The sequence below is a fragment of the Paenibacillus sp. FSL W8-0187 genome (genome assembly GCF_037969755.1).
Lineage (GTDB): Bacteria > Bacillota > Bacilli > Paenibacillales > Paenibacillaceae > Paenibacillus_AQ.
On sequence record NZ_CP150206.1, the window covers coordinates 3,739,075 to 3,969,760 of the forward strand.

The 230,686-nt window shown below is 47.5% G+C and carries 178 protein-coding genes, 4 pseudogenes and 1 riboswitch (3 of these 183 only partly in view); of the genes and pseudogenes, 28 read left to right on the top strand and 154 right to left on the bottom strand.

Going from position 1 to position 230,686, the window contains the following annotated elements; all coding sequences use genetic code 11:
- Positions 1-117, top strand: partial view of a monooxygenase gene (locus MKY48_RS16735; protein WP_339289920.1) — the end only. 1,380 nt of this gene lie to the left of the window's left edge; the window shows 117 of its 1,497 coding nt (coding positions 1,381-1,497); its start codon lies off the left edge, out of view; the stop codon is at positions 115-117.
- Positions 118-436: 319 nt separating this feature from the next.
- Here the strand turns inward: MKY48_RS16735 and MKY48_RS16740 are convergent, their stop codons facing one another.
- The gene (locus tag MKY48_RS16740; protein ID WP_339264757.1) at positions 437-1,042 is read right to left on the bottom strand and encodes a TetR/AcrR family transcriptional regulator; all 606 of its coding nucleotides are present in this window, start codon (positions 1,040-1,042) and stop codon (positions 437-439) included.
- Positions 1,043-1,237: 195 nt separating this feature from the next.
- On the opposite strand from MKY48_RS16740, the gene MKY48_RS16745 reads away from it, so the two are divergent.
- Positions 1,238-2,017, top strand: a complete 780-nt coding sequence (locus MKY48_RS16745) for a nuclear transport factor 2 family protein (RefSeq protein ID WP_339264759.1) — start codon at positions 1,238-1,240, stop codon at positions 2,015-2,017.
- Positions 2,018-2,270: 253 nt separating this feature from the next.
- Entirely contained in the window at positions 2,271-3,452 is a 1,182-nt protein-coding gene (locus tag MKY48_RS16750) for an ABC transporter permease (RefSeq protein ID WP_339289922.1), read from the top strand.
- A 137-nt stretch (positions 3,453-3,589) separates the two neighbouring features.
- Here MKY48_RS16750 and MKY48_RS16755 read toward each other — a convergent pair whose 3' ends face one another.
- From MKY48_RS16755 to MKY48_RS16770, 4 genes are all read right to left on the bottom strand, one after another.
- On the bottom strand, positions 3,590-4,285 hold the full coding sequence (locus tag MKY48_RS16755) for a dihydrofolate reductase family protein (RefSeq protein ID WP_339289923.1): 696 nt from the start codon (positions 4,283-4,285) through the stop codon (positions 3,590-3,592).
- A gap of 143 nt (positions 4,286-4,428) precedes the next feature.
- Positions 4,429-4,800, bottom strand: coding sequence for a hypothetical protein (locus MKY48_RS16760; RefSeq protein WP_339264764.1), 372 nt, complete (start codon positions 4,798-4,800; stop codon positions 4,429-4,431).
- A 447-nt stretch (positions 4,801-5,247) separates the two neighbouring features.
- Positions 5,248-5,400, bottom strand: coding sequence for a hypothetical protein (locus tag MKY48_RS16765; RefSeq protein WP_339264766.1), 153 nt, complete (start codon positions 5,398-5,400; stop codon positions 5,248-5,250).
- A gap of 929 nt (positions 5,401-6,329) precedes the next feature.
- Entirely contained in the window at positions 6,330-6,893 is a 564-nt protein-coding gene (locus MKY48_RS16770; protein ID WP_339264767.1) for a PadR family transcriptional regulator, read from the bottom strand.
- Positions 6,894-7,045: 152 nt separating this feature from the next.
- On the opposite strand from MKY48_RS16770, the gene MKY48_RS16775 reads away from it, so the two are divergent.
- Positions 7,046-8,239 (top strand): alpha/beta fold hydrolase, encoded by a 1,194-nt coding sequence (locus tag MKY48_RS16775; protein ID WP_339289926.1) that lies wholly within the window; start codon positions 7,046-7,048, stop codon positions 8,237-8,239.
- Between the two features lie 421 nt (positions 8,240-8,660).
- Here the strand turns inward: MKY48_RS16775 and MKY48_RS16780 are convergent, their stop codons facing one another.
- Complete coding sequence (locus MKY48_RS16780; RefSeq protein WP_339289928.1) at positions 8,661-9,332, bottom strand: hypothetical protein; 672 nt, start codon at positions 9,330-9,332, stop codon at positions 8,661-8,663.
- Between the two features lie 650 nt (positions 9,333-9,982).
- Here MKY48_RS16780 and MKY48_RS16785 point away from each other — a divergent pair.
- Positions 9,983-10,276: a DUF3888 domain-containing protein gene (locus MKY48_RS16785; RefSeq protein WP_339289929.1), complete on the top strand. Its 294-nt coding sequence runs from the start codon at positions 9,983-9,985 to the stop codon at positions 10,274-10,276.
- Positions 10,277-10,647: 371 nt separating this feature from the next.
- Here the strand turns inward: MKY48_RS16785 and MKY48_RS16790 are convergent, their stop codons facing one another.
- The 4 genes from MKY48_RS16790 to ppsA form a co-directional block, all read right to left on the bottom strand.
- Positions 10,648-11,175 (bottom strand): PHB depolymerase family esterase, encoded by a 528-nt coding sequence (locus MKY48_RS16790; protein WP_339289931.1) that lies wholly within the window; start codon positions 11,173-11,175, stop codon positions 10,648-10,650.
- Between the two features lie 337 nt (positions 11,176-11,512).
- Positions 11,513-12,037 (bottom strand): AAA family ATPase, encoded by a 525-nt coding sequence (locus tag MKY48_RS16795; protein WP_339264777.1) that lies wholly within the window; start codon positions 12,035-12,037, stop codon positions 11,513-11,515.
- Between the two features lie 161 nt (positions 12,038-12,198).
- Complete coding sequence (locus MKY48_RS16800) at positions 12,199-12,441, bottom strand: histidine phosphatase family protein (protein WP_339289932.1); 243 nt, start codon at positions 12,439-12,441, stop codon at positions 12,199-12,201.
- 365 nt (positions 12,442-12,806) lie between these two features.
- Complete coding sequence (gene ppsA, locus MKY48_RS16805; RefSeq protein ID WP_339289934.1) at positions 12,807-15,425, bottom strand: phosphoenolpyruvate synthase; 2,619 nt, start codon at positions 15,423-15,425, stop codon at positions 12,807-12,809.
- Between the two features lie 143 nt (positions 15,426-15,568).
- Here ppsA and MKY48_RS16810 point away from each other — a divergent pair, with 143 nt between their 5' ends.
- Positions 15,569-15,790, top strand: a complete 222-nt coding sequence (locus MKY48_RS16810; protein ID WP_076323587.1) for a hypothetical protein — start codon at positions 15,569-15,571, stop codon at positions 15,788-15,790.
- Here MKY48_RS16810 and helD read toward each other — a convergent pair.
- The 21 genes and pseudogenes from helD to MKY48_RS16915 form a co-directional block, all read right to left on the bottom strand.
- Complete coding sequence (helD, locus tag MKY48_RS16815) at positions 15,787-18,192, bottom strand: RNA polymerase recycling motor HelD (RefSeq protein WP_339289936.1); 2,406 nt, start codon at positions 18,190-18,192, stop codon at positions 15,787-15,789. The two genes, MKY48_RS16810 and helD, sit on opposite strands and share 4 nt — an antisense overlap.
- Positions 18,193-18,968: 776 nt before the next feature.
- Entirely contained in the window at positions 18,969-20,222 is a 1,254-nt protein-coding gene (locus MKY48_RS16820) for a (Fe-S)-binding protein (protein WP_339273529.1), read from the bottom strand.
- A gap of 133 nt (positions 20,223-20,355) precedes the next feature.
- The gene (locus MKY48_RS16825) at positions 20,356-21,771 is read right to left on the bottom strand and encodes an FAD-linked oxidase C-terminal domain-containing protein (RefSeq protein WP_339264785.1); all 1,416 of its coding nucleotides are present in this window, start codon (positions 21,769-21,771) and stop codon (positions 20,356-20,358) included.
- Positions 21,772-21,965: 194 nt separating this feature from the next.
- Entirely contained in the window at positions 21,966-23,159 is a 1,194-nt protein-coding gene (locus MKY48_RS16830) for a phosphopentomutase (RefSeq protein WP_339264787.1), read from the bottom strand.
- A gap of 1 nt (position 23,160) precedes the next feature.
- On the bottom strand, positions 23,161-24,324 hold the full coding sequence (locus tag MKY48_RS16835; protein WP_339264789.1) for a YhfX family PLP-dependent enzyme: 1,164 nt from the start codon (positions 24,322-24,324) through the stop codon (positions 23,161-23,163).
- A 4-nt stretch (positions 24,325-24,328) separates the two neighbouring features.
- Positions 24,329-25,435 (bottom strand): aminotransferase class V-fold PLP-dependent enzyme, encoded by a 1,107-nt coding sequence (locus tag MKY48_RS16840; protein ID WP_339264791.1) that lies wholly within the window; start codon positions 25,433-25,435, stop codon positions 24,329-24,331.
- A complete protein-coding gene (locus tag MKY48_RS16845) occupies positions 25,432-26,364 on the bottom strand; it encodes a phosphotriesterase (RefSeq protein ID WP_339289939.1) in 933 nt (310 codons plus the stop codon). The genes MKY48_RS16840 and MKY48_RS16845 overlap by 4 nt, the downstream gene beginning before the upstream one ends.
- A gap of 12 nt (positions 26,365-26,376) precedes the next feature.
- The gene (locus MKY48_RS16850; RefSeq protein ID WP_215162919.1) at positions 26,377-27,672 is read right to left on the bottom strand and encodes a YhfT family protein; all 1,296 of its coding nucleotides are present in this window, start codon (positions 27,670-27,672) and stop codon (positions 26,377-26,379) included.
- A gap of 31 nt (positions 27,673-27,703) precedes the next feature.
- Positions 27,704-28,060, bottom strand: coding sequence for a DUF2620 domain-containing protein (locus MKY48_RS16855; RefSeq protein ID WP_339289941.1), 357 nt, complete (start codon positions 28,058-28,060; stop codon positions 27,704-27,706).
- 27 nt (positions 28,061-28,087) lie between these two features.
- Complete coding sequence (locus MKY48_RS16860) at positions 28,088-28,432, bottom strand: PRD domain-containing protein (protein ID WP_339264797.1); 345 nt, start codon at positions 28,430-28,432, stop codon at positions 28,088-28,090.
- A gap of 18 nt (positions 28,433-28,450) precedes the next feature.
- Positions 28,451-29,368, bottom strand: coding sequence for a GntR family transcriptional regulator YhfZ (gene yhfZ / locus MKY48_RS16865; RefSeq protein WP_339264799.1), 918 nt, complete (start codon positions 29,366-29,368; stop codon positions 28,451-28,453).
- A 620-nt stretch (positions 29,369-29,988) separates the two neighbouring features.
- Positions 29,989-30,456, bottom strand: a pseudogene (locus tag MKY48_RS16870) (transposase); the annotation flags it as partial.
- A 364-nt stretch (positions 30,457-30,820) separates the two neighbouring features.
- The gene (locus MKY48_RS16875; RefSeq protein WP_339264801.1) at positions 30,821-31,312 is read right to left on the bottom strand and encodes an NUDIX domain-containing protein; all 492 of its coding nucleotides are present in this window, start codon (positions 31,310-31,312) and stop codon (positions 30,821-30,823) included.
- Between the two features lie 219 nt (positions 31,313-31,531).
- Entirely contained in the window at positions 31,532-32,122 is a 591-nt protein-coding gene (locus tag MKY48_RS16880) for a GNAT family protein (protein ID WP_339264803.1), read from the bottom strand.
- Positions 32,123-32,358: 236 nt separating this feature from the next.
- A complete protein-coding gene (locus MKY48_RS16885) occupies positions 32,359-33,831 on the bottom strand; it encodes a serine hydrolase domain-containing protein (RefSeq protein ID WP_339264805.1) in 1,473 nt (490 codons plus the stop codon).
- Positions 33,832-34,311: 480 nt separating this feature from the next.
- Complete coding sequence (locus tag MKY48_RS16890; protein WP_339289944.1) at positions 34,312-35,616, bottom strand: dienelactone hydrolase family protein; 1,305 nt, start codon at positions 35,614-35,616, stop codon at positions 34,312-34,314.
- A 179-nt stretch (positions 35,617-35,795) separates the two neighbouring features.
- Positions 35,796-36,224, bottom strand: coding sequence for a DUF3021 family protein (locus MKY48_RS16895; RefSeq protein WP_339289946.1), 429 nt, complete (start codon positions 36,222-36,224; stop codon positions 35,796-35,798).
- 13 nt (positions 36,225-36,237) lie between these two features.
- Positions 36,238-36,684 carry a LytTR family DNA-binding domain-containing protein gene (locus MKY48_RS16900; protein ID WP_339289948.1) on the bottom strand — a complete coding sequence of 149 codons (447 nt, stop codon included), beginning with the start codon at positions 36,682-36,684 and terminating at the stop codon, positions 36,238-36,240.
- A 488-nt stretch (positions 36,685-37,172) separates the two neighbouring features.
- Positions 37,173-37,391 (bottom strand): hypothetical protein, encoded by a 219-nt coding sequence (locus MKY48_RS16905; RefSeq protein ID WP_339289950.1) that lies wholly within the window; start codon positions 37,389-37,391, stop codon positions 37,173-37,175.
- Between the two features lie 294 nt (positions 37,392-37,685).
- Entirely contained in the window at positions 37,686-38,243 is a 558-nt protein-coding gene (locus tag MKY48_RS16910) for an HIT family protein (protein WP_339289952.1), read from the bottom strand.
- A gap of 397 nt (positions 38,244-38,640) precedes the next feature.
- A complete protein-coding gene (locus MKY48_RS16915; protein ID WP_339289954.1) occupies positions 38,641-39,564 on the bottom strand; it encodes a 2-dehydropantoate 2-reductase N-terminal domain-containing protein in 924 nt (307 codons plus the stop codon).
- 148 nt (positions 39,565-39,712) lie between these two features.
- Between MKY48_RS16915 and MKY48_RS16920 the strand changes: the two genes are divergently transcribed.
- Positions 39,713-40,264 carry a TetR/AcrR family transcriptional regulator gene (locus MKY48_RS16920; RefSeq protein WP_339289956.1) on the top strand — a complete coding sequence of 184 codons (552 nt, stop codon included), beginning with the start codon at positions 39,713-39,715 and terminating at the stop codon, positions 40,262-40,264.
- Between the two features lie 297 nt (positions 40,265-40,561).
- On the opposite strand, the gene MKY48_RS16925 is transcribed toward MKY48_RS16920, so the two are convergent.
- The gene (locus MKY48_RS16925; RefSeq protein ID WP_339264818.1) at positions 40,562-40,930 is read right to left on the bottom strand and encodes a VOC family protein; all 369 of its coding nucleotides are present in this window, start codon (positions 40,928-40,930) and stop codon (positions 40,562-40,564) included.
- Between the two features lie 957 nt (positions 40,931-41,887).
- Here MKY48_RS16925 and MKY48_RS16930 point away from each other — a divergent pair.
- Positions 41,888-42,481, top strand: coding sequence for a TetR family transcriptional regulator C-terminal domain-containing protein (locus MKY48_RS16930; RefSeq protein WP_339289958.1), 594 nt, complete (start codon positions 41,888-41,890; stop codon positions 42,479-42,481).
- 406 nt (positions 42,482-42,887) lie between these two features.
- Here MKY48_RS16930 and MKY48_RS16935 read toward each other — a convergent pair whose 3' ends face one another.
- The 30 genes and pseudogenes from MKY48_RS16935 to MKY48_RS17080 form a co-directional block, all read right to left on the bottom strand.
- Positions 42,888-43,463: a dihydrofolate reductase family protein gene (locus MKY48_RS16935; RefSeq protein ID WP_339289960.1), complete on the bottom strand. Its 576-nt coding sequence runs from the start codon at positions 43,461-43,463 to the stop codon at positions 42,888-42,890.
- Positions 43,464-43,790: 327 nt separating this feature from the next.
- Positions 43,791-44,000 carry a hypothetical protein gene (locus tag MKY48_RS16940; protein ID WP_339264826.1) on the bottom strand — a complete coding sequence of 70 codons (210 nt, stop codon included), beginning with the start codon at positions 43,998-44,000 and terminating at the stop codon, positions 43,791-43,793.
- Between the two features lie 697 nt (positions 44,001-44,697).
- A complete protein-coding gene (locus MKY48_RS16945; protein WP_339289962.1) occupies positions 44,698-45,621 on the bottom strand; it encodes an alpha/beta fold hydrolase in 924 nt (307 codons plus the stop codon).
- A gap of 726 nt (positions 45,622-46,347) precedes the next feature.
- The gene (locus MKY48_RS16950) at positions 46,348-46,941 is read right to left on the bottom strand and encodes an AAA family ATPase (protein WP_339289964.1); all 594 of its coding nucleotides are present in this window, start codon (positions 46,939-46,941) and stop codon (positions 46,348-46,350) included.
- 672 nt (positions 46,942-47,613) lie between these two features.
- Positions 47,614-48,018 (bottom strand): VOC family protein, encoded by a 405-nt coding sequence (locus tag MKY48_RS16955; RefSeq protein ID WP_076321369.1) that lies wholly within the window; start codon positions 48,016-48,018, stop codon positions 47,614-47,616.
- 853 nt (positions 48,019-48,871) lie between these two features.
- Entirely contained in the window at positions 48,872-49,882 is a 1,011-nt protein-coding gene (locus MKY48_RS16960) for an SGNH/GDSL hydrolase family protein (RefSeq protein WP_339289966.1), read from the bottom strand.
- Positions 49,879-51,255 (bottom strand): FAD-dependent oxidoreductase, encoded by a 1,377-nt coding sequence (locus MKY48_RS16965; RefSeq protein ID WP_339289968.1) that lies wholly within the window; start codon positions 51,253-51,255, stop codon positions 49,879-49,881. The genes MKY48_RS16960 and MKY48_RS16965 overlap by 4 nt, the downstream gene beginning before the upstream one ends.
- 33 nt (positions 51,256-51,288) lie before the next feature.
- Positions 51,289-52,308 carry a glycoside hydrolase family 130 protein gene (locus tag MKY48_RS16970; RefSeq protein ID WP_339289970.1) on the bottom strand — a complete coding sequence of 340 codons (1,020 nt, stop codon included), beginning with the start codon at positions 52,306-52,308 and terminating at the stop codon, positions 51,289-51,291.
- Between the two features lie 216 nt (positions 52,309-52,524).
- Positions 52,525-53,427 carry a carbohydrate ABC transporter permease gene (locus MKY48_RS16975; RefSeq protein ID WP_339289972.1) on the bottom strand — a complete coding sequence of 301 codons (903 nt, stop codon included), beginning with the start codon at positions 53,425-53,427 and terminating at the stop codon, positions 52,525-52,527.
- Between the two features lie 112 nt (positions 53,428-53,539).
- Positions 53,540-54,439, bottom strand: a complete 900-nt coding sequence (locus MKY48_RS16980) for a sugar ABC transporter permease (RefSeq protein WP_339289973.1) — start codon at positions 54,437-54,439, stop codon at positions 53,540-53,542.
- A gap of 71 nt (positions 54,440-54,510) precedes the next feature.
- The gene (locus tag MKY48_RS16985) at positions 54,511-55,917 is read right to left on the bottom strand and encodes a sugar ABC transporter substrate-binding protein (protein WP_339289974.1); all 1,407 of its coding nucleotides are present in this window, start codon (positions 55,915-55,917) and stop codon (positions 54,511-54,513) included.
- Between the two features lie 130 nt (positions 55,918-56,047).
- Entirely contained in the window at positions 56,048-57,673 is a 1,626-nt protein-coding gene (locus tag MKY48_RS16990; protein ID WP_339289975.1) for a response regulator, read from the bottom strand.
- Positions 57,660-59,414, bottom strand: coding sequence for a sensor histidine kinase (locus MKY48_RS16995; RefSeq protein WP_339289976.1), 1,755 nt, complete (start codon positions 59,412-59,414; stop codon positions 57,660-57,662). The genes MKY48_RS16990 and MKY48_RS16995 overlap by 14 nt, the downstream gene beginning before the upstream one ends.
- Before the next feature lie 304 nt (positions 59,415-59,718).
- Positions 59,719-62,790, bottom strand: coding sequence for a family 16 glycoside hydrolase (locus tag MKY48_RS17000; protein WP_339289978.1), 3,072 nt, complete (start codon positions 62,788-62,790; stop codon positions 59,719-59,721).
- Between the two features lie 434 nt (positions 62,791-63,224).
- Positions 63,225-63,398: pseudogene (locus tag MKY48_RS17005) on the bottom strand (IS1595 family transposase); the annotation flags it as partial.
- Positions 63,399-63,497: 99 nt separating this feature from the next.
- Positions 63,498-63,734 (bottom strand): hypothetical protein, encoded by a 237-nt coding sequence (locus tag MKY48_RS17010; protein ID WP_076321378.1) that lies wholly within the window; start codon positions 63,732-63,734, stop codon positions 63,498-63,500.
- 979 nt (positions 63,735-64,713) lie between these two features.
- Positions 64,714-65,340, bottom strand: coding sequence for a hypothetical protein (locus MKY48_RS17015; RefSeq protein WP_339289980.1), 627 nt, complete (start codon positions 65,338-65,340; stop codon positions 64,714-64,716).
- Between the two features lie 43 nt (positions 65,341-65,383).
- Positions 65,384-65,743 (bottom strand): hypothetical protein, encoded by a 360-nt coding sequence (locus MKY48_RS17020; RefSeq protein ID WP_339289982.1) that lies wholly within the window; start codon positions 65,741-65,743, stop codon positions 65,384-65,386.
- 957 nt (positions 65,744-66,700) lie between these two features.
- Positions 66,701-67,201, bottom strand: coding sequence for a DUF3600 domain-containing protein (locus MKY48_RS17025; protein WP_339289984.1), 501 nt, complete (start codon positions 67,199-67,201; stop codon positions 66,701-66,703).
- Positions 67,191-67,754: a sigma-70 family RNA polymerase sigma factor gene (locus MKY48_RS17030; protein ID WP_339289986.1), complete on the bottom strand. Its 564-nt coding sequence runs from the start codon at positions 67,752-67,754 to the stop codon at positions 67,191-67,193. The genes MKY48_RS17025 and MKY48_RS17030 overlap by 11 nt, the downstream gene beginning before the upstream one ends.
- 769 nt (positions 67,755-68,523) lie before the next feature.
- Positions 68,524-69,672, bottom strand: a complete 1,149-nt coding sequence (locus MKY48_RS17035) for a hypothetical protein (RefSeq protein ID WP_339289988.1) — start codon at positions 69,670-69,672, stop codon at positions 68,524-68,526.
- A 243-nt stretch (positions 69,673-69,915) separates the two neighbouring features.
- Positions 69,916-70,149, bottom strand: coding sequence for an XRE family transcriptional regulator (locus MKY48_RS17040; protein WP_339289990.1), 234 nt, complete (start codon positions 70,147-70,149; stop codon positions 69,916-69,918).
- A gap of 766 nt (positions 70,150-70,915) precedes the next feature.
- Positions 70,916-71,167, bottom strand: coding sequence for a dihydrofolate reductase family protein (locus MKY48_RS17045; RefSeq protein ID WP_339289991.1), 252 nt, complete (start codon positions 71,165-71,167; stop codon positions 70,916-70,918).
- 355 nt (positions 71,168-71,522) lie between these two features.
- Positions 71,523-72,983 carry a multicopper oxidase domain-containing protein gene (locus MKY48_RS17050; RefSeq protein WP_339289993.1) on the bottom strand — a complete coding sequence of 487 codons (1,461 nt, stop codon included), beginning with the start codon at positions 72,981-72,983 and terminating at the stop codon, positions 71,523-71,525.
- 307 nt (positions 72,984-73,290) lie between these two features.
- Entirely contained in the window at positions 73,291-73,422 is a 132-nt protein-coding gene (locus tag MKY48_RS17055) for a hypothetical protein (RefSeq protein WP_339264869.1), read from the bottom strand.
- 386 nt (positions 73,423-73,808) lie between these two features.
- Positions 73,809-74,159, bottom strand: coding sequence for a VOC family protein (locus MKY48_RS17060; RefSeq protein ID WP_339264871.1), 351 nt, complete (start codon positions 74,157-74,159; stop codon positions 73,809-73,811).
- A gap of 206 nt (positions 74,160-74,365) precedes the next feature.
- On the bottom strand, positions 74,366-74,773 hold the full coding sequence (locus MKY48_RS17065; RefSeq protein WP_339289995.1) for a DUF6220 domain-containing protein: 408 nt from the start codon (positions 74,771-74,773) through the stop codon (positions 74,366-74,368).
- A 15-nt stretch (positions 74,774-74,788) separates the two neighbouring features.
- Complete coding sequence (locus tag MKY48_RS17070) at positions 74,789-75,511, bottom strand: VOC family protein (protein WP_339289997.1); 723 nt, start codon at positions 75,509-75,511, stop codon at positions 74,789-74,791.
- Entirely contained in the window at positions 75,508-76,395 is an 888-nt protein-coding gene (locus MKY48_RS17075; RefSeq protein ID WP_339289999.1) for an RNA polymerase sigma-70 factor, read from the bottom strand. The genes MKY48_RS17070 and MKY48_RS17075 overlap by 4 nt, the downstream gene beginning before the upstream one ends.
- A 30-nt stretch (positions 76,396-76,425) precedes the next feature.
- Positions 76,426-77,700, bottom strand: coding sequence for an NAD(P)/FAD-dependent oxidoreductase (locus MKY48_RS17080; protein ID WP_339290001.1), 1,275 nt, complete (start codon positions 77,698-77,700; stop codon positions 76,426-76,428).
- A gap of 638 nt (positions 77,701-78,338) precedes the next feature.
- On the opposite strand from MKY48_RS17080, the gene MKY48_RS17085 reads away from it, so the two are divergent.
- Complete coding sequence (locus MKY48_RS17085) at positions 78,339-80,156, top strand: DEAD/DEAH box helicase (RefSeq protein ID WP_339290003.1); 1,818 nt, start codon at positions 78,339-78,341, stop codon at positions 80,154-80,156.
- 468 nt (positions 80,157-80,624) lie between these two features.
- Here MKY48_RS17085 and MKY48_RS17090 read toward each other — a convergent pair whose 3' ends face one another.
- Together MKY48_RS17090 and MKY48_RS17095 are read right to left on the bottom strand one after the other, a co-directional pair.
- The gene (locus MKY48_RS17090) at positions 80,625-80,891 is read right to left on the bottom strand and encodes a winged helix-turn-helix transcriptional regulator (RefSeq protein WP_339290005.1); all 267 of its coding nucleotides are present in this window, start codon (positions 80,889-80,891) and stop codon (positions 80,625-80,627) included.
- A gap of 122 nt (positions 80,892-81,013) precedes the next feature.
- Positions 81,014-81,607, bottom strand: coding sequence for a TetR/AcrR family transcriptional regulator (locus tag MKY48_RS17095; RefSeq protein WP_339290007.1), 594 nt, complete (start codon positions 81,605-81,607; stop codon positions 81,014-81,016).
- Between the two features lie 615 nt (positions 81,608-82,222).
- On the opposite strand from MKY48_RS17095, the gene MKY48_RS17100 reads away from it, so the two are divergent.
- Positions 82,223-83,395, top strand: a complete 1,173-nt coding sequence (locus tag MKY48_RS17100; RefSeq protein ID WP_339290009.1) for an MFS transporter — start codon at positions 82,223-82,225, stop codon at positions 83,393-83,395.
- Between the two features lie 441 nt (positions 83,396-83,836).
- Here the strand turns inward: MKY48_RS17100 and MKY48_RS17105 are convergent, their stop codons facing one another.
- The 19 genes from MKY48_RS17105 to MKY48_RS17195 all read right to left on the bottom strand — a co-directional run bounded on the left by MKY48_RS17105 (position 83,837) and on the right by MKY48_RS17195 (position 110,519).
- A complete protein-coding gene (locus tag MKY48_RS17105) occupies positions 83,837-84,088 on the bottom strand; it encodes a hypothetical protein (RefSeq protein WP_339290011.1) in 252 nt (83 codons plus the stop codon).
- 21 nt (positions 84,089-84,109) lie between these two features.
- A complete protein-coding gene (locus tag MKY48_RS17110; RefSeq protein ID WP_339290013.1) occupies positions 84,110-84,769 on the bottom strand; it encodes a copper amine oxidase N-terminal domain-containing protein in 660 nt (219 codons plus the stop codon).
- A gap of 347 nt (positions 84,770-85,116) precedes the next feature.
- Positions 85,117-86,688, bottom strand: coding sequence for a response regulator (locus MKY48_RS17115; RefSeq protein ID WP_339290015.1), 1,572 nt, complete (start codon positions 86,686-86,688; stop codon positions 85,117-85,119).
- Positions 86,689-86,764: 76 nt separating this feature from the next.
- Positions 86,765-88,522, bottom strand: coding sequence for a histidine kinase (locus MKY48_RS17120; RefSeq protein WP_244879087.1), 1,758 nt, complete (start codon positions 88,520-88,522; stop codon positions 86,765-86,767).
- Between the two features lie 166 nt (positions 88,523-88,688).
- On the bottom strand, positions 88,689-90,323 hold the full coding sequence (locus MKY48_RS17125) for an extracellular solute-binding protein (protein WP_339290018.1): 1,635 nt from the start codon (positions 90,321-90,323) through the stop codon (positions 88,689-88,691).
- 49 nt (positions 90,324-90,372) lie between these two features.
- Complete coding sequence (locus MKY48_RS17130; protein WP_339290020.1) at positions 90,373-91,245, bottom strand: carbohydrate ABC transporter permease; 873 nt, start codon at positions 91,243-91,245, stop codon at positions 90,373-90,375.
- A 79-nt stretch (positions 91,246-91,324) separates the two neighbouring features.
- A complete protein-coding gene (locus tag MKY48_RS17135) occupies positions 91,325-92,281 on the bottom strand; it encodes an ABC transporter permease subunit (RefSeq protein ID WP_213647421.1) in 957 nt (318 codons plus the stop codon).
- Between the two features lie 226 nt (positions 92,282-92,507).
- Entirely contained in the window at positions 92,508-96,353 is a 3,846-nt protein-coding gene (locus tag MKY48_RS17140; protein ID WP_339290022.1) for a family 43 glycosylhydrolase, read from the bottom strand.
- A 260-nt stretch (positions 96,354-96,613) separates the two neighbouring features.
- Positions 96,614-98,443, bottom strand: a complete 1,830-nt coding sequence (locus MKY48_RS17145; RefSeq protein WP_339290023.1) for a sensor histidine kinase — start codon at positions 98,441-98,443, stop codon at positions 96,614-96,616.
- A 20-nt stretch (positions 98,444-98,463) separates the two neighbouring features.
- Positions 98,464-99,906, bottom strand: a complete 1,443-nt coding sequence (locus MKY48_RS17150; protein WP_339290025.1) for a response regulator — start codon at positions 99,904-99,906, stop codon at positions 98,464-98,466.
- 106 nt (positions 99,907-100,012) lie between these two features.
- Positions 100,013-101,614, bottom strand: a complete 1,602-nt coding sequence (locus MKY48_RS17155) for an extracellular solute-binding protein (protein ID WP_339290027.1) — start codon at positions 101,612-101,614, stop codon at positions 100,013-100,015.
- Positions 101,615-101,700: 86 nt separating this feature from the next.
- Positions 101,701-102,597: a carbohydrate ABC transporter permease gene (locus tag MKY48_RS17160; RefSeq protein ID WP_145018965.1), complete on the bottom strand. Its 897-nt coding sequence runs from the start codon at positions 102,595-102,597 to the stop codon at positions 101,701-101,703.
- Positions 102,591-103,541 carry an ABC transporter permease subunit gene (locus tag MKY48_RS17165; RefSeq protein WP_339290028.1) on the bottom strand — a complete coding sequence of 317 codons (951 nt, stop codon included), beginning with the start codon at positions 103,539-103,541 and terminating at the stop codon, positions 102,591-102,593. Before MKY48_RS17165 ends, MKY48_RS17160 begins: the two co-directional genes overlap by 7 nt.
- 460 nt (positions 103,542-104,001) lie before the next feature.
- On the bottom strand, positions 104,002-105,243 hold the full coding sequence (locus MKY48_RS17170) for a Gfo/Idh/MocA family oxidoreductase (protein ID WP_339290030.1): 1,242 nt from the start codon (positions 105,241-105,243) through the stop codon (positions 104,002-104,004).
- A gap of 76 nt (positions 105,244-105,319) precedes the next feature.
- Positions 105,320-106,141, bottom strand: coding sequence for a sugar phosphate isomerase/epimerase family protein (locus MKY48_RS17175; protein ID WP_339290032.1), 822 nt, complete (start codon positions 106,139-106,141; stop codon positions 105,320-105,322).
- A gap of 38 nt (positions 106,142-106,179) precedes the next feature.
- Positions 106,180-107,349 carry a dihydrodipicolinate synthase family protein gene (locus MKY48_RS17180; protein WP_339290033.1) on the bottom strand — a complete coding sequence of 390 codons (1,170 nt, stop codon included), beginning with the start codon at positions 107,347-107,349 and terminating at the stop codon, positions 106,180-106,182.
- 15 nt (positions 107,350-107,364) lie between these two features.
- Positions 107,365-108,516, bottom strand: coding sequence for a Gfo/Idh/MocA family oxidoreductase (locus MKY48_RS17185; protein ID WP_339290034.1), 1,152 nt, complete (start codon positions 108,514-108,516; stop codon positions 107,365-107,367).
- A gap of 259 nt (positions 108,517-108,775) precedes the next feature.
- The gene (locus tag MKY48_RS17190) at positions 108,776-109,606 is read right to left on the bottom strand and encodes an AraC family transcriptional regulator (RefSeq protein WP_339293523.1); all 831 of its coding nucleotides are present in this window, start codon (positions 109,604-109,606) and stop codon (positions 108,776-108,778) included.
- A 484-nt stretch (positions 109,607-110,090) separates the two neighbouring features.
- Entirely contained in the window at positions 110,091-110,519 is a 429-nt protein-coding gene (locus MKY48_RS17195; RefSeq protein WP_076321391.1) for a MarR family transcriptional regulator, read from the bottom strand.
- A 157-nt stretch (positions 110,520-110,676) separates the two neighbouring features.
- Here MKY48_RS17195 and MKY48_RS17200 point away from each other — a divergent pair, with 157 nt between their 5' ends.
- Entirely contained in the window at positions 110,677-111,987 is a 1,311-nt protein-coding gene (locus MKY48_RS17200) for an amidohydrolase family protein (protein ID WP_339290035.1), read from the top strand.
- A 344-nt stretch (positions 111,988-112,331) separates the two neighbouring features.
- On the opposite strand, the gene MKY48_RS17205 is transcribed toward MKY48_RS17200, so the two are convergent.
- The 3 genes from MKY48_RS17205 to MKY48_RS17215 all read right to left on the bottom strand — a co-directional run bounded on the left by MKY48_RS17205 (position 112,332) and on the right by MKY48_RS17215 (position 117,162).
- Complete coding sequence (locus tag MKY48_RS17205; RefSeq protein WP_339264913.1) at positions 112,332-113,681, bottom strand: lytic polysaccharide monooxygenase; 1,350 nt, start codon at positions 113,679-113,681, stop codon at positions 112,332-112,334.
- Between the two features lie 805 nt (positions 113,682-114,486).
- Complete coding sequence (locus tag MKY48_RS17210) at positions 114,487-114,690, bottom strand: hypothetical protein (RefSeq protein WP_339273535.1); 204 nt, start codon at positions 114,688-114,690, stop codon at positions 114,487-114,489.
- Between the two features lie 318 nt (positions 114,691-115,008).
- Positions 115,009-117,162, bottom strand: coding sequence for an amino acid adenylation domain-containing protein (locus MKY48_RS17215; protein WP_339264914.1), 2,154 nt, complete (start codon positions 117,160-117,162; stop codon positions 115,009-115,011).
- A 229-nt stretch (positions 117,163-117,391) separates the two neighbouring features.
- A riboswitch (cyclic di-GMP riboswitch) is annotated at positions 117,392-117,486 on the bottom strand.
- A gap of 1,304 nt (positions 117,487-118,790) precedes the next feature.
- Here MKY48_RS17215 and MKY48_RS17220 point away from each other — a divergent pair.
- Positions 118,791-119,129 (top strand): hypothetical protein, encoded by a 339-nt coding sequence (locus MKY48_RS17220; RefSeq protein WP_339264916.1) that lies wholly within the window; start codon positions 118,791-118,793, stop codon positions 119,127-119,129.
- A gap of 309 nt (positions 119,130-119,438) precedes the next feature.
- Here the strand turns inward: MKY48_RS17220 and MKY48_RS17225 are convergent, their stop codons facing one another.
- The 16 genes from MKY48_RS17225 to MKY48_RS17300 form a co-directional block, all read right to left on the bottom strand.
- The gene (locus MKY48_RS17225) at positions 119,439-119,870 is read right to left on the bottom strand and encodes a universal stress protein (protein WP_339264918.1); all 432 of its coding nucleotides are present in this window, start codon (positions 119,868-119,870) and stop codon (positions 119,439-119,441) included.
- Between the two features lie 5 nt (positions 119,871-119,875).
- Positions 119,876-121,108: an MFS transporter gene (locus MKY48_RS17230; protein WP_339290037.1), complete on the bottom strand. Its 1,233-nt coding sequence runs from the start codon at positions 121,106-121,108 to the stop codon at positions 119,876-119,878.
- 221 nt (positions 121,109-121,329) lie between these two features.
- Positions 121,330-121,890, bottom strand: a complete 561-nt coding sequence (locus MKY48_RS17235; RefSeq protein WP_339264922.1) for an XRE family transcriptional regulator — start codon at positions 121,888-121,890, stop codon at positions 121,330-121,332.
- Between the two features lie 417 nt (positions 121,891-122,307).
- Positions 122,308-123,234 (bottom strand): alpha/beta hydrolase, encoded by a 927-nt coding sequence (locus tag MKY48_RS17240; RefSeq protein WP_339264923.1) that lies wholly within the window; start codon positions 123,232-123,234, stop codon positions 122,308-122,310.
- Between the two features lie 676 nt (positions 123,235-123,910).
- A complete protein-coding gene (locus tag MKY48_RS17245; protein ID WP_339264925.1) occupies positions 123,911-124,369 on the bottom strand; it encodes a cupin domain-containing protein in 459 nt (152 codons plus the stop codon).
- 589 nt (positions 124,370-124,958) lie between these two features.
- On the bottom strand, positions 124,959-126,332 hold the full coding sequence (locus MKY48_RS17250) for a M20/M25/M40 family metallo-hydrolase (RefSeq protein WP_339264927.1): 1,374 nt from the start codon (positions 126,330-126,332) through the stop codon (positions 124,959-124,961).
- 200 nt (positions 126,333-126,532) lie between these two features.
- Positions 126,533-127,813: an ACP S-malonyltransferase gene (gene fabD, locus MKY48_RS17255; protein ID WP_339264928.1), complete on the bottom strand. Its 1,281-nt coding sequence runs from the start codon at positions 127,811-127,813 to the stop codon at positions 126,533-126,535.
- Positions 127,814-127,835: 22 nt separating this feature from the next.
- Entirely contained in the window at positions 127,836-128,552 is a 717-nt protein-coding gene (locus tag MKY48_RS17260) for an alpha/beta fold hydrolase (protein ID WP_083659573.1), read from the bottom strand.
- 40 nt (positions 128,553-128,592) lie between these two features.
- The gene (locus MKY48_RS17265) at positions 128,593-129,564 is read right to left on the bottom strand and encodes a hypothetical protein (protein ID WP_339264932.1); all 972 of its coding nucleotides are present in this window, start codon (positions 129,562-129,564) and stop codon (positions 128,593-128,595) included.
- Between the two features lie 33 nt (positions 129,565-129,597).
- Positions 129,598-139,899 (bottom strand): amino acid adenylation domain-containing protein, encoded by a 10,302-nt coding sequence (locus MKY48_RS17270; RefSeq protein ID WP_339290039.1) that lies wholly within the window; start codon positions 139,897-139,899, stop codon positions 129,598-129,600.
- A gap of 14 nt (positions 139,900-139,913) precedes the next feature.
- Positions 139,914-140,717, bottom strand: coding sequence for a CPBP family intramembrane glutamic endopeptidase (locus MKY48_RS17275; protein ID WP_339264935.1), 804 nt, complete (start codon positions 140,715-140,717; stop codon positions 139,914-139,916).
- Entirely contained in the window at positions 140,714-141,523 is an 810-nt protein-coding gene (locus MKY48_RS17280) for a type II CAAX endopeptidase family protein (RefSeq protein ID WP_339264937.1), read from the bottom strand. The genes MKY48_RS17275 and MKY48_RS17280 overlap by 4 nt, the downstream gene beginning before the upstream one ends.
- A 4-nt stretch (positions 141,524-141,527) precedes the next feature.
- Positions 141,528-142,400 carry a type II CAAX endopeptidase family protein gene (locus MKY48_RS17285; protein ID WP_339264939.1) on the bottom strand — a complete coding sequence of 291 codons (873 nt, stop codon included), beginning with the start codon at positions 142,398-142,400 and terminating at the stop codon, positions 141,528-141,530.
- A 68-nt stretch (positions 142,401-142,468) separates the two neighbouring features.
- Positions 142,469-154,660: an amino acid adenylation domain-containing protein gene (locus tag MKY48_RS17290; protein ID WP_339290040.1), complete on the bottom strand. Its 12,192-nt coding sequence runs from the start codon at positions 154,658-154,660 to the stop codon at positions 142,469-142,471.
- A 28-nt stretch (positions 154,661-154,688) separates the two neighbouring features.
- Positions 154,689-155,072, bottom strand: a complete 384-nt coding sequence (panD, locus tag MKY48_RS17295; RefSeq protein WP_339264943.1) for an aspartate 1-decarboxylase — start codon at positions 155,070-155,072, stop codon at positions 154,689-154,691.
- A gap of 766 nt (positions 155,073-155,838) precedes the next feature.
- On the bottom strand, positions 155,839-156,363 hold the full coding sequence (locus tag MKY48_RS17300) for a CueP family metal-binding protein (protein WP_339264945.1): 525 nt from the start codon (positions 156,361-156,363) through the stop codon (positions 155,839-155,841).
- 261 nt (positions 156,364-156,624) lie between these two features.
- Between MKY48_RS17300 and MKY48_RS17305 the strand changes: the two genes are divergently transcribed.
- The 3 genes from MKY48_RS17305 (at position 156,625) to MKY48_RS17315 (ending at position 159,233) form a co-directional block, all read left to right on the top strand.
- A complete protein-coding gene (locus tag MKY48_RS17305) occupies positions 156,625-157,026 on the top strand; it encodes a DUF1877 family protein (protein ID WP_339264947.1) in 402 nt (133 codons plus the stop codon).
- A 415-nt stretch (positions 157,027-157,441) separates the two neighbouring features.
- Positions 157,442-158,398, top strand: a complete 957-nt coding sequence (locus tag MKY48_RS17310; RefSeq protein WP_339264949.1) for an ABC transporter ATP-binding protein — start codon at positions 157,442-157,444, stop codon at positions 158,396-158,398.
- Between the two features lies 1 nt (position 158,399).
- Entirely contained in the window at positions 158,400-159,233 is an 834-nt protein-coding gene (locus MKY48_RS17315) for an ABC transporter permease (RefSeq protein ID WP_339264950.1), read from the top strand.
- Between the two features lie 170 nt (positions 159,234-159,403).
- Here MKY48_RS17315 and MKY48_RS17320 read toward each other — a convergent pair whose 3' ends face one another.
- The 6 genes from MKY48_RS17320 to MKY48_RS17345 form a co-directional block, all read right to left on the bottom strand.
- Positions 159,404-160,330, bottom strand: a complete 927-nt coding sequence (locus MKY48_RS17320) for a DUF2268 domain-containing protein (RefSeq protein ID WP_339264951.1) — start codon at positions 160,328-160,330, stop codon at positions 159,404-159,406.
- A gap of 440 nt (positions 160,331-160,770) precedes the next feature.
- On the bottom strand, positions 160,771-161,145 hold the full coding sequence (locus MKY48_RS17325) for a cupredoxin domain-containing protein (protein WP_076321415.1): 375 nt from the start codon (positions 161,143-161,145) through the stop codon (positions 160,771-160,773).
- A 58-nt stretch (positions 161,146-161,203) separates the two neighbouring features.
- Positions 161,204-161,398, bottom strand: a complete 195-nt coding sequence (tatA, locus tag MKY48_RS17330) for a twin-arginine translocase TatA/TatE family subunit (protein WP_339264954.1) — start codon at positions 161,396-161,398, stop codon at positions 161,204-161,206.
- Between the two features lie 74 nt (positions 161,399-161,472).
- Positions 161,473-163,152 carry a GMC family oxidoreductase gene (locus MKY48_RS17335; protein ID WP_339273537.1) on the bottom strand — a complete coding sequence of 560 codons (1,680 nt, stop codon included), beginning with the start codon at positions 163,150-163,152 and terminating at the stop codon, positions 161,473-161,475.
- 67 nt (positions 163,153-163,219) lie between these two features.
- Entirely contained in the window at positions 163,220-163,996 is a 777-nt protein-coding gene (locus tag MKY48_RS17340; RefSeq protein WP_339264956.1) for a gluconate 2-dehydrogenase subunit 3 family protein, read from the bottom strand.
- A gap of 346 nt (positions 163,997-164,342) precedes the next feature.
- Positions 164,343-164,768: a DoxX family protein gene (locus tag MKY48_RS17345; RefSeq protein WP_076321417.1), complete on the bottom strand. Its 426-nt coding sequence runs from the start codon at positions 164,766-164,768 to the stop codon at positions 164,343-164,345.
- A gap of 407 nt (positions 164,769-165,175) precedes the next feature.
- Here MKY48_RS17345 and MKY48_RS17350 point away from each other — a divergent pair, with 407 nt between their 5' ends.
- Entirely contained in the window at positions 165,176-166,168 is a 993-nt protein-coding gene (locus MKY48_RS17350; protein ID WP_339264958.1) for a lysylphosphatidylglycerol synthase domain-containing protein, read from the top strand.
- Between the two features lie 193 nt (positions 166,169-166,361).
- On the opposite strand, the gene MKY48_RS17355 is transcribed toward MKY48_RS17350, so the two are convergent.
- The 7 genes from MKY48_RS17355 to MKY48_RS17385 all read right to left on the bottom strand — a co-directional run bounded on the left by MKY48_RS17355 (position 166,362) and on the right by MKY48_RS17385 (position 175,265).
- On the bottom strand, positions 166,362-167,975 hold the full coding sequence (locus tag MKY48_RS17355; protein ID WP_339290043.1) for a DUF4179 domain-containing protein: 1,614 nt from the start codon (positions 167,973-167,975) through the stop codon (positions 166,362-166,364).
- Positions 167,959-168,477 (bottom strand): RNA polymerase sigma factor, encoded by a 519-nt coding sequence (locus MKY48_RS17360; protein WP_339264962.1) that lies wholly within the window; start codon positions 168,475-168,477, stop codon positions 167,959-167,961. Before MKY48_RS17360 ends, MKY48_RS17355 begins: the two co-directional genes overlap by 17 nt.
- Before the next feature lie 593 nt (positions 168,478-169,070).
- Entirely contained in the window at positions 169,071-170,150 is a 1,080-nt protein-coding gene (gene rsgA, locus MKY48_RS17365) for a ribosome small subunit-dependent GTPase A (protein WP_339290045.1), read from the bottom strand.
- Between the two features lie 14 nt (positions 170,151-170,164).
- Positions 170,165-171,196: a phosphotransferase gene (locus MKY48_RS17370; RefSeq protein ID WP_339290047.1), complete on the bottom strand. Its 1,032-nt coding sequence runs from the start codon at positions 171,194-171,196 to the stop codon at positions 170,165-170,167.
- A 465-nt stretch (positions 171,197-171,661) separates the two neighbouring features.
- A complete protein-coding gene (locus MKY48_RS17375) occupies positions 171,662-172,579 on the bottom strand; it encodes a GNAT family N-acetyltransferase (RefSeq protein ID WP_339264967.1) in 918 nt (305 codons plus the stop codon).
- A 295-nt stretch (positions 172,580-172,874) separates the two neighbouring features.
- Entirely contained in the window at positions 172,875-173,285 is a 411-nt protein-coding gene (locus MKY48_RS17380) for a helix-turn-helix domain-containing protein (protein ID WP_339290049.1), read from the bottom strand.
- A 198-nt stretch (positions 173,286-173,483) separates the two neighbouring features.
- The gene (locus tag MKY48_RS17385) at positions 173,484-175,265 is read right to left on the bottom strand and encodes a flavocytochrome c (RefSeq protein WP_339264970.1); all 1,782 of its coding nucleotides are present in this window, start codon (positions 175,263-175,265) and stop codon (positions 173,484-173,486) included.
- Between the two features lie 176 nt (positions 175,266-175,441).
- On the opposite strand from MKY48_RS17385, the gene MKY48_RS17390 reads away from it, so the two are divergent.
- Together MKY48_RS17390 and MKY48_RS17395 are read left to right on the top strand one after the other, a co-directional pair.
- Entirely contained in the window at positions 175,442-177,046 is a 1,605-nt protein-coding gene (locus tag MKY48_RS17390) for a sensor histidine kinase (protein ID WP_339290050.1), read from the top strand.
- The gene (locus MKY48_RS17395; protein ID WP_339290052.1) at positions 177,031-177,816 is read left to right on the top strand and encodes a response regulator; all 786 of its coding nucleotides are present in this window, start codon (positions 177,031-177,033) and stop codon (positions 177,814-177,816) included. Before MKY48_RS17390 ends, MKY48_RS17395 begins: the two co-directional genes overlap by 16 nt.
- A 63-nt stretch (positions 177,817-177,879) precedes the next feature.
- Here the strand turns inward: MKY48_RS17395 and MKY48_RS17400 are convergent, their stop codons facing one another.
- A complete protein-coding gene (locus MKY48_RS17400) occupies positions 177,880-178,095 on the bottom strand; it encodes a hypothetical protein (protein WP_339264975.1) in 216 nt (71 codons plus the stop codon).
- A 122-nt stretch (positions 178,096-178,217) separates the two neighbouring features.
- Between MKY48_RS17400 and MKY48_RS17405 the strand changes: the two genes are divergently transcribed.
- The gene (locus MKY48_RS17405) at positions 178,218-179,195 is read left to right on the top strand and encodes an Ldh family oxidoreductase (RefSeq protein ID WP_339290054.1); all 978 of its coding nucleotides are present in this window, start codon (positions 178,218-178,220) and stop codon (positions 179,193-179,195) included.
- Here MKY48_RS17405 and MKY48_RS17410 read toward each other — a convergent pair.
- The 11 genes and pseudogenes from MKY48_RS17410 to MKY48_RS17460 form a co-directional block, all read right to left on the bottom strand.
- Positions 179,151-179,411, bottom strand: coding sequence for a hypothetical protein (locus MKY48_RS17410; protein ID WP_339264979.1), 261 nt, complete (start codon positions 179,409-179,411; stop codon positions 179,151-179,153). The two genes, MKY48_RS17405 and MKY48_RS17410, sit on opposite strands and share 45 nt — an antisense overlap.
- A 220-nt stretch (positions 179,412-179,631) precedes the next feature.
- Positions 179,632-179,946, bottom strand: a complete 315-nt coding sequence (locus tag MKY48_RS17415) for a BCCT family transporter (RefSeq protein WP_339264980.1) — start codon at positions 179,944-179,946, stop codon at positions 179,632-179,634.
- A 518-nt stretch (positions 179,947-180,464) separates the two neighbouring features.
- Positions 180,465-180,740: pseudogene (locus tag MKY48_RS17420) on the bottom strand (phosphoenolpyruvate synthase); the annotation flags it as partial.
- A gap of 134 nt (positions 180,741-180,874) precedes the next feature.
- The gene (locus MKY48_RS17425; RefSeq protein WP_339290056.1) at positions 180,875-181,906 is read right to left on the bottom strand and encodes a phosphotransferase; all 1,032 of its coding nucleotides are present in this window, start codon (positions 181,904-181,906) and stop codon (positions 180,875-180,877) included.
- 366 nt (positions 181,907-182,272) lie between these two features.
- A complete protein-coding gene (locus MKY48_RS17430; RefSeq protein ID WP_339290058.1) occupies positions 182,273-183,349 on the bottom strand; it encodes a Gfo/Idh/MocA family oxidoreductase in 1,077 nt (358 codons plus the stop codon).
- 18 nt (positions 183,350-183,367) lie between these two features.
- Positions 183,368-184,351: a Gfo/Idh/MocA family oxidoreductase gene (locus MKY48_RS17435; RefSeq protein ID WP_339264982.1), complete on the bottom strand. Its 984-nt coding sequence runs from the start codon at positions 184,349-184,351 to the stop codon at positions 183,368-183,370.
- Positions 184,352-184,392: 41 nt separating this feature from the next.
- Positions 184,393-185,181: a phytanoyl-CoA dioxygenase family protein gene (locus MKY48_RS17440; RefSeq protein ID WP_339264983.1), complete on the bottom strand. Its 789-nt coding sequence runs from the start codon at positions 185,179-185,181 to the stop codon at positions 184,393-184,395.
- 79 nt (positions 185,182-185,260) lie between these two features.
- Positions 185,261-186,919, bottom strand: coding sequence for an extracellular solute-binding protein (locus MKY48_RS17445; RefSeq protein WP_339264985.1), 1,659 nt, complete (start codon positions 186,917-186,919; stop codon positions 185,261-185,263).
- A 90-nt stretch (positions 186,920-187,009) separates the two neighbouring features.
- Positions 187,010-187,924, bottom strand: coding sequence for a carbohydrate ABC transporter permease (locus MKY48_RS17450; protein WP_339264987.1), 915 nt, complete (start codon positions 187,922-187,924; stop codon positions 187,010-187,012).
- Between the two features lie 32 nt (positions 187,925-187,956).
- Positions 187,957-188,907 carry an ABC transporter permease subunit gene (locus tag MKY48_RS17455; protein ID WP_339264989.1) on the bottom strand — a complete coding sequence of 317 codons (951 nt, stop codon included), beginning with the start codon at positions 188,905-188,907 and terminating at the stop codon, positions 187,957-187,959.
- Between the two features lie 551 nt (positions 188,908-189,458).
- On the bottom strand, positions 189,459-190,619 hold the full coding sequence (locus MKY48_RS17460; protein WP_339290061.1) for a GntR family transcriptional regulator: 1,161 nt from the start codon (positions 190,617-190,619) through the stop codon (positions 189,459-189,461).
- Between the two features lie 380 nt (positions 190,620-190,999).
- Between MKY48_RS17460 and MKY48_RS17465 the strand changes: the two genes are divergently transcribed.
- Complete coding sequence (locus tag MKY48_RS17465) at positions 191,000-191,497, top strand: DUF1579 family protein (protein ID WP_339290063.1); 498 nt, start codon at positions 191,000-191,002, stop codon at positions 191,495-191,497.
- Between the two features lie 142 nt (positions 191,498-191,639).
- Here the strand turns inward: MKY48_RS17465 and MKY48_RS17470 are convergent, their stop codons facing one another.
- The gene (locus MKY48_RS17470) at positions 191,640-192,011 is read right to left on the bottom strand and encodes a helix-turn-helix domain-containing protein (RefSeq protein WP_215157267.1); all 372 of its coding nucleotides are present in this window, start codon (positions 192,009-192,011) and stop codon (positions 191,640-191,642) included.
- A gap of 245 nt (positions 192,012-192,256) precedes the next feature.
- On the opposite strand from MKY48_RS17470, the gene MKY48_RS17475 reads away from it, so the two are divergent.
- Complete coding sequence (locus MKY48_RS17475) at positions 192,257-192,832, top strand: NAD(P)H oxidoreductase (protein ID WP_339273539.1); 576 nt, start codon at positions 192,257-192,259, stop codon at positions 192,830-192,832.
- A 1,064-nt stretch (positions 192,833-193,896) separates the two neighbouring features.
- On the opposite strand, the gene MKY48_RS17480 is transcribed toward MKY48_RS17475, so the two are convergent.
- The 13 genes from MKY48_RS17480 to sufC form a co-directional block, all read right to left on the bottom strand.
- On the bottom strand, positions 193,897-194,448 hold the full coding sequence (locus tag MKY48_RS17480) for an OsmC family protein (protein WP_339264996.1): 552 nt from the start codon (positions 194,446-194,448) through the stop codon (positions 193,897-193,899).
- A 115-nt stretch (positions 194,449-194,563) separates the two neighbouring features.
- Positions 194,564-194,968 (bottom strand): winged helix-turn-helix domain-containing protein, encoded by a 405-nt coding sequence (locus tag MKY48_RS17485; protein ID WP_339264998.1) that lies wholly within the window; start codon positions 194,966-194,968, stop codon positions 194,564-194,566.
- Positions 194,969-195,112: 144 nt separating this feature from the next.
- Entirely contained in the window at positions 195,113-196,078 is a 966-nt protein-coding gene (locus MKY48_RS17490) for an ABC transporter ATP-binding protein (RefSeq protein WP_339265000.1), read from the bottom strand.
- Positions 196,071-197,054 (bottom strand): ABC transporter ATP-binding protein, encoded by a 984-nt coding sequence (locus MKY48_RS17495; protein ID WP_339265002.1) that lies wholly within the window; start codon positions 197,052-197,054, stop codon positions 196,071-196,073. The genes MKY48_RS17490 and MKY48_RS17495 overlap by 8 nt, the downstream gene beginning before the upstream one ends.
- 7 nt (positions 197,055-197,061) lie before the next feature.
- Complete coding sequence (gene opp4C, locus MKY48_RS17500) at positions 197,062-197,946, bottom strand: oligopeptide ABC transporter permease (protein WP_339273541.1); 885 nt, start codon at positions 197,944-197,946, stop codon at positions 197,062-197,064.
- Between the two features lie 66 nt (positions 197,947-198,012).
- Positions 198,013-198,966 (bottom strand): ABC transporter permease, encoded by a 954-nt coding sequence (locus tag MKY48_RS17505; RefSeq protein WP_339290066.1) that lies wholly within the window; start codon positions 198,964-198,966, stop codon positions 198,013-198,015.
- A gap of 99 nt (positions 198,967-199,065) precedes the next feature.
- Entirely contained in the window at positions 199,066-200,814 is a 1,749-nt protein-coding gene (locus MKY48_RS17510) for an ABC transporter substrate-binding protein (RefSeq protein WP_339265006.1), read from the bottom strand.
- A gap of 768 nt (positions 200,815-201,582) precedes the next feature.
- Entirely contained in the window at positions 201,583-202,074 is a 492-nt protein-coding gene (locus MKY48_RS17515) for a MarR family transcriptional regulator (RefSeq protein WP_339273543.1), read from the bottom strand.
- Positions 202,075-202,193: 119 nt separating this feature from the next.
- Positions 202,194-203,663: an MDR family MFS transporter gene (locus MKY48_RS17520; protein WP_339265008.1), complete on the bottom strand. Its 1,470-nt coding sequence runs from the start codon at positions 203,661-203,663 to the stop codon at positions 202,194-202,196.
- A gap of 96 nt (positions 203,664-203,759) precedes the next feature.
- Entirely contained in the window at positions 203,760-204,509 is a 750-nt protein-coding gene (gene gpmA, locus MKY48_RS17525) for a 2,3-diphosphoglycerate-dependent phosphoglycerate mutase (RefSeq protein ID WP_339290068.1), read from the bottom strand.
- 63 nt (positions 204,510-204,572) lie between these two features.
- Positions 204,573-205,970, bottom strand: a complete 1,398-nt coding sequence (gene sufB / locus MKY48_RS17530) for a Fe-S cluster assembly protein SufB (RefSeq protein WP_339290070.1) — start codon at positions 205,968-205,970, stop codon at positions 204,573-204,575.
- A 15-nt stretch (positions 205,971-205,985) separates the two neighbouring features.
- Positions 205,986-207,302: a Fe-S cluster assembly protein SufD gene (gene sufD / locus MKY48_RS17535; protein ID WP_339290072.1), complete on the bottom strand. Its 1,317-nt coding sequence runs from the start codon at positions 207,300-207,302 to the stop codon at positions 205,986-205,988.
- A 17-nt stretch (positions 207,303-207,319) separates the two neighbouring features.
- Positions 207,320-208,147: a Fe-S cluster assembly ATPase SufC gene (sufC, locus tag MKY48_RS17540; RefSeq protein WP_339290073.1), complete on the bottom strand. Its 828-nt coding sequence runs from the start codon at positions 208,145-208,147 to the stop codon at positions 207,320-207,322.
- A 232-nt stretch (positions 208,148-208,379) separates the two neighbouring features.
- Here sufC and MKY48_RS17545 point away from each other — a divergent pair, with 232 nt between their 5' ends.
- On the top strand, positions 208,380-208,772 hold the full coding sequence (locus tag MKY48_RS17545) for a metalloregulator ArsR/SmtB family transcription factor (protein ID WP_339290074.1): 393 nt from the start codon (positions 208,380-208,382) through the stop codon (positions 208,770-208,772).
- Between the two features lie 51 nt (positions 208,773-208,823).
- Here MKY48_RS17545 and MKY48_RS17550 read toward each other — a convergent pair whose 3' ends face one another.
- Together MKY48_RS17550 and MKY48_RS17555 are read right to left on the bottom strand one after the other, a co-directional pair.
- Entirely contained in the window at positions 208,824-210,722 is a 1,899-nt protein-coding gene (locus MKY48_RS17550) for a heavy metal translocating P-type ATPase (RefSeq protein WP_339290076.1), read from the bottom strand.
- A 134-nt stretch (positions 210,723-210,856) separates the two neighbouring features.
- Positions 210,857-211,075 (bottom strand): cation transporter, encoded by a 219-nt coding sequence (locus MKY48_RS17555; RefSeq protein WP_076321441.1) that lies wholly within the window; start codon positions 211,073-211,075, stop codon positions 210,857-210,859.
- A gap of 304 nt (positions 211,076-211,379) precedes the next feature.
- Here MKY48_RS17555 and MKY48_RS17560 point away from each other — a divergent pair, with 304 nt between their 5' ends.
- Entirely contained in the window at positions 211,380-212,333 is a 954-nt protein-coding gene (locus MKY48_RS17560; protein ID WP_339290078.1) for an AraC family transcriptional regulator, read from the top strand.
- 162 nt (positions 212,334-212,495) lie between these two features.
- On the opposite strand, the gene MKY48_RS17565 is transcribed toward MKY48_RS17560, so the two are convergent.
- Together MKY48_RS17565 and MKY48_RS17570 are read right to left on the bottom strand one after the other, a co-directional pair.
- The gene (locus tag MKY48_RS17565) at positions 212,496-213,446 is read right to left on the bottom strand and encodes a LacI family DNA-binding transcriptional regulator (protein ID WP_339290080.1); all 951 of its coding nucleotides are present in this window, start codon (positions 213,444-213,446) and stop codon (positions 212,496-212,498) included.
- A gap of 517 nt (positions 213,447-213,963) precedes the next feature.
- On the bottom strand, positions 213,964-214,395 hold the full coding sequence (locus MKY48_RS17570) for a DUF5946 family protein (protein ID WP_076321444.1): 432 nt from the start codon (positions 214,393-214,395) through the stop codon (positions 213,964-213,966).
- Between the two features lie 154 nt (positions 214,396-214,549).
- Here MKY48_RS17570 and MKY48_RS17575 point away from each other — a divergent pair.
- Positions 214,550-215,465: pseudogene (locus tag MKY48_RS17575) on the top strand (DMT family transporter).
- 125 nt (positions 215,466-215,590) lie between these two features.
- On the opposite strand, the gene MKY48_RS17580 reads toward MKY48_RS17575, so the two are convergent.
- Complete coding sequence (locus tag MKY48_RS17580) at positions 215,591-216,427, bottom strand: acyltransferase domain-containing protein (RefSeq protein ID WP_339290082.1); 837 nt, start codon at positions 216,425-216,427, stop codon at positions 215,591-215,593.
- A gap of 256 nt (positions 216,428-216,683) precedes the next feature.
- Here MKY48_RS17580 and MKY48_RS17585 point away from each other — a divergent pair, with 256 nt between their 5' ends.
- Positions 216,684-217,598, top strand: a complete 915-nt coding sequence (locus MKY48_RS17585) for a dihydrodipicolinate synthase family protein (protein WP_339290084.1) — start codon at positions 216,684-216,686, stop codon at positions 217,596-217,598.
- A gap of 249 nt (positions 217,599-217,847) precedes the next feature.
- Here MKY48_RS17585 and MKY48_RS17590 read toward each other — a convergent pair whose 3' ends face one another.
- Positions 217,848-218,873, bottom strand: coding sequence for an SGNH/GDSL hydrolase family protein (locus MKY48_RS17590; RefSeq protein ID WP_339290086.1), 1,026 nt, complete (start codon positions 218,871-218,873; stop codon positions 217,848-217,850).
- 267 nt (positions 218,874-219,140) lie between these two features.
- On the opposite strand from MKY48_RS17590, the gene MKY48_RS17595 reads away from it, so the two are divergent.
- Together MKY48_RS17595 and MKY48_RS17600 are read left to right on the top strand one after the other, a co-directional pair.
- A complete protein-coding gene (locus MKY48_RS17595) occupies positions 219,141-220,202 on the top strand; it encodes a GntR family transcriptional regulator (protein WP_339290088.1) in 1,062 nt (353 codons plus the stop codon).
- Positions 220,203-220,242: 40 nt separating this feature from the next.
- On the top strand, positions 220,243-221,250 hold the full coding sequence (locus MKY48_RS17600; protein WP_339290089.1) for a GDSL-type esterase/lipase family protein: 1,008 nt from the start codon (positions 220,243-220,245) through the stop codon (positions 221,248-221,250).
- A gap of 410 nt (positions 221,251-221,660) precedes the next feature.
- Here MKY48_RS17600 and MKY48_RS17605 read toward each other — a convergent pair whose 3' ends face one another.
- The 3 genes from MKY48_RS17605 to MKY48_RS17615 form a co-directional block, all read right to left on the bottom strand.
- Entirely contained in the window at positions 221,661-223,199 is a 1,539-nt protein-coding gene (locus tag MKY48_RS17605) for an extracellular solute-binding protein (RefSeq protein WP_339290091.1), read from the bottom strand.
- Between the two features lie 448 nt (positions 223,200-223,647).
- Positions 223,648-224,559, bottom strand: coding sequence for a carbohydrate ABC transporter permease (locus tag MKY48_RS17610; protein ID WP_339290093.1), 912 nt, complete (start codon positions 224,557-224,559; stop codon positions 223,648-223,650).
- A gap of 126 nt (positions 224,560-224,685) precedes the next feature.
- Entirely contained in the window at positions 224,686-225,597 is a 912-nt protein-coding gene (locus MKY48_RS17615) for an ABC transporter permease subunit (RefSeq protein WP_339290094.1), read from the bottom strand.
- Between the two features lie 302 nt (positions 225,598-225,899).
- Between MKY48_RS17615 and MKY48_RS17620 the strand changes: the two genes are divergently transcribed.
- Positions 225,900-228,149, top strand: a complete 2,250-nt coding sequence (locus MKY48_RS17620) for an AraC family transcriptional regulator (protein ID WP_339290095.1) — start codon at positions 225,900-225,902, stop codon at positions 228,147-228,149.
- Between the two features lie 157 nt (positions 228,150-228,306).
- On the opposite strand, the gene MKY48_RS17625 is transcribed toward MKY48_RS17620, so the two are convergent.
- Positions 228,307-229,932, bottom strand: coding sequence for a hypothetical protein (locus MKY48_RS17625; RefSeq protein ID WP_339265038.1), 1,626 nt, complete (start codon positions 229,930-229,932; stop codon positions 228,307-228,309).
- 49 nt (positions 229,933-229,981) lie between these two features.
- Positions 229,982-230,119 (bottom strand): hypothetical protein, encoded by a 138-nt coding sequence (locus MKY48_RS17630; protein ID WP_339265040.1) that lies wholly within the window; start codon positions 230,117-230,119, stop codon positions 229,982-229,984.
- 322 nt (positions 230,120-230,441) lie between these two features.
- On the bottom strand, positions 230,442-230,686 hold the 3' portion of the coding sequence (locus MKY48_RS17635; RefSeq protein ID WP_339265042.1) for a hypothetical protein. Its footprint extends 25 nt past the window's final position; 245 of the gene's 270 nt are visible here — the last part of the coding sequence; the start codon falls outside the window, past its right edge; the stop codon is at positions 230,442-230,444.
- Positions 230,683-230,686, bottom strand: partial view of a glycoside hydrolase family 38 C-terminal domain-containing protein gene (locus MKY48_RS17640; protein WP_339290097.1) — the 3' end only. It continues 3,056 nt past the right edge of the window; 4 of the gene's 3,060 nt are visible here — the last part of the coding sequence; its start codon lies beyond the right edge, outside the window; the stop codon is at positions 230,683-230,685. Before MKY48_RS17640 ends, MKY48_RS17635 begins: the two co-directional genes overlap by 29 nt.

Below are 230,686 nucleotides of genomic sequence, written 5' to 3' on the forward strand. Positions count from 1 at the left end.
ACGGCGCTTATTCGGCCGGATGGACATATTGCCTGGGCGATTCCTCTATCCGATCCGAATCCAATGCAAACCATAAATGAAGGAATCACTCGCTGGTGCGGAAACATTACGGATTAGTAATTCGTTTGAGGTGTGTAACTGCCTCCCCCTTACCCAGCTAAGGCAAGGTCTGTAGATGATTGAACAAGCACCGTCCTTTATGTCAATGGAATCAAGTTCTTACCCTCAGGTTGGGATAAAACTTGATTCCTTAAATCCCTCTACGTTATGGCTATCTTAGTTTTAATGGTATGTCATTAAAATAGACCTCTTCAATATAAATCGGCGTTGCAATGGCCTTATCGGCAGGATCAAAAACCTCCAACTTAGAAAGTTACCATGGTTCTAAAAAAAGACGCCCCAGCGCTGAACCATGCTCCTTCTACCCTCGCTAATTTTATTCCTCGACGGCGATGCCGGCAGCTCTTAAATGCCCGTATGCAACGATTCTACTAAACTGAGATGAAACTTCATCTGCAGGAAGGGGTTTATCGTTTTTAATCCACCAAATTACAATCCCCATGAAAGACGATCCGAGGTATTCGAGCAGCAATTCCTTGGATATTGCTAATGGGGAGTTTCCCTGAGCAGGTTTCCACCCCTCCATTAATTTATCTTTAATGATATTCTCCATTTTCGCTTGAAACTGATAGATTCTATTCTCTTCAATTAACATGGAATGATAAAAGGTCATATTTAGGGAAATATGTTTCAGTACCGTTTGCATGACTGTTTCGAGTAGAGAAATACTGAAAGGATTCATGCTGATGGGACAAAGAACGACCGCATCCTTTAATTCGCTCAACAATTCATTCATACATGTATCTAATAAATCAGGTTTATTTTGGTAGTGGAGATAAAAAGTGTTTCGATTGATCATAGCCCGATCGGCAATATCCTGGATCGTTATCGCTTCATATCCCTTTTCCCGAATAAGCTCATAAAACGCTTTTCGAATCGATTGTTTCGTGCGCAGTATTCTTAGGTCGGTTTTCTTGTTCATTGTTTTCGTTCCCCCTAAATTTATTTTTAGGTCGTTAAGCGACAAAGTTTTATGAGTTGTCTGTTATACTTCAAAACTAAAAATATTGAATATTGAGCGTTGTATTAACCTCTACTATAATGAGCATCAGATAAATAAACAACATATTGTTCATTATTTATCTAATGACTAAAAAAATCCAAGGAGGATATTTCAATGACATCCAACCATCAAAATGAGCTTGTTCGTAAGGCAGTCGCCGTACTGGAAAGTTTTGAGAGCGGCAACCCCGAAGCGATTACGGCTTACGTTCATCCAGATCAATATATTCAACACAATCAGGCCTTACTCGATGGTCGTGAAGCCATGCTTGGCGCACTTGATCATTTAAAGGAGATTGGTACTAAGGTAAACATTAAGCGGATTTTAGTCGACGGAAATTATGTTGCTCTTCATTCTGTATATGATTTTCACGGCCCTAAAATCGTATATGATATCTTCCGTTTTGAGAATGGACTAATCGTTGAACATTGGGACAATTTGCAAGAGATGGTGGAGAAGACACCAAGCAAACATACGATGATTGACGGACCGATTACGATTAAGGATATCGACAAGACGGATGCCAACAAAGCACTTGTCAAAAGCTATGTTGAGAACATCTTGCTCGGGAAGAACCCTGACCTGCTTGCCTCTTACTTTGATGGAGATAACTACATTCAGCATAGTCCGCATATTGCAGACGGTCTTTCCGGTCTTCACGCTGCTTTGCAGGCTCTGAAGGAGAAAAATATTGAGTTTGAATATACTCATGTCCATCAAGTAATCGGACAAGGCAATTTTGTTCTTACAGTAAGTGAAGGTCTATTTGATGGTCAACATACTGCTTTCTACGATTTGTTCCGCGTAGAGGATGGAAAGATCGCTGAGCATTGGGACGTAATCGAGGCCATACTGCCGGCAGAAAAACGAAAAAATTCAAACAGTAGATTTTGAAGTTTGTGTAGCTGAATCGGAAGAAAGACATCGCCGAATTTAAGTACGGTGATGTCTTTCGCTTCACGAATGTACTTGAGTGATAAATCGTGTAATCAAATGGATACAGAAGCGTTGCTGCAACGCTATTTTTATTCATTGCAATGAAGTGACCGTGTGGTGCAGCCATATTTATGGTGAACCTTTCACAAATGAACATTGCGGTTGATAATCAACAATCTGTTCATTATAAAGAAATGAGGAGTAAAGGATCATGAAAATGCTGACACAAAAAATGATGTGGCTGGGAATGGTGCTCGTCCTGATCGTGTTGACCGTATTCGGGTTAGCGATGATGGGATCGGTGCTAGGATCGAAGTCAAAGGAGCTCCCGGTGGCCCTCGTTATCCTGGACCAGCCGACGGAGCTGTCGACTGGAGGAACGTTTGCGGTAGGGGAAATGATCCAGGAAAAGTTGTTGTCGAACCCGGCAATGCCCTTCGTCTGGCATGTCGTGGATTCCGAGCAAAAGGCTCGGGAAGGACTGGATAAACGCGAATATTACGGAGCGATGGTGATTCCGGCGGATCTGAGCAGCGGTTTACTCTCGTTAGCAACTCACTCGCCGATTCACCCTAATGTGAAAATCATCTCCAACGAGGGTATGAACACCCAAGCCTCGATGGTCGTAAGACAGGCAATGGGGCAAGCGTTGAAAATGATCAACGGGGAACTGTTGCAGCAGCTGCTTGGGCAAATCGGACAGCAAACGGAGCAGATTCCGGTTCAATCGGCTAAAGCTTTAATGACACCGGTGAACGTTCAGGAGGAAGTCGTGCATCCACCGGGAGCGAATAATGCGTCGGGGAATGCGCCGGGTTTGTTTACCCAGATTATTTGGATCGGCAGCATGGTGACCGGAGTCGTCTTGTTCCTGGCTAGCCAGAAGGCGGTCGCCGCGGGTTCAAGGAGATGGACCGTCAGCGCGCTGCAAGCTATCGGGGGGCTTGCGATCGTCGGCATAGCCTCGTGCTTCACCATATGGATGGCTTCGTCGTGGTACGGCATGGAACTGGCGAACACTGGGGAGACGTGGTTGTTCTTATGGTTGGCTGGATCGGCGTTCTTCTTTTTGCAATCCTCCTTGCTAAATTGGATCGGATTCCGCGCAATACCGCTGCTCGTACTTCTAATGTTCTTCTCCATGCCGCTGTTGAACATGGCTCCGGAGTTCTTGTCGCAGACGACGCGAGATTGGATCTATTCGTGGACGCCACTACGGTTCGCGGCAGGAGGGTTACGGGAAGTAATGTACTTCGGCGGACTGGACGCAGTTGGCTCAAACGCCTTGATTTTGTGGGGCGTCGCCGTGGGATTTTTGGTTCTGCTGCTCGCTTCCGGATTTAAGGCCGGGCGAGCAACAGATGCGCCCCCTTCTTCTGTTACAGGTGATTAATATAAAGATAAGAACAATCCACGTTTCCGAAATGCCTATTAAGCGAGTATGTTCTTGTCGTCTTACAATTTATGCAGCACTTACTACGCTGTTTTATTGAACTTTCGCCCCTCTAGGTCGCTGGGTCAACCGCAAAACTAAGCTGGAACGTAGGTCAACCTGATCACCTGCTCGCCAATTCGATCGCTTGCCACGAGGTGCAGCGGCGGCCGCGGACCGCCGAAGAATGGCTTGCCGTGACCCAGCACGACTGGATGGAGATAGAGTCGATACTCATCAACTAGACCGAGCTCCGTTAGACTGTGGGCCAACTCCGGCCCGGCAACTTCAATCTTCCCTTCATGCTGAGCCTTTAGCCCACGTATGGCCGCTGCGAGGTCGCCCTCGATCAGAGAAGCGTTCGGACCGACGGACTTTAACGTCCTCGACACCACCCACTTCGGTTTGCTTTGCCACGCCGCTGCGTATTCCCTTTCCGGCGCATCCCATTCAAAATGGTCTCCGTCCCAATATCGCATGGTCTCGTACATGCGGCGCCCGTACAGAATACCCGTCAGACCGCGCACGTCTTCGATGAAATGACGGAATAGCACGGGGTCGGGCTGAAATGCCATATGGTCGACGAACCCGTCCAGAGACTGGTTCAACGCAAAAACAATCTTTGCCATGCGACTGACTCTCCTCCCTGGTTTTCTCGCACATTCATCATCAGGATTACAGGTTCCATATGCATCCTCCTCTAAGTATATTGTATCATCCAACAGCAAGCCCGGTTTCTCATGAATTGCTATAACTATCCTGACCGTTAACTTAATGAAATTGCATGGAAACATAGTTAGATACTTGTCTAATCGGTAATCGGCTCATGTTCTTGTCCATTACGGCAATCGGTACAAGTTCTCGTCATAGTCTCCGACTTCAATCTCTTCGATTCGTCCCAAGGATAAATATGGCTATAAAGGATCCTTTGATTTCTCTATTGATCTTTTGTTTTTAAGTGAAAAATTTCTTCTTTGTCATCCCATTTAATTTCTACTTTAATAGGCATAGTTTCGTTCGTTACTGCACAGCCTGAACAACTAGAAGGCATTTCAATTATTGCTCCTTTGTAGTTCCCCTCTTTAAGTACTTGTTTCCCATCATTAATGGTAATTTCTAAATTATTTAGTTCTTTGCCCGTTGCATTTTTATAACCAAAAATGAACTTTCCACTTTCCTTATCTCCAGTAATGTTTGCTGTGTATTCGCCACTCCAACTTTCACTCTCCCCAGTAAGCGAAATTGATTTAATATTGCATCCGACCAAAGTTAAAATCATAATCAATATCAACACATATTGTTTTTTCATTAAGTCCTCCTCTATAATATTGTTCTAAATAATATGACGCTGGGGACAAGTTATAAGTTCCAGTTAAAACGGTTTCACTTATATGCTGTACCACTAAACTGCCCGTTAGTTTAATATAAGGGCGTCTACCGCCGTCGATGAAATCATATCGGGAATGTAACAATTGTTCTTGTCATTGTGTTTTGACAAGAACTTGAAAACATAAATATAAAAAGCCGCATAATCCGCGGCTTCTAATGTTACTAGGTTTTTGTCACCCGACATATTACTCGTATCATCCCAATACTCGCCAGCGTAGTGTAAATGAGATGCCATATCCTCCAAATGTCTTGGAAGAACAAGTGGAAATTTGAGTTGATACTGTCAAAGCAAGTATCACTGGTAGACTGCTCCTTTATTTTATTTGGTATAGCTGCACCATTCGTCCCACGGAAGAAATTTGATGTTTTACTCCTGCCCGAAATAACGGTACATCGCTTGCGCATACCCCAGCAAAGTAATCGATTCTGCGCCTACTGCATGGAAACTCTCGCCTAAGGCTGCTTTCCGACGCGTGATGGCTTTAAAGAAAACCTGCGACACATCCGTCTGCATGTACATGATGCAAAGTCTCCATACCAAAATTCGGAAGCGCAATTTCTTGTCCGCGCCTAATCTTGTCAAATATCCAGTAATCATGATTGGCCGTTGGATTCATAATTACCCACCCTGGACCTGAAATCTGACCTGGCATGATAACGGTCTCCGGGAAACTCTCCTGTCGGTAAAAGGTTATGCAGGTATTACTCGCTTTTCGCTTTCTGAATCCCATATTCCTCTAATGGGAATTTAGACTGTTCTTCAATGACCGGCATTGTAGTTGCTTTTCCATGCGCCCAAATAAACGAGCAGAAAATATAGTGGGACAGATTCGTCTTTTTCAGGGCTTCTGCCACACATGTTGTATCTTCCAGCGTAAAATTGATGAGATCCACAACAACATCTGCATTTAAGACAGCAATTTTTCTTTCGAATTCTCCATTCGATTCCTTAGCTCGGTCAAGGATGATTTGTTCAACCTCTCCCCAAGCCGCATCTTCCTTGTAGGGTTTACTTTGTCCACGAGTAATACTAATGACCTGACTAACTTAAGAATACTACGCGTTACAAAGGGCAACAGTCCTTCTTTATCGTAGCAACGCAGAGTATGTGCTGAAATATTCATTTTCTCAGCCAATTGTCCGATTGTATAACTCATTTTTTTTCCTCCATTTTTTATGAGGTGTTTTATAAGTGTACAAGTTCTTGTCCTCGACTCCGGACAAGAACTTGTACCGATAAAACAAAAAAAGCCGCTATTTTAGCGACTTTCAATGGGAACATGTTCTTGTCTCTCGACACATATTTTTCCATCTAGCTAACCATAAGCTAATTTCGAACCACTCCTAATAGCCACTAACCCATTCATTGGAACAAGTGTTCCAGAGGAAACATGAAAGATGAAATCCTGTAGGGTTTCCGCGCTCAAACGCTTTTCCCTCCCGTAGATACTAGGTGTCTACTCTATTGGCAAGTGTATGCTGCTTTAACATCTCATACATCCTATTGCACCAGAGTATACCTGCCTCCTCGAAATTAATCCCCATTTCTATAACAGAAATTGTAGAGAATAAAGGATGATTAACGTCAGGGTTCTGTTCTTGAAAAGACGAGATTCTCTCCTTATAATCCTTTAGCATGTGTTCATGTTGTTCTTTTTTCTTCCGTATCAGCTCAATCAATGCATCCGGACTTACTAACCAAGAACTGTATTGTTTCAACAGAAAGGTGTCTGTATCACCAACATCAGGAAGCTCTAACACCCAAGACTTTAAGGCGTCAATGCCACTAGGCGTAATTCTGTAAATTTTTCGGGGAGGACGATAGGACTCTTGTTCAATGGCTTGCAGTTCAATAAATCCGGCTTCCTCCAGTTTCGAGAGAGATGGATACAGCTGGTTATTGTTAATTTTGTAGAAATGGGTAATTCTGTTGTTGATCTGCTGCTTCATTTCATATCCGCTTAACGGTTCTCGTGCCAACAATCCTAATATGGTGTACTGGATATTATTCATGAAGTACTCCTTCCCCTCTCTATCTCTGAGTTCGAGTTCAGTCTTTCAATATATAGGTTAATTATAACATAAAACAATATTGACACAATGAATGAGATGAGCTAGTATTCTTTAATAGGTTATATATAACATATGTAAGGATTGTACTAATCATGAAACTTATTTTCGATGATCAGACTTTTTCGTTCGAATTACTTCGCACAATGGGTTACGCAGCTTTTGGTGGAGCGGACGTAGGCGAATGCCTATCTACCGCTTATCGAATCGGGGAAGGCAATTTTGAAAGCTGGTATGAGGAATGGCTTAAGACAGCAATCCGGGCTCATCGGGAAGCTGAAGAGAGCAGCAAGCAAGGCAATAAGACCAGCGCGAGAGAATTCTACTTGCGTGCATCTAATTATTACCGTACTGCTGAATTTTTTCTCCATGGCAATCCGGAGGATAAGCGTATTCTTGAGACATGGAGCCTTAGCCGTAGCACATTCAGACAGGCGCTTTCTTTGCTTGATCATCATTGGGAGATTGTTTCGATTCCTTATGAAGATACAGAGCTGCCGGGGTACTTATATTTAGCCGGGAATCAGCCCAGGCCTGTCCTGATTGTTCACGGTGGATATGATTCCACTGCAGAAGAGCTTTATTTTCAAGTCGTTACCTCTGCTTTAGAAAGAGGCTATCATTGCTTGGTATTCGAGGGTCCTGGACAAGGAGCTGTTATCCGCGAGCAGCGAATTCCATTCAGGCATGACTGGGAGGCTGCTGTAACTCCAGTGGTCGATTACCTGACCAAGCGCCCAGAAGTCATCTCCGACAAAATAGCGTTAATGGGTATTAGTTTAGGTGGGTATTTGGCTCCGCGCGCGGCTGCTTATGAACACAGGCTCGCTGCATGCATAGCAAATGACGGTTTATTTTCCTTTCAAGTGGGGGCCATGGCTGAGGCGTTGGGTATAAATACAAGTGACAAATCCGATTTAAGTTCACCAGAGACGGAGAACTTAATCGCGTCGATTATGGCCAAAGATACAGGCACTCGATGGGGAATTGAAAATGGACAGTTCACGTTCCTTGCAACGAATGTAGAAGAACTCGTACGCAAAACTGAACCCTTTACCTTAGAGGGTGTTGCTGAGCAAATCATGTGCCCGGTACTCGTGTGCGAAGCTGAGCATGATCATGCCTTTGCAGGACAACCTGAACGATTATTCCAATCTTTAAAGGGTTCCAAAACATATATGAAATTTACTGCAGAAGATTCTGCTGAAGAACATTGCCATTTTGGAGCATTGAAATTGGCTAACCACCGCATGTTCACCTGGTTAGATCAAGTTTTGAATAAAGATTAAGTTTCTTTTAAAGAATACCGAAGCTTGGTGAAGATTACATCACCTCTTAAGTACCTTTCCCCAACACAGGAAAAAGGCGTTTGTTTTTCTGAAGTTGTCACAGAGCTGCCTGTTCCATATGTATGTTCTTTCTTTATAGCAAAGGAATCGAGTTCTTTTCCTCAGATAGGAACAAGAGCCTGATTCCTTAAATCCTGACCACCCGTCCAACGGGTGGTTTGCTTTTGGGGTATAACCCGTGTTTATATTATCCCCTTTAAGTAGACAGTGTGTAAAAAGCGCATTAAAGTCTACTCGGAGGGGATTTTTTTTATTGGCGAAACACCAAATAATGGAAGATGCATAATTCTGCCCGTTACTTGAATCAAAGCTCCAGCCTTTATAAGGCCGCCTCGACAATGATTGCGTGGATTGTTCCATATCAGTCATTTTTTGTGAGCCTTAATGTTCCCTCTTTCAAGGCAATCGTATCAGAACTTGCATTTATTATGTAAAAGTAATATTGCCCTGATTCCTTAATAGTTAAATTGTAATTCCCCTTTAATTGATCGAAATCTTGCGATGGATTTAGAACACCGTCTTTAACGTAACCAATTAACATATTTTGATTTTCGACCACCTCCGATTTATACTTTTCAAATATATATTCTACATAGTCACCGGCTTTTAGTTCCCACCCCCTTCCATTAGTATCTGTTAAGACGCTTATTGAACCATTTACAGTAATTATCTCAGGGGAAATATATACTCCGTTTTTTTCTTTTGTTTCTAACTCAAATATTGAGGAAGGCATAAAATTTCCTTCCATTATCTTTGTGATAATCCGGTTCTCAGGAAGACCATTTCGTGTTCTATTCTTTAATTCTTCTGGTGAGTACTCGACTCCATTAGAATCAATATATACCCCGTTTCGATATATCATATAACCGCCACTTCCTTCTTTTCCAATCAAATGGCGATTATAATCAGTTATTAACTCTGTTTGTTTTATTTCTTTAGGAATACAAGCAGTAATTGTTGTTAAACCAACAACGATTATACCGATAAACAAACTTTTTCGGATTTTTTTAGAATTATTACTATTAAACACCATAAATATGAATCACCTTTCGTTTAGACGTAATTACCAGACATGTTATATGTTAATTCTACTGGATAAGCTATGATTGTATTGAGCAATCCTGTCCGTTAGCTTAATGAAATTGCATGGAAACATAGTTAAATACTTATCTAATCGGTAATCGGCTCATGTTCTTGTCCTCCGACAACAAAACTTTTAGTTTTATTGATGCTTACTTGAATGTACCTATTTTGGGAAGCTACACAAAAGCCGCTATAATAGCGACTTTCAATGAGACTATGTTTTTGTCCCTCGACATCAACAAAACTCAGATTTTTTTATCAGTAGGAAAAGTACCATTTAAAGAACTTAGCATTCAATTCCCTCCAATTTCATTTTTATATAAGTATTCATTGGATTGGTGGGTAAAACCTTCATCCTTTGTCCGTTATATCAACAAATATATCCATCAGATACTTAAACTGCTACCACACTATCCTGCCCGTTGGCTGAATAGGCTGCCGATTATGTCGGCAGCTGTCTTAGAGATGTATTGAAAAATGAAAAGGATCCTACTCACTTTTATGCTATTCCTTGTTTGTATTAATTGTTTTCAAACAACAACCTTTTCTTCAAACAAACCAACTCAAGACTCTGAAGAGCTTAGGTTACAGGATATGCTTATGAACTTACTTTCTCCTTTTATTGAGAAAGATTTGCATAACTATTATTACCCGAAGATTTTTAGTGATATCTCACCTGTTATCGCTCCCTGGAAAATTGAAGTGATTGAAACAAGAAGAGTAAATCATTTCCGTGGCTTTATATTGGAAATTACATTTGAAATTGAACCTACAGATGGTGGACACTGGATCCCAATAGGGAAGGACCGAATGACCTATGAAATTTCTTCTGGACCTAGGGTTAAATTGATTAATCATACTCACCTATCTACATATAAATATCCTCCAGAATAATTACAATATTATATTTAACGCATTATATTATTCTGCCAGTTAGTTTAATAAAAGGGCGTCTACCGCCGTCGTGAAATCATATCGGGAATGTTATCAAGTTCTTGTAATTGTGTTTTGACAAGAACTTGATAACATAAACATATAAAGCCGCATAATCAGCGGCTTCTAATGTTACTATGTTTTTGTCACCCGAAAAGAGCTGCCGTCGAGCAAGTTTCCGTTAGTGTAATAACTTCATTTCCTTACCATTAAAGAATGACCTAGAAACCAGCTATATAATTCCGGATTATCGTATGTTTCTGTCCAGGAGTTGTGATTCGACTTAGGATAAATTGTGAAAGAGACATTTCCACCGTTTTCGCGAAGTGCGTCTACCATTTTTTTGATTCAGCAATAGGAACTATATCATCCTTCGCGCCATGGAATGCCCAGGTGGGTGTTCCTATTAGTTCATGTATCCTGTTGGGGTTACCTCCACCACATATTGGAGCGATAGCCGCGAACCTTCCTGGATATTCTGCTGCTAAGTGCCACGTCCCATAACCACCCATGCTTAGCCCCGTCAAGTATAACCGATCTGGATCTACGTTGTAGTTTGCAATGATCTCATCTACTAATGCCATCAATCCGTCTTGTTCAGCATTCCAAAAGGAATCCTCCGGGCATTGAGGGGAAATCGTAATGAATGGAAAAGAAGGATCGCGTTCTGCTATCATAGGAATTCCATGTGCTTTTACCAACTCCAGATCATCTCCACGTTCACCTGCCCCGTGAAGAAATAAGATTAAAGGCCACTTAATTGAGGATTCTTTTTCATAATGATCTGGCAAATGTAAGAGATATTTCATCCGCACTCTTTTTGTTATTTCTTTTTCAAATTTATTTACGGTTTGACTCATTGTATCTCCCTCACTTTACTGATATCTCCCATAGGGGGTAAAAATAGAATTTCCCATATTCCCCGAAATTCCTTCAGTTGTATTTTAGCCTTAAACTAAAACAGTATAATCGGAACTTTTTAGTTCGACCATTTCTTTCCCTTGCTTAGTATAGCTACCATCAGGATATCTGATAGCGAGTCGCGGGTTCTGTTCCAAAACTCGTATGATCCTCCCGATCATCTTATCACTCCATTCGTGAATGCTATATAAATATTCCACTCCAAGGCAGCTGATCAATCTGACCAGCTGCCTTCTCATCTTTATTCAACTAACGTCCCCCATTAGCGTAATATGATTAATCTTCGGACCTACCATACAAACATTTTAGAATCGAATCAGCACATTCTTCTGAAGAATTTATGTGTGTGTTGACAGTACAGTCGTACTGTATATCTTTTGCCATCATTTTGTTTTGCCAGTCTGATTGATCTTCAGTTCTATCTCCACGTTCAATATTTCTTTGGCGACAAATTTCCAAAGGACAAAACACTTCAACAATATAAAAGGGGTACCCAGCAAATATGTTCTTAACTTTTTCATAATGGGGTTTTAACTCAGGTCTTTCTACCAAGATGCCATCGATAAGCACATTTTTACCATGATCAGAAAATAGTTTGGCGGTATGATACATCATAATAATTGCATCACTTAAATATTTCCAATAATCTTCTCGAAGATAGTTATCGCCAATTGTATTTTCAAAAAGATCGTTTGCAACCACATAAAAAAACTCATCCGATTTTAACTGAATAGCGTCTACTATAGATGTTTTTCCTGAACTGGTTACTCCGTTCAAGAATACGATTTTTCCTTTGCTCATCTCTAATTCCCCTATTCGTTCAACTTAAATACAGTTTAACAGTTTCAACGTATAAACAGGATTGAGAAAACAATTATAATTGAACTATGCTGCCCATTAGAGTAAGCAGCTGCCAACCGGCAAACTGCTCCATCTGTTCTCCACAAAGGTTTCCCCTTAGCTTAGCGACCAACAGATGGAGAAATAATGAAGTCCATACCATTTTTTATAATAGTTTCCGTCTCAATTGTACGTTTAGTTGGACTTACAAGAACTAAACCATCAGGATCAATTTTAATTTCATTTCGTAGCTGCGTTACTTGAAATTTGCCGTACTCTGTAAGACTAGGATGCGGAGTATTCAACCGATTTGGATAATCGTTGAGATGTTCTCCATGACCATGCCGAATAAATATGAATTCCATTTTCCGCCCTCCTAACATCAAATCCGATATTAGGTATTCTATGATTATATTCAGTAATCCACCCGTTAGCTTAATGAACTAGAGCAGTGAAATGTAGTTAAATGCTTGCTTAATCGGTAATCGGACCATGTTCTTGTCCCTCGACACTCAAAGTGTCACAATTGACATGTCTTCTACTTTTTTAATACGTAATTACGCTTGGCGATCAAACTTTAATTACATGGATATACACAATCTATCTGTAGAACCATTGCTTGCTAAAAGAAAAGCAGGATCAAAACGTAATAAAACACCGCCAGTAATACTGACGGTGTTTTGGTGTCTAAAACTTAAAAACGGCTTTCCAGTATCCCAACTTCTTAACATTACAATAATTCGATATACCCTTCTGTTCCATGCACGCGAATTCGTTGCCCATCTTTTATCAATTTGGTCGCGTTCTCCACACCTACAACCGCTGGCAAGCCATATTCACGTGCTATAACGGCTCCATGGGTCATCAGTCCGCCGACTTCCGTAACTAAGCCTTTTATAGATAAAAACAATGGAGTCCAGCTGGGATCGGTAAAGGCAGTCACAAGTATATCGCCATCTTCCAGATCAGCCTCTTCCATATTCTGGATCACCCGTGCCCTCCCTTCGATAACACCCGAAGAAACGGCAAGACCTGCAATAGCTCCGGCGGGGATATTTTCCCTTTTGTACTGACCCGTAATGATTTCGCCATCAGACGTAATCACACGTGGCGGAGTTAGTTTTTCATATAATTTATACTCGTCCTTCCGCTTGCTGATAATCTGGTAATCTAATTTATTTGTGCGAACAACTTCTTGAAGTTCTTCAAAAGCGAGATAGTAAATATCTTCTTTCTCATAAAGAACGCCCGCTTGTACGAGTCGTTCCGCTTCCTTAAGTAAAGCTTGTTTATAAATGAAGTAGCGACTAACAATGTCGTATTTCGGATATTCACGATAACCGCTGAAATTCCGGATCAGGTCGATCATTTGTTTTGTCTCTTCGGCTTTTTGTTCACCATCCGGTAATTGTTTCAATCGGGCCAATAAATCCTCTTCTTTCTCCAAAGCTTCCTGTCGCCCCTGCTCAAATTTTCGTTTGCTGGCGCCAGGCTCAAGGTTTTTGATGTTACTGAGGATCATAGGCACCAGTATACTTGGTTTTTCACTCCAGCGTGTTCTTGTAATATCGATCTCCCCGGCACATCGCATTCCATATTTGTCGAGAAAAGCAGCAATAGCATCACGTACCTGCTGCCCACCTTCGAATTGAACCAATTCATCTAAAAAGCTATCATCCTTTACCTGTTCTAGAAACTCAATTATTTCCGGATAGGGACGAATCACATCTGCAACATCCAGTAGCTCCATTCCCATTTCAGAAGTGACGTTGTTAGGTACAGATAGGGAAAGTGTGTCTGCTACGTTTTTTTCACCTAACCAGTCATCCATTTTTTCATTGATCCATGCAGAAGCATGCATAGCGGCCATAATCACATTCAAATTTTTCAGATCTGACGCACGCTGCCTCCGTTGCTGCATATCTTCCAGGATACAATCAAATACATCCAATCCTGATTTCGTTTGGAGGTTCTGTTTTAACGCTGATAACGATGTCTCACTGCTCTTAATCAAATTAGCAACAATTGCCGGATCGCTTCCTGCTTCTGCCAGAATATCCGTAGCTGACATACCTATATGGCTTTTTACGGGACCCGGTTCGCTCTGGTCATTCGGGTCCAACTTTATAAAATCTGCCCGCTCTATGATGGTAATAAGCGCGTCTTTTATGAGCGGATCGGAGTGTCCTAAAACACCCAATAAATTTTGCCTGCCAGTTGTCGAAGCCAAGCCCTTCGTGATATCCACAAACAGCCTTCCGCCAGCCGTTTTAAACATGGGGCTGGCACCTGTTAACACCCAAACGGATATCCCAAGCGGTTTAAAAGGATCCGTCATCATTTGCTGATGGCCGACAGACACATACACGTGATTCTCCTGGTCATTTGCTTCAGGAATGGGATATAAAGTGGTGATCGGCCGGCTCTGGACAATATAAAGGGTATCATCAGCCAAACACCATTCGATGTCTTGGGGCTGGCCGAAATGAGCTTCGATCTGTCTTCCTGTGCGTGCCAGTTGTAAAATTTGGTCATCCGTAAGCGTTTGACTCTTTTGCTGATCAGGATTGAGCTGCCGGGTCTCTGTCCCGCCTTCTTGCCGTCCGTAGATCGCGATTTTTTTGGTTGCAATCCTCTTGTCGACGATTTGCTCATCCCGCACTTTATAAACATCGGCAGAAACCAAGCCGGAGACCAGCGCTTCTCCGAGTCCAAAACTGGCATCGATTGAAAGCAACTTTCGGTTTCCGGTAATTGGATCAGCGGTAAATAAAATCCCTGAAGCCTGTGGGAAGACCATCCTTTGAACGATAACGGATAAATATACTTGACTGTGGTCAAATCCATTTTGCATGCGGTAGATGACCGCACGATCCGTAAATAGGGAAGCCCAGCATTTGCTGATATGCTGCAAGATGGCATCGATGCCGATGATGTTTAAATAGGTGTCTTGTTGACCGGCAAAAGAGGCATGCGGCAAATCCTCAGCAGTCGCGCTGGAACGCACAGCATACGCATGTTCCTCGCCAAACCGGGAGAGATAGCTAGTAACAGCTTCTACTACATCAGAAGGAATTTCTACTTCCGAAATGATCTGCCGGATCTTCCTGCTGATTTCCCCAATTTGGTCTCGATCATCTACTTTTAGCATGGTTAGGCGATCCAATAGAGCATGATACACTTCGTTTTGTTCGATGGCTTTTTGATACCCCACGGTTGTAACACAAAATCCCTCGGGTACTTGTATTCCTTCAATTTTTGATAATTTCCCCAAATTCAACCCTTTTCCGCCAACGAGTAAAAGCTGCGTATTTTCCATTTCCTGAAAGCCGAGAATGAAAGTACTCATTCAATATCTCTCCTAACCATTAAATTGATATAAAAACATTTGACAAGAGTTTACCAATGCAGTAATTGGCCAGTTGATGCTGTAACGTTGGAGGGATTATCACGACGATTGTATGGGATGATCCAGCAGTTGAAAGTGTCGTTATGAGCGATGGTTTTTTAGATCAACTGGGACCGGCGGATAAGGCCGGCGGGATAGACGGTGACGGTCCATTTATCATCTTCAGATCGGTGTCGAAGTATTATGAGTTTCGGAATGGCATTATTGACAACGGTGCTGTCCAGAATAACCATGATCATGGCGCCCAAAATTTGCAGAATCATGAGAGCAGCTTATCGCGGCCGACGTCATCCCCGATCCGTTAACAGGGTGCTTTCTCGTACAAATTCGCAGGCAATGCCTGCACGAACGGCGACCAATCGCCCGTCGTGTAAAGATGAAGCCGGTGCATGGCCCGCGTACAAGCCGTATAAAGAAGCTTGCGTTCGTTGTCCCGGCCGTAAGCTTCGGGCGAAGCATCATAGACCAAGACTGCATCGAACTCGACACCCTTGGCGAGATACACAGGAATGATCATCACTCCTTTTTCAAAGCCCGGCGTCTCCTTCGTAATGAGCTGCAGAGCTTCACCTCCATGAATCCGTAACGATTCATAGGCCTCCCGGCTTTCGGCTGCGGTCTTCGTAATGACGGCAATGGAATCGAAGCCCTCGTCCGTTAGCGCCGCGATGTCTGCCAGAATTTGCGAATCACGATTCTCACCGCCGTCCAGTCTCGTCAGAAGGGGCTTTGGGCCACCCCTTTCAAACGGTGCAATGTCTTCCCCGCCCGGAAGCATCGATTTCGTAAATTCAACAATCTCCTTGGTTGAACGATAACTACGTACAAGGCGGACAAGGCGTGTTTCGGTTTCACCGAAAAGGCGGACCAGTGGCGAATCGGCTGCGTCCAAACTTGTAGACTGCATATAAATCGCTTGCCCGAAATCGCCGAGCACCGTCATCCGGGCACGGGGAAACAGCTTTTTTAGATATTCATATTGAAACGCCGAATAATCCTGTCCCTCGTCAACGAAGACATGCCGGATTTCCGTGTTCGTCCGGACGCCTTCGATCAGTTCTCTTAAATACAAATACGGAGTCGCATCCTCGTGGAGCAACTCGCTTCGGAGCAGCGCTTCCTTGGTTTGCTCGCATATTTCAGCCCACAGCGGAGGGACGTCGGCCCCGTTCGTTTTCTCCCGATAAGGGGCTTCGCCCTCAAATAGTTGCCCATATAAACTCTTGATATCGACGAACGAGAATTTCTTTACGTTTTTCCTAAGGGCTTTAAAGCCTTCTTTCACGATCCTTCGGCGAAGCAGCTCTTCCTCCTTAAGGCCGAAGTCAAAGTCGCCTTCATCTCCCCGGCGTTCGTTCTCACGAGTGGCGTATTTTTCTGCAATTTCGAATACTTCCTTCTCTTTATGCAGCATTTCGAAAGCCTCCACGTACTGCTCGGTGTCAAGATAATTCAACTCTTCCTGTACCCAAGGAGCTTCTCGTTCCGCGCGTTCCAGCGAAGCAAGTTCATTCAGCAGCCATTCCTGCAAAAGTAGGACACGATTGAACAACGGCAGGGAGTGGTCATGGCCGTAAAACTCCGCCTTCATTCGCTCCGCGGTAATCAAATCGCGGTCCCGAAACCGAATACCGTTGAACCGCATGCCTTCCCGTCCCAACCACATTGCATAGTTTTGCAGGGCTTGCAGGAAAGCCTCGGATGCTTTATACCCGATCCCCTGAAGGCGAGCCTCGTACCCCGGCGCTCCTTGCGAGGTCAGCACATATTCGATCTGGTCAAAAGGATCCTCCGGCCGCAGCGAGGAGCCGAGCCAATAATCGAGATATTCCTGAAATGTCGTCTGCTGCATATTCTCTTCGCCGAGCTCCGGAAGGACGGTGGAGATATAACCGGCAAACATCGGATTCGGCGAGAAAAGAACGATCTGATCGGCCTTGATCGTCTGGCGGTGTTTGTACAGCAAGTACGCCACTCGCTGCAACGCCGCGGAAGTCTTGCCGCTACCGGCTGCCCCCTGCACGATAAGCATCCGGCTGCTGTCGTCGCGGATGATGGCGTTTTGTTCCTTCTGGATGGTTGCCACGATGCTCTTCATTTGCGAATTTGCGCCTTTGCCGAGCACCTGCTGCAGCATTTCGTCTCCGATCGTTTCGCTCGTGTCAAACATGTTGCGGATTTGCCCGTTTTGAATCTGAAATTGCCGCTTGAGCTCCATCACCCCTTCGAATCGTCCGGACAGCGTGACATAAGACGCCGGGCCGGGGGGGTAGTCGTAGTACAGGCTCGCGATTGGCGTGCGCCAGTCATAAATCAGAAAGCTCAATCCGTCTTCGTCGACGAAGGAAGAGACGCCGATATAAATCTGCTCGCTGAAGTCCAGACCATCCTCCTTAAAGTCGAAGCGTCCGAAATAAGGAGACGGGAGCAGACGGTTCATGCTTTTCCATTGCTCCGTCAGCAGCTTGTGTCGGCGCTCCCGTTCGGCCAATAACGCGGACTGCTGGTTAATCGTGTAGTAAGTCTCTTCGAAATCTCCGCCCGTGCTTGTGTTAATCGTAAGATCTTCCCAAAACCGCTTGCGGATGTCTGAAGCCTGATCACGCAGCCCCTCAACATCCGGCTCCAGTTCGGCGATTCTCGCCTGCAGCTTGTTCCTGACCTGTTCCAGCCGCTCCTGTTCCTCCTGCCAATCCTTCGCCTCCATTTCCCCTCAACACACTCCTTTTTCCGTTTTTTTTAGGGGGTAAAAAAGATTATTGACAAATCAAAATTCCAGATGTACAATTAAAGTAAGGATAAAATATAATGTTGTACATACTTTGATTGTCAATGACGCTAATGATTGTATCATAGCGTTAATTTGCATTCAATTGTTTTTTTGTTACTGTTCGGCAGCGTTGAACACTGGCCCGGATTGTGGACAGTTTCAACAAAACACCGCTGAAAAGGAGCAATTGTCACTCGACAACTGCTCCTTTTTATATCTAAGCTTTAAAGAGATATACCGTTCTAACTAAACCTTTTACTCGACATATCCACTACCAGATTCTGCAACATTCCCAATATTTTCTGCCGCAATGTAATATGTGCTGGCGGCACATTTGTCCAGGTCACTGTCCCAGTCGTATTTACATAGTTGCCGTAAAGAATCTTAGACCCACTCTCTGATGCTCTTAATGTATACATCATGCTTGCAGTTTCTGTACCAGTGGACGGGTACTGGTAAACTCTCAAATTCACAGAGCCGTATGAGTAATGATTAAAGGTGTCACTAGTGATGATAGTGTTCGGATTAGGTAAGAGATTGTAATAAGCAAAATATCCCTTTGCCGCAAATGGAGCGACAGTTTGTGAGGAATTGTGCTCCGTGATACTTCCAGTAACTACTACCCCACCCTCATCATTCACTGTTACTCCTGCAACCGGATCAGCATATGAAATTAATATATCTCCACATTTTTAGAGTTTAGAAGAATCGGTTCAAATTAATCGTTCATATAAAAAATCCACCACATGCTGCACTTCCATCTTATCGGTGTTGCTGTGCTTTTCTAAGCCCAACTTCATCTGCAGCAAACAGCCCGGATTGCTGGTCAACAGGTATCGCGCCCCGGTAGCATTAACGTTCTCCATCTTATGCTCCAGGATTTGACCTGCCATTTCCGGCTGCATCACATTGTAGATGCCGGCCGACCCGCAGCAGCGATCCGCCTCTTTCATCTCTTCGAAGATCACATTGCCCACCTGACGGATGAGCTGCCTCGGGGCCGCACCGCTACGCATGACGTTTCGCAAATGACACGAATCCTGATAAGTTACCACGATAGGTTCGCGGACTGACACCGATGATTCGGCAAAGGATGGAAGCCTTCCGTATTCCAGCAACAGCTTGCTGATATCCAACACCCTGCTTGCAAACCAAGTCGCTTGTTCTTTCCAAACCGCATCCTCGTGCAGCAGATGATCATATTCGATCAGCAAGGCGCCGCAGCCGCCGGCATTGGAAACAATGTAGTCCACATTCATTTCCTTGAATACCTTGACATTCGTTCTTGCCAAATCTCTGGCCAGTTCCATTTCTCCACTGTGGGCATGCAGCGCTCCGCAACAGACCTGCTCGGGAGGAATGACAACCTCAAACCCTGCTTCGGACAGCAGTTTAACGGAATTGCAATTCGTCTCGGCAAACATCACATCCATAATGCAGCCTCGGAACAATGCGACACGGGCTATTGGCGTGCCTTTGGCCGGATACACGGTCCCAAGCTTCTCCACGACTCCATGTACGCCAGCGTCAGGCAAAATGCTCTCCATTTGTTGCAAGTGGCGGGGAAACAGCTTCATCATGCCGGTTTCTCTTGCAACGCGTCGCAATCCGGATTTCTGATAAAATTTCATCGCTCCGCCAAGTACCTTCAAACGGTTGCGATGCGGGAATATGCCTTTAAAAAACAGCTTGCGCATTCCTTTGACCGGGAGCGAGTGGTTCGGATGATCCTCGATCGCATCCCTGGCCTTCTCAATCAGTTGACCGTATTTCACATCAGCCGGACATACCGGTTCGCATGCCCTGCAGCCGAGGCAGTGATTCATCTGGTCTCGGAACATGCCATCAGGCTCCATCAGTCCGTCAACAACGGCCTTCATTAAAGCGATGCGCCCGCGCGGCGACTCCGGCTCCACGCCGCTTTCCCTGAAAGTAGGGCATGCCGGCAGGCAAAAACCGCAGCGCATGCAGTTGGTCAATTGATCGTAATCCAGTTTTTCTAGCAAGGTGCGGGCCAAAGGATTGGCGTGATCGATTTTCGGTTTCTTGTCCAAGCTTGCTTGAGCCTTCGGCTGCAAATTGATTTGCGTGTTGGTTTGACTAGCCATGATGGATAATCACCCTTTTCTTGGTTTCCTTGGCAAACATTTTGCCCGGGTTTAATATGTTGTCAGGATCAAACGCCTTTTTGATCCCCTTCATGACCTCGACGCCGGAAGCGCCGATTTTCCATTCAAGGAACGGGGCTTTCACCACGCCCACGCCATGCTCGCCGGTTATGGTTCCGCCTAACTCAAGAGCGGCAGCGAAAATTTCCTCAAAAGCTTGCTCCACTCGATGAATCTCTTCTGCATCCCTCGCATCCGTCGTCGCCGTCGGGTGCAGATTTCCGTCGCCAGCATGACCAAAGGTAGCGATGGTGACATTGTATTTTTGGGCAATCTCCTTGATCCGCCGTACCATGTCGGCAATTTTGGAGCGGGGAACGGTAGCGTCCTCTAAAATCGTGGTCGGTCGCAGCCTTGCCAGCGCCGTAAACGCGCTTCTTCTTGCCGTCAGCAACCGCTCAGCTTCCTCTCGGTCAGCGGCAACCTGAATCGAGTCTGCCTGCTCCCGTTCGCATATTCGGCGGATCATCTCAATATCTCTTGCCACGGTTTCGGGATCGCCGTCTTGTTCGATTAGCAGAATCGCTTCCATATCCAGAGGTAGCCCTAGCTTGGCAAAATCGTCAACAACGCGTATGGTCGGATTGTCCATGAACTCCAGCGTCGCCGGAATGATCCGAGATTCGATAATCGCGGATACGGTGCGAGCAGCTCCATACAGGTCGCGAAACATGGCAAGCATGGTCATTTTGGATTTAGGCGGAGGAATCAGCTTGAGCGTCGCCTCCGTTATAATCGCCAGCGTCCCTTCGGATCCGACCAGCAGCTTGGTCAGATCGTACCCGGCCACGTCTTTCATCAGCTTTCCGCCAGTGCGGATGATCTCTCCGTTCGCTAGCACGGCCTCCAGTCCGATCACGTAATCCTTGGTCGTACCGTATTTCAAACCTCGAAGACCGCCGGAGCATTCCGCGATATTGCCGCCGATCGTCGAAATGCGCATGCTGCTTGGATCCGGGGGATAGAACAAGCCCAAGGATTCGATATGGTTAATAAAGTCCGCGGTAATGATGCCCGGTTGAACCCTGGCGACCAGATTGTCCGTATCCAGTTCAAGCAGCCGGTTCATCCGATGCATGACCATGACGACCCCGCCCTGAACCGGGACGGTGCCGCCGCATAAATTGGAACCGGATCCCCTGGAAATCAAGGGGACTTTATAGGCGGATAACACCTTCATGATGGCGGAAACTTGTTCCGTGCTTTTAGGATAGATCACAGCATCCGGGATTGCCTGCAGCATTGGTGTACCGTCATACGAATGGGTAATTCGGGCTTCCTTATCTTCCCGGAAGTGGGCATCGCCGACGATGGCTCGCAACTGCGCGGCGAGAGCCGAGTCTAACATATTAACGTTCCCTCCCTTTTGTTATCCAGCCGGCTGCCTTTCTTTAGAGCATCGCATCGTTGCGATGTCAGAAAGGACCCCGCAACCATCGTAGGGTCCTTTCATGGCAACCTTATAGCCGGAAACGAGTTTACCGGTTGTTTTTCTTTCCAGTCGTATTTCATGTTTCTTAGAAAATCAAATCAGAGCGAAGCTTAGCGTTTTAGGATCAACGACAAGAAGCTGGTTCCGTACTCGGGAGCTCCGATGCCGGCATATTCCGCCATCGTGGCTGCAATATCCGCCATCGTGCTTCGTTCGCCGATGAATACCGGATTAATTTGCTTGCCGACGATCAGTATCGGTGTCTGCTCCCGCGTATGATTGGAGTGACCGATGGTCGGATCATTGCCGTGATCGGCCGTGATGATGAGCATATCTGCATCTCCCATCTCAGGTATGAAGCTATCCAGGAACCGGTCCGAAACTTCGAGCACTTCCTTATACCAGAGGCAGTCCTCCTTGTGGCCGGCAAGATCGGTCTCCTGGACGTTCACCAGGAATATGGCATTTTGTTCAGCCTCCAGATACTTCCGGCGGTAGGTTGCCAGGACATCTTTCGTCTCTACAACTGGATCATTGAACCCGCCCGCCTGAATGACATCCGCCGTTTTTCCAATGCGATATACAGGCAGCCCGCTTCTTTCCGCCATATAAGCGAATTGTTTCTCGAATTCGACCCCATAGCCGAGATGCACCACTTGGTAGCCTTCGCCGTAAACGTTGGCCTTTGGTGCGTCCACTCCCCATTGGCCCGGGTGTTTTTCCATGACGACCGATAAAATTGTATCGATATCCGTCTTTGTATTGCCGAATACGATCACCCGGCTTGTATCCACATGAGCGCGGACGACTTTTCCGATCCTCACGACTTCATCAAAAGGCAGTTTATTCAAATCTCCGACGACATTGATGATGTTGCCGAGCTGCGATTCCAGGTTGTCGCCTACAACGACGGCGCCTTCCACAAGCAGAACCGTTGCGCCCGTAACTGGGATTTCCACTCGATATCCGGCTGCCTCAAGAGCAGACCTGAGCATTGGCCCGATCTCTGACATTAGGCGTTGGGCCGGCATACCGGGCTTGCTTCCCATCAGCTCCTGATGCCCCATGAAGGTATCGGCCCCGTAATGTGCCAGATTGCTGCGGCCATATGCCCCAAGGGGCTCACCTACACCGTCCACCAGCTTGCCAAGCCCTAATCGGTACAGGACCGGAATCTGAAGCGGCACTGTTTCCCGAATATGATTATACGTATGGGCATCCACATCCTCGGGCTTAAGTGTCAGGCAATCCTCCATAGCGCCAATACCGAATCCATCAAGTACAAGCAAGGTGAGTTTTCCCATATTACATCCCTCTTTTCTGGAAATGAACCATTTCCGGTCTGAGGCTGTTTACCCCTCTTACATAAGCGATATGAGCTCTGGTTACAAAAATCTGCGTACGGAACGCATAAATCACGGTATCGCCGACCTTCATCGGCTGCTCCCGATCCAAACATCCGTAGTAATCGATATTTTCTGCGGAATACTGGCTGACCTTCGCCTTCTGGGTTGTAATATCGAGCGGTGTCGAACCGTAAAGCGCCTTTTGCATATGCGACCGCGGATAAAATCCGCCGGCAATCGTATACGCGTACTCATCGTCCATGTGGGAAATCTCCGATACATAAACGATGCTCGGAATTTCAACAAGCTGATCATTATAAGCATGGAGCGGAGTCGTGCCTGTCAGCGCATGGCCCGGCTCGCCATGCGTAACGCCGTGGCGTTTCAGCAGCGGAATGGTATAACAGGTAGTCGCACTTGGCGCATTCACTTGCTCTACTTTAATGCCGTGCGACCGAAGTTTCTCCACCGCGGCCAGCAGCGTCTCCAAATTTGGCGTAAATGCAAAATCCGTGTTCTCCGCGTTGATCTGCAGCACGGGAAAGCTGGTCGCCCCTACAATACGGATTCCCCGCAGCTTCATCATCCCGGGCAGCAGCCCCTCAAGATCATGCAGCAAAAATCCGCCGAATTGTCCGGGAAATATGGCGTCTCCGGGCCGGATGACTCTTAGTATGACATCTTGTACCCGTCCAAGCGCCACAGCGGCCTCCGACAATTGGGCCGCCCGTTCCAAAGAGAACAAGGTTACTACTTCGGGTTTGATCTGGCGGAGCACATCCCCCCATTGGCTTTTGCTTGGCTGTACAATATGCCCAATATTCCCGATACGGCACCCGGCTTCGGACAGGGTATAAGCCTCATCGATGTCCACTGCCACCGCTTGCCTGATTCCGTTTTGTTCGATCAGTTTTCCGGCGTAACCTCCGCGTCCAATTTGTTTAGTCATGTAATAGAGCTTCATATCATGCTGATCCGCCGTTTCGGACAGAACGCGGGCATTATGCATGAGCCCATCCGCATCGATCACATACGTATTGGCCGGTATCTCCCCCCTCTGGTGAAGGATCGCCGCCGCACGGATCAACCCCTCATTCCGTTGTAAAGTCATATCTACAAACATGCAGTTACCCCCTAAATTCCTGCATAACATTTTCTAAGATGCGGATAACCGTATCTGCCGATGCTTTCATCGGGTTGATGCGAAGACCATAATCCTTGAGCTTGGGCTCGCTTTCCAGAAAGCTTCCCGATACCCGATATATCATCGGTACCAGCTCAAAGCGGGATTCCGCCCCTACCGGATAAGTGGCCGCGCCGTAATAGGATGCACGCTCGATAACCGCCGATGCAATCGGCTGCTCCAACTCAACGATGACGTTCTTCGACTGCGAATTCGTGATATATGCTTCCTGGATGCCTGCGACCTCTCCGGCTGCCAGTCGCTGGCACAGCTTCTCCACCTGCTCGTTTTGAATCGCCAGCATGACGGGGGCAAACACCATGCTGCGCAGCAGCTCATGCGCTTCGTATCCCTGCACTTGGCCTCCGCCGGAGTAGTTGCGTTCATGCAGCTTTTCGATCCCTTCCCGTTTGCCGATAATCACGCCAATCCCTTGGGGGCCCATCAGCTTAAATCCGGAGAATGTAGAATAGTCCGCCCCATATTCTGAACCGATTCCCTGCATTTTCATCGCGCAGTAATTATCATCAACCACAATCGGCAGATCGGGACGTTTCTGCTTAACGGACGCGATCAGGTCTTGGAGCCGGTACGTATCGGTCGGCTGCTGCCGCGCGTGCTGCACGTAAAACACCTTGGAATTCCGGTCGCTCTCGAGTAGCTCCGCTACGGCATCCATGTCATTGAAATCGGTATGGGACTGCCGCAGACCCATTAACCGGAAGGTTTCCTTGGTTGTGGTATACATCGGAGCCGTGTGAACGATAACCGAATCCCCCGGGTTGACCATCACGCTCAATATTCCCCGAATCGCTCCTGTTCCGCTTCCACGCACCAGCGCGCAATGCTCCCCGCCAAACGATCTGGCCAGCACCTTTTCGACGCGGGCAGTAACGAGCGGTCTATGGAACTCCGGATGCAGCCCCACATCGCCGATTTGGAAAAACTCATTGTTCGCAAACTCTTTCGTAATTTCATCAATTAACGTAAACTGCAGCTGCTGCGCTTGCTCCATTGTTCGGTTTTTCAGTACCGATTGTTCATATCTCATGCCGGCATGTCACCCGCCTTTCGAATGCTGAATGCCCGCTGCGGATTGGTCACCAGCAGTTTGTTGATCACTGCATCCGTGATTCCCCGGCCGCGCAAAGCAGGTACGAACGACCTTAACACCACGTCATAGCCCTGCCCGCCAAGCGCGCGCAAATGTGATTTTCGGGTCAGATCGGTAGACAACAGCAGCTGGTCCTCGTATCCCTGCTCGATAAACTTCAATAAGGATTCCAAGCGAGCGTTGTCGCTGCGGTAGTTTTCCTTGCCGATCGTATCCATCGCCACAAACGCGCCCGCCTTCAGCACATCCAGTACCACATCATCCTGCTCGTTAAGATCCTGGTGACCGATAATAACCTGATCCAGTGGCATCCCCTCTCCGATAAAAAGCTCGATCTGTTCCAGCGCGCAGGTTCCTAGCGTTGTATGCGTGGATAACGGTAGGCCGGTTTCCTTGGCCGCTGCGACGGCTCCGTGAAACAGCTCTGTCTCGACCGGTTTGAATTCGTTCAGGCTGCTGCCGATCTCGCCGATGACCCCGGGCTTGATACTCGTATCCGCAATGCCCGACCCAATTTCCCGAATCATCCATTCGGCGAATTGATCCCGGTTCCAGTGCAGCTTATCCTCAGGAATAAAAGGATCTTTATAGCATCCCGTGCTTGCAACAATATGGATATTTGAGACTTTACTAATCTCGGCAAGCTTTTGCGCATTTCGCCCCATTCCGTCGTTGGTGACCTCGACGATAGCACGGCCGCCATATGAATAAAAGCTTTGCAAATCATCCAACACAAGCCCCGTGTCCTGCAGGCATGTATCCTCGTTCTTCTTAATGCGGCTCAAATCCACGTATAGATGCTCGTGACAGGCGCAAACGCCAAGCTCCTCCGGTCGTATGGGTCCAAGTACGGTCTGGATGTACATCTCTCTCTCTCCTTACTGTGGTGGTGTATATAATCCAAGCAGAACCAGTATGTTCCCAAGGATACCGACGGCGATAGCTCCCACAGGACCTACAGCCATGCGGACGATCGGTCGTCCCGCCGCCTCGTTCAACAAATAAAAGCCGGCAATCCCAAAATAGCCGAGTCCCGGCACGATAGCATTGGCTGCATTCGCTCCGCCGATCAGAAGCGCGACCTCAAGGACTCGTGTCATCGCAGTCCGGATACTTTCACCAGAGGCGCGGATACCCGGGTACCGATCCAAAAATTTGGCCATTTTGGACAACAGCTGAATTTCCAAGAAGATGACCAGGGCGCCGAGCAGCGCAGCCACGAGCGGATTCGGAGAAAATATTCCCACTCCGAACACGAACGTAAACCCGACCGGGCCGAATACGCCGGTAGCAATTGCCGTACTGGCGATAAGCGGTACAAACCCGATGGCTTTCGCCAAGGAGGCAATCCCGCCTTCCGTCAATTTCCCGTCCGCCAGCAGGCTAAGCGAGATCGGATCGCCGGCAATCAGCAGGAGGTTCGTGGCAGCCGCGGCCAAACCACCGCTGATCATGACAATCCACGAAAACTTTTTAATGCGCGTCACACGATCTGTAAACATGGAGGCTAACGTTGAGAGGCTCTGATCCTCGGATTTTTCCTTCATTGCAAACGCGATTAGAAACGCCATGCCCACGATCAACGCGATTCCTTCCGGACTCAAAACAACCGGTGTGCCGTCAATTTGAATAAGCTGCTTTGTATTGCTGAAAACAACCAGCTGTCTGGCCAAAGCCGCCACCAGGAATGCGACGACGCCTTTTTTGATCGAGAATTGGAGCGCGATGGCCAGAGCAGGGAATACCATAAAGGATACAACGACGGGCTCGCCGATTTTGTTAAATCCGTCAATAAAATTAAGCGGAAGCATTTCAAACGCTTTCACAACTGCCTGAAGCCCGAAATAAATACCTGCCCCATATACGCCGCCTAGCGCTCCGGCAGCGGCCGTGCTCAGTTTCCCGCGTTTAAAAGACAACCCGATGATATCAGTCCCGAGTAGTATGCTATGGATAAGCAAAATGCTGCCTGATATTGAAATGGGGATCCCGTAACCGATCACGAGCCCAAAGCTCATGGCAAAAGCGGTCACGCCCAGCTCCTTCCGACTCATCCGCCCTTCGAGATTTTCAGGGACGATAGGTCTAAGTCCATCATTAAACACAGCGATCCCCAGATTGGCCATGATTGCAGTCACGATGCCCAGCCCGATTAACAACAAAGCTTCCAGCATAAGATGTCCCCCTAATCGTTAGACGTAACGCTTACTTAGTAAGTGCTTTCATCAGAAATTCTACTGCCTTCTCTTTATGGTCGCCGGTAAAACCGAATGCTTTCGCGCCTTGAGCGACGGCATGATCCACCTTTTCTTGCGTCGGCGGCTGCCCCGGCATGGAAATCGTGGCGCAATTTGACTTGCCTACCAACGCAATTGCCATGGCCAAAGCACCGCCTCCGCCCGTATAACAAGCACCCACATAATAATCGGCTTGTCCCATTTTCAGAGCCATTGCCGCTTCCAGATCGGATTTCACGGTTACCTCGACGTTGGATCCGCCATGCTGTTTGACCAAAGCTTCGATTTCTTTCTTTTCCACTTGCCCGCCAATCACAATTTTCATGAATCTTCTCCTCTTTTCCGTAAGTTTTTAAATTTCTGAAGCGTTTACAAAGTGCATGATCAGGTACTCTCTTTCCTCATCCGGAAGCTCGTCATCCATCTGGGATTCAATCCATTTCACATTCTCAACGGCTTGGGGAAAATGCGGAGAACGTCTGATTTCCTGCATGATCTCGTCCGGCGGAGCGTTCAGTTCCTCTTCCCGCTCGATCCGTGTGATCGCCATACCCAAATGAGTCACCAGCTTTTTGTATTTCTTCTCGTTGTCTTGTTGTACGAATCTTTCAATCGTAGCCTCACACAGCTTCATGGCGCTGGGTGTGATGGTGTTGGTTGAAAATAAAATATCAAGTCGTTCTCGCAAAGCACTCACGCTTCTCCACGCTCCCTTTCAGTATTTAGGAATGAGCATGCCAAGCTCCACCTGTTTCTGAATTTGTATGACATGATCAGTTGATATCTGATTAAACATAAACTCCATTTTCGTATTGTTTTTGTTGATGACGCACACTGCCTGACTCATTTCCTTGTCCATTTCCAACGCTTCTTTGGAGGAGAGCTCGGATAAAAAGAACGAACCGTTGTCGATTTCATCCACATTCCATACCATAGCGTCAATCGACTTGGCTTTTAGATGCTCCAGCAAGTGCATGTAGTTCAGGTTGATAAATTCGACGTTCTTGTCCTTTACTTCCAGATTCGTCAACACTTGTTGGTCGATGGAGTAACTGTCGATTCCGACTTTCATCCCATCTTGAATCCCGCTTGACTCCTCTGCAAAAACAACCGCATGGCGGGAAACGTATGAAGCGCCTCCGAATTCCTTCACAATGACGAGATCATCGGATTTGCGGATCGCAGACATGGCGGCATATTTGGACACGAGCGCGAAATCATATCGGCCATCAATGACATTGTCCAGACGAATGGTCGCTCCGCGCATAAACGCACAGTGCAGTGGGATGCCGATGTTTTCGAAGCTGGCGTGCATCGCCGTAGCCAATCCCTCGTACTTACGGGAATAGGGAAGTGGCATAACACCAATAATGCTGCTCACCCCGCAGCATTGAAGCAACAGGTCCATGTTTTTGTTACGGAGAAAGGTGCCGAGGTGTCCTCTGGACACAAGCGCAATGCATTGGCTCTCCTCCATTTTTTTCAAAACATTTTGAATCGTCCCACGGCCAACGCCGTATCTGCTCGACAACTCTTCTACTCTTGGAATACGGGAATCCAGTTCAATAAAGAGAAGCTCTTCCGCCAATTTTTTTAAAACAACGCTGCTTTTGGAGTTCAATCCTTGAATCAAGTTACCGTTTCACCCCCTCAATATACAATATTCTGTATTTTGTATTGAACAAATCATAACATCGTGTTTCATTGACTTCAATACTTTTTTCTATTATACGTCAACTTATTTCACATCAGATTCAGGAGGTGGTTGATATTCCTTTGGTTAATGCGTTCCCATTTGGGAATAGAAGAATATATTTGATAGAAAGGGCCAATACAACTCATCTATTTGAATTAATTGGAATCTTCTATTTTCGGAAAGTTTTATAAATTATTATAATATATAACAATTCGGGGATTAATTTCATGGTTCATATTATTAAAGCGAGCAATGATGAAACGTTCAACTAAACAAGCGCAGGGATCATTGCCGACAACCTGCAGCCCAACCCGAATAGGGTTTGGGTTGGCTACAGGGAGCACCCCAATCGGAGTGTATAAGAAATTGATCGAACGACACCGGAAAGGTCTCATATTACAATACAATGGTGATAGAACAACAGGATTCACTTACACGAGCATTTTGCATAATTCAATTTTCGATTCGAAGTCAAAGTCTGGCCGCATCCAAAGCTCCGTTTTTGAGATTTGGGTTATAAATGGACAGACGGGCAGAATTTCGGTGAGGCTTAAATTTTAAGCAGCGTTTTGAACGCGTTGCTTCGCGATGGCAAGTGCAGAGGCAAGTAACACAATGGCATTCAAATATTGGTGGGTCGTCACTTTGTGAATCCCGAAAACATGGAGTTGGTCTGCGGTTAAATAGGTCTTCATTCGAGAATTACAGCGTTCCACACTGGTTCGTTTATTGTAAAGTTCCTTCCAGCCTCGGCTTTCTCGATGAGGTAGTGCATAGCGCCTGAGATCCGTTTGACTGTTGATTTTGACGACCATTCCATAATTGGAGGATGAACAAGCGGCCATGCCTAAAGGGCAATCCACTTGACCTGTCGCATGCGGACAACGGAATTTCAAATGTGCCTTCTCCTGCCCCCAATACGTCATGAGAAAGCCCATCGAACAACGGGGTGTGCCTTTGCTGGTGATCCCCGCGGGCGGTTCCTTTTCATTTCGTGGATTCAGCGGGATAATCTATTCGCCCTTGAGCCACGCAATCCTGCCCGTTAGCTTAATAGAATGAGCAAGCTGCTGTAGCCTGCTCAATATTAAGCTTTATTCAACTAACGTGTCCCGTTAGAAACCCTGTAATACGAATAATTTGGGGTTTGAATAAAAACGAGCGCCTCGGTACGATGGGGTTGCGCACGAGGTCACTGCCTAAAAAAGCCCATCTGGAGGTCGCTCGATACCCTAAACACGACAAAACGGACATTCGTATCCTTCGGGCTTATGTGAAAATGATGCTGTCATTTTTTACATTCAACTCCTTTCATATTTCTCCAACCAGCTATTAGACGCAGGCAACTTCTGTTCTTTACGGTATTCTGCCCGTTAGCTTAGCACCAATCTACTTCGAAATACATGTTTGATGTTTGATTGTAAACTCGGGCTTATTTACGTAGTCCGCATAGTTTACGGCTCCGTTAAACTCCAAATAAGCCTGATAGCGAAATCGAACACTTGGCTGTGTAATCAAATCGAGAACTCTATCCTTCGCTACCCAACGGCTGTCGGTTGTTTCTTCAGAGAAAGATAATAATTTCCCACCAATAGGCTGACATACGAAATCAAATCCAACTTGTGTAGGAACATCAGTCACGCCGTCATACCATTTCTGTATCCCTGTATTCGAATAGACACCAACTAAACTGCCAACAGATACATCAATTCCGCTTTCCTCTTTGATTTCACGGATCAAACCATCTATCAGATTTTCTCCAACTTCCACTTGTCCACCAGGGTAAACCCAACCACCGTCACGAGTTTTTACTAAAAGTATATTTCCATGCCCATCTTCTACAAATCCACCAGTGGCTACTATATGCGTTGGAAATGGCATATTACGACCTCCTTATGAAAATAACAATTGTATATTTATTCCTCTGCCATCTTGAACTTTCCTGTCCGTTAGCTTAATGAAATTGCATGGTAACATAGTTAGATACTTATCTAATCGGTAATCGGCTCATGTTCTTGTCCTCGACTCGGGACAAGAACTTGTACCGATAAAACAAAAAAGCCGCTAAATTAGCGACTTTCTTTGGATAGAACTTCTCTTTTATTGGTGTTTAATCTTGCTATACTTACTTTCTATTTCATCAAATTCTTCTCTTGTTATCCCCAACAAAATATTATCATAAAATTTCCCACCCATATAAATAATTCGTCTTCTTCGTCCTTCTTCAATGAATCCGAGATTTTTATGGAATTTAAGTGATGCTTCGTTTATTTCAACACAGCTGGAATTGCATTTTTGCATCCGTAATTCATAGAAGCCATATCGCATAATAATTCTTGTTGCTTCTGATGCGTATCCATTGTTCCTATAACCTCTGTGCACTCCCAAGCCAAAACTAAACACTCCATTTTTGTGGTCTAATGAATTTAAGTTAATGAGTCCAACTAACTGATTATTTGATAGCGTTTCGATAGCAAACATCTTTCTATAATTGTCTTTGAAATTATCATACTTATCCGACACTTCGGCAACGTCTATATCATTCTTAGGAAGTTCGATACCCCATTCCATTAGCCGAATTGCTTCACTATCGGTGCTTTCCAATTTCCATTGTTCCCAATCACTTCTTTGAGTTGCCCTTAGTCTAATTTTAGTACCTTGCCAAAAATAACTTGATTCAATGATTGTCATAATTCATTCCCCATATTTGATATAAATGTAAAATACATCCTTTTCTATTGCGCCATATGTTGGACTTGTCAATTCACCTCTATCAGGCAAGATCATGATTATCCCAGAACGTCCTGTTATTCAACTATCCTGACCGTTAGTTGAACAAAAGCAGCCGATCGCGTAAACGGCTGGCTTCTCTTGTCTTCTATTGAACTAACGTTTCCCGTTAGCTTAATAAACTAAAGAGTCGGCCATTAACTAATCTCAGCAGTTAATTTTACAGCATCGATTCGATTTCCAGCTGGATCGAAATGTATGAATCGCAAATATCCATCGGGGTCTGTGTGAAATTCAAGTTGTTCGTCAATGTGCGCGGTAGCACATTTTAGTGTATTCGTTTGTTGAGAAACCGGAATTAGCTCGTATTTAAACCATGCCCCTTTATTTTTTTGCATGAACAGATAGAGTCTGTTATCCTCAAAGGTCACGACTACGGTGGATCTGGGGTCAATGCCGAAACGGTAGAATGTGTCGTAAAACAACCCGACTGCAAACCGTGGCGTATTGATAATAGTCAGTTGATCTAAAGCCTCGGTCAATTGATCTGCTTGCAATGAATCTATATTTCCTTCCGCAGTACTGTATATTCCCGCATACTTTTCAAGTGTATTTGGGGCTATATCTAACGGCTGTATAGCTCCGGGCTGGGCAACGTCTTCTCCCATCACGATCTTGGCTAAACATTGACTTATAATGTCTATGGGCGTGAGGTTGATATTGCTCAGCACGATAATAGCGATTTCCTCAGCGGTATAACGATTAAACTCCACATAAAACCCATTCATCGTTCCGTTATGCCAGACACGCTTTCTTGGCTTATTATTAATGGATTGCTCCGTTACAACCCAGCCATAGCTCCCGACAGGTGAGGTCATACTCCCGAATAATTGATCACGCACATGTTTTCCAATCAAATCATCCCTATATAACGCCCGATCCCAAAGATAAAGATCATCGATCGTTGAGTACATCACACCTGCTCCCACATGTAGGCACATGTCGACATACTCGGTTGGAATGATTCCTTTGCATATGGAGTACCCTGACGCAAATTGTTTCAGGAGTGTTCTTCCGTCTTCACATCCTGTATTCACTAAATTTAATGGCTTGCAGATGTGTTCAGATATATATCGTTCGTAAGATATCCCCGATGTCTTCTCGATAATGAAACCAAGCAAAATATAAGACGAACTGGTGTAACTGAATCCTTCTCCTGGGGGAAACTGAAGTGGTTTATCCTTAAACGAACCAATGGTTTGTTCTATAGTAGCATACAGCCTCATCGTTTCTTTCCAATAATTTGGGAAACTTGGATAATCAGGTATTCCTGAAGTGTTCGTCAATAAATGGTGGATCGTAATGATGTCGCCATTCGGATAATCTGGTATGTAAATTTGGATAGGATCATCAATGCGAAGCTTTCCCTGCTCTTGCAACTGCAACACCGCCATAGCGGTAAACCCTTTTGTAAGAGAACCGATACGAAACTTGGTTTGTGGGGTGTTGGGTACGTCGTGCTCAAAATTCGCCATGCCATATCCCTTTCGCAGCAATATCTTATTCCCTTCGGCTACCAAGACTGCCCCGTTGAAATACCCCCGATTCGCTAGTGCATCCATGTAATCGTTTAATTTTGCCACTGTGCGTAAAGCATTACTGGTTCTCATTTACTCTCCCCTTTGCTCTTGTGTATAATCTGCAACTGCGGTTTCAGCTTGGCAATTTCCATGTCTTGTTTAGTGCGTACGAGCTAAGCAGCCCAAGACCAATTTTAAGCTTAGTTTCACAATATCACAGGTATAGAAGTGCATATAGCGAGAAAATAATTATAATCAGATTTACCCCTTCCATTAAAGAAATCTGCCCGTTAGCTTAATAAGCTAGAGCAGTTAAATGTAATTAAATGCTTATCTAATCGGCAATCGGTACAAGTTCTTGTCCTTAGCTCGGGACAAGAACTTGTACCGATAAAACAAAAAAAGCCGCTAATAGCGACTTTCAAAGGGACCATGTTCTTGTCCACCGACAGTTCTGTTATCATTTCTTCACACTCATTCTTAACTTCATTGAAAATTTCTCCATATCCCCCCCTTACATCAATACGGTTCAAATTACAGATTCTTCTTACTAACTTATAGAACAGATACTCAATACGTCGCTTTTGGAGCAAACTGACCTTGATTCTTTAGAGCATAGTCAAAGAAACGAAGGATAAGTTCATTTTGAGTTTCAATCGCATAATATTTATCGATATCTGCTTCTTGGCCTTCTTGCAACAGGTTTGCCAATATAGGCGAGAATAAAGGCAGATCGGTTAAACTTAAATGTTTTGCGCCTTTAAAATGAACATTGTATGCACCTTTGAAATTTTTGTTTGAAATTCTATTCGCAATATACGAAGAACTGCTGTTGAGCTGTATCCACACATCATCCGAATAAACGTTAAGAAGCGGGATGGTATAAGCTTCGGATTTTGCTTTTAATTCATTTGTAACTTTATCATACACAAGCTCGCTAAAGAACGGAGCATCTATATTTACTACGGCGTCAATGTCATCGCGTTCTCTGCTCAGTGCTATGCTTGCGGCACCCCCCATAGAATGACCGAACACGCCTATTTTCTGTGTATCGATGCGTTCATATACAGAATCTTTTTTTTGCTCGGCTTGTTCCAGAATCGTATCCATGACAAAATCCATATCATCCGTTCGCAATTTCATCCATTTTTGAGTAAGCTCGAAAAACTCACCAACCGAATAAACCCCTTTATTTGCGTTGTTGAATTCTTGCATGTACTCGGAGTTAATCGTCACGACCTTTCCATCCTCGGAAACGGTATAAAAAGAATGATAGGGATGGTCAATCGAAACGACGACATAACCGTGGCTCGCAAGTTCTGTAAAGGTAGAAGTATTGCTTGTTTTAATACCGAATGCTCCATGGGAGAACACAAGCAAAGGATAGGTTCCGTCTGCCTGTTCAGGATACCAAAATTCCATGTTAACAAACCGATTGTCATCTAGATCCGTAAACTCTTCGATACGATTCTTGTCCTTGTAGCTGTAAGTGGCGGTCGCCACTGCATACGGACCTGTCACTTGCGGCAGCCTATGCTGTGGAAAAAGTAAAACAGGAACAAGGGTAATGACTACGGTCAGTGCTAACAAAAGGAATTTCCATACCGTAGAGAAAGCTTTGTAACGCGGGGGGTGTGTTTGTTTGCGCAGGAGCGCAACCATTTCCTTGAACGCTAATATAAAGAGCAAGCCTGCAAACAGTCCCCAAGTGTACTCCCATACGACAACTTTACCCAAGCTCAGCATCATGAATACTATAAACATTGTGATTCTCGTCCAACTCTTTATCTTGCTGCGGCTTTGCTTGGTTACAATGGAATAAACGGCAATTGCCAGCTCGAAGACCAACGTAACAACAAGTATTAAAATCTCCATAAGACTTCTCTGCTCCTCCTCCAACTTTTTATGAGTTGATCATAATAAATGGAAGAGCAGGTGTATACGCATAAACGATAAGCTGTAGCTGAGAGCCAATAGGTTGTAAAAAAACAACGCAAAGTATTGTACTTACGCTGCGAATAAGACTTTATTTAGAAGCGGTTTGTGTATATCTACTAAACCTCGTTTTTAAATGTTTTTAGTCTTTCATTGATCTTTTGAGCTTCCTTTTTGTCATTCTTATACGTCAGCAGGCGAACGATAGCGTAAACTACGGCAATTTCCAAAGCCAATAATAGTATGTCGAAAGTGCCGTATACGAGATTCAATAAGACAGCCAGAGAAATTAATAGAGTTTCCAGAAAAAAGAAATGTAAAATCACGCGAAGGCGCATTTTATTCTCGCTAATCGCATGCGGCGTATATAAAATGATTCCGGTCAAAGCACCCAGAAAAGAGAAAGGCATAATTGTAAAAATCGTATTTAATTCGAAACTTGCATCAGGAGCATAAATTTGCCGCAAAATAGTGATGATTATAATGATGGAGGCGAATATAATTAAGAAATCTCTAATCATTTCTTTAATGAGCTCGGAATACTTCATATAGGTCCCCCTTTTATAATCCAAGTATGTGTTTAAGCATTGGCACATACTGCCGTGATATGACTACCTTCTCCCCGTTATCCAATAATGCTTGAAAACGGCCGCTAATCGACGGATGAATACTGGAAATTTTGGCTATATTTAGAATGGTGGATTTGGAAGCGCGAAAACAATGTTTCTCTTTGCAAAGTTCCTCCAGTTCATAAAGCTTTTGTTTGACTTCATGAACGTTATTCTTACAATACGCAAACACTTTTCCGTCAACAGCTTCAAAATAATAAATATCACTAATTTTAATGCGGCTGATCTTATCCTCATGATAACCAAGTATAATGAGTGTTTCGGTTTTTATTTTATTAACGAGCTTATGTATTTCTTCGTTTACTTGGTGACACCTGATGCGGATCTCCTCTTCTTCTGTATTGTCTATTACTTCGATGAAAATTTTGATGAAAATCACCCTCGAAAATTCGAATTAAAACTTGTTAACGTTTATAACGTTCGGTCTTTCGTTAGTTGTTAAAAGAAATTCACTCTTGATTATTCCCCATTTTTCCCCCATCTCTTCGCTGAAATAACCTATGCCAAAATAGTGGCAAAATCCCTCTTTCAGCCGCATTACGCAGCGATTGATATTCGAACTATCCTGCCGGTTAGTTGAACAAAGGTATTTGATCATGTTGATCGACTGCTTTCTTGTTTGATAACGCTAGCAACGAATCAATCCGATAGTTTTGATCGAATCCTTGATTCTCTACTACAAGAAAACATGGCTCTGTGATGTGTAAGTGCGTATCCAAAATGGTTTGCATGAAATCCTCTTCTCCTATTACCTGATGTAAGTATTGGAAAAACAGCACTCATGTTTCATTTGATGGAATTAAGTTTGAATTATGGTACTAATATATCTAATTTTATGTACAAAGTCCAAATGTGATCTAGATAATCCTATCCTGCGGTCCCCTCTTTCTTTTTCTCGACGTTCAAGCTCTGTTGTTGGACAATGAGCCGATCGTTGTCCCTGTCTTCCATTCGTTCAATAACAACATCAAAATCGTCGATACTGTAATGGTAATACTCAGGTAGCCGTTTAAGTAATTGTTTGGCTAGTGTTGTCTTCCCCGAACTTGATACTCCATTCAGGAAAATAATATTTCCTCTTTTCATATGTCCCCCTCAGATTACGTCATACTAAATGAATTACAAGATGAACGATAGCACTATCCCTCCAGCAAATCACAGATTAAAGACTCGTTGAAGTACTGCACTCTCGTACCAGATACGTAATTTTTGATAAAAGAAAGACCCTATCCAGATTGTTGAATTATTTTTGCAGCTTATTCTTCACATAGTTGAAATTTAAAGACCGCCGATTGTGTCGTCCGGCTGCTTACGTGTCTGTTTCGTTATCATTTCCCGTTAGTGATGTGCTTGATGAGAGAACCATATTTTTCACAACGTTCACGTACTTTCAGGTTCATCTCTACCAGGGTTATCATTCGCTCTCTCTAGACCCTTTATGTTTTCCTTTATCCAAGAACGCAACTTATCAGCATAGTAAGCGCGTTCATCTGGATCGGTCTGAGAACCCTTTGTCAGATAAAGTTGATCATTCACATATCTAGGATAAACATGGAGATGATAATGCCACACGTCTTGATTGCCAGCAGGCTCATTATGTTGCCGCGTAGAAATCCCATCACATCTATATGTACTTTTCATTGCAAACGCGGTAAGCTGAGCCGCACGGTGAATTTCAACAGCATAATCCGCAGGGAGTTCGAAAATGTTCTCGAAATGTTGATTAGGAACAACAAGAACATGTCCTTTATTGTTTGGCCACCATTTGCTCGCTATAAATGCCGTTACATATTCATTCTGGTAAATGATATCTCTCTGTTTAGTTCCCATATTAACACGGCAAAATGGGCATTCGTATCCTTCAGGCTTATGAGAATATGTTTTCATTTTTTCTTGTTCAATCCCTTCATATTTTTCCAATTGAGAATATAGACGCATGCAACCTCTGTTCGTTGCGTTATTCTGCCCGTTAGCTTAATGAAATTGCATGGAAACATAATTAGATACTTGTCTAATCGGTAATTGGACCATGTTCTTGTTCTTTACGGTCCCGATAAAACAAAAAAGCCGCTAAAATAGCGACTTTCAATGGGACTATGTTTTTGTCCCCCGACAGCAAGTTTACCACTTATATTAGGGCTGCTAATTACAACGTATACTTCAATATAAATACTACCAAATATTAGAGTTGCTTTCGAACTGGAAAATACTTCTTTCCTTATCTTCCGTTTCATGATAAATAGCTTCTAATGGAGTCGGAAAAGATCTTTGATTATCTCCATATAAATAATATTTCGATTTTCATATGAACTACCATAATATTTTAACAAAAAAATTACTGAACATGTATTTCCGATTTGATATCATTTTGACTTAAAAATTTCATTAAATCATTACTCAGCTGCATAATCTCATTGTTAGCATTATTCGCATAATCCGGCAACATCATATCGCTAACCATTTTAGTTCCTAGCCATGTCATAAAGAAAAGATCCAAAAATAAGTTTGGAAATTTAAGCACCATTTTAAGCATGGGTGGATCAATTGAAACGCCAGCTTTATGTATTGCCCTTAGATACGCTTTTAAAGTGACTGTTATTTTGCGTGCCGTCTTTCTGGTTCTGGCTGTTTTTTTGTCAATTATCTTATTTGCAGAATGCAAAACGCTCAACATAGCAATGTCTGATACGGAATGTGTGATTAGATACGCTTGCATATCCTTTTTAATAACGTAGGGAAGCTTTGCTGTTTTAAATAATTTTGCGAGGTTTTCTATGCGTTCTGTCACTACACCATTAATTTCTCCAAATGCCGTTGCCGCTATAATCTTTGGTAGAAATCGAGGATGCAATACCCCATCTTTAATCTGTCCGCCGAAGCCGGGAAAAGCCGGTAAAAGTCTATCCCCTACGATATCCAGCCACGAAGAAAATCCAATTGAATTACTAGTCATCGTAACTATATTTTTGCTTTGATTATCTTTTAGTGCTAACAACGCTGATTCGGACCGATCATAACGAACGGTAACGAAAATAAAATCGTATACATCGTCATTTTCAAGCGTATCAATGACATTCACTTGTATCGATCTAACTGTACCTTTTTCTTTATATTGCAGGCCATTTTCTCTTAATGATTTAAATCTATTAGAATGTGCAAACAGGGTAACGTCAAACCCTGCTTCAATAAGTTTAATTGCGTACATGCTCCCGATGACACCTGCACCAAAAATTAAAATTCTATCTTGTTTTGCTGACATTAAAACCACCCCTACTTATTAACTTTTCCTTTTGATTATCAGACAACATGTTGTATGATGTGATCATAAATCTTTATTATTCCTTGATCAACCATCAGTTTTTTATTATTTGTCGGATGATATTCTTATTCGCTAGTAGGAGGGAAACATGAAAAAGCAACCCCAAATAACGGAGAAAACAAGACAAAAGTTTGTAGAAGTTTTTTGTGAGTTATATAGCCAAAAGCCGATTGAGCAAATTTCGGTTCAGGAAATTGCGAATAAGTCAGGATATAACCGCAGCACCTTTTATCAATACTTTACTGACATTTACGAATTGTTAGACTCTGTTGAAAATGACTTATTAAATGACATGAAAAACGAATTGGCGAATAAAGAGCTATCGATGCATACGGTTCAAGATACGCTCTATTGTCTGGACAAAAGAGAACATCTCCTGGTTCTTAGTGCCCTTTTGGGCGATTATGGAAGTGCCCGTTTTTTAAAACGCTTAAAAAAAGAAATCACTTTGGATCAATTAGAATTAAACGTTCCGCAAAACCAATCCTTAACGCCATACTTCATTGAGTTTTACCTGACAACTTCCCTTTCTTTATTTCGTCTTTGGCTCCAGCGTCAAAAGGATTTATCTTCAGAAGAATTTTTCAAGTTAGTGGAGAACCTATATTCAAGAGGGATTACGCCCTATTTTAAAGAATGAGTCTGTCATTCAAACCAAATCCATATGTTGTAAAACAATAAGATAGCATTGAAGACGCATATGTTCGTGAACCTGTTGATAAAACAAAATAGCATAACCAGGAAGAAGTGTTGCTGATAGCTTGACAATTCGTCAATATGAAAAAACTCCCCTCACAGTAACAGGATTTATTATTTCGCCTGTCTACCGTATGGGGAGAATACAACTTTTAGGAATAAGGTCTTAATGTTGTAATAAGATTTGGCTCACTGTGACAGAAGAAGTTATCACTATTGTTAAGCTAGATATACTATTGGTTTAGGCTTTACTGTGAAGGGTAACTAGGTAACCGTCTGGGTCGGCAAATGTAAAAGTTCGTCCGAATGGTCCATCTATTGGTGAGGATGTAATCTTTACGCCTGCTGCAATAAGCTTGTCGTGGATTTCTTGCGTATTGGGGGCATGAAGCCACAGAGCGACACCAAGTCCAGGCTGATTACCTGAACCGAGTTCCGTTTCAGGCAACAGGTCACGAAGAGCAAATGCAATAGGCTTTGTTTCAAAGACTACAGCATGAGGTGGCCCTGCCTGTGAGCGAACCAGTCCAAGATAGTTTTGATAGAATTCTGCAGAGCTTTCAAGATTACTCACTTGAAGTGAAATGAAGTCGGGTCCAATTGCTGACATAATGTTAATGTCCTCCTTTGTTATATGGGGTTGTTATGTTGTAATACTGACTTGAGTAAAAAACAATCACAGATAGATTTGGATACTTCTCCAGGGATCTTTTCAAGGAAACCGCCAATACAATGCACATGTCAATGGAAGCTCTTTGTAACTATACGGCATGACTATAACGTACGATTCGTGTCTAGAGCTTTTGTCTCAAAAGCCAGAGCTCTCTACTCATAACTCGCTCGTAGGTTATTCGCCATCGCCTCGAAATAAGCATCGGCGATCCATTCGTTTCATTATAGAGTCATGTAAATAACCTCACTCTCACTTTGGATGTCTTGATTATACAAGCCCCCTACTGCCAACTGTATGTCAGTAGTCCCATAGATGAGTTAGAAGATAAAATTAAGTTTCTGGTGAGAAAGATGGAGGTGTTATTTTATTAAATAGATATCTAATCGGTAATCCTCGGCTTATGTTCTTGTCCATTCCGGCAATCGGTACAAGAAATTGTACCGATAAAACAAAAAAACCGCTAAAATTGCGGCTCTCAATGGGAATATGTTCTTGTCCCTCGACAGGCCATCCTTTTCAGGATGGCCCCTTCTGTCTTGAAACCTAATCTCTACCGGTCAACAGTCGTCTTCCTAACTGCAGTCGGGCTTCAAGTTCGATCCTGTTTTTGCAATCTTCGCAGTAATGCATTCCTTTGAAATTTCGTTTCACACGGTCGTAAGCTTGAGTCCCCTCAATGACATAAAACTCTCTTCTGCAACTATTACAGGTGGAACGAAAACGAAAAACTCCATCGATTTGTTCTTGCATTGAATCCCCTCCCGTCAATCAAGTCAAAGCCCAGTACTATTGACGTTATAACTGCGATGCGATATAACTGAATAAATTCTAAATAACACACTGTATTAATTATTTTAATTCAGTGTGCTAAATAAGACAAGGGGGCGTTTATCGTTGCCGAAAGTCGTGGACCACGCTCAAAAGAGAAAACTAATCGCCGAATCAGCATGGAATATCATTGAAGAAAAAGGGGTTGAACATGCGTCAATCCGTGCCGTTGCAGCTGCAGCAGGGTTGTCACCCGGCGCATTGCGGCATTATTTTTCAACACAGGACGAACTGTTGCTATTTATCGTAGATTATTATTTGACAAGAGGAGTTGCCAGAGCAGAAGAGCGCCTGGAAATAAGCCCTATTCCGATGAAGGCTGCGAGGGAAATTCTGTTACAACTGCTTCCTTTGGATGAGGAAAAACGAACTGCCGTCGGCGTCTGGTGGATCTTCGCCATCCGATCCCTCACGAGTTTGGCATTACAAGCTAAAAAAGACGAGCTCACGGACGGACTCCACTACCTGACTAAAGCTGTCCTTGAAATTCTAGCTAAGGCGAAGCTTCTCCCCTCTTCAGTGGACATTCAACTCGAAACATTAAGATTGGCCTCGATTGTCGAAGGCTTGACGATACTCGCATTGCTCCGCCCTGAGCTATACACACCGGAGACCGTTGAGCAGATCATCACCCGCCATCTTCAGGAGCTATGCTCGTAAGCTACGGATGGATGAGCACATAGACGATTCCTGAAAAAAACTTGCCGTTACTTATGGTACGATACTCCGTGTTTTGATCTTCAATTAATCTGCCCGTTAGCTTAATGAAATTGCATGGAAACATTTATCTAATCGGTAATCGGCTCATGTTTTTGTCCTTTACGGCTATCGGACCAAGTTCTTGTCCTTGGCTTGGGATAAGAACTTGGTCCGATAAAACAAAAAAGCCGCTAAATTAGCGACTTTCTATGGGATTATGTTTTAGTCCCCCAACAGATTCAGTTCAATAGCAAGTTGTGATTGGCAATAGATATCGAAAAAGGTAGCCGGCTTTGGAGTCGGCTACCTTCAATGTCTTCATTGAGATATCGTATCCCGTTAGCGTAATCTACTTTTGGAGACAAGGTCATCTAACCGTCTGGTAAACGAGGCCTAAGGCTCCAGAATCAAATGTCTTGTTTTCGATAAGTTTAAGATCGATCTTCTCCTTGAGACCTTGGAATAACGGCAACCCGCTGCCGATCAGGACGGGAGAAACCGTAATTTTATACTCATCTATTAAATCAAGCTGCATAAGGTAGTGTGCGAACCTAGGACTGCCGAGGATGACCATATCCTTGCCTGGCTGCTGTTTGAGGTTCTTGATCTCTTCCTCGACATCTTCTTTCACCAGTCTAGAATTGTTCCATTCGACTTTCTCCAGCGTCGTGGAAAAAACGATTTTGGCTGTCTTTTCGATCCACTCGGCATGATTCCTTTCATGCTGCGAGGCTGAAGGGTTCGAAGGCACAGATGGCCAGTAACTGTGCATCATCTGATAAGTCCCACGTCCCCAAATGACAGTGTCGGCAGTACTTAGAATTTCTTTCGCGTGCTTCTCCAAATCAGCATCGTAAGAAACCCAGCCAATGTCCATTTCACCGTTCGGCCCTTCTACAAAACCGTCAAGCGATGCGTGCAAAAATAGAACAAGTTTTCTCATTTTCAGTTCTCCTTTGTTCATAGAGATATCTACATTAACTATATTATAGGACATTTCAGCTTGGTTGTTTCTTATGGATTGCTAATCACAAATGGAGTATTTAGTCTAGATTGCGTTCCCGTTAGCTATAGTTAGATGCTTATCTAATCGGTAATCGGCTCATGTTCTTGTCCATTACGGCAATCGGTACAAGTTCTTGTACTTGGCTCGGGACAAGAACTTGTACCGTAAAAACAAAAAAAGCCGCTAATTGCGACTTTCAAAGGGAACATCTACTTTTCCCCCGGCACATGTACGTACCGGTTTCGGTCATTTGTAACACTCCCTTCACTCTTTCTTTTTTTTGAAGAAATCGAACTTGATCACATAATCAAAGAGAGAGGTGATTGCAACAGATCCAAGTGGAATCATTGCGTATGCCCAAGGCGGATTATTTGGAGCTTCACCAGGGGGTGCATCTATTAAAATCTCAAAAAGAACGACACAGTAAATTACGGCCAATACAATACCTGTTACGTTCCTATCTTTTTTACGCATAGCTATTTTTCACCTCCCTTAAACATGAACAACCACTGAAAATAAATCCTCTTATGAAAATTAAAAATAATTATATTGCTTTAATCTGTATTTAAACCATTTTCAAGCAACAATATGAGTTGGCCATGCCACGAGCATTCCTCCAAATCCATATGGGTAACTATTCCACAATTTATTTTAACACGAAATTGAATTCTACTGCCCGTTGCTCCGCCCCCTCCCACGCGATGCGGCAGTCGCCGGATTATCGCCGTTTAAGACGGCAAAGTCGTCAGCAATCTGAATCCAACAGGCGGCGCTTGGGGAGGCATATTCATCCATGTCGGGACAAGAACTTGTACCGATAAAACAAAAAAAGCCGCTAATAGCGACTCTCAATGGGACTATGTTCTTGTCCCCCGACAGTAAGGAAGTTAGATTTGTTCTGTGAGATCAAAAGGGTTGCGCCGTCCGTTTTAGCTTAATATCCCCGCCGAGTGTTGCCCTTAAACCAGTTTTCTATAAAACTGCGACTGTTACAACTTAAAGGTGCATATTTTTACAACAGCAGCCGCAAGAAGTTGGCTGCTGTTATTGTAAGGTGCGTTGTATCCAAGTCAATTAAATCAACTTGATGATTTTGTTGAACGTAGGATACAAGAGAAAATGCCGACCAACACGGACGCCTCAGATTAAACACCCTCATTTTGAGTTTACTTTAATTAAATTCCTTTTTAACAAAGTCAATGAGCTTGGACTTTAATGCATCACCGCGCTCTCCCTTATGGTACATATCTGTTCCGTGATAACCACTCTCATCCACAATTAGCTCTTTATCAGTTGCTCCGGATGCTTGATATAATTTTCGCACTTCTTTTTCAATTGAGCCTCCATAATCACCAGGTGAAAAGATAAACAAGGATGGTGCTTTAATCTTTTCGACACTTGGTATTGCATCAAGGGGCCCACATTGTGCAGGAGAAGAAAGAATAATGAGCCCCTCAATAGGCAGCTCTTGACGAACGCCTGCAATGATTGCTGTACTACCGCCACATGATGCTCCTGCCAAAAACACTTTTTGTGCACCCAATCGTTTGAGTTCGCTTAAGGCTGCTTCGGCATCACGATCTATATTCTGATTATCCTCTGGAAAATTCTGTGAGGCACCGTGATTACGATATTCAGGAATAACAACCAGATATCCACTGTCAGCCAGTTCAGTTCCCATGTCAAGAAAAGAGCAAATGCTATAGCCTTGCTCGTGTGCAAGCAGGACTCCTTTATTTCCGCTACCAAGCACAAGTGCTGACAGATACACCCCATCACTGGTTGTCAATGTAGTTGCTTTATCACGTAACTCATCTGGAACACAACTATTCACAAGATGCCCGTTAGAAGAACTCGCCGTTCGATCCGGCCAGGCAGGATCATACTCAACTGGTGGGTTTGATGGTATGTTCGTCACTTCAGCAAGTGGTGTTTCATTCCCGGTCTCAGTTGTGGGGGATGTATTTTGAGGTGGATTAGTTGAAAAATGGTCTTCATTTGACGATACAGGCATTTTTTCGGAGCATCCTGTAATCGTTGCTAACAAAATGAGCAAGACAAGTACCGTTTTTGCTTCTTTAAAAGATACGATCATAGATTTTCCATACCTCCAACTTTCACTGAATTTATAACAGATTGTTCTATTATTGGCTTTTTTCTTGGAATCCTCTGCCTTTGTCACCTTGTATAGGGGGATGAACACCGTTTATTCCAGCTCGTTATAACAAAAACGTCTCTCGACGTACTTTCTCAGTATACAGACTTTAGCAGAAGTTTTTCATGCGAGATAAGGATGCTAAGCCTCGGATGTTTATACTTTTTTATCTCTTAATAAAATAGATTCGTCCATTGTATTGTCGCTTGCATTGTTTTCCAACGTCGTCACTTCTACACGTTCTAGAGTCTGGGCGAACATCTTTTCATTTCACGAAGAAATCGATTGATCTGAAGCGCATCCTCCTAGAGGGAACGCTTTTAAAAGCGTTACTACTGGAAAGCAAAACGATTGGGAAATATTTTTTTCTTCATTTTTTGTACCTCCGTGTACTTCGATTTTTCTTCCCCAAAACAATACGAAAATCAATTTTTAGTTTCATATATTTATTAATATAGTCCAGAGATATCATCATTTATTGAACAAATTGTCAACAAATTGTCTCCGAGTTTCAATCAGTTAGGCATTTATCTAATATGTATTTTCGATCATCAAATAATAAGTCCTAAAACCTCCCCGTATTATTCAATGAAACAAAACAACCCCCAATCAAATCATTTGATTGGGGGTTGTTTTGAATATGGTGTTATCTGATGGATACGCCATCTAGGAAACACTAACATTTCTTTTATGTAAGTTCTTAAATACCGAGTATTCCTTATTGGACTTAATAAAACTTAATATCTTTTCGGCACATTCTGTTGGATTCATCTCTTCCGTATTTACTTCGATGTCATATTCATCAAAGCAATATACTTTGCTAAACTGTGAAGCTGCTAGTCCAATCTGTCTATCTCCTCTTGTTTGCTCTCTTCTTATGAGTTCTTCTTTCGAGCATTTTACACCTATAAATAACGTAGGCTGATCGAAAAATTGATCAAGAAACTCATTAAACCTCTTGTCATTGTCGATTACGGTATCTACTACTACATTAAAACCCATTTCTGATAACAATTTAATTGTCGAATGGTACACTGAGAATATGGAATCATCAAGTATTTGTGAGACAACCTGATGGTCTATTTCTCTTGCAGGTTCATCTGGAAATTTATTATTAATAAAATCATTGTAATTATTAAAAAAATCATCAATTGATAAATGATAAAAAAGAATCTCTTTCTGATTTATCAGTTCAGTCGATATGGAGGTCTTTCCAGAACTTGAAGTTCCATTTAGATAAACTAATATCCCTTGCTTCAATTTAGTCATCCCTTCAAAAAATAATCTTTTCGTATCTTTCAGATAACGTTATATTCACAAATTTCATAAAATTACCCAACTCAGAAAATATTCGAGAAACGATTGAAATATCCTGCCAGTTAGTTCAACGAGCTGCCGGAGAAGCACGGCTACCTCACTTTTTCTCTCCTTGTACCGTTTCTTGTACCGTTTCTTCAGTTATTGGAACTTTTCAAACTCGTTTTTTAACCAGTACTGATTTTGGATGACAAGAACATTTATACTTTGCCGTCTTCGTTGCAACTTCGCTTAATTACCGATCTGTCTTTGGTTCGGGACAAGAACTGTTCCGATAAAACAAAAAAGCCGCTAAAATAGCGACTTTCTATGGGAGCATTCTTGTCCCTCGACAGGATCCCATAACTGCTCCCATAACTGCTTGTTTAATCGTTAAAACACAAAAGTCCGCAGTTGCGCGGTTTTTAAGCGTGTATGTTTTTGTCGTCTTAAACCAGTTTTCTATAAAACTGCGACTGTTACAACCTAAATGGTGCATATTTCTACAACAGAAGCCGCAAGTAATTGGCTGCTGTTGTTGTAAGGTGCGTTGTATACAGGTCAATTAAATCAACTTGATGATTTTGTTGAACGTCAATTATTCTGTGGGATGGTGTTCGGTTATGTCCCCAAGAGTCACCCCCTACCGCTGAACCGTTGGATCGCTTCCTCGGTCACCGGCTGGAAAAGGTTAATGAGGTTGCCGTCAGGATCACGGAACAACACAGCACGGTTCCCCCACGGCATCGTGGTCGGTTCCTTTACCCACTCGTCGACAAACGGTTTCAAGCGCTCGTATTCGGCATCGACATCGTGGACGCGGAACTCGAGGATGACAGTGCGATTGTCGGCCGCCACAGCCGAACCAACGCCGAACAGCGGCACCGTCTGGGAGTGACCGATCGCCAGGGTACACGATGGCACAACGAGTTCCGCAAAGGCAGCCGCAGGACGTTCCGCCGAAACACCCATGACTTTCTCATAGAACTCAACAAGACGATCCACATCGTCGGTAATGATACGTACAGAAGCAAAATTCATAAAATACCATCCTTCCTATAATAAATGATACAGTACCATATCATTTTTTGGGCAAGAACAAACTCTCCACCCCAATATGTTTACTTAATCGATAATAAAATAACGCTACTGACAACGGTATGTCAGTAGCGTTTTAACATTTTCGGGCATTCTCTATGCTAATGTTGATCCCCCCCCGTTGTCGCATGCACCTGTTTTCGATATGGGCCCCAATTCATCTACCTGCAGACCGTTCTCTTTTAGACGTTAGGTCATTGATTGCCATTCCGCTTGACATGGAAATGCACACGTCCTGTCTGCCACCGGTACCCCCCTAAAATTCCCCGTGTCGCTGCCATCTCTGACTCTCTAGTATGAATATTTTTACTCATAAATGAATAGATCCAGGATTACATTTGAACTGCAGTCAAATGCATATCCTTGCGTGGTATGCTCATGAGGTGATCATAGAAGAAAAACCGCCTTTGATTATGCGGCTGGATTGTGTGTATTCCTCTATTGTCTCCCGTTACAACTCCTAAAAATATGGTAATTGAACAAAAACGAGCGCCTCGGTAAGATGGGGTTACGCACGAGGTCATAGCCTCAAAAAGCCCATCAGGAGGTCGCTCTACTATAAAGTAAGGCACAAGACAAGCAAGATCAACTGATTGAAAACATTACCGTTCATCATCTCGTCGTCGGTTTAGATATCGCTTAGGAGGTTCATGTGGTCGTGCAGTCAGCTTTAGAGGTATTGCTGGGACGAGGACCTCAACTTAAGTTGACAAAATTGACGTCCGCTCTATCGTTTTTATCTCGCGTCATAAGGTCTTGAGGCGTTCCCATTGGTCGTAGCAAATATAGTAGAAATTCATCCCTGCACGTTTCTTTGCACTGCCCGTAACGCAATTTCATGAAGATCACGGAAACGCCAGCCTAGCAGCTCATACCCCTCGGCACCAGGGTGCAGGCCATCCGTCAGAAAGGCTTCATCCTCCGGGCCGAGCCAGTTCAAGCCATCTTGATAGAACAACTGGCGATCGCCCCGAGCCCTTAGCAGCTCCACGGTCTCACGGATGAGCTCACGCATCATAGGCAGGGTGAAGCCCAGCGAATTGAGCTGCGTTTCGCGGAGAGTGCCATAAATCGGAGAAATGACAAGCAGCGGGGTGTCCCTATGTTTGTCGCGTATCGTCTCCAGCAGACCAATCAGCAGCGGCTTGAACATACGTGGGCTTAAGGTGCCCCCGCCATAGATGTTCACCCCCGCACAAATGGAGATGAAATCGGCCGGCAAGTCGCGAATCAGCCGTCCGATCATCGGTTCCATATGGCAGTTGCCCGAGAAGCCAAGATTGGTCAAGCTGAAGCCGCAGGCTTCAGCGGCAATGGCAGGCCAAGCACGGGAGGGGCTGGAAGCCCCGACGCACTGGGTAATGGAACTGCCATACGTAATCCAGCGGGGCCGGGTGTCCGGCAGCGGGACTCCGATAGCTTGAGCCCCAATCCGCAGGCCGGTTACGGTCATTCCTATATTTTGCGGAAGCCAAATCTCCATATCCTTGGTTCCGTTCCCAAGTCCGCTGAACAAGGCTTCTGTCGCTCCGGCGGGTAGGCTGATCTTCTCGCATAATTCTCCTCCTGCCACGCAATCCATGGCGGCGTTATCCGCAAGCGGTGCAAAAGATACTGCCACCTCGGTGGAGTCCGTGCGCAGCCGCAGGCGAATACCGGCACATATCTCGGCTTTGCCATCGATTCCCGCGGGTGGATACAGTTCGTAATCCATGTAAGGAATACGCCACGGCTTGATACCATCCTCCCGGTGCTCGAGCGACACGGCCCCGTGGAACCACTCATCCGTTAATGGAAGCTGCTTCACGTCGCATTCCCTCCCTTCTGCTTCTCAGCCGGAATGAAATCTTCTCCCAGCCATACATCCTGCTCCAGCAGCCGCTGCTGAAGCTCGGCTATGGAAATGCCGCGCGAGACGGTGCCATCCCGCAGCGCTAATGCAGCAGCCGTTCCCGAGGCCTGGCCCATGGAGAAGCAGTTCGGCATGACCCGCAGGGAGCCTTGCACTGCTCGATCCGAAGATACACATCGACCGGCAACCCAAAGGTTGTCGATGCCAATCGGCAGCATGATCCGGTATGGGACGCCGTGTGAAACCCCTGGCGGAAGGTGGCTAAAAGTCATTTCGCTTTTGCTGTTGGCGAGATGAATATCGATGTAATATGCGTTGCGGGCAATGTCATCCGGGAAGGAGCGCGCAGCAATGAAATCATCGACCGTCAGGATATAGTCCCCTTCGATACGCCTAGTCTCACGGATGCCGAGCTGCTCCCCGCTCGCCACCATATGAGCGTGCTCAAAACCCGGCACGTAGCGGCGGAAGAACTGCACCTGGCGTTCCGCCGTGCGGCGCCCTTCAATCGCCCCCCGCGTCAAATCTTCGGCAAGGGTGCCATCAACGCCGAATACATGGCCGAAGTTGACGCCAACCAAATAGTCGCTGACCCAAGCAAGGCCGGAGATCGACTTGCGGCCCTCCGGCAGCGCGCCGTCCTCGATCGCCAGCTCCACCGTCTTGTGCAGTTGGCCCGTATCCCCGCTCTCCTCCAGGTACTGTTTGAACCTTAGACGGTCTACATTCGCAAGCAAATAGCACATGCTGCCAGGCTGAAGTTCGCCCGCGTCCCCGCCCTTCTGAAAAGGAACTCCCGCCAGTGCGGCAATATCCCCATCTCCCGAGCAATCGATAATATACCGGCAGGGAATGAAAGATCGTCCTGTCTTGTTTACGACAACGACACCCTCAACCTTCCGGCGGTCCTCAGACCGGACAACTTCGTAAACAAAGGTGTGATACAACGGCGTCACACCGCTTTCCAGAATGGCATCATCATAAACCCGCTTCAGCACTTCGGGATCGATCGGCACCCAATCCAGCATCTCTTGATATTCCTCGCGGTACTGGGGATCGCATGCCTGCTTCATTCGTTCCATCAGCTCAAGGCCGAGACCGCGGATAATCGGCTTCCGCTTATCCGTAAAGGGACAGAAAGCCGGAACGAGCGCAACCGTACCCATGCCGCCAAGGAAGCCTCTCTGCTCCACCAGCATCGTTTGCGCTCCCCCTTTCGCAGCGGCAATGGCCGCGGCGATTCCTGAAGCTCCTCCGCCGATCACCAGCACATCCACTTCGCGGGCAACCGGAATGCTGACGGATGGCAACGTAATATGTCCTTTCATATAAACCTCTCCATTCTGTATAGCTTTAACTTGTCATAGTTGCTTATTGACTGTGCCTTCCAGACAAAGATGCAGCAAATCATCTACATGCGCAGTTGCCAGGCATTCTACGGTATCGGCCGCGCCGTAGTAGATTTTGACTTCCCCAGTATCCTCCAGAATCATGCCCCCCGGAAAAATAACATGATTGCGAAAGCCTCCATCGGTCTCATAATCAGCTTCCGGGGCAAGCAGCGGCGTCTCCGCCCTGCCGATGATCCGGCTGGGATCGGCAAGATCCAGCAGCAAAATGCCGGACGTATAACGCTTCTTCCAGCTGTCCTCCCAGCCGTTCTTGCCCCGCCTGCGATCGATGTCCACGGCATGGAATAGGGTCAGCCAGCCTTTGTCCGTTTTGACGGGCGGAGCGCCCGGGCCTACCTTGTCATTGGCATAGGCTACATCTTCAACCGCCAGCAGCAGCTTGGAATTGCCCCAGTATTTCAGATCAGGCGAGTCGCTCATCCACATGTCAAAGCGGTCAATCCCGCCCCGACTGTATACAGGCATCGGTCGCTCCAACCGGACATACTTGCCCCCGATCCGCTCCGGGAACAATACCATGTTGCGGTTGTCCGGCAGCGACAGACTCAACACCTCGAAGGAGCGGAAATCCTCGGTGACGGCGATGCCGCCGCGCAGCCCATGCTTGGTATCGACCGCAAAGCACATATAGCATTGCTCGCCGATTACCGTTAGACGCGGATCATACACACGGATGACCTCTTCATCATGCCAGGACCAGCACGGTTCCGGCTGCACATCCCATTTTATGCCGTCATCGCTGAAGGCCAGCCCAAGATTCGTCGTGTGATGAGGAGCAACAATCCCTTGATGTTCATCGCCGTAGTCATTGCGGAAAACCATCACATATTTGCCTTTAAATTTGGTAACCCCGGCATTAAAGACCAACGCCGGACCGTAGGGTACATCACCCGGAGTCAGAATCGGATTTCCGGCATACCGCGTAATGATCGGGCTGGAAAACAAAGGTCCCACTATAGAATCTCTCATTTGCATCATGCTCCTTGTAGAGGTTGTTCAAAAAGTTCACTTTTGATCACGAAGTGAATCAGGAAGTAACGCGGCATCGAATCTTGCATTCATACGTGCCTTCCGGTGCTCACGTACCCAAAACGTACGCTCCGCTCCTCAGCCCCTGGCTTCATCCAACCTTCTCGGTGCTGAAAACCGGACTTTTTGAACACGCACTTATATATGGAATTGAGTTTAACCTTTAACTGAACCGGCCGTTACTTGAATAAAGGACTTATTCGCCACAATATAAGCGAGAAGCATCGGCAGAATCGACAGGCATGCTCCCGCCATCATCAAATGAATCTGCATAGCCGCGGAAGAACCGTAACGAAGATTCGCCAGCCCGACGGTAAGCGTCTGCATCTGCGGATTCGTCATTGTGAACACCAGCGGCAGAATATATTCGTTCCAGGCATGGCGGAAGGCAAACAGTCCTGCCACGCCAAGCCCCGGTGTTAGGAGCGGGAGAATGATCCGAAAGAAGGTTCGGACGAACCCGGAGCCGTCCACCATGGCCGCTTCATCAAGCTCGCGGGGAATCGCTTTGAAGAATCCCAGCAGCATAAAAAATGTGCTGGAATGGGCGCTGATCAGAATTAGGATCACTCCCCACAGCGTGGTATTCAAGTTCAGCGCGACCATCAAATCGAATTGCGGGCGCAGCACAATGGCACCAACGGATATAAACATCATCGACGCCTGCGTCGTCACATACAGGGATTTGCCGGGAAAATGGCGGCGATCCACCACATAAGCCGCCATGGCAGCGACCAGCAAGGTGCCGACGGTAACCATAATGCTGACAAATGCGCTGTTCCAGGTATAGCGGGCAAAATTGGCCTGCTTCCAGGCTTCGGCATAATTGACGAACTGCAGCTTGGCCGGCAGCAAGCTTCCTCCGGTCATCATTTCGGCGCCGGTCTTGAGTGAACCGGACAATGTCATCAACAGGGGAAATAATGTCAGTATCGCCGTTATCAATAAAAACAGCCACATCACCGCACGGCCCACTATTTTGCCAGTGTGACCGGAAGGCGGTCGGCCGGCGATTTTACCTCGCGCGTCCGGCTGTTGGGGTAACACCTGTTCGTTCATTTGCTGTTCCTCCTGCACGCCTGCAGCCGTTCATGATCAACCGATCTGCGGCTTGTTGTGAAATCGTAATGGCCCTATGCAAAGTTGCAATGTAGACTTTTTGAACAACCTTCTAATACAACTTGTTCATTTTACGGCTTAATAAGAAATACAAGCCCGTGATCGCTCCCACAATAACAGCGGTTGCGAAGCCTACGGCGCTGCCGTATCCAAGCTGCTGCTCGACAGGAGAACCCGTGGATACCGGGAACAACAATTTGTACAGATAGAGATACATGACCTCGGTTTTGCCGATCGGTCCGCCTTCCGTGATGAGCATAATGCTCTCATAGCCTTTCAGGGATGCGATAATTGCGAGCATGATGACCAACTGGGCTACCGGAGCCAGCATCGGAAGCGTAATGCTCCAAAACCGTCTTCCGGCGTTTGCGCCGTCCATGGCCGCGCTCTCGTATAAATCCTGCGGAATGCTCTGCAGTCCGGCCAGAAACAGCAGCATATAATTGCCGACCGCGCCCCATACCGCCACAATAATGACCGTAAGCATCGCATGCTTCGGCCCGAGCCAGTCGATCGGCTGCGAGACCAGGTGCAGCTTCATTAATACGGTGTTAACCATCCCGTTATAGGAATTGAAGATCGTATAGAACACCACGGAGATAACCGCAGTGCTGATGATTGTCGGCATAAAATAGATTCCTCGCAGCAGATTTCCGCCCCGCAGCTTGCCGTTCAGGACGACCGCGAGCAGCAGGGACAACGGCAGCGTTAGCAGAAGCTTGCCTCCGGCGTAGATAAAGGTATTGCCAACCGATTCCCAGAACAGCGCATCGCGCATCAGCCGACGGAAATTGTCCAAACCAATGAACAGCGCATCGCCGTATCCGGAATAGTCATAAAACATATAGCGCAGCATCCATAACAAAGGATAGATGCCAAGAGCCGCTGTCAAAATGATGCTCGGGGACAAAAACAGAGCATTCTCCCCCACGCGTTTCCATTTAAAACTCACGATTCGTTCCTCCTTCGGGGAAAGAAAAGGGGCATCCGCCAAAAAGTGCGCGGCAGCCCCATCCTTGCCTGTTATTCTCCCTGCGGTTTAGTTGGATCAAAGGCAGGGTTCAGCGTTACAGTGACCTCGCCTTTCTCCACCGCCTTGGACAATGCGGCGTTGTATCTTGTGTTTAAATCCTCCGTAATCGCTTTCAGGTCTTCGTCGGTAAGGATGTATTTGAAGAATGCATCAGCGTAGGTGGAACCCTCTGGAGTAACGTTTGGCGAAGCAGGCCAGAGCGAGTCGTGTTCCCCGACCAGGAAGCCTTCCATGCCATTGATCTCCGGATCTTTAGCTTGTTCTACAATGCTTGGCACAATGGCTATCCCGAAGCCTTTTTCATGATAGTTCTTCAGAACCTCGTCGCCGTGCATATACTGCATGAATTTCCAAGCCGCTTCCTTATTGGCCGATTGGGCGCTGATGCCGAGCCACGTTCCGGCGGACACGATTTCGGAAGTTCCCTTGATCTGACCGTCCAGCGTTGGAGCCAACGCGCCCCCCCAGTTGATTTCAGTCGGGAATTGATCCATGTACACGCCCGGTTCCGTCGAGAAAGAAAGATACATACCGATTTTGCCTGCGGCGAATTGGGCTCGCAGCGGATCGATGTCCAGCGCTTCCGCGCCAGGCAGAATACTTCCGTCTTTATACATTTGCTTGAAATATTCGATGACCTGCGAGTAAGGCTCGAAATCGAATTGACCTGTCTTCAGATCAAAGCCAAGTCCCTGATAACCGCTCAAAGAAAGAATTTCCCGGACGGAACGGTCAAATGCTTGCTTCGGATTTTTGAAGTTCAGTGCAAAACCATAAATGCCTTCGGCTTTCCCAACTTCAGTAATTTTCTTGGCATCGTCCACCATTTCCTGCAGCGATTTCGGAGGATTCTCGATGCCGGCTTTGGCAAAGAGATCCTTGTTGTAGACCAGACGCATGGTGAGGCCGGTGTTGGCGAGCGAGTACACCTTGCCGTCAAATCGGTTGACATCGTCGATCAGCAAGCTGCCGAACTTCGCTTTCAAGTCATCGGTAAGATACTCGTCAATCGGTTCAAGATACCCTTTTTTGACAAATCCGGACGTATTGGCGCTCTTTAGGCGAAGCACATCCGGCGCCTGGTTGCTGGAAAAGGCAATATCGACGCTTTGCGCGTAATTCTCGGACATGACCGTCAATTCCACCTGGATGTTATCGTCGTTTGTTTCATTAAATTTGTTAATTAATTCCTTAATATACTCCTGATCATGACGGTCGTCAGTCCAGTATTTAAGCTGTACGGGTTGGCCTGTCTCGGTTGATGGAGCTGCTGTTCCGCCGTCAGACTTGCCATTCGTCGTACCACCATTGCCATTGTTGTTGTCGTTCCCGCCGCAGCCTGCGATTCCTGCGGCTAGAACAAGACTCAAGCCGAGACCTAACCATTTTTTTCGCATACATTCTACCCCTTTGATTAACGTTTGTATTGTGAGCTCGTTTTTTATTATAGAATCCCGTACTCGGAAAAGGAGTGAGGCAAATTCACTCTCAAGGGATAGAATTCTATGGTCTCCTGCAGCAAGAGCCTCACGGCTCAGGCCGATCCATGTGATAGCCGGCCCTGAATTCCGACGGGGTCTGGCCAGTGATCTTCTTGAACATCTCGCTGAAATATCTGCGCTCCTCATACCCTACTGCCGCAGCCACTTCCTGCACCTGCGCCCCCTCTACCAGCAGCAGCCTCGCTTTCTGAATGCGTTCCGAGGTGATATACTGTGTGACCGTCATTCCGGTCACCTGCTTGAACAAGCTGGAAAAGTAGCTGGCGCTGAGATGCACATGGGCGGCGCATTCGCCGACGGTAATATCCTCGGACAAGCGGCCCTTGATATAGCCAATGGCCTTATAAATCACCTTCTGCCCTTCGGATAAGCTGTTTCGGCGAACCAGCTCGGCTCCCTCCGTGCACAAGACAAGCAGCTGACGCTGCAAAGAGGCCAGCGGCAGTCCCGCCGTCCCTTGCACCGTTCTGAATCTCTGAATGAGCGGCTGTATCTCCGAATAGGGAACCATTTCGTAAAGCGTGCGGATCGCTGAAGCAGCCAGCTCATCGTACAGGCTGAGGAGATAATCCGGATTTTGCCTTGAGATCCGTTTCTGCAGCGCTTCCGAAATCGCGGACAGCATCGCGTCCGTCCGGACGGCATTCCCAGAACGCAGGGCCAGCAGCAGCTCGTCCTTGTACTCCAGCGCCAGCGGCTCCTGACTGCCGCTCTGGAGGAAATCGTCATACATAATGGCCGCATTGCCTTCGGTGAACAGGTGATGGGAGAGCGCACGATGAGCCTGCCGGTAGGAATCCGGCAGCCCGCTGATCTCCTCCACTCTGCCGCCGACCCCGACCGAGACCGTGAACTTGGTATATCGTTCCATATTCCGGCAGCACTGCTCGGCAATTTCGATCGGACTGGACGGTCCTGTATCGTTCAGTACGGCCAGGTACTGGTCATGACGGGCTCGGAAAAGAACGCTGCGTGCATAATGGGCAAGCGTCTCCTGCATAATGTTCAACAGCGAAAACCGGATCAGCTCCATCTCCTGGATGGACTGCTCGGCAACCTGCTCCCGGAAGCGGTCAATTTCTATCAGCATCACCACGAAGCCGCGCGGCTCCAGCTCAATATTCAGAAACTCCCACCGTTCCGAGGCCTCTTCCCATGAAGTGCGGTGGCTTATGAGCAGCGCAAAGTATTCCTGTCGCAGCGCCGGCATGCTCTCGCGAAGCTTGTTCTCCATTTCCCTCAAACTTATCCGTTTGGACCTCTCTTCCATAACCTCTGCTTTGGCTCGCAGCACAGCCGACATCATATCTTCTTCTGTGAAGGGCTTCACCACAAAATCAAACGCCCCCAGTTGCACCGCCTGCTGCGCATATTCAAAGTCGGCATAGCCGCTGATCAGAATGACCTTGCAGCTGGGGTTCTCTTCCAGCACCAAACGCAGCATGCTCAACCCGTCCATGATCGGCATCCGGATATCGGTAATAACCAGATCCGGACGCAGCCCGTTGATCAGGGTAAGCCCCTCTTCTCCATTGCTCGATACACCTGCGACCCGAATCCCCTGCTCTTCCCAGTTCATCGCGGTCAGTCCGTCCACCACGCTTTTAATATCGTCGATAATGCAAAGACTGATCGCCTCAGGATTGCTCATCCAAATCCTCCCCTTTCTTGGGCAATGAAATCCGTATTTCGGTTCCGAGCTCCGGCACACTGTCTACGTGAAATTCCGCACCGTCCCCATAATAGAGCCGGAGCCGCCGGATCAGATTGGACACCGCATATCCCTTCTTCGACTCCTGCAAAAAGAGTTCGCGCACTTGGGTCTTGTCCATTCCCTTTCCGTTATCACGTACGGAAATCGTCCAGCGTTTCTCATCCCCGCTAATCTCGATTTCGATTAGGCCGCCGTTCTTCAGGTCGCGAAAACCGTGCAAAATGCTGTTCTCCACCAACGGCTGCAAAATGATGCGCGGAATCGAAAGCGATGACAGCTCCGGTTCGCGTACATGGATCTCATAAGAGAATAAGCCTTCATAGCAGCTTAACTGCAGTTCCAGATACTGGCGCACATGCTCCAGTTCTTTCGACAGTGTCGTAATTTCCTGGCCATTGTTCAATCCAAGTTGGAACAGGCGTGAGAGCGACATGACCATTTGCTGCGACGGCTCGATCTGCTTCAATTTCAACTTCCAGTAGATGGTGTTGAGCGTGTTGTACAGAAAATGCGGGTCCATCTGCGCCGACAGTGCCTTAATCTCGGCAGTCCGCTTATGCGTCTGCGCCTCCGTGACCTCATCAATCAACACCACAATCTGTTCCAGCATCCGGTTAAACCGGTATCCCACCTGACCTAGTTCATCTCCGCTGCTGCTTTCAAATCGAGCACTCAGATCGTTGTTCTCGACCCTTTTCATCACCTTCAGCAGCCCTTGCAGCGGCTTCAGCAAATAGCGCGCAAATGCGCCCGAGATCAGCGTGGTGACGGTAAAAGCAGCCAGTGTAACCCCAGCGATCAGCCATTTAACATACACCATGTCCTGGAGCACATCGGCCCGGGAACGGATGGTGGTCATCGTCCAATCCGCTATGCCGATACGGGCATAATTGAGCAGATAGGTTTGTCCGTCCAGTTCAAAGGGTTGACTTCCCTCCGAGCGGTTCATTATGCCACTTAAATTTCCCGCGTCCACCACCTGCCTGACCAGCGGTTCCTTCACGGGATAGACCGTCTCTCCTTCAGCGTTCAGCAAGAAGCTGGACGCCCCTTCCGCGGTGTTCCCCTGCACCAGCTTGCGGAAGCCGTCCTCACGGATATTCACGACAATATAAACACCGCTGACCGGCGTGTCAAAGATCGGCTCCAGAATGAGAGAGATAACGCGTTCCTTTCCGGAGAATAGCATATCCTCATGACCTTCCACCCAAAGATTCTTTTTCTCCTGTTCAATGCGCGCATACAGAATGGTATCCTCAAATGCAGTGAGCCGATTTCGGTTCATGGACGAAGGATAGAACTCGCCAATCGGCGTAAATACGTAGATCGATTGGATTAGCGGCTCGGCGATCCGAGCCTGCGAGAAAACGTTGTCAAGATCGTTCAGATGCATGTAATATCTGCTGGCATCCCCGGAGGCGGCATCCTTCAGCATATCGTAGAAAGGCTGGCTGATCATAAACGTCATCATAATCAACATCAGTTTGTTCAGCTTCTCATCCACAATCTGTGCGGATCTGACCACCGTGTCCTGCGTGAGCTTCAGTGCATTTTTTTCCAGCGTCGCAGTCGAGATATAATAAGACAGTCCTCCGGTCATTAGAACAGAAAGCACGATGACGGCCAGAAAAGCGACCTTGAGTTTGTTGCGGAACGATTGCCTGCGGAGGTACTCCAAGCTTTTCACGCCTTCCGTTAAATTCTATTCTTTGATTATGTCACTGCATCCCATGTTCAACAACGTAAAAAAACGAAGCTGTCCCGGGCAGCCATGTCATGGCTTTAGGGGCAGCTCCTTCTTAGGATCCCATGAACGGTGATCGACCTGTGGACGGCTTTTTTTGAAGATTATTGAATTTATAAGCTTTCAACGGAGCTGAACAATTCTATAATCGCAAGAAAAACTATTGCTAAACGCGGTCTGTCTTCTGTGAATGTCCGTCGATAGACGTCTTTCTTACCGGTACAGAATGTTTTGCTAACTAAATCGGGTCAGGCGTCAGAACCAAAGCATCATCAAAAGTTACGCCCGCCGAGGTGGTCCGAAACCCTATTTTCCCTGCTGTCAGTTCTGTTTCGGGATTGGTCCATTCCATTTTTAGTTCCCCATCCACATAACCTTTTATTGTGTTCCCTTCAATGAAAGCCTTCATCGTATACCACTGTTTCGCCTGAGCTGTAAACGGGGTACTGGATACAAGGGTCATGACGTTGTCCACGGATTTGTACAACTCCAGCTTTTGGGCTGCGGAATGGATTCGGAACATATAGAAATTACCTGCATCCTGTACCCTGAAGAGAATGCCTGCGTTGGCATTGGTGATGGGCATTTTCGCTTTGGCTTCATACGTATAATCCGTCCACGAATCGCCGGCAGTAATGACTGCAGTGGCTGCTTGATTCTGAATCAAGGCTTTTGTGCCGTCAGTTGTCACATTCCAGGAACCTGAAGCAGACGCCCAACCTACCGTATTTCCATCTTCAAAATCGTCGCTGAATTGGACGACCGTAGGATCCGGATACACGGGAGGTTCATCCACGTCAGTGACATGGATCGTAAAGGACTTCTCAACATACACGCCTGAATCTGTGCTCCTCACCCGGATGCTGTAGCTGTCCTTGGCTTCGTAATCAGGCGTTACGGCTAGAATCAACATATTGTCCGATATGGTGAAGCTGCTGTTGTCTACATCCCCTGCACCTGCTGTCAGCATATAAGTAAATGTTTCTTCCGCATCAGGGTCGCTGGTGGAAAAGGTTCCAACCATGCCTCCCGCCGTCGTGTTTTCAACAACACTGTTGTGTGAAAGGGCAATCTCCTCAGGCGCTTTATTGATGAGGCTAACCACGGCATCGTCAAAATGGACGCCGGCCGAGGTGGTCCGAAATCCGATCCCCCCAGCCGTCAATTCGGTGACAGGATTGGTCCATTCCATCTTTAATTCTCCATCCACGTAACAGGATATCGTGTTCCCTTGCATAACCGCCTTAACTGTATACCACTGCTTCTCAATAGCCGTGAACGGCGTACTGTTTACAAGCGTCAGTTGTCCATTCACGGATTTGAACAACTCCAGCTGTTGATTCGATGAATGAATGCGATACATATAATAATTGTTTGCATCCTGCACCCTGAAGACCATGCCCGCGTTGGCATTGGTGATGGGCATTCTTAATCTGGCTTCATAAACGTAATCCGTCCATGAACCCCCGCTATTAGTGGTAATCAGGGAGGTGGTTGTCTGATTCCCGCTGGACAGCACGTGATTCGTGCCGACTGTCGGGACGGTCCAGCCGCCGGACATCGATGTCCAACCCGCCGTATTTCCGTCTTCGAAATTGTCGCTGAATAGCGGCGGCTTGGAATTGGCAAAAACGATACCATATACATTGTTATTAACGGTAACATTCAAGTCGTCCAAGGTTGTTGCAAGCTTCCCTCCAACATAAACATCTGTGAACGTGACGCCGTTAACCCTTCCGCCTTTCGTGGCATTCCCGGAAATTCTGGATTTCTGGGTGCCGGTCTCGCGAACATTGATGTTCTTGACTACAACATTGCTTACATCGCCGGAAGTGCTGGTGGACACTCCAAGCCAATAGTTCCCGAATTGATTGATACCGACGCGTTCGATGTCGATATTCTCAAACGTAATATTTTGGGCGTAACCTTCCTCCGGGAGGGTATTCAGTTGGTATCCATGATCGATAAGCAATCCTCGGGCGCTTTGATACACATACGAATTTCGGATGGTTACGCCGATTTGCGGCTGGGCTACGCCCATGCCAATCTTGAAAGCCGCACATCTTGTCCATGCAAAAGCGTCATCAAAAACCACGTTTTCCAAATGTTCAAGCTCGCCCGGCCAGTCTTTGGACATCCCCGTCTGCAGCCAGGTTTTCGTGGAATAAGTGTCATCATCCGAGATGGCAATCGAATGTTGAACAAGCACGTTCTGACTTTCATTAATATCGATAACGTCGTTCTCGATTTTGTATAAATCCTGGAATCCCTTAAGATTGTTTATGGTCACATTGTCGGAACGAACCACCATAAACGACCAGAAACCGGCATCCCGCAATATTAAGCCGTCAAAAGTAAAATTGGATGTTGCGATCGGAACGAGCAGATTATTGAGGAACCCTTCATTTTTATTAGGCGCTGGCATCTTTCGCTCTCGCATCGCAATGCCTTTTCCATCAATGGTTCCCCGTCCCCGTATCGTAATATTGGTGGAATCTACGGCAGTACGAATAAAATACGTTCCATCCGCGTTTCGTGAATCCTTGCGAAAATCAATCACGTAGTCTTCCCCCCTGCCCGTGCCGACAATGACGGCGCCTCCAGCCAGGTAAAAGGTTACGTTGCTTTTTAATGTCAGGTTCCCGCTCTTATAAACACCTGCCGGAACGAAAACTACGCCGCCGCCGGCTTGATGGGCGTCATCGATCGCCTGCTGAATCGCGACCGATGCCAGCGATGATCCCGTGTTATCCGCATGGTATGGCGACTGTGTCACATTAAAAATCCCGGCACCTGCGGACGGGGGTATATCCGTTTCCAAGGGGTCTGCCGCGATGACAATCTTCTTCCTCTGGTCATTGATTTTTACGATGACATAGGTTGAGGATGAAAGCGTGAACGTCAGCTTGTTCCCGTTAACTGTGCCTTCGATGTTTTTAGCCTGAGGACTGATGGAGAATGATGTAATCGGCACATTGTTGGTAACTTCGATTCGGACCGTGCCGGAAAAAGAAAATTGGGCATAGTCATAGTCAGCCAGATAACTGATTACAGGAATCGCTTTGTTATCGGCTTTCAATGAAAACACGCTGGATGCAGTATAGATGGATGGCATCGGGTAATTTTGTATCGTGGCCGGTGCTATGGCGCTCTGTACCAAAGATGTCGGATCAGCGGCATCCGTCATATCCATTGAAGAAATAGAATAGCTATCGATTTTGGCAGCTTCCGCAGCTCGGGGTAACAATCCTGTGATTATAACGGCAAGCACGACCAACAGACTAACTGCTTTTCTTGTAATGGTAATCATAAATACCTCCTCAAGATTATTCATCTGCCGAACAATAATAAGGCAGCGCAGCTCAGTTCGCCCGATTGTATTCTTGCTTGCGTTTTTTTGTGAAGGCGCTAACATTTTATCGGAAGCAAGCAGCAGCCGCCCTTTCTGAGGTTCACCCCCCCTCCATCCAAACTTTTCACTGTCACGATGGATTATAATCCCTGCCCGCATAAAAAGGAGTGGGGCAAGCCCACTCTCCAGGGATACATTTTAACTGTTCTCCATGCACGCAGGGATTGTTGAATTTCGAAACAGAACAAGTTGGTTCTCGTTGGTGAAGACTATCAAAACCTAAATCAAGGAAAAAATGATCTTACAAACAGCCCTCTGCAACGAACGAGAAGACCTCATATTTGGGTTCGTTTTATTGAATGTATGATTGAGGGCTTATCTCTGAGAAAATGTGCTTTTCCGCCACGTTTACGTGGCTTACGTTTGGCAATATTCCGCTTGCCCTTTTCCGAGTACAGAAAGTAAGTCTCATCCATTTGAACAATAACTTGAAATGCTTCGGTCGGAATCTGCTTCAATGCGGAACGAATCTCTTGCCGCCAGTAAAACAAGGTGGCGTGCGTGACTTCATCGGGATGGATTGAGGCAACACGAAGAGCATTCTTGACTGCGCTTCGTGTTTTTTGATTCCAAAAAAATCTCCTCGTAGCGAGGAGATCGGCACATTAGATTAGAGCAATCGCGAGCAGCGTGAACAGGCTTAATGTTAAAATGGAGCTGCGAGCCCCGAATCCGAAGGGGAAGAAAGCGGAGGTCGTTACAGTTCCGTCTCTTCGATCTGTCTCCAAGTACACATTATCACAATCCACTTTTACGATTCTTCCTACGTGTACACAACCGTCTCTTGTCGTAATGCGGACTTTCTGGTTCATGAATCGCATGCAGCTATAATAGGCTTCCATCTTATCACCTCTTTCTTTGACAACGCAGCATATGAACGCGTTGGACAAAAGGTCACGGCAGTTATACCCTCTACAATGAATGAGATCGAAGGTTACCGATAATAATGTAGATTCCGCTAGTTTACGAAATTTTGAGAAATTAAACCCTGTCAGCACAAGGCTGGCAGGGTTTAAAAAATGCTATTTGTTTAGAAAAAGAAAGATCTAGTTTTAATAATCAGCAAAATGAAAAGAACTAAGGTAGCTGTCATACTTGTTCCTATTCCACCATAACCTGTTCCGCCAGCCGATAAGAAGCCAGCTGCTTTCACTTTTTATTGAGCTATCGTGTCCCGTTAGCTTAATCTAAATCGTGTAGTAGTTAAACTAATTCTTATTATCCACATAAGATTAGCACACTGGAACTCAAACATTATAACGATGCGTTGTCATTGGAGTCGAACCAAATTATCTCTAAGGGTTTCAATTCAAAAACAGTCTTCTGGTTCACCACTGCGTTTAGAATTGCTAGAGAAAATCGTAAAAACCGTTTAGACTTGCCTCTGTGTAAAGCATGTCATGTTGAAGCTTACTTCTCTCCGTTTCCATTCTAAGAAATTGTGCTACATTAGAACCAAACGTTTCAGGCTCCTCAATAAAAGGGAGTGACTACAATCCTGCTCACTATTCTTGTAGAATTCTTTATTCCTGTTTGGATTTCAGCTATTTCCCTATTAAATGAGTGATCAAGATCCCCAATATGGATTAGTGATAAAAGTTTCGATTGCTTTTTCGCAACCATTCAGCCTTACCTGAAAATGCTGTATTCCCTGTAGCATACTTACTCGATAGTTATGATGACTTATGACAGAAAACAAATTAACGACCATTTGTGAACATTCGAAAAAACAAGGTGGAGCTCTCACTGGCGCTGGCCGCAAAGCCAATAGGCGTCACGCGTAAAATCTCGCTTACCTTGCCTGCTGGGCAAACTTTATTATTATCTTCTTCCAACATGAAACACACCAATTACGGTTGTACCTTCAACATTATACAAAGGGATATCGCGACCATCTGGTGATCTACTGTTCTGTATCGCAATGGCATCCTGAGGTGACTTTGGTTGCTCACCGTCTAAATCTTTTTTCAACACGTATCCTGCAGTGCCATCTACACCTATTGCGCTGATTAATTCAGGTTCTGTTTCTGGAGAAGCAGCATCTGCGGAAGAACCGTATGTCTGTCCGTTTTTATTATTGGGATAGTTCATATCCTTAGCTCTAATATGAATAGAACCAATTATGTTTACTCCATCAACATCATACAATGGAACATTACGACTAAGTTCACCGAGATAATCTTTTTTCAGCACATATCCTGCAATGTCATTTATACTTCCCATATGGATTAAGTCAGGTAGCAATACAACGGAAGTGGCTTCTTTAACCGAACCGTATGACTGCCCATTTTCATTTTCAGGATAGTTAGGAGAATTTGCGGGGCTTTGATTATTCGTGCTTTTAGCAAATGTGCTATGGTACCCCAGTACACCTCCCACTACACAAACGATAATAACCAGACCAATCAATTTTCTGATGCCTTTAGAATGCACCCTCACATTTTTCACTCCTTTCTCACTCTTCACTCTGTAATCGTTCGTTCCGTCCTTTTCATTTTTTTTCGTAAAAATAACCTCTTTCTATTACCTGGTTTGTATCTTCGGTCACTTCCTCATCAATATCTAGGTTAGCGACTTCATCTCTTGGAATTTGTTTTGGAAAAGGAGCATAATAAAATTCTCCATATTCAGTTACTACCCTTTCCGCTGGTTCCGTTCGAACTTTTCTGTCGTATTCAATTTGCCAATCTTCTAATGTTTTTTTTGGTGGAGTGGTGTCACTATCATTAATAGTCGAGTCTACAACTTGCTTATTATCTATAAGTTCTCTGATTATAAAAAATGCGCTCATTAATACAAGACAACATGATGCAATGATTATAGATCTTCTTAAATACTTCTTATTTTTCATGATCACTCACCCCTTCTCAGATGCTATTTGTTATTCAGGTGAAATTTGGAATAAAACCTCGAACACCCATTACTGTTTACTCTCGTGCTGCTTTTTCACTTGTTACATATCCTATAAAGGAACCAATCAAACTGGCAGCATACACTATTAATACACAGATGTATCCGAATGTTTCATATGAAATCGAGGGCAGGAAATACCTTAACCCATATACTGGTCCTAAAATAATTATTCCTACTGGTATTGAAAAAAGTATTGAATCTATAAGATACATTACAAAAACACATGCAATAGAGACAAGACAGTAAATGGAGCTGAACTTAAGAAAACGAATGCTCAGTTTATCCCTATAGTTTTTTAAACCTCCCCATGACATCCACAAAATTAAAAAGAGAATAGTACTCACTAAGTTCATAGTTGATGGTGTGTTGCCTTTTAGGTATGCACTGAAATTAATAATCGTAAACGGTATACTAAGAAGTAAAGCGTAGAATAATTTCAAAATAATCATGGCTTTTTGAGGATTATAGCCGTGCTCAAAGTTATGGTTTCTATAAATTTAGACATCTTCACTTTTCCGTCCCCTTCCTTGCATGGAGGTTATTTCCTTCAACTGAGTAAACACCAATAAAGCAAAAAAAGTTACATAACAAAATTCATTCTTTTCTGAATGATGGTTATAAAAGTGAAAATCTGGCGTCCCATAAGACACGTTCTCCTTCAATCTTTATATCTGCAATATCCATATGTTTGTTCTCAACATGTAAGTGTACGTTCGAGTCAGGAGCCTTTGGATATGGTTCCTTAATCTCCAACTTATACCTTTGATCCGTGTGAGATGGTGCAAGTAGTTTGAAATCGGCAGCATTTTGTAATTTGTATGAATGATAAATTCACATATAATGTGTGAAAAAAAAGGGACCCATCCACATCGGACGGGTCCCTTGCTTCTTTTTCTTACGGCTTGGCGGCTCCGTTAATCTTCTCGAAGAACGGGGCCAGCATGGAGACGAGCTGCTCAAACTGCTGCTGTTCTTCTTTGGTCAGCTTTTCCTCATGTTTGATTCCTTTTTCATCGGTCATCTTCAGCTTTAATTGCACCATCTGCTTGAACAACTCCATAAACTCCTTCAATTCGTCTTCCGTGAGCTTGTCTTTTGCTACTTGAAGCATTCCCTCAATCTCTTGATAACTTTCCTGTGAACCGCCGTGCTGTTCAATGGTTTTAACAGATCCGAATATTTCATCGGCTAGATAGGAAGAAGCAAATACGGCAGAAGGAATCAAGATTGCTACAGCGGCAATACTTGCGAGCATGCGTTTTTTCATAGGTCTACCTCTCTTTTCGTTCACAAAATGTTGGTAGGACTGTCGGACACGTCCATACAAATCGGGTGGGCAGTGCATCGAATCTGCCACCTGGCGAAGCTCTTCACGCAATTCCTTATCAATGGACATACGCGTCTCCTCCCGTCATTTCGAATCGTTTCCGGAGTTCTTTCAGTGCCAGATGATGCCTGGATTTCACTGTGCCAACGGGGATCTGTAGAACTTCTGCAATTTCATCCAGAGAATAGTCGTGAAAATAGCGCAGGATGACGACCACACGTAGTTTGTACGACAACTGGCGGACAAGGCTGAACAGCTCATGCTGCATTTCGAACTGCTGGACTGCTTTGTCCGTCCAGTCGAACTGTTCATAAGTCATCTGGCGGTTTCGTTCAAAGAGGCGAATTCGTCGCCAGGCCTTTCTTTTCCAATCCTGGACAAGACGGATAGTGATCCCGTGCAACCAAAACCGAAACGGCCGGTTCGGGTCGTACTTGTGAAACGACTGCCACATGCGCATGTAAACTTCATTCACGATATCCTCAATGTCCTGTTTGTTGTAGACGAGAAAAGCAACCGTCCGATAGACGTCTTGGTGAGTCGCCTGATAGACAAGCTGAAAGGCCGACTCGTCGCCCAACGTTGCTTTTTGAAGCCACGGAAGTAACTCTTTATCATTCATAGGGGCCCCTCCTGAACGTGTTACAACCCTTAATTCGCTCCCGTGGAGAAAAAGGTTCAGTAAGAGAATAAACTTTTTGATGATACTCACCATTTTAGGAACTTTTTAAGGTGTATCGCCAATTTTTTGCACACGGTTACCCCTGTTGTCATGGACGCTGGTACTCCTCCAATGAAAAGCGCATTGCCCTTCAAGTAGAACAATCACATGAACTTTCTCTTTAACGGAATCTTATTAAAGGTTTTGGACTATTCTGCCCGTTAGCTTAGCACCAGGCAGGACATATGTACCAAACAACTTATTTTGTGAGCATGTAAAAAAGAGCTACTTTACGGCAGCTCCTTCAGTGTTTCTGTTGTAGACTTCCTTATTGAATTATCGTACCCGTTTGTTCAGCAACGAGAAACAATCTACTTCGAAATATATGTTTGATGTTTGATTGTAAACTCGGGCTCTTATTTACGTAGTCCGCATAGTTTACGGCTCCGTTAAACTCCAAATAAGCCTGATAGCGAAATCGAACACTTGGCTGTGTAATCAAATCGAGAACTCTATCCTTCGCTACCCAACGGCTGTCGGTTGTTTCTTCAGAGAAAGATAATAATTCCCCACCAATAGACGTAAAAACGAGTATAAAAAAGGCTAGCCAGAATTTCTGGCTAACCCGATAATCCGTAAATGCCGATGTATCGAATTCTCAAACGACAATTGTTAAGACTCGAGGCTTGCTGTAGAACAGATAATTCCGAGTGGCCGGTTCATCAACCAACTATCTATAAATCGTTGCCAAGAAGATTTGTCCATCCTCTTCCTCGTAATGAAATGACAGCTTGCCTAAACCAAAGTTGTAAATCATGTCATACACGCCATCAGCCTCATTGAAAAATTCATCATTCGGTTTGCCAAGCCACAATTTAACTGTTGACGGGTACAAATTTCGCTTTTCGGCAAAAAGGTTGAATATCATAAGTCTTGAGCTGGAATCCAGCTCATGGAGATAGGAATCGAAGCCTATCGCATAGTTCTGATAGACATAAAATGCACCCCATTCACCGTTTTCCCGCAGCTTGGCTTTTTTAAGCGTACTTTGGAGCGATTTATGAGTCATGCCGAGCTTGATTCCTGGCTGGTCGGGAAGAATCCCTTTCTTGGCGGCAGCCTTCAGGCTTTCGAGATAAGCGCGGTCACCGATTCCTGAGTTTGGCCAGGATGGATGATCATAATCCATGTATCGCGTCTCCGTCAAACGCAATTCCAGCTTGCTCACGTTAAGTTTGAACGTATTAACGGCATACTTGAAAACAGCGTTATTGTAAAACTTGAACTGCACCCGCGCATCTGACAGCATGCGAACGCCGTCTTCCCGTCCTGCAGGATAGTAGTTATCCATCTTTTTGCCTTTATGATCGACGAACTTCACGGGCATCAGCGACCCCGAACGAATAATGAAAGGAGTAGCCAGATTGAAATTAGATGTCCCCCATTCTGTAATCATCAGAATATCCGGCGTGCCCTTTTCTTGGCTTCGAATCGTATAATGCCAGGTCTGGGGCAGCGTAACCGAATGCAGGCCAAGATTCACGGACTGTATCGTACCATACGTCGCTCCTTTTTTGACGAGAGCTGCTTTATATGTACCTGTGTATTGCTTGTCCCCCGGCTTATTTCCGGTCCAGTAGTCCATTTCGGTCAAGGTTGATGATTTTTCATCTTGAGCGTAAATATAAACCGTATAGGAGTTCTGATACGCATCCCTTAAATTAAAAGACAATCTGCTTATCTTTTTTAATTTCTCAACAGGCATGCTCTTCCCCTGTGCCTGTGCGGAATCTGCTGACATGAACATGCAAAGTCCTGCCAAAAAAATCGCCAGCAGAAAGGCGCACAGCCATGTTTTGTTGCGATAGTACTGAATCATCCTTCGATTTCCCCCTGTTAATAGAGATGATATGTAGTTTATGTCGTATTTAAGTGTATCATCTCCCTAGGGTATTTCTCATCAAAAAAATGTCGATTATTCATTGTTATAATAATAATTTGTGATCCATACCGCACTACTATTTTTCATTGCGAAATCCGTCACCAATCGGAGGCGGATCGATCCATTGCTCAGCTTAATGGATCACATTTGTAGTCTTAATGCAACCTACCACTTATTCCATTAATCTCCTTTTACTTCATTATTGATCGGAATTAATTCATACAAGGCACGAACATCACAACCGATGGAATCGGCGATCGATATGGCAATTTTGAGTGGCATCACTCTTTTGTTTTCAATAAAGTCGTAAACTCGTTCCGGTTTAAAAAGCAAGTCTTTTGCCAGCCATTCCGCTGACTTTCCGGATTCCATCAATCGTTCATTCAGTAAGCAACGTCCTAGTTCAAATTTCAAGAAGCGACGACCTCCCGCATAAGATAATACTTAACCTTAAGCGTTGTCCATTGCCAGCATGAATATACTTAATAAAGGGCCCCATAACGAAGGATTTCCCCATGCGTCTGGCCAATTTATTGGGCGAGTTCCATCGCCGGGCTATCGTATCCGTTAGTGAAGCATTTCCTGTTCTTAGAACACAATGATGAATTACATAAATACATCTTTATACCATAATCCCGCAAAGAAGATGATGCCAAATAAGCACATAAGAGCAAATAACGATAATATACCGACCACAGAAACCAAGAATACTTCTTTTGAGAGTTTCTTAATGGTTCATCCCTACCCATTCCGCTTAATTAGCCATTTGTTAGACACACTTATCTTGTAATCAGTTCTTCATCTTCATTCCTTTTCAGCTAACCTGCTCGAAACTTCAATGAATAGTAGAAAGTGTCCGGTTCCTTGAATTTCAATACATGTCCCTTATCGGTAATTTTTTTTCCGTCCCATGATAATGAAAATGAAAATGTGATCGGACTCTCTTCTCTCCAATCCGTTTCAATATGTACACCTAACCAATCTCTAATGTAATCAGGATCAGTTAATACGTTCCAAACAACTTTCTTACTTGCATTTATATCTCTGCAATACTTGTATCTTTGCTCGTTAGTTCAGCAAGAAAAAGCTCCACGTGGAAGCAGCCGACAAATGTTTGCCGGCTACATCTTGTGCTCAGTATATATTCGTCTGGCAGTGCCAAGCCGTGGTGGCCTGGCAGTTAACGAACGGGCGTGTAGCGGAGCACTACGACGCCGGAGCCGAAGGATTTGGTCTCGGTCAGCTTCAGATTCAGTCGATCACGAACTCCCCCCAATAATTGGGGGCCACGTCCGGCAACGATTGGCTGTACCAGGAAGTGATACTCATCCACCAAGCCCAGTTGTGCCAGGGTGGAACCGAGGCCGGGACCGCCGTTAACGACTAGGTTCCTTCCCTTCTGCCGTAAGCTGTGGCACCTCCTCGGAAACAAGCCCCTTCAACAAGAAAGAGTTCTGCCACGACACGTGATCCAGCGTCCGCGAGAAGACGTACTTGGGTTTCCGATCGAGCTTGCGTGCGAAGTCGACCAAGAACTGAGGTCCAAAAGCAGGCCCAGTTTCTCATGTATTGCTAATGTGCACAGTCCGGGCCAGACCGAATTCAACTTTTGTGATACGGAGGATAATGATTAAACAATTCTTCCCGTTAGCTTAATGAAATTGCATGAAACATAGTTAGATACTTATTGAATCGGTAATCGGCGCATGTTCTTGTCCTTTTCGGCAATCGGTACATCTTTATATGTGAAAACAAAAACGGCGGCCAAGCAGCCACCGTGTCTTATATTAATGGTCATGACTTCCCTTGCTTAACTCTTTCGAAACTTGGGATTCGGTGCCTGGTTCGACAATGACAAACTGCCCCATCATACCGCTATCCTCATGATACAACAAGTGACAGTGATACATGTACGGCGTATCGGGATCAGGATAGCTTCCAAAGTCGACGGCCAGTCTGACTGTAGTGCCATTCGGAATAAAGACCGTATCTTTTCTCCCACGCTCATATAATGGTGGAAATTCTCCATTTTTGTCCATTACGGTGAATGCTGCATCATGAATATGGAAGTTATGATCCCAACCCTTATTGGTGATCTGCCATATTTCACGTGCGCCAGCCGGAACAACCTCATCAATACGATTCATGTCCATTTCCTTGCCATTAATTGCAGATTTCGTTGTAAGTTCAAATTTTCGTACCTTTACATTTTCGGGCACATCGATGAGCGGCTCAGTGGTAAGGTGATTCGGGAGCTGCAACGAAGCCGATAAACTTGTATCCGCGATAATCTTTACGATATCAAACTCCCCATTCTCAATCCCGTCTTTTCCTGCAAAGCTGTGCAAGATCGTTTCTTCGCCAGCTTCAAACTCCACCACGATCTCAGTACGTTCACCCGGACTTAGCAACAAACGATCTAATAAAACGGGTTCGGGTAAAAGCCCGGCATCATTGCCGACCAGATAAAATGAACGATTATCCGAAAAGCCGATATTATAAGCTCTCGCATTCGAACCATTCAGTAATCTAAAACGAACCTGACTTGCAGTGATCTCCAGGTAAGGATCGTATGTCCCATTTACTAAGATTTGATTGCCTAACAATCCAAACGGAGTCATACTCATATTCTCGTTAAAAGAACCGTCGCCCTTAAATAATTTATCCTGGATGATAATCGGGATGTCGTTAACACCATATTCCGAAGGCAATTTTTTAGACTCCTCATCCTCAACGATAAATAATCCTGCAAGACCACGATAAACGTGCTGCGCTGTCTTCCCATGCAAGTGGGGATGATACCATGTAGTCGCGGCCGGCTGCTCGATTGTCCAATAAGGTTCCCAGGTTGCTCCTGCTTCGATCATCTGATGCGGTCCGCCGTCCATTACTGCTGGTAATCGCATCCCATGCCAATGCAAGGTTGAGCTTTCATTCAATTGATTGATCACATCGAAAGAAACTTGGTCGCCGCGCGAAACTCGGAGGGTCGGCCCTAAATAAGATCCGTTAATCCCCCAAGTGGGTGTCTGCTTGCCTTCCAAAAACTCAGTTGATCCTGACTGCATGGTTAAGGCAAAGTGTTTCTTACCCTCTGACTCCGTCATTGGCTCAAGTATTGGCGGAATTTGCAATGGATTCTTAAATTCGAGCTTACCGACGTTAGTGGTCGTATCCCCTTCACATCCGACTAAAGAAAATGCTGATAAAATGAGCAGCAGCGTGAGCAGTTGAAGGTGTTTTTTCATTTTGTATACTCGCTTTCCTCATCGTTGATGAAATCAATTTAAATTTTAATCATTTTTTTTATTGCTGTTGCAATCAACTCCTGAGCATAATCCCTAAATGGCATTGATAACAAGCACACTGACCACGGCAAAAGGATCCGTGCCAGGGCCCTGCAGCTAACCTGGAAGAATAGGTGATAGAATCGCATTGAGTACAATCATCCAGCGCAAAAAGTTCGGAAGCTTTCCCGTAAACGAAAGGAAGAGCATTAGAATCGGAAACAATTCAATAACCCGAACAAATGGCTTTGCCAGTATGACGAATCCATTAAAGAGCTCCGATGAACGTAACCGGAAACGTGTTCATTTGCCGCAACACAATCCGCACGATGAATTCAAAAAGTATAAACCCTCCTAACATGCCAACAACAAAAGTGAGAAACAGCGTTCCCTTCTTCATTCCTATGTCTCCCCTATGTCTCCTTTTATTCTCAATAGAACATGTGACTCGTTCATGTAATGATCATATTAGATGAATATTGTGAACTTATGACGAAAGGTTGCGGTACCTGTGAATTTTTAAAAAGATATTTCACGGGATCATTTCCCCTAAAGCCGCTACGTTGTCCCGGCTCCCCTATCGTAATATCGTAAAACGACAACAAAAAAGGCCAACCAGAAGATTCTGGCTAACCTGATAAACGAACCGCTAAAAAATAGCAACTTTCAATGGAACAATGTTTTTTGTCCTCCGACACATTTATATAACTTTCTTATTCGATGTGTCACCTACTCGAACTCATCTGTAGAAGATTTTGAAATGCAACTTTTTGCTCATTTTATTTTTTAAAGATGGATAAGAATATTGATAAGTTTCCCGAATGGGTCCCTAACAAAAAAACGTCGAACCCCCCATGGCTCCTCAGTTGGTCCATACTCAATTGGAATTCCTGCTTCTTTGATCCGAGTTAACGCGTCATCAAGATCATCAACCTCAATTGACAGATCAGGCACAGGTGCCCCAGAGCCTCCCTCTAATAGGAAACTAATCTGAGTGCCCATTTTCTCATGCGAACCGTATGTTGCAATAAATCCCATATCCATTAGTTGATCAAGTCCAAGTACTTCCCCGTAAAAATAAGAAGCTTTGGAAATGTCCTGCGTCTTAACATTTGCAACTATTCGTTTGATCTTCATTTTTCATCCTCCTAAAGTTTTAATATCAAAAATCGATTTCGCTCTATCCATGTAGACGATTGGGAAAATGGAATATAGACGTGAATTAATGTTTTTTAGCTTTTGCTTTATTATTGTTTATGGCAAATTTATAGGCTGTCCCCACAGGATCGCCTATAATTTTGCTTATTCTAATGAATTTTATTACAGATGCTGTCTACGCTAATCTATCCTTTCTTCATCTCCCTCATTATCAGCAACGCGTTCAAGAACAAGCCTAGCGAGATGACGGGATGTGCCGCTGCCGCAAATCCGATTTCTTCCGAGAAGACAGCCGTCGCGAAGATCAAAAGGATTAGGCCGATCAACACCAAACTCTTCATTTTAATGCCCTTGGGCAGTCTGGCCGGAAAAGACAATATAAACAACAATACGGGGATAGGCGCGAAGTACATGGCGAAATTACCGTGTATCCCCCATTGTGTCGAATCTACGAAGAGCGCGAATCCAGCCAAGAAGACCTGTACCGCGATGCAGATCGCAAAAAGCACGTTCAATATGCTAAAACCTAGCCGTGCGTATTGAGCGGAAGCTGGCAGCGAAGAGCGGGTTACGGTCATTTTTTGTACTTCCATTCTTTAATTCCTCCCTTAAACCAGCCTTTCGGAAACCGCCCGAATAAAGTAAGGGTACGGGTCCAATTGAAACTCCCCTTCTTTAGGATCGAGAATGGTCATTCGAATAGGATGAACTTCTGGAATCTTCATCGAAGGATACCATCCGATGGCCAAATCCCCCAGGATGAACATACCGTGCTCGTCACCGAGCATCTGAAACGTCTTTCCGTCCCCGATATAACGCGTGACGTCAAATCGAGAATCTAAGCGCTGAATGGCCTCCGATACGCTGCCGCGAAGCGGAAAACCGATCTCGCTGACATTCAGAATGGATTCGTGATCGAAAGGCTCTGTTGAAGCATTGTCCATTCGATGCCGGGCGATGAACTCCACCAGATTCCCCGAAGGATCTTCGAAATAGAAGGCATGGGCATCCGTCCCTTCGAAATAAGCGATATCTTCGTTTGCCTGGATCCCTGCGTATGGAAGCGGCTTAGCGGAAAGCACCTGACAGCCTTTGGCCAGAAGCCAGCTTTTCGCTTCGCGAATTTGGTTCTCTGGGATATTCATTGCCAAATGATAGGACGGCAGTATCCCTCCCTCCTCTTCGTGGACGAAAGTCAATCGCGTTTCTCCGGCAATGATCGTGACTGAATGTTCCGTTATATCTGCTAAAGCCAATCCAAGTCTTTCTGTGTAGAACACCTTCATTTCAGCTAACCGGGCTGTTCTCAGTTCCAATTCGATGATTCTCATCTTACTACCTCCTCCACATTCTTGAGTTTGTCAGGATTTGCAACTACATAGATGGAATGAATCCGACTGTCCGAAGCCTCGAACGAATAGACGTATGCAATGCGTCCATCAATCATCATGATTATTCCCGGGCTTCCGTTCACCGTAGTGATGATATAGGAATAGTCGCTGTCAGGACGCCCGAACCAATCCATCCATTGCATATAAAACGGAATGACTTGCGCCGCTCCGACGACGGGCTTCTGCGCGGCCGGCGCCTTGCCGCCTCCATCTGTATAATGGACGGCGTCAGGCGACAACAACTGCAACAGCCGGTTCGCATCCCCCGCGATCACGCTTTGGATGAATTGCCGCACTTGCGTCTCCGTAACGGTGCTCGTTGCTATGTCCAGCGGTTCATGGCGGATACCTTTCTTGGCCCGATGGAAAATTTGCCTGCAATTGAAACTGCTTTTCCCCACCATGCCTGCAATCTCGTCGTACGGATATTGAAATATTTCCCGCAGGAGGAACACGGCCCGCTCAACCGCGCTTAGCTGTTGCAGAAGCATCAAATAGGCCGTTGAGATCGTTTCCTTTTGTTGATAAATTTCAGAGGGGTCCAAGCTTGCGTCTTCAAGTTGCACGAGCGGCTCCGGCAACCAAGTCCCCACGTAAACTTCCCGTTGTTTCGCGGACGACTGCAACAGGTTCAGACAACGGTTCGTTACGATTTTGCACAAGTATGCCTTTACGTTCCGGATATTTGCGTCCGAAGGCAGTTGGTTCATCGCCAGGAAAGCATCCTGCACGATGTCTTCCGCATCCATAACGCTTCCCAGCATTCGATAGGCCAGTGAGAACAATAACGTCCGATAAGTTTGATATAGTTGTTCCGTGTCCATACAGACCTCCTTTCCGAATATATCGTCTGTTTAGTGCGCAAGAATATGGAGTGTAGCTCGCTTCGCGCTTGCTGCCGCCCCGCCTGCCAAATATTCACCGTGCGACACCCAATCTCCAGCCACGTATAAGCCCTTGATCTGAGGAACGGCAGGCCCCGGATTCTCGACCCGCTTCATATGTGGGAAGTCATGAACGACCGTCATCTTGGGCAAATACTGCTCCGCCACCACTTCCCGTCTCCAACCGGGATGAACGAGATCCATGGCTTGTTCAAGTTGTCTGCGGTCTTCTTGCGCCTTGCTTCCTTGCACTTGGAACTTGATCATTTGAAACACTTGAACATCATCGTTCTCGCTGAGTTCCAGCCCTTTGATTCGTGATGAGTTGATCATAAGGACCGGTAGATCGATGCCGTAGACGAATTGGTGCTGAGGCGCGGGAAGTCGGCGGAGACCAATATCCAAGCAAGCGGCCGTGATCGGAATGGCCTGCTGCTCCCACGTCCGCAGCGAAGTCAGTTCGGCTGATGGAACCAGCCTGCTTGATATCTTCGGCGATGTCGTCAGGATCACGTAAGGAGTCTCAATCGTTTCGTCATTCTCGCATCGAACTCGCTGCACCCGTCCGTCATCATGCTCAACGGCATTGACTTTCCTGCCTGTAACCAAGACAACGCCGAGCCGACGTGCTTCCGAACACATTTCCTCGATCAGGGATCCCCAGCCTTTCTTCAAATAATACACTCCAGTGATGGAACGCTGCATCTGTCTGAACAAGGGTCCCGCCACTTGTAAATCCGGAGCTTGCACATATGTTCCTCCTCGGGCCAGTACGTACAGAAGATGACGTACCATCGGGCTTCCCACGTGCTGTTCCATCCAGTCTCGCAGACTCATGTGTGGAATCGCGGCCGTGTCAAGCTTGAGGATCTTCATGAGGATAGCTCCGAACCTGTATTTGTCCGCAGCCGATAACAAGGGAGTCTTAAGCAGCGAACGGACCGCAGCCGGAAAAGGGTGCACCTGCTCTTTCCAGATTCCGTACGGGGTGAACTCGTCGACTTTTCGAAAAATATCCGGATTTACGTTCAATTCCCGGAAAATGTCGTACGCATCCCCGGCATAGAGTGCATGCGAACCCAAATTGAAGCGTATTCCGTCCTTCTTGTTTGTGATCGCCCTTCCCCCCATCTGATTCTGACTTTCCAAAACGACGACGCGTTTTCCTCCTCTTGCTAAATAAAGAGCTGCGGTCAGTCCGGCAATACCTCCACCAACAACGACCACATCATACTTTGCAATCATTCGAAGAAACCTCCTTCATGCGCTCTCATTAAACAAGACAGGAAGGAGGCCGAAAATGTGACAAAATAAAAACGGCGATGCAGTAAAAAGAGCAACCCGAATAACGCTCCCATTTAGTTACAAGAAAATATTTTAATTTAAAGAAAAAAGCCGCATATTATGCGACTTTCAAAGTATTTCATGTTATTGCCGCGCTCGTCCTCAATGTAACCGTCCAAAGATACGTTAGCAGCATAGATCAGTTTAGCCATTTCAATAACTCCCTCCAATTTTCAGTTTCCAACGAGACCAAGGCCTGCCCCTCTGAATTTGAATAAAGAAATATCCATTTCGATATTAACACATATTGGAAGTGTTCTGCCCGTTAAAACTTAACCAAGCGACTTTCTCGCACTGCCTTTTTTAATGGATTACGGCCTGCCGTGTTCATTATTATTTTCGCCTATTCTCGGACCTACCCGTTGGAGCAACTGATACATAATGCTGCGATTCATTCGGCCAGTTCAGATTCTCTAGTGTGTAATACCTCTTCCATTCAAAGCTAAAAATGGGACCTAACTAATGGAAAACAATGCAAAAGACAAGTCTTCCTATTTTTTTTTATCCCTATATTATTTAGGTTAGGAGAGTGATGACAGATGGAAACATTAGCAGTGTGGAAAGAGTTCCTTCGTCCGTATGATAGTTCAAACGATTATGTTAAAGAAATTATCAAAACTGGTCGTCATTTAAGTCGATCTGGAGCAGTCTACAATTATAGCCATGATGAAAAATCAATTCAAGCAAGTGTTGCTGGTAAAAGCGGTGGACATGAAGTGAAAATTCAAGAGTTAAAATACAGTTGTACATGCTCTGTAGCTTCGTTTTGTGAACATATAACGGCTACCTTTTTTTATACAGAACGTATGCAAAATCCCGGACAGTTAGGCGAATTATTTGATTATTGGAAGACGATCGAAAAAAGAAGCGTATCTTCAGATCGCGCGGAAAATCCATTATATAGTGACCAAATGAAGGCTATCAAAAAAAGAAAGACTCCTTTAAAGAAGACTACTGAGCTAACCTGTACATTACGACAATATCAATTAGAGGGTGCTGAATGGTTAGTACATTTAAATAAACATAAAATCGGAGCTTTATTAGCAGATGATATGGGATTAGGAAAAACCATTCAAACCATCGCTTTCTTTAATGAAGTACGTCACATACAAAAAATTTCATTAATTGTTGTACCTACTTCATTAATAGCTAATTGGGAAAAAGAAATCAGTAAATTCGCTCCCAATATTAAAGTCCACATTCACTATGGAACCGAAAGGGAAAAAGATAGCTTCAAAATGTATATAGATAAATTCGATATAATCTTAACAACTTATAGCACACTTACAAATGACCATATTCTCTTCAAGAACATGAATTGGCATATTATTTGTTTGGATGAAGCTCAGCATATAAAAGATGTCCAAACAAAAAGATCCAATATTATACGCTCTTTGAACTGTGAGGGTAAAGTTGCCTTAAGTGGGACTCCTATTGAAAATCGTCTAATGGAGTTATGGTCACTTGTTGAGTTTTTAAATCCAAAGTTTCTGGGTACAGAAGCAGTATTTAAGCAGCTATATGTCCAACCAATCGAACGTGAGCATAATCAAGAAAAGACACAACAGTTACAACAACTCATTCAGCCTTTCATTCTAAGGAGAACAAAAAGGGATGAAAAAATAAAAGGTGATCTACCTGAGAAAATAGAACAAAAGCAATACTGCTCATTAACTGATGAACAAGAAGAGTTATACAAAAAATTGGTGCATGAAGTAAAAGAAGAAGCAAAGAAGTTAACGAGGAAAACACGGAAGCCATATATGATGACTATGATTGGAAAATTAAAGCAATTGTGTAATCATCCTGGATTATACTTAAAAGAAGAAAACATAACGAAAATCGCAGAACGTTCTAATAAAGTAGTCCTAGTTGATGAACTGATTAGTACTATTCTTGAGGCAGATGAAAGTGTAATTCTTTTTACTCAGTATGTAAAAATGGGAGAGTTACTACAGCAACATTTAACTGAAAGATTTGATGTCCATGTTCTATTCTTGAACGGTAGTACCTTACAAAAGGAACGGACGAAGATGGTGGATGATTTCCAAAGCAAAAAAACACCTATTTTTATTCTTTCATTGAAAGCTGGAGGAACAGGTTTGAACCTAACAGCAGCTAACCATGTTATACATTTTGATCGTTGGTGGAACCCAGCAGTTGAAAATCAAGCCACCGACCGTGTACACCGCATAGGACAAGAAAACTTTGTACAAGTCCATAAACTAATTACTATCAATACATTAGAAGAAAAAATTGATAACATCTTAAGTTATAAACAAGAATTGAGTGAATCCATGTTATCATCTTCGGGTACAAATTCGATCTTTGAGGAAGTTATTGATAATTTAATTTAATTTAATTTATCTGAATGAACATATCCGATGAAATACTATAGGGGTACTTTTTATCTCAAGTACGATCAGGCGCGAACTAGTAAGGATGGGTTTAAATTTTTAGCGCTATTTCGTTAGACACAGGGTGGTAAACCGTATCTTATTCTCAAATATCATGGCTGCACTAACCTACCCCTTTAGTTGAGAAAAGACTGCCGCCCTTGCGATGTATTTTTTATTGTCCGGAGTCACCGCTTCGCTTCAACGTTTTCAGCGCAGGATGAACCGAGCGTTCGCTCGCTATCCAAAAACAATAATTTTCATTGCTCTTTCCTCCTCAAACTTAGCATCACTTCAAACTGATGTTAAGAACCCACTTCAAAGTAGGGTACTTACTTAAAAGCAAGCATCAAAAAAAGCTGCCCGAATTCCCGTGGCAGCTTTTGCTTTCAGTGGATTGTAATTGTATACAAGTTCATTGAACCATGTTTATGATACGGACTCTTCATATTTCCGCTTATTATGATTTTCTCCCCAAGCACACATGACTTCTGCTACCGGAATCAATGTTCTGCCGTATTCGCTAAGAGAATATTCTACCTTGGGAGGGATCGCAGAGTAGACCGTTCGATCGACGATACCCTCCCATTCTAAATCTCGGAGATGTTGTGAAAGCATTTTTTGTGAAACATCAGGTATAAGCTTTTCCAGATCGTTGAACCTCTTCTTGGATTCAATCAAATGCCATAAAATCATGGGCTTCCATTTGCCAGCTTAAACATGAATGAGTGTCTCAACTGGACATTCACGCCATTTCCAAATATGTAGCAATTGTATTTTGGTGTTTTGTGATGATGTTGATAGGGAGCAATCAAGGATTAACTGACGGTAAGGTCTTTGGCTCCGTTCATTACTAAGGGCATAGTTTGTTTAACGAATGATTCCGCACTTATTAGACGCCCCTCATTGTTCCAAACGTAAGCCGCCCCATACATCCCCCAACTTAACATGATAGAAGCTGTATTTATTAAGAATTGCGAGTTTGGACTCGATTGCATCTTGTCTTTGTCTATAAAGGAAAGAAGTATCGTTTGAATTTTTTCCTTTATTTGAATTTCGAATACAGCTCCAAGCGATGTATACCTTCTTTTGCACATAGTGCTTAGATCTTTGTGAAAATCGCATACACCCAGAAAAATACTCTGAATGGTTTCTTCATTTAATACTTCGTGACCGCTTATTCTACTATTTATGATTTTCATAAAGGATTCCATTAGTCTGGCCTCTAGAATTTCGAATTTATCTACAAAGTGCGCATAAAAAGTCGCTCTGTTAACAGTAGCCCGCTCTGCAATATCCTTAACGGTTATCGATTCAAAGTCCTTATCTTGAATTAATGAAGCAAAAGCGTCTTGAAGCAGTCGCCGTGTACGTATCACTCGAGGATCAGCTTCATTCTTTTTAATTGTCATGGTTAAGATCTCCCCTAATAAAACGACATTATAGAAATGGTGTTGTCTATACAACGGTTTATGGTTATTGATGATTGCGCACCATTCGGTTGATATTATAGCATATAAATACAACATGTGTTGTTCAAACAACTACTGTTGTATTGCAATGCAGAATGCCACTTTTCTAAAAGGAGGAGAGAACCCACGTCGGTTTCACTAACGTCAGTAACGATGGAGCACCAACTTTCTTTTGATGTTATTCGAGAACACCGGTCAGTTCGGATCCCGAGATCAAGATTTCGCGGGAGGAATTGACCGAAACATTTCGGTACTCGGAGATTTGGAGCGTTATAAATTGGCCGAGAAAATTTACTAAATGGCGGTCCATGCGGGTCACATGCCTGCAGAGGCGGCGAAATCGTTCGTGGAATGCTATAGGAGTCAGTCAACAAGCTGGGGGCTCCTTTGATTTGATGATTACAATAAACCAATATATGAGTATATGCTCAAATAGTGGCATAGTCCTGATTTTCTATATTTTACCAAACCTAACGTCATAATGCTTTGTTTTTATATTTCGATATTATTTTTAAAAACATGGTTGTTATTTAAAACACATCAGGAGAGTGAATTATGAAGAGTATATGGAAAGTTTACGTTCTAGCCTTGATCAGCTTTTTAGTTGGAACATCCAATTACATCATTTCCGGTATATTGGACCGGATCGCAGAGACGTTGGGAACAAGCGTCGCGACAGCAGGCCAGCTCATTACGGTCTATTCCCTGGCCTATGCGGTCGGCACGCCTATTTTGATGGCGCTGACGGCCAAAATGGACCGGCGTAAGCTCCTCCTTTATTCGCTTAGCCTCTTTATTGCCGCAAATCTACTTACATTTATATTGTCCGGCTTCGGTCTCTTCATTACCGCCAGAATTATTACGGCGTTAGGCGCCGGGGTGGTCACCGTTAACGCGCTCAGCATTGCCGCCAAAATCGCTCCGCCAGGCAAGCAGGCCAGCGCCATCGCCAACGTCACCATGGGCATCACCGCATCGCTCATCATCGGCGTCCCGCTCGGCAGAATGGTAGCCTCGGCTTTTGGCTGGAAAGCGGTATTTCTGGCCATCGCAATTGTCGGGGTCATCGCCATGCTTGTCATTGCTGCGGTTTTTCCACGGATGCAGGGCGACAAGCCTGTCCCTTTGATCAAACAATTTGCTTTGTTAAAAAAACCTCAGGTTTTGGTTGCTTTAGCGATTACTTTTTTCTGGTTGGGAGGATATTCCCTCGCCTATACTTACATATCCCCTTTTCTGCTAGAGGTGACTCTTTTAAATGAATCTTTGATTAGCGCAGCTCTGTTCGTGTTCGGCGTTGCCAGTTTGATTGGCTCGAAAGTCGGCGGCTACACCGCGGATAAACGGGGCATCAAATACACGCTCGTTTCAGGGATGGTGCTTCACGTCATTTCGTTGATTTTGCTATCCTTAGTCGGACAGTCGGTCATTGCCGTGTTCGCCATTTTGATCCTCTGGTCTTTTGCTGCCTGGTCATCCGCTCCGGCGCAGCAATTTAACCTGGTTTCGCTTGTTCCTGAATCCTCGGGCGTCATGCTGAGCTTGAACAGTTCCATGATGCAGCTTGCCATGGCTGTCGGCGCAGGAATCGGCGGGCTGATCGTTAACCGTGTTTCTTTGGCATCCATTACCTGGTTCGCTGCACTCGGCGTAGTCATCGCCATCATTGCCGCGTTTGTATTGTCCAGCATGGCATCACGGCATTCGGCGGAGCAGTCAGCGGATTAAGGGTATGCTAAACATGGAATATTTGTTAAAGGACTCTACTCACTAGGTTGATCTCTCGGATCTTATTCATTCTTAACAAAAAAGGAGACTGCAAATGAACTGCACCCCAATTGTTGTACGCAACAATGCGGTGTGGTTTCTTGTTGTTTAGGAAAATGGGCCGAGGTCTCGAAAACTTCAGATATGATGCATGCATCGTCATTACGGGTGATTATTCAATAGATGGTTCCATGGAAGAAATACCTGGCCCGTCCCTCCGCTGCACCAGCGTTTTCTTTTCCTTCTATTCTCCACTCCCTTTGAGTAAATCCTAAAAGTTTAAACACTCGTTCACTAATGATTTCAGCGACAGATTTTCCTGTAGCTTTCTTAATAATCTCAACCAAAACCTCAGGTTTTTTCCCTTCAAATGATATGTACCTTCTACAAACTTACGTACTACTACCTTAATAAAAAGCCCGATACATCAGGCTTTTGAATATTTTTATATGTAGACACTTTTGTATCATTAGACACTGGTTTATAAAATTTAATCGAATCGGTAATTGGACCATGTTCTTGTCCTTTTGGGCAATCATACAAGTCCTTGTCCTCGAATCGGGATAAGAACTTGTACCCATAAAACAAAAAAGCCGCTAAAATAGCGACTTCAAGCGGAATATGTTCTTGTTCCTCGATAACATCTAAATTCATCTGGCCAACTCTCGTATCGTATTATGGCTCAATAATTTGTCTGCCCACATTCACATCGTCTACCTTCCATTGGTTATCAACAAATTTATAGAATACATAACGATCAACGAGTTCAAGATTACTAGGACCACTTTCAAAGTAAGCCGATTGGTGCATTCTCGCCGCGGTGGTACTGCTATAGGTAATATCGGCCTTTTTTGTTAGTATGGCGTTATTGTTAATGCCATTGCTTCGAATAATCTTGTTTATAAATGAGTCCGCGAAATAAGGCTTGAAATGTGTTCGAATTTGCGAATAGCTTGAGAGATCGGTGGCTTCATTTATCTTTTCATTAAGTACATTTATTCTCTCTTGACTCATTCTCCAAGGCTTCTGCGGCTCTGTATGGATAAAGACCTGTTGCAGACCGATTGTAATGGTTGCTTTTCGTTCTTGTTCGGACCACAGCGCTGTTCCTCCAAAAGCTTCAGCAAAAATACGTGCGGGTACATAAGTTGTTCCATTATCGATTTTTGCTGGCACATCAAGGCTGAAAGCAGCGTTATTTAATAAAGCTGTGCGAGAATTAACACGCAGCAATAGCTCTCGTTTGCCACGAATAATCGTAATGCTTTTTTTTGCCTGGTTCCAAGTTACTTCTGAATTGAATCTCTCTGAAACAGCACGTAATGGAATCAGCATCCGTCCATTTTCAATTTTTCCATTGTCAACCGTATTCGAAAAATTACTCGCGAAGCTTATCTCTGGATTACCGATTAGTAAGGTACACACTAAAGAGAGTGTTAGTGCGATGATTGTTTTTTTTCATAGATGATTCCTCCAACGGTTCCATTATTTTCTTGACCCTAGCTCAATTCTTGTCCTCCAGAATTCCTTGCGATACGCTCCCTTCAGTTAGATAAACGCAATCTTAATGGATAATGTTTTTGTTTTTCATGATAGAAACCTCCCTCATCATTTGGAGAAGTCTGAGTAGCACTTTTTTGTGATTTTTTGTATTTGTCGAATATCGCGCTTCTCCTTTCGCATCAAAATCCATCCGCGACTCCCTGCGGCGGCTCTGCTGTCCGCTTGCGGTATTCCTTGGGCGAGAGCCCTGCTACTTTGTTGAACATATGCGTGAAGTAATTGGAATCGTTAAAACCGATGGCTTGGGCGATTTCGAAAATTTTCATATCGGTGCTTTTGAGCAGGATCTTCGCTTTCTGCACGCGCAGGTTTTGGATATAGCCGGTGACGCTTTCGCCAGTTTCTTTCTTGAACAGGTTGCTGAAGTAGCTGGGGTTGAGATGAACATGCGCCGCCACCTTAGCCAATCCGCATTCGTCCATATATTTCTCTTCGATAAACCGGATGGCTTGCTTGACCGGATTATCTTTTTTGCCGGCAAGCCAGTTGTTATGGGAGAGTAGGAATTCATGGATGTATCCCTGCAGCCAAGCCACAATCTCTTCGGGCGTCTCGCATTTGTAGACGGAACCCCACTCGATGGAACGTGCGGCCATCCGCCATACAGGAAACTGTACTTGCACCAGCCGGAGAAGGGCCGTGGCCAGGAGCAGGGCTTCGATTTTAGCGGTTTGCAGGGGCATACTACTGATCCGCACCTCTTGATCTAGAAGCTCCTTGTTCAAACGGCCATTGTCTCCCGACATAAGCCAAGATACGATTTCCTTCTCCTTTTCGTAAAGTGCCGTCTGGTTAAGTAAAGATTCATAGGCAGTACTGCGCTCAGAGGCCGCCTCTCGGCCCAGCCCGCTGCAATACCGCTCGTAAGCCTGACGCAGGTCCTCCGCCATGCGGCATCGTCCTTGTCCGCAGCAGGCAAGCGCCAGTTTCAGATACTGCTGAATCGAATCGGTGAGGATCTGCAACCAGGAAGAAGGCATTTCCGGCCGGGAATCCGTCCTGTCCACCAATAAAGCCCATTCCGATGAACTCAAGGAAAAAAAACGGAAGCCTCCGCCATACCATTTATGCAAATGCTCCCTGACAATGTTGCCGAGAGCAAACTGCAATAGCGGCATATCCTGGGCGGAATAATGTTTTTCTGAGGAAATATAGGTAGGGATGCTAAGAAAGTAAAGCTCGCATTCCTTCATCCGTCCGAGCAAAGCCTCCACCTCTCCGTTGTTGCAGGACATGCCCATAATCGCTGAGCGAAGCTGGCTGTCCTCATGCTGGCGCTTCCAATCCTCCACCAGCCGCCCGGACTGATTCTCTTCGATCAGCCGTACATAGGTCCGATCGAGCATGTTTAATATATCCGCTTCTACGCAAGGTTTCGTGATAAAGTCCAGCACTCCAAACTTGAGGGCGGACTGGGCGTAAGCAAAATCTTTGAATCCCGTGATGATCACAATCTTGGTCCCCCAGCCTCGAGCCTTGATTTCCTCGGCCAGTTCGAGCCCATCCATATGGGGCATGCGGATATCGGTTAACAGCAAATCCGGGATGCATTGCTCCATCGAAGACAGAGCGGCCAGGCCATTTGCCGCTTCTCCCGCCACCACCCACTCGGCGGACCGTTTCCCGGCCAGCTTGAGCAATCCTTTGCGAAAATTCGGTTGATCCTCGGCGATAAACAGCTTGGCTTTCATCCATTTCCCTCCTAAAAGTTTTGTGAGCGTTACCTCATGATAAGCTTCGAGCAAAACTCGCTTCGAAAGCATAGGCTTAGTACTCTTGCGGGATCGTCTGAATGGGAAGCTTGATGTGAACGGTCGTTCCTTTTCCCTTGACGCTGGAAATCTCTACTCCGTAAGGAGCCCCATACACCAGTTCAATGCGTCGCAGCACGCTTTTAAAGCCAATTCCCGTTTTGTTGTTCTCAGACAGCGCATCCTCAGCTTCCTTCAAAGCATATAAAGTGCTGTCATCCATGCCGCAGCCGTTGTCAGCCACCTCGATATGCAACGCTCCATCCCGTAAAGCCGCCTTCACCCTGAGCACCCGGTCTTCATCCATATTTCGGAAGGCATGCACAAAAACATTTTCCACCACCGGCAGCAGCAGGCATCTCATCATCCGCAGACCCAGAAGCGATTCTTCGGCCTGAATGATCGTTTCAATCTGGCCGGTAAACAATTCGGTCTGAATCTTAATGTAATTCCGTATCTGCTGCAGTTCTTCTCCCAGCGTCGTATCGGTCTTGACGGATTTAAGCGAATACTTCAGCATCTCCGAGATGGCGTTGATCAGTAGAGCCGCCTCCGCCTGGTCGTCGTTATACAGCTTCCAATACAGTTCATTGAACAGGTTATGCAGATAATGAGGGTTCAATTGCGCCTGAATGGCTTTTAATTCCGATTCCCGCTGGCTGATCTGGGCCAGATACACTTTGTTGATCAGAGTGCTTACTTGCTCCGCCATGCTGTTGAAGCTCTCACCGATGAACCCGAGCTCATCGCCGGAACGGACGCTAATCCGAGCCGAGAAATCCCCCGAACGCAATTTGCGCAGCCCCCGCAGCAAATCAGCCAGTGGCTTCAGCAAGGTTCTGGTAGAAATCGTAATCAGCAGTGCGCTAAGAAGCACGACGCCAATTCCGGCAATAACAAAGATATGGATGATGTCTTTGTTTTTGCGTTGAATTTCCTCCAGAGAAACCCCTCCATATAACGTGAAGCCTGCCGGTTCCAGACGATGGCGGACAAATAAATAGGTGACCCCACTCATCTTGACATATTGGGGATCGCCGGCTTCGATCAAGCGCATGAGTTGTTCCGTCTCCTCCTGATTCATATTGGCGTAGAGCAGTCCCTCCAGAGGTTCCAGCAGCAGTACCTTACCGTTGCCGTTCTCCGTAAGATCCCGCAGCACTTTGGACACCAGTCTTTCCTCCATGACCACCACCATGGTTCCGTACGGGATCAGCTTATCATTGAGCATCCGTCTGGCGGCAATTAGCACCGTCCGGCGTCCGCCGGGATCGACACTACTAGGCAGACTGGCCCGTCCCCAGACCAAGTTCCCCCGATGCGATTCCAGCTTGCCCATCAACATGGCCATTTCTTCAGGTCCGGGTTCCCCTGACGCCCCATTTTGGGAGCGAATAGCCAAATCTCCATTTTCATTGAACAGAAAGATGGAACGAATCGACGGCGTATCCACTTGCAGCGTGATCAGCTGCTCCTCCACGTACTTACGGTTCTTGTATTGCGTATAGAGATCCCCTCCGGGATCAAGGCTCTCTGTGACGAACATTTCTATAGAAGGGTTCAGTATAATGGATTGGGATACCCGGCTTACCTCTTGGAAGGTGAGTTCCAATCGGGCCAAAGCCTGTTCATTGGCAATGGAGAACTGCTTGCTGATCTCGTCCTCCATCAATTGGACATTTAAGCGGTAGACCAGCCACCCCGCTAATGCAAATGCTAATGTGACCATACACGAGAGCAGTACAATCAGCTTCAACTTGAAGCTGCCCTTCATTTCTCCGGCAATTCTCCCCGGCCAACTTATCGGATTCAGTCTGGCTCCCTCCCCCAAACGATGATGTAATCCGATTGTAATCCCTTTCATCCTGAATTAAAACAAAACTTGGCCCGGCTTCTACCGGACCAAGTCCTTATTCTATTCCCAGTGCTCCGTCCGAACTTTACTTTAGTTGGGAGCGGACCATTTCCAGTACATCATCGCCCAGGAAGGCCGTGTCTTTATTTTCTTGATACCACGTATTCATGTATTCCTCAATCTGCTTGCCGCCGCCTTTCTCCCAGGCTGCTTTAGCATCCGCAATAGCCTGCTCGGCCGTATATTTGGACCCGCCTATGATTCCTTTGACAATGATGTCGCTCACTTCTTTGTTCACGTTGGTACTGATAACCACCAAGTCGCTTGTCAGAACCGGCATATGCTCGTAGTGACTCAGAGCGGGATATTTGGCATCCGGATTGAGCAAGAACTGGTCCGCTTGCTTCATCATTTCCAGCCCCGCCTTCTGATCCGGATCCTCCACATTAAATGCCGATACGGAGGTCAAAAATTCATTTTGGGGAAGTGAATAGAACATCGTGTAGTCCGCGGCCCAATCCACTTCCTTCGTATTCTTGTCGGGATCAATCACGATGGGCGCACCGTCCGCTGACTTGTTCCAATGTTCTCCTTCCAGCCCCTTTCTCAATGTCAGCGCTGTATCCGGCTGGAGCATAAAGTTGATGTATTCCATCACAGCCTTGGGATTTTTGGCTGCGGCGTTAACCACGGTTGTCATCTGAATCGGGTTGGTCACGTGATGGGTAAACTGTCCCATAGGGGACTCAGGCTGCATCATCGGCGCAATTTCCGCATCCGGGACCATCTTTCTGATGGTCTTGATATCGGTGACCGTACTCTCAAACCAGTTGTTGATTTGCGGAGGAAGGAATACGCCTACCTTGCCATTCAAATAATCCTTCTTAGCTTTGGAGCCATTCGTGTCTGCCAGGTAATCCGGGTCGATCAGTCTTTCGTCGAACAATCTTTTCTTGAATTTCGTCGCCTCCAGCGTATTATCCCAGCTGCGGATGATTTTGTCGTCAGCCGAGATGGCCCAACCGCTCGAGCCGAACATGGAATCCACCATGCCTCCGGAGGTATAGCTTATATTCGTTCCGTACGTATCCTTCTTGCCGTTGCCGTCAGGATCTTGCTCTACAAAAGCCTTCAAGACTGTAATCAGCTCTTCGGTCGTCTTCGGCACCTCCAGGTTCAGTTTTTTCAACCAATCCACCCGGATAAACGCCACGCTTTGCAGATGGGGCTCGTTAATTTTGCCGATTTCGTAAAGCTTGCCATCCGGCTTGGTGCCCACCTCGCGCAGCTGGGGATACTTCTCCAGCAATTTTTCATATTCAGGGGCATACTGCAAATAATCGTCCAGTGGCAGCAGTTGCTTCTGCTGATATAGGGAATCCCGGAAGCCCGTATCATAATCATTGACCATATCCGGTGCGCTGCCGGATGCGAACATCACATTTAGCTTCTGAGTCGATTCCGACCGGAGCACGGGTACAAACTTGGCCCCCACCGGAGAATGTTCATTAATCCATTTGGTCCAGCGATTCTCCTCCACGGTTCCCTCCGCGGCCGGGATATTGCCTCTGTCATAGTTTGACACGGTAATGACGGGTTTATCTCCGCTTCCCTCCCCTTCTTTTGGCTGGCTGCAGCCGGCAGCCCCCACCGTCAACACGATAGCCAATACTGCGGATGACCAGACCCTTTTGTTCCACTTGGATGTTTGTTTTAACATTTACAAGCTCCTCTCGACCCATGATCTATAATGAATGGATGTGTTTCCGCTAACCTTTAATGGAACCAAGCATAATCCCTTGAACGAAATACTTTTGCAAAAACGGATATACCACCAGCATCGGCACCACCATCACCATTACACCTACCGCCTTCAGTTTCTCGGAGATTAACTCCTGCTGCTGCATGATATCCATCGCCATCATGTTGTCCATGCTCTGAATCTGCAGCATGCTCTGGACAATGACCGTGAGATTCTGCAGTTCCGTCCGATTGATGTAAAGAATGACATTCATGAACATGTTCCAGTAACCAACGCCGTAGAATAACGTCAATGTGGCCAGCATGGGCAGAGATAAAGGCAAAATAATGCGCAAAAGCAGATGCGTCTCTCCGCAGCCATCAATCTGAGCCGATTCCGTCACTTCACTCGGAATGTTTTCAAAGAAGCTTTTCATGATTAACATGTTATAGGTACTGATCAGCCCAACGAACCATAAGGACCAATACGTGTTCGTCAAATGCAGATTGTTCATCACCAGATAAGTAGGAATCATGCCGCCGCTGAACAACATCGTAAACAGCGCGGCCGTTGTGAGCGGCTTGCGGGCATACAGATAGCGGCGGGACAAAGGATACGCCGTCAGAACCGTAGTCAGCATGCTAAGCGCCGTTCCGCCCAATGTGATGATGACGCTGTTGCCAAACGCCCGCAAGGCTGGCGTGTTCTGAAAAAAATATTTGTAAGCGGTGAAATCAAGGCCCACCGGCCAGAACAAGACTTGTCCCAGATCCACTGCCTGCCCTTCGCTTATGGACAAAGTGATCAAATGCAGGAAAGGCAGGATGCAGGTGAGTGCAATGATAATTAAAACTGTGTGAACGAAGACCGAAAAAACCCTTCCGCTAGCCGACTCTCTCAATGCAGTTCCCCTCCCTAAAAGTTTTGTGAGCCTTGCTTTCCGGATAAGCTTCGTACAAAACTCGCTTCGGAAGCATGGGCTAGAATAATCCCTGGTCGAATTTCCTGGCCAGTGCGTTAGCCGACAACAGCAGCACCAAGCCGACAATGGACTCGAATAGACCCATGGCCGTGGTCAGACTGAATTGGGCCTTCTGCAGCCCCACTTTGTACACATAGGTGCTGATGACCTCGGCTTTTTCCAGGACTGTGGGATTCTGCAAGTTGTAAACCTGATCGAACCCTACCTCCATCAAGCGACCCATGCCCAGGATCAGCAGAAGGATAATCGTAGGACGGAGGCCCGGCAGCGTAATATGCCAGATCTGTCTCAGCTTACCCGCACCGTCCAAGGCGGTGGATTCGTACAAGCTGGGATCAATGGACGAAAGGGCGGCGAGATAGATAATGGCACCGAACCCCATTTCCTTCCACATCCCGGAGCCGATAAAGATCGTAACCCAGGATTCGATGCGGTACAGAAACGGCACCGGCTCCATTCCCCATTGCTCCAGCAGCTTGTTAACGGTGCCGCCGTCGATCGAAAACAAGGTGAGAACCAGCCCTGCTACGATGACCCATGACAGAAAGTGGGGAAGATAAATAATCGTTTGAATCCAGCGCTTCAGCCATCTTTTTCGAACCTCATTCAGCGCGATGGCGATAATGATCGGCGCGGGAAAACCGAAGATCAGATTCAGAATACTTAAGGAGAGGGTATTCCAGATGATCTGCAGCGTAGCGTCGGACTGAAATAAAATCTTGAAATACTTGAGTCCCACCCAAGGGCTGGACAAAATGCCATCGCGGAAATTGTAATCCTTGAAAGCGATCACAAGCCCGCCCATAGGAAAATACCGGAATATCACGTAATACAGGATCCCCGGTACGAGCATGAGGAACAGCGGAATATTCTGCCGAAACCTCTTGGTCTCGTAAAAGGCTTGTTTGGCCATCGGCACACTGTCCGTTTCGGCGGTCGCAGGTGTTGTTGGCATGTTCTAACCTTCTTTCTTGGTTAATTACTTTTCGATGATGTTTATACTGTATCGCAGTCCCTCCGGTGCATACCTTAAGAATCTCTAGGTTTTTCTATAGATTTTTTTGTTTTTCGCGTACAGAAAAAAAAAGGACGCGTATTCGCTCGCGTCCTTTTTTGGCGCTTCCCTTTCCCGTTTGCGTTAGCTTTTCATTTAGACGCCAGGGCTTGATACTTCCTTCTCATTATTGCCGGGACAACAAGAAGCGTGCGTCCCTAAGTAAATAATTTGCCGCATCGTTCGATATGTGTTTTCCTTTTTGCGCCTGCACCTCGTTAACAAAACTGTTCAAATTGCCGTTCTCCAATTTTTTCTGCAGGCTATTGGCAATTCCGGCATTATCGATCTCCTTGCTCTCGGCAAAACGCGTCACTAATGCCTTTAGCGAATGGATATTTGCTACGGTATAGAACACAACGGTTTTATTGCCTGAGTTGCCGGCTAGATCAACTGAAGACACCACAAGCTCATGCCTTCCTAGCGGCAATGAAAAGAGTGGGATCGTGGTGCCGATCGGATAGGAATACGTATCCAGCGTCACCGTCGTCTTGCTGTTGTCGACCCCTGATGCCGTATCCAGCGTAGTCACTAAAGGGGTCAAATCCTCGCTATCTTCATAGGTGCCGCCATCTCCAGGAATGACAACTTCTATAGTCGGGTCTTTCGTATCCAGCTTAAAGCTGACGGCTTTCGCCATCTCCTCATTCCCTGCTGGATCAACCGAACGATAGGTAACTGTGTAAGTGCCGTCTTGGCTGAATGTGATTGGTGCCGTATAGGTTTGCCAAGTTGTCCCGCCGTCCAGACTGTAGTCGGTTTTTGCAACGCTATCCCGTGGAGCTTTTGCTGACAAACTTACCGTTACCGGATGCGTATACCAGCCATTTTGGCCATTCGGAACTTCTGGCGAAAGAGCCGCGGATGTGATCGGCGCAGTTTTCGATCCTCCCGTAACCATGACTTTGAAATCGTCGAAGTCGATTGAAGCGTTAGCGTAGCCGTCGATGCCGAACAGCTGGCCGGTCAACTTACTGCCGCCTGTATGGCGGAAGAGGAAGTCAGTGGCCGCCGGAACAGGATCATCGTTAATATAAACGGTATAAGTCTTGGCGTCCCAGTTTGCCACCATTTTAATTTTGTACCATGTATTGTATGAAGTGTTCTTGACCGGCTTCTTGGACCCCCCATTCTGTACGATGATTTTACCCGTATCAAAAGCTGTGACCATGGAATAATTGCCGGTGCCGCTGTCATTTCTCACCATGGCACCATTGGCGTACTGAAAGCTGCTGTTTAATCTGGCACGATATTCGATGACGATGCGCTGATCCGCTTCTGCCTTGACCTCGCCTGCAAACGGCAGGAACAAATTTGCCTTGCCCGCAACAGCGGTTGTGGTCAGTCGAAGGAACTTATTCCCGTCCTCTTCTTGCACAGTGGCAGTAGCGCCATTGGTTAGAGCATCGATGGTAATGCCGTAAGGGTACTTGCCCGTCTCATCGCCGGAGAAATCCCGGTAGGCGTTATAGGTCACGCCATCCTCGGTAAGGTTAAGTGAGCCAAGCAGGGCTGCTTCCGCTTCAGCAAGGCGATCCAGCGCCTCCTCAAACTGCTCTTCACGCAGATCAGGGTCTACAGACATCTCTTCCGCATGATCCAGCTCAGCCAAGAGAGCATTATACGCATCTTGACTATAGGTTCCCAAGCCTTCGCCCAGCGGATAAGAGAAACCGACTATCCTGCTGCGCATGTTATCTACAATCTCATCAAGACCCCATCCCGGGATCACTTCTACGGAAACGGCAGCAGGAATCTTCTCGCCATTTAGTGTTAATATGACAGGCACCTGAATCGTGCCAAGTGAGTTGAAGTGTATTCCTTCCAGCTTCCAGCTGACCTCGGCGATGCTTATCTCACCCTTGTAATTGACGTCAACAACGCCGGGCAGCCTCGGTGTCACTCCGGAGGGAGTTTTTACTTGAGAAATAATCTGAGGAACCTGAGACGGATCGGGTGTTACTGTTAAGTTGAATTTTGCTTCCTTGCCGCCGTATACGGCTGTAATCACCGTATCCCCCGGCCCAGTGTCATATACCTGACCGGTGACCGTAACCTTGGCCACGTCTGGTTTGCTGCTGAAGTACGTGGCGTCAGCCGACACATCCTGGACTTCATAGGTGTTGTAGCGAGCTGTTAACTGCAGTTGCCCTGTCAGCCCGCTGGTCAGGATGTTGTTCAATCCGCTGATGGCAATGGACTGCACAGACTTAGGTTCAGCGGCAACGGTAACCGTGGCTGTGGCCGTCTTTCCGTTATATGTCGCGGTGATCGTGGCGCTGCCTGCCTTGAGTCCTTTGACCCCCATCCCATCAATATCAGCGACCTCTTTGTTGGAAGAACTGAAGGAAACTCCGCTGTCCAAAGGGGAATAGGTAGTGCCTGTTACCGTATACACGGGCAAACTGCGGCTTTCACCTAACCCCAGCGTGTACCCCGGAGAATCGAAAAGAATTTCCGACGCAACATCAAGCTTGAGTATATCCATGCTGTCAATTTCGGCAAGGTTGGCACCCATCGAGAAACGGATGGTATTGTTGCCTTGTTTAAGATAGACTTTCACCGTGGAGGCTCCCCAACGATTCCAGCCGGAATAGACGATGTTCAAACGGGCGCCGGAACTGCCGTTTACCGACAAGATATGTGAAGCATCCACCCCATTCGATGAGCCGTTGGCATTGCGCACAGACAGCACATAAAATCCCGCCTCTGGCACGTTGACTGTAAACTGGGCATAATCATTGGCGTTCTTGATATTGGCGATCTTCTTCCCGTCGGAAGCGGTACCTTCCCACCAAACGCCGGGGCCGGTTCCGCCGCTGGGATCTTTCACCAACAGGGCTGCTTCCGCCTCATAGCGCTGACGTGCCGGCTCCCCTGAAGGCTTGGCAATCGGTTTGTTTGGATCGACGGGCTCTCCCAGGTTTGGCGTTCCGTCTGCGTTCCAGATGAATTTCTGCGCTCGGACATTGCGGGTCCACCCTGATCCTGGCCAGCGGGCGGAATGGTAGATAATCCAGTCCTCACTGCCGTCGGGAGAGGTGGTGAGACTGTGGTGACCCGGGCCATAAACGCCGTTGGCGCTGGAGAAAATCGGATTGTCCTGTTTTACCCAGGAGCTGGGGTTCATCAAATCGTCGCCAATCTTGGCCGTGATCAGTCCGAGGCAGTAACTGTCTGTCCAGCTTCCGTTTGCGGAATAGACCAAGTTGATGGTGTTACCGCGTATATTGACTTGGGGACCTTCGTTGATCCTGCCCGGGGACGTTTCCCAATCATGGTCAGGCGTCGAAATCAATACCCGCTGCGAGCTGATGGTCCGTGGATCGCTCATTTCCGCTATATATAGATTTTGGAAACTCCCATCCGTTTCCTCCCATCCGGACCAGATGAAATAGTGTTTCTCATTTACAGTCAGCACAGTGCCGTCGATCGCCCAGCGGTCCGTGGAATCGGTTATTTTCCCTTTGAACTCCCAGGTTCCGGTCATCGGACTCTCACTGGCGTTCTCCAGCACATACATGCGGTGGTTTGCGTTGGTTCCGTTGTCAGCCGCGAAGTAAATATACCATTTGTATTTGCCATCGATATCTTTGAGATAGTGCATTTCGGGTGCCCAAACATTGGAACTGTACATTGTACCCTTAACCGGTGTCCAGGCTAGGCTCCTCTCGCCCGCTTCAATGCCGGTGATGGTCATCGATCTGCGGATCATGATGCCGCTGGCGTTGACAAAGACGTTGTAATAATAGCCGTCCGTATGCTTGTAAACCCAAGGGTCGGCCCCTGTCTGCATGATAACATTGTAGAAATCAGACACATCCTTTCCCTCCTGCCGGGATGCCAAATCCGCCCCATCTGGCGTTTGCTCTGCCGCCATAGCCGCTCCGTTCCATTGCGGCAGCATCAGCAGCACTGCGAGACAAAACAGCAAATACCTGAATCTTTTCCTATCCCATAAAACCGCTTTCAACTTCATCCATCCCCCTGTCATTGATTTTTTCAGCCATGTCCTCATTCTACTTTCAGAGAAAATTTAATAAATGTACTATCTTAAATTGTTTTGGTAACCGTTTTAGAAAAAGTGTCTTGACCTTCGGATTATACTTAACCCTCTCAACGTCTGATTGATATTGCCGGGAATTCGAAGAAAAAATGGACACAATCCCCAATTAAGGGATGTGTCCTGAAGAAAAACATTACATTGTAGTGTGTCCGGCTATCGACATAACCTTACTCTTCAGAAGGTTTGCGGTTGTTTAACAGCTTTGGAATCCTCACGGTCACGGTCGTCCCATGGCCGAACTGGCTTTGTATGGCGATCCCGTAACCCTCTCCAAACAATAGCCGGAGCCTGTTATGGATATTGGAAAGTCCGATGCTTGTAGCAGGTTGGCCATCTTGTGTAGGTTCCGGGGATGCCATGCCAAGCTTAGCCTGAAGGGAAGCCAATTGCTCCGGGTCCATTCCCTTCCCGGTATCCGTGATTTGGAAGCATACGTCCCCGTGCGCATCTATGCTCCCGGTAACTTGAAGCCGGCCCCCTTGATCCATCCGCTCAAGCCCATGATAGACCGCATTCTCCACAATGGGCTGGAGAATCATCTTGGGGGTTTGCATCTCCAGGAGTCCCTCGTCCACATCGATCTCGATGATAAATTTATTTTCATACCGGATGGCGATAATGTTCATATAAGCCTGAATACAGTCCAGCTCTTCCCTTATCCGCACAAGATCATCTTTTCTTATACTGTACCGGAATATTTTGGACATGCAAGATGCAATTTGCGCGATCTCTCTGCTTCCGTATTCCAATCCAATGCTGCTGATGCAATTGAGCGTATTATAGAGAAAATGGGGGTTGATCTGGCTTTGCAGGGCAGCAAACTCCGCCTGTTTCTGACTCAACTCAGATTCATATAATCTGGCCTGGGTATTGATCATATCTCTTGCCATCTGTTCCCTTTCATTGATTACCCGGTTAATGTCGCAGGCCAGCATGCCTACTTCATTGGTAGACCGTACTTTAATGCGGAAGCCCATGTCCCGGCTCCCCACTCTCTTCATATCCAGAACAAGTCCCATCACCGGACGCATCAGATTGTTCATAAAGAAACTGCCCATGATAAGCATGCTTAGAATCATCCCAATCCCCACGATAATGCTGACTTTCCGTATAGGGTTCATATCTGCAGTAAGCTCTTGCACTGGAATCATACTCACAACCCGCCACCCGTCTGCCTGCTCCAAACCCTTAACCTGGACGAGAATATCTTCCCCATCGATAGTTGTTTTGACCCCGTTAAGCAGGATGCCCTTATCCATAGACAGAACTTCCCTGAATAACGCACCTCGGGCATTGGAATTGGTGGAAGCAATCACCTCATCCCGGCTATTCAGAATGTACAAGGTAGAGTTGGGCGTTAATTCCGTATTTTCCACAAGCCCCTGCATTTTGTCCATATTGACCAAAACGGTACAGTAACCCGTAATTTGGGAGAAATAGATTCCCCCGATGGCCTCCACAATCGGCGCTATATAAAAGAACTGTTCCGTTCCTGTTCTGTCGTCTTTTAGAATCGAGGTGAACATCCCCTTGTCCCGCAGCGAAGGATCTTCCTTATACTTCTGGATAAAGGTATCGTAACGATTGAGAAAAAAAATATCTCCGCTTGCTGATGCCAAACTGTAAAGCCGTCTTCCCCGAATATCATTAATTACAATTCCGTCCACGTACGAATTAAAGGATCTCATATATTCCATGAGATCCAATGCATTTGGACCGCTATTAAACGCCCTTTTGTAATCATCATCCACTACAGAAAATTCCTGAACCCGTCTGCTATTGACCGCAATGCTGGTGCTGACCCTGATATCACTAAATGCAGAATCAATTTTGCGGCGTGTTTGTTCTATCATCTGGTTACTGTAATGGGCGGCTCTCTTCTGGGTTAAATTAGAGAAACTATAATAATAATAAAATTCCATGACAGTAAATATGATGATTGAGAAAAAAAAGATAAGCCATATCTGATGCTTCAATTTCAGTTTACTGATCGTCATGGCCCGCCGCTCCGTTCATATCAACTTTTTCTGAATTTGGTGGGGGTCATCCCGCAATGCTTCTTGAACACTTTATTGAAATAATAATAATCGACATACCCTGCCTTAATGGCCACTTCTTCAATGGATAGATCCGTCCGCTTCAGGAGCTCACGGGCTTTCTTGATTCTCAGCTCCGACACATATTCAGAGAAGGTTTTGCCCAGATTTTTTCTGAATAATTGACAGCAATACACCTGGTTAATGAAGAATTGGGCAGATAAATCCTTCAAATACAATTTCTGCTCAAAATGATGGTTGATATAATTTATCATCCTGTTGAAGCAGGACTGGATGTCCCCTTCCTGCACAGAGCGGCTGTTTCCTATCCTGATAGAGTCGAGAACCTCATGTAAAAAGCTGCATAGCGACTCAAAGTGTTCAAATCGTTCCTTGATCTCGGAATAATTCAGGAATTCCAGTTCCATATCCTTCAATTCCTCAGAATATGCTTTTATAAGGATCCCGACGGCTTGATTCCACAGGTAGACAACCTCAGACATGCCCAGATGATGATCCCTGAAATATGCCTGCAGCCCTTTAATGTACGCTTCCACATCGTCAAATTGATTTCCCTGAAGGATGTGGTGGATTTCATCGATACATGGCTTCACCAGATGAAGCTTCGGCTCGTAGTGAACGACGCCCCCAGCTTCTTCAAGAAAAACCTGGGAAGCGGACAGGTCTGCTTCTTTAATCAGCTTGCTCATGTGCTTTAGTTGATTAGAGATGCTGCTGACGCCCATAACATGGATACCTGTCTTATTCAGAACCCGCTTATCCGAATGTCCTTCCAGACAAGCCCTATGCTCCGTCATCAGGACAACTAGCATTTTTCGGGCTCCAGCTTCAACTTCCACAACATGAACAGGCTTTCCCTCCAAAGAAAGCAGGTTCCTAATATTTTTATTTTCTCCCCTGAAATAGATGGTCAACACCTGATAATAGTACACAGCTGCATCATCGGGAAGCGGTAGGAAGCTCTTTATCTCGTCCTCTTTCGCCGAGGTCAGCGCATCCAGAAGGAGTTGGTTACGTGCTGTGCTTCTTCGGGAGAAGTGCATGGCCAGCTTCGCGATGAAGGGGTCAGCCTTATCGATATCCAAGGGTTTCAGGAAATAATCCAGCGCGCCATAGCGCAGCGCTTCCTGGGCATATTCAAATTCCGCATATCCGCTTACGATGACAAACTCAATGTCCAGCCCTTCTACTTTGGCTCTCTTCATCAGATCCAGTCCGGATATCTCAGGCATACGGATATCCGTAAATACCAAATCGGGTTCATTCGCTTTTATGGCATCCCATGCCGTGTAAGCGCTTTTAAATTGTCCGATAATTTCAAATCCATATTTATCCCAATCGAAGGCGTTGCGGATTCCTTTAATTGCCCACGGCTCATCATCTACAATCATGACCTTGTACATGGGTATCCTCCTGAACATATGGATTCCCCCGAATAATAGCAAAATTATTCGGGAACAGCAACGAAAATAGGATAAACCACAGACTGGTTTATCCTTATGCCATGGATTACTTGTTCTGTGCTTTGATATCTCTATAATTCTTTATATTCTCATCCTGAACAGCCTGACCGCCGGCGTCCATATATTCTTTCACCAGCTTGTCATACAAGGCGTCGAACTCTGCCGGCTTGGCAACGACCAGCCTGTCACTCATCTGCTTGTTCAAGTCACCCAACGTTTTGCCGTACTTGATACTAGCTTCGTTCGAGACGCCGTAATAGAAGCCTGTATAACCATCCGTCGTATTGATCTTGTATGAATCGACAGCCAGTTTTTCATAGCTCTGATCTCCGGCTGCTAAGGCTGCTGCGTACGTTCGGACATTCTTTTCGGTATCGCCCAGCTCTGCACCGTTTACAATTAGAGTATAATCCATATTCAGATTGCTCGTTTGCATATTTTCGCCGGTTTGCGCAATCCCTTGCGGGATGCCGTTTACAAGCTTATGGTTGACGCCTTCTTCACCAAACTGAAGGAAGAACAACACCTCCGGATCAGCCATCCAGTTCAGATACTTTATGGCCAGCTCCGCATTCTTGCTGCTTTTCGGGATGAATGAGAAAATCCCGTTTTCATTATATATCTCTTTCAGGTATTTCCCCTCGTCGTTTATGAAGGTATCTACAGCAACATAGTTGGCATCAGGTGCATTTTGCTTCAGTGGTTCACGAATTTTTTGTGAAAGTGGATAATCCCAGTTGGCAGCGTAGAAGCCTACCTTGCCATTGGTCACATCGGCATCCGCTTGTTTGGTTGTTTTATCCAGTGCAAAGTCGGGGCTGATCAGCTTTTCATTGTACAGTTTGTTCAGCCATTTATAAGCATCCTTAGTGCCGGGCTTCAGCCAATTGGTGGTGGTAACGAATTCCTCCTCCGACATCGGACCCCAGAACGAAGGAATCAGGTTGCCAAAGGTGTAGTTCATGCCGGAAGCCGCAGTTGCCCACGGAATGACACCATCCACATTACCCGGGTTCTTGTCACGGAAAGCAACGAGGGTATTATATAATTCATCCCGATTCGTTGGAGCAGGCATTCCCAGCTTATCCAGCCAATCCTTGCGAATAAACATGCCGTTCCAAGCAATCAGAGTCCGCTTGCCTGGGATCGAGATTTGTTTGCCTTCATATTTCCCGTAGGAAAGAACTTTCTCGCCCAGATAAGACTTTAATTGCTGGCCATGCTTCTCCAACAATTCATCCAGTGTATAGAGGCCACCGCTTTTTGCGAAACGGGTTACGGTATTCCCGTCATAGGTGAAGGAAATATCAGGAGCTTCGTTGGCAGCCATCAACACATTCAGCTTGTCGACTTCTTGGGAACGGGGGACAGGAACAAATTTTACAATGGCGTTATTAGGCTTCCCGAATTTTTCGTTGACATATTTGGTCCACGTGTTGTTGTTCAAGTCCGGTTGTCCCTGAATACCTCTGTCAAACACTTCCACTGTCAAGGTTACTGGGGAACCGGAGCCCGTTTCCGATGCGTTGGACCCTTTTGATACCGTCTCCCCATTGTTATGGCCTGCGCCACCACAGCCTGCCACTCCTACGGCTAGAAGCACTGTGCTAAATAGAATTGCTGCTTTCTTCTTTATGCCCTTATACACTTTAACCACCCTTTCGTTCTTGTGATTGATTCTCTTAAATCATCCGCGAGGCCGGGATCCCCCCTTCATCATAATCTGTTTCCCCATCAACCCTTGATAGCCCCAGTCATCACACCATCCACGAAATACTTCTGCAGTTTAGGATAGATCAGCAAAATCGGAATCGTTGTAAACATGACACTGGCCGCTTTCAAAGATTCAGGGACAATATAGGAGCCGACACTTCCTTCTCCTCCTTGTTGGCTATCCAACTGCTGATTGGCCGATATGATCTGGTATAGCTTCATCTGCATAGGGTACAGCTCTTTTTTCGTAATGTAGAACAGCGCATCCTGGAATCCATTCCATCTGTCCACCGCATAGAAAAGGCTTAATGTGGCGATCGATGGCAACGAAAGGGGGAGCACAATCTTGATGAGAATGCCCAGATCCGAACACCCGTCAATGGCTGCCGATTCCTCCAGGCTCTCCGGAAGATTGCTGAAGAAGGTTTTCAGGATGATCATATTAAACACGCTCATGGCACCCGGCAAAACCAGGCTCCAAACCGAATTCATCATGCCCAGGTTTTTAACCAGAATATAGGAGGGAATTAAACCGCCACTGAAATACATGGTGAAGACTAACGCCGTCAAAATAAAGTTTCTTCCCTTCAGCCGCTTCTTCGTTAACGGATACGCTGCACATATGGTCAGGAACATGCATACCAAAGTGTAAAATATCGTAAGCACAATACTGTATCCAAGCGTATAAAGCATATCCATATCGCTCAATATGGTTTTGTACGTTTCTGCTGTGAAGTCTACTGGCCACAGTCCGACCTTTTGAGAAATAATCGCTTCGTTGGAACTGAAAGAAAGCGCAATCATGTACAGAAACGGTACGATACATGTGAAGGACAATGCCACGATAAATACAATGATGGCAATATCCGCTACAGTCATTTTTTTCATCTTGCCCCTATTGCTCGCCACCCTCACCATATCCCATCCTCGCCTAATTTTTTCGCAACAAAGTTTGCAGATAACAGCAGGATCAGGCCGACCACGGATTGGAACAATCCTACCGCCGTTGCCTGGGAGAAATCACCCGAACTAATCCCAACTCTATACACGAAAGTACTGATAACATCAGAGTAATCGCTAACCAGTGAATTCCCCATCACAAAGGGACGGTCAAATCCGATAGAAACCATTCTGCCTATTTGGAGAATCAACAAAATATTGATGGTTGACTTAATGCCAGGCAGCGTAATATGCCACATTTTGCGAAACCTGCTGCAGCCATCAATATCGGAGGCCTCATACAACTCCCTATTGATTCCGGTAATGGCCGCCAAATAAATGATGGTGCCCCATCCGATATTTTGCCATACGCCAACGGTAATATAAGTAATCAACCAAGGTGTTTTCTGCGACAGAAACTCGATTTTTTCAAAACCAAAGCCCGACAGGAAATTGTTGATCATGCCGCCGTTAGAAAACATCAGATAGACCATACCGCCAATAATAACCCAGGACAAAAAGTGGGGCAGATACAACACGGTCTGGGTCATTTTCTTGAATTTTGCTTGTCTTACTTCATTGAGCAAAATCGCCAGAAGAATGGGCGCTGGAAAACCAGCGATCAAGTCCAGAACATTCAGGACCAGCGTATTCTTCAATGCACGGTAGAAGCTGTCCTGCTCAAAAATAAACCGGAACACATCCAGTCCTACCCATTCGCTCCCTCTAATTCCTTCAAAAATGTTGTAATCTTGGAATGCCATCACAAGGCCATAGATGGGTGCATACTTGAAAATCAGGATATACGCCATAGGCAGCAGCAAAAGAAAATATAACAGACCGTCTCTTCTGATATAGTACAGAAAATTATTTTTCCTTTTTGTTGCGCCGTACTTTCGGGAGCTGTCTAAAACCGCTTTCATTTTTCCCATCCCTCCGACTGTAATAAGGAGCTCTCATGTTTATCATTTTACCTTCAGGATGAAATAAAAAAATGTACTCCCTTAAATCAATTTGGTAATAACTTAAAAAGGTAGTTGTATGTAAACTGTAGAGTGAGGAATTAGTCAGGTAAAGCGATGGGAGTATTGGATTTGGTGGTAATTTCCTTTTCCGTTGAGGCATTACAAACAAAATAAAGAACCAGAGACCATTTGGTCCTGATTCATTTAAATAGGTAGCTTGCCTCCAAAAATACATAAAATGAATTTTTAATACATGTAACATTGTCGGCTTCCCCTTGCAACAAGAAACCCCATCTTTAACTGTTTTGGAATCCAAAAAACAGTGAAAAGTGGAGTTGCCTCGGAAAAATATTGATTTATGGTTTATCTTTAGATTAAACCTCGACATTGTAAAAAGAAGAGCCCTGAAGGAACGCCTCTAATTGGTCGGTCTACCGTTATTTGTGCGCATATTGGCAGGCAGCTCGAATCGACTGTAGCCCTCCATCCGGAACGGCCGGGTCGGCGTCGCCCAAGGAAGCGGATATTCACTGTACAGTTGCCGCTTCGCTGCCGCTTCTCTCATCTTCTCGGACAAGCTGGGCAGCAAGCGCACGGTGGAATCTCCATCCTCCCGCTCGGTCACGAATCGGCCGGGGATGGCACGAACGGCGCGAGCCGACTCATAGGCGCCGTTGGATACAAGCACGAAGCTTCGGCTTGCCTTGAGCGGCGAGAAGAGTGGTTTCCCTGGGGTTTCAATCGCTTCCATCAGGTTCAGATACATGCTGCACATCAAATCGGTCGGACCAAACGCCAAATCCTCTTCGGCGTCCTGTGCGCGAATTGTCAGCTTGTTCTGGTAATTCCAATGCGCTTCCCCTCGCGTTCCGTACACGGCAATCGAAGGCACTTCGCTTACTTCGTGACAAAGCATGGCGTAAAAATGAACGCTCACACCGTTAGCCATAACGGCGCGAATACAGGAGACATCGTCCCCCTCGATGTCATTGACGTGGTAAAGCTCGGCCTGCACCGATTCCGGGTACAAGTCTGCGGCGCTTCCTCCGGCCGCCAGCAAGCTATGGTGCAGCAAGTGGGCAAACGGATTGTTGAACGTCCCGTCCAGCACATACTGGCCGTCGCTGACCAGTTTGCCGGCCCAGCGGGTTCGATCGTAGTAAGAGCGAAGCCGTTTCCACATGCCAATGCCGACCACATGCTCCACCTGCCCGAGCACACCGGAACCGATCCTTTCCAGCAGCGTTCGGAACGCCTGGCCCGACGTATTCTGGAAGTTCACCTGGCACAAGCGCCCGGTCTCCATCTGCACCGCGGTCATCTCGTCCAAGTCCTGAATCGTTACCGCCGGGGGCTTCTCCACCAGCACGTGAAAGCCCATCCGCATCACCTGGATGCACATCGGCTTGTGGGAGGAGATCGGCGTGACGATTACGACGAAATCGATATCCGGATGCAGCGTGAGCATCTGCACGTAGTCTATAAAATGGACGGCCCCAAGCGCGGTCAGCTTGCCGTAAGACTCCTGATGAGCGCCGACATTCGGCTCCGCAAAAGCAGCAACCTGCAGGCTACCCTCTTCGACCAGCTTCTGCATGATATTCACATGTTCAGCGCCGAATCCCCCGATCCCGATCAGCGCGGTGCGATAAATCTTCACATTCCTTCCCTCCAAAGCTATGCCTTGACGTGCCGGGAACGATTCTCCCGGCCCGCCAAAGCTGCAAATTTATAATTCATACATGCTGCAAATAACGTTCCTTGATGAGCGTGAGCGCCTCGTCTCCCGGCATATCCCATACCTGCCGGTTGAAGATTTCCACTTCGATCGCCCCCACGTAACCGGCCGCTTCAACGGCATGACGCATCCGGCGCAGCTCGATGACGCCGTCCCCCATCATCCCTCTGCCCATTAGCAGGTCGGGTACCGGCACGATCCAATCGGAAACGTGGAAACCGAGTATCCGCCCTCTGGCACGCTGAATTTGCGCGTATAGCTCAGGATCCCACCAGACGTGGAACGCGTCGACAACGACGCCGACGTCCTGCGGGTCGTGCTGCTCCGCGAGCGTGTTGGCTTGCGCCAGCGTATTGATGACAGAGCGCTCAGCGGCATACATCGGGTGCAACGGCTCGATGCCGAGCTTGACTCCGTGCGAGCGGGCGAACGGCACGAGCTCCGCGATCGCCTCTTCGACCGTCTTGCGGGCGAAATCGATATCCCGGTCCGGCGCTGGTCCGCAAACGAGCACGAGTACGTTGGTGCCGAGCTCGGCCGCTTCCTCGACAGCGCGGCGATTGTCGTCCATCCGCTCTTTGCGCGCAGGCGCGGTGGCCGCCGGAAAATAACCCCCACGGCACAGGCTGGAGACGCGCAGGCCCGCGTCCCGCACAAGCCGCTTGCTCTCGGCCAGGCCGGTCTCGGCCACTTTATGCCGCCACAGCGCGATCCAAGGCACTTCGGCGCGAACGCATGCTTCCACGGCCTCACGCATATTCAGCCGATCGGTCGTAATCTGGTTCAAGCTGAGTCTGTCTATGGAATGAAGCGGTTCCATACTGATCCCTCCCGGATTTCAAACATCTCTATAAATGATTACGGCCGAATACCCGCCAGCGCCAAGACAGGCTTCATCCGTTCGGCGGCAAGCTCCGGATCGGCCAATAGCCCGGCCCTGTCGGCAAGCACGAATAGCTCGGCTAAATGGACGATCGAGCGCGATCCCTCCGCTCCCCCGATCATGCGGAAATGCGGTTGGCGGCCGTTCAAGTAGGCCATGAACACAATTCCCGTCTTGTAGGCGTACGTCGGCTTCTGGAAAATATGACGCGACAAGGCAACGGTAGGCTCCATAATCGCCTCATAACTGACCAGATCGCCTGCGTCTAGCGCATGAAGCGCCTGGGCGGCGGCCGGCGCGATCGCGTCGAATATGCCGAGCAGCGCATGGCTGTAGCCCTGCTCATCACCCTTGATCAGTTCCGGGTAGTTGAAGTCGTCGCCGGTGTACATCTTGACGCCTTCCGGCAGTAGCCGGCGCATCTTGATTTCTTTGCCGGCATCGAGCAGCGAGATTTTAATCCCATCGACCTTGTCCGCGTTTGCCCGAATGACGCGCAAACAAACGTCCATCGCCTCGTCCAGATCGTCCTTGCACCCCCAATAGCCGGCCAGAGCGGGATCGAACATGTCGCCGAGCCAATGCAGAATGACCGGCTGTTTCACCTGTCCCAAAATGCGCCCATACACCCGCTGGTAATCCTCGGGCCCTTTCGCGCAGGCGGCAAGCGCGCGGCTCGCCATCAGAATGACTTGACCGCCTTCGCCTTCAATGAAGCCGACTTGCTCTTCATAGGCGGCTTCCACGTCGTATATCGTGACCGACGGTCCCGGGAGCAGATGATCGGTTCCCGCGCCGCAGGCGATTTTGCCGCCGACCGAGCGCGCTTCCGCGATCGAAGCGCGGATAAGCTCCTTCGAGCGGTTCCAATCGAGGCCCATGCCGCGCTGCGCGGTATCCATCGCTTCCGCCACGGCCAGACCGAGCGACCACAAATGGTGCCGGTAGGCGAGCGTCGAGTTCCAATCAATCTGCGAATGATGCAGCGGATCTGCGTCCGCAAACGGATCGCAGACGACATGGGCGGCCGAGAAGGCGATGCGGCCCGTAAACGGCTTGGCCGGCACGGAGAACGAGCCTGCTTTGCCCGGAGTATATTCATATAACGCTCCCCCTGCGCGGGGGAGTAGCAGCGATTGGGTCATCTGTACTCCCCTCCTTTACAGGCTCAGCTTCGGCACGTCGATCCAGCGGCGTTCCTGCCACGACTTCAAGCTGAGATCGGCAAGCTGGGTGCCCTTCGCGCCTTCGAGCAAATCCCACGGAAACGGCGTGCCGATGACGACATGCTTCAAGAAGATTTCCCATTGCACCTTAAACGCGTTGTCGTATGACGCGTTGTCCGGCACCTCCACCCATTGGTCACGGAACTGGAACGGGTTCGGAATGTCCGGATTCCATACCGGCTTCGGCGTGTTGACCCGATGCTGCGTCTTGCAGTCCCGCAAACCCGCCACGGCGCTGCCTTCGGTGCCGTCGACCGTAACCGTGAGCAGATCGTCGCGGTCTACGCGCACCGCCCAGGACGAGTTGGCCTGCACGATAATGCCGCCTTCCAGCTCAAATATGGCGTACGCCGCATCGTCCGCCGTACAATCGTACGGAACGCCCTGCTCATCCAGACGTTTCGGAATATGTGTAGCGGCAAGACAGGAGACAGCCTTCACTTCCCCGAACAAATTCTCGAGAACATAGCGCCAGTGTGCAAACATGTCGACGATAATGCCGCCGCCGTCTTCCTTGCGGTAGTTCCACGAAGGCCGCTGACCCGGCTGCAAGTCGCCCTCAAACACCCAATAGCCGAACTCCATCCGCACGGACAAGATGCGTCCGAAGAAGCCCGAGTCGATCAAGCGCTTCAGCTTGAGCAATCCGGGTAAAAACAGCTTGTCTTGCACGACACCGTTTCTCACCCCCGCCTCGGCGGCGATGCGGGCCAGTTCGAGCGACCCTTCGAGATCAACGGCCGTCGGCTTCTCGCAATAAATATGCTTGCCCGCGGCAATCGCCTGCTTGATGCTTTCCGCGCGGCGCACCGTCGTCTGGCTGTCGAAATAAATTTCATAGTACGGATCGGCGAGGCATGCTTCAAGATCGGTGCTCCAACGCTCGACGCCGTGGGCCGCGGCCAGCGCCTGCAGCTTGCTCTCCTGCCGACCGACCAGAATCGGGTCGGGCATTATGACGTCTCCGCCTGGTAGCGCGACGCCCCCCTGCTTGCGAATCGCAAGAATCGAACGGATTAAATGCTGGTTGGTTCCCATCCTTCCGGTAACTCCGTTCATAATAATGCCGATGTTGCGAACTGCCATCGTTCATTGCCCCCTTCGCTTCGTATAACCGTATTGTAGTCGATGCGAAACCGCTTTTCTTACGATTACGGGAACACGATTCTCAATTTTGGAAGCGAATTATTCGAGCGAAAAACAAAATCCCCGCCGACGTTTAGCCGATGGGGGATGAAGGGGAAAATATGTTTCAATCAATCGGCTGGTCGTCCTTTGATCGTTATCTTGTTCGTTTGATCCCACATTTGTGCGCTCGCTGTCCGTTTGACGGAAGGATCCCTGCCTACTCAGCTTGCTCGGGCGCGTTCAGCTCCCGGTACGTTTTTGGTGACAGCTTGGCGACAGCTTTGAACGACCGGTAAAACGTAGACACGGAATCGTAGCCGACCTCGAAGCAGATCGATATAATGTCCTTACCCGTTTCCACCAGCAACTTCTGGGCGACGCGGATGCGTACCTCGGTCAAATATTGCATCGGTGTCATGTTGTACCGTTCCTTGAAGATGTTGTTCACGTGCCGCGTGCTGATGTCCAGCTTGGAGGCGATGTCCCCAGCGGTCAGCGGATCAAAATACTTCGAATCGATATAGCTGCGAATTTTCTCGGCACGCAGCTTGTTGGAGCTGGAGCCCGCTCCGGCGGCCTCCGTTCCGGCCGATCGAACCAGCAAGAGCAGCAACTGAGACAGCTGGACTTTGAGTGAAAGCCGGACGAGCGGCGACAGCTCCCTGGACTGCTCGAACAGCATTTTCCTCAGCAGCTGACGCAGTTCGCTCGCAGCAAACAAACCCGGCTTCATCAGGCAGGAGGCCGGAAAGTAGGCGTGGAGTAGCTGCGACCTCATATCCGGATCGAGCACTGCCTCGTCAAACGCCAACACTAACAAGGTCAGCCTGAAGTCGGACATGACTGAGTGGACGGAATACGGCACGATCAGCGCCGTATCGTCGACCGCAAGCTTCCGTACTTCACCCCCTAGCCGGATAGTGCCTTCCCCTTCCAGCACAAATAGCAGCTGGTGAGTCTGATGATAGTGCTCGGACACGAGATGCCCGCCCCTATGTTTCTGCTCGTATAAGTCTATCGCATTCCTGGACAAGTCGATCCATTTCATCGTCACGGCGAAGCCCCCGTTTTTTTTGCATTACATTTAAAGCCATTTTAGCGCGATCGGCGGCTTCTATACAACATTTTAGAATAAGCGCAGCCCGGACACCGCAAGTCCCCCCCCAGTTGCAGCTTTATTGCGGTCTTCAGGTCCATCTATCCATGCTGTTCGCTCCTTTTTTCGCGGCAAAAGAATAAAGGCGATCATTAACGTCACATTCCTGCCTGTTAGCTTAATGAAACTGCATGGAAACATAGTTAGATATACTTATCTAATCGGTAATCGGTAGGCTCATGTTCTTGTCCTCGACTCGGGATAAGAACTTGTACCGATAAAACAAAAAAGCCGCTAAACTAGCGACTTCCAATGGGATAATATTCTTGTCCCTCGACACCCCTGGCTCCTATATGTTTTTGCTCGTCGTAAGCGTATAAAATTGGGACAAGCATATTTTGAAAATGTCTCCATAACTTCATTGGAATCATCTTCTTTATATGCGCTCATTGATTTTGATCAACAATTTCTTTAAGACTTGTTTCTCCTCGTCGGTAAGGACTTGAACGATTTCTTCCTCCACCTTTTGGAATGAGTCTTGAAAGTCTTCAATCAGTTCAATAGCTTTTGGCAATACATATATATTTTTTTGCCGTTCATTATTGGCCGGGATTTTGCGCTCGATGAACCCTTTTTGCTCTAAACCTTGAAGCATGCTTGTAATGCTGGCCCCACGTAGATGAAACCGATCTGCAAGGTCCTTTTGAATAATATGATTATGTTGGTTCTCGTAAATATAGTCGATTACTTTTCCTTGTTGAGCGTTTAACCCCAGTTCTTTTATACTCTCGTCCGCTCTTTTCTTTAACTTAAGACCGATAATCTGAAACAAATCCAGATAAGGCGTATCCTTTCGGGATTGCATGATCGTCCCCCCTGTGATTGTTAGAAATCTAATTGTAAGCAACTAAACTATACAGTGATCCTATAGGCTTGTCAAACAAATATTAGTTTATTGACAGTTAGTTATCTAACAGTTATACTCCGAATTGTTGAACGACAAACACTTGGGAGGAATTCAAATGGAGAAGATAACTCAAAATGCTGCGTTAGAACAAGTTATGGCGATTACAAATGTACGTATCTTTGATGGAGATCAAATTATTGCACCCAGACATGTTGTCATTAAAGGGGAATCCATTATTTCAGTGGGCGGAGACCTTCCGGCCGATGCAACGATTATCGATGGAGAAAATGGGACTCTAATGCCTGGTCTGATTGATGCACATGTCCACACCTCAATCGGCGGATTACGAGATGCCTTAAAATTCGGGGTTACAACAGAACTCGAAATGAACGGCGATTTTACTAAAAGAGGGCGCGAGATTCAGTTGAAAAATGTAAATGACGTCGCTGACGTCCGTTCTGCCGGCACAGCGATCAGCGCTCCGGGTGGACACCCAGATGAGTTACTGCCCGATGGAGATGAAATACCGGAATTCGTATTGAAGGAGCTAGAGAAGTTATCCGAGGAAGACCGTGAAGCGATGTTGGCCGCATACGCTCACGATCACGAAGAAATCCCGCAAGTGACGACGGTGGAAGAAGCGATTAAGCATGTGCATACCCAGGTGGAGAATGGAGCCGACTATATTAAGGTCATGATTGAAGAAGGAACGGTCATGGGGGCACCTGGCCTGCCTGTACTAAGCGACGAGATTTTAAAAGCAGCCGTGAAAGAAGCCCACAAGTTGGATAAGCTGGTCATTGCCCACGTCTTGACGGCTCTTTCATCGCAAGAAGCTATCGATTTTGGAGTCGACGGTTTAGGCCATTTGTTTATCGACAGACCCGAGTACACATCCGACTTAGTGAAGTCCATAGCGGGTTCAGGCGCATTTGTTATACCGTGCTTGGTGTTGAATTCATCGATTATTGGAAATCCGGCATCGGAATTGGCGAATGATCCACGTGTTCATTCCAAATTAAGTCCGGACTGGATCGATATTTTGAACTCAAGCTTCAATACGTTTCCGCAAGGTAATATGGAAAACAGCTTTCAGAATGTGATGGATCTTCACCGTGCCGGAGTTGATATTCTGGTAGGGACGGATGTCGCGCCGGTTCCCGTTCCGAACCTTGGCGGTCTTGCTCATGGGGCCAGTGTCCACCACGAAATGCAACTGCTGGTGAAGGCCGGGTTCACTCCGATCGAAGCTCTTCAGTCGGCTACTATCAAACCGGCCCGTTGCTTTGGTCTTCACGATCGCGGCCGTATTACCGAAGGTGCGCGCGCTGATCTTATTCTTGTAAACGGTGATCCGACCACTAATATTTCGGATACCTTGTCGATCAAATCCGTATGGTTCAATGGTTCGCAGCAGCTAGGTTAATCAGATGCGATATCCCTGTATAAGGAAAGCTAAAACTCCATGCCAAAGCATGGAGCTTTAGTTGATTTAATTGATTATTTTAAGTCGATGCTCATTGCTCATCGCAGGGAGCGGTTTGGACTTTGCCGCCCCGCTTCTCGTTGACCCGAATGCATTTCGGGATGAGGCGTACGGCCCGGCAACAATTCCTTCATCCTATTCTCCCCCTTCTAGTCTTATATTTCGCACTGGTAGTATCAGTATGTTAGAGACATTGATGGAATCTATTCGATTGAATCAACCATGAAAAATAAGCCCGCCGCTCTTTGCAAGCGGCGGGCTTCCTGCTCATCTAAAGCACGCGTTTACGGTTGTAGCTGCCAGAGCGCGGGCACGTTACTCGGCTCCCAACCCGGCAAGGAGGTATGGGGCTGGATGCATTTGTACACCTTGCCGTCATAGGATACAAGCGCATTGACCTCATAAGCGGTATTTGGCGCCCATGGCGTTGCACTCGGCCCGTCAGGCGTTGACACTGTCACGGCATTGCTGTCGCCAGATTCATTATTCGACGGGTCGTAAGCGCGGACCGTAAACGTATATTGCGAGTTCGGCGACAAACCGGTAATGACCTTCTCGGTTGCCGTTCCAGTGACGGTAGCGATCACCGTGCTGCCGTTGTAAATCCTGTAACCAGCGATGCCGGAATCATCTGTGGATGCATTCCACATCAACGTGACTGATGTCGACGTCGGGGTGCCCATCACATGCAGGCCGGTCGGATTGGTCGGCGGCGTCACGTCAACCGGTAACTGCGTGGTCGTAAACTGGACACTGTTGCTGCTCGGCGATCGATTGCCGGAAGCGTCGAACGCCTTCACAACTATGTTATAAGTCGTGCCTGCCAATAGATTGGTGAGATTGGCGCTCGTCTGATTGGCAGGTATGGTGGCGATGACATTGACACCGTTGTACACCTCATAACCCGTGACGGCATTGTTGTCCGTCGAGGCCCCCCAAGTCAGCTTGGCCGTCGTTGTGCCAACGTTGCTGACGGCCAAATTAGTCGGCGCCGTAGGCGCAATGCTGTCGCCAGGACCGAATTGGGCATCGATGACGATGTACCAGGCATTTTGGGTATCCGCGATATCCCATACGCCGAGGATGACATTGTAACCGTCTCTTTGCGGCACGTTGCAGGTATGGGTTAACGTGGCCGGCGGCTGCTGGCCATTCCCGTTAATCGTGCAGAACGGAGTCAGATCAAACTGGGCGCGAGTCAACGGTGCATTGGGATTCCAATCCGGCTTGGTGATGAAATAACGGTAGCTTGTCGTGGCATGACGAGCGGTAAAAATCCAAGTGAAGTTGTTGGTGCCGCTCGTCATGTTCACCTTGTTCCAGCGCGTAGCTGATTGCTGGTCAAGCTGAGCGAAGCCGGCAAGGCCGGCGCTGGCGATTTTGCCGTCAGGGGGTCCGGCAGCAGGAAAACCTTTCGGCCCCTCCAGGCTCTGAGGCTCATAGATGATCGGGCCGCAGTTGGTATTCAATCCGTTTTTACACTGGATCGCGCGGCTAGCCGGATCATTAATATATCCGTGGGCTGACACGGTCTTCGAGAACGCGAACATACAAGCGAATACGAGCAGCAATCCGCCGCCAATCAGCATGAATCGCAGGATGAAACGGGAATCCGAACGAGTTTGAAACATCATCACATTACCTCCCATGATTTGGTTTGGTCATGATGCGCCTTTCGTTTTTCGACACCATCTTTAATCGCGATCTTTTGAGCTGCCTCCTCTCTTGAAAATGATCCTCTCAAAGCTGTGCATAACCGTTATCGTGCGGGCATCCGCTCCTTTTTAAGCCGATTTATACAAACTCCTTAGAGCTTATATACTCGTACAAAGTCATGAAAAACAATACCTAATCACATTGTGAGAAGCGTAAAGACAAGCGGGTTAGAAATCTGGGAAGGGGAAATTAAACGTGAGCAACTCTGCTCTACTATATAGAATCAGCTATGTAAACTGCTGATGAATGCTGACATTCATAGTGCGCAACGATGTAGAGATCAAAACCAAGTAGGTACGCTTATGGGTGAAGCCACGGAGGGGATAGTAATCATGTCTTAATATGGAGGAATCTATATATAGGCATAATCTAGTTTCGTCAAAATTGGAGTCGTGTTAGCGGAGTGTCATGAAGACAATCGAAGTTGATGTATGGTTAAACAGAAACGAAAGATATATTACCAGTAATTGGTTGTATATAATTATTGAATAATAACCAAATCATGTCAAGGGTGTAATTTATCTACTCTTTGCTCAAGCTCCTGTGAAGGAGTTTGAATTTATCCTCATATTGCCCATTTTTCATACCGATTGGGTGAACGAAAAACTTGTGGCAAATCACCAATTTTCGCAGTGGAGTTCAGACATTTTCCATCCATCACTTTCTAATACTAATGCAATATCGATTTCACCTGTTTTAAGACTGGTCATAATGTCTAGGAAATCAAACGCGATAAATCATAAGTGATTCTGATACACCCAGCGTAAGGCCACCAATAGGTTCGTTGTCTGTCGTTAAAGCTTGATCATATAGTTCAATGATTTTAAAAGCGTAGGGAAGAAACTGCTCTACGTAGTGGGTTAGTATCATTTTTTTACCCAAACGATCAAAAACAGGCTTTCCGACCTCAGCTTCAAGCTGCTTGATATGTGCAGTAACGGAGGACTGGGCGTAACCTAGATGCTCAGCAGCTTTTTTAACTCTGACAAGAACTTGTACCGATAAACAAAAAAGCCGCTAAAATAGCGACTTTCAATATCACGGATTACTTGTTTCGTATTAAATCCAATTTGCTCTAAATCCTGTGCTATCTCCGATTCATTTGAAAAATGCTTTGTTTTCCTACTCGGACAAAATCCTCGAATTTCGCTAAATCTCAATGAGTCAAATGCGTTTTCGATTCTCTCGGCATCCTTGCCCAGCCAGATCTTTTTCAGCATTTGCTGCGTCGTTTAGCGGTTCGTCTCAGTTGACAAGCATCAGAAGATCAGGGTCCGGCAGAGCTTTTTTATCGACTTTCCCGTTAGGGGTGAGCGGCAAACTTTCCATCTGTACCACAAGAGAGGGCAGGAAATATTCAGGCAAATTACGGGCTAAATACGCTTTGACATCTGTATCGGACAAAACCTGTTTCGCAACAAAGTACGCGCATATTATCGGATTGCCACTCTCGTCGGCTTTGACGGCTACCGCGGCTTTCGAGATTCCGTAGTGTTCCAGCAGCCGAGCCTCGATTTCTCTCGGTTCTACTCGATACCCTCTGATCTTCACTTGATCGTCGATTCGCCCGATAATTTCGATATTGCCATCCGGCAGCCACAGGGCCATATCCCCCGTTCGATATAACCTTTCCCCGAGGAGCGGATGTTCCACAAACTTTGCTTCTGTCAATTCCAGTTGGTTCAAATACCCCCGCGCGATACCGTCCCCTCCAACGCAAAGCTCTCCCACTACTCCGATGGGCTGAAGCTTCAACTGTTTGTCAAGGATATAAGCGGAGGAATTGCATATTGGTCTGCCAATCGGAATGGCGGATTCGAATTCACGTTCAATCGGGAAGTAAGTGGAGAATGTCGTGTTTTCCGTCGGACCGTATATATTGACCATCCGCAGATCGGGACACGTCTTACTTACGGCGTTTACGAGCTTCGGCGACAACGCTTCTCCGCCAACTAGCAAGGTGTTCAACGTACGAAAGATGTCAGGATCCTGTTCGGCCAGATTATGGAACAAAGCTGTAGTCAGAAACCAAGCCGTAATGCGGTGGCCGATGATGGTTTCCTTCAATTTGAGAAGTTCTAATAGATCCTTATCCTTCATCAAATACAAGGTAGATCCGTTCAAAAGGGATCCCCAAATTTCAAAGGTTGACGCATCGAATGCAATTGCGCCGGTTTGCAAAATTCGATGATCAATGGAAAAATTGAAATAATTAGTATTCTTGACCAGTCTTACGATGTTGCGATGTTCAACCATGACTCCTTTCGGTGTCCCCGTTGATTCGGAAGTATAGATGATATACGCTAGACTTTGCGAGGTTACTGCAGATATCGTATGGGGACAGCTGTCATGGTAAAGGTGCGCGTTGTCCCAATAAATTAATTTTCCTTCAAATGCAAAGTCAGGTTTCCAACTGGAAGGGGCCAGCAAAAATCCCGCCCGACTGTCCTCGAGCATATATTCGAGTCTTTCGCACGAAGAATCGGCTTCGATGGGCATATAAGCGCCACCCGCCTTCAATATAGCTGTAAGCCCGACGATCATACTGATAGACCGATCCGCGACAATGCCAACGACGCTCTCCGGCTTTACGCCGTGATCCTGTAGGGCTTTTGCAAGCTGATTCGCGTGTTCGTTCAATTCCCGATAGGACATCTGATGGTCCTCGGTCATGACCGCCGGGCGATCGGGGGTTAAGCGGACCTGTTCCTCAAACAAGTAATGGACCGTTTTGCTGGAAGGATAGTCCGTCTTAGTTCCGCTGAAAGCCTGAATCTGTCTCTCCTCTTCTTCGGACAACAAGTGTATGTCGGCAATCACTTTCTCGGGAAAATCGGCAACATCCTGCACAATACGGCTCAAGTGGTCGCCCATCTGCTCAATCGTTTCCTTTCTGTACAAGCGGGTCGCATAATCAAGGTGTATCATGAGAGATTCCTTCTTAAAAGCTGTCAAAGCAAGCTCAAACATCCCCAACTGATCGGATTTCAAAGGAGTGGTGTTGGCTTTTTGCCAAGTAAACGCCGCTTTGATGAACGGATTGCCGCTCAGATTCTTACGCATATTCCGATCTTCGAGTGCTTGCATCGTGGTATGCTTAACTTCTATCAGAAACTTACCTAATGGCTTATGTACAGTAGGAGAATATCGTATAGGAAGCATCTGGCTTTCCAACGAATACCCAATTACAGGGTCATCCTCGCCGGTATATTTGGCAAGCAGGATTACATAACAAGCCATAAGTGCCATATCCACAGTTATTCCGAAATTGAACGCAAGTTGATAGAGTTTTCGGGTCGTTACAGAATCAAGGCAAAAACTAACCCGGCTTCCTTCATCGTTGGTCCATTCTCCCCACGGAAATTCGTCAATTGATACTTCACATGTCGTTTGTTCCATGACCATCAACTCCCGGATTATCGATTCATTAATGTCTTATTAATAACGAACAGAAGAATCCTCTTCGCATTCTGCGATGAAGAAGTATCCCCCCTCCTGAGCCAATTATGACTGTGGCCTTATCTAACCCCAAACTTAGTTTTTTCTTACAGCGAAGCTAGCCGTTGTTTTTTGGAACGTCAAAAAACCCCCTTTCTTCAAATGAATAAAACGGAGGTCTCCCGTTGTATTCGGCAACTGGCTGGCATCGCGGTCGCAGTAGATCCCGCATTAGCCCCTATAGCTTTGCGTCGCCACCTTTCGGCGGGTTTGCTATTGTCGTACAAAACTGGTATTAAATTGTAAATCATGTTCATATTATGTATTCGATTTACATTTACTGTATCTTGTTTCCAAATGAAAATCGATAGGTCTTTTGTTCAATATTGTCTTTCTAGAATTGTTTTGATGATATTGATAACCATCATGAAACTCTAGGTCATGATAGTTAATCTTTACTAATTTTTGCTTTCGGCGACTTCACTCTACTTCACTTAACTACCTATTAAAACTATTATATTCAAAAGACAGGATATGTTTTACACACAAAAATCGATTAAGAACAGAGATATACACACGTTTTTGTCCCTCGGCAGATTTCCGCAAAATGACGCCATTACTCTAATAGATTCAGTATTATCTGTCTCCTATCCCTGTCTATTCTTCTATTATTACTTGGATATTGGATGTTGGCTGATTAAGGCAATTGTTCCTATTTTTCAACTTCTACCCTATATCCATTGCCCTAACTACGACTACGGACATCATTGGAACCACTACTTTTGTTTCTTGTAATATGGGACAAAAATACCAACGTCAGTAGTATGTTATAACTGGTAACGATATCTCGCTTCCGAAGAGTGGAGCACTCGAAACACAGCACTAATTTTCACAACCATCGGAATCATCTCCTGTAGGGAGATTGAATGCAGCTGTTGTTAAACTAGCCCATTACGGTCCCGTCCATGATTAGTAATTTCCTTCAGGATCCTGTCAATCTGATGGTAGCCACTAACAATCGATTCACCTGATTCGCTGCCTGGTCCTGCGGTCCTCCGCATGCACTGATCGTCATCAGTAGCATCATGCTCGCCACTATGAACGATGACCGCGTCCATCAAAGCCCATGATGTGGGGTCTATCTTGCTGCTGGAGGAGCTTCCGTTTCCGGACTTTCCTGGACAGCTGGAATCGTGGTCGATGGAGCACTAGATTGAGTTGGCGCTGCGCTCTTCACTGCAGCGGATGGAGATGCAGGAGCGGCGGATGGTTGTCTTGAGGCTGTCTTCCCGGTGAAGGCGTTGGCGTTACAACAGGTTCCGTGTCTTGAGATCGAGAGAATACCTCCCCTCAAGGTTGACATCTCCGCTAACGATTTTCTAATCGCTGAAATAGGTGTCAATGAAAGTAAGCACTTGCATCAGGACGATTGGGGTTCGGCCCTGGGATTTGATTGGGCGTACCGCCATTCGGAGGCCGTTAAAGGAATAGCCTACATGGAGGGAATCATAAAACCTCGTAATTGGAGCGAGCTCCCGGAACCTGGACGGAAAACTTTCCGTGCATTACGATCCGTAGAAGGTGAACAGATGGTATTAAAACACAACTCTTTCATCGAGACTAATCTCCTTCCAATCGGCATTCTGCGTAAGTTGACGGAGGAAGAAATGACGGAATATCGCTGGACACTCTCGCTGCCTGGCGAAGGACGCCGACCGACGTTAACCTGGCCGCGACAACTTCCGTTTGATGGAGATCCGGCTGATGTGACGGACATTGTTATCACGTACGGAGAGTGGTTAGCAGAGAGCTCCGTCCCGAAACTCAACTGTGATCCGGGCACTTTGCCGACATCTCATGTTGAGTTTTGTCGTAATTGGCCAATGCAAACGGAGATCACCGTACGTGGACTTCATTATCCCCAGTAATCGACCTCAAGACCGCTTTTGTCAGACGACAAAGCCCATAAAAAACAGGGAGCATACCACCGACAACACTGCTCCCAGTTTTGATGGCATTCGGCTAGAGCAAATCGACTGTTTTTTACAAGCAATCTATTAAGATTGTCGCAACCCGCACCAGACATTAGATAACCATCTAATCGGACAAGTAATCAAAAGGGATATAGAAAACAGCGGCATTGTAGGACACAAATATCCTAGAATGCCGCTGTATGATTCATCTATAACGTTCCCCGTTAGTAAAACAATGCATCATTTCTGCAGTTCCCGAAGGAGTTAATGTACAATCAGGACTGGGCAACTTGATAGCTGTGAAACCTTGTGGCTGACACTTCCAAGCATCATTTCTTTTATGCCCCTTAGCCCACGGCTTCCGATAATAATAAGTTGCTGCTCGGTATCCTTTGCATAATTTAATATTTCACGTGCAGGGTCTCCCTTAAGATGAACTGTTTCCGTGTTAATCCCCGCAGATTTTAATTTAGATTTGGTTTGTTGCAGCTGTTCCAAACTCGCTTTCTCCATTTCGTTCAATAATTCTTCCAAGAAATTCTCGGGTACATATGTCATGCCATTTGACACATAATCCTGGCTGACATTAACCAAGGTAACTTGAGTTTGTTTATTTTGGGCTATTTCAACGGTTGCATCAAGGAGTTTGTTCGTTATTTCAGATTTATCAATGGCCACCATAATTTTGTCAAACATAGTTATCATCCTTTCCGTGGCAGTTCGTAACCATCTCGACTACCTACAACACGATTACTCGCTGCTCCTATACCAACTAAAAAGAGTAAGACCGAAGCCCCAAGAAGAATGAAAAGTGGCAGGTTCCAACTATTTGTTGCATCGTGCAGATATCCTATAAGGGCTGGACCGATTGCGGCAAGAAGATATCCGATCGATTGGGCCATGCCAGATAGTTCCGCTGCTTGATGCGCATTTTCAGTGCGTAACCCGAAAAACATCATGGCCAAACTAAAGGCGAAGCCTCCACCAATTCCGAGTATGATGATCCACAACAGAATGACATTGGAACTTCCGTAAAGAAGTCCGAGCGTCCCCGTCAAAAGCAAAATGGTTGTGATGACCACTAACAAACGTTGGCTAGACATACGCCCAGCAATAACAGGGACAATAAAGGTAAATGGAAGCATCGATAACTGCATGATCGAGAGGAACCATCCAGATTGGTTGGAGTCAATTCCTTGCTGCTTTAAAATTTCAGGCAACCATGCGATCAACACATAGAAAACCATAGACTGTATACCCATAAACAAGGTTACTTGCCAAGCAAGCGGGGATCGCCAAACATTCACATCGTTACTGACCATCTTTTGACTTGTCTTGGCTGTTTGATTCGCTTGATTTCTTAATTGGGGTAACCAACAGAGGATCGATACAAAGCTTAGAATCCCCCATATTCCCAATGCTCCCTGCCATTTTAGCCCTGCGTTCATGGCTAGCGGTACACTGATTCCCGATGCGATTGCTCCACATAAATTCATTGAAATGGAGTAAACTCCTGTCATGGAGCCAATTTTATTTGGGAAATCCCGTTTGATTATACTGGGCAATAATACATTACATATGGCAATGGCGAATCCAAGAACTGCTGTTCCAATAAACAGATTAACTGAGCCAGATAAAGATCGTATTACAATACCAACAGTCAGAAAGATTAGGGCAATCAAAATGATACGCTCAACCCCATATCTTCGTCCTAACTTTGGTACTAGAGGCGATAATAAAGCAAAGGCAAGCAAGGGTACCGTTGTGATCAGGCCTGCTAATGTATTTGAAATATGAACGTCATCCCTTATAAAACTCACTAAAGGACCAACTGAGGTTAAGGGAGTACGTAAATTAGCTGCAATAATAATAATGCCGAGAATGATCAGCCCTATTGAGGATGGTACGGCTTTTTTGTTTTGTTTGTTCGGCATTCTTCATTTCTCCTTCCTGAACTCATACGTAGTGTTTGTTTCCTGCTGATTGAAAAAAACTATGCAATAACATCCGCGCGAACAACAAAAGTATAGTATAATATAATATAAATAACAAGAAGTATTTTATAACATACGTTAACTCATCTGAAAACAAAAATACAACTCTGAATTCCCGTCATGGAATTCAGAGTTGTATTGAATAGTGGCATTTTCGATTTTTAGAAACCATACTTTAAGGATATATGGAGCACTGTTTCGTTATTCGTATGATTGGTATAAGAGTGAGGAAAATCTGCACGAAAACTGATCGTATCATATTGATTCAATGTGTAAATCTCTCCATTGAGTTGAATATCAATGGAACCCGTCATTACTGTTGCAATTTCAGTTGTATTCACATGATGACCTTCAGGGTGATAAGAGCTATTTGGCTGTAAGTAAGCCCGACACATTTCAATATCGTTGCTTTTAAAGACTGGTTCAATGATCCAATTTTTTTGATCATTAGAAAACCGCAGTCCTTCGCCTGCTCGATACAAACTAACAGGGTCTTCTGATTTGAACAAAGCCAATAACGGTAAAGATATGCCTTTTGAAATTTTCCATATAATCGCCAAAGTTGGATTTGTATCGCCACGTTCGATATTCCCCAGAGTAAGTTTGCTTACGCCAGTTAATTCCGCTAAGTCGTCTAAACTCATGTTTTTTTCTTTTCTGTACTTTTTCAAGGCACCGCCGATTTGTAATACAATTTGTTTTGATTCATCGACTTCATCCATTTGATATTCACCTCAACAAATAACTTTATAGCTAGTATATTGTTTATCTAGACTCTTTTCCATAAGATTAGTATTTGATGGTGGACTACACTCCTATGAAAAATTCTAACATCTATGTATTAATATTCCTGTTAGCGTAATCTGCTGGGAAGTTGGTACAGTGTAGTATTCTGTTACTCTAATATTTTTCTGATGAAGAAGTTCTTTAACGATATCTAATGGTAACTTCTCAGTCTGCACCGCGTGTGCTGCAAAGGCATGACTAAAATACTAATTGGTAATCGGCTTATGTTCTTGTCTCTCAGCAATTTTCTTGTCCTCCGACATTTGTCGCTTCAGCCTAAATCAATTAATCTATCGCCTCCGTTAGTTCAATGACTACATCAACAAAAGAACGGAAAAAATGCCGTTCTTTTGTTATTGCACGAATTTTTTATCATCCATATTTGCTTGTTTAACGTCCAACCAATTTGTATTATGCAACATCTCCGAAGAATCCCCATGAAATGCCTTCATGGCTTCCTGATCATCAAACAGCCGATATCTCATCCAAGCCGTCAAGTAACCCCTATGATTGCCACCATTACCTTCAATCGCAGTATGAGCTGCACCTTTTGCCATCCCCATCATAACAGGCGTACTTGCGTTAGTACTATGCAAGGCTAATTGATTCGTTGATACCGGTGAGATTAGAAAATCTCGTGTACCGCCCATAATGAAGAAAGGAACAGTAATGCGTGCTGTATCGTACATATCTTCTGGATCACAATGCTTCAAATCCGGGAGAGCGATGGATACAACCGTCTTAATCAAGGATCCACTTATATAGTTGGTATGAGCATTAATGACCCCAGTAGACCCTTGAGAATGTCCAGCTACACCAATATGTTCCATTTGTATTCTTTGATAAAACAAGCTGTTTGCTAGTTGGTTTTCATTTTTCAAATAATCAATAGCCTCCACAATTTCTTTGCCTGTTCCTGTTGTCTTGCTATAGGAATCTATTACAATGAATCCCCAGCTAGCAAGATGAGTTAAGAGCTCATCATAACGATCTGGCGTGGCATCTGTTCCATTCCCCCAAGAAATAATAGGATAGGATTCGTCTCCTTGAAATGCTGGGTAGTAAATTCTAAATAAAGCCTCACCGCTCGTACTCTTAACTTCTTCTACCTTTACATGATAGCTTCCTTGCTGTGCATAACGCTGCTCAATGCTTCCTTCTGCAAGTTCTGGTACATTAGAATGAATGATTATTTGCATGAAAATTGTTATTGGAACTGCAACGATAAGGACTAAAGCTGACAACCATAAAATCCACTTTCGTTTTTTCAAAACCGACATCACGTGACCTCTACGATAGTCTATAGATTTCTCTATCGTTTTCTCTGTTAAAATATAGAACTAAAGGGATATACGTGAAAGATGTAGTTATGTTTCATTAAACAAGATGCTAGATTGAAAAATAGATACGGAGGACCGAGAATAGCTTAAAAAATACGATTTGCTGTAAGTGCAATAGACTCGAAGTTGATCACCAAAGAGATGTGATGGTTGATACTCCGATGCTTGAGTGAATACAACGCTCGTTATAATAATCAATATAGGACGTGACCACGCTATAAGCTTCTGCTTTGTTAGTAAATAAATTCGAATGTCGTTGCTCAGGTTGATAACCTTCTTCGTTGAAACACCTAATCGACAAAGGTCCTCCACAATGCACCCAATTTTGTGTCAAAATCCTACAATAGGTATAAAAAAAAGCCCAGTGAATCAGGCTTTAGTACTGTTCGTAATGTGGTCACATTGGTCTCATTAGACATCATCCCGCAGAATACAAGGATTGTATCAGGAGATCCTGCCCGCCGGTCGGGAATTATTCTGGCAGCTAGTCCGCTCGAAATTGGTACCGGGGCATCGCTAAAGCCCCGGTTCTGAAACCATGGAGCCCGGAGTATACGTACATTACTGTTGCGGCGGTTTCGGTTTCGGATTTCTCCGGCGAGTAGAAATTAGAATGTTACGCTTGTTCTGCCCAGTTAGCCGGATATGTTACATAGATAAATCGTGCATATTCTGGCACAGAAAATTGAATCCTGCTTCCATTTGGAATCAGGATCACTTCTCCTGGTCCAGCTGACACCTTTGTACCATCGATGATAACGTCCAGATGTCCCTCAATCACATAATCAATTTCATCGTAGTTAAGTGTCCAGTCAAAGGTTGTTTTTTTCATCTCCATGATACCGCAGCCAAGTCTTGGACTTTCCTTTAGCGAAAAAAGATCTTTACAATAGACGATATCATTAGTGTTGCCTGTATCGAGACGATCCTCTTCTGTTACTTTCATATTTGGCACTTTAATAGAAGTAATCCCTCCTGGACCTCTATGAACGTTCTGTTCAAAAGCATCAGCCCCTACTTTTTCCATGATGACTTTACGAACCATCTCTTCAATCATCTTTTTATCGATACTCATGGGTACCCTCCTCTACTTCTTAGGTGCAGTTTTTTGGAACCATTTTACTTGCAATGAGCATAGCAACCATTACAGCCGTGATACACTTTTGAACATCGATTCTGTTCTCGACTAAAAGAGGTGTGAAACAAATTTTTGCCATTTCCTCATCTCCCATACCAGAGAATAAACACAAAAAGGCCTAAAGTTATACCGCTTCCTAACAAGTAGGAATGCTATAACCTTAAGCCTCTTTGCTTTAGTAAGACTACGCCTTTGTAGTCCTCTATTACATTTTAAACGTGAATGAAACGTTTGTTTCACACGCTGTAGATTCAAATTGCATGCTCCCTTAAGTTTATCCTCTACATAGCTATTTACAATAGATAAAACTAAACTTTTTTGTGAACATTCTTCAACGTTGAATCCTTTGCCATCATCTATAACTCCAATCGTGCAAAAGCTGTTGTTGGCAACTCATAGAAATAACGATGTGTCCATGCTCACAATCTTGAAAAGCTATGCAAAAAAAGCGCTTGAAATGGCCATTTGCATTTCAAGCGCTAATAAAATTGTAAATATGCGAATATTCAAAACGTTTTAAAAGGCATCATGGCATCGCTCCGTACCGTTCCAGCACCCGGTAAATCGCATCCGTGCCGAACCCGACCGCTTCTACAGGAATGCGTTCATCAGCCGCATGAATCAGTTTGGTAAACTGCATGTCCTTGGGCAGCGGCATTGGCAGGAAACCGTAGGTTTGGATGCCGAGCCTCGCAAACCATCTTCCGTCCGTTCCTCCGGGCAGCAGCATCGGCACCGGAACGGCCTCCTTATCCGCTTCTTTCAGCACGTCGGACAGCAACCCGAACATCCCCATGTCGGGAGCTTCGGCGCATGGGTCATGACGCAGCACCTCCAGCTCGATCGAATCATGAATCGCGAATCGGCGCAGCTCGTCCATAAATTGCTGCGGAGTGACGCCCGGCAGCGTTCGGCCGTCGAGCTCAACCGTAATTTCGCTTGGATGAACGTTGATTTTCTCGCCGCCGCGAACAACGGTCGCGCTGATCGTATTACGCAGAAGAGGGGCGAATGTCCCTCCCTTTTCCCCCAGCAGCTTCAGGATGAGGCCGCACAGCCGGGGACGCAGCAACCCTCTCAGCAGCAGCGCCGGCAGCAGCGGCAGTGCGGCGGCCATGCCTTCAATCATCAACCGCGCCGCTGGTGTCACACGTATCGGCAGCTTATTCCTGCTAAGCGATTGAAGCATGTTCCCCAATTGCGCCATACAGTCGGCTCCAGGATTGCCCATGGAGCCGTGGCCACCATCTCCTCGAATCGTCGCTTTGAGCCAACAGAGCTGCTTCTCCGCCACCATAATCGGATAAAAGGTTTTTCCCAGCGCATGAAACGAGAAGCCGCCGAATTCGCCGAGCGCATACTTGACGCCCGCAAAATAATCGGCATGCCGCTCTACCAGGAAGGAAGCCCCGTATTCGCCCCCTGCTTCCTCGTCGCTGACAATCGCCAGAATGAGATCGCCACGCAGCGGCAGCTTGCGTACATGCGCGCGGAGGAAAGCCGATACGAGCATCGCCAGGCCGCCTTTCATATCAAGAGCGCCCCGCCCCCAGACGAAGCCGCCCTCGATGTTGCCCCCGAACGGGTCGCGGCTCCAGTCTTGCTTCCCTGTGCCAACGACGTCGACATGCCCGTACAGCAGCAGCGGCGGTGCCTCCCCGCTGCCCTTCATCCTGGCCAGCAGATTGGGCCGGGCCGGATCAAGCGAACAGGTCCGTGTCTCAATGCCCGTATCCTCAAGCAGTTGCCGGATATACATGATGCATGCGGCTTCCTCACCCGGCGGATTTGTTGTGTTAAAGCGGATCAATGCCTGCAAAATCTCCACGGGAGACGGCAGCTCTTCCGGGCGCTTGACTCCATCTTGATCCAACTCGTCATTGTTCAGCCGGATCCCCATGACCCCGCTCCTTCCTAATAAGAGGTTGTTCAAAAAGTCCGCTTTTGATCACGAAGTAACACTGAAAGCATATTCGACATCGAATCTTGAATTCAGCCGGGCCTTCCGGTGCTCACGTACCCACTACGTACGTTCCGCTCCTCTGACCCTAGCTTTATCCAACCTTCTCGGTGCTGAAAACCGACCTTTTTGAACACGCACTATAATGGACTGCCCGCGTATGGCCGGTCGGCAGGAGAAACGCCCGGCAAGCTGCGCAGGCCGAACTCATCGCACAGCCTTGCGAGTCGCCGCTCCTGCTCATCGGCGGACGTGCCTTTGGTGCGAAACACCGATTCCAGCATCGCCAGCGCTTGCCGAACATGCGCTTCCGCCACTTGCTCTCCCGTCTCCCGAAGCCGATCAACCAAGCGCTGCACGCCGCGGTAAGGCGAAACGACGCCTTGTTCATATTCGGCCGCGTTCCAGTTGCGGTTGCGGACGCACGTAGCGATAGCCAGACAACGATTCAGCAGATCAATCGAATAAGCGTCCGTTTGCCGGCTTGCGGCAACCAGTTGCGCTTCATCCTCCTTGTCGTCAAAAGCGAATACGCGTAGTCCGTCCGCTGGCGCCAGCCGTTTCAATACATTGCCCGGACCCAGTTCTACGGCAGAGGCAACGCCAATACTTTTCTGAAAGGCAAGGACAGCCGGCCAATTGACAGGGTCCGTCAATCCCCTTGCCAGCATACCCGCGATCTCCGCCGTATTTCCGTATGGCAGACCCGTCAAGGAGGAAACGACGGGAAAATCCATTTCTCCAAACGAGACGCGGCTCAGCACTTCGGCAAATTGTGCCGCCGCCGGCGCCATCAACGGACTATGGAACGGCGCGCTTACCTGCAGCGGAATGACTGCGGCCCCATGGGCGGACAGTCTTTCGGACGCTTCATGGACAGCCTCTTTGTGGCCCGAAATCACCGTTTGCCGGTCTGAATTCATATTCGATACCACAACAATACGGCTTCCGTCCGTGCAGCTTGCGCTGATTTCCAAGCATACTTTGGCGACAACATCGGGACTCGGCCCGTTCACGGCGGCCATTGTGCCGATCCCTGCAGCGGCGGCCCCTTGCATCAACTCGCCGCGGCGGCGTACGAGCCTGAGCGCATCCGGGAACGTTATGGCTCCCGCGCAGGTTAAAGCGGTAATCTCGCCCAGGCTGTGGCCGGCTGCCATCGCAGGCAGGTATCCCCATTCACGACTGTAGACGCTGTACATTGCCACACCAAGCGCAAGAATAGCGGGTTGGGCATTGTCCGTCCTCGTCATCTCCGTTGTCGGTCCCTCATACATCAGGCTGTCAAGGCGCATGCCCAGCGCTTCGTTCGCTTCCTCCATCGTCGCTTTGACAACCGGATACCGCTCGCTCAGCATTTTTCCCATCCCGACGCGCTGCGATCCCTGACCGGGAAACCATATCGCATGTTTGTTCAGCATCTTCCATCACGCTCCTTACGGGTCAGATCGGGGCAGGCGCCTCGGTCAGCTTTTTGTTAATCACCGCTACAACATCGGATTCCCACTCATGCAGGAAAAAATGTCCGCCTTCAAACAGCATCAGCTCGCAGCCTCCCGTCGCGTACCGCTCCCATTCGCCGAGCGGGCCTTTGACGCAGCCGTCATCTTTACCGCTCAAGATGGTGAGCCGGAGCGGCAGCGGCGGCCGCATTCGATGCTCGTATTCGCCGACAAGCTTGAAGTCGGCTCTTAGGATCGGCATAAACATATCCAGCAGCTCCCGATGCCGGAACAGCTCGTCCGGCATGCCGCCAAGCCGCTTCACTTCCTCGAGAAACTCGTCATCCGGAAGCAGATGGGTCCGGCGAGCCTCCTTCTGCTCGCAATGCGGTGCCCCTCTGCCGGAGAGGAAGACTGCCGCAGGCAGCGGGAATCCTTCTTCCCGCAGCGCATGCAGCACCTCATACTCGAGCAGGCTGCCCATGCTGTGGCCGAATAAAGCATAGGAGTCTGAGCCAAGCGCCGTCTCTCTTACCAGCGGCAGCAAATCCCGCACGGCCTCCGCCGCGTCCGCATAGAACGGCTCGTCCATGCGGCTTCCCCTGCCCGCCAGTTCGGCCGGCACCAGACGCACGCCGGGATGCAGCCGGTTCGTCCAGCGTTTGTACACTTGAGCGGAGCCCCCTGCATATGGCAAACAAATTAAAGATATCGTCATAACGCCCGCCTCCCGGGTAACATGTTGACGCAAGCGGCTTTTACGCGCCGGCGACAAGCATGGTCCAGAACGTTTTTTCCTTCGCGAACAAATCGTCCGCGAGCGCCAGCTCTCTGCCGCGTTCGAAGTCCCCCGTCACAAATCGGTCCTTCACCAGATCCCATCCGTCCCTCACTGCGCCAAGCTGACCGGACAGCGACTCATGCAGCGCTTCGCCGATCAGCCCCTTCTCCCGCAGGGAGCGGAGCAGCGACGTGTTGGCGATATGCCGGTTGCAAATGATGTTGACGCCGACAAGGCCATAGGTCAAATGAGCTTGCTTCTTCTCCGGGTCGGAATCTACATTCCACATGCCCTCTATGGAGAACTCGCCAAGCTCCCTCGCCAGCCGCTCCGCATTTTCCACCACTTCAGTCAGCTTCAACTCATAGGGCTGAATTTTTTCCTGCAAGTTGTATACGTAGAAGGCAGGCCCCAAATAGCTCGGGTTCACGTTGTATTCCGAGTTGCCGTACGCCTTGAGCAGCCTTTCCTCCGGCACCTCGTGCTCCTCGTAGCCGGCAAGCGTATCGTCAATGACGTAGAAGACGCCGCGCTCCTTGTCGTATCCATTAAACAGCGAATAATGATACCAATGGAACCTTTTCCAGGCCATACTGCCCGGCAGCCAGTCATACAGATCGACGTTTACGCTCAAGTTGCGTCCGCCCTCCAGCATCGCCCTGATTTCCTCCGGCACCGTCTCCATGCTGCGGAAATGACCGGGCTCGATATAGCGGATCACCTGCGACAGCGGGAATCTGGCCGGATCGTCCATATAATACAGCGTGTCAATAGTCGGATAGCGGAAGTCTTTGTCGGTTGCGGCCTCCCAAGGAAAGTACCGGTAAATGTTCAAATACGCCGCATCCCTGTAGCTGGGATCCTCGGACACCGCTATGGAAAAGGCCTGGTTCAGCATGCAGTTCATCCAAAACTCGTTAAACGGTTTCCTTTTCATTGACAGCTTCATGGTTCGCCGCCCCCTTAGGCTCAGAATTTTGGTTCAAGCAAGCTTGCTTGCCGCAAGCACAGCACTGATTTTTTTCTTTGCTCCGTCTTCGACCAGCGCGTGTATGATCGCCGTATAATCATCCGCCAGCGCCCAGGCATTTTCTTCGTGGAAAAGACTTGTCGCATATTCCAGCGTAAAGCCGATCTTGCCGTCCTGCTCCACCGCTTCAAGCGTCAAATCGAATTTGCTGACGCCCGGATCGAACTCTTTGGGGTCAAATTCAATGCCGCCCGAACGGTAAGCGACGCGATCGATATTTTGCAAAATAAACATCGTAACGAACAGCGGGTTGCGGCTGCGGTCCTGTTCGATTCCCAGCTTTTGCACCAAATCCTCAAACGGGTAATTCTGGTGTTCCAGCGCCCGCAGTACATCCTCATGCAGTTCGGTCAAATAGTCGCCAACGGTCCGGTACGATTCCGGGAAGCTGCGAATCGCGACCGTATTGACGAACATCCCGATCAGCCCTTCCAGCTGCGCATGATTGCGGCCTGCTACCGGTGTGCCGATAATGATATCCTCGTCACCGCTCCATTTGCTCAGCAGCATCGCATAAGCTCCGAGCAGAACGGTGTACAACGTCGTGCCGCGCTCGCGCGCAAACGCCTTGATCTGGAGCGTCAGCCCCTCATCCAGTCTGAAGTTGATCAGACTGCCCTTGAAGTTTTGCAGTTCCGGTCTTGGCAAGGAAGTCTTGAGCTCCAGCGTTGGCAGTTCCCCTTCGAACGCCTCCAGCCAGTAGCGCTCATGCCCCATATAGGCCTCGCTGCCGATTTGTTCTTCTTGCCATACCGTGTAATCCCGGTACTGGATATCCAGCTCTGGCAGCTCGCCGCCGCCGTACAAAGTGGTCAGTTCCTGCAGCAGGACGCTGACGGAGACGCCGTCGGTAATAATATGATGCAAGTCCAGCAGCAGCAAATGGCGCTCCTCGCCAAGCGGAATCAATCCGGCACGGAACAGCGGGAGACTGCCGAGATCGAACGGACGGATAAAGCGCTCCATCAGCGCGCTGATGCCGCCGAATAATCCTTCGTCTCCGCCTTCCGCGAGCAGCTTGCCCGCCGCCATTCTCAGCTTAGCGCCCCGCTCCAACGAAAACACCGGCTCCGCATGCACGCGCTGGCGGAACTCGTCCTCCTCGTGATGGAACGTCGTCCTGAGCGATTCATGGCGGCGCATTATTGCAAGGAAAGCTTCCTCCAATCGCTCCACATCGAGCTTGCCCTGCATATGCACGGCGAACGGCACATGGTACATCGTTGCCTCGCCCGAGATCAGCCCCATCATAAATTGGCGGCGCTGCGCCCTCGACATCGGGTAATGCTCGCACTCCGGCTGCTTCGGAATGCGTGCGGCCGCCACGGTTCCGCTAGTGTCCAGATGGGCCGCTAAACCTTCAAGCGTAGGGTTCATAAAAATATCACGCAGCGGCATTTGGATGCCAAAGCGTTCCGCAATGCGGCTGATCATGCCCGCCGCCTTCAGGGAATGGCCTCCAAGATCGAAAAAGCTGTCCTTGGCGCTGATCGCATCCGTACCGAGCAGTTCCTTCCAAATCTCCGCCAGCTTGCGCTCGGTATCCGTCGACAGCTGAACAAGCTCTCGTGTGCCAGTGTCGGCTGGTCCCGGCTTCGGCAGCGACCTTCTGTCGATTTTGCCCGTTGGCGTAAGCGGAATCGCATCCAGAACGACCATGAAGGCCGGAACCATATAAGAAGGCAGCTTGTCCCCGAGAAATTCGCGCAACTGCGCGGTCAACCGGCCGGATGGCGTGTCGTCGTCTTGCTCTGCATCTGCTGCTGCGACGTTCAACATGACGACATACGCGCAAAGCGCATATTCCCCATCCTCTTCCTCGAATGCGGTAACGACCGTTTCCTTCACCTGCTCATGGCGAAGCAGCAGCTGTTCAATTTCACCGATTTCAATCCGGTGACCCCTGATTTTCACCTGGAAATCGCGGCGTCCCGCGTAGGCGAACTCGCCATTTTCAAGCCTGCGCCCAAGGTCGCCCGTGCGATACATGCGTTCGCCCGGCGCATACGGATTCGGCACAAAAGCGACATCCCATTCGGGATGGCTGAGATACCCGCGCCCGACGCCCGGCCCGCCGATGCAAATTTCGCCCGTCACGCCTGTCGGCTGCAGCTTCAGTCCTTCGTCAAGCACCATCATGAGGGAACCTTCGATCGGCGTACCGATCGAAATCTCCTCGCCTTCGGTCACTTCCCGCATTGAGGTCCACACCGTCGTCTCCGTCGGACCGTACAAATTAAACAATCTGGCTCCGGTAGCGGCGCGCAGCCTGCCGAGCACATCGGCCGTGAGCGGCTCCGCCCCGATCATCAATATGTGCAGCTGTTGCAAACCGTCCGTTTCGCCTCGCTGGTTCATCCACCATTTGAAGCGCGACGGCGTAATTTGCAGCACATCGATGCCGTACGTGTCGATCAGGCCTTGCAGCAAGGCGGCGTCGCCCCGTTCCTCTTCGCTCGCGAGTACAATCCGCATACCCAGCGTGAGCGGAAGCAGATTTTCAACGACAAAAATATCAAAGGAGACCGATGCCATCGCCAGGATGCTCTGGCCCTTCTCAAACGGAATCCGTTCTCGGAAGCCGCTGATGAAATGCGCCAGCCCGCGATGCTCGATCATCACTCCTTTGGGACGCCCGGTCGAGCCCGACGTATACAGCACATACGCCAAATGGTCCGGCTTATGGACTAACTCCGGATTGCCTCTGTCTGCCGCATACAGCTCCGGATCGTCCAGATACCACTCGGCAACGGCTCTCGTTACGACTCCTGCATATGCTTTTTCCGTCAGCAGAAGCGCTTCGCCGCAATCCTCAAGCATCCAGTCGATCCTCTCTTTCGGATAAGCGGGATCAATGGCGACATATGCGCCTCCGGCTTTCAGAATCCCCAAAATGGCGACAAGCAGCAGCGGGCTGCGGGACGCCATCAGCGCGACAATGCGCTCAGGCCCCACACTCTTCGCCCGCAAGGAATGGGCAAGCCGATTCGCGCGTTCGTTCAGCTCGGCGTACGTCACCGTCTCCGTGCCGAATTGAATCGCCGCCGCATCCGGCGTGCGCGCCGCCTGGCGCTCCACCTCCTGGACAAACCCCGTCCATTCCGTCGTGGCTTGCGAGGAAGCCGTCGCATCTCCTTGCTGGTCCGTCGTGTCTTTCTCGGCTCGAGTTTCCATCCTACCATTGCCCCCCTCTCTGCTAGCGGCCAGTACCGGCATGCTTCCTCCGGCCAACAGAGCCAGCAATTGATCCCGCTCGCTTTCACTCATCAGCTCAAGCTCGCCGACCGTGCGATCACGAGATCTGCACATCTCCCTTACGAGTACGGTATAGCTTTCCGCCATGCGGCGCGCGGTTTCTTCATGAAACAAATCCGTTGCGTATTCCAGTTGAAGCTCGATTTCCGCTTCCCGTTCCACCGCTTCCAGAGTCAGGTCAAATTTGCTTGTCCTCGTCTCGAACGGCATCACACCAAAGACGAGCCCGCCTGCTTCCATCACCGCCCGGTCCATATTTTGCAAGACAAACATGGCGTCAAACAAAGGATTGCGGCTTCTGTCGCTATCTGCCTTCAGCCCCTCGACCAGCTCCTCGAAAGGATACGTCTGGCGCGAAAGCGCCTCTACGACATGGTTATGCAGCTCCGCCATGTAGGCCCTTACCGTCTTGTCTCTTGCCGGCCTAGTCCGCAGCGCCAGCGTGTTGACGAACATGCCGATCATGCTATGCGTATCGGCATGTTCCCTGCCGGCGGCGGGAGTGCCCACAATCACTTCGGCCTGCCCGCTGTATTTGGCCAGCATCGCGGCAAAAGCGCCCAGCAGCACCGTATACAGCGTCGTCTTGGCTTCCCGAGCCAGCTTTCGCGCCGCTGCCGTTGTTCGCGCGTCGAGACGGAACGAATATCGGCGGCCCTTATAGCTCGGCAGAGACGGGCGCGGCCGATACGTCGGCAGCTCCAGCACAGAAAGCTTGCCTTCGAAGATTTCCATCCAGTATTGTTTATGTTCCTCATATGTGCCATTTGCAAATCCGGTTTCCTGCCACACCGCATAATCGCTGTATTGCACGCGTAACTCCGGCAGCGCTTGTCCGGCATACAGCTGCGACAGCTCATTCACCAGCAAACCGGAGGATACGCCGTCCGTAATAATGTGATGAACATCGAGCAGCAGCAGATGATCTTCCTCATTCAGCCGCAGCAGCCCCGCCCGCAGCAGCGGCAGCTTGTCCAGATGGAACGGGCGCTGGAAAACTTCCATCAGCCTCGTCACCTCGGCGCCGTCCGGCGGTGCTCCCCGCAGCGCTTCGTCTCCGGTCGACGCGGCACGATCCAGCGTCTCCAGCTTGAACGCATACGGCGGATGAACCATTTGCCTGAACTCGTCCTTTGTCATATGGAAGGTCGTCCGCAAGCTTTCATGGCGCGCGATCAGAGCCGTAAACGCGTCTTCCAGCCTCGCCGCATCCAGCCTGCCCTGCAAGCGGAGCGCAAACGGCACATGATACATGGTGGCGTCTCCGGCCAGCATCTGCATCATATATTGGCGGCGCTGGGCGCGCGACATCGGATACCAATCGCGGCGCTCCGACTTCGGGATCGGCTCGGCCGCCACAGCGGCACCGTCCCGCTCCTTCAGCCAGGCGGCTATTTCCGCAATGGAGGTAAGCTCGAATATCAGGCTAAGTGGAACCAGGGTGCCCGTCGCCTGCTGCAGCTTGCCCGCCAGCACGGCAGCCTTCAAGGAATGGCCGCCAACCTCGAAAAAGTCGTCGTGAATACCAATTGGTCCGGCCGTATCGCCCAACACTTCCTCCCAAATGGCGGCGACGCGCTCTTCCATCCCGTCTCGCGGCAGCTCCGGCTTTCCCCGCTCCCCGAAGTCCGGCTCCGGCAAGGCGCGCCGATCCACTTTCCCGTTCGGCGTCAGCGGTATCGCATCAATTGCCGCGATATAGGCCGGAATCATCGCTTCCGGCAGTTTGTCTTTCAGCTTTCTTCGCCATTCCCGCGAAGGGAGCTTGTCCGAAGCGACTACATAAGCGCACAGCTCCCTGTCGCCGCTTGCCTGCTCGCGGGCGACCACTACCGCATCCTCCACCTCGGGAAGGGAAATCAATTGCGAGCGAACCTCGTTCATTTCAATCCGCACGCCTCTGATTTTTACCTGCTGATCGGCCCGGTCCACATACACAGCGTTGCCGTCAGGCAGCCACTTTGCGATATCGCCGGTGCGATACATGAACCGGCCCTCGTTGTACGGATGCGGCAAAAAGCGCTCAGCTGTCATATCCGGTTTGTTCACATAACCGTCGGCAAGGCCGCTGCCGGCAATATACAGCTCCCCGGCTGCACCGATTGGAGCAAGCTGGCCGCCATAGCCGAATATATAAATTTCGACATTGTGCATCGGCCCGCCAATCGGCACATAGCCGCCGCGATAAGCGCCCGGCTTGTATGCGTACATATTGGAGCAGACCGTCGCCTCCGTAGGGCCGTAGCCGTTAATAATCCGCATCCCGGGATTAAGCTTCGTATACAGCTCCAGCGTTTCGTCTTTAATCGGCTCTACCCCAACGAGCATTTTGTCCAGCGTAATCGCGGAAGCCGATTGTTCCAGCAGCCGCGCAACCTCTTTCAGCAAAGACGGCGGCAAATAAGCGAATGTAATCCGCTCTTCCGCAATCACTTCGGCAATTCGCCGCGGATCAAGCAATTTCGGCTCCGGGTAAAGCACCGTGCACGCCCCGAACATAAGCGGCATAAACAGCTCCGCTACGCTGACGTCAAACGAAATATTGGTGAGGCTGAGGCATCTGTCACCCTCGCCGTATTGTCCGTCAAAAAACGTCCTGAGCGAATGTCCGAAATTGTAAAAGCTGCGGTGCGGCACCATGACGCCCTTCGGCTGACCCGTTGAACCTGAGGTATAGATGACATACATCGGGTCATCAGGATCCTGTGCCCCTGCGGCGGCAGCATCGTCTCCGCCGGAGAACAGCGTCTCATCCGTTATGTCCAGCACCTGCAAGGAGGCCGGCACGACGGTCGTAGATCCGGAACGCGCGCCGTCCGCGATTACCAGCTCCGCGCCGCTGTCCTCCAGCATATAGCGGATGCGCTCCTCTGGATGATGCGGATCTACAGGCAGATAAGCGCCTCCGGCTTTCATAACGGCGAGCATAGCGGTCAGCGTGGGGATGGAGCGCTCCGCCATGATGCCGATTACGCTGCTGCGTCCCACACCTTTGGCGCGCAAGGTTCGCGCCAGCGCATCGGTACGGCGATCCAGCTCCCGATAGGTCATGGATTCACCGCCGCAAGCTACGGCCGGCAGTTCGGGAACGGCCAGCGCCTGTTCCTTAAAGCAATCATGCAGACAGCGCGGCGGCGAAAAGTCCGCTTCGCGTCTCCCCAACGCCAGCATGTGCAGGCGCTCCTCCTCCGTCAGCATCTCCACTTCGCCTAGTGTGGCGTCGGGACGGAGCGTCACGCTGCGCAGCAGCTGCACATAATGCCGCATGAACCGCTCGGCTGTCGCGCGGCGAAACAAATCGGTATTATATTCCACGACAAGCCGCAATTCCGCACCATTCTCCACAGCCTGAATCATTAAATCGTATTTGGCGGTTCCATGCTCAAAGCGCTGGTGGCGATACGACAACCCCTCAGATGAAGCGTTTGGAATACCCAGGTTTTGCATGATGAACATCGTGTCAAACAGCGGACTCCGGCTGGCATCCCTTCTGTCCATCCATTGCGCAATTTCCTCGAATGGATAATCGGCGTGGGCGTAAGCCCCAGTCGCCATCTCTTTCACTTCGGACAAAAAAGCTCTGAACGGCTTGTCCGCGAGCGGATAAGCGCGCAGCGCCAGCGTGCCGGTGAACATGCCCGCGATCGCTTCTAGCACGCGCCTATTCCGTCCAGCAATCGGCGTGCCGACGGCAATGTCCTCGGCCCCTGTATAGTGGGCGAGGAACGTGTAATATGCCGATAGCAGCACCATAAACGGAGTCGTGCCCGATTCGGCCGCTAGGCTGCGCACAGCCTTCGTCAAACCAGCCTCGACGTAGACGTCGAACGTTTCGCCGCGATTGCCTTTGACGAGCGGCCGCGGGGCATCGGTTGGAAGCGCAAGCGTCGGCCAGTCTCCCCGGCATTGCTCGCGCCAATACCGTTCGGCGTTCCCAGAGAGCGGCCTGCTCTCCTGCCATACCGCATAATCCTTGTATTGCAGCGGCAGCGGCGGCAGCGAACCTCCCTGATATAAAGTCATCAGGTCGGACAAAAGAATGCCCGCCGACATGCCATCGGATGCAATATGGTGCATATCAAGAAACAGCACATGGCGCTCCGGCCCCAGCGTCAGCAAAGCTGCGCGGAGCAGCGGAGCCGTATCGAGCCTGAACGGCCGGAACAAGCTTTGCAGCACGGTCTCCGCTTCCGCTTCATCGGCCTCCATGCGAATCAAGCGGAAAGAAATGGCGTCGTGAACACGCTGTCTGATCTCTCCGTCGATGACGTGGAAGGTGGTACGAAGCGTCTCGTGACGCTCTACAATGGCTTGCAGGACGGCCTCCAGCCGATCTGCATCAATAACCCCGTCCAAGTGCAACAATTCAGGCAAATTATAGCTGCGATCATCCGGAATCGCCTGCTGTTGCAAATACATACGTTTCTGCGGCGATGAAACCGGATAATGCTCTTGCGGAGCCGCCTTTGGAATCGGCTCCAGCGTATCGCCGAACAAAGAGTCGGACACTTGGCCGGTCCATGGCCCGTCCTGCACTCTGGTTACTCTTGATCCGCCAACACCTCCAGCCGCCGCTTGCCCGTCACGAGTACCGTACGCCATTTTCCCGTCAATGGTGCTGGCTACCGCTTGCCCGCCGTTCGCCTCTTTCTCGCCGATCCCAACGCCTGCCCCTTGTCGATCATGCCCTGCGCTTGTTCTTTGCGCTGTCACCGCGCCGCTCTCCCTGAGACGCTGCTCGATCAGCGCTGTGAACGAAGGCAGATCCGCATGTCCCAGCAAATCCGCCGCCTGAATGCGTACGCCCACAAGCTCGCTGACCCGGTTTACTATTTTGAGCGCAATAATGGAATCTCCGCCCAGCTCATAAAACCCGGCATTCGCAGGCAATTCGTCATAACCCAGTAGCTCTCCCCAAACATCTGCGACATGCTGCTCCCATTCCAGGCGGGAGCGCTCTCCGGTTAACGTAACGCCGCGGCGACTCTGACTCGTCATCCCGCCGCTCCGCTGAAGCACGGCCTGCCATCTGGCAAACGTCTCGTTCATTTCTTGCCCAAGCTCCTCGGGAATATCTCCACCGAGCGAATATCCGCTCCAGGCGGCAAATGGCATATGAAGCGCTGCTCCAGCCCGCGTCTCCTCCACCCAGCAACGATGAGCATCGAACGGATACGTCGGAAGCGGCAGCCGATGGCAGCGTTGTCCCCGAAAGATTGCCTTCCAGTCGATCTCGTATCCGCCCACGTAACGTTGGCCCAGCTCCAGCGCTTCCAATTCCCGTTCATTTGAACCGGGTTGCTGTCTCATATTCCCGACCGGAGCTGAGTCGGCTGTCCCGAAGAGGACGTTCGGCAGCGCAAGGCCGTTAAGGCCGCTTTCGGCAACAGAATGCAAGGTGTGGACAAGCTCCTCCCAGCCGCTTACCGCAATCGCCAAGCGATACCGATGGGCTCCCCGGCCAACGGCCAAGGTGTAGCAAAGATCGGCTAGGCTGCGGTTCTCATCAGCGCGATGCTCCTGAGCCCAGTCCCGCATCAGCAGGACGAGCCGCTCCAGCGCCGTCATGCTGTGCGCTGACAAGCAGAACAGCTCCGCTCTGTCCGAATGACCCGATGGTGTACCGGTAGGAGCCTCCTCCAGCACAACATGGCAATTGGTCCCGCTCATGCCAAACGCGCTTACTCCACATCTTCTTGCTTCGCCGTTCGTCTCCCATGGCGTCAATTCGTCATTGACATAAACGGGCGAATCCACAAACGGAATGTTGCGGTTGGGCGAGCGATAATGAAGCGTTGGCGGAAGCTGCTTGTGGACAAGTGACAGGATCGCTTTGAGCAGCCCTGCAATGCCGGCGGCATGGTCGAGATGGCCGATATTGGTTTTCAGCGAGCCGATGGCGCAAAATTGCCGCTTATCGGTATATCTCCGGAAGGCGCGCGTCAGCCCGTCGATTTCGATCGGGTCACCGAGCGGGGTTCCCGTGCCATGAGCCTCCATATACGTCAAGGTTTCGGGATCAATGTCCGCATCCTGCCAGGCGCGCACAATGACGTCCTCCTGAGCGAGGGCGTTCGGGGCGGTAATGCCGACCGAACTGCCGTCCTGATTCATCGCGCTGCCTTTGATGACAGCATATATAGGGTCGCCGTCCTCCTGCGCACGCGACAGCGGCTTAAGCAGCAGCGCAATCACCCCGTCGCCAATGCCAGTTCCATCCGCCGAGTCGTCGAATGTTCTGGCCCGGTTGTCGCTTGACTCGATGCCAAGCCGTATACCGGTATCAAGCGGCAGCACGTTAATCTTGACGCTGCCGGCAATCGCCGCCTCACATTCACCGCTGCGAATTGACTGGCATGCCAGATGGACGGCTACCAGTGAGGAGGAGCAGGCGGTGTCCACGCTGATCGCCGGTCCGCGCAAATTAAGCAAATACGAAATCCGGCTCGGTATCATGGAGCTCAGATTGCCTGGCGCCGCCATGGACAAGGCATCCGGGTCCAAAGCTTCGATGATTCGCTTGTAATCATGCTGCGCGTCCCCGTTATAGCCCATAAAGACGCCGGTGCGCGAACCATGCAGCGCAGCTCCGCCGTACCCTGCATTCTCAAGCGCTCCCCAGGCCGTCTGTAGGAACAGGCGTTGCGCTGGACTCATCAGCGAGGCTTCCTTGGGCGAAAGCCGGAAAAAAGAATAGTCAAAACCCGAAATATCTTCGATATACGCCCCGTCAAAAAAGGAAACGGAGCCATATTGCGCCTCCATGCGGCGCAAATACGGCTTCAATTCCTCCTTGCGGGAATCCGGAAACCCGCCTACCAGATCCTTACCACTCCGCAGAAGCTCCCAGAATGCTTCATGCGATTCCGCGCGCGGCAGCTTGGCGGATATCCCGACAATCGCAATATCCTTGAGGGAAACATTGGAGACGGATCCCCCGCTCCGCCCCTTCCGCCCGGATGTGTCTTTTTTGGTATCCAGCAAATCCAGTTGAAACATGGCGCCCTTACCTCCTAGTTAGTAATGGAATGGCTTACGGCCTGTTCTTTGTCCGCCCTTCCACCAATCCCGCGCAGCAGCAGCAACATATGCGCGGCGATGCCGAGTCCGCTGATCAGGGCTAGTAATCCAAGTGTACCGGACTGCCAATCGCCCGCCCATTGCAGCACGATATACAAAGTGCCTGTGCTGCACACATGAGCCGCAAGCGACCCCCAAAGCGAATACGACCCGGCGCGAACGGCGCCGTATACGATCGCACCAAGCGCCGCAAATGCGCCGACCGTCACATTCATAAATACCGTTCCGAACAATACGGCCTGGAGCAGAACTGTCCACGGAACCGAAAGACGTTGACGCAGCGTATGGAACAGCATTCCTCGGAAAAGCCATTCTTCCAGCAAAGACCCCAGCAGCAAACTGCCGAACACAAAAATGATCAGGCTGCCGCCAGCGACAAATGCGACCAAATCCGAAATGGGAGGAAAGGTCGCTTTTACCCACGGAAGACGGGTAAAAGCGCTGATAAACAAGCCGAGCCAGACGCCTGTCCCGGCGGAAAGCAGCAAAGATCCGGCCCGCGCAGGAACTAATCCTAAATCCTTCAGCGAAATTTTTTGCCAGCGAAGCAGTGGAATATAGACGGCAAGCACGATGATATTGGATACAATCAGCACAATGCCGGAATTGCCTTTGATCCAGTCTTTCAGCCCGGGATCGCCGACCCAGTTGTAGAGGACTTGATTGACAAGCATCACGACCGCCGCATAAATGACCAAATATAAGACGGTATTTCCCGCTATTCGCAGTCCCTTCACAATGGCGTCACCGCCTCGGAAGTCAGCGTCAAGGAGATCGAAGTGCGATGCTTGACCGCAAGGAATATGCCAACCGCAATCATGGCGGCCGCCACAGCCATCACAACCGACATGACGGTGACGTCCGTCGTCTCCGGCCCGTAATGCCAAAGCAGGTATTGGCTGCCCTGACAGGCGACTTGCGCGGCAATCGGCGCCCAAATGGATTTAAACCAGACATACAAGAGCGCAAATATAACCGCGCCGAGAAAACCGTACAGCGACAGCGGAATGTCTCCGAAAAAGAACAACGCCCCATACAACACGCCCTGAATCACAATTGCGATCCAAACCGGGAGTACGCGTCTGAACTCATTCATCAGAATGCCTCTGAACAACGTCTCCTTGTAAATATTTCCGAGAATCAGGAAAACCAGAAATACATACCATTCCGCACGGTTCAGGTAATCAAACAATTCGCGGAACTGGTACTTGTCCGATGCAATGGCGGGAAGACGGGAGAATGCGACCGTAAACAGGCCGGCTCCAAGCCCGATCCATAAAGCGATCGCTACTGATTTGCCGCCCATCACGCGAAACTTAGCCGCCTTAAACAGATTTTCTTTGAATATAAGCCTCCAGGCCAGCAGCATGAGCGGCAAACCCACCATATCGTTCAAAATAATGACGGTTACCGTGTTCTGTTCAAACCACGTGCTTTTGGGGTACACATAATCGAAAAATAATGTCGTTACGGTAAAAAACCATGCAAAATACAGGCCGATAACAACAGCCACGCGAGCCAGCATCATTCCCCACGCCTTCATGCGGTCAGCCCCCCTTTTGTGCTGCTGACGGCGTGTCAGCCGTCAGAGCTTGACCGGCGCGTGCGCCGATGCCTCCGCTGCCAGAGGTCCGCCAGACATAGACGGTACCTCCAATCAACGCAGCCAGACAGAGCGCTGTAATAATATACAGCGAAACATCGCCCAGCTTGCCAAACCATTCGTAGAACCCGATGTATTTAAACAGAAAGATTGTGCCCATGGTCGTATTCTGTACCAGAATAGGCGCCCACAGCGACCCAGTGCGCAGATACAGTGACCCGTAAATCAGGCCCGAACCGATGCTGATGACTGAAAGCGCCAGGCTCGGCTGGAAGTAGGCGTATGCTGCGGCTTGCAGCACCAGGGCCACATATACCGGCATAACCCTGCGAAGCTCGCTGAAAATGAGACCCCTGAACAATATTTCTTCAAATGCCGGGCCGATCAAACCGGCGCCCAGAATGACATACCAGATCGAATCCCCCCTGATCGTATCGTTGACAAGCGCGGGAATGGACGGAAATTGCCGCGCAATATCGTCAATGACGATCAGGCCGATACTGAACAAACTTCCGGCAAGACCCAAGCCAATCATTAACAAGACGCGCGAGGCTTTCAGCCGTTTAAAGCCCGACGCGCGAAACAGATTTTTTTCCGCATGGGGCCATATCCATCCTTTGATACGAAAGATGAGCAAATAAACAAGCGTAATCAACGTGAACAGAACAGCCATAAACATGGCTGGATTGCGATCCAGAAACTTGGCGAAGGACAGCGTCACTTCGTAATTGTAAGTAGAGCGAAGCAGATAGAGCAGCGCATAAAAGACCCCGAGATAAAGAGCGATATTACCTATCATGATCAACACTTTTTTCACAGGAATGCCCCTTTCTTCCTTCTATCAGATGTATTCTCAGGGTCAGGCTAAGCCCGCCTTGGCCCATGCTACGTCCCCGATTCGGCGCTTCCTATTGCGACGCGATATTGCTCGACCACGCTTGACAGCAGCTCCAGATAACCGGAAGCCCAATCCAGCACCGCTTCCTTGCTGAGGCGCCGGGCGTCGTACGTCCATACTCCGCCAAGCTCTGGCACTTCCGCCCCTCGTGGTGCGGCGGCAGCACCACTCATATACAGCACAACATCGAATCGTTCCAATAGCCCCTCCCGCTCCTTGAACCCGTGCTGCGCTGCTCCTGCAAATAACGGAAATAAGGCAAATCCGGCTTCGGCTTGCGGCTGCTTTCTGATTTGCCGCGGGGTATAACATTCTCCCGCGTTTACCCGTTTGGCAGCATGCCGCAGCAGCGTATCGAAATCCCGCACCTCCCCAAAGTCGATTTCCTTCGGAGCAATCAGCCCGTTGTCCGTCATTGCCGGAAGCACAAGCCGGCCCATGCCGGACTTGCCGCGCCAGAAGTATAGATATACGGCATACGCCGCGGCTTCGACCGTTACCGAGCGGGATGCCGCAAGTTCCGTAAGTCCTTCCGATACCATCGTGTCCAGTTGGAACTGAACGCTGCCGATACGCTCCGCGGCATAACCATTGCAGACGCAGTCGTCTGCCACCGACAGACCGCTCCAGCTCCAGCTGGCGAGCTCCCGATTTCTCGACTTCAGATAAGCCGCAAGCGATGCGATCGTCGGGTAGGTGAACAAATCCGTTACGCCCAGAGCGCCGGGATACAACTCCTCCAGCCGTTGATGCACCCGCACCAGCAGCAGCGATTCTCCCCCAACATCGAAGAAACGATGATGGATGCCGAAGTCGTCCCTTTGCAGAATTTCATGCCATACAGCGGCAATCGCCAGTTCAGTATCGCTTGCCGCTTCGACAAACGGAGTGGCGCTACCCGCCGCCAGCTCCAGCTCCGGCAGCGCCTTCCGGTCGATTTTGCCGTTTGGAGACAGGGGCATGGCTGGCAGTTCCACCACGGCCTGCGGAACCATATAATCCGGCAGGCGCAGCCCTGCAAAATCCCGCAGTTCCTGGTGGTCCACAGGTTCGGAGCCAACGATGTACGCGCATAAATATTCGCTTCCGCTTGTGGCGTCCCGCTTCATAACCACCGCTTCCGAGACCGCCGGATGACCGAGCAGCACATGCTCGATTTCACCACATTCAATGCGCTGGCCCCTTATTTTTACCTGATGGTCGATTCGGCCCAAATATTCGATCGTTCCGTCAGGCAGCCATCTGGCAAGGTCTCCTGTCCGATACATCAGACTGCCCTCCGTAAACGGATTATCGACGAACTTTTCTTCCGTCAAATCGGGCCGGCCGATATAACCCCGCGCCAGACCCGCACCGGATATGCACAGTTCCCCGGCAATGCCGACAGGCTGGAGCTTCATCGATTCGCTCACGATATAAAGCGAGATGTTGTCGATCGGCTTGCCAATCGGTACATTGATCGAAATATCGTTGATCGAAATATCGTCGTCAGAGCAATCGTAATAGGAAACGTCAACCGTCGCCTCGGTCGGGCCGTACAAATTCACAAGCCTGGCATTGAACGGAACTCCGATCCGCTCGCGGAACCTCCGCACCTGATCCGCAGTCAACGCTTCGCCGCTGGCGAACACATGACGCAGGCTCTCCAGCCTGGCATCGCCGCGCAGCAAGCCGGGATCCTCCAAGAACAGGTGCAGCATGGACGGCACAAAATGCATCGTCGTTACGCCATGCCGCGCGATCGTATCCATCATAAGCGCGGGGTCCTTTTCGCCGCCCGGAGGCAGCAGGACCAGCTTGGCTCCCGCAAAGCTCCACCAGAACAGCTCCCAGACCGATACATCAAAAGTAATCGGCGTTTTCTGCATAACGACTCCGCTTGCGTCCAGTCCGTATTGCTTCTGCATCCAGCCGATCCGGTTGACGACGGAATGATGCTCGATCATGACGCCTTTCGGATGTCCGGTCGATCCCGAAGTATACAGCACATAAGCAAGCGAACGTGAATCATGCAGCTTCTCTACAGGGAAGTCGTCCCGCTCCTGCGTCATCACCTCATGAACGTCCGTAAATGGCAGAGACGTCTCCAGCCCTTCCGGGGCTTTGCCCTTCGTCAAGACAAGCTTGGCTCCGGAATTCTCCAGCATGTAGCGGATTCGATCGGGCGGCAAGCTCGGCGTAACAGGCACATAAGCTCCGCCCGCCTTCAGCACGCCAAAGATTGAAATCATCATCTCCAGACTGCGATCCATCACGACGGCCACGCGCTCCTCGCGCTTGATGCCTTGCTTTCTGAGCGTCTGCGCCATCTGGTTCGACCTCCGGTTTAATTCCGCATACGTCAATGCTCCGTTCTCCGCCGCAACCGCAACGGCCTGTGGCGTTTCCGCCGCTTGCCTTTCGAGGTAAACCTCTACCGTATCGCCGTTTGCATACGGCGCTGCCGTGCGATTGAACGCTTCGCTCTGCTTCTGTGCCTCTGCGGAGCCCTGCAGCCCGATCCCTCCGAGCGGTCGCCCCGGCTCCGCCAGTGCAAGGCCGACAATACGGAAATACCATTCCGCCATTCTGCGTATGCTGTCTTCCTTAAACAGCGCCGCCCTATATTCGATTGTCAAAGCTGCGCCTTTTGCGCCCTGATCCGCAATCTCAAACGTCAAGTCCAGCTTCGAAACGCGATTGTCCGGAACTTGCACCTCGAATTGCAAGGCGTCCGCCGCCGTCTGTCCGGCCTCCATATGCTGCATCACAAATATCGTGTCAAACAGCGGATTGCGGCTCAGGTCACGCGGCACATCCAGCATCGTCACCATATGCTCAAACGGGAGCAAGCTGTTGTCCAGCGCCGCAAGCACAATTTCTTTGAGCTGCTCGGCGAACGCTCTGAACGGCAGTTCGCCGGATGGCTGGCTTCGAATCGGCAGCGTATTGACAAACATGCCGACCAGAGACTCGGTTGCGGGATGGAAGCGGCCTGCGATCGGCGTGCCGACAATAAGATCGTCTTGCCCCGTCATCAGATGCAATAACGTATGGTAGGCGGTAAGCCATATATGGAATGGCGTAACGCCCCATTGCTCTGCCGCCGCCGAGGTCCCCTCGACAAGCTCCGCCGGAATCGGCAGAGCAAGCTTGGCACCTTCGAAGCTTTGTTCAGGGGGACGCGGATAATCAGTCGGCAGTTGCAGCACAGGAAGCGTACCCGCTAGCCGGAACGCCCAAAATTGCTCTTGCTGCTTTCTCGCCTCCGAAGCCATCCACTCCTGCTGCCAAACGGCGGCATCCTTATAGTGAATGGGCAGCGGCTGCAAGGAGCCCCCGCGATACAGCTGCTCGAAATCGCGCGCCATCACATTCATGGACACGCCGTCGGCGACGATGTGGTGAATGTCCAGCAGCAGCGTATGCCGACTTTCGCCGTCCGTCGCGAGAAACGCCCGGATTAACGGAGCCTTTCGCAAATCGAACGGGCGGACGACCGCGCGCGCAAATGTATTCAAGTCCGCCGCATCCATCAAGGCATGCACGGCGAGTTCAAACGAAACCCGCTCATGGACATGCTGTACCGGCTTGCCATCTGCCCAGTCAAAGCTGGTGCGCAGCGGTTCATGGCGGTCAATCAGCCCTTGAATCGCCTCGCGAAGCCTGTCCTGATCAAGCTTGCCCGTCAGGTTCAGAGCAAGCGGAAGATTGTAGGCCGTGCTGTCCTGATAAAGCTGCTGCAGCACAAACAGTCTGTTCTGCGCGAGCGACAACGGATAGAACGGCCGGCTCTCAGCCCGGTTAATAACCGCAGCCTGCTTGGGAGCCGCGTTGTCGATGCGGGCCGCCATTTCCCGCAGCAGGGGAGCGTCGAACACATCCTTCATCGCAAACGCCGCTCCATAACGCTGTTCAATCAAGCCCGCAAGCTGCGCGGCTCGCAAGGAATGGCCGCCCAATTGGAAGAAATGGGCTTCTCTCCCGATCGCCACCGGGTTGTCCGGTTCGCTTGCAGCCAGACCGAGCACCTCCCGCCAAAGATCGGCTAGCCGCTGCTCCGTCTGTGTACCCGGTGCCTCGCCGCAAGCCGCCGATTCAGCGAACCGGGGCTGCGGCAGGCGACTGCGGTCGGTTTTGCCGCTCGGGCTTAGCGGAAACGCTTCCATAGCAATGAAATACGAAGGAATCATATACTCCGGCAGCAGTTCCTTAAGTGTAGCCCGAAGGCTCGCTTCCTCCGGCGCCTCCCCTTCCGCTGTCACTAGATATGCGCAAAGAGCTGGCTCTCTCGCATGGTCCGTCACTGCCGTCACCACGGCATCGCGAACTTCCGCCTGTAAGAGCAGTACGTGCTCGATCTCGCCGCATTCGATGCGGAGACCGCGCAGCTTGACCTGATGGTCAAAGCGTCCCAAATATTCAATATTACCGTCCGGTAGCCACCTTGCGCGATCGCCGGTACGGTACAGCTTATCTCCTGCGGTAAACGGATTCGTAACAAAGCTTTGCTCCGTCAAATCCGGCCTGTTGCGATATCCGCGCGCAAGACCGGCACCCGCGATGCACAGCTCGCCGGACACGCCGATCGGCTGCGGTCTTGTCCGCTCGTCCACAATGTAGAGCCGGATGTTATGGATTGGCTTGCCGATCGGAATCGTACCCGCCCCAGCGTCCGGGCAATCGTAATAGCTGACATCGACCGTCGCTTCCGTCGGGCCGTACAGATTAATGAGCCGGCATTGGCGGCCGCCGCGCTCCATCAGGGTGTAAAAACCTGCGACATGCGCGGGCTTGAGCGCTTCGCCGCTCGCAAATACGTATCGCAGGGAACAAAGCTCGCCGCCTCTGCCGCTGTCCGCCGCATAGGGCAAAAAGACACCCAGCATGGACGGCACAAAATGCATAACCGTAACCGCCTGCTCCTCAATCGCGCGCAGCATGACCGATGGCTCCTTCTCCCCGCCGGGCTCCAGCAAATAAAGCGAAGCGCCGGCAAAGCTCCACCAGAACAGCTCCCATACGGAAACGTCGAACGTGATCGGCGTTTTTTGCAAAATAATGTCACGCTCATTCAGTGGATAAGTCGTCTGCATCCAGTTCAGCCGGTTGAGCACCGCGCGGTGCTCCACCATAACGCCTTTGGGTTTGCCGGTGGAGCCTGACGTATAAATGACATACGCCAAATGCTCGGGGCCCGCTTGAGGCGGCAGGTCCGTTTCTTCTTCGCCCTTCGGCATCTCCGATGCAGCAGCAGCCGTAAGCGCATCCAGATCGAGCGTTTCTCCCTGGAAGGCCGGGAGCGTATGAATCCACTTGGCCCCCGCCAGAAGCAGCCTCGCCCCACTATCCTCCAGAATGCCACGGATCCGCTCGTGTGGATGCTCCGGGTCGATCGGCAAATAGGCCCCTCCCGCCTTGAGCACCGCTATGATCGTAATCATCATGGACAACGAGCGCTGAGCGGCAATCGGCACAATCGTTTCGACCACAACCCCCTTGCCTCTTAGCACGGCAGCCATACGTTCCGCGCGGTCGTTCAGCTCCCCATACGTTAGCGATCCTTCGGCAGACCGCACCGCCGTTCGACCCGGCCAACGCTGGGCGGACTCGGCGAACCATCCGTGAATCGTCTTCTCCGCCGGGTACGGATGTCCCGTATCATTCCATGCCGCAAAAGCGGCTTCTTCGGCAGGTGTCGCCTGTGCGACATCGCCACAGATCAGGTCGGGGCTGGCGGCCGTTTGCTCCAAAATGTATAGCAGTCGATCCGCCAACCGCTCCATCGTTCCCTTATGGAACAATCCCGTATTATACTCCAGCTCCGCCCGCAGACCGCCTTCGCCATCGCTGTACAGATCGAGCTTGAAGTCCAGCTTGGATGTTCCGTGGTTGACGGGCAAAGGCTCCATGCTCCAGCCGTCGCCGCGCGCCGCCAGCTTCTCGTCTTCAAACTGGTTGTGAACGATCAGCATCGTATCGAACAGCGGGTTACGCGACGGGTCATGGGAATACTGGGCCACTTCCATCATGTGCTCGAAGCTGACATCGCCATGCTCGTATGCAGCAAGCAAACGCCCATGGGTCTCGCCGACAAACGCCAAGATTGGCAGTTCGTCCGCCACCCGCATCCGAATCGGCAAAAACTGGTTGAACATGCCGATCATCCGGGCCGTGTCCGGATGCGTCCGGCCTGCCGCTAAAGAACCAATTGCAAATTCCGACTGATGCGTCGTTCCCTTGAGCAACAGCGCGTAAGCCGCAAAAAGAAGGCTGTTCATGCTCGCTCCGGCGCTTGCGGCCGTCTCTTTCAGTCGTGCGGCGAGCACCGCCGAAATATGAAAGGTATACGTATCGCCCGCAAATGTCTGACGGTCGCCGCGCGGCCGATCCAGCGGCATATCGAGCGGCGCCGGCGGCTCTGCAAGCTGCTCCGTCCAAAACGCTCGGCTTGCCCTGGCCCGCTCCGAGCCGGACTGTCGCTCCTGCCAAACGGCATAATCCTTGTAATGCAGAGCCAAAGATGCAAGTTCCGCGCCGTCGATCAAAGCGGTCAATTCCTCCAGCAGCAGCTTGACGGCTATGCCGTCCGCCGCGATATGGTGAATGTTGAGCAGCAGATAGGCCTCCGCTCCTTCTGATTCAGGCCGGCAATAACATGCGGCGAGCAGCGGCGCTGCGGCGAGCTCGAGCGGCCGGAAAAACTCGCTCAAGCATTCCGGCAGCGGCGTCCCCGTGAGCTCCGCCGTTTGAAGAACAAAATCGGCCGAATCGTGCACAATCTGGGCCGGAACGCCATCAATCCAATGATAGGAGGTCCGCAGCGGCTCATGCCGTTCGATCAACTTCCGAAGCGCTGACGCGATTCTGGTCTCATCCACCACACCCGACAGTTTAAGAGCAAGTGGAATGTGATAGGTTAGTCCGATATCAGCCATGCTTTCCGCCAAAAACATGCGCCGCTGCGAGGGACTGAGCGGATAGGATGCGGCTTTTGGCGCTTCTGCAATAGGTTCGTACGCTTCCTTAGCAGCGCTGTCGATCCAAGCCGCCTGCTCTCTGACCGTCGGCAGCTTGAAAATTTCCTGGAGCGACATGCGCACCCGGCAATGCTTGTAGATTGCCGAGGTCAATGCGGCTGCCTTCAGGGAATGGCCGCCATGCTCAAAGAAGTGGTCAAGCGCGCCAACCTGCCCCGCATGAAGCACTTCTTGCCACAATCCTGCGACAAGGATCTCCGTATCGGTGGCGGGCGCTTCATATGGGACTGCGTACGCCGCTGCGACCGCTGCGCGCTCCGGCGCAGGCAGACGTTTTTTGTCCACCTTGCCGCTCCCGTTCAGCGGCAGCTTCTCCAACTGCACAAACGCGGCGGGAATCATAAATGCCGGCAGCTTGCCTGTCAGTTGGCTCCGAACGCTTGCCTGCCCTTCGGTTTGCTCTGCCACGATATAAGCGCATAAATACCGCGCACCGTCATTCTCGATCAGCGCCACATACGCTTCCTTAACGCCCGCGCAATCCAGCAGCCTGCATTCGATTTCGCCCAATTCAATCCGGTAACCCCGCAGCTTGACCTGACTGTCGATCCGGTCCAGAAACTCCAAATTTCCGTCAGGCAGGCGGCGCACCAGGTCACCGGTTCCGTACACGGTTTCGCCTTCCCGGAATGGATGCGGCCGGAACTTTGAAGCGGTCTGCTCCGGCAAATTCACATAACCGGATGCGACACCGTCACCCGCAATCCACAGCTCCCCCGGCACCCAGTCCGGCTGCAATCGGCTCTGTTCATTGAGTACCAGTGTTTCCGCACGCGCGATCGGCACGCCGATCGGCACGGTGGCCGCTCCTTCACTGTCCCATGTTTTCGTAATCGGATAACAGGTAGCGAACACCGTCGTTTCCGTAGGACCGTAGACATGCAGCAGCACGCCCGATCCAAGCGCGCGGAGCGCTTTGCGGATATGCGGTACGGAAGCCCGCTCTCCGCCAAATAAAATATGGCGCACGCCGCGCAGCGACTCCAGCCCATGATCGACCAGCGTATTGAACAGCGCCGTCGTCACAAAGAATACGGTAATGCCTCTGCCCTCAATCAGCTCGGCCAGTCTCACAACGTCGGCAACCTCTTCCTCTCCAACCAGCGTCAGCTTCGCGCCATTCAACAGCGCTCCGTACAAATCGAACGTTGAACCGTCAAAGGCATAGTTGGAAAGCTGCAACAGCGCATCGTTTTCCGAAATGCTTACATAATCGGTATGGACAGCAATCCGGGACACATTGCGATGCGTGGTCATAATCCCTTTCGGCTTGCCCGTCGATCCGGACGTGTACATGATATAAGCGAGATCGTCTGCCGAGCCATCAAAGTCCAGATTATGGCCGGACTCGCCGTCCCATCTTGTATCGAGTCCATCCATGTCGACGACATCTATGCTGTCTCCGGCAAGCCCTGCGACCATCTCCATCATCGCAGCCGCAGTCACGATCACCCGCGCTTCCGTATCCTGCAGCATAAACAAAATCCGTTCTTCGGGATATTGCGGGTCAATCGGCACATAGACCGCTCCCGCTTTCAGCACAGCCAATATCGCCGTAATCATATCGGGCGAACGCAAGAGCAGCAGAGCCACCTTTGCCCCCGGCGCAACGCCGCGCCGCACAAGCGCGCGCGCAAACCGGTTGGCACGTTCGTTCAGCTCACTGTAGGTATACGCCCTCTCGCCCATTTCAACGGCAATCTGCTGCGGTGACTCCACCGCTTGCCGTTCAAACAGCCTGTGCAGCGACAGCTCTTGCGGCTGGGTGCCGAATGAACGGCCAAGCTGGAGCAGCCGTTCCCGCTCCCCTGCATCAATGGGATCAAGCTCACCAAGCGCCGCATGCGGCTGCGCGGCGACTGCCCGGGCCAGTGCTACATAATGCCGGGCCAATTGCGCGGCGGCCCGCTCATCGTACAAATCCAGCGCATACTCCAGCGTAAATGCGATACTAACGCCGTTATCCGCGCACTCCCAAGTCAGGTCAAACTTGGCCGTGCCGCTGTCCATCTCTTGGGGTGCATAAACGACATTCTTGCCCCTCCATTCGGGCAGCTCCATATTTTGCAGCGTAAACACCGAATCGAACAGCGGATTCCGCCCATATTCCCGTTTCACATTCGCCAACTCGGCTATTTCTTCATAAGGCACATCCCCATTGCCGATAGCCGCAAGCGCCTCCCCATTGACCTGCATCAGCCATTGATCGAAGCGCAAACCGCTTTGCCCGCGCAGGCGGATCGGAACCATGTTGACGAACATCCCGACTACGCTTTGCAGCTCCGGCCTCATCCGTCTTGCGGCTGCCGTGCCGACAATGATGTCGGATTCGCCCGTATATTTCGCCAGCAGCACATAATAAATCGAAAGCAGGACGGTGTATAATGTTACACCCTCGCGTCCAGCCAACGCCCGCAGCGATCCGGCAAGCTCCGGCTCCAGCTCGAAGCGCTCAATTGCCCCGCGGTAGCTTGGCTTCTGCGGCCTTGGACGGGGGGACGGAAGCGCCGGAGACAGCACACCATCCCGAAAGATTTCATGCCAATAAAGCTTCTGACGCTCTAGCCAGCCGCCGCTTCGGCCCGTTTCCTCCCACAGCGCTATATCCCCGCTATGAATGGACAACAGCTCCGGCGCGTTCCCCTCATAAAACCTCGTAAGATCGGACATCAAAATGCCCATCGACGTTCCGTCCGTAATGATATGATGCATATCCAGCAGCAGCACGCTGGACTCGCGCTCCAGGCGCACAAGCTCCATCCGCAGCAGCGGCGCTTGCTCCAGATTAAACGGCTGCAGGAAGCTGCGCTGCCGCATCGTCAGCACAGACGCCGGCCAGCTGCTTCCGTCAACGACGGCAAGCGGAGGCTCAACCGCCTGCTCAATGCGCTGCATCACATTGCCATCTTCCATATAAAAGGACGTCCGCAGCGCCGGATGCCGCTCTATCAGCGCCTGCCACGCCGCGCGGAATCGTTCAATATCGAGCGGGCCCTTCACCTGGACCGTAAACGGCAGATTGTAGCCCAGCAGCCCCGGATTCAGCTCTTCCAAAATGAACAGTCGCTTTTGCGCCGAGGTCGCCGGATAAACCGTCCGCTCCTCCGCTTTGGACACCAGCGGAGGGACGGCGGCGGCAGTTCCTTCGCCCTCTTGCGCCTTTTGCTCCAGCAAAGCGGCCAGCGAACCCACCGTATCATGCAAAAACAGCTCGGTAAGGGTAAGCTCGACGCCAAACGTCTCTTGCAGCCTGGCGGCGGCATAAGCCGCCTTGAGCGAATTGCCTCCTTGTTCGAGAAAGCTGTCCTTCCGGCCTATAGAATCCTTTTTCAACACCTCGCGCCAGATGGTCATGATCCGCTCTTCCGTCTCCATGGCTGGCTCCAAGCCGACATCCCCACGCAAGGCATCGCCGCCTTCCGCATCACACCACTTAAGCGTGGCCGCCGCTTCCAGCTCAGCCAACTCGGCAAGCGTTTCGGCAAACTCGCCTTCGCGCAGCGCTTCCGCCAATACGTAGCGCCTGATTTTACCGGAGGTCGTTTTCGGAATTCGCCGAATGGGGACAACAAAAGCAACGTCCAGACCGGCCGATCTGTTCAGCAGTTTTTTCACCTTAGCCATCAGCGGTACAAATCCGCCGGTCTTGCCGCGATGCTGAATAAAAACGGCGATCGCATCCCGTTTGGTCGTCAGATCCTGAACGGCGGCAATTGCCGTTTTCCCGATTTCGGCCCCTTTCAGGCTACTGATCAACGTCTCCAGGTCATGCGGATACACATTTTGCCCGTTGACGAAAATGACGTCCTTCATGCGGCCCGTCACATATAAACGCCCTTCCAGCAAGAAACCCAAATCTCCCGTATTCAGCCAACCGTCCGGGAAAATCATTTGCTTGTTTACATCGGGCCGCTTATAGTAGCCGCTTGTAACGTTGCGCCCTCTAATATGAATCAAGCCTACGCTGCCTGCTGCCGAAGGGTTTCCCGTTTCGTCACAAATGCGCACCTCGCACTCTTGTACGGGGAAACCCAGCTCGACGATCTCGATCGCGGCATGATCCCCGTGTGCGGCCATTCGTACAGGCTGTCCGACAGCGAGCGATTGGCGATCAAGCAGGACAGTATTCAGGTGATCTTCCGTCCCCGGGAACGTTACGGCCAGACTCGCTTCCGCAAGCCCGTATACCGGGAAAATGCAATTCCCCTTTAACCCGTACGGCTTCATCGCCTCCAGAAAATCGCGGCAATGGGCGGCCGATATCGGTTCGGCCCCGTTAAAAATCAGCCTGACGCAAGACAAATCCCAATCGTCCGCTCCTTCCGGCTTCCAATGCTGCAAAAAATGCACATAACCGAAATTCGGCGAAGAGAGGCATGTCACCCGATGCTTATGCGTAAGTTCCAGCCATTTCATCGGATGAAGCACAAACGTCGAGGTTGACAAGTGTAGCTGATTCATGCCGCAAAACAGCGGCGAAAGATGAAAGCCGATGAGCCCCATATCATGCGTCAGTGGCAGCCAGCTTAGCGAAGAATCCCTCTCCGTCGACTGCGCCCCAAGGATAATGGCGCGCATGTTCGACAGAATATTGCCGTGCGTTAATACGACCCCCTTCGGATCTCCGGTAGAACCTGATGTAAACTGGATGAATGCGATGTCCGTCTCGGCAGCGTCATATGACTCAGCCTCGGGCCGAACTGCATCCGCAGCCGCTGCAAATATCTCAGCAACCGGCACGCTGCCGGACTCGAGCTGGGCCAGCGCCTCCGCCTCCCCGTGCTTCAAAGCGTAGCCTTGAATTCCCGGCCAAAGCTCTTCATCACAGAGCAATCTCGGCGCTTCCAACTGCTTGCATACCTGGATCAGCTTTTTGTGTCCTTCGTCCGTACGCGCCGCCGTCACAGGTACAGGGACAATGCCGCCGAGCACGCAAGCCCAGAATAGAAGGATAAACCGTTCGTTATCTTCCGTCTGTATAACGGCAAAGTCCCCTGGCTCAAGGCCCTGCTCGCGCAGCAGATGGAGCGCCCTTCCGGCCAATACAAGTAATTGGCCATACGACAAGTAACGCTCCTGACCGCTTTCGCAAAATAAAATTCCCGCATCGTTTTCCTTGCGCGCCAGCAATACGCCGGACAAATTACGGATGGTTCTCATAGTCGGCAGCCCTCCGTTCTGTCTTTTATTACACCGTTGTGGAATGCAGTTCTTGATAATCCTCCGTTACGATGCGATTATGCTCGTCCAAAATGACGACATGCGGACGATACGTCCGGGCTACCGATTCCTCCATCATTGCATAAGAAATAATAATGACGCGGTCGCCCGGCTGCACAAGTCTGGCAGCGGCGCCGTTCAAGCAAACCATACCCGAGCCTCTGGGGCCTGTTATCACATACGTCTCCAGCCTGGCTCCGTTATTTATATTGACAACTTGCACTTTTTCGTTCTCCAGGATGTCCGATGCATCCAAAATATCCTGATCGATGGTTATGCTTCCCACGTAATTCAAATTGGCCTCCGTCACGACAGCACGGTGAATTTTGGACTTATGCATCTCTCTAAACATGAATACACTCTCCTTGTGGAGTAGTCTTTGGAAAAATAAAACTTACTAACTTCTTTATAACGAACGTTATTTTCCAACTTTCTTTTTTAATGATTCAGAGTGCAAACAAACCTACATTGTTTCTCTGTCTTAACGAGAAAGAACAATCTGGAGCAATCAAGCCGTTCAAAAAAGAAATTCTGCGGCAAATTTGTGCGAATGTGACTGTTTCGTACGGAATAAGCAAGTTCATGCTTATGTGTGGGATCATGCTGAGTGGGTTATTTCATGCCATTGTGAGGGGATCATGTTGACTGGCAGCTCATACTTTTTGTGTGGAATATTGCTGATTGGGCATGCTCATGCTATTGGAGAGAGAGTCATGCTAATTAGGCAGGTTAATACTTTGTGCGGGTTCCAGTTGATTGAATATCTTGACAGCAGAAACAAAAAAAACGTGGCTTGTACTTACATCGCAGCAGCTCATCATACAGGCAGTTCAGTACTGCGCAGGGGAGGAAATCATGCCGTGTAACCGGGTGTAGCGGTAATGGACTAAAGTGTTGCTGCGCGATAACTTTTCTCGAATCTCTTACAACCTACCCTTATAGTAGTGCTAAACCTTCACTTGTGATAGGGAGATAATCTTTCAACAGAGGGGTAAATTCTTTTACTTTTTTGAGCATTCCTACCATAAATTAAGAGCCCTATGAAAAAGTTCCTGATTCCACCTATACCCATAAAATAAAAAAGCCTGAACGATCAGGCTTTAATGCTTTATTGTGTGTTATGTTAGTTGCATCGTTGTGGTACAAGTATTGTCATCTTTAAAAGTAGCGATTTCAGATTCTACTGTTTTGCCATCATACTCAATTTTCACTTGATATGTCCGATCTCGCGGTAACCATAGATCAATAAAACCATTCTTTAAAGAAGTAATGTTTTCATCCATCACCACATTACCTTCTTCATCCCGAATAAGCACATCGAAGTTTTTATCTACTAATTCGCCTTGGCACCCCGTTAAATTGTGGATAGCACATTCATGCGTGTATTCAATAAACGGTGCAATCGAAACAAAAAATTCGTTCTCTGGAAGGTCAAAAGAAGTCTTTTTACCATTATCAGTCACAATTAGTTCATGTGATGTAATGGATGCAGTTACATCCTCAAAGGTACCGACACTATACGCATGGACTTTTTCTTTAATTTCCTGTGTCCCCACTTCATTCGATACACTATTATCGTTGTTACAAGCTACTGACACAAGACTTAGTAATAAAACCGAAGCTATGAGCAAACCCTTTTTCATTATTCCACTCCCTTTTTCTTGTCATATTGCAAGGGCAAACTTTTTTGATTGTATCACATTTCCACTTAAGTAATCGGTGCTCAATTTCACACCATTTCCTCCACCTTATCCTAATTATAGATAGAGGCAGCACCCTCAAACTTTACTTTAAACACTTACATTTGACGATTATATCCAAAATTCCTTGAAATACACAATTTCCGGGTGTTACATTTAGATAGTTCAGTAGAGTCACTACTAAAAATGGAGAAGGGTGACAACATGGGGATGTACGGATATTACTTTGCTATTGATGACAAACTGGTGCAGCAAATCGCTACCGGCGAAATTGCATTGGAGAATTTGAAAATAGAGGATTATCCCGGACTGGATATTGATAGATCCTGGGAGGCGATTCACTACTTGCTTTGTGGAGATATAGTCGAAGGTGAGCCCCCTCTTAGCTATGTTGATCCAATGACGACAGAGCGAGGCATCGACTTTGGATCATTCGGTGCGTTTTTCTTGCGTGCAGAGCAAGTTGCACAAGCGCTTCAGATTATTTCTGAGCTGAACGAAGCGCAGCTCCGCTTGCGATATGATTTTCCGACCATGATCAAGGACGAGGTATATCCTCTTGAACCTGGCATGGTTCTACATTTTCTGAATCCAATCATATCGTAAGCGTAACAAAAACCGTTACAGGCTCATGGGTTTCCTCCCCTAACTTCATATGCTCACAATCAATTCGCGATTTTGTCCAGCTTTTCGTTTTCTTCCGCTCTAAGCGAACTCCGCGTACGTTCACTATCATCACCCGCTTTTTCGCGGAATGGCGTTACATATATCTTGTGATCGTAATATTGGGATCGAGAGCTCAGCATGCCGTCTCCGTCTTGAGACAGAGACGAAAACCATTCTGTCGCCCGTCACTCCTTGGCAGAGCAATACGGTATCTTAATATTAACGCCTGCTCATTTACCGTTAAGTATACTTAGGCACCAGCTCAACCACAGCATTGATCAGTCAAAGAATACATACTCTCTCGGGGTTCAGACACGTAGCAGCAAAACCATAGTACCAGCAGAAAGGGGCAAGAATGATGAGGCTGATCTATCAATTAGAGCATGTGAATAAAACGTACAAAAAAGGAAAGGTTATCGCCAATCAAAACATAAGCTTCGACGTTCAACAAGGGGAGATTCTCGGTTTGCTCGGTCCGAATGGAGCAGGAAAATCCACGCTAATCAAGCAGATGGTAGGCCACCTTGCTCCCACCTCAGGTACGGTACGTTATAAAGGAACCAGCGTACAGACCCAAACCAAGCGAGTTGCTCAGGAGGTGGCCTACTACTCGCAAGAGCCTCACGCCCTGACCAGTTTAAAAACCTGGGAAGCTTTGTATTTTACGGGAAGATTGCGGGGTTTGACGAAGGAGTCCGCCGTAAACCAAACAGAGGTATTGTTGGAACGTTTTGGAATGCAGGACCTTCGTCATAAGCTGTTGAAAAACGTCTCTGGCGGACAGAAGCGTTTAATCGGGATTGGTACTTGCTTGATCGGCTTTTCCCCCGTCATGATCCTGGATGAACCGACCAATGAACTAGACCCTAAAAAGAGAAGGCTCGTATGGGATCTGATTCAGGAGCGCAATCGCCAAGGAGTAACCGTAATCTTGGTGACACACAACGTGCTGGAGGCCGAACAGGTCGTAGACAGAGTAGCTGTTGTAAATCACGGCAAGCTATTGGCCATCGATCATGTCAGTGTCTTAAAACAAAAGGTCGATCAGCGGATGAAGCTGGAAATTACGACTTCCTTAGGCGAGAGCGATTATGTTTGCCGAAGCTTAAGCGCGCTGGGACAGTGGACCAAAACAGGAGAAAACCGAATCCGGACACTGATTGAGAAGCAAGATGCCAGCCACGCGATTGAAGTCTTGACTGAGCAGCAGTTACCGATCGAAGAGTATTCATTGGTCCCGCCGAATCTTGAGGATGTCTATTTCCATATCGATGACGAACAGGATCAGCTTGCCAAAACGGAGGTGGTCTAACATGGAACAGATGAAACCATCCATGCAAAATCATGACTTGCAACTGCAAGAAGCGGTCTTTCTCCAAGGGCACCAGCAGCAGAGCATAATCCAACGCAGAATGACGGAATGGCTGATCCTGGCCCGCATTCAATTCTCGATTATCCGCGAGGCATGGGTTTGGATTTTCATCATGGCATGCATGTTTCCTTTAACGACGCTGTTGTTTCTCAAATTCTTTACGGTCGACCCAACGCCGGCTGTCATGACCCGTATTATTACAGGAAATATGCTCTTCGGCTTAATCGTCATGGGCCTCAATTCCATGGCTCAGGAGATATCTTGGCAGAAGCATCAAGGCCACTTCACGTACTATTCGTCCCTGCCGATTGCCAAGGTAAACTTCATCTTCGCCAATCTGCTGCGCGGCTTGATCATGTGCGTACCGTCTTTTATTATCCTGGCGATGATTGGTCAACTTGCTTACGGCATTCAATTCCACTACAGCTGGGGACTTGTCCCTGTATTGCTGCTCACCGTCTTTAGCGTGGTTGGCGCGGGTGTACTGATCGGCTTCTGGTCGCCTAGCCATCAATTGACGAATATGCTGGTCCAGGCGTTGATGATGTTCATCTCGTTTTTGACGCCTGTCATGGTGGATATGGATCAATTGCCTGTGATCTTGCAATGGTTCGCTTATATCTTCCCAACCACTTACGCAGCTGAGGCCATGCGGGAGGTGCTGATATCGGGTTGGTCCGGGTCTGTTGCCTGGAACTCGCTTGTACTCTTGCTTTTCTCGCTGATCTCCATCGTATTGATCTTGAAAAAGGTAGATTGGCGTGTTGAGAAGTAGAGAAAAGTTCTGTCCCTATGCCTCGATTATTCAATGGAAGGTTACCCTTCCCCTCCTTATCCGCTTTAGTGCGCAGTTCATTTTTTCCGAAAAAACGAGAAGGCAGCTGATCACATTGATCGGCTGCCTTCTTATTTTGATTAAGCTATCGTTCCCCGTTAGCTTAATCATTAATAACTAATAATGGTTTCTTCATTCCAAAATTCTTTTACCTCGTCTAGTATTTGAGCAGCAGGTGTTATTGTGGCCTCGAAAATGGTTCTTCCTGTTTTTCTTAAATAATATTGGATTAAATGATATCCGCAAGCGTATCCGGCACTATAAGGCATGTTAACCGGTGTAAAGTTTTGAAGTTTTGCAATCTCGTCACCGTAAAGATACGGAGCAAATTGATCAAACCCAGTTAATTGCAATTGCTCTCTAAGCACAGGCTTTATGCGCCTGTTCAGTGTTTCTGCATTTGTCTTCGTTACCCAAGGGCCGAGCAATTCTTCTCCAAACATGAACGTAGCATAGTTTTCAGCTAATCCTTCACTTACAATCAGCTCGCCCAGATTAACCGTGTGATCCCACTGAATAAATTGATATCGCACATTATGGTTGCATTCGTGCGCCAGCGCAGCCTTCATTCGAGGAATCGTGTACTCATTTGGCAAGAGTGTACCCCAGATAAACCCAGGAATGCCCCCAAAGCCGCTATATCCTTCGTTTATTGCTAAGGCACCGTTTTCCGGATTCCCTAGTTGAATGGTAAACAAATAATCGGACACGGGGAGGTTAATTTCATGCTCTACAAATAGATGCAGGCTTTTCTTCACAGCATGCTCACACTCTAACCAAAATGATTCGGACGAAATCAGCTCGATCTCTGCCGAAATCTGAGGGGTAATCTGATCAGGGGATCGATGCATCATACTATTAAACGTAATAACATCAAAACCATTCGCCTCTTCAGCTTTAAAAGGAATCTGTTGAAGTTGCCATTGTTTCATAAAGGGAGCCATCATTTCGTTTCTGAATAATTCAAGCTTTTCCTCGGGTGAAGCTTGGGCAACTTTTTGATAAATATGATCTGAACGCAGTGATTTTATATTCATTTCTCTCACTCCTAGTTATGTATTCATAGAGAACTATGCACTATGCCCTAACGTCATAGTCAAGAACTTATTATCTTCTAACATGAATCCAACCACAGTCCTTTAGCGTGGACGATTTATTGAATAATACACAAACATTATATTTGAAAAGAAGACAACGATGATATGTCGACTATAGATATATTCATTTATTATCTCTTCCTGCTCGTTACTTCATTAGAGAAGGCCATATCAGCAATCAACTCCTAACTTAAAGTATTATTTCTACGAAAAAACTATCATGTCATCGATTCAGACAATTCTCATAGATTTCTGAATTCACAATATGCAAAAAAAGCGCCGCCAGCGCGAACCTTTATGGTCCGGCTGGTCAACGCTTTCTTGATCTGCCTCCCGCAGTCATCCAGGCGGCAATCCGGCGGTCTCAACCGCATACATATTTATTCAACAATCAAGGTCCCCTTCATATCGCTGTGACCGGCTCCGCACATGACGGAGCAGTGGAATTCATGCTCACCAACTTGATCGGCGGTAAATTCGGTCGAGCCAGGCTGCTGCAGGTCAACGTTGAAATCGGGAATGGCCAGGCCGTGATTTCCATCTTTGTTCTCCAGCGTAATTTTGACTTTTTCGCCCTTTTTGACTTTAATCTCGGTAGGCTCGAACTTAAAGTTTGACGCCGTCACCTTAATTTCTTTTACACCATCCGATCCGCCTGAAGACGAGGACTCGTCCGACGAGCTGCCGCCGCCTCCGCATGCGCTCAGCACCACAACCAGCAGCAAGGTAAGTCCAATCAACATCCATTTTTTCATGTCAAATCCCTCCCGATAAAATAATTAAGTTGCCATCTTCGAACCAAACAAACCATTCCTAGTGATCTTCCTGGCGGCGCCCCGCGTCCTGCTTCTCTTCGTCCTCTTCCGTCAGATGACGAGCGGAGTTGCGGAATTCGTGAAGTGTCGCTCCCACCGCCCTGCCAAGCTGAGGCAGCTTGGACGGTCCGAACAGCAGCAGGGCGAGCAGCAGCAACAGCAGCAGCCCCGGTATTCCAATCGTCGAAAGCATAGCCGATCCCTCCCTTTCCTTGAAGTCTCATGAAGTAGCATGTTAATCGCATAAGCATGGAAGGACTTGCCCGTTCAGACAAGCATGCCTCCCTGTTTCAAATATTTCTGGATCCCTTCCGCCGCCCTGTAGGAGAGCGCGCCGACGGTATCGGTCGGATTGTATCCACTATTATGCGGGAATGCCGAAGCACCCACCACAAACACATTTTCCGCTTCCCACATCTGCAGGTAACTGTTCACGGCCGACGTTTCCGGGTCCGCTCCCATAATGACGCCTCCGGTATTGTGGGTGGACTGGTAAGGAACGATATTATACGGGTCCAGCTTGTCCTTGATCTCCACATGGGAAGGCCCCATTTCCTTCATAACCTCGCCCGCCTTATCTGCCAGATACTTCGTCAGCTCTCGGTCCTGATCTTCGAAATCAAACGTAATCCGCAGCAGCGGTTTGCCGTAAATGTCCTTATAAGTCGGATCCAGATCCAGGTAATGGTGCTTCCAGGGCAGGCTAGCCCCTTGCGTCGCCACGGTCAGCACCCGGTTGGCATACTTTAGTGTGGTCTCCTTCCACTTCTTGCCCCAGGTCGGCGTACCCTGCGGCGCCGGATTGTTCTCGATCGGACGTAGGCCGTTCTGGCTGATCCGGATTCCAGCCCCGTGCAGAAACTTCAAATCGGAATGGTCGAAATTATCCCCGTTGAAGTCGTCGAACTCCATCCCGAGCGCCCCGGCGCCCATGAACGTGCTGAACTCTTCGTCATCGTAAAAGCCGACCGCACGTCCGGAGTTGACCTGATACGCATAATTTCGGCCGATGGTCCCCCGTCCGGTCTTCCGGTTGTAAGGCGTCCCGAGCTTGGAGTTCAACAGCAGGCGCGCATTGTTCAGCATGAAGCTGCCGAGAACGACCACGTCCGCCGGCTGGGTCACCTCTTCCCCGGTCACTGTGTTGATGTACACCACGCCGGTCGCTTTTTTGCCGTCATGGAGAATTTCGGTCACGTTCGAGAAGGTGCGCACCTCCAGCTTGCCGGTGGCCATCGCCGTCGGAATGACGGTAACGACAGGATCCGCCTTGGCACCGTACTCGCAGCCGAACCGCTCACAAAATCCGCAGTACTGGCAGGCTGCCCGGGATATGCCGTCGGGATTTTTGTAGTTCTCGCTCAGGTTTGCCGAAGGGATCATGTACGGATGGTATCCGAGTTTCTTCGACGCCTCTTCGAACCGCTGCAAAATCGGCGTTTTCTTCATCGGCGGGGTCGGAAACGGATGGGACCGTTTGCCAAGCATCGGATTGGCTTCCGATTCCCCCGAAATGCCGGCTACCTGCTCAAACTTGTCGTAGTACGGTTCGATTTCGTCATACGTGATTCCCCAGTCCTGCAGCTGCATGCCCTCGGGAATTTTGCCTTTTCCATACCGTTCCACCGTCTGGTTGTAGATTTCAAAGTCATACGGCAGGAAACGGTGCGTCTGCCCGTTCCAGTGCGATCCGGCACCGCCGAGCCCGTCTCCCAGCAGAAAGGAGCCATAGCTGCGCATCGGCAGCGCCCTCATTGACTCCGAATTGCGGAAGGTGATCGTTTCCTTGGATAGATCCTGCATCAGTTCAAAACGCCGCGCGTACCGGAGCTCGTCATGATCCATGAAATAATCCTCTGTGCTTCGGCTCTTTCCGCGCTCCAATCCGACTACCTGGATGCCCGCTTTGGTCAGTTCGGCCGCAATAATGCCGCCGACCCAACCCATTCCAACAATAACCACTGGTACTTTAGGTAATTTGCCCACGTCTGATGTCCCCTTATATCTGTGAAATTTATTCGCTCATGTGAGCCTGCAGGCTCTTCGGCTTCATCTGAACCAGCCCTTCCTTCGTAATCTGCTGGGCATAACTCATCTGGTTGCCCGGAAACTTCCGCATCTTCCACCCGTTCATATTCCGGTTGCCGCCATAGAGCGGATCCGCGTAGACCCCTTCGATCGTCAAACTTCTCAGCATCTTGAAGAAACTGCTGCTCGTCACCCCGCGCATGGGAAATTTATCCCCCTTTTCCATAGCGGTCAGCACTTCATCCTGCTGCTGAGCCTCAAGTTCCGTAAAAACCTTTTTATACTTTTGCTGGCAGTAACTCTTAAGTCCCTCCAGACCCAACGTGAACATTTCGTTGCGTTTCAGGCGCGACTGCTCTCCCTGCGTTGCCTGGGCTTGGACAAAAGGACCCATCATATAGTCCCGCGCATTATATCCCCAAGGACCTGCAAGCTGATGATCAATAAAAAAGGCTACGCCCAGCGCCTTGGCTCCAGGGCCGTTCTCATCTTCGGGATAAATCCGTTCGACCGCCGCTTCGGTCATTTTAAACTGCTCCTGATTAAAGAACATTAGCGCATCCTGCAACGAAGCTTCCGGCTTGCTGGCCGGTGCGGGGGAGTTGTTTTTCTCAAGATTGTCCGTCAGGACACCCCCGAACACGCTGCCAACGATCAGACCGCCCAGCGTCATACCCGAGGCTTTCAAAAAATTCCGCCGGGATTCATCCGGTTGTTCTGACCGGGCCGGCTTGCTGTTCTTTCCCAATTTCAGTCCTGGCAATATGATCCCTCCAATTGTGATATTGTGGATACAATAATAAAGACCACTTTGAATCAGTTACCCAAAATTTATCTTTTTAAAAAGCAACATTTGTCATCAATCGTCAAAATGCAACTAAGTTCCTAGTAAGAGACCCCGGCGCTTACGTTAGCCTCGCCCAGCTCTTTCATAAAGGAACGACGCACGCAGCGCCAGCCCTATTTACGGCTATGATAAGAATAGAGCGCCTTGCTGCCTGCTTTTTTGGAAACAAAAAAGAGCCCCCGGTTTTCTACCGGAGGGCTGACATGACCACTGATTCAACCATGTGGTAACATCGCAATATTCAAAAGGTTGCAATTGTATTTTAGTGTAAGCGGCTCTTTGCTGGTCGTAGAGCCCACGAAAAGATATTTAGTGCAGCATATGAAAGCGGAAGGATAAGATTAAAACCGTAATCACCATAATCGTTAGCAAATGCATGAGACAATGCCGCACCCGTCATCAAAAAGAAGATTCCTGCGTGAACCCATTCTTTAAGTCGAGGTAAACCTGGCACGACGAGAGTGATGGCTCCAAGCACTTTCCATATCCCGAGAATAGTCAATATGTATAATGGGTAGCCCAGATTCGTAACTAAATCGAGGTTGCCTCCAAATTGCATCAGTTGTCCGATACCACTTAGCATAATAGCTGCTGCGAGTAGTAATGTGACTGACCAATAAGCAACCATTTTTCCGTGGGGCTGGGTATTTACTTTCATGGTCGTTTCCACACCGATCATCTTACTCATTTGTTTCCCTCCTCATTTCTATTAATTACAAAAACGAGTCCCGTTCCATTTCCTAAAGCGATAAAGCTGTCTTTTTCCTCTAGCGTATAATTTGCCATATTCAATCCCTTCCTTTTCTTAGAGTTTTCAATGATTTGTCATTTCGCTTGATGGGTAAATAATAACTTTAAATTATGTCAAAAAATGATACTGTTTTAGGGGAATCGTATCAGCAAATTTAAAAACCAGAAAAACGCTGCTTGAAAGCGGCTATTCATATAGCGTGATGACCTTAGTTAAGTTTCGGTGTACCCCATTTGCTTTAAAAGAAAAGTATGAAATTGATAATTGATACTTAGCTTCGGATTTTAAATGAGAGTCCTTATGGGCATACTAGATATACGATAAACGTAAGGGGAAGAATGCAAATGGCAAAGGTGAAAAAGCAGTTTGCACGATTGGGGAAATTAAAACTCATCTCAACATTATATCGCATGAAAATTGTGAAGATCTTGATTCCTATGATCATCCTCGGAATGATTGTTTGGGCGGGAAAGTCTGAGCTGGGCCGGATTGACTGGGCTGCCACGCTGGAAATCCTTAAGCATCTCGACCCTACACGAATCTTCCTTCTATTGTCTCTATCCCTAGTCGCAGTCGCATCGGTTAGCGTCTATGAGTTTTTGCTTCGGCATCATTTCAAGCTTCCTCTCGGGATCTGGGCGACTTTCCGCTATGCATGGATTGCTAACACGTCAAACAATGTTATAGGATTTGCCGGGATCGTTGGTGCCGCGCTTCGTACCTTCCTATACCGAGGGCGAGGAGTTTCGATACCAACTATAACAGCTTGTATTGCCTTTCTGGCTACTATTACAATTACGGGAGTTTCGCTGCTGGCTTGGGGGGATTTGACCGGGCTGTTTCCGATCGATGCGGTGATTCAATCTCATCGCTGGACCTTGTATGCTGTCTGGGCGATCGCGCTTTATCTGCCGGGGTACCTGCTCTTTCAGCGGACTCCCTTCTATAGCAAATGGCTGAACCGCAATCTGCCCCAGATGAATCTGTCCATAATCGTTGCAGCTGTAGGTGTCTCTGTCGTGGAGTGGCTATTAGCAGGCGTTGCCTTCTGGGCGATTGCGGCGACTCTACTTCCGGAATTTCCTCTTCGAACGGCATTAGGCATTTACACCGTCGCCGTAGCGACTGGTCTTGTCAGTATGACACCCGGCGGCATTGGCGGTTTTGATCTTATTACCCTGCTTGGTCTTCAGTCCCTTGGATACCCTCCTGAAACAAACGCTGCGGTTCTTGTATTATTTCGTTTGATGTACTATTTGATCCCTTGGCTCATTGGACTGGTAATGGGAGGCATTGAGTTTGCACTAGGTCGATACCGTACCCAGTTTGATGTATAAACTTGGTTTATTGCTTGGTAGTGCTGCCCTCTCTAACCAAAATGTCCGATTCCCATATTATTACTCAAACTCTCGTTCCCTCCACTCGCATAGCAGGTGGTTTTATGTTTCGCACGCTATCGCGTGCTCAACTGACTAAAGTCGTAATAAGAGAGCCCACTTAATGTGGACTCTCTTTGGGATTTTAGCTCCATTATAGTTTAACTTCTACGTCCCGATCTGGATCGGTGTATTTATAAATACCAGGGTTTAGTTCAATCATCTCATCCAATGGAATACCACTATAGCTGTCAACATTTATTTCTGTAGAAACCATACCCTTAGGTGTAATTTCAGGTACTACTTCTTTGCCGTTAATTCGCAGAGTTGTTTGGTTAACGCCCCTGAAGCCTGGAGATTCGGATTGTGACTCTACAATCAAACTCTCCCCCTCCATATAATACGTGAACTGAATATCAAATCCATCGACATTGAGTTTGGTATACTGCTTTTCTTGTTTTGGTTTGTTTAGAGTAATCCAGTTCTTCGTAGTATCCCGTTTCTCAACGACAGCATCTTTTAATATCAGCTTCATTGGAACATCAGACCAGTTTTTGTACCACTCCGGAGATTCAAATTGAAATAAATGCTGATAGCTTTCGGGAAGGTTACCTTTCAAAGTCCTCACCCCAGTAATTATGTTATCCCCTATAGCCAATTGTGCTATGTTGTAATGAACAATTCCATTCTTAAGAGAACCTTCTTCGTTTATTAGAATTTGGATATCTAAAGGAGTAATCACAAGTTGTTCTAAAGTGATACGTGATTTTTCTTGGAATTCAGGACTAGTAAGTAATTTATTTGTGTAGATAGCCTCACTTGCTTTTTGACCATCTGCTTTAAAATCGAATTTCCAAGTGCCCAATATCCGCTTTGCTTCTTCAATGTAACTGAAATGAATACTCGCATCCGTCCAATCTGTTTTGGTCATATTGAACACCTGCTCTATCAACAAATCTTTATCTTCGCTCGGTAAAATAGTTGGAATTGCGTCTAATTCTTGATCACCGGTATGAACTACTAAATGAGGATTACCATGTCCTAAGTGAGATGGGGAAGCAGCGACTTTATAGCGGATAACGGTTTGATTTCCATCCTGTCTAACGGACTCAATATGAATCGTTGGATACTGTGCAACTCCTGTAATCATTGTATCTCCGGGTTGATGATTAGAATTCAAGCGAATATCCCGATCACGGTAAAAAATAAGATTTTGTGCTTCGAACGTATATTCCTTCGTGTCATCCTTTAAGGTATCGGGTGTTTCATAGACACCAATGAGTTTCTGGCTGTCCGGATCGTATCCAAAATAACCATATACTTTTGCCTTCGATTTGTATTCACTTGTCATTGTATTTATTTCTGTAGCAAATCCAGTATATTGCGTCAGATCAGTTGGAGTGTCCAGAGACACGAGCATCTTCATTTTTTCTCCATCAGTCACAACACCATTCAAATTCATGGTCACACCTGAACTGGAAGATTGAAGATCATACTGCTGGCCGATACCGTTATTCAATGCATTTGCAACGCTACCTCCTCCGATTCGATCCCAATCAATCGTCACACTTGCGAATACAGGGATGGCGACAAGTAAGAAACAAGAGAAAACGATGCTGATAGGAATAACTTTACCGCGTTGCCGAGTAGCCTTTTGAGAAGTTTGCAGATTGACTCGTCGATTGTGTGCTTCATTTTCGATGGCTGTCCACATCAAGTCATAATCCGGCAGAGGAGTACGCCTAACATTTTCAAAAAAACGATTCATTACTTCTCATCTCCTTTAGTTGTGGTTCAACCATTTTATTAAGAAGTTTTAGCCCTTTGTTTAATCTCGATTTTGCAGTTCCTTCGGGTATGTTCATCACTTTTGAAATTTCGGGTACGGTCAATTCGTTGATAAATCGAAGCACAACCACCATTCTAATTTTTTCAGGGAGCTCACTGTATAATCCTTGTAGCTCATCCTTCGTTTCCCGATGATCTAAACATTCTTCTACGGGGTTATAGTCCTGAGTTTTGGATAACAAATAATGACGCACTTCTTTCATCCATCCTGTTTTACGTCTCCTCATAACATTGTTACATTCATTCGAAGCAATTCGTAGAATCCACGATTTCAAGTTCCTTACCTTAGTTCTGTCTGCCAAGATTACTTTGACAAATACCTCTTGGGAAATATCCTCAGCATCAGCCTGATTTTTCATTATATAGTAACAAAAATAATAAACTTGCTCCTTATACATTTCGAAAATCTCTCGATCAGTCATTCTCACGCACCCCCTTTTGTTATTCTCATACATAAGACTGATAAGGCTATGTAATCGTTCATTTTGGTTATACTTATTCTTAACTCGTGACAAGTCTTTGATCGAATTTGAATTGCAATATATTCTTGTCTCGCGACAACAGATCCGCAAGCAGTTCTTTCCACGAAAATCGCCCTTCACCTGATCTCTTACATGTGACATTAGTGAATCGGCAAGCTTTCAGTCAAGTTAAAGGTTAAATGCAAGCCAATTCATATTAGAAAGTTATTAGACTGCTATTCTCTGCTGTCGTTAAACTATCCTGCCCGTTAGCTGATCGAAAGAGCAGCCCGCTCACATTGCCCGACTGCCTTCTTGTATTTATTGAACTGACACTTCCCGTTAGTTCAGTTTCGAAATAACTCAAGGATATTCAGATTTAGGACTTGTACCGATAAAACAAAAAAAGCCGCTAATATAGCGACTTTCTATGGGATTATGCTTTTATCCTTCGACGACAACAACAGACTCTGCTAGTCCATTATCTATCAACATTCCGGCATTATCTCAATCCAAGCTACATAAAGACTTGTACGATATGCTTATCAGTAAAATCAATGTTTATCGTTAGTACGACGAGTCTCCTTACTCTTCTGCCTTTCCCATACTTTCATCGTTACTTGCTGATGGTCTTTACTGCGTAAATAAGTAGCTTTATCATCAACAAACGCAGCTTCCTTTTTAAGAGTTAGATAACTTTCCCACCGTTCATAGGCAAGGTTTCCGTCCTCAATCGCCATTTTTATCGCACAACCAGGCTCGCTTTGGTGCTTACAATCTGAAAATTTGCATCGTCCTAAAAACTGTTTTACATCAGAAAAGCTCTCTCTTAAACCTTCAGAAACATTCCACATACCAAGCTCACGCATGCCAGGGGTATCAATAACCATCACGCCGCTGTCCAATCTAATCAGCTGACGATGCGTGGTCGTGTGTCTTCCTTTACTATCATCTTTCCGAATTTCTTTGACAGACATCACCTTCTTGCCTGCCAAAGCATTGACAAGACTGGATTTTCCCGCACCCGACGATCCGAGAAAAACAACGGTCTTTCCTTTTTTAAGATAGTCTGCAAGTCCGTCAATGCCATAGCCCGTTTTTGCACTGATCGCGTGAACATCCACGTCAATCGCAATTTGTTTGACTGAAGTAAGTTGTGCAGAGTAGTCTTCTATTAAATCTGATTTCGTCAGCACCACAACAGGCACTGCGCCCGACTGCCATGATAGAGTTAAATAGCGTTCTAATCGCTTTAGATTCAAATCGTGATTAAGGGATTGCATGATGAATACATAGTCGAAATTAGCAGCAACCGTCTGCTCTTTAATGGTTTTGACATACTCAGACCCATGACCGGATAAATCATTTCTCGCAAATTTGGATTTGCGTTTTAACGTTTTTATAATAAGGCTTTCACCCTCTGTGTTGTATTGAATTTCTACAAAGTCACCAGTAGTGGGGAATTCCTCAGTACAGTTGTTGAAATAAACACTCGATTTTAGTTTTGCGGTGCATTCACCATACTCGGTAACAAGGCTGTAGCTCCCTTTATGCACAGCGGTAACTCTTGCATAAGTCCCCTCTATGTCTATTGAATAATTTTGAGCCGGAAAGCCGTAGTCTGTTAGATTCATGATACCTCCAATTGTCATTGTTCATTCCTTATCTCAAAGATTTTTTGCAGGGTTTGGATGTGCAGCATTCTTTCATCATCTGTATCTTGGAGTTTGTTTCCTGATCCTGCGTCCATATACCACTCTACAAGCCTGTATCCGAACATCAGTAGAATCAACTCATAAACGCAGTTATTCTCTATGTGTGAAATATCCACATATTCCGAAAAGCCCTTGTAATACGCCGGGATACATCTATGGTAGTATTCAACCATGTTTTCAATATCGGCTTCGTCCGCGATAAGACTTGCCATGTCTTCACCTAAATAGCCCCACCCCGTGGTATCCCAGTCCATGAGTATGGTTTTACTGTCTGAATAGAATATGTTTGCCACCCAAAAATCCCTGTGGCACAGCACGATGGGCAGCTTTTCTATACGGTTGAATATTTCGTCTGCGTTTTCATCAATGTCGATGAGCATATTACATAGGTGTTTCGGGATTTCGCAATCGTCGGAGCGTATATAATCGTACACTCTATTCCAAGACCGATAATGAAGATAGAAGTTCTTCATACAATCCACTTTACTCAGGTTGGTCAAGTTCTGTAAAATGATTGGCTGTTCGGCATATAACTTGCCTTGGAACCGTCCTAATTCCTCGGCTGCGCGTTCATACATATCGCCAGTCAAATCTAAACCCGATATGCCGTCGATATATTCCATCCATATCTGCGTTTCGGTTTCTTCTTCGTTCATTTTGGCGTGATAACATTCAGGCCAACGGAATGATTCAGAAAACAGAGCACTGAAATTGGATTTATAAAAATCATATTCCCTACGCCAGGAATCGGGATCGCTGTAGCGTTCCCATTTCTTCTGAGTTTTTAAAACGATTTTATAGGGCAACGTCCCGCCGTCAGTGGTTTTGGCATTGCCCGTTACAAGCTCTACATCACCCACTGTACCGCCATGTAATGGTTTGCTCTGAAAATCGGTGCAGATTATTGGTGTACCGAGCATTTTACTTATGATCGGTGTCAAAGTTTCGGCTGTTATTTCGCTCATTATGGAGTCCTCCAATCGTTTTTTTAAAAGGTACAACATTTTTATGCCTGTTGTTCGCCGTTCAAATTTACCCAACTAGTTTTTCAGAGGTTATGTTATCGAGTTCAGAAAGCAACTGTGCTACGGTCGATTTTCCACTAGCCATGATCCCTGTGGTTAATATAATGCTTGGCTTCTCCATTAACATATTAAAATCACCATCCTTAGCGTCTACATAAACATCATATTTGAAAAGAAGACAACGATGAAAGGTCGACTATAGATATATTCATTTATAACCTCTTGCTGCCCGTTAGCTTAATGAAATAGCGATTGGAAAATGATTAGATATTTGTCTAACCAGTAATCGGAACACGTTCTAGTCCTTTACGGCAATCGGTACAAGTTCGTGACCTCGAATCGGGACATGAACTTGTACCGATATAACAAAAAAAGCCGCTAAATTAGCGACTTTCAAGGGGTCAATTAAGAAAACGACTTACACCATACAAACATATTTCCCAGTGCTTGAAATCCAACTCTTGTGTAGACTCGCATCGCGTCATCTGGTTCTGGATCAAGCGTCCACATTCCCCCATGATTGATGTAGAGTTTACTGACGCCGGCCTCTTTTAACTGTCGCATACACTCGTACAACAGGTTTGTTGCCAATCCCCGCCTTCGATATGTGGGAGCCGTTCCAAACGGTTCGATAATGGCGATATTGTTATCACTGTCGAGCCAGATATTTGCAAAGCCGACAATTTCGTTCGTCTCGTTCACAATAACCAAGTCCAAATCCTGACGGTACGTTGGACAGGACATCAAATGAAGGTAAATCTCGATATCTGGCGCAGTCAAACCAGCTGAACCGCTCATGATATTGACCTTTTGCTCTAAATCGCCCGCCTCGATCGGGCGCACCTTGAACCCCTCGGGAAAATGAGGTTCTTGATTCACATCTTCTAAATCAATAACCCCGGAATACATATACCAGGTATGCTGTTCATATCCCCTGGCTTTGAGCGTTTGTACTCGGGGAAGATCCTCAATATAACCCCAAATATAAACCTCCTGTCCGTTGCGATCTTCAAGTGACGGACCGCAATAGTGTTGTTCCACCCAAGCGAATATTTCATCTTCTAGATGAATGTATTCAGGCCCGGTAAAGCAATATAGAATTCGATAATGCCCAGGCCAAATAGCACCGATAATGGTGTCATTTTCGATTTCGCAAACCATCAGACTTTGAAGGAATTTTTCACCGCCGAAGGCGCGGTTATAATCAAAATCCGCTAGACTAGGATAAAAACGGCGGGTTGGATCGGCAAACTTTTGAGTAATTACCTTACGTAGTGCCATGTAATCGCTCTCATCTTTGTATTTCCGGAATTTCATCGTCATGCCTATCACTCTCCGGTTCCTCATAGTCTGATGAACAATTTCATATGTTCAATACTTTCAGAGTAATCCAATGTTGAAAAGGACTACAAGTGGAAAAATGGTTATATTTATGTTTTCTAAAGATCGTAAATGTGTAGAATAACATCTCATATAAAAAACCCACTGATGCTTAGTTTGATCAGCGGGTTTAAAAGTATTCTTTGCCATAGATCATCTTGGGTATCCTTCTGCACTTATTAAGTACACCTCCACATAATTAGTTCCGTTTAGATATGTCTCCAATACTTATCAGGTACTATTGGTGTCTTTCTATTTCCGCTTGTTTTTTGATTGAATCAACAGTGAGTGCGAAAGCTTCAGCAGCCTTGTATGCATCTAATGCATTTTGAAGTCTTTTTACTTGTTGATTCAACTCATTCCTATTCTCTTTGACCTTTATTGTTGCACGCGCAACGTCAATAAGCTCTTCTCTTGCTGCATTTATAGCCCGGTTATGAGCTTTTTCAATTATTTGTACTGCCATATGAGTATAAATCGTTGCAAACTCTTTATCGCCAATCTGTTGCTCACGAGCAGCTAAGTCACTCTCACTGATTACCCAATCTCCGGAGTCGTTTTTCGAAGCGGCTATACGCCCGTCATTAATCATGTTTAGAATGGTTTTGTAATGAACCCCAAGTAACAACGCTGCTTCTTTAGCATTCATTATTATTCAACCTCTTATCTATAGTTATCCATATATTAAGAGATAATAAGAAGAAAGTAAACAGGATATCATAACATTCTTTGATGTGGGCTTCACCAAATTAAGAAAAGAAGTGCTAGCCCGCCATTTAAGAAATAGCTTCTAGCACTTCAAATGATCTTTTTTTAAAAAAATGAATCTTCAAAAAGTCTTACACATCTACTTTGCGACTTCCTGACCAGCAATCCGGCCGTAAGTAACAATATCCGAAATGGCATTTCCGCCCAGACGGTTCGCACCATGAACAACGCCTGTCACTTCTCCAGCAGCGTACAGTCCCGGAATAACCTTACCTTCTGTCGACAGAACACGTGCTTTCGTATCAATGACCAGTCCACCCATTGTATGATGGACCGACGGAACTGCTTTTTGAATATAATACGGGCCTTTTTCCAGCGATACCAAACCACCACGATGGTTGTAATCCAGATCCTTGCCTGTCTTCGCATACTCGTTGACTTTACTTATAGTCTCTTTCAATGTTTCTACATTTACCTTGAAGAAATTAGCCGCATCTTCAATCGTGTCAGCCTTATAGAGCATTCCCTCTCTAACTAATTGATCATACTCATCTTGGTGCACTTCGATCGTCTTGCCGATATCGGCGATTTCCTGATTCCAGAATTGGTAAGCGTAACGCCCTTCTTGTGCTAGAATTGCCTTAGAAATGACATCGCGTCGTTCCAATTCCTCTACAAATCGTGTTCCCCCTTGGTTAATCAGTATCGCGCCATCAAACCGGGAATCGGCCACAAGTGAGATTACACCTGTAGCAGGGTCACAGATCGGATAGGTCTGAATATTCTCCATATTCGTAATATCTGCATTAACTGCTTGAGCCATAACAATCCCGTCACCTGTCGTCCCTGGCGTATCCGTAGACATATAGCTCTCATCCAACTCAGGATTATATTGCTTACGCATCTCAATATTAGAACCAAATCCACCGGACGCTATGATAACGCCTTTGTTCGCATGGAAGGTCACCTTTTGACCATTTGTGCTCGCATCAACGCCAACTATTTTACCACTCTCATCCGTTAGTAGGTTCTCAGCTTTCATGTTTGTCTTGATCTTAACTCCAAGCTCTTCGGCCTTGGTCTTGAGCTTCGTAATCAATTCCGCCCCTGTATGGCCGACAGGAATAAGTGCACGCTTACGGGAATGTCCCCCGAACTGGAAGAGGTGATCGGATAAAAACTCTACTTTTACCTCGTCACGTAACCATTCGGCTGAACCCAGTGCTTGCTCGGACAAAATCTTCACGATTTCCGGCTGGCCTAGATTGTCGCCACCCTTCATCGTATCCTGATAAAATAACTCTGGGCTATCATCGGTAATGCCAAGTGCATGCTGAACCCAGTTGTCAGGCGCATTCATCTCCCCACCGGAGATCAATGTGTTACCGCCAACGGTCGGCATCTTCTCCAGAATAACTACGCTTACTCCGGCATCTGCTGCTTCGAGCGCTGCACTAAAGCCAGCACCGCCCGCGCCGATCACGACGACATCGTACGTTTGTTCCGACTCTTCGGTCTGTTTCGCATCAGTTGTTCCACTACCTGCCACCAGCGCAATTCCCGATTTAACAATCGCATCCTGAATTGCATCCAAATACCCCTTGCTCGTCACACTAGATCCACTAATAACATCTACCTCTGCACTATTTGCCTGCATGACATTTTCCTTCAATTGAGTATATACAGGCTCCGATAGTACTTCATTTTCCTTCTGCTCCAGAACCTTCACATCCGTGATTTTATAATCCGTAAAGGTTACCTCAACTTTAATGTCACCATGCTTACCACTACCTACCCCAATGGCCGTCGTTGTACCATTCGATGCATCCTTTGCGTTTTCTTTCGAGCCGCAAGCTGCCATCGTAAATACAAGTGCCAGCACCATAATAATGGACAATACTCTAGCTGCGTGTTTTCTCATAGTTCCTCCCCTGATAACGTTTGTACTTGAATTTTAAACATTGTGAAAAAATGTACAATATGTATTATAGGCTATGCATCTCCAAATGTATTTGCACATTTTGGACTTTATTTATACATTTTGGATAAGTGATACTTCTCATTTATAAAGGGAATGCAACATGATGTAATAAAGACATGCACTCAATACAACGAAAAATTACATTATATGCCGGAGGATGCTTTCTCTTACTATTCCTTGCGTTGTTAGTCGCCATACACATAGAGATGGAACGAACGGTCGTCCCACTCAATGAATCACTGACACAGCAAATCGTCAATGCCCGGAGCGAACAAATATCCTATTGGTTTCAGCAGCGGATTGGAGAAGTCGAAATGCTCGCCACCCTTGCTTCTGATCATCACTTGACTCGAGAAGAGCTGTTACGCGAAAGTCGCAAGCTCGAACAACGTCGAGGTCATGACTACGAGTCCATTCGGATTGTTGATCTCCAAGGAAACTCTTGGACGCCGGATAGCAACTCTTTCTCTATATTAAATCGAGACTATTATAAAGAACTGATTTCGTCGAATGCTCCCTGCGTTGTAAGTAACGTTATTGTTTCAAGAGCCAACAAAGCAGAGATTGTTGTTATTCTGTACCGTGTTGAACCGCTAGTTCATGAGGATGCAGCTTACATCGCAGCCGCCGTTCCTATCGGTAAAATGAAAGATATCGCCCAAGACATTTTGGTGTATGACGGTAGAGGATCGCTTATCGTTAATTCAGAATTTCCAGAACTGGATGATTCCAGAGCTAACATGGCTATCTTTACGGCTTCGATTACCGGTGTTCCGGGCTGGAAGCTCATATTCCAAGTGCCGAAATCCCAGCTTACCCAAGGTATGACGAAGACCCAGCGGTCGGCTCTTATGGTAGGAACTGTAGTAGGTATCTTCTTTTTGATACTCGTCCTATTATTGGGCTCCTCCATAGCTAAGCCGATACAGGCGCTGCGTCAATTGATGAGACAAGTGGAAGACGGTGACTGGAGCGTGCGTTCTAACGATAAAAGGCGCGATGAGATTGGAGAGTTAGCGCGTAGTTTCAATCAAATGCTCATTAAGCTATATCAATCCCAGCAAGAAAAGAAGGAAATGGAGCTGCAGATGATTCACGAACAGATTAAGCCCCATTTTCTGTATAATACACTGGATACGATTCAATGGATGGCTGCAAGCCATGACGCAAATGATGTGGTGGACATTGTAGAATCCTTAAGCACGTATTTCCGGCTTGGACTCAGCAGCGGCAGTCAATTTGTAATGCTGGAACAAGAATTTCAACATGTCGAGAGCTACTTAAATATCCAATGTGTTCGGTATGATGATATTCTGGATTACGAATTGAGCTATGACAAGCATTTGGAACAACATCAGATCATTCGGTTCATCCTTCAACCACTCGTTGAAAATGCGATTTATCACGGAATCAAGCCGCTGACAAACCAGAAAAGTAAAATATCAATTCGTGCATATAAACAAGGGGATCAACTGATCGTCACTGTCCTGAATAACGGAGTAGACATTCCTAAATCCAGGCTCGCATCACTTCAGAAGACGTTGCGGGACGGAAAAAAAGACAGAAACGAAGAGATCGGATTCGGTCTATATAGTGTCAACCATCGCATCAAACTTGCTTATGGTGAGCTTTACGGTTTGCAGATCAGTAGTGAACAAGGTGTAACCTGTATGACGATAAATGTACCACTTGGAGGTGACAACTCATGTGGCAAGTCCTAATCGTGGATGACGAGAAAATTATCCGTAATGGCTTACGGAAATACATCCAAGAGAGTCGGCTGCCTTTTGAACCATCAGGAGAAGCAAGGAATGCTGCTGAGGCTCTGTCTCTAATCGAGGAATCCACACCAGACGTATTGCTAGCGGATATTAACATGCCGGGGTTGAATGGCCTTGATCTGGTCGAAATTGTAACGAGTCGGTATCCTGACATGGTCGTGGTGATTATTAGTGGGTATGATGATTTTAAATATGCGCAAAGAGCCCTGCAAATGCATGCTTATGATTACTTACTGAAGCCGGTACCCAAGAGCGATCTAAACCGAATGCTGTCTAAGTTACACGATCACTTGTGCGGTCTTCATCCTGACGAAGTTACGAAGCTCAAGAATGAGATGACGCAGGAAGCACTCTCGAATGCCTGTGGACTCTCGCCAATTATGGTGAAAATAACAGAATATATCCACTATCATTACAATGATCCGGAACTGGCCGTACCTCATGTGGCGGAGTTATTTCATATTAATTCCAATTATTTGAGTAAACGAATGAAAAAAGAGGTCGGAGTATCTTTTCTGGAGTATTTGACTGAGCTTCGCATCTCGAAAGCGAAGGAATTATTGGACAACTCCATGCAAAACATCAAAATTGGTGATTTGGCGATCAAAGTAGGCTATAAGAATCAATATTATTTCAGCCGCCTGTTTAAAAACCGAGTTGGAGTGTGTCCGGTAGATTATAAAAATAGTACCAAAATGAATATGTATTGACTATAGAGATACGGATTAACTTGGCATAAATCAGAATTCATCGTAGTTGAGCGATTCGCCAGGTTAACCGATGTATCTCCTTTCGTATTTTCCACTGCTTCTTTCAAGCCCCTTTAGAACGATTTCACCTTTTTCAGAAAAAACATTCCAAACGAAGCAGGTTCCTCTTGGGATGCCCTCTGTGATCTCCAACTTTTTAGATCCAATTTGCGAAGTATTGTAAAGTACTCCTTCAATGTATGGTTTTGAACGAAAGGAACACGGGTCGGAAATTTCCATTATTCTGTGCTCCCTTGCAGGGGTAATTATATTCATAGGATATGAAAAACTTAGAAGGATTAGGTTATCAGCTAAAGAATGATTATGGTATTAAAATCATGGTGGATTGGGAGGGTTACGAGGTGAATGTAGAGCAGAAGGACAGTATCAGAGTTAGGCCTGAAAAGCTCAGGTGCTTCACTTCCGCACTAGCCCGTAAGGCTGGTATGTTGGAAGAACAAGCTGATTTTCTAGCGGAAGTACTCGTAAAAAATGATCTTCGAGGAGTATTCAGTCACGGTTCCCAGCAAATAGCTACCTACGCCCGGATCATGCGAGATGGTTTGATTCATCCAAATCCACAAGTCTACACAGTGAATGAAGCGGCTTCTACGATGGTAGTGGATGGAGACGGAGGACTTGGTTATTTTGCGGCATTTCGGGCAGTGGAAGAGATCGTTGATCGCTGCCGTAATCACGGGATCGCTGCGGCCGTCACACGGAATCACGGACATATCGGAGCAGCTGGAATCTACTCACGCCTCCTTGCGGAGCAAGGGCTCGTCGGGTATGTTACGTCTGGGCATCAGTTACACTTAACCACCGAGGAATCGATCATGCGTGCAGCCGGTGGATCACCGATGTCCTTCGCAGTGCCTTCGGGCACTGAAGTACCCATGGTTCTAGACTTTGGGGCAATGCATGACCTCTACCCCTCTCCTCACTTGGAGCAGCTGTTTAAGCTCGCGCCCGGACTTGTATTTCGAAATATGGGATTAGGTTTTATGTGCCAAGCTTTGGGCGGCTTCTTAGCAGGTCTTCCGGTAGTAGAAAAAGACGATGGGAAAAAGTACAAGGGAGCTAATCAAGGCGCGTTGATCATCGCACTGGATATCAGCCGGTTTATACAACCAGATCAGTTCAAAAAAGAAATGGACACTTATATGAGTATAACTAGTAAAATGCAGCCAATGCCCGGATATGATAGAGCAACACTTCCGGGGGTCCTTGAATATGAGCGCGAACAGGATCGAATACACAGTGGGATACCTCTCAGTAAAGAGCAGCAGACGGTGTTAAAAGATGCGGCTGTTGAGTTTGAACTTGAACCGCCATTTTGAGCCGCGCAACTGATTTCCCAGTGTCAGATCATCATACCGCCAAACAACAGAAAGAGAAGCTGCAGCCTCCACCCCTGCAGCTTCTCTTTCACTTACCGTCCCGAGGGTATGCTCGGCGACCGCTTGATACGCTTTGCTTGCCACCCACAATGCCGTTTCGCTGTGGGAGGACTGTACAGCAAATTTGGACTCGCCGACAAATGTCGGGAACGACATCGTAAACATCATCCAGATTGCGAGCGTTTGAGCACGGTGCTGCAGCCACGCACCCTTTGAGCTCCCCTATTTCAGCCCAGCCTCTGATAGATATAGTTTTTATAAAAGACGACTTCATGCTTCTTCTGTTTGGGAACCCGTTTCCCTATCCTTCTCTAAAGCGAGAACCTCCCTTGTTGCTTCTATGAAAGACATCATGATAGGTGAAAGCCACTTGTCTTTATGCCACAACATCTGTGTATACACGTGCAAGTCCGGAATTTGCCATGGAAGAGCAACAAGTTCGCCCCGGTTCGATAGGGACATGAACAAGCGGCTCGGCGACACCAAAGTTTACAAGGCCGACACCAATTCCTGCAGTGAACAACATTCCTAGCCTTGAGAACGTGCTAAACTCCGGCTTCTCATCCTTCTTCCCCAGCCTGACATTGCCAAACTTACTGAAGGCCAGCAATAAGCAAATTCCGATGACAATAAGCGGGATCATCATCGTAAACCAGCTAATTGGCCATGGTACTTGTAAACCCATCCCCATAAGGTGTTCGTCAGATTTTCTGGGTTAACGACAGCCCAGACAGAAAAGATACCTGTGAATATAACCGCCGACCAGAATGTTACTGAACTTTTACTGCCATTCCGATTGGAGGATTGAAGGGAATCCATAGTGTGAAGTCTCCAATCTATGTTGTAGTAAAGCTCTTCCATACATAATATTTACAACTCCCAATCGATAAATTCATCCGTCTCAATTATTTTCGAATCGGATCATATATATCTGTCTATAAGCAGCACACTTAAAGGAATCTAGTTTGAAGAAATGCAGAAAAAAGGATGAGTTCAGATCCATCACCAACATGTGAATCTTACTCATCCTTTTTTAACAGGCTGTTGTCTTTTTATTAATCAATCTCTTGTGAAACATGCTCAGGGAATCCACGAAGTATACGAAAATGGTACTCAGCTATGACAATATTTCGAAATACCCATCAGTCCCATGTATGCGAATTCGCTGCCCATCCTTTATCCGTTTGGTAGCATTCTCCACACCGACTACGGTTTTTCGCTCCAACGAGTTCTGGTGATATCGATTTCTCCAGCACAGCGCATGCCGTATTTGCTGAGATAAGTATAGATCGCGTCCTGGGTTTCCTTCCCGCCTTCCAACTTAACCAGTTCATCCAAAAAGTTGTTGTCTTTGACATGTTGTAAATAATCAATGACTTCCGGATAAGGACGGATCGCATCTGCAACATCGAGTAGCGCCAAACCCATTTCCGAAGTAATATTATGGGGTACGGATTGAGAAAGCGTGTCTGCTGCGTTTTTTTCACTTTTCGAGGTTCGTTACCTGCCCTGCGGACGGTTTTATATCACCCCATGAGTCTATGTCGTCTTGTGATTACCCCGACGGTGACCGTATTGTTTTCGGAGCGGTTTATGTAATAAGTGAAACCATTTATCAATCATTGTTCATTCCTTATCTCAAAGATTTTTTGCAGAGTTTGGATGTGCAGCATTCTTTCATCATCTGTATCTTGGAGTTTGTTTCCTGATCCTGCGTCCATATACCACTCTACAAGCCTGTATCCGAACATAAGTAGAATCAACTCATAAACGCAGTTATTCTCTATGTGTGAAATATCCACATATTCCGAAAAGCCTTTGTAATACGCCGGGATACATCTATGGTAGTATTCAACCATGTTTTCAATATCGGCTTCGTCCGCGATAAGACTTGCCATATCTTCACCTAAATAGCCCCACCCCGTGGTATCCCAGTCCATGAGTATGGTTTTACCGTCTGAATAGAATATGTTTGTTACCCAAAAATCCCTGTGACACAGCACGATGGGCAGCTTTTCTATACGGTTGAAAATTTCGTCTGCGTTTTCATCAATGTCGATGAGCATGTTACATAGGTGTTTCGGGATTTCGCAATCGTCGGAGCGTATGTAATCGTACACTTTATTCCAAGACCGATAATGAAGATAGAAGTTCTTCATACAATCCACTTTACTCAGGTTGGTCAAGTTCTGTAAAATGATTGGCTGTTCGGCATATAACTTGCCTTGGAACCGTCCTAATTCCTCGGCTGCGCGTTCATACATATCGCCAGTCAAATCTAAACCCGATATGCCGTCGATATATTCCATCCATATCTGCGTTTCGGTTTCTTCTTCGTTCATTTTGGCGTGATAACATTCAGGCCAACGGAATGATTCAGAAAACAGAGCACTGAAATTGGATTTATAAAAATCATATTCCCTACGCCAGGAATCGGGATCGTTGTAGCGTTCCCATTTCTTCTGCGTTTTTAAAACGATTTTATAGGGCAACGTCCCGCCGTCAGTGGTTTTGGCATTGCCCGTTACAAGCTGTACATCACCCACTGTACCGCCATGTAATGGTTTGCTCTGAAAATCGGTGCAGATTATTGGTGTACCGAGCATTTTACTTATGATCGGTGTCAAAGTTTCGGCTGTTATTTCGCTCATTATGAAGTCCTCCAATCGTTTTTTTACAAGGTGAATGGTTAAGGTAAACACCCCTGTCGATTTGTCCGTTATACAGTTTCTGATTTGCTTGTCGCCATACATAATCATCATATTGGAAAAGAAGACAACGATGAAAGGTGGATTATAGATATATTCATTTATTACCTCTTCCTACCAGTTAGCTTAATGAAATCGCGATTGGAAAATGATTAGATCCATCAAACCGGCAAAACAAAAAAGCCGCTAAATTAGCGACTTTCAATGTCTATATGTTCTTGTCATCGGACACAAGATTTGTTTTTACTGATGGTACAATGTAAATCATTACAAATGAAGGGGCTGATTTTATATTTCACGTCCTTATTCCTAATCAAAATAAACGGTTTTGCCTGTATCTGCGGATATATAGACGGCTTCTAATATTTGTGAAACAATCATAGCTTCCCTCGGTTTAACTAAAGGTTCAGTATCGTTTACGATACTGTGAATCCATTGTTTGGCTTCATACTCGAAATCGGTCATTTCTTCTCCCCTGAACAGTTCTCTTGCATTCGGATTCACCTCAATTTTATTCAGGAACAAGCTCCCGTCCCTCTCGCCATTGATCCGCAGTTCATTTTTAGCAAAATCCGCTCCTCCCTTCGTTCCGCACAGCAGGTTGCCACCACCTTCCGCAATGTTGAGGGCCCAACTTGTTTCAATGATGACCGTAGCTCCATTTTTAAATTTCACATACCCGAACGCCGAATCTTCTACCTCGAATTCGTTGGGATCCCAGGCTCCCCATTCGTTCGCGGCATTTTCGGTATGCTTCAGTTTATGGAAGACACTGCCGACGACACTTTCCGGTTCATAGTTATCCATCAACCATAGGATCAGATCAAGGGAGTGGGTTCCAATATCGATCATAGGACCGCCCCCTTGTTTCTCTTTATCAAGAAACACGCCCCATGTAGGTACGCCTCGTCTTCGGGTAGCGACAGCTTTTGCAAAATAGATATCTCCAAGTTCCCCATCGGCGATCATCTTTTTTAACAGTTGGCTTTTGGCGTTGGAACGATTCTGGTACCCGACGGTGAGCTTCTTTCCTGTTCGCAAGTGGGCTTCGTACATCGCTTTGGCCTCCGCTCCTGTGACTGCCATTGGTTTTTCGCACATGACATGTTTGCCACTCTCGAGCGCATCAATGGAAATCGTCGCGTGGGAGCTGTTCGGTGTTAGCACATGTACGACCTCAATCTCCTCCATAGCAAGCAGATCCTTGTAATTGGTAAACACCTTAGCGCCTTGCGTGCCGTATTTTTCCGCGGCTTCCTCGGCTCTTTCCGGTTTCAAGTCGCAGAAGCCCACCATTTGTACGTTATCTAACTTGGACAAACACGGCATATGTTTGCCGTTCGCAATCATTCCGCAACCGATGATCCCTACTTTTACGGTTCTCATCGCATTCCCTCCCCCGCGTTATTTAAACTCTACCGTTCGGTTTTCCTTATGAGCGATGTATGCTGCTTCCAATAGCTCCGTCAATTTCGTCCCCTCTTCCAATCCGAAAGGCATCGGCTTGTCATGAATCAATGCATCTGCCCATTGGATGATCGGAAGCGGCTGCTCTTTAGGGAGCTGATTAGGTGAAATCCATCCGGAAAAAGGTACATCGAGCTTCTTCGAGCTGACTCTAACGGTATCATCTGAGATCATCAGGGTGCCCTCCGTGCCGTAAATCTCAAGGGCAGAAGGAGTTTTGTACGTAACAAGGCTTGTTTCGACCAGTGCGACCGCGTTGTTTACGAACTCAATGGAGCACTGCGCATTATCTTCCACTGCACGATTGGTAAAATAATGAAACATGGATGTGATTCTTTTAGGCTTACCGAGCAGCATACTTGCGATGTACATCGGATGACAGCCCAAATCCATCATGGCTCCGCCCCCTGTTTGCTTCTCATCATACCAGTAATCCGGGAGCCAATTATTCAATGCACCGTCGTGGCCGTTACGAATGCGCAAAAGCGTGATGTCTCCTAATACATGGTCATCTACTAGCTGCTTAGCGAACAATTGGTGCGGCCTTGTGAGAGCGGGAAATGAAATGCAGAACTTGACGCCTGCTTTGCGTACTGCTGCAGTAATCCGATCGCATTCTGCTACGGTAAGAGCCATGGCTTTCTCGGTAAAGATGTGTTTGCCGGCCTCAGCAGCTGCTACCATGACGTCTGCATGCATGCTTGTAGGGGCATCCACCACGACGCCATCAATGTCTTCCCGCTCTAGCAGCGTGTCCAAATCCGCTTCAAAATCCGTTCCCAATTGGGCAGCCCATTCGCTTCCGCGTTCAGGCTGTTCGTCCCAGACTGCCGTGAGTTTGACGTTACCGTGAGATTGTAACCTTCTTGCATAATCATCTGCATGCACATGCCACTTACTTAACATCGCAACGTTCAACATGCGTTTCCCCTCCGTCATCGTTTATATTTTTTTACAAGATTTTAGTTTTCTTCAAAGGGAGGTGGCGTATAACTTGCTCCAAATGGCGCATCAGGCCTTGAAAAATCCCCCATTAAAGCTCTTCGCACAGGCGTAGTTCTTTGCATAAAGTTGACATCGTTATGGAAACGGTCCGAGGGCTTTACCCACGGAGGGCTATAGATGTAATGCATGGTATAGCGGTCGTAATCCCAATTATGTTCGTACGTCCGATGCCATACTGCGTTGTGAAACACCAGGACTGACCCTGCAGGCGCGCATACCACATGGCTTATCGGCGTATCCGACTTTGTAGTCCGGATCGAATCCGGCAGAGGAATGAGACTGCGGTGGCTGCCTGGAATGAACTCCATATTCCCCATGCCAGGTTCTTCCTGATCGGTCAATAAAAATGAAGCACGGAGCTGAATAAGGGGGACTGGGTACCCCAGATTCTTAAAATCGAAGGCGCTGGATCCGTCTTGATGCCAGCCTCCCATACCTCCCCTTACCGGCTGCTTCGTATTCCACCCGGACTGCATAATGAATCGGTCGCCAAGTAAACCTCGGATCTTCGGTAAAACCGATGGATGATCCATTAAGTTTTCAAGAGCGTGTTCAGATTCATACCCTCTGCCGACTTGCCCCCAACCGACTGTACCTGCCGCTTCATGAAGTCGAATTGATGCCTGCAGGCATTCTTTGACCTCCTCTTTCGACAGTACATTCGGAATGACAAAATAACCCCACGATTCGAACATAAACTGATCGAGTTCAGTGAATGCGCCTGCTGAAACAATCGGGTTTAACATATGTTGTCGTCCCCTTCCTTACATGTAAAAAGTGATTCGGGATGGCAGTGACACCATCCCATGGATAAACTTCCTTCACTTAGAACCCTACATCATCTCGTTCTGCAGCTTTTTGAGCCACAAACTCCGCCATTTCTTCTACGCCGGCAGCTCTAAATTTTTCTTGAACACTATGAAGCATATCTAGAGCTTCTTGATCTGACGCCGCAAAATACGCTCTCTTAATTTCCTCATCGAAATTCAAACTACTGGTTTTATCTCTATATTCCTGATATTTGGGCCACTCTCTTGCAAGGTAGTTGGCGCTTACTTTGTCTATAATTTTGATAGGCATTTTTGCTGAGAGACTCTCCTCCAACTTTTTCCACTTCGTTTTTTGATCCTCGGGCATAGGCCAAGTAATATCATTGGAGAATGCCCCGATGAATCTTCCTGGAAGATAATTGAGCCCTGCGTCTCTTTTCAGATCCGGGTTATCATCGAATTGTTTTTTCACATCAGGAATCCACCGGGGTAACCCGTTTTCCATGGTGTAGTGCGTTCCTTCGATCCCGAAATACGCAAGCAATCGGCCTTCTTCACTGTTGACATAATCAATGTAACGTAATGCCGCATCAGGATCTTTGATGTTAGCGCTTAAGAACAGGGCAGGGAAACCGGAACGGCCGGGTTTTTCCACTTGCGTTCGGATTTCTCCGCTCTTATTCTTCATCGGTCCGAGTAGTTCATATTGCATTTCCGGATTCGTCTTATAAAGCGTTTTTTGCAAATCATCTAACATCGGCTGGGCTCCGAACACGGCAAGCTTGCCCGTCGTAAGCTTTTCATTCGCTGTTGTACTCGTATTGTTAAAGGCTTCAAGATCAAACAAACCTTCCGTTAATAACTTCCTCATGTATAACAACTTAGCTTCATGGTCCTTGGATTGCGTCCAGTGAATCAGTTTTCCATCCACTTGATGGAAGTCCGAAATCGTGTAATCCGACCACCCGGCTAGGAACTGGCCGGAATCCCATCCATTCCACATCGTTCCGGCCGGGATGACCGGTTTCCCGCCAATATCCTTAAAACCTCCATCTCTGATCTTGACCAATAGATCATATAGTTCTTCTTGCGTATCAATATCCTCCGCTTTTACATTTAAAGCTTTCAGGATATCCCCCCTGGCAAAAAGACCGTAATTCCAATTATGAATGCTCTCAGGGGTGCCGTCCGGGGTCTCCGTAGGAATGAGATAAGTCTTGCCTTCAAAATCGGGACTATTGAGATCGAACTCGGCAAAATCCTTTGCAATCCCGGTAGTCACAAGTCTTTTAATATTCGGGTATTTATCGAGATATGGGGTTAAATCCAGGAGCTGTCCTTCCATGGCTGCCTTCTTGATGACTTGTCCTTCTCCTCCTGTAGTCGACCAGAATGGTGCGTTAACAATATCCGGAACCGTACCGGAAGCAAATATGGTGTTTAGTTTTTCTACTTCGCTTGTTGTGATGGATTCCAGTTTTAACGTTACTCCGGTTTTCTCCCTAATTTTTTGGGCTACAGGATTATTCTCCTGGTCCTGCGGGAAACCGGCTCCGCCACCGTTCCAAGCACTGAGAAAAGTCAAGGTTACCGGTTTTATTTCTTCAGTACCTTGCTCCTTCGGACCTGTGTCAACCGTGCCTGCATCTTCCCCTCCGCCTTTTCCCGTGCATGCCGTCATGGTCACTAAAAGCAGTAAAGCGATTAGTGTCATAACAAGAACACTCCTACGCTTGTTCCTCCTCATACTACAATCCCCTTCCACTGGAAGTTTTTATATAAAAGGCTTTACCTTTTATACCAACTACTCCTTAAGAGAGCCTACCAATACGCCTTTTACAAAATATTTCTGTAGAAATGGATACACACAGATAATCGGGGTCGTAATAATGATGACGAAAGTCATCCTCAAGGCTTCCGGCGTTACTCCTCGCAGTTCCATCTGAGTCTGGGTCATGTTTTGAATAGCAGATCCGCTATTTCCCGACGTCATCGACTGGAAAGAAGCTTCGCTGATCATCTTATTAAGGAACGTAGCTGCAGGCTGCAGTTTTTCATTCTGGATGAAAAACTGACCGGTAAACCAGTCATTCCACACGCCCACTCCGACAAACAAGGCAATGGTAGCAAGCACCGGCATCGAAAGAGGCAATATGATTCTTGCAAATACCGCCAACTCACTTGCTCCGTCGATTCGGGCCGATTCCGACAGAGCTTCAGGGATCCCGTCGAAGAAGGTTTTCATAATAATCGCATTAAAAAAATTATATAGAGAGGGCAATACCAACACCCAAAACGTATCCAGGATGTGTAATTGCCGGAACAGGATAAACGTCGGAATAAGCCCTCCGCTGAACAACGTGGTGAAGAAAAAGAAAAACACGATATATTTTCTTCCGGGCAGACCTTTCCGTGAAAGGGCGTATGCCAGTAAGGCCGTCAAAAATACGGAGCCAACCGTTACCACAATCGTTCGTGTAATGGAAATATAAAACGAATTTAAGATTATAGAGTTGCTAAAAGCTTTCGCATAGTTCTCTAATGTAAAAACTCTAGGAAAAAAATAGATTCCACCCTTCATCGCATCGTAGCCGTCATTGAAGGAAAGGGCTAGAAAATAGATAAATGGATATAGTGCTGTAGCGCAGAATAACAGCAGCACCGAATAGTTAAGCGTCATATACATTTTATCTGCTGTCGTCAGCCTTCTCGCACCCATACACACACCTCCTCATCTTCTGCGCTAGCTGATTACCATAACGATACGTCACTCACGCGCCTGGATATATTATTGACAGCAACAATGAGCAGCAGCGAGATCGCCGATTTGAATAAACCAATGGCCGTGGAATATGCGAGTTGCCCCTGTTGGAGGCCTGTTTTTAGGACATAAGTGTCCAAGATCTCCGAGACGCTTAATGTTGCTGGGGACTGCATCAGCCAGATTTGGTCAAAACCCGCGTTCAGTATTCCGCTGAGGGAGAATATGAGCAGTATGGCTATCGTTGGAACAAGGCATGGAAGCGTAATCTTAAATAGTTTGCTCCATCGACCTGCCCCGTCGATTTCCGCAGCTTCATACAAGTGCGGATCGATATTCGTTAACGCAGCTAAATAAATGATCGAACCCCAGCCTATACCTTTCCAAATGTCAGAAATGATGACCAGTGGATAGAATAATTCCGGCTTTCCCATAAAAAAAATCGGATCCAAACCCATTTGGTACCGAATGTCATTGATAAGCCCTACGTTCGGAGACAGGATTTTTTGAAGTAAGGTAACGACAACGACCCACGAAACGAAGTGCGGCAGATAGGAAATCGTTTGAAACACTCTTTTGATTCTTTTGTGCATGACGGCATTGAGCATTAAGGCTAGAATCAATGGAGCTGGAAATCCGAAAACAAGTTTAAGGGCACTAATGGATAACGTATTTCGGAGTACTTCGTAAAATTTGGAATCGTTTAAAAACTGTACGAAGTATTTGAAGCCTGCCCATGAACTCCCCATGATCCCCAGATTGAATTTGTAATCTTTGAACGCGATTACAATGCCGTACATCGGGTAGTAAGCAAAAACCAGAAACCAGATGATAGCAGGAAGCAAAAACAAATAGATATGCCTGAAATACCATATTTTAGTTAGTTTCCTGTTCTTTTTTAATTGCTCAAATCCGTGGATAACCACACCCTTTGGTACCATTCCCCGTACACCTCCTACTTCGTCGTATCGGATTTTTACGAATCCATTCCCGATAGCTTAGGAACAGAGCCAATTTTCGATGTTTCGACGGTAAATAGCGACTGTCTCCCCCTCCTTCATTGCAAGCGGTTTCATATCTACAATTTAAATATATTCAATATGGTGTAGGAATCATTCCATAATTTTATTTTGTACATCGTGTGCACTGCTCCCTGGGCGTACGATGCGTCGTTTGGGGCATGATCGATGGCTGTCGGCCATGTTCAGGTGTTTTTATTCCTTGGCAAAAATACATTATATTCAATATATACTTATGAAATTGTTTGATAAAAATGTTTATTGAAATAAAGCAACCTGTGAATGGTTTGAAGAGCTTCTGCTGGATTTCTTTATGGATTTGGGACTTATTATGGGAGGATTTCATGAGAGGAAGTTGCAGTTGACGTAGTAGAAGAGCCCGGGGAACCGTCGCTTCCATTGTCAGGTTTTGAATAGAAAGCGCGTCGGACTCGTTATTAGGTTACCTATATAGGGGGAAACGGGTGTTGATATCACGAGGTGGAGAAAACGTTTTTTCCCGTCGTCTCGCCAATCACCAATTCCGGCTCCACTAGGGTTTTAAAGTATTTTCCTTGTTGCCCGTCATCATTGTTAATGACCTCAACCAGCGTGTAAGCCGCGCGGTAGCCCATGTCTCGTTCAAACTGTTTAACATGTGTGAAGGTGCTGTATCCTTCGATGATTGAAGTCGGATCGTCAAAACTGATGATGGATATGTCCTCAGGCACCTTCAATCCAACTTGACGCGCAATCTGATAGATTTTCACTCCAAGACTTCCATTTAGCGTAATATAGGCCGTTGCCATTCGATTTTGGATATAGCGGTACAGTGGATGTGTTTCAGCTTGCTCAAGACTTCCGATTTCAAAACCGGTCACGATGTGGGCAGGGTTTATGAGTGATCCCTTTTCCTTGAAGGCATTCATATATCCATCGATCCGCTCTTGAACGGTGACGGTTTGTATGGGCGAATCGGAGCATATGGCGATTTCACGATGCCCCAGTTCCCACAGATAATTTACAGCCATATTAACGCCAAGCCTACCGTCTGATGCTATATAATGAGTTTCCACCCCAGGAAGGTAACGGTCGATGAGAACAAACGGAAACCCCGCAAATTTCATGCTTAATATTTCCTCGTTGAATAACTCCTCGTCAACCGGGAAAATCAGTAACCCTTCCACTCCGATTTTACTACATGTCTTAATAGCCTCTTTTTCCTTATCCAGATTGCCCTCTGATAAATAAATAACGCAACGGTAACCGTTTTCATTTAGCGCTTGCTGAATACCTTGTATAAGTCTAACCGTAAAATAGTCATAAATGCTGGGCAGAATTAGGCCTATCAACCGCGTCCCCATTTCTCCACTGGTTTTATGGATAGGCATTACGGCAATTTTAGGAGATGTTTCCGGCATTTCATATTCAGGCTCACTTACAAAAGTCCCCTTTCCGGGCACCCTGGTTATGATTCTTTCGTTAACCAAACCGGCCAAGGCATTAACGACAGTAATCTTGCTTACGCCGAAACGCTCCATGAGTTCCTTTTCCGTTGGTATGCGGTCTCCAACCTTCAGTACTTTTGACGTTATCAAGTTGCGTATATACTCTTGAACCCTCTGATATAAAGGTATTCTTTCCGTAGAACTCATCCGAATCACCACATTTCATTCAATATGTTCAATATATAAATTACGAAAGATGCAACCGTTTTATTCCATGTCCTTTCTTTGTTTGTGGTTGGTGCTGCGCCCAAAGGAGCCATTGGGTTATGTTGCAGAGTAAAACAATCCCCGGCCGTTTAACCGAGACTTTTCGCCGATTTGGCATTTGGTGGAGAAGATACGCGGCATGCAGGTGGTCACGATTATGCGAAATTCCTACAAAATGGTCGCTTTTGTGCATTCTAAAGGGCAGTTCTGGTTAATAGGTAATTTGGTTATCCCTGAGTAATTAAATGAGCAATTGATAAGAAATCATAACAATTGTTACATGCTATGATACAAAAACATAGCATGAAAGGAGAATCAAAATGGCAACAAACAATATCAGTGAACAAGAGAATGATGATGCCCTTACTTCACAAAATTCGTTTAAACCAGATCCTGCAATGGCACGCTTGAATGTCTTCGTAGGGAAATGGAATACAGAGGGTGTGATTAAAGCGAGTCCGTCTGGGCCAGCTGATCAGTTGAAAGCAATAGATACCTACGAATGGTTGCCCGGGGGTCATTTTCTTATTCATCATGTTGATGGTCATATGGGGAAAGAAGAGGTTAAGGCTATTGAGATCATTGGCTATGATGCTTCCAGTCAGAAGTACACCACACACTCATATGACAATCAAGGCAATTTCAGTGCATACCAAGCGAACCTAATCGACCGTGCCTGGACAATTTTGGGCAAATCGGAGCGATTCACAGGAATGTTTAGTGAAGATAGCAACACCTTAACAGGTAGTTGGGAGCTGTCAAACGACGGTAAGAATTGGGTGCATTGGATGGACATCAAATTGACTAAAGTCATTTAGCTAATAGGCTGGTACCACCCCTTTAATGCACAAAACACCTCCAAGGTTGTCTCTATTGAAGCATTCCCTTGAAGGTGTTTTGATTGATCCCACTCTATGGGGTCAGTCCAATGTTATTTTTTCACCACTACTTTGTACAGCCTTAAAACTCTTCCAAAACCTTGGATTTGTCACCATAAACCCTTTCCAGGTGATCCTCTCCCCAATAGCATAAATAGTCTAGCGCGGGCTTTAATCCCCACCCGTAGGCCGTTAACTCATACTCCACTTTAGGCGGGATCTCTTTATAAACCTTTCTTGCAACAATCTCATCCTTTTCCAGGCCTCTTAGTTGAGTGGTCAGCATTTTTTGAGTAATGTCGGGTATTAACCGTCGAAGCTCAGACGTCCGTTTCCGGCCAGTCATCAAATGATAGATGATTAAGGGCTTCCATTTCCCCCCCATTACTTCTAATGCCGCCTCCACTCCAACTTTATACTTCTTTTGAACGTTATTTTTGCTCTTTTCAGTCATCTCTTATTCCTCCGTTAAAAGGCTGTGTTTTTGCTAGGAACATAAGATTCTTTCATTTCAGTCCGTTATTCAGGTAAGTTTCTAGGGCATCTTTCTAGGGCACTTCCATGTTTCTATGGCACCTCTATCATCCTATAGAACTTGAAAGTGCGTACTTCCAGAGTATTTTGTTACTGTTTATAATAGCATCAGCCATTGACCGTGGCTACGAGTTAGCTGTGAAGAAAGGTAGTGAACATACAGGCATGAGAGTATTGAGCGTTGTTTCGCATCCAAGAAAGGATTCCCTGACTTTTAAGGTTGCCGATCGTTTTGTAAAAGGTCTTGCCGAGGCTGGCCACGACTATGAGATATTGGATTTACACGGGATTGGCTTTGACCCTGTTTTAAAAGGCGTAGATGAACCTGATTGGTCAGCCGAGGAACAGTCCTTTTCCCCTCAGGTAGAAATGGAAATAAGGCGAATGAAGGAGCATGATGCCTTGGCATTTATTTTTCCAATTTGGTGGTGGCATTTGCCAGCTATGCTAAAAGGTTATATTGACCGGGTATGGAACAATGGGTTTGCCTACGGTTCGAACCAGCTTCATCATCAGCATGTCTTGTGGATTGGTTTGGCGGGCGTTTCGAAAGAACAGATGAAAAAGCGTAACTATGATGAAATGATGACGCATCTTCTCAATGTGGGAATTGCAGATTATTGCGGTGTATCCAATTCCAAGGTAGAATTTTTATACGAGACTTTGGATTCCAATCCCAGGCATTATGAGATGCTGCTTAACCAAGCTCATCACTTAGGGCTAAATTATGCCAAGCAGTAAGCTTTAAGTTAAGTCTGAACTATCATATTTGCGTTATTATGCGTGTACGTTGTTGTTTACTCTTGCCTACTGCTGGGGCCACCTTCTGCATACGATTACCTACCTCGTCATAACTGTAACAAATCGCCGTTCCATCAGGCAGCGTTTCTGCTACCATTTTCAGGTTTTCATGCTGTTCATTAAAATCACTATTGTGCAAACCTGTTTAGATCATTATCTAATCGGTAATCGGACCATCTTCGTGTCCTTTACGGCACCAACCTGCCCATTAGTTGAACAAAGGCAGCCGATCTCATAAACGGCTGCCTTCTCTTGTCTTCTATTGAACTAACCTCTCCCGTTAGCATAATGATCAGCAATTCTACTTATGATACGTTTCACCGCCGTATAAATATCTTACAATTTATCAACGTATGTCATGTATTCTTTTTTTCGGCAGATGAAAAATAACGCTTAATTAATACCCTGTTCATTATAGGTGTTCCTTCTTGTTTTGAACCTGTTTCAAGTTATCTAACACTTAAGGATAGTGGTCTTGTCCAAAGAGAGTTGTACTATCAATATATATTTCTTATCGTCGGACGGAAGATTTGCTTTTTATGTGATAAAATGTAATTCATAATAAATGAAGGGGCTGATTTTTTGAACTTATCGATCTTAGCTCTTATCCTTGTCGGGATAATCACTATCTATGCCATTGCATTTACCATGATAATAAAGTCACTTGGCCGGAAATTTAAAGACAAATCTAATATGTATTTTCTATATGCATCCATTATCTTGGTTATCCAATCTTATCTTATAATTAAGGATTTTTTAGGAAAACAGCCTTTAAGTTCAGTCAATATTTTATTTTTCTTAATGGCGTTTATGCTGATTTTCCAAGGAATAAGGCGGAAAAATCAAATAACATAAAATAAGAATCTGTTTGCTTTCTGTAAAGTGTTTTTTCTAAGACAGATGGCTCTTGTTATAAATTATTCTGTGCCCTGTTATAGCATAAAAGGACACACAATACAAATTGTGTGTCCACTTGTTAAGACTATGTATCTATACCTTCATATCTAATAGGAAGAACCTTCTGGCTGGCTAGCAGGCGAGCGATGCACTAATCCACCGGAGATGGATTGCGGATACTTTAGGAGGTTGTATATCGGGCATGCGCGCTCAACCACTTCATGAAGCTCGGCGATGGTTTCGGCGGATTCTTCGGATACGATGTGAATGTTATATTCGATATTATGCGGATATATGGGAATGTCCTCGTATCCCGGTTTGCCAGCAAGCGGGTGCAACTGACCCGTGACTTCGACTTCAAGGGATTCCAGCGATATGCCCCGTTCCGCAGCTTTAATCAACGTAATATGAGTCAGGCAGCTGCCTAATACACCAAGCTGAATTTCAGGTGATGAGGGACCGAGGCTATATCCGGCATAATTCTCAGGGCTGTCGCTGATAATTTGGAAGTCGCGTATACGTATTTCTCGAACGCCGCTGCGGCCTTTCGCCTGTACCTTGGCCGAATAGGTATTCGGCTTGGGGTCTTGCTCCGCTTGAGAACGCAGGGCCTCTGCCGCCGCTTTTTTTTGTGCTAAATAATCATTTAATGTAGTCATGGTATCTCGCTCCTTTACAATTTTGATATTTTTAACAAATAAAAGACACAGCTAAGCAGCTCATCCCTGCTTAAAGCTGTGTCTCCGACGATTCGGTCAACACTCGTTTGCTTGATTATTCCATTTCATTGACGGAATTGGATAACAGGCTGGGGGGCATTCCCAAATAATCGAACAGCCCCTGCTCGGTTTGTTGAACTCGTTCCACTCGTAAACTATAGGTCGATACCGTCTCTCCGACGACATGAACGTTGAGCAGTCCCGCACTGCGCAAATTGAAAATATGATCATGCGTAATGCCTTTGGATATGCCAAGATGTCGAATCACTTCGATAAAAGTACGCGGTTCGCTGCGCAAAAAGTGCAGAATCCGCAAACGGCTCTTCTCGCTCAGACTGCGAAGAAGCCGGTATAAATGAAGCGACGGCTCATCGTCTGCCTCAGCATACGGCTCGATCCTGGATGCATAGTGGCAGAGGGTCAGGCTTCCGTACGAATAAAAGATATTGCCAGGCTGCACTCCTTCTTTGACCTCTTATGATTGACTGGCTGCCGGTATCCAGCAGCCATTTCGCTCATATTTTACAACATTCCGCATCATCCGAACACGCCCCCGGGCATATCCTCAATGTGTTACATAAGGATCCGAAGATGGCGTGCCGCTTCAAACGAGATGACATGCCACGTAATGATCATCCCCCACGTTGCGGAACTCGGGAACGACTTCCTTACACTGCGCCAAGGCATAAGGGCAGCGTGTATGGAACTTGCAGCCAGAAGGCGGTTGAGCCGGACTCGGAATGTCCCCTTTGAGCACGATCCTCTCCCGCTTCAGCCTCGGTACCGGGACAGGGATCGCCGATAGCAATGCTTGGGTATATGGATGCAGCGGACGGCTGAACATTTCGTCACGCGAAGCCATTTCCATCATGGAACCGAGATACATCACCCCGATGCGATTGCACAAATGCTCCACGACACTTAAGTCATGCGAAATGAACAAATAGGTTAATCCGCGATTATGCTGAAGTTTTTGAAACAAATTGATGATTTGTGCCTGGATGGACACATCAAGCGCGGATACCGGCTCATCGGCGATTATGAAATCAGGATTCAGCACCAGAGCGCGGGCAATGCCGATCCGCTGCCGCTGGCCGCCTGAGAACTCGTGCGGAAACCGATTGTAGTGATAGGCAGACAGGCCGCAAGCTTCCAGTACATCCAGCACCTGACCACGAACCTCGGCTTTTTCGGCCAAATCGTGTTCAAGCAGCGCTTCGCCGATTGCGTCTCCGATGCGGATACGCGGGTTAAGCGAGCTGTAGGGGTCCTGAAAGATAAGCTGCATTTTAGGCCTGAGCTTTCGCATCTCCGATTTGGGCAGGTCGTGAAACGGGATACCTTTGTACAGGATGTCCCCGCTGGTTTTCTCATGAAGCCGGAGTATCGTGCGCCCAACCGTGCTTTTGCCGCTGCCGGATTCGCCGACCAGGCCGAACGTTTCTCCAGCCCGAATTGTCAAACTGATATCATCGACCGCTTTGACGTGACCGACGTTACGATTAAGCAGCCCGGCGGTAATGGGAAAATATTTTTTTAAATGTCGTACTTCCAGCAATGCTTCACTCATGCCGCGCCTCCTCTTCATACAACCAACAGGCCGTTCTGTGACCGGGTTCCACTTCTCTTAGTGACGGCTGCCGGGATCGGCAGATGGCCATGCAGCTTTCACAGCGATCATGAAAATAGCAGGATTCTGTCAGTTCAAGCGGATTGGGTACCTGGCCTGGAATGGAGTACAACAGGTCCGAGCGCTGGCCGAGGATCGGTTTGGATTTCAGCAATCCCTTCGTGTAAGGATGTTTCGGACGGTCGAAGATTTCCTCGACGTCTCCCTCCTCGACGATTTTCCCCGCGTACATGACGATGACATAATCCGCCATCTCGGCCACCACACCAAGATCGTGCGTAATCAGCAGAATCGACATATTGGATTGCTCTTTGCTTTCCCTCAGTGTTTCCAGTACCTGCGCCTGGATGGTAACGTCCAATGCCGTCGTCGGTTCGTCGGCAATCAACAGCTTGGGGCTGCACGAGATCGCAATCGCAATCATGATCCGCTGCAGCATCCCTCCCGACAATTGATGGGGATAGGAAGCCGCGATTTGTTCCCCTCGGGAAATGCCGACCAGCTCGATCAGCTCGAGCGCCCGCGTATAGGCTTGTTTTTTGTTCATTTGGCGATGGAGCATAAGCGGCTCCATGATTTGCTTGCCGATCGTAATGACCGGGTTCAGGGAAGACATCGGTTCCTGGAATATGATCGAGATGTCGTTGCCCCGAATTCGGCGCATCTCTTCTTTGCTGATCTTTAGAAGATCCTTGTCCCCGAATTGGATCCGGCCGTTCACCACTTTCCCGTGCGGCCCTTCGACCAGTCCCATGATCGACATGGCCGTGATGCTCTTGCCGCAGCCGGATTCGCCCACGACGCATACCGTTTCGCCTTCGCGGATGCGAAAGCTGATATCGTCCACCGCTTTGACCGTTCCGGTTCCGGATTCGAAATAAGTGCTTAAATGATTGACCTCGATTAATGAATTCATTATCCGTTCACCTGCTTGTATTCTGTTTAGGATCGAGAACGTCCCGCAATCCGTCACCGAAAATGTTGATGGCAATGACCGTCAAAAAAATCGCCAGACCTGGCGGAATCCACAGCCAGGGCCGTTTCTCAAAATCGATGACGTTGTTGGCCGCATCGATCATATTTCCCCAAGTGGGCGTTGGGGGCATGACCCCGAGCCCGAAGAAGCTGAGCACCGATTCCGACAGTATCGCTCCTCCGATGCTAAGTGTGGCGATGACGATCAGAAGCGGGAAGACATTGGGCAGTAGATGGCGAAACAGCTTGCGCTTATCGCTGAGACCCAGCACGTCGGCAGCTATCATATACTCCCGTTCCCGCAAGGTCAGCATTTGGCTGCGGACGAGCCGCGCCACGCCGGGCCAGCCGATGACGCTAAGCATGAGCATGACCAGATACAGCCGATAGTCGGTTGGAACCTTCCAATCCGACATTAACGCCCCCATGATGAAGAGAATCGGAAGCCCCGGGATCGTAAACAACAAATCGGCGGTTCGCATGATCAACTGATCGACTACTCCACGATAATAACCCGAAATGACGCCGAGAACCGTCCCGATTGTCATGGATAACGCCATGGACGCAAGGCCGACCGTGAGTGAAATTCGGCCTGCTTGCAAGAGCCGGGTCAGCACATCGCGGCCAAGCAGGTCCGTTCCCAGCCAATGCTTGCCGCTTGGGGGCTGGTGCATCATGGCGGGATTGATTTTGCCATCCGCATATGGGGAGAACAAGGGACCGATAAAGCAAACAACAAACATCAACACGATGAAGGCGAAGCCAGTTACGGCCAGCTTGTTTTTCTTGAGCTTCCGAGTGGATTGCTTCCATAAGGAGTCTGAAACCTCCATTCCTCTGCTGGCTTTTCCGGCTTGACTTGCCGTCGTTGGAATCGACAAAGGTAGTTCCTCCTTTCTTTAAAGCCTGACCCGGGGATCGGAAGTGTGGTAGAGGATATCGGATATGAGCGTCCCGACGACCGTCAAGATAGCCAAAAACATGGTAAAGCCCATGAGGAGCGGATAATCCCGCACCGTGAAAGATTGCATGTACAACTGGCCGATGCCCGGCCAATTGAATATCTTCTCAATGATGATGGAGCCGCCGAACAGGCCCGGCAATTCGAAGCCAATCAACGTAATCGCGGGCAGCATCGCGTTTTTCAATGCGTGGCGGAACAGCACCGTTCTTTCCTTCAACCCTTTTGCACGGGCGGTGCGGACATAATCCTGCCGGATCACCTCCAGCATGTTGCTCCGGAAATAACGGGTGAGCGACCCGACGCCAAGCAAAATCATGACGGCTGCCGGAAGCAGCATATGGTGCAGCACCTCGACGACGTAGTCCCAGCCCTCGGCCCGGCTCCCTGTCGTGATCATTCCACCCGGCGGGAGAATTTTTAAATCGACGGCGAATACTTTGATCAGGAATAACCCGATGAAGAACGAAGGAATCGACATCGCGGCGAAGATGCCGATCATCACCAGGGTATCCAGCAGCGAGTATTGCTTATAGGCCGTAAGAACACCCACGACGACCGCAATGAACCAGGTGAAGAACGTCGAAACCACCGCCAGCAGAAAGGAGTTCCATATGTAATCCTGAAACAGGTCCAGGACGGGGCGCTGCTGGGGCAAAGAATAACCGAAATCGCCTTTGAAAATGTTGGCCATCCAGTTCACGTATCGTTCAATGACAGGCTTGTTCAACCCGTGAATTTCCCTTAGTTCCGCCTTGCGCTCCTCGCTCAAACTCAAGTTGTTGTCTACATAGTCGCCTGGCGTTAAGGAATACAAGATAAAGATTAACAAGGACGCGCCAATTAATATCAAGAGCATGTACAAGCATCTTCGGAGCAAATAGGTTCTCATGTTCTCTCCTTCATCAGTCATCTCCTTGCCTGATGGATTCAGGCAGGAGATGTCTTCTTTGATAGAGCTGTCTAATCTTCCCTCCAGCTGCCAGCTCGCTTATTGCAGATTCCAACCCGGCAAGCTGTATGCGATACCCGCGAGCGGGTTCAACTCAAAACCGTCGATGCGTCCGTTGATTGCGATGACTGATTTCGTATAGTTGGTAAACATGATCGGCAATTCGTCATTCAATATTTTGAACATTTCGTGGTAAATCGCTTTACGCTTTTCGACGTCGCCAGTCGCAAGACCCTGGGCGTAAAGCTCTTCGATGCGTGGATTGTCGTAGCCCTTCGTTTCTCCTTTGATGAACCGCTCCACCCCTTGCGAAGGATCACTGATAATCGTCGTGGAGAACGAAGCCATGTCATAATCGCCGTTATTGACCTTGGATACAAGCGTGTTGAAATCCGGGAATTGCTCAGGCACGAAATCAACTCCGATTTCTTGATAGTTCTCTTTGGCGACGGCAATGAAAATATCGGTATTCGGGCTCTTCGATCCCAAATAGTTGATACGGAGCTTGACCCCGTCCTTCTCCCGAATGCCGTCTGCGCCGACCGTCCAGCCCGCTTCGTCCAGCAATTGTTTTGCTCTTTCCGGATCATACGGATACGGGTTGATGCCTTCCTCGGTATAAGACCACAGAATCGGAGATGATGGAATGTTGGCGATCGACGCTGCCCCTTGCCTGGAATCCACGTAAATCAGCTGACGATTCAGACCGTAAGTCAAGGCTTGGCGAACCCGCTTGTCTTTCAATTGATCCCTCTCCAGATTGAATTGATTATAGCCGTAGTTACTGGCCGTGGACGGAATCAAGTTTAAGAAGCCAAGGGATTTCAGTTTCTCGATGTTATCTGTCGTAGCTGAAAAGCTGCCATAGTCGACTTCCCCGGTTTCGATAAACTGCCAAGTGTCTCCCTCCGTGGTCTTGTAGATGAAGTATTCGGTCTTCGGTTTGCCTAACACATAGTGTTCATTGGCGACAAAACGCACTTCTTGGCCTGGAATGAACTTCTCCAGCTTGTAAGGTCCGTTCGTGATCGGATTGGCGTGCAGGTTCTTAATATAATCCAGGTTGCCGAACTGATAATCCTTTCCATAGTACACTTTGGACAATATCGGTCCACCAAGCACTGTCAACGCCGTTGCGTTGGTCTCTTCCAGCGTCACGGAAATGGTTCGCTCATCGATAATTTGAATGCCTTCAATGGAATCCGCCTTACCGTCCTTGTAGGCTTGACCACCTTTGATCTTCGTCTCCACCACGCTGTTGAGGCCGTCATAAGACGGGTCATGAAGCAAGGTCCATGTAAATTCCACATCCTCGGTTGTCATGGGGGAACCATCGCTGTACTTCAGTCCTTCGCGAAGATAATATGTATAAGTCAGCTTATCCTCGGAAATGTCCCATTTCTCCGCGAGACCCGGAACTGGCAAACCGCCGGTGTCGACGCGGACAAGCGGTGTGTACAGGACAGAGTTTACGTTCCCGTCATAGCCCACTTGGGTGAAGTATGGTGTGAAGGCCCCGCTCGGATTCACCAGCGTCACGATAATCGCATCATTGCGCTGCTTCGCCCTGTCCGGGAGCTTGTTTAGATCGGTTGCGGTCAAGGGTTCTTCGAGTAAATGGCCCTCCGTCCCCTGCTCAGCCGGCTCACTGGAGGCAGTCGCTGGGGGAGTTGACGGCGGCGATGCCTCCGGCTCGTTGTTGGTAGATGCGGATGAGCAAGCAGACAGTATTAGGAATAGCGTCAATAACCCTAACCATAACAAACCGTAATATCGTTGTTTTCTCATAGAAACCACCTTTGTCTTTTTTAAAACCTAGCTTCCAAGTAAAATTATAATTCAAATAGGATAAGTAGGATTTATAGCCAAACTGATGCATCAGTAAGATCATTTTAGCCAGCGTTATTGATTCTGTAAATAGCTAACTTCCGCGTGTTTCTGCCTAAACAGAAACATTCTGACGACTTTTGAACACTACAATGCCGGCCTTAGATTGGCCGGCATTTGTCCAAATGCTGAATATCATATCTTCTTCGGTTCTTCAACGCTTACGATGGATTTCGTCAATCCATTCATGTTCTTTCATCCTAGTTTTCGAATGGAACGACATGCTTCGTGATAGGAAGAAATCGAATGTGCACGCTCCGTTCAATCCCTAAGTTCAGAATCCGTTTTTGCACCGATGGTCTCTTGGGCACCTAGACATTCCGCTAATCCGAATTAAGATGCTATTTGTCCAAATGTTGAGTCTTCCATATCAGTCAAATTTAGTATTTCACATACGGTTCGAGCATTTAATTTTTTTAAAAAAAATCTTTTACGTGGCTTTTGCACGTCGTTTTGCATCCTAATTGCACTTAAATACGGATTAAAGTCTGTTGAAGATATGCTTAAATACAAAAAAAGCCACATTTCATGTGACTTTCAAGATACCATGCTCTTATCGTCCGATAGGAATGTGAACACTTTTGTATCATTAGACATTAACGCTATCGGAGGACTAGAAACATCTATCAAAAGTTGAATAACCAATTCACGAGGCATCAGGCCGCTCGCCTACTCCTGCTCTTTGTTAGCCCAATGGGAGGATACGCTTTGCAGAAATCGCAGAATAACGTGTAATTCCGCTTCCTTAAACGGCTCAAGCAGCTGCATAAACCTCTCCTCCTCCAGCTTGTGAAGTTGTTGATGAAGCTCAAAAACCCGTCTGCCCTTCTCCGTTAAACTGAAGTAGACTTCCTTCTTATTATCATTCAGTTGCCTTCGATGGATATAGCCTTCCTCCAACAGCTTCGCGCTGATCTTCGTAATGCCGGCCTTGGACAAGTTCATCTTCACTGCAAGCGCCGTATTGTTGATCGGCTCGTTGTTGCCGATGCAGTCGATCACGTGCACGCTAGTCAAATGACGCGGGATCGACTCCAATTGCTGCTCTTGTGCATAACGAAAAATCTTGTCCTGCTCCGATTCGATCCTTTGCTCGCTCAGATGCACAAAATGAACAACCTGATCCTGGACCAGCCATTTGATCGTCTCCAATGAATTCATCATCTCGCACCTTCCGTAACACAAATTATAGTTTACCGAGAAACAATCGTATCATGTTCCGATACCAGGGAGCAACGTTCCTCTACCAAAGATACGAGATGGTTAACGCAGGGATTCCTTCAGGCTCTGTCGATTCCCCGTTCCTTCTGCCGCGCTTTGCAAATTGCAAAAACAAATGGTAGTGCCAGCACGACAATAAGCGTTGATAAAATGTTCAAATCGTTGATGCCCATCGTTGTGGACAGGTGGGCCAAGTTCGGTCCGACTTCCCCATCGGTCAGCCTTGCGGCGTGGTCAGCCGTACGTGAAGATAGCAGCGTGGTGAATAGAGCCACACCGAACGATACGAATACATTCCGCAGCCAGTTCTGAATGGAGGAGGCGTGTCCGATATATTCGCGGGAAATCTCCTCCATCCCGGCCGTCGTCGCCGGCATCAGCACCAGGGCGAGACCTAGACTGCGGACCGTCATCCACAAGAGCGTATATGCAGATGAGCTGTCGATTTTCAGCCACGCTAGCGGCAAATTTCCTGCGGCCATCAACAGTACGCCAACAAGCAGTAGCGGCATGGGGCCAACCACTTTGTACAGCCGACCGACAACCAAGGACATAATCGCCATGGCACATGTAGCTGGTAACAGAATCATCCCCGAATCAAGTGGCGAATGTCCCTGAACATTTTGCAAGAAAACGGGAACGAGGAGCATGCCCGAAAAAAAGTTGATCATCACGATACACAGCAATATCACCGTCGACGTGAATCGCCGATTCAGAAATACTTTGAGCTGTAGAAGCGGCGTGTCGATTGACATCTCGCGCCAAAGAAACAGTGCTAGCGCCAATAGCCCGCCTCCCAGACAAAGCAGCGTACGGGCCGAGCCCCATCCCCAACCGGAGCCTTGCGACAACGTGATCAACAGCAGCGAACTTGCGGCGATGACCGTCAGAAGCCCCCATACATCGAAACCCTTCGGTACTTTCAGACGATAGTAAGGAATGAAGAAAACGGCAACAACGATCGCAAGCACGCCTAGCGGCACATTGGTCCAGAAGAGCCACTTCCAGGAGCCGTGCTGGATAAGCCAACCTGCGTAAGTCGGTCCAATGGCTGGCGCCACGATCGAAGCTGCGATCCAGATGCTCATGGTGACAGACTGCTGGTGCCTGGGGATGATTTGAAATATCATGGTCATCGACGCCGGCACTATAATACCGCAGAACGCGCCCTGAACAATGCGGAAGGCGATCAGCATCGACGCGTTCCAAGACAAGGCGCACAGTACGGAAGCAATCGTCATGCCAAGCAAGGCGAAAATATACAATCGCTTATAACTGAAGCGTTGGCCGAAATAGCCAGCTGTAGGCGCGAAGGTCCCGAGCGCCAACATGAAGCCTGTCAGTGTCCATTGCACAACACTTAAGTCGGTTGCAAATTCTTTTTGCAAGACCGGCAAAGCTATATTAATCGTATTGCTATTCAACAGCGAAAGGAAGTTTCCCATGAAAATCGCTACAATTAATGGTATAAGCTTTAGGGGCTTCTGAGTTTGTTGCTCTTGCATGTTCATTACATTCGTTTTTTTCATATCAGGTTCTACCGCCCCTCCACTTACATTGTTTACTAGTTAACTAAAATAATAGATCCACACGCATCATCGACAGTTTCAATCCAATTCTTGCCCTTATTCCATAATCTTATCTGGCTCGGCAACCTGCTTGATCTTACTCTCGAGATGCTCCTCGCTTCCAAGGTAATATCTCTCGACCGGATGTAGTCGGTCATCAAGATTATATACAAGCGGAATACCCGTTGGGATGTTCAAATCAATAATCTCTTTTGAGCTGAGATTTTCCAGAAACATGACTAATGCCCGTAGACTATTGCCATGTGCAGCGATTATGACATTTTTACCCGCTTTAATCTGCGGTGCAATTTCCTTATCCCAATAATCCCTAACTCGAACAACCGTTTCCTTGAGGCTTTCCGTTAACGGGATAAGCTCGTCATCCATGTCGCGATATTTAATATCGTATCTTGGATAACGGGCATCGTCCTTAGTCAAAGCAGGAGGCAGCACATCATAGCTTCTGCGCCATAATTGAACCTGCGCTTCCCCATATTTCTCAGCGGTTGTTGTTTTGCTTAAACCTTGAAGCGCACCATAATGGCGCTCATTAAGCTGCCATGTTTTATATACAGGGATCCACAGCAAATCCATTTCTTCCAGCACATAATCTAGTGTTTTAATCGCTCGCTTTAAATATGAGGTATAGGCTACATCAAATACGAACTGTTCTTCCTTAAGTAATTTGCCGGCATGTAAAGCCTCCTGAATACCTTTATCCGACAAGTTTACATCCATCCAGCCTGTAAATAAATTCGCTTTGTTCCACAGACTTTCTCCATGTCTAATCAAAACCAATTTATGCATCTCTCTCCCATCCTTTCTGATGAACTCAGTTGCAGCCTCATAATTCTGGACAAATAATAGAGCTTACCCTATACTGCCTTCCATCTCCAGCTTGATGAGCCTGTTCATTTCAACCGCATATTCCATAGGCAGTTCTTTCGTAAACGGTTCGATGAAGCCCATCACAATCATCTGGGTCGCTTCGTCTTCAGACAGGCCTCGACTCATCAAGTAAAAGAGCTGGTCCTCGGATACCTTGGAAACGGTCGCCTCGTGCTCAAGCGTGACATTGTCGTTCTTGATCTCGTTATAAGGGATCGTATCCGACGTGGACTCATTATCAAGAATGAGCGTGTCGCATTTGATGTTCGATTTGGCTCCTGAAGCTTTGCGTCCAAAGGAAGCCAGACCGCGATACGTGACTTTACCACCATGCTTGCTGATCGATTTTGATATGATAGTCGAGGTCGTGTCCGGCGCCAGGTGAATCATTTTGGCCCCGGCATCTTGATGCTGTCCTTTGCCAGCGACTGCAATCGAGAGTACCGAACCCTTGGCTCCGCGGCCTTTTAACAATACGGAAGGGTATTTCATCGTCAGTTTGGAGCCAATATTGCCGTCCACCCATTCCATTGTTGCATTTTCTTCGGCTACCGCCCGCTTTGTCACCATGTTGTAAATATTGGGCGCCCAATTCTGAATGGTTGTATATCGCGCACGGGAATTTCGCTTACAGATGATTTCCACAACGGCACTATGTAGCGAATTCGTGCTGTAAATCGGTGCCGTGCAGCCTTCTACATAATGCACAAAGCTGTCCTCTTCCGTAATGATGAGCGTCCTTTCGAATTGTCCCATGTTCTCCGAATTGATGCGGAAGTAAGCTTGCAATGGGACTTCACATTTTATCCCTTTTGGAACATAAACAAAGCTTCCTCCTGACCATACCGCGCTGTTAAGTGCGGCAAATTTGTTATCGCTCGGCGGAATAATGGTGCCAAAATACTGGCGCAGCAGATCCGGGTGCTCGCGCAGCGCCGTATCCGTGTCTGTGAAGATGACCCCTTGCTCCTCTAACTCTTTCTGAATGCTGTGATACACGACTTCGGATTCATATTGGGCGGACACGCCGGCAAGAAACTTCTGTTCCGCTTCCGGTATGCCAAGCTTGTCAAAGGTTTGCTTAATCTCAATCGGCACTTCCTCCCAGGTCTTCCCCTGCTTCTCGGAAGGCTTGACATAATATTGAATATCATTGAAGTCCAGTGCTCGCAGATCGCCGCCCCATGCAGGCATCGGCATACTTTGGAACAATTCCAGCGATTTCAGACGAAAGTCGAGCATCCAGCCCGGTTCTCCCTTCATCTCCGATATGGTGGCAACAATCTCACGCGTCAGTCCCTTCCCGGATTGGAACACCGCTTGATGCGCATCTTTGAAGCCATACTGATATTCTCCCAGCTCTATCAATTCCTTGGCCATTTATTGTCATCCTCCTTATTCAGATATGCTTGCTTGATCTAGTTCCTTGATTTGACCCAGTTTATGTTCCACGAGTGCTTGCATCTGAGTGGCTATACCTTCCAGCGGTACTTCGGCCACGACGGGAGCGAGGAAACCATACACGATTAGCCGCTCGGCCTCTACGCGGCTAATGCCTCTGGACATCATATAATACAGCTGTTCCGGATTGACTTGTCCGACGCTGGCGGCGTGTCCGGCTTTCACATCGTCTTCATCAATCAACAGGATCGGATTGGCGTCGCCGCGCGCTTCGGGATGCAGCATCAATATTTTTTCCGTCTGCTGTCCGTTCGCCCCGCTTGCTCCCTTCTCAATTTTGGTGATCCCGTTCAATATTGCGGTTGACTGCTCTCTCATCACTGCTCTGAGTACCATATCGCTTGGCGAATTCTTGCCAAAATGGACCGTCCGGGCTGTGATATTCATAGTCTGATTTCCGGATCCTACCAAGATTGATTTTATATCCGAACGTGCCCCTTCGCCTTTGAGTATGGATGCCGTATCGCTCATCGACTTGCCCCAATTCATTTCGCCATTCAACCAATTCACACTTCCGTCTTGTTCAACGATTGCGCGCCGATAAGTCAGGTCGATCACGTCTCTTTCCAGTTGGTGCAATGACACGACATTGACTGCTGCACCTTCGCCAACGAATACTTCCATAATGGCTTGATTCACTGCCACACTCTTATCTAATGAGGACATGGTATTCTCCACCAGCGTTACGGAACTACGCTTCTCGGCTACCACCAAAACATGCGGCATAAAGAGCGTATCGGATTCGTCTACAAAAAATAGCGTCTGCAGCGGGGTCTCTACATGAACCCCCTCAGGAATGTAAATAAAAGCTCCGCCGCTCCAGTGCGCGGCATGCTGCGCAGTAAGCAGATTCTCTTCAGTCTGCACGGCTTGCATGAAATGAGGCTTTACAAGTTCCGGATACTGCCTTGCTGCTGTTTCCAGATCGGTCAGAATAATTCCCTGCTTCTGAAGTTCTTTTGACAAGCACTTAATGAATGAGCCCGAATTCCGCTGTACCAACATATTGTCCGTGTACACCCATTTCCTGATGGATTCCGGCAATTCATCGAAAGATCTCATCTGCTCTGGCTTACGGCAAATCCCTTGCTGCTGTAATGGCCACCGCTGCAGATTCGTCTTTTCCAGCTTGGGTAGCTGCAGGGTGCTGACGGCATCCAAGCCTCTTTTCCTCAACTTGTCAAGCCAATCCGGTTCTGCTTCAAATTGAAGCTGTCCTGATAACTGGTTTTCTGCACTGTTCATTGTCATGTTACGGCTCTCCCCTTTCAGATACGCGGTGACTTGGTTTGCATCGGAATTTGAAACGACTCTTCTTCATCCGGCGTCGCCGCTTCTTCTGTAATACCCAGCTCTTCTTTGATCCACTCATATCCGTCTGCTTCTAACCGCTCCGCTAATTCCGGCCCTCCTGACTTTACGATGGTTCCTTGCATCATCACATGTACAAAGTCCGGCTTAATATAATTAAGGAGTCGCTGATAGTGCGTAATAATTAAGAATCCTCGGTCTGCACTGCGCAAAGCATTGACCCCTTCAGCAACGATGCGCAGGGCATCGATGTCCAGACCAGAGTCGATTTCATCCAGAATGACCAATGAAGGCTCGAGCATTATCATTTGCAAAATTTCATTTCGCTTTTTCTCCCCCCCGGAAAAGCCCTCGTTCAAGTAACGATGCATAAATTCAGGGTTCATCTCCAACGTCTGCATGCTTGCTTCCATCATGCGCACTAATTTGATCAACGAGATTTCCTGGCCTTCTTCACGTTTTGCATTGATCGCACTACGCATGAAATCGGAATTCGTGACACCCGTGATCTCACTCGGATATTGCATGGCCAGAAACAATCCCGCCCGTGCCCTTTCATCCACTTCCATCTCCAGCAGATCTTCTCCGTTCAATGTAACCATCCCATCCGTCACTTCGTACTTGGGATGCCCCATCAAAGCGGAGGCCAATGTACTCTTCCCTGTTCCATTCGGTCCCATCACGACATGAATTTCTCCGCCGTTTACCGTAAGGCTCAGACCTTTCAAGATTTCCTTACCCTCAACTGCCGCCTTCAATTGTTCTATTCGCAGACTCACTGTCATTTCATCGCCACTCCTTTTCATATGTGTTGATCATATTTTGTTTACTAGTTAACATAATAGTTGATAATGATTCTCATTGTCAACTATCTTTTTGAGAATAACCGGGAATATACCGGTGATGGAAAGCAAAAGTCCCGGGATTCCTTGACTAGATATCAGATAATGCATAGGCTAAAATAGAATGAGCATACTGATCGTTTCATCAAATGAATACTTATTTGAAGGAGTGTCCATGAAAAAAGACAAGGAAATACTTCACGACCACGGACAAGATTTAAGCCATGCTTTAAAGCAAATGCCTGATGTGGAATATTTTCTGGACGGAGCCACCGTCTTTCAACAGCTTTGCGACGGCACACGTTTGCGAATCCTTTGGTTGCTCTGTCACTGCGAGGAGTGCGGAAACAATATTTCAGCCGCTCTTGGCATAAGTGCCGCTTCCGTTTCTCATCACTTGAAATTGCTGAAGCTTCACGGACTGATCAAAAGCAGACGTGCGGGGAAAGAAGTTTATTATTCACTCGCCGACAATGAAAGAGCACGACTGGTTCATCAAATGATCGATGATTTTTTTCAAATGACTTGTCCAAAGAAAGGAATTGCAGATCACAACCTCAATCGATAAAAAAGGAGGCGTGTTACTCACAGAATCTATCCGGTAACACCCCCCTCAACATTAAGCCAGCGCTCTCTCCCCTTGCTCTCGGGCTACTGTTTTTTGCGTATTGAGTTTTTTCACGTTGAGTGCCCGGATTGCGTTGATAATTGCAATGACGGATACTCCAACATCAGCAAATACTGCTCCCCACATGGTTGTGATGCCAAGCGCTCCCAGAACCAGTACAATTCCCTTGACACCCAGAGCAAAAATGATGTTTTGTTTGACGATACGGAGCGTTTTTTTGCTTATCTTCATCACGGTGGCGATTTTGGATGGCTCATCGGTCATGATCACAACATCCGCAGCTTCAATCGCCGCATCGGAACCCAAGCCGCCCATGGCTATGCCGATATCGGCGCGAGCAAGAACAGGTGCGTCATTGATGCCGTCACCGACAAAAGCCAGTTTTCCGTTGGCGCTTTTCTCCTTCATTAATTCTTCCATTCGTTCAACTTTATCCGCTGGCAACAACTCGGTATAGGCTTTGTCTAGTTTGAGCGTTGCGGCAACCTTTTTCCCCACGGCATCGGCATCACCGGTCAGCATAACGGTCTGCTTGATTCCTGCCGATCTCAAAGCTGCGATAGCGCGCGCAGCGTCCTCCTTAATTTCATCCTCAATGAGGATATATCCTATATACTCCTTGTTTACAGCCAGATGTACCACAGTACCTACAAGATTCTTTTCTTTGAAGGAGATGCGTTCACGTTTCATGAGCTTGGCGTTGCCCGCCAACACGACCTTGCCATCAATCACAGATTTCACACCATGACCGGCGATTTCTTCGATATCTTTGATGCGAGAGGAATCAATGGTTCTACCGAATGCCTTCTTGATACTTTGTGCGATAGGATGGTTGGAGTAATCCTCCGCATAGGCTGCCAATTCCAATAGCTCCGGACTTGTCATTTTGTCGGAATGCATCTCACTGACCACGAAGCTGCCTTTTGTCAGTGTACCGGTTTTATCAAACACGACCATCTCTGTTTTTGCCAGAGCCTCAAGATAGTTGCTTCCCTTCACTAAAACGCCGGATTTGGATGCCCCGCCGATTCCGCCAAAAAAGCTGAGCGGTACCGAAATAACCAAAGCACAGGGACAGGAAATGACAAGGAAGGTCAGCGCTCGTTCAACCCACATACCAAATGACTGACCTGTGATAAGCGGTGGAATGATGGCCAAAATGACCGCCGCGAAAACAACGATCGGCGTATAGTATCGAGCGAATTTTGTGATAAAGTTTTCACTCTTGCTCTTTTTGTCGGAAGAATTCTCAACTAGCTCCAGTATTTTCGCTACCGTAGACTGGCCGTATTCTTTGTTTACTTGGATTGTCAGTTTACCGGTTTGGTTGATGCAGCCGCTAATCACATTTTCTCCGGCATGTACTTCCCGCGGAACAGACTCTCCCGTAAGAGCTGATGTATCGATTGCGGAGAAACCGTCTGTAACAACACCGTCCAGAGGGATACGCTCTCCAGGCTTCACCACAACGATTTCATTAACCTGTACTTCTTCCGGGTCGACTTGTACCAATTCCCCATTTCTTAGCACATTGGCATAGTCGGGACGAATATCCATCAGTTCGGATATGGATCTGCGGGATTTGGAAACGGCATAGGATTGAAACAGTTCGCCGACTTGATAAAATAGCATAACAGCGATACCTTCTGAATACTCGCCAAGACAGAATGCCCCGATCGTGGCCACTGACATCAAGAAGTTCTCGTCGAAGACCTGTCCTCGAGAAATATTTCTTATCGCTTTCCAGATGATGTCTCCTCCAACGATGAGATATGTGGCGAGATATAGCAGAAATTCAGCGATGCCCTCTAACTTTAGCAGTAGTGCCGCTACGAAACCAACAGATGCAATAAGGATACGCACCAACTGTTTTACTTCCTTTTTTGACATGTCTCTATCCTCCTCCTATTTGAAAAAGCAGCGGCTGTATCATCACAACCACTGCTGAATCAAATAGCGCAATTTGAATGTGGCTAACCATGTTCATTCGTTATGGACCAAATCGAGAAACTTGCATCTATCCCTTAAGCCTCAATGGATACATCCGGTTCAAGTTTTTTTATAACCTTCTTGGATTCCTCAAGAACGGCATTAAATTTATCATCCGGAGCCTCCAGAATCATCCTCTGCCCCATAAAGTTAACTTTAACCTCGGTCACATCAGACAGCTTGCGAATACCATTTTCGATCTTCGCCGCGCAATTCGCACAATCCAGATTGCTCAGTTTATAAGTTTTTTTCATAAAAAAACTACTCCCTTCAAATATCGAATTTTTTATAACAATCAAACTATATATCAATCAAATGATCGTTTGATTGTTTAAAAGTATACTCTCTCCAATGTTTTTTTCAATAAAATGTGGAAAGTGAATCTGATTGGGCTAAAAGTTCGACGGTTTGGAATAATTTTTAACGATACTGTATGTAAACGAACTCCTACTGCCTATGGATTCCCAATGGAAACCCAAGACTCTCGGAAATTGTCTATTTGAATTCGTATATATTAAGATGGGGTATAGAAATAAAAATCGGAGGAGAAACCAACCTATGGGAGCATCTGCTTTTTCACATTTTAGTACAGGCATGATTGTTGCACGGAACCATGACCACATTGTTTATCAGCTGGATCCTAAGGATGGGCAAGGTACTGCCTCGGTGTATGCTGTAATGCCTGGTGTTGAGGTGATTAGCTTAAGCTTTCAGGCGAGCCGTTTTATACCAACACTTCACTCCAAACGTAACATTCTGGAACTAAATCACTGTCAAGAAGGACGAGCCGAGTGTAAAATGAAGGACGGGTGCCTGCAATATATAGGCGAAGGTGATTTGTTCATGAACACAATGAGCAACCACAGTGATTGCATTGAGCTTCCATTGGGCTGCTATAAAGGGATAAACATTACGATTGATTTGGAAAAGTTGGCAGAACAGTTGTCAGATTATTTGCCCGATCTTCCAATTGATGTTCAAGGAATGGCTACTCGTTTTTTTGTAAACGATGAGTGCTTTTTTATACAGGCCAAGGAAGAGATTCAGCATATCTTCTGTGGTATGTACTCGGTTCCTATCGAGGCCAAATCCACTTATTTCCGGCTTAAAGTACTAGAAATGTTAATATATCTTTATTACTTTGATATAGCCAGTGAGACACAAAAGACGATTTATGCAAGGCAGCAAGTTGATATTATCAAACAGATTCAAAAGAGAATGACAGAAGAATTTGAACGAAGATTTACGATTGAGGAACTAGCTCAGCAATACTGTATCAGTCCGACTGTACTAAAGACTACTTTCAAAGGAGTATACGGCGTTTCCATTGCGGCATATATGAAAGAATATCGGATCAGGCAGGCTGCTTCCATGTTACATAAGACTTCAAAAAGCATCGGGGATATTGCCTTGGCGGTGGGGTACAAAAGTCAGAGTAAATTCGGGGCTGCTTTTAAAGAGATTTATGAAATGAGTCCTCTCGAATATCGAAATCAAATCAGACTAAATTAACTTCCGTTGAATATTGGTAACTTCATAGATAAAACTTAAAAAGCCGCTATAATAGCGGCTTTTAATGAAACCATGTTTTTGCCCATCGACAAAGCTTTAAAACTCTTCTAAAACCTTGGATTTGTCGCCATTCCATCAGCATTATTAAAGATGAGCTCCTAACTATATCGATTGACGTACAATGATGTGGTAAGGAATCTCTACCTTATCCTTTGATTTCTCAATTGTAAGATCAAAGGCTTGTTCACCGACTTTCACCAATTGATGATCAACCGTAGACAGGTGCAGCCCAATTCCAACGGGCTGATTCTCTTGGCCAATGATCGCCAGATCCTCTGGCACCCCCAGTTGAATGCTCCTTGCATACTGATAAATGCCTGTCGCAACCTCATCGCCGTTCGCATAAACAGCGGTTGGTCTAAGATCCATATTAAGTAGTTGTTGTGCTGCTCTTACCCCGTCTTCAATGCTGTAGCAATCCGTGATATGGTATGCTGGCGACAGATCACCAAATATATACTGATACGCTTTTATTGTCAGCTGTGTACTATTACTCTCTTCTCCTCTTGCTGTCGTAAAAGCGACTCGTGAATGCCCTCTATCCTTTAACAGTTGAAACGTATCTACATAAGATGCATATCGATCCATGTAAGCACAGCCAATCTCAGGATGATCCGTAAACTCGCATGCGACGATCGTCCCATACTTGGTATATGGCATAATGGCATCCCAAGTGTTCGAACGAGAGGTAATGATAATTCCATCCAGTTGTTTATTTTTCAGCATATTTAAGCAGCTAAGCTCTTTTTCAGGATCGTACTTTGTAGGGAGAACCATCACGGAATAATCACGTTCAACCGATCGATTAAGTACACCATGAAGCAGTTGATCAAAGGCTTGATTGTTGTTGTACGGCATGATCACACCGATACTTCTTGTTTCCTTTCGGATTAAATCGACAGCTAAGCGATTTGGCGTATAGTCCATTTCATCAATCACACGCTGCACAGCTGCCCGCTTCGATTCAGATACATAAGGATGTTGATTCAGCACCCTTGATACGGTTGATACGGATACTCCTGCACGCTTTGCGATATCATTAATATTTGCCATTGTCACCTTCTCCTATATCTCACACTTCATACACTAGTCTTACACCAAATCAGCATGTAAAACAACAATCAGCTTCCCACAAGTGTAATCACACTAATGAGGACCTTAACCTAGATTGGCCGCTTATATCCAATATTCCTTGAAATACACAATTCCCCGGATGTTACATTTAGTTTGTACAATATAACTCTACTAAAAAAATCAAGAAATAAGCGCAAAAAAGACCCCACCGGTGCCGGAAGAGTCTTTGGTCGTAAAATGCATGTTGGATGTAGTAGACGCCTGGTTATCGAGCAGGCATTGATACTGAAGTTCGTATCCCTGATCAGAGGCATACTTGCGGATTGAACACACCACTTCGCGATCGAGAGTATTTCCCCTAAAAGGCGTCAGAGTCAGTATGCCGCAATCCGCAATTTGCGAATTCTTCCAAGAATAGATGCTGGCAGCGCTGACCCATCGGTTTTGCTCAAAAGAGCCGCACGCCGTTTGACTTGGTTCTGATTCGCATCATTCATCATAAAACAAGCGCTCCCATCTCTTTAAGCGTCGTACGACCCCACTGCTCAATGAGCTTACAATAGCTTTCGGCGTCATGCATCTGTACAGCTACGTCGGCAATCGTCATGGTCCAAGCCACCTTGGGGAGAGGCGGCGCATTCACTGGCCTTCGAATCCCCTTGGTGCTCCCTGGTCCTCTGGCCATATCTTGGCGAATCAACCCGGTTGCGTAGCCTTCTTCCAGATGCTTCCGTAATGCGGTTTGGACCCAGACATACATTTCATCGCTATAGCCTTCATGTTGAACCATGTAAGATGCAACAGTGAGAAAGTGAACCTGTCCATAGCTAGGATCAGTGAATTCAAGTGCCATAAATTCGTTAAAAATCGATTGACATGTATTCCCCATAGGTAGATGGGCACTGCATTTTTCGCAAGTATTCGACACGAAATCCCCTCCTAACAGCTTATAATCCCCTCTTTCCTTTAGAATCATAATCCTTAACCTTGCGAGAAAGTCAATACCTAAATGAATGGAGTCGCATGGAGCGATTCATTGATCTAAACCTAATATTCATCGGTATATCTTGGCAATTGACTTGATGAAATTATGGCACTATGCACTGATCGTTTTTTTAGGAGGCTGCAGTTATGGGGGTTTTGTCCACTTTTGTCAAATTGGCGTATGCAGCAGGTTTCACCGTGTCCGCTGTAACCGGAGGACAGTATCTCTTCGGTGTTGTGCTTACTTGGCTTGCCGTGTTATTTACTAAAAAGAAAAAACTGACTCGAATACAAACTTCAAGGCTTATCTTATCCGGAGTTCCATTCGGGTTAACGGGCATATTTTATTATCAAGCCTTACAAACTTTAAACGCATCTCTTGCTATCGTTTTTTTGTTCCAATTTGTTTGGATCGGAGCTTTGTTGGAGTGGGGATTCCATAAGAAAAAACCGACCAAGACGAAACTTATTTCCATAGCATTGCTTCTGGTTGGTTCCGTGTTGGCTGCCAATATCCTTTCTCAGGAACCCTTGGCGTTGTCATGGCAGGGAAGCTTTTTGGGAATGCTTGCGGCATTATCCTTTTCCACATTCGTTTTTTTGAGTGGGTCGGTTGAAAAGGAGACCCCTCCTATTCTAAAAAGCGCACTTCTTTCCACGGGAGGCGCATTGATCGTATTTATCGTATTTCCGCCAACGTTTTTGTTTGACTTGGATGTACTTATGGGAATCATTCCTTATGGATTAGCTCTGGGCATATTCGGCGGCGTCCTTCCACCACTTCTGTATTCGATTGGAATCCCGCATGTTGGTTCGGGATTGGGAACCATTCTTACGTCATCCGAATTGCCGGTTGTCGTTATGATGTCCTCTTTAGTGCTGGGAGAAGCCATAAGCTGGCCTCAGTGGATAGGGGTGATTATTATTCTATACGGGATTGTTACCAGTAACATTCGATTTGATATTTGGAACAAGAAATCTATAAATAGAGCTGACAACCATTATGTAAGCTAAATGTTTGTGTCCAAAAAACCCGCTAACCAAATGTGATATGCTCCTTTTCAAGTAGACAGCGTAAAAAAATATGAATCCCTCAGTTCAATTGAATAGAATTGAGGGACACTTGCTCTTTTTGCGTGTCACACCTCTTGATCAAAGTGGTTATTAGTTTCCGGCACATATATACCACAGCCCCGGCCAAGCTTTCCACCATTTTGTAAAAACGCTTTCGCTGCACACTGCAAACTCGTTCCCTCTCCATATTCGGAAGGAACCGCTGTGACTCGATTGAAGATTCGCTGCTCGGCTTCCCTCGATGCTTCATCGACCTCATAAATATGGAACAGCCGCTGAAAGCGTAGAATGTTCGATTCGGCTTTCAGGATATTATCAAGACCGGGATACAGCAGCCAAGAGCGGCAAGTGTAGATTGGCGGAATGCCTCTAAAGAATGCCCGGGCTAACGAAAAGGAGTGTTCCACCTCTTGCGGGGTTAGCGGCTCCCCTTCCGGGATGTGCACATTCAGCACGAGCTGATGCTTCTCCACTGTCAGGTTCCCTTCCTTTAAATCGCTTTCAAAAGCGATAGGCTGAAACTGCAGCCTGCCAAGGCGGAACAGCCGGAGCCGGACATGCTCTTGAAGCCAGTTGTACTCCTCAATGCCGTACTCGCCGTAATCCCGGTAACAAACCTCGCACCAAACCCGAATGTCCGAAAACGTATCGAAATAGATTTTGTCGGCGATTCCCCGAACTCGGTACTCCCCATAAGCATCAATGGAAAATCTCACGAAAAGGTAAAGCAGTTTTTGCCTGTACCCGGCTGCTCCTGTAGTATGCTGGAAGAATGAATGGCGATCCGTCTGAAAACGTTGCTTTAACTCCGCGTATTCACTCTCCTCCATGTCGTAGTCTACAATGATCCGGACAGCTACTTCCCCCAGTTGGATTCCTTTGCAAAACTCAAGTAAATGCATGAAATCATCACTCCCCTGAACGCACAGCAATGTCTGCCCTTTGACGAATACGCGAGGGGCAACCAGTGTTATGACATCTTGTTTGATTTTAAATCGGCTTCCACTGTTTTACGTATTAATAGCGTTGCCGTTCCCGTAATATTTTCGCAGAAAAATTGGCACTGCTAATTGATTGGAAATTGGCACTGTAAAGTAGTCCAATTCATTTCTTATAATCCAATTATAATTCTTCGCGATTGTAAAGGAGTGTCATTTCATGTTCCACGGATTATCTGCTTTTCCATTAACACCACTTAATGAGACGGGTATAGACGAACAGTCTATTGTGACATTGATACAACGTTTAGTTAACGCCGGCGTCGACTCCATTGGCGCGCTCGGCTCAACCGGAAATTATGCATACCTGGACCGGGATGAGCGGTCCCGTGTACTTCAACTTGTTATCCATTCAGCAGAAGGAATTCCCGTAATGACGAGTATAAGTGCGATCCGTACCCTTGATGTACTTCGATATGCTGAAGATGCACAAAAATTAGGGGCAAGCGCCGTCTTACTTGCTCCTTTCTCCTATCAAACACTAATGGATGAAGAGGTATTTAAACTCTACGAACAAGTGACCCGCTCACTTTCCGTACCATTATGTGTATATGATAATCCGAGTACCACCCATTTTCAATTTAGCGATGAGTTACATGGTCGGATTGCTGAACTACCAAACGTCAGTTCGATAAAGATCCCCGGAGTCCCTTCTGATTTAGCGGAAGCTAGATCGCGAGTTAACAATCTACGATCCGTAATTCCTCCCCATGTAACCATAGGGATCAGTGGAGATCCGTTTGGAGTCATTGGCTTGAGTGCAGGCTGTGAAGCGTGGTATTCAGCTCTCGCAGGGATATTTCCAAAAACTTGCCTCCAGTTAACTCGTTTGGTCCAGGCAGGGTATCTTGACGAAGCAAAACGATTATCGGACCTTCTAGACCCTCTATGGAAGCTATTCTTTAAATACGGTAGTCTTCGTGTTGTATCCACGGCAGCAGAAATCAGCGATTTTGTTTCAAGCCCAAGCCTTCCTCTGCCCTTACAGTCATTGAGCCCATCGGCCAGAAAAGATTTGGAGGCCATATTAGAAGATTTGCAGACATTAGAATCCCCCGATACTCCTTTTTTGTGATTTTTTTTAAAATAACTCGTCCCCTGTCATGCAGCAAATTCAAAAGTATAAAAACGACCGTCCCCATATTCAATCAGGGAGCGGTCGTTTTTAATTTCGATCTTCACGTTTCTTTTCCTCCGAAAGCTGCATTCTGGATCGAGCTGAATGAATCCATTTTTTCGGAAAATGACCCACGCTCCAGTTAATAGCATGATGCTGCTCATGTATTCGCCGCTCTGATTTAGCGACTCTGTTAAATCAATGATTTCAAAACACGCATTCCGTGGCGATCGACGGACGCTTAAGCAATTCCCATCCGGTCTTGGCGGATATAAAAGAGGCTAGTTCCCACCCCATTCGGTAATGCGTCTGATAGCCGGGATGATATCGGCCGCCCCATCCTTCCACCTCCGGATGAATCAACCCCAGATCAACTACGAATACCTTCCCGTTTCCGCTTTGATTGAAATAGGACACGACCTTATTCACGCTCGCAAGATAGTTGTTATTCATGGTTCCGACACAGCAAAAGACGTAGGGATCGTTATACTTTTCCTGGATAACCTGAATGAATTCAATATAAGCGGCAATATACGCCTCATCGTCAATTGGCGTAGAATAATCGTTCTGGCCCAAATTAATGACGATTCCATCAGGCATATACCGGGAAAAGTCCCATGGCGCCGTCCCTTTGCCGAGCGTCCCCGAAAAATGTTCCGGCAATCCTTGCTTGTTCCCTACCGCATCCTGCCAAACGCCAATTCCGCATATGGCCATCGTATGATATTCCGCATTCAACATTCTGGCGCTGATCCCGACATAGGACATGTATCCGTCGTCAAGATGCGGAGCTTCAGCGAGCACATGCGGATGACCGATCCCTGCTCCATCCGTGATGGAATCCCCAAAGTATTCAAGCCGGACAGGTTTTGCCGCGGGCGGGGCAAGGAAGCTTCCGCCGTCAGGCAGAGAAAAATGATGAAATGCTATACTTCCGGTGAGGATCCCCGTTCGCTTGTGGATCTCTAAAGTGTGTTCACCCTCCGGCAGCCCCTGTTCGATTATGTATTCATGTACCCCTTTCTTCAAATTGATCCAATTACGAGCGACACCGTCCACTACGATTTCAACATAATCCTGGCCGTCGGAATCCTCAGCCGTCATCGAGATGGCCGTACCTCGGAAGGCAACAAAAACCGCGCTGTTGACCCATCCGCATTTCGGCTTCTCTTTCTCGGTCAGATCAAATCTCCCCATCAGTCTGGCATATTTGGTAAAGTTAAACTCCAACATAAATCCCCCTCCAACTTTTGCATAGACTAACGAAATCCTTATAGCGTAAAATAAAGTATACATTATTTTGTTAATAACTATATTTATATTATCAATCGGTATACTTTTAGTCAATTACAAAGCAATGAACCCCCCTTAATTTATACGTATCATATGCATGAAATTCAAGATAACAGCCTTGATTTCAACGCATTAATAAAGTATACTTTTATAAAATCATTTGAAGTACCGTGATTAAGCACCAGTCTGTAAAAGAGGAGAATTTTTGTGAACGAGCCGAAGTACATGAAGGTAAAACAAGCGCTGCTGCATCAGATTCAAGTCGGCAAGCTTCGCTCTGGCAATAAGCTGCCGAATGAAGAAGATCTTATGAAACAATTTCATGTAAGCGGAATAACGATTCGAAAAGCAATGACGGAACTGGCCAACGAGGGCGTAATCACCAGAATCAAAAGAAAGGGCTCTTTTGTAAATGGAGATCAAGCCGCAGACCATTCGAGTCACTTGATCGCGTTCATTTTATCGGCGGAGGACAATTACGATGTATCGTATATGAAAATCATCAAAGGCGCCCAGCAAGTGGCCGCCGAATTCAATTACTCCTTAATCGTGGAATGGAGCAACGAAAATTTGGCCGTTGAACAAGCATCCATTCAGAAAATGCTGGACCGGAAAGTCGACGGCTTCTTGATTTATCCGTTCGATCCGATCCAGAGCAAGGATAACTACCTATTCATCGAACAAAATAACATCCCCTATCTATTGGTAGACCGGTACAATGTGGATCATCCCAGCTATTTTTCCGGATGCAACAATTATGACGGAGCGATCCTGGCTACCCGGGAGCTGATCCGTCTGAAGCACACCAAAATAAAGTTCGCAAGCTATCACTTCTTTCTTCATTCCGAGCAGGAGCGGTTCGCCGGCTATTGCAGCGCCATGCGTCAGGCAGGGTTTCCGTTAACCGACGATAACTTGCTGACCCGCGTGGACTATGACGCACTAGCCGACAGTATTTTGAAGCGGAATGTTACTGCTTTGTTTTGCTGCAATGACAAACTTGCCATAGAAATGATCGAGAAGCTGACGGACCGCGGCATTAGAATTCCGCAGGATGTTTCCATTATGGGATTCGACGATTGGGACCATTCCAGCAACCTGTCGATCGGTTTGTCTACCGTCCGGCAAGATTTCGAGGAAATCGGCAGAAACGCTGCGCATTTACTCCACCAAGTTATTCAAGGCAAAACTCTTGGAGGCAACACGAAAATATTGTCTGGCGTTTCTTTGGTGATTCGGGAGTCTACATGCAAGAACCCGTACGCATAAATTCTTTACTTAAATAGATCCTTGAAAGGAAGGTATGTTTATGAAATTCGACTTTTTGAATTTAAGTCTGAGACACGGGCTCTTCCATCAAGAGCCGGATGGCATCTCCTGTTTTCTTCCCGGAAGTGCGATAACTGTGCGCTTTCAAGGACGGGAAATAACGGCCGAGATAGAGGATGTCAACGGAGAGGGGAAAAGCTGGCTTAACGTCTATATCGACGATCTTCCGGTAAGGGTGATGAGAATCGATCCGGATAACCGGCTGTACCAGCTTGCGGATGACCTTGAGGACTCGCCACATACCTTAACGCTGCAGAAACGTACGGAAGCGGCATTCGGCAGCATTAAATTTACTGATTTGACGACAGAAAAAGGAACCTTTCTGAGCCCGCCAGCCCCTCTTCCCCACCAACTGCTCATCATTGGTGATTCGATCACGTGCGGCTTTGGTAACGAGGCGCAGATTCCCTGCGACTGCGATGCTTCACGCGAAAATATCGCGCTCGCTTACAGCTCGCTGACCGGTCAACTTTTAAATGCCGAAACTTTGATTGTGGGCGCGTCCGGCACGGGATGCTATCAGAATTTCGGCGGTGGCCAGGAAGGCCGCATGTCAGATTATTTCATGGAAACCATCTGTCCTGATCTCGATCAACAAGCCATGGATCCGTTTCATCCTGAAATGGTTGTCGTTAATCTCGGAACCAATGATTGGTCCGCGCCCATCGAGCCTGCGAATTACCTTGAACAATATCGCAAATTGACGGGTTTTATTCGCGATAGATATCCATCGGCCCCTTTGTTCTGCGCAATCGGTCCGATGACGCTGGATCCCGCTCCCCATTTGAAGGCTCTCGTCCAGCGTCTCCACGAAGAAGGCGACGACAACATTCATTTCGTGGAGTTTCCGCTCATCAAGCGGCCGGAAGACGGAATGGGAGGCTGCGGGCACCCCTCCGTCAAGAAGCATCGGCAAATGGCCGAACACCTGGCCGCGACGATCCGTCAGGTTATTTCCGGTCCTGCCCCGTTTACCGGAAGCCGTTAGAAAATAACAACAACCCGCCAAAAGAACCGCTTCCTATGCGAAGCGGTCCAATCTTATCAAGTACGATTTCGTCAAAATATCTATACATGCCTCATAATCACTTTCGATATATTTTGCGAGTTGATGCAGAAAGAAACGGACTAGCGTAAAGTCATACGCTAGTCCGTTTCTGTTTGTTCATTATTCGCCATTTTGAGCCGCTTTCGCTCCACATGGGACACTCCCCATTGATGTAAGGATTCCAAAATCGGGGACAGAGGCATCGTTCTCGAACCGGAATCCACATAAAACGAACTCCACATCATTTCGTAAATAATAAAAGAGCCTGTTGAAGATTTTCAACAGGCTGACCACTTCCTATTGGAAGCGGTCCTTTTTTTGCGGGGCATTGTTCCAGTGAACAGCAATCTCTATTTTGCCAAGAAGGCATCGACCTGATTCTGCAGCTCCGTCTGGATTGGCTTGAGCACCGCTTCGCCTTCCGTTTTGAATCTGGCAAAGTATTCGTCCGGATCAAGCGCCCCGTTAAATAATCCACTATAGTATTTGGCCTGAATAGTCGCAAACTGGGCCACTTCGTTCTTCACCGGAGTCGGATCGAAAGTGAAGCCGGTGAGGATGTCCTTCGTGAAGTTGTCGGCTTTCATAATGAATTGACTGTACTTCTGAGTCTCTTCGTCCGTACCAGCCCACTCCCGCTCTAACGTAGGATTCAACATGAGCTGGAACGAGATGATACCGCCATCGTTGTTCAGCGTTTCGTATTGATGCTCGCCGGTTGATTTCCAGTTCACGCCTTCGATGCCGTGCTCCAGCAAATCATAATTCTCCTGCTTGTTCGCCCAATCGAGGAACATCATCGCGCGGTCTTTATGCTTGCTTGTCTTTACAATGCAGATGAAGTTATCCATCTTGAAATTGGAAATGTTTTTCCCTTGGGTAAGGTCAAACAGACGCACGGCTTCCAACTCGCCGCTCGGAACGACCTGTTTCAGTTGGTCGTTGAACGATTGGGGAACCCCAAAGGCCATTTGGGGCGTAGCCGCCACTTTATTCTGAAGCTGCATTTCTGCCGGACTGCTTTTATTCGTCAAAACGTCCTGCGACATGACTTTGTCCACGAACAGCTTGCGGACATCCTGGATGCCGGACCAGATCTTAGGTTCCTGGGTTTCAAAGAAGTTGTAGACCTTCCCATCGTTGCCCTTGTAATACAGCATCAAGCTGGCTCCAGCAAAATTCGTTGGACGAATGTTGATGCTGGTATCGTCACGGATCAGCCAGTTGACCCAGCTGTAGGTGACGTCGTCTGCGCCTGCGAGTAGCGGTGTAATACCGGACTTACCGTCACGAACGGCATAGAGATAAGTTTTAAGATCCTCATACGTCTTTACGGGCGGCAAGTTGAACTGCTCCCTCAGGTCCTTTCGGATGAAGACTGCTCTCTGTTGAGTATAGGCGCTTCCCAAGGGAACGCCGTAGATGTTGCCGTTAATTTTGTTGGCGTCCCACATTTGTTGCGGCCTCGTCTTTTTTACGTTGGGGCCGTATTGCTCCAGCAGTTCGCTTAATTCTTCGTAATAGCCCTGGGAAGCCATCGTGTCCAAATGCAGCCACGGGGCATCAAACATCAAATCCACGTTCTCTCCCGAAGCCAGCATGACGTTGGTCTTCTGATTCAGATCGGCAAAGTCGACAAATGTAAATTTAACCTGCGTATTGATTTCGGCTTTTAGTCGCTTGTTGACTTCGGTCAGTACCTCGTCATAGTTAGCCCCCTTTGCCCCCGGAATGACAACCTCCAAAGTGACCGGTTCAAGGGACGGATCGCCGGTTTCCCCGGAATCACCCGGCGCGGATGCATCCCCGCCGGATCCGGAGCACCCGGACAAAGTGATGGCTAGTCCGAGCAGCGTCGTCGCCAAGAATTTTCGTTTTGATTTGGCCATGTAAATTACTCCCTTCAAATCATCATCTTATAGTACGTGTTCAAAAAGTCATGTTTTCAGGACCAAGAAGATTGGATGAAGCTAGGGACGCCCGGTAGCGCGGCAGCGTAACGGACCGTAATGACCTTATTTGCCCATTTCCCGGCTATTTCCCGCTGTAACGGACTCCAGAGGCCTTATTGGTCCCTCATGGCGGCCATTTAGCCGCTTTTGACCGAAATAAGGTCTCCTCGGTCCGTTAGAATCGGGAACTACCACACAGCGGGCTAATAGCGTTTATGGTGTCCGTTAGCTTAATGGAGGCTACGTGAGCAACTGAAATGTTTCCGCAGGAAACATGCTTCGGGAACATACGCTTTGGCCGGGCTGAATTCAAGATTCGACGTCGAATCCGCTTCATGATCCTGCTTCGTCATGCAAAGACGACTTTTTGAACAACCTCTTATATTCAACCTTTCACTGAACCGAGCGTCAGACCTTTGACAAAATACTTCTGAACCATTGGATAGACAAGTATAATTGGGCCGATCGTCAGGCATACCGTTGCCAACTTGACCCCTTCCGCCGGCGGCAGCGTAAGCACATTGCCGTGATTGAGCGACGTGAGCTGCATCTGCGACATGAGCTGCCGAAGAAGCAACTGAAGCGGGTACATATCGCTGTTATCGATAAACAGAAGTGACAACCACCAATCGTTCCAATATTGCAGTGCGTAGAACAAGCTGATCGTTGCAATAACCGGCGTTGAGATCGGCCGGATAATTTTGAAGAAGATCGCCCACTCTCCGGCGCCGTCCATGTTAGCCGATTCGTTCAGCTCATAAGGCAACGAGCGATAGAACGAGACTAAGATAAACGCAAAAAACGGATTCATGACGTAAGGGAGCACAAGCGCCCACAGCGTATCTTTCAGATGCAGCCATTGAACGACCAGAAGATAGAAGCCGACGAGCCCCGAGCCAAACACCATCGGCACGTAGGTCATAAACGAGAGAAAGCCCCGGTATCGGTTCTTCGGATGGGCCAGCACGTAAGCAAACAACGTAGTGACGACGAGGCCGATAACAGTTCCGATGGCTGTTACCGCAATGGTGATGCCATAGCTGGTAAACATTTGCTTGCCCTGAAGGAGGAAACGATACGACTCCAGCGTAAATTCAGCGGGCCATATGGAGTATCCGTTCACCGCCAAGCTTCGGGTGCTGGAGAACGAATTAATGACCATCAGCCAAAAAGGAAGCAAACAAGCCAGCGCAAATATAATCAAAAACAGTCCGAACAACAACACCGCCATTTTATCGGAGAACTCGGTTGTCCGTTGGACTCGTGGGCGCGGGATCAGAGCGTCCGGACGATTCATTTGGAATTCACCTCCCTTACATTCCGCGAAATTAAAGTGCGTGTCCAAAAAGTCAGTTCAAGATTGAAGGTCGAGTCCACTTCATAATTTGCTTTGTCATGGAAAGATGACATTTTGAACAAGCTCTTAAAATAATCTGGAGTCTTTATCGATTTTCCGAACCAACGCATTAAACGAAACGACGGCGATAAGCCCCATGATAGACTGATAGAATATGATAGCCGATGACATGCTGAAATTGCCAAGCTGCCTTAACGCCCGATAGGAATATGTATCGATGACATCAGTCGTCGGGAATAGAATTCCGTTGTCCCCGATAATTCCGTAGATCATGCCGAAATCCCCGTAGAAGATCCGTCCGACTCCCAAAAGGACGAGAATGATGATTTGCGGCTTCAGCAAGGGCAGCGTAATGTATTTCATCTGCTGCAGCCTCGTGGCTCCATCCAGGCGGGCGCTCTCATAATAATCGGTGGAGAAACCTGTAATGGCAGCGAGCAGAATAATCGAGTAGTAACCGGCACTCTTCCAGATTCGCGTTAAGGTTAGAATAATCGGCCATACCCAGGGGGTCTGGTACCAATCGACAGCCTGAAGCCCGGTCATGCCCAGCACGCGGTTAATCAGGCCGTCCGTATTGTTGAATAAAATGAATGCCATATACCCGACGACGACCCAGGAAATGAAATAAGGAAGGAAGATGACGGATTGGATCGTGCGTTTAAACCATTTCAAGCGAATCTCATTCAAGAAAAGAGCAATGAGAAGCGCAAAAACCATCTCAAAAATAATAAACAGCGCATTTAAATAAACTGTATTGACCGTCACTTGAATCCAATCCCGATTGGAGAAAAAGAAGCGAAAGTTGTCCAGCCCCACCCAATCACTGCCCCATATGCCTTTGCTGATCTGAAAGTCCTTGAACGCTAGCAGATGTCCGGACAGAGGAACATAGGAGAAGACAACGAGAAAGATGATTCCCGGTATCGCCATCGCATACAAGCCCCGGTTCTTTACAAGATCCCTAAACATTCTCAATTTATAGTATCCCTCCATTCGATCTGGTCTGTCCGATGTGGCCATATCCTGACAGTGTTTATTATGTACGGAAGGAGGAATTCGGAATAGTCCTCATTGTGTCACAAAGGGTATTCAACTTAAGGATTGTGCGGTAAATCGGGCTTTCAGCATCATCTTAATTTCTACTTTGTCAAAATGAGGACTTCACACAAGGGTCAGGATATGATTGAGTAAAGAGGTCACGGCTCGTTTCTTTCTATCGAACCGTTACGTTATACCCTTAAACCGTCAATCCATCAGCAAGGGGTGCTGGCTTATATATGAAGATCAAACCTATTTTACAGAAGACCTATTTTCGAACCTTTCTTGTACTGACCACCGTTCTGATCTGTTCCATGATTCCTTTCGTCTATTTACTGTCTGCAGAATTCGCAAAATATACCATGCTGGAGGTGCGCAGCAATTCGCAGAACGAAGTCAACAACCTGGCTTCGAAGGCCGAAATGATTCTCGGCAATTTGAAAGCTAACGGGCTCAGCATGTACGCCGATCAGAATATTCAGAACTGGTTCTTCAATACAAGCAAAGATCCGCTCATCGACCATGCTGCGCTCGTCGCCCAATCCAACTTCATGTCCACCGAACCACTCATCCAGCGATCCTATCTGATTAATTTGAAGCACAATCTTGTCGTCGATTCCAAAGCCGGAATCGTCCGCAGTGAATCCTTTGCCGACCCGAGCATGCTGGAGCGTGTGAAGTCATTCCACCCCCAATATTTGCGTTTCTTTAATCATTCGCTGGATGGCTCGGACTCCCTGGCCCTTGTTCTGCCCGCAACCCCCGAGAAGCCGTCTGACTTCTATCTCGTGCTGCTCGTTGATAAACCGCTGCTGTCGAAGCTTCTGTTCGGCCAAACGATCGCCTCGGAGCAAGACATTCGGATTCTCGACGAGCATGGGCAACTTCTATTGGGCGTGCCTAATCCCGCGCTGAGCGGACAGCTTTATCAAGCGAGCCAGGAGCAGCAGGACAGCGATTTTCAAGTTCGGCTCCCCCATCAGAGATGGTTCGTCAATACAGCCAAGCTGACTACTGAAAATTGGTCGGTATACTACTCGAACGAGTATCATATTTTGACACGCCACATCTCCTTATTCCAGCACAAATTGATAACGTATACATTGCTGCTACTGGCACTCCTCTCCTTGTTGTTCTTCTGGAGTTCTCGCCGTTCCTTGCGTTCCATCACCTTCTTGTCGGAAAAGCTGAAGGGAAAGATTGCATTCGCAAACTCCACGTTCGATGCCAAGCCGGATATCCAATGGATCCACGACGGCATCGATATGCTGCTGAACAACGTGGAGCAGTTGCATGCATCCATGAGAAACCAATCCGAGCTCGTTCGAACGGAACTACTCGCCCAGTGGATGCTGCACGGGACGCCGGGTACCAAGGGCTATGAATATATCCATACCCAGACCAAGCTCGCTTCCTGCGACGTTCTGTTTTTGGCCGTTCTTCGGATCGAAGCCTATACGGTCTTTTGCGAACGTTACGATTTCCCCTCCCGGAAATTGATCAAGTACGCCATACGCAATATTAGCGAAGAAGTGTTTGGTGCAGGTTCTTATGCGTCCGAAGGCTTGGATATGGGCGGCGATCACCTTATCCTGGTCATCGGAGGCCAAGAATTGGACGAGCTTCAGCTACAACGTCTTCTGGAGGAGATCCACCATCAGGTCGCACGCATTCTGAACGTTGATACAACGGCTGCAGTCAGCAATGCCTATGACTTCGGCGCTAATATCCGAAACATCTATGATCATATCTACGAATTGACGAAACTGCGATTTCTTAACGGAGAGAAGCAAATTTTTCTGGAGAGCGATTATGAAGAGTTTATGGCAGGGTATCCTTCTGCGTCTGAGGCGCTGGAGACAGCCGAGATCATCAAGTCGATCCGCCGCGGCCGCCCGGAGACCGCGCTCGTTCTGCTGCGTCAGCAGATGAAGCACGTCCATGAGCTTCCTTATCGCGACTGTAAGCTTAACCTGACCTACTTTACTTATGACCTGCTCAAAAATTTTAACAAGTCCAGCGTTCTGCATGAAATCAGCAGCATCCATCAATTGCTGGAGCGGTACAGCACGCTGTCCGAGTTTCAAGCATGGCTGGAGAGCATCGTCACGAAGCTCGCATCCGAGACCGAAGTTCCGAAATCTTCGAACCGCAAGGAAGAGATCGTCTTGGAGATTAAAGAATACGTGGACAACCACTTGCAGGATGCGCAATTATCGATCGAGCAGATAGCCGACAATTTTTCCTTCTCCGTCAGCTATATCCGGCAGCTATTCAAAGAGATCATGAACGTGTCATTGTCCGAGTACATCCTTCAGGAACGAATCGAGAGAGTGAAGGAGAAACTGATCTCCAGCCAGCTCTCGGTGCTGGAGATTGCAGATCAATGCGGTTTCATATCCAAAGGGCATTTTTTTTCCGCATTCAAGAAGTTCACGAATCTAACTCCGAAGCAGTATCGGGAAATCCACGGGGACTCCCCTAGTTAAGATATCGCGCTTGCCAGCTTATCATGGAGAAGCGGCAGCTAAGTATGCTTGTTTTGCAGGAACAGATCCAAGTCGAAAAGGACCTTTCCCGTAAAGCCCCACAGTGCTTACGGAAAGGTCCTTATTCGTTTATCCAAAAAGCTCTGGCGCCCTGACGCTATTTACCGTTCGTTTCTTGAACCGGCTCAAGACCCAGCTTCGGATTCGCCAAGTCGAGTTTATACATGATCTGATTGTAGTTATACCGTGGCGTTGGGACATGATTCGTGAATGTATTCGTATAGGTTCCTTCGAAGTAGATGACCCGGCCGCCGTCCTTGTTGAAGTATTCATGCTGGGCTACGTTATAAAAAGTATAGTCGTTATGCGTAATGATATGCTTGGCATTGGTCCAAGGACCTTGAGGCGATGGTGCTTCCGCGTACCAGACTTCCCCAAGTACCGATGTCTTGCCTTGTATCTGCTGCGCGATCATCACGTAACGCTGCCGATATTCATTCCATTCAATGGAGCTTTGGGCGATTTGAACGTCTTCACCGGTATCGATATCCTTCAATTGATAATAACGCGGGTCGTCAGCTTTGATCAGCCCTAATTGGATCAGCTCTTTCTCTTGTTCTTGGTTGAGCGGCTGAGTGTCCTTTTTCCAGCCCCATACGAGCTTACCGTCCGCGTCGCGTTCCAGCGACGTTTGAGCCCCGTTGTATGTCGTTCCCGGCGTCAGGCAAGTAAACGATTCGTATTGGGTATAGTCGATGATGGCGTCATAGCTGGCAGCAACGCGCAAATTCGGAATTCGGTGTTCGGTAAAGAGCCAGTATCCCTTACCCCCCTCCTCGTAGAAGGTCGCCTGTCCGCCCGGATGACGCCAGTCGTCTTTGGAAGGGAACTGGACGACCTGCTCGAACTCCTTCGTCGTGTCGTTAAAGGCAAGAATACCGAAGGCGGTGGGTTCAGGATTGTGCGTGCTGTAGCCAGCGAGCAGACGTTCCTGTCCGGCGCTGTCCTTGGCGGTCATCAGACCGAATACCCAGGCTATGCCTGCACCATCAGGCAGAGGCGGCACCAAACTTTTGACGAAACCGTCTTGATTCGTAAAATAGTCCAGATTCACACCGATATCCGGGTCCAGTCCCCCCTTACTCGGAAGCTTCGAAGTCGCACCCGTCACGCGGAAGTTCCCCAGCGGATAGGCCGGTCTGTCCGTATCGCCCCAGAACCAGTACAGTTTATTGTTGTACTCGATCGTCTGCACGGAATCCTGTCCCATGACCAAGCCGTTGATCAGCGGCTCGTTAATGGGCGGCTTCTGGCCAACGAGTAAGCTGTCGCGATAAATGCCTTGGCCTGTCAGCCGGTACAGCCGCTCTGCAATGTTGATCCGATTCATCTCGAGCGTTACACTGCCGTTTGGCTTAACCTCTACAGCCTGCCCCCGGTAGCCAAACATATCGGCAGGAATGTCGTAGCCGTCACTCGACATATGGAAGAAGACCGTCTGATCCATCAGACCTGGCTCGTCAAATGCCACAATACCGGCACTGTCCGTATAATACAACACACTGTTCGTCGTCTTCAGTTGGACATGTGGGATGCCCCTGCCTGTCTCGGCATCCACCACCTTGATCATGAATGGCCCCTGGACCTTTATCTTCTCGCTGCTCACATTCGGCTCGGCGCTGCTTCCCGCCGCCTGCACTGCCATCGCGGCGCCCGGCGCCGTCATGGCCATCAGCAGGATACAAGTCCATATCCCCGCACGTTTCCACTGTTTCATTTTCATTTCTCATACCTCCCGAACTTTTGGCCTTTTGATAGAAGAAATCGTTGCTCTAACCCGATACCGTCTGTTCAATCCATATTTCTACTGCCATGGTTACCCAAATACCTCTGGATGTGTTTGGTTTATCGCGTCCAAGCGATCGAAGCGACACTGAGCGGCATTGCTTCTCCGTTGATGAACTCCTCACTAACCACCTCCTTTCGCAGCATGGGAGCAATGCGATGTTCCAGATCGAGCAATAAAAACATCTATCCACGTGCTTATTCAATGAAGCCAGACCACATTTAACGGGAGTTTTGTTCTTGCGATATGAGGAAGCTCCGTCTCGAAGTACATTATGTAAGCGGATACATTAATCTTTGTGAGTAACAGCCGCACAAGCTGCGCGGCTGTTCTCTGTAAAGAAATGTCTTTCGAACCCATAAATCTGCTTATGAATATCAATGAAGTCCGATTTCCCTGTCCCCCCTAATATATAGTAGGAATTATTCCACCTAAGACAGTTGACGTTAGGAACCCATGCGCATTCGCGACCAATCGAAGCTAATCGCCTCCAGCAGTGCGCGTGCAAGCAGCAGATGGCCCGTCAAGCTCGGATGCACCCGATCGGACACCAGCGCAGTCGGATGTACGTAGTCGAAATGGCTGGCGAAAGCCGCCTGCGTATCCACAAACAATGCGCCTACCCGCTCCGCAACCCTTTTGGTAGCCCGTCCGAACTCATCCATCCGGCTGCGCATGCGATCTTGGTCAT

Coding starts and splice junctions, on each gene's coding strand:
- MKY48_RS17555 (WP_076321441.1), bottom strand. CDS start 211,075: ATGAAAAAAACTTATAAACTGAGCAATCTGGATTGTGCGAATTGCGCG.
- MKY48_RS17475 (WP_339273539.1), top strand. CDS start 192,257: ATGAGAGTATTGAGCGTTGTTTCGCATCCAAGAAAGGATTCCCTGACT.
- MKY48_RS16940 (WP_339264826.1), bottom strand. CDS start 44,000: ATGCGTAAAAAAGATAGGAACGTAACAGGTATTGTATTGGCCGTAATT.
- MKY48_RS17430 (WP_339290058.1), bottom strand. CDS start 183,349: ATGAGAACCGTAAAAGTAGGGATCATCGGTTGCGGAATGATTGCGAAC.
- MKY48_RS17360 (WP_339264962.1), bottom strand. CDS start 168,477: ATGACTGATCGAGAGATTTTCGAAATGTATAAGGAGCAAGTTTATTAT.
- helD (WP_339289936.1), bottom strand. CDS start 18,192: ATGGAGGCGAAGGATTGGCAGGAGGAACAGGAGCGGCTGGAACAGGTC.
- MKY48_RS17415 (WP_339264980.1), bottom strand. CDS start 179,946: ATGGGGATGGGTTTACAAGTACCATGGCCAATTAGCTGGTTTACGATG.
- MKY48_RS17180 (WP_339290033.1), bottom strand. CDS start 107,349: ATGACCCAATCGCTGCTACTCCCCCGCGCAGGGGGAGCGTTATATGAA.
- MKY48_RS17135 (WP_213647421.1), bottom strand. CDS start 92,281: ATGCCAACAACACCTGCGACCGCCGAAACGGACAGTGTGCCGATGGCC.
- MKY48_RS17465 (WP_339290063.1), top strand. CDS start 191,000: ATGGCAACAAACAATATCAGTGAACAAGAGAATGATGATGCCCTTACT.
- MKY48_RS17110 (WP_339290013.1), bottom strand. CDS start 84,769: ATGCTGATTCCATTACGTGCTGTTTCAGAGAGATTCAATTCAGAAGTA.
- MKY48_RS17460 (WP_339290061.1), bottom strand. CDS start 190,619: ATGAGTTCTACGGAAAGAATACCTTTATATCAGAGGGTTCAAGAGTAT.
- MKY48_RS17515 (WP_339273543.1), bottom strand. CDS start 202,074: ATGAATTCATTGGAGACGATCAAATGGCTGGTCCAGGATCAGGTTGTT.
- MKY48_RS17455 (WP_339264989.1), bottom strand. CDS start 188,907: ATGGTACCAAAGGGTGTGGTTATCCACGGATTTGAGCAATTAAAAAAG.
- MKY48_RS17620 (WP_339290095.1), top strand. CDS start 225,900: ATGAAGATCAAACCTATTTTACAGAAGACCTATTTTCGAACCTTTCTT.
- MKY48_RS17035 (WP_339289988.1), bottom strand. CDS start 69,672: ATGATTCAGTACTATCGCAACAAAACATGGCTGTGCGCCTTTCTGCTG.
- gpmA (WP_339290068.1), bottom strand. CDS start 204,509: ATGCATAAATTGGTTTTGATTAGACATGGAGAAAGTCTGTGGAACAAA.
- MKY48_RS17440 (WP_339264983.1), bottom strand. CDS start 185,181: ATGTTAAACCCGATTGTTTCAGCAGGCGCATTCACTGAACTCGATCAG.
- MKY48_RS16850 (WP_215162919.1), bottom strand. CDS start 27,672: ATGCTGGAAGCTTTGTTGTTAATCGGGCTGGGCATCGTGACTGCAATC.
- MKY48_RS17320 (WP_339264951.1), bottom strand. CDS start 160,330: ATGAATATAAAATCACTGCGTTCAGATCATATTTATCAAAAAGTTGCC.
- MKY48_RS17115 (WP_339290015.1), bottom strand. CDS start 86,688: ATGAAAGCCAAGCTGTTTATCGCCGAGGATCAACCGAATTTTCGCAAA.
- MKY48_RS16880 (WP_339264803.1), bottom strand. CDS start 32,122: ATGACAATCATTGAATCAAGTTATTTTTGGCAAGGTACTAAAATTAGA.
- MKY48_RS17220 (WP_339264916.1), top strand. CDS start 118,791: ATGGTATTAAAACACAACTCTTTCATCGAGACTAATCTCCTTCCAATC.
- MKY48_RS16795 (WP_339264777.1), bottom strand. CDS start 12,037: ATGAGCAAAGGAAAAATCGTATTCTTGAACGGAGTAACCAGTTCAGGA.
- MKY48_RS17625 (WP_339265038.1), bottom strand. CDS start 229,932: ATGAAAATGAAACAGTGGAAACGTGCGGGGATATGGACTTGTATCCTG.
- MKY48_RS17060 (WP_339264871.1), bottom strand. CDS start 74,159: ATGAAGATCAAACGAATAGTTGCAAATGTTAAGACGCAGGACATTTCC.
- MKY48_RS17065 (WP_339289995.1), bottom strand. CDS start 74,773: ATGGAAGTACAAAAAATGACCGTAACCCGCTCTTCGCTGCCAGCTTCC.
- MKY48_RS17250 (WP_339264927.1), bottom strand. CDS start 126,332: ATGGGGATCCGGCTGAACAATGACGAGTTGGATCAAGATGGAGTCAAG.
- MKY48_RS17050 (WP_339289993.1), bottom strand. CDS start 72,983: ATGAAAAAACACCTTCAACTGCTCACGCTGCTGCTCATTTTATCAGCA.
- MKY48_RS17445 (WP_339264985.1), bottom strand. CDS start 186,919: ATGACACTAATCGCTTTACTGCTTTTAGTGACCATGACGGCATGCACG.
- MKY48_RS17490 (WP_339265000.1), bottom strand. CDS start 196,078: ATGAGTGAAGCATTGCTGGAAGTACGACATTTAAAAAAATATTTTCCC.
- MKY48_RS17185 (WP_339290034.1), bottom strand. CDS start 108,516: ATGGCAGTTCGCAACATCGGCATTATTATGAACGGAGTTACCGGAAGG.
- MKY48_RS17070 (WP_339289997.1), bottom strand. CDS start 75,511: ATGAGAATCATCGAATTGGAACTGAGAACAGCCCGGTTAGCTGAAATG.
- MKY48_RS17385 (WP_339264970.1), bottom strand. CDS start 175,265: ATGAGAAAACACGCAGCTAGAGTATTGTCCATTATTATGGTGCTGGCA.
- rsgA (WP_339290045.1), bottom strand. CDS start 170,150: ATGAATCTAACAGACTACGGCTTTCCGGCTCAAAATTATTCAATAGAC.
- MKY48_RS17260 (WP_083659573.1), bottom strand. CDS start 128,552: ATGACGATATCTTTAATTTGTTTGCCATATGCAGGGGGCTCCGCTCAA.
- MKY48_RS17315 (WP_339264950.1), top strand. CDS start 158,400: ATGGAACAGATGAAACCATCCATGCAAAATCATGACTTGCAACTGCAA.
- MKY48_RS16750 (WP_339289922.1), top strand. CDS start 2,271: ATGAAAATGCTGACACAAAAAATGATGTGGCTGGGAATGGTGCTCGTC.
- MKY48_RS17495 (WP_339265002.1), bottom strand. CDS start 197,054: ATGAATTCATTAATCGAGGTCAATCATTTAAGCACTTATTTCGAATCC.
- MKY48_RS17085 (WP_339290003.1), top strand. CDS start 78,339: ATGGAAACATTAGCAGTGTGGAAAGAGTTCCTTCGTCCGTATGATAGT.
- MKY48_RS17190 (WP_339293523.1), bottom strand. CDS start 109,606: ATGAAATGGATCGACTTGTCCAGGAATGCGATAGACTTATACGAGCAG.
- tatA (WP_339264954.1), bottom strand. CDS start 161,398: ATGCTTTCGACGATTGGAATACCGGGGCTGCTGCTGTTGCTGCTGCTC.
- MKY48_RS16810 (WP_076323587.1), top strand. CDS start 15,569: ATGAGCGATGGTTTTTTAGATCAACTGGGACCGGCGGATAAGGCCGGC.
- MKY48_RS17240 (WP_339264923.1), bottom strand. CDS start 123,234: ATGTCGGTTTTGAAAAAACGAAAGTGGATTTTATGGTTGTCAGCTTTA.
- MKY48_RS16755 (WP_339289923.1), bottom strand. CDS start 4,285: ATGTTTCCATGCAATTTCATTAAGTTAACGGTCAGGATAGTTATAGCA.
- MKY48_RS16890 (WP_339289944.1), bottom strand. CDS start 35,616: ATGGAGATTTTAATACTTGTTGTTACGTTGGTCTTCGAGCTGGCAATT.
- MKY48_RS17325 (WP_076321415.1), bottom strand. CDS start 161,145: ATGAAAAAATGGATGTTGATTGGACTTACCTTGCTGCTGGTTGTGGTG.
- MKY48_RS16855 (WP_339289941.1), bottom strand. CDS start 28,060: ATGAAAATTGTGATTGGCGGGCAAGTGGAAAAGAAAGAAATCGAAGCT.
- MKY48_RS17265 (WP_339264932.1), bottom strand. CDS start 129,564: ATGAAGCTGTCAATGAAAAGGAAACCGTTTAACGAGTTTTGGATGAAC.
- MKY48_RS17600 (WP_339290089.1), top strand. CDS start 220,243: ATGAAATTCGACTTTTTGAATTTAAGTCTGAGACACGGGCTCTTCCAT.
- MKY48_RS17560 (WP_339290078.1), top strand. CDS start 211,380: ATGGGAGCATCTGCTTTTTCACATTTTAGTACAGGCATGATTGTTGCA.
- MKY48_RS17565 (WP_339290080.1), bottom strand. CDS start 213,446: ATGGCAAATATTAATGATATCGCAAAGCGTGCAGGAGTATCCGTATCA.
- MKY48_RS16780 (WP_339289928.1), bottom strand. CDS start 9,332: ATGGTGTTTAATAGTAATAATTCTAAAAAAATCCGAAAAAGTTTGTTT.
- MKY48_RS17205 (WP_339264913.1), bottom strand. CDS start 113,681: ATGATGTTTCAAACTCGTTCGGATTCCCGTTTCATCCTGCGATTCATG.
- MKY48_RS17095 (WP_339290007.1), bottom strand. CDS start 81,607: ATGACAATTAAAAAGAATGAAGCTGATCCTCGAGTGATACGTACACGG.
- MKY48_RS17335 (WP_339273537.1), bottom strand. CDS start 163,152: ATGGGTTGGGTCGGCGGCATTATTGCGGCCGAACTGACCAAAGCGGGC.
- MKY48_RS16985 (WP_339289974.1), bottom strand. CDS start 55,917: ATGCGAAAAAAATGGTTAGGTCTCGGCTTGAGTCTTGTTCTAGCCGCA.
- MKY48_RS16845 (WP_339289939.1), bottom strand. CDS start 26,364: ATGTACATCCAGACCGTACTTGGACCCATACGACCGGAGGAGCTTGGC.
- opp4C (WP_339273541.1), bottom strand. CDS start 197,946: ATGGAGGTTTCAGACTCCTTATGGAAGCAATCCACTCGGAAGCTCAAG.
- MKY48_RS17305 (WP_339264947.1), top strand. CDS start 156,625: ATGGGGATGTACGGATATTACTTTGCTATTGATGACAAACTGGTGCAG.
- MKY48_RS17175 (WP_339290032.1), bottom strand. CDS start 106,141: ATGGAACCGCTTCATTCCATAGACAGACTCAGCTTGAACCAGATTACG.
- MKY48_RS16925 (WP_339264818.1), bottom strand. CDS start 40,930: ATGTCAGCAATTGGACCCGACTTCATTTCACTTCAAGTGAGTAATCTT.
- MKY48_RS17025 (WP_339289984.1), bottom strand. CDS start 67,201: ATGTCCATTGATAAGGAATTGCGTGAAGAGCTTCGCCAGGTGGCAGAT.
- MKY48_RS16830 (WP_339264787.1), bottom strand. CDS start 23,159: ATGGGAAAACTCACCTTGCTTGTACTTGATGGATTCGGTATTGGCGCT.
- MKY48_RS16895 (WP_339289946.1), bottom strand. CDS start 36,224: ATGAAGTATTCCGAGCTCATTAAAGAAATGATTAGAGATTTCTTAATT.
- sufD (WP_339290072.1), bottom strand. CDS start 207,302: ATGACAATGAACAGTGCAGAAAACCAGTTATCAGGACAGCTTCAATTT.
- MKY48_RS17105 (WP_339290011.1), bottom strand. CDS start 84,088: ATGAATTTAGATGTTATCGAGGAACAAGAACATATTCCGCTTGAAGTC.
- MKY48_RS17230 (WP_339290037.1), bottom strand. CDS start 121,108: ATGCCGAACAAACAAAACAAAAAAGCCGTACCATCCTCAATAGGGCTG.
- MKY48_RS17375 (WP_339264967.1), bottom strand. CDS start 172,579: ATGACGATGAAATTCCGGAAATACAAAGATGAGAGCGATTACATGGCA.
- MKY48_RS17435 (WP_339264982.1), bottom strand. CDS start 184,351: ATGTTGAACGTTGCGATGTTAAGTAAGTGGCATGTGCATGCAGATGAT.
- fabD (WP_339264928.1), bottom strand. CDS start 127,813: ATGCTGAACAAACATGCGATATGGTTTCCCGGTCAGGGATCGCAGCGC.
- MKY48_RS16790 (WP_339289931.1), bottom strand. CDS start 11,175: ATGAGTCAAACCGTAAATAAATTTGAAAAAGAAATAACAAAAAGAGTG.
- MKY48_RS17425 (WP_339290056.1), bottom strand. CDS start 181,906: ATGAGCGAAATAACAGCCGAAACTTTGACACCGATCATAAGTAAAATG.
- MKY48_RS17550 (WP_339290076.1), bottom strand. CDS start 210,722: ATGTCAAAAAAGGAAGTAAAACAGTTGGTGCGTATCCTTATTGCATCT.
- MKY48_RS17120 (WP_244879087.1), bottom strand. CDS start 88,522: ATGAAGGGCAGCTTCAAGTTGAAGCTGATTGTACTGCTCTCGTGTATG.
- MKY48_RS17145 (WP_339290023.1), bottom strand. CDS start 98,443: ATGACGATCAGTAAACTGAAATTGAAGCATCAGATATGGCTTATCTTT.
- MKY48_RS17380 (WP_339290049.1), bottom strand. CDS start 173,285: ATGAATGCTAAAGAAGCAGCGTTGTTACTTGGGGTTCATTACAAAACC.
- MKY48_RS17390 (WP_339290050.1), top strand. CDS start 175,442: ATGCACTCAATACAACGAAAAATTACATTATATGCCGGAGGATGCTTT.
- MKY48_RS17480 (WP_339264996.1), bottom strand. CDS start 194,448: ATGACTACATTAAATGATTATTTAGCACAAAAAAAAGCGGCGGCAGAG.
- MKY48_RS16785 (WP_339289929.1), top strand. CDS start 9,983: ATGAACTTACTTTCTCCTTTTATTGAGAAAGATTTGCATAACTATTAT.
- MKY48_RS16770 (WP_339264767.1), bottom strand. CDS start 6,893: ATGAATAATATCCAGTACACCATATTAGGATTGTTGGCACGAGAACCG.
- MKY48_RS17370 (WP_339290047.1), bottom strand. CDS start 171,196: ATGAGCGAAATAACAGCCGAAACTTTGACACCGATCATAAGTAAAATG.
- MKY48_RS17270 (WP_339290039.1), bottom strand. CDS start 139,899: ATGTTTCAACTGGATTTGCTGGATACCAAAAAAGACACATCCGGGCGG.
- MKY48_RS16875 (WP_339264801.1), bottom strand. CDS start 31,312: ATGCCATTTCCAACGCATATAGTAGCCACTGGTGGATTTGTAGAAGAT.
- MKY48_RS17125 (WP_339290018.1), bottom strand. CDS start 90,323: ATGTTAAAACAAACATCCAAGTGGAACAAAAGGGTCTGGTCATCCGCA.
- MKY48_RS17580 (WP_339290082.1), bottom strand. CDS start 216,427: ATGCATTTACTTGAGTTTTGCAAAGGAATCCAACTGGGGGAAGTAGCT.
- MKY48_RS17000 (WP_339289978.1), bottom strand. CDS start 62,790: ATGATTACCATTACAAGAAAAGCAGTTAGTCTGTTGGTCGTGCTTGCC.
- MKY48_RS17605 (WP_339290091.1), bottom strand. CDS start 223,199: ATGGCCAAATCAAAACGAAAATTCTTGGCGACGACGCTGCTCGGACTA.
- MKY48_RS17020 (WP_339289982.1), bottom strand. CDS start 65,743: ATGAAAAATAAGAAGTATTTAAGAAGATCTATAATCATTGCATCATGT.
- MKY48_RS17400 (WP_339264975.1), bottom strand. CDS start 178,095: ATGGAAATTTCCGACCCGTGTTCCTTTCGTTCAAAACCATACATTGAA.
- MKY48_RS16840 (WP_339264791.1), bottom strand. CDS start 25,435: ATGAGATATGAACAATCGGTACTGAAAAACCGAACAATGGAGCAAGCG.
- MKY48_RS17590 (WP_339290086.1), bottom strand. CDS start 218,873: ATGTTGGAGTTTAACTTTACCAAATATGCCAGACTGATGGGGAGATTT.
- MKY48_RS17055 (WP_339264869.1), bottom strand. CDS start 73,422: ATGAAGAAGGGAACGCTGTTTCTCACTTTTGTTGTTGGCATGTTAGGA.
- MKY48_RS16955 (WP_076321369.1), bottom strand. CDS start 48,018: ATGAATTTTGCTTCTGTACGTATCATTACCGACGATGTGGATCGTCTT.
- MKY48_RS17470 (WP_215157267.1), bottom strand. CDS start 192,011: ATGACTGAAAAGAGCAAAAATAACGTTCAAAAGAAGTATAAAGTTGGA.
- MKY48_RS17165 (WP_339290028.1), bottom strand. CDS start 103,541: ATGAAAGCGGTTTTAGACAGCTCCCGAAAGTACGGCGCAACAAAAAGG.
- MKY48_RS17075 (WP_339289999.1), bottom strand. CDS start 76,395: ATGGACACGGAACAACTATATCAAACTTATCGGACGTTATTGTTCTCA.
- MKY48_RS16935 (WP_339289960.1), bottom strand. CDS start 43,463: ATGAGAAAACTTGTTCTATTTTTGCACGCATCGCTTGACGGTTTTGTA.
- MKY48_RS17090 (WP_339290005.1), bottom strand. CDS start 80,891: ATGATTTTATGGCATTTGATTGAATCCAAGAAGAGGTTCAACGATCTG.
- MKY48_RS17030 (WP_339289986.1), bottom strand. CDS start 67,754: ATGAATGATAAAGAGTTACTTCCGTGGCTTCAAAAAGCAACGTTGGGC.
- MKY48_RS16765 (WP_339264766.1), bottom strand. CDS start 5,400: ATGTACATGCAGACGGATGTGTCGCAGGTTTTCTTTAAAGCCATCACG.
- MKY48_RS16825 (WP_339264785.1), bottom strand. CDS start 21,771: ATGTTAGACTCGGCTCTCGCCGCGCAGTTGCGAGCCATCGTCGGCGAT.
- MKY48_RS16740 (WP_339264757.1), bottom strand. CDS start 1,042: ATGAACAAGAAAACCGACCTAAGAATACTGCGCACGAAACAATCGATT.
- MKY48_RS17200 (WP_339290035.1), top strand. CDS start 110,677: ATGGAGAAGATAACTCAAAATGCTGCGTTAGAACAAGTTATGGCGATT.
- MKY48_RS17585 (WP_339290084.1), top strand. CDS start 216,684: ATGTTCCACGGATTATCTGCTTTTCCATTAACACCACTTAATGAGACG.
- MKY48_RS16775 (WP_339289926.1), top strand. CDS start 7,046: ATGAAACTTATTTTCGATGATCAGACTTTTTCGTTCGAATTACTTCGC.
- MKY48_RS17395 (WP_339290052.1), top strand. CDS start 177,031: ATGTGGCAAGTCCTAATCGTGGATGACGAGAAAATTATCCGTAATGGC.
- MKY48_RS16920 (WP_339289956.1), top strand. CDS start 39,713: ATGAAAAAGCAACCCCAAATAACGGAGAAAACAAGACAAAAGTTTGTA.
- MKY48_RS17450 (WP_339264987.1), bottom strand. CDS start 187,924: ATGGGTGCGAGAAGGCTGACGACAGCAGATAAAATGTATATGACGCTT.
- MKY48_RS16745 (WP_339264759.1), top strand. CDS start 1,238: ATGACATCCAACCATCAAAATGAGCTTGTTCGTAAGGCAGTCGCCGTA.
- MKY48_RS17300 (WP_339264945.1), bottom strand. CDS start 156,363: ATGAAAAAGGGTTTGCTCATAGCTTCGGTTTTATTACTAAGTCTTGTG.
- MKY48_RS17310 (WP_339264949.1), top strand. CDS start 157,442: ATGATGAGGCTGATCTATCAATTAGAGCATGTGAATAAAACGTACAAA.
- ppsA (WP_339289934.1), bottom strand. CDS start 15,425: ATGAGTACTTTCATTCTCGGCTTTCAGGAAATGGAAAATACGCAGCTT.
- MKY48_RS16945 (WP_339289962.1), bottom strand. CDS start 45,621: ATGATCGTATCTTTTAAAGAAGCAAAAACGGTACTTGTCTTGCTCATT.
- MKY48_RS17410 (WP_339264979.1), bottom strand. CDS start 179,411: ATGTCGTTCCCGACATTTGTCGGCGAGTCCAAATTTGCTGTACAGTCC.
- MKY48_RS16820 (WP_339273529.1), bottom strand. CDS start 20,222: ATGCGCTGCGGTTTTTGCCTGCCGGCATGCCCTACTTTCAGGGAAAGC.
- MKY48_RS16910 (WP_339289952.1), bottom strand. CDS start 38,243: ATGCGTCTATATTCTCAATTGGAAAAATATGAAGGGATTGAACAAGAA.
- MKY48_RS17280 (WP_339264937.1), bottom strand. CDS start 141,523: ATGAAGGCGTGGGGAATGATGCTGGCTCGCGTGGCTGTTGTTATCGGC.
- MKY48_RS16915 (WP_339289954.1), bottom strand. CDS start 39,564: ATGTCAGCAAAACAAGATAGAATTTTAATTTTTGGTGCAGGTGTCATC.
- MKY48_RS16975 (WP_339289972.1), bottom strand. CDS start 53,427: ATGAACGAACAGGTGTTACCCCAACAGCCGGACGCGCGAGGTAAAATC.
- MKY48_RS17150 (WP_339290025.1), bottom strand. CDS start 99,906: ATGTACAAGGTCATGATTGTAGATGATGAGCCGTGGGCAATTAAAGGA.
- MKY48_RS17100 (WP_339290009.1), top strand. CDS start 82,223: ATGAAGAGTATATGGAAAGTTTACGTTCTAGCCTTGATCAGCTTTTTA.
- MKY48_RS16885 (WP_339264805.1), bottom strand. CDS start 33,831: ATGAGAACCAGTAATGCTTTACGCACAGTGGCAAAATTAAACGATTAC.
- MKY48_RS16800 (WP_339289932.1), bottom strand. CDS start 12,441: ATGGAATTCATATTTATTCGGCATGGTCATGGAGAACATCTCAACGAT.
- MKY48_RS17290 (WP_339290040.1), bottom strand. CDS start 154,660: ATGAGAACCATCCGTAATTTGTCCGGCGTATTGCTGGCGCGCAAGGAA.
- sufB (WP_339290070.1), bottom strand. CDS start 205,970: ATGGCCAAGGAATTGATAGAGCTGGGAGAATATCAGTATGGCTTCAAA.
- MKY48_RS17355 (WP_339290043.1), bottom strand. CDS start 167,975: ATGAATCGTTTTTTTGAAAATGTTAGGCGTACTCCTCTGCCGGATTAT.
- MKY48_RS17505 (WP_339290066.1), bottom strand. CDS start 198,966: ATGAGAACCTATTTGCTCCGAAGATGCTTGTACATGCTCTTGATATTA.
- MKY48_RS17345 (WP_076321417.1), bottom strand. CDS start 164,768: ATGAGTAAGATGATCGGTGTGGAAACGACCATGAAAGTAAATACCCAG.
- MKY48_RS16970 (WP_339289970.1), bottom strand. CDS start 52,308: ATGAGAGATTCTATAGTGGGACCTTTGTTTTCCAGCCCGATCATTACG.
- MKY48_RS17160 (WP_145018965.1), bottom strand. CDS start 102,597: ATGGTGAGGGTGGCGAGCAATAGGGGCAAGATGAAAAAAATGACTGTA.
- sufC (WP_339290073.1), bottom strand. CDS start 208,147: ATGACAGTGAGTCTGCGAATAGAACAATTGAAGGCGGCAGTTGAGGGT.
- MKY48_RS17610 (WP_339290093.1), bottom strand. CDS start 224,559: ATGAATCGTCCGGACGCTCTGATCCCGCGCCCACGAGTCCAACGGACA.
- MKY48_RS16990 (WP_339289975.1), bottom strand. CDS start 57,673: ATGAGCAATCCTGAGGCGATCAGTCTTTGCATTATCGACGATATTAAA.
- panD (WP_339264943.1), bottom strand. CDS start 155,072: ATGTTTAGAGAGATGCATAAGTCCAAAATTCACCGTGCTGTCGTGACG.
- MKY48_RS17510 (WP_339265006.1), bottom strand. CDS start 200,814: ATGAGAAAACAACGATATTACGGTTTGTTATGGTTAGGGTTATTGACG.
- MKY48_RS16760 (WP_339264764.1), bottom strand. CDS start 4,800: ATGAAAAAACAATATGTGTTGATATTGATTATGATTTTAACTTTGGTC.
- MKY48_RS16965 (WP_339289968.1), bottom strand. CDS start 51,255: ATGAAAGGACATATTACGTTGCCATCCGTCAGCATTCCGGTTGCCCGC.
- MKY48_RS16905 (WP_339289950.1), bottom strand. CDS start 37,391: ATGAAAAGAGGAAATATTATTTTCCTGAATGGAGTATCAAGTTCGGGG.
- MKY48_RS17350 (WP_339264958.1), top strand. CDS start 165,176: ATGGCAAAGGTGAAAAAGCAGTTTGCACGATTGGGGAAATTAAAACTC.
- MKY48_RS17520 (WP_339265008.1), bottom strand. CDS start 203,663: ATGAAAAAAACGAATGTAATGAACATGCAAGAGCAACAAACTCAGAAG.
- MKY48_RS17080 (WP_339290001.1), bottom strand. CDS start 77,700: ATGATTGCAAAGTATGATGTGGTCGTTGTTGGTGGAGGTATTGCCGGA.
- MKY48_RS17225 (WP_339264918.1), bottom strand. CDS start 119,870: ATGTTTGACAAAATTATGGTGGCCATTGATAAATCTGAAATAACGAAC.
- MKY48_RS17215 (WP_339264914.1), bottom strand. CDS start 117,162: ATGGAACAAACGACATGTGAAGTATCAATTGACGAATTTCCGTGGGGA.
- MKY48_RS16835 (WP_339264789.1), bottom strand. CDS start 24,324: ATGTTTGTAGATATGACTTTACAACGGAATGAGGGGTTGATCCGTGCG.
- MKY48_RS17195 (WP_076321391.1), bottom strand. CDS start 110,519: ATGCAATCCCGAAAGGATACGCCTTATCTGGATTTGTTTCAGATTATC.
- MKY48_RS17235 (WP_339264922.1), bottom strand. CDS start 121,890: ATGGATGAAGTCGATGAATCAAAACAAATTGTATTACAAATCGGCGGT.
- MKY48_RS17545 (WP_339290074.1), top strand. CDS start 208,380: ATGAAAAAAGACAAGGAAATACTTCACGACCACGGACAAGATTTAAGC.
- MKY48_RS17245 (WP_339264925.1), bottom strand. CDS start 124,369: ATGAGTATCGATAAAAAGATGATTGAAGAGATGGTTCGTAAAGTCATC.
- MKY48_RS17010 (WP_076321378.1), bottom strand. CDS start 63,734: ATGGAAGCCTATTATAGCTGCATGCGATTCATGAACCAGAAAGTCCGC.